The 224195-nt window shown below is 68.8% G+C and carries 214 protein-coding genes, 3 tRNA genes and 2 pseudogenes (2 of these 219 running past the window's edge); 107 read left to right on the forward strand and 112 right to left on the reverse strand.

All coding sequences use genetic code 11. The features are described from left to right. On the reverse strand, positions 1 to 1053 hold the beginning of the coding sequence (gene pcrA, locus ACFYTS_RS09100; protein ID WP_387302417.1) for a DNA helicase PcrA. It extends 1425 nt beyond the left edge of the window; 1053 of the gene's 2478 nt are visible here — the first part of the coding sequence; it begins with the start codon at positions 1051 to 1053; its stop codon lies beyond the left edge, outside the window. A 364-nt stretch (positions 1054 to 1417) separates the two neighbouring features. Here pcrA and ACFYTS_RS09105 point away from each other — a divergent pair, with 364 nt between their 5' ends. Next, complete coding sequence (locus tag ACFYTS_RS09105) at positions 1418 to 1726, forward strand: chorismate mutase (RefSeq protein WP_357091322.1); 309 nt, start codon at positions 1418 to 1420, stop codon at positions 1724 to 1726. Between the two features lie 210 nt (positions 1727 to 1936). Here ACFYTS_RS09105 and ACFYTS_RS09110 read toward each other — a convergent pair whose 3' ends face one another. Further along, entirely contained in the window at positions 1937 to 3388 is a 1452-nt protein-coding gene (locus ACFYTS_RS09110) for an NAD-dependent succinate-semialdehyde dehydrogenase (protein ID WP_357280717.1), read from the reverse strand. A 185-nt stretch (positions 3389 to 3573) separates the two neighbouring features. Here ACFYTS_RS09110 and pgi point away from each other — a divergent pair, with 185 nt between their 5' ends. After that, on the forward strand, positions 3574 to 5214 hold the full coding sequence (gene pgi, locus ACFYTS_RS09115; RefSeq protein WP_387302419.1) for a glucose-6-phosphate isomerase: 1641 nt from the start codon (positions 3574 to 3576) through the stop codon (positions 5212 to 5214). 81 nt (positions 5215 to 5295) lie between these two features. On the opposite strand, the gene ACFYTS_RS09120 is transcribed toward pgi, so the two are convergent. Next, on the reverse strand, positions 5296 to 6264 hold the full coding sequence (locus tag ACFYTS_RS09120; protein WP_387302867.1) for a M23 family metallopeptidase: 969 nt from the start codon (positions 6262 to 6264) through the stop codon (positions 5296 to 5298). 797 nt (positions 6265 to 7061) lie between these two features. Between ACFYTS_RS09120 and sucC the strand changes: the two genes are divergently transcribed. The 6 genes from sucC (at position 7062) to purH (ending at position 14605) form a co-directional block, all read left to right on the forward strand. Continuing rightward, a complete protein-coding gene (sucC, locus tag ACFYTS_RS09125; protein WP_357280711.1) occupies positions 7062 to 8228 on the forward strand; it encodes an ADP-forming succinate--CoA ligase subunit beta in 1167 nt (388 codons plus the stop codon). 14 nt (positions 8229 to 8242) lie between these two features. After that, the gene (gene sucD / locus ACFYTS_RS09130) at positions 8243 to 9157 is read left to right on the forward strand and encodes a succinate--CoA ligase subunit alpha (RefSeq protein ID WP_357280709.1); all 915 of its coding nucleotides are present in this window, start codon (positions 8243 to 8245) and stop codon (positions 9155 to 9157) included. Between the two features lie 429 nt (positions 9158 to 9586). Beyond that, positions 9587 to 10576 carry a DUF5336 domain-containing protein gene (locus tag ACFYTS_RS09135; RefSeq protein ID WP_357280706.1) on the forward strand — a complete coding sequence of 330 codons (990 nt, stop codon included), beginning with the start codon at positions 9587 to 9589 and terminating at the stop codon, positions 10574 to 10576. 120 nt (positions 10577 to 10696) lie between these two features. After that, entirely contained in the window at positions 10697 to 12295 is a 1599-nt protein-coding gene (locus tag ACFYTS_RS09140; protein WP_387302422.1) for a DUF6350 family protein, read from the forward strand. A 103-nt stretch (positions 12296 to 12398) separates the two neighbouring features. Continuing rightward, positions 12399 to 13034 (forward strand): phosphoribosylglycinamide formyltransferase, encoded by a 636-nt coding sequence (purN, locus tag ACFYTS_RS09145; protein WP_357280701.1) that lies wholly within the window; start codon positions 12399 to 12401, stop codon positions 13032 to 13034. Continuing rightward, positions 13031 to 14605 carry a bifunctional phosphoribosylaminoimidazolecarboxamide formyltransferase/IMP cyclohydrolase gene (gene purH, locus ACFYTS_RS09150; protein WP_357280698.1) on the forward strand — a complete coding sequence of 525 codons (1575 nt, stop codon included), beginning with the start codon at positions 13031 to 13033 and terminating at the stop codon, positions 14603 to 14605. The genes purN and purH overlap by 4 nt, the downstream gene beginning before the upstream one ends. A 92-nt stretch (positions 14606 to 14697) precedes the next feature. Here the strand turns inward: purH and ACFYTS_RS09155 are convergent, their stop codons facing one another. Beyond that, positions 14698 to 15159 (reverse strand): hypothetical protein, encoded by a 462-nt coding sequence (locus tag ACFYTS_RS09155; RefSeq protein WP_387302424.1) that lies wholly within the window; start codon positions 15157 to 15159, stop codon positions 14698 to 14700. Between the two features lie 217 nt (positions 15160 to 15376). Here ACFYTS_RS09155 and ACFYTS_RS09160 point away from each other — a divergent pair, with 217 nt between their 5' ends. After that, the gene (locus ACFYTS_RS09160) at positions 15377 to 15937 is read left to right on the forward strand and encodes a LysM peptidoglycan-binding domain-containing protein (RefSeq protein WP_387302426.1); all 561 of its coding nucleotides are present in this window, start codon (positions 15377 to 15379) and stop codon (positions 15935 to 15937) included. Between the two features lie 178 nt (positions 15938 to 16115). On the opposite strand, the gene rpsR is transcribed toward ACFYTS_RS09160, so the two are convergent. From rpsR to rpmB, 4 genes are read right to left on the reverse strand one after another with little or no spacing between them, the layout of a single operon-like run. Beyond that, complete coding sequence (rpsR, locus tag ACFYTS_RS09165) at positions 16116 to 16370, reverse strand: 30S ribosomal protein S18 (protein ID WP_357092315.1); 255 nt, start codon at positions 16368 to 16370, stop codon at positions 16116 to 16118. Between the two features lie 50 nt (positions 16371 to 16420). Continuing rightward, positions 16421 to 16726 (reverse strand): 30S ribosomal protein S14, encoded by a 306-nt coding sequence (rpsN, locus tag ACFYTS_RS09170; RefSeq protein WP_357280690.1) that lies wholly within the window; start codon positions 16724 to 16726, stop codon positions 16421 to 16423. A gap of 1 nt (position 16727) precedes the next feature. Continuing rightward, on the reverse strand, positions 16728 to 16898 hold the full coding sequence (gene rpmG / locus ACFYTS_RS09175; protein ID WP_326306153.1) for a 50S ribosomal protein L33: 171 nt from the start codon (positions 16896 to 16898) through the stop codon (positions 16728 to 16730). A 10-nt stretch (positions 16899 to 16908) separates the two neighbouring features. After that, positions 16909 to 17145 carry a 50S ribosomal protein L28 gene (gene rpmB / locus ACFYTS_RS09180; protein ID WP_357280687.1) on the reverse strand — a complete coding sequence of 79 codons (237 nt, stop codon included), beginning with the start codon at positions 17143 to 17145 and terminating at the stop codon, positions 16909 to 16911. Positions 17146 to 17254: 109 nt separating this feature from the next. On the opposite strand from rpmB, the gene mrf reads away from it, so the two are divergent. Genes mrf through rpmF form a run of 3 tightly spaced genes read left to right on the forward strand, consistent with a single transcriptional unit; the run spans position 17255 to position 19006 of the window. Then, a complete protein-coding gene (mrf, locus tag ACFYTS_RS09185; RefSeq protein ID WP_357280685.1) occupies positions 17255 to 18541 on the forward strand; it encodes a ribosome hibernation factor-recruiting GTPase MRF in 1287 nt (428 codons plus the stop codon). Between the two features lie 4 nt (positions 18542 to 18545). Beyond that, positions 18546 to 18833 (forward strand): type B 50S ribosomal protein L31, encoded by a 288-nt coding sequence (locus ACFYTS_RS09190; protein ID WP_357280682.1) that lies wholly within the window; start codon positions 18546 to 18548, stop codon positions 18831 to 18833. Next, complete coding sequence (gene rpmF / locus ACFYTS_RS09195; RefSeq protein ID WP_357092303.1) at positions 18833 to 19006, forward strand: 50S ribosomal protein L32; 174 nt, start codon at positions 18833 to 18835, stop codon at positions 19004 to 19006. Before ACFYTS_RS09190 ends, rpmF begins: the two co-directional genes overlap by 1 nt. A gap of 87 nt (positions 19007 to 19093) precedes the next feature. Here the strand turns inward: rpmF and ACFYTS_RS09200 are convergent, their stop codons facing one another. Together ACFYTS_RS09200 and ACFYTS_RS09205 are read right to left on the reverse strand one after the other, a co-directional pair. Beyond that, positions 19094 to 19318 (reverse strand): hypothetical protein, encoded by a 225-nt coding sequence (locus tag ACFYTS_RS09200; RefSeq protein ID WP_213559337.1) that lies wholly within the window; start codon positions 19316 to 19318, stop codon positions 19094 to 19096. A 292-nt stretch (positions 19319 to 19610) separates the two neighbouring features. Further along, a complete protein-coding gene (locus tag ACFYTS_RS09205; RefSeq protein WP_357280680.1) occupies positions 19611 to 20639 on the reverse strand; it encodes a DUF1906 domain-containing protein in 1029 nt (342 codons plus the stop codon). A 131-nt stretch (positions 20640 to 20770) separates the two neighbouring features. On the opposite strand from ACFYTS_RS09205, the gene ACFYTS_RS09210 reads away from it, so the two are divergent. Further along, the gene (locus ACFYTS_RS09210; RefSeq protein ID WP_387302430.1) at positions 20771 to 21556 is read left to right on the forward strand and encodes a VOC family protein; all 786 of its coding nucleotides are present in this window, start codon (positions 20771 to 20773) and stop codon (positions 21554 to 21556) included. A 6-nt stretch (positions 21557 to 21562) separates the two neighbouring features. On the opposite strand, the gene ACFYTS_RS09215 is transcribed toward ACFYTS_RS09210, so the two are convergent. From ACFYTS_RS09215 to ACFYTS_RS09235, 5 genes are read right to left on the reverse strand one after another with little or no spacing between them, the layout of a single operon-like run. Continuing rightward, on the reverse strand, positions 21563 to 22399 hold the full coding sequence (locus ACFYTS_RS09215) for a hypothetical protein (protein WP_357280675.1): 837 nt from the start codon (positions 22397 to 22399) through the stop codon (positions 21563 to 21565). Between the two features lie 46 nt (positions 22400 to 22445). Then, positions 22446 to 23141, reverse strand: coding sequence for an ATP/GTP-binding protein (locus tag ACFYTS_RS09220; RefSeq protein ID WP_357280672.1), 696 nt, complete (start codon positions 23139 to 23141; stop codon positions 22446 to 22448). Then, positions 23122 to 23499, reverse strand: coding sequence for a DUF742 domain-containing protein (locus tag ACFYTS_RS09225; RefSeq protein WP_357092287.1), 378 nt, complete (start codon positions 23497 to 23499; stop codon positions 23122 to 23124). The genes ACFYTS_RS09220 and ACFYTS_RS09225 overlap by 20 nt, the downstream gene beginning before the upstream one ends. A gap of 31 nt (positions 23500 to 23530) precedes the next feature. Next, positions 23531 to 23938: a roadblock/LC7 domain-containing protein gene (locus tag ACFYTS_RS09230; protein WP_213559341.1), complete on the reverse strand. Its 408-nt coding sequence runs from the start codon at positions 23936 to 23938 to the stop codon at positions 23531 to 23533. Next, positions 23935 to 27207, reverse strand: a complete 3273-nt coding sequence (locus ACFYTS_RS09235) for an ATP-binding protein (RefSeq protein ID WP_387302433.1) — start codon at positions 27205 to 27207, stop codon at positions 23935 to 23937. The genes ACFYTS_RS09230 and ACFYTS_RS09235 overlap by 4 nt, the downstream gene beginning before the upstream one ends. 331 nt (positions 27208 to 27538) lie before the next feature. On the opposite strand from ACFYTS_RS09235, the gene ACFYTS_RS09240 reads away from it, so the two are divergent. The 9 genes from ACFYTS_RS09240 (at position 27539) to ACFYTS_RS09280 (ending at position 36074) form a co-directional block, all read left to right on the forward strand. Then, positions 27539 to 28228: a response regulator transcription factor gene (locus ACFYTS_RS09240; RefSeq protein WP_357092281.1), complete on the forward strand. Its 690-nt coding sequence runs from the start codon at positions 27539 to 27541 to the stop codon at positions 28226 to 28228. Positions 28229 to 28317: 89 nt separating this feature from the next. Next, a complete protein-coding gene (locus ACFYTS_RS09245) occupies positions 28318 to 29703 on the forward strand; it encodes an ATP-binding protein (protein ID WP_387302869.1) in 1386 nt (461 codons plus the stop codon). A gap of 880 nt (positions 29704 to 30583) precedes the next feature. Beyond that, complete coding sequence (locus ACFYTS_RS09250; RefSeq protein ID WP_387302871.1) at positions 30584 to 31888, forward strand: S1C family serine protease; 1305 nt, start codon at positions 30584 to 30586, stop codon at positions 31886 to 31888. 98 nt (positions 31889 to 31986) lie between these two features. Next, a complete protein-coding gene (locus tag ACFYTS_RS09255; protein ID WP_357280873.1) occupies positions 31987 to 32481 on the forward strand; it encodes a MogA/MoaB family molybdenum cofactor biosynthesis protein in 495 nt (164 codons plus the stop codon). After that, complete coding sequence (locus ACFYTS_RS09260; RefSeq protein ID WP_357092278.1) at positions 32478 to 32696, forward strand: hypothetical protein; 219 nt, start codon at positions 32478 to 32480, stop codon at positions 32694 to 32696. Before ACFYTS_RS09255 ends, ACFYTS_RS09260 begins: the two co-directional genes overlap by 4 nt. Before the next feature lie 245 nt (positions 32697 to 32941). After that, positions 32942 to 33616, forward strand: a complete 675-nt coding sequence (locus ACFYTS_RS09265; RefSeq protein ID WP_387302435.1) for an MspA family porin — start codon at positions 32942 to 32944, stop codon at positions 33614 to 33616. A 63-nt stretch (positions 33617 to 33679) separates the two neighbouring features. Then, on the forward strand, positions 33680 to 34351 hold the full coding sequence (locus ACFYTS_RS09270; RefSeq protein WP_357280665.1) for an MspA family porin: 672 nt from the start codon (positions 33680 to 33682) through the stop codon (positions 34349 to 34351). A 299-nt stretch (positions 34352 to 34650) separates the two neighbouring features. After that, positions 34651 to 35331, forward strand: a complete 681-nt coding sequence (locus ACFYTS_RS09275) for an MspA family porin (protein WP_357280662.1) — start codon at positions 34651 to 34653, stop codon at positions 35329 to 35331. Positions 35332 to 35411: 80 nt separating this feature from the next. Next, entirely contained in the window at positions 35412 to 36074 is a 663-nt protein-coding gene (locus tag ACFYTS_RS09280) for an MspA family porin (RefSeq protein ID WP_387302873.1), read from the forward strand. An 88-nt stretch (positions 36075 to 36162) separates the two neighbouring features. Here ACFYTS_RS09280 and mscL read toward each other — a convergent pair whose 3' ends face one another. The 5 genes from mscL to ACFYTS_RS09305 form a co-directional block, all read right to left on the reverse strand. Continuing rightward, positions 36163 to 36564 carry a large conductance mechanosensitive channel protein MscL gene (gene mscL, locus ACFYTS_RS09285; RefSeq protein ID WP_357280657.1) on the reverse strand — a complete coding sequence of 134 codons (402 nt, stop codon included), beginning with the start codon at positions 36562 to 36564 and terminating at the stop codon, positions 36163 to 36165. Between the two features lie 79 nt (positions 36565 to 36643). Next, positions 36644 to 37291 (reverse strand): SAF domain-containing protein, encoded by a 648-nt coding sequence (locus ACFYTS_RS09290; RefSeq protein ID WP_357280654.1) that lies wholly within the window; start codon positions 37289 to 37291, stop codon positions 36644 to 36646. Between the two features lie 87 nt (positions 37292 to 37378). Continuing rightward, on the reverse strand, positions 37379 to 37693 hold the full coding sequence (locus ACFYTS_RS09295) for an FmdB family zinc ribbon protein (protein WP_357280651.1): 315 nt from the start codon (positions 37691 to 37693) through the stop codon (positions 37379 to 37381). A 70-nt stretch (positions 37694 to 37763) separates the two neighbouring features. Continuing rightward, the gene (locus ACFYTS_RS09300; RefSeq protein ID WP_387302439.1) at positions 37764 to 38348 is read right to left on the reverse strand and encodes a 5-formyltetrahydrofolate cyclo-ligase; all 585 of its coding nucleotides are present in this window, start codon (positions 38346 to 38348) and stop codon (positions 37764 to 37766) included. A gap of 47 nt (positions 38349 to 38395) precedes the next feature. Next, positions 38396 to 40051 (reverse strand): purple acid phosphatase family protein, encoded by a 1656-nt coding sequence (locus tag ACFYTS_RS09305; RefSeq protein WP_387302441.1) that lies wholly within the window; start codon positions 40049 to 40051, stop codon positions 38396 to 38398. Positions 40052 to 40251: 200 nt separating this feature from the next. On the opposite strand from ACFYTS_RS09305, the gene ACFYTS_RS09310 reads away from it, so the two are divergent. The 4 genes from ACFYTS_RS09310 (at position 40252) to glpR (ending at position 44537) form a co-directional block, all read left to right on the forward strand. Continuing rightward, a complete protein-coding gene (locus ACFYTS_RS09310) occupies positions 40252 to 41190 on the forward strand; it encodes a UTP--glucose-1-phosphate uridylyltransferase (RefSeq protein WP_357280643.1) in 939 nt (312 codons plus the stop codon). 33 nt (positions 41191 to 41223) lie between these two features. Next, positions 41224 to 42483: a gephyrin-like molybdotransferase Glp gene (gene glp / locus ACFYTS_RS09315; protein ID WP_357280640.1), complete on the forward strand. Its 1260-nt coding sequence runs from the start codon at positions 41224 to 41226 to the stop codon at positions 42481 to 42483. A gap of 64 nt (positions 42484 to 42547) precedes the next feature. Beyond that, entirely contained in the window at positions 42548 to 43216 is a 669-nt protein-coding gene (locus ACFYTS_RS09320; RefSeq protein ID WP_357280638.1) for a GNAT family protein, read from the forward strand. A gap of 184 nt (positions 43217 to 43400) precedes the next feature. After that, positions 43401 to 44537 (forward strand): gephyrin-like molybdotransferase receptor GlpR, encoded by a 1137-nt coding sequence (gene glpR, locus ACFYTS_RS09325; protein WP_387302443.1) that lies wholly within the window; start codon positions 43401 to 43403, stop codon positions 44535 to 44537. Between the two features lie 767 nt (positions 44538 to 45304). Here the strand turns inward: glpR and ACFYTS_RS09330 are convergent. Further along, positions 45305 to 46339, reverse strand: coding sequence for a hypothetical protein (locus ACFYTS_RS09330; protein WP_387302445.1), 1035 nt, complete (start codon positions 46337 to 46339; stop codon positions 45305 to 45307). Continuing rightward, complete coding sequence (locus ACFYTS_RS09335) at positions 46339 to 47073, reverse strand: ParA family protein (protein ID WP_357280630.1); 735 nt, start codon at positions 47071 to 47073, stop codon at positions 46339 to 46341. The genes ACFYTS_RS09330 and ACFYTS_RS09335 overlap by 1 nt, the downstream gene beginning before the upstream one ends. Positions 47074 to 47368: 295 nt before the next feature. Here ACFYTS_RS09335 and ACFYTS_RS09340 point away from each other — a divergent pair, with 295 nt between their 5' ends. Together ACFYTS_RS09340 and ACFYTS_RS09345 are read left to right on the forward strand one after the other, a co-directional pair. Next, positions 47369 to 48340, forward strand: a complete 972-nt coding sequence (locus ACFYTS_RS09340; RefSeq protein WP_387302447.1) for an NlpC/P60 family protein — start codon at positions 47369 to 47371, stop codon at positions 48338 to 48340. Positions 48341 to 48404: 64 nt separating this feature from the next. Continuing rightward, complete coding sequence (locus ACFYTS_RS09345) at positions 48405 to 48902, forward strand: hypothetical protein (RefSeq protein ID WP_387302449.1); 498 nt, start codon at positions 48405 to 48407, stop codon at positions 48900 to 48902. On the opposite strand, the gene ACFYTS_RS09350 is transcribed toward ACFYTS_RS09345, so the two are convergent. Next, complete coding sequence (locus tag ACFYTS_RS09350; RefSeq protein ID WP_357280624.1) at positions 48851 to 49513, reverse strand: TetR family transcriptional regulator; 663 nt, start codon at positions 49511 to 49513, stop codon at positions 48851 to 48853. The two genes, ACFYTS_RS09345 and ACFYTS_RS09350, sit on opposite strands and share 52 nt — an antisense overlap. An 89-nt stretch (positions 49514 to 49602) precedes the next feature. On the opposite strand from ACFYTS_RS09350, the gene ACFYTS_RS09355 reads away from it, so the two are divergent. Both ACFYTS_RS09355 and ACFYTS_RS09360 read left to right on the forward strand, forming a co-directional pair. After that, on the forward strand, positions 49603 to 50685 hold the full coding sequence (locus tag ACFYTS_RS09355) for a substrate-binding domain-containing protein (RefSeq protein WP_387302451.1): 1083 nt from the start codon (positions 49603 to 49605) through the stop codon (positions 50683 to 50685). Positions 50686 to 50891: 206 nt separating this feature from the next. Beyond that, positions 50892 to 51602, forward strand: coding sequence for a MarR family transcriptional regulator (locus tag ACFYTS_RS09360; RefSeq protein ID WP_387302453.1), 711 nt, complete (start codon positions 50892 to 50894; stop codon positions 51600 to 51602). Here the strand turns inward: ACFYTS_RS09360 and ACFYTS_RS09365 are convergent. Continuing rightward, complete coding sequence (locus tag ACFYTS_RS09365) at positions 51596 to 51937, reverse strand: hypothetical protein (protein WP_357280887.1); 342 nt, start codon at positions 51935 to 51937, stop codon at positions 51596 to 51598. The genes ACFYTS_RS09360 and ACFYTS_RS09365 overlap by 7 nt on opposite strands. A 12-nt stretch (positions 51938 to 51949) precedes the next feature. On the opposite strand from ACFYTS_RS09365, the gene ACFYTS_RS09370 reads away from it, so the two are divergent. Continuing rightward, positions 51950 to 52903 (forward strand): undecaprenyl-diphosphate phosphatase, encoded by a 954-nt coding sequence (locus tag ACFYTS_RS09370; protein WP_387302874.1) that lies wholly within the window; start codon positions 51950 to 51952, stop codon positions 52901 to 52903. Positions 52904 to 52975: 72 nt separating this feature from the next. On the opposite strand, the gene ACFYTS_RS09375 is transcribed toward ACFYTS_RS09370, so the two are convergent. Then, positions 52976 to 54607 carry a cutinase family protein gene (locus tag ACFYTS_RS09375; RefSeq protein ID WP_387302455.1) on the reverse strand — a complete coding sequence of 544 codons (1632 nt, stop codon included), beginning with the start codon at positions 54605 to 54607 and terminating at the stop codon, positions 52976 to 52978. Between the two features lie 145 nt (positions 54608 to 54752). Next, complete coding sequence (locus tag ACFYTS_RS09380) at positions 54753 to 56156, reverse strand: lipase family protein (RefSeq protein ID WP_387302457.1); 1404 nt, start codon at positions 56154 to 56156, stop codon at positions 54753 to 54755. Positions 56157 to 56396: 240 nt separating this feature from the next. Here ACFYTS_RS09380 and ACFYTS_RS09385 point away from each other — a divergent pair, with 240 nt between their 5' ends. The 5 genes from ACFYTS_RS09385 (at position 56397) to ACFYTS_RS09405 (ending at position 60376) form a co-directional block, all read left to right on the forward strand. Next, positions 56397 to 56945, forward strand: coding sequence for a DUF4822 domain-containing protein (locus ACFYTS_RS09385; protein WP_387302459.1), 549 nt, complete (start codon positions 56397 to 56399; stop codon positions 56943 to 56945). 150 nt (positions 56946 to 57095) lie between these two features. Then, the gene (locus tag ACFYTS_RS09390; RefSeq protein WP_387302461.1) at positions 57096 to 57584 is read left to right on the forward strand and encodes a carboxymuconolactone decarboxylase family protein; all 489 of its coding nucleotides are present in this window, start codon (positions 57096 to 57098) and stop codon (positions 57582 to 57584) included. Between the two features lie 84 nt (positions 57585 to 57668). Beyond that, complete coding sequence (locus tag ACFYTS_RS09395; RefSeq protein ID WP_387302463.1) at positions 57669 to 59240, forward strand: HD domain-containing phosphohydrolase; 1572 nt, start codon at positions 57669 to 57671, stop codon at positions 59238 to 59240. Positions 59241 to 59284: 44 nt separating this feature from the next. After that, positions 59285 to 59650 carry a DsrE family protein gene (locus ACFYTS_RS09400; protein WP_357280864.1) on the forward strand — a complete coding sequence of 122 codons (366 nt, stop codon included), beginning with the start codon at positions 59285 to 59287 and terminating at the stop codon, positions 59648 to 59650. Between the two features lie 21 nt (positions 59651 to 59671). Then, positions 59672 to 60376, forward strand: coding sequence for a hypothetical protein (locus ACFYTS_RS09405; RefSeq protein WP_387302465.1), 705 nt, complete (start codon positions 59672 to 59674; stop codon positions 60374 to 60376). Positions 60377 to 60380: 4 nt separating this feature from the next. Here ACFYTS_RS09405 and ACFYTS_RS09410 read toward each other — a convergent pair whose 3' ends face one another. From ACFYTS_RS09410 to ACFYTS_RS09420, 3 genes are read right to left on the reverse strand one after another with little or no spacing between them, the layout of a single operon-like run. Continuing rightward, a complete protein-coding gene (locus ACFYTS_RS09410; protein WP_357280603.1) occupies positions 60381 to 60812 on the reverse strand; it encodes a hypothetical protein in 432 nt (143 codons plus the stop codon). 57 nt (positions 60813 to 60869) lie between these two features. Then, positions 60870 to 61001 carry a hypothetical protein gene (locus ACFYTS_RS09415; RefSeq protein ID WP_357280600.1) on the reverse strand — a complete coding sequence of 44 codons (132 nt, stop codon included), beginning with the start codon at positions 60999 to 61001 and terminating at the stop codon, positions 60870 to 60872. Continuing rightward, positions 61001 to 61429 carry a hypothetical protein gene (locus ACFYTS_RS09420; RefSeq protein ID WP_387302467.1) on the reverse strand — a complete coding sequence of 143 codons (429 nt, stop codon included), beginning with the start codon at positions 61427 to 61429 and terminating at the stop codon, positions 61001 to 61003. Before ACFYTS_RS09420 ends, ACFYTS_RS09415 begins: the two co-directional genes overlap by 1 nt. Before the next feature lie 130 nt (positions 61430 to 61559). Between ACFYTS_RS09420 and ACFYTS_RS09425 the strand changes: the two genes are divergently transcribed. Then, the gene (locus ACFYTS_RS09425) at positions 61560 to 64274 is read left to right on the forward strand and encodes an ATP-binding protein (RefSeq protein ID WP_387302469.1); all 2715 of its coding nucleotides are present in this window, start codon (positions 61560 to 61562) and stop codon (positions 64272 to 64274) included. A gap of 87 nt (positions 64275 to 64361) precedes the next feature. Continuing rightward, on the forward strand, positions 64362 to 65399 hold the full coding sequence (locus ACFYTS_RS09430; protein WP_387302471.1) for an alpha/beta fold hydrolase: 1038 nt from the start codon (positions 64362 to 64364) through the stop codon (positions 65397 to 65399). A 63-nt stretch (positions 65400 to 65462) separates the two neighbouring features. Here the strand turns inward: ACFYTS_RS09430 and ACFYTS_RS09435 are convergent, their stop codons facing one another. The 10 genes from ACFYTS_RS09435 to ACFYTS_RS09480 all read right to left on the reverse strand — a co-directional run bounded on the left by ACFYTS_RS09435 (position 65463) and on the right by ACFYTS_RS09480 (position 74717). Next, positions 65463 to 67058 carry an ABC-F family ATP-binding cassette domain-containing protein gene (locus tag ACFYTS_RS09435; RefSeq protein ID WP_387302473.1) on the reverse strand — a complete coding sequence of 532 codons (1596 nt, stop codon included), beginning with the start codon at positions 67056 to 67058 and terminating at the stop codon, positions 65463 to 65465. A 192-nt stretch (positions 67059 to 67250) separates the two neighbouring features. Continuing rightward, positions 67251 to 68693 carry an aldehyde dehydrogenase gene (locus ACFYTS_RS09440; RefSeq protein ID WP_387302475.1) on the reverse strand — a complete coding sequence of 481 codons (1443 nt, stop codon included), beginning with the start codon at positions 68691 to 68693 and terminating at the stop codon, positions 67251 to 67253. 128 nt (positions 68694 to 68821) lie between these two features. Continuing rightward, positions 68822 to 70279 (reverse strand): dihydrolipoyl dehydrogenase family protein, encoded by a 1458-nt coding sequence (locus ACFYTS_RS09445; protein WP_387302477.1) that lies wholly within the window; start codon positions 70277 to 70279, stop codon positions 68822 to 68824. A gap of 19 nt (positions 70280 to 70298) precedes the next feature. After that, entirely contained in the window at positions 70299 to 70712 is a 414-nt protein-coding gene (locus tag ACFYTS_RS09450; RefSeq protein WP_387302479.1) for a VOC family protein, read from the reverse strand. Between the two features lie 68 nt (positions 70713 to 70780). Next, on the reverse strand, positions 70781 to 71632 hold the full coding sequence (locus ACFYTS_RS09455) for an alpha/beta fold hydrolase (RefSeq protein ID WP_387302481.1): 852 nt from the start codon (positions 71630 to 71632) through the stop codon (positions 70781 to 70783). A gap of 292 nt (positions 71633 to 71924) precedes the next feature. Beyond that, the gene (locus ACFYTS_RS09460) at positions 71925 to 72287 is read right to left on the reverse strand and encodes a hypothetical protein (RefSeq protein WP_387302483.1); all 363 of its coding nucleotides are present in this window, start codon (positions 72285 to 72287) and stop codon (positions 71925 to 71927) included. A 213-nt stretch (positions 72288 to 72500) separates the two neighbouring features. Beyond that, positions 72501 to 72573 (reverse strand) — tRNA-Ala (locus ACFYTS_RS09465). Positions 72574 to 72944: 371 nt separating this feature from the next. Continuing rightward, positions 72945 to 73229: a hypothetical protein gene (locus tag ACFYTS_RS09470; RefSeq protein ID WP_357280569.1), complete on the reverse strand. Its 285-nt coding sequence runs from the start codon at positions 73227 to 73229 to the stop codon at positions 72945 to 72947. 19 nt (positions 73230 to 73248) lie between these two features. Next, complete coding sequence (locus ACFYTS_RS09475) at positions 73249 to 73809, reverse strand: TetR/AcrR family transcriptional regulator (protein ID WP_357280861.1); 561 nt, start codon at positions 73807 to 73809, stop codon at positions 73249 to 73251. A gap of 197 nt (positions 73810 to 74006) precedes the next feature. After that, on the reverse strand, positions 74007 to 74717 hold the full coding sequence (locus ACFYTS_RS09480; RefSeq protein ID WP_357280567.1) for a uracil-DNA glycosylase: 711 nt from the start codon (positions 74715 to 74717) through the stop codon (positions 74007 to 74009). A gap of 119 nt (positions 74718 to 74836) precedes the next feature. Between ACFYTS_RS09480 and ACFYTS_RS09485 the strand changes: the two genes are divergently transcribed. From ACFYTS_RS09485 to ACFYTS_RS09515, 7 genes are all read left to right on the forward strand, one after another. Further along, positions 74837 to 75511 carry a trimeric intracellular cation channel family protein gene (locus ACFYTS_RS09485; RefSeq protein WP_357280564.1) on the forward strand — a complete coding sequence of 225 codons (675 nt, stop codon included), beginning with the start codon at positions 74837 to 74839 and terminating at the stop codon, positions 75509 to 75511. Positions 75512 to 75616: 105 nt separating this feature from the next. Continuing rightward, on the forward strand, positions 75617 to 76060 hold the full coding sequence (locus tag ACFYTS_RS09490) for a GyrI-like domain-containing protein (protein WP_387302486.1): 444 nt from the start codon (positions 75617 to 75619) through the stop codon (positions 76058 to 76060). Continuing rightward, positions 76057 to 76491: an effector binding domain-containing protein gene (locus ACFYTS_RS09495; RefSeq protein ID WP_357280559.1), complete on the forward strand. Its 435-nt coding sequence runs from the start codon at positions 76057 to 76059 to the stop codon at positions 76489 to 76491. The genes ACFYTS_RS09490 and ACFYTS_RS09495 overlap by 4 nt, the downstream gene beginning before the upstream one ends. Before the next feature lie 236 nt (positions 76492 to 76727). Continuing rightward, complete coding sequence (locus ACFYTS_RS09500) at positions 76728 to 77480, forward strand: hypothetical protein (RefSeq protein ID WP_357280556.1); 753 nt, start codon at positions 76728 to 76730, stop codon at positions 77478 to 77480. Between the two features lie 3 nt (positions 77481 to 77483). Next, positions 77484 to 79628, forward strand: a complete 2145-nt coding sequence (locus ACFYTS_RS09505) for an Rv1355c family protein (protein WP_387302488.1) — start codon at positions 77484 to 77486, stop codon at positions 79626 to 79628. Positions 79629 to 79645: 17 nt separating this feature from the next. Next, positions 79646 to 81520, forward strand: a complete 1875-nt coding sequence (locus ACFYTS_RS09510) for a putative bifunctional diguanylate cyclase/phosphodiesterase (protein ID WP_387302490.1) — start codon at positions 79646 to 79648, stop codon at positions 81518 to 81520. Between the two features lie 130 nt (positions 81521 to 81650). Further along, the gene (locus ACFYTS_RS09515) at positions 81651 to 82550 is read left to right on the forward strand and encodes an SDR family oxidoreductase (protein ID WP_357280548.1); all 900 of its coding nucleotides are present in this window, start codon (positions 81651 to 81653) and stop codon (positions 82548 to 82550) included. 64 nt (positions 82551 to 82614) lie between these two features. Here ACFYTS_RS09515 and soxR read toward each other — a convergent pair whose 3' ends face one another. Further along, a complete protein-coding gene (gene soxR / locus ACFYTS_RS09520) occupies positions 82615 to 83124 on the reverse strand; it encodes a redox-sensitive transcriptional activator SoxR (protein WP_357280545.1) in 510 nt (169 codons plus the stop codon). A gap of 126 nt (positions 83125 to 83250) precedes the next feature. Between soxR and arcA the strand changes: the two genes are divergently transcribed. Beyond that, a complete protein-coding gene (arcA, locus tag ACFYTS_RS09525) occupies positions 83251 to 84477 on the forward strand; it encodes an arginine deiminase (RefSeq protein WP_387302493.1) in 1227 nt (408 codons plus the stop codon). A 7-nt stretch (positions 84478 to 84484) separates the two neighbouring features. After that, a complete protein-coding gene (locus ACFYTS_RS09530; protein ID WP_357280540.1) occupies positions 84485 to 84859 on the forward strand; it encodes a GntR family transcriptional regulator in 375 nt (124 codons plus the stop codon). 21 nt (positions 84860 to 84880) lie between these two features. Here ACFYTS_RS09530 and ACFYTS_RS09535 read toward each other — a convergent pair whose 3' ends face one another. Continuing rightward, positions 84881 to 86488 carry a dolichyl-phosphate-mannose--protein mannosyltransferase gene (locus tag ACFYTS_RS09535; RefSeq protein WP_387302495.1) on the reverse strand — a complete coding sequence of 536 codons (1608 nt, stop codon included), beginning with the start codon at positions 86486 to 86488 and terminating at the stop codon, positions 84881 to 84883. A gap of 138 nt (positions 86489 to 86626) precedes the next feature. Here ACFYTS_RS09535 and rsmI point away from each other — a divergent pair, with 138 nt between their 5' ends. Beyond that, positions 86627 to 87481 (forward strand): 16S rRNA (cytidine(1402)-2'-O)-methyltransferase, encoded by an 855-nt coding sequence (gene rsmI, locus ACFYTS_RS09540; protein WP_357280536.1) that lies wholly within the window; start codon positions 86627 to 86629, stop codon positions 87479 to 87481. Between the two features lie 109 nt (positions 87482 to 87590). Then, entirely contained in the window at positions 87591 to 88823 is a 1233-nt protein-coding gene (locus tag ACFYTS_RS09545; RefSeq protein ID WP_387302497.1) for a cytochrome P450, read from the forward strand. Here the strand turns inward: ACFYTS_RS09545 and ACFYTS_RS09550 are convergent. The 8 genes from ACFYTS_RS09550 to ACFYTS_RS09585 form a co-directional block, all read right to left on the reverse strand. Then, positions 88724 to 90892, reverse strand: a complete 2169-nt coding sequence (locus ACFYTS_RS09550; protein WP_387302877.1) for an MMPL family transporter — start codon at positions 90890 to 90892, stop codon at positions 88724 to 88726. The genes ACFYTS_RS09545 and ACFYTS_RS09550 overlap by 100 nt on opposite strands. Before the next feature lie 293 nt (positions 90893 to 91185). Continuing rightward, complete coding sequence (locus ACFYTS_RS09555; protein WP_357280529.1) at positions 91186 to 92370, reverse strand: peptide synthetase; 1185 nt, start codon at positions 92368 to 92370, stop codon at positions 91186 to 91188. Positions 92371 to 92400: 30 nt separating this feature from the next. Continuing rightward, the gene (locus ACFYTS_RS09560; protein WP_357280526.1) at positions 92401 to 93441 is read right to left on the reverse strand and encodes an NAD-dependent epimerase/dehydratase family protein; all 1041 of its coding nucleotides are present in this window, start codon (positions 93439 to 93441) and stop codon (positions 92401 to 92403) included. A gap of 70 nt (positions 93442 to 93511) precedes the next feature. Continuing rightward, on the reverse strand, positions 93512 to 93781 hold the full coding sequence (locus ACFYTS_RS09565) for a hypothetical protein (protein ID WP_379092903.1): 270 nt from the start codon (positions 93779 to 93781) through the stop codon (positions 93512 to 93514). After that, positions 93778 to 95598 carry a fatty acid CoA ligase family protein gene (locus ACFYTS_RS09570; RefSeq protein ID WP_387302500.1) on the reverse strand — a complete coding sequence of 607 codons (1821 nt, stop codon included), beginning with the start codon at positions 95596 to 95598 and terminating at the stop codon, positions 93778 to 93780. The genes ACFYTS_RS09565 and ACFYTS_RS09570 overlap by 4 nt, the downstream gene beginning before the upstream one ends. Then, positions 95595 to 96506, reverse strand: coding sequence for a hypothetical protein (locus ACFYTS_RS09575; RefSeq protein ID WP_387302502.1), 912 nt, complete (start codon positions 96504 to 96506; stop codon positions 95595 to 95597). Before ACFYTS_RS09575 ends, ACFYTS_RS09570 begins: the two co-directional genes overlap by 4 nt. Positions 96507 to 96515: 9 nt before the next feature. Beyond that, positions 96516 to 97568 carry a 3-oxoacyl-[acyl-carrier-protein] synthase III C-terminal domain-containing protein gene (locus tag ACFYTS_RS09580; RefSeq protein ID WP_357280516.1) on the reverse strand — a complete coding sequence of 351 codons (1053 nt, stop codon included), beginning with the start codon at positions 97566 to 97568 and terminating at the stop codon, positions 96516 to 96518. A 338-nt stretch (positions 97569 to 97906) separates the two neighbouring features. After that, a complete protein-coding gene (locus ACFYTS_RS09585; RefSeq protein WP_357280514.1) occupies positions 97907 to 98578 on the reverse strand; it encodes a TetR/AcrR family transcriptional regulator in 672 nt (223 codons plus the stop codon). Between the two features lie 166 nt (positions 98579 to 98744). On the opposite strand from ACFYTS_RS09585, the gene ACFYTS_RS09590 reads away from it, so the two are divergent. Together ACFYTS_RS09590 and ACFYTS_RS09595 are read left to right on the forward strand one after the other, a co-directional pair. After that, entirely contained in the window at positions 98745 to 99566 is an 822-nt protein-coding gene (locus tag ACFYTS_RS09590; RefSeq protein ID WP_387302504.1) for a helix-turn-helix domain-containing protein, read from the forward strand. A 125-nt stretch (positions 99567 to 99691) separates the two neighbouring features. Then, on the forward strand, positions 99692 to 100474 hold the full coding sequence (locus ACFYTS_RS09595; RefSeq protein ID WP_387302506.1) for a helix-turn-helix domain-containing protein: 783 nt from the start codon (positions 99692 to 99694) through the stop codon (positions 100472 to 100474). 217 nt (positions 100475 to 100691) lie between these two features. Here ACFYTS_RS09595 and metG read toward each other — a convergent pair whose 3' ends face one another. Next, positions 100692 to 102248 (reverse strand): methionine--tRNA ligase, encoded by a 1557-nt coding sequence (gene metG / locus ACFYTS_RS09600; RefSeq protein ID WP_357280507.1) that lies wholly within the window; start codon positions 102246 to 102248, stop codon positions 100692 to 100694. A 54-nt stretch (positions 102249 to 102302) separates the two neighbouring features. On the opposite strand from metG, the gene ACFYTS_RS09605 reads away from it, so the two are divergent. After that, positions 102303 to 103130 carry a TatD family hydrolase gene (locus ACFYTS_RS09605; protein WP_357280505.1) on the forward strand — a complete coding sequence of 276 codons (828 nt, stop codon included), beginning with the start codon at positions 102303 to 102305 and terminating at the stop codon, positions 103128 to 103130. A gap of 275 nt (positions 103131 to 103405) precedes the next feature. Then, positions 103406 to 104533, forward strand: coding sequence for a transglycosylase family protein (locus ACFYTS_RS09610; RefSeq protein WP_357280503.1), 1128 nt, complete (start codon positions 103406 to 103408; stop codon positions 104531 to 104533). Positions 104534 to 104680: 147 nt separating this feature from the next. Here the strand turns inward: ACFYTS_RS09610 and ACFYTS_RS09615 are convergent, their stop codons facing one another. From ACFYTS_RS09615 to ACFYTS_RS09625, 3 genes are all read right to left on the reverse strand, one after another. Next, on the reverse strand, positions 104681 to 106285 hold the full coding sequence (locus tag ACFYTS_RS09615) for an FAD-dependent monooxygenase (RefSeq protein ID WP_387302509.1): 1605 nt from the start codon (positions 106283 to 106285) through the stop codon (positions 104681 to 104683). Continuing rightward, positions 106264 to 107604: a serine hydrolase domain-containing protein gene (locus ACFYTS_RS09620; protein ID WP_387302511.1), complete on the reverse strand. Its 1341-nt coding sequence runs from the start codon at positions 107602 to 107604 to the stop codon at positions 106264 to 106266. Before ACFYTS_RS09620 ends, ACFYTS_RS09615 begins: the two co-directional genes overlap by 22 nt. Positions 107605 to 107692: 88 nt before the next feature. Next, a complete protein-coding gene (locus ACFYTS_RS09625) occupies positions 107693 to 108460 on the reverse strand; it encodes an SDR family NAD(P)-dependent oxidoreductase (RefSeq protein ID WP_387302512.1) in 768 nt (255 codons plus the stop codon). Between the two features lie 162 nt (positions 108461 to 108622). On the opposite strand from ACFYTS_RS09625, the gene ACFYTS_RS09630 reads away from it, so the two are divergent. Next, on the forward strand, positions 108623 to 109780 hold the full coding sequence (locus ACFYTS_RS09630) for an alpha/beta fold hydrolase (RefSeq protein WP_357280492.1): 1158 nt from the start codon (positions 108623 to 108625) through the stop codon (positions 109778 to 109780). A 25-nt stretch (positions 109781 to 109805) separates the two neighbouring features. Here the strand turns inward: ACFYTS_RS09630 and ACFYTS_RS09635 are convergent, their stop codons facing one another. Then, positions 109806 to 111314, reverse strand: coding sequence for an alpha/beta fold hydrolase (locus ACFYTS_RS09635; RefSeq protein WP_387302514.1), 1509 nt, complete (start codon positions 111312 to 111314; stop codon positions 109806 to 109808). Between the two features lie 238 nt (positions 111315 to 111552). Between ACFYTS_RS09635 and rsmA the strand changes: the two genes are divergently transcribed. Then, positions 111553 to 112434: a 16S rRNA (adenine(1518)-N(6)/adenine(1519)-N(6))-dimethyltransferase RsmA gene (gene rsmA / locus ACFYTS_RS09640; protein WP_357280487.1), complete on the forward strand. Its 882-nt coding sequence runs from the start codon at positions 111553 to 111555 to the stop codon at positions 112432 to 112434. A 30-nt stretch (positions 112435 to 112464) separates the two neighbouring features. Here rsmA and ACFYTS_RS09645 read toward each other — a convergent pair whose 3' ends face one another. Beyond that, positions 112465 to 114057, reverse strand: a complete 1593-nt coding sequence (locus ACFYTS_RS09645) for an ArnT family glycosyltransferase (RefSeq protein WP_387302516.1) — start codon at positions 114055 to 114057, stop codon at positions 112465 to 112467. A gap of 444 nt (positions 114058 to 114501) precedes the next feature. After that, entirely contained in the window at positions 114502 to 115266 is a 765-nt protein-coding gene (locus tag ACFYTS_RS09650) for a TetR family transcriptional regulator (protein WP_387302518.1), read from the reverse strand. A 93-nt stretch (positions 115267 to 115359) separates the two neighbouring features. On the opposite strand from ACFYTS_RS09650, the gene ACFYTS_RS09655 reads away from it, so the two are divergent. Next, on the forward strand, positions 115360 to 116568 hold the full coding sequence (locus ACFYTS_RS09655; RefSeq protein WP_387302520.1) for an FAD-dependent monooxygenase: 1209 nt from the start codon (positions 115360 to 115362) through the stop codon (positions 116566 to 116568). Positions 116569 to 116578: 10 nt separating this feature from the next. On the opposite strand, the gene ACFYTS_RS09660 is transcribed toward ACFYTS_RS09655, so the two are convergent. Beyond that, entirely contained in the window at positions 116579 to 116974 is a 396-nt protein-coding gene (locus tag ACFYTS_RS09660) for a VOC family protein (protein ID WP_357280476.1), read from the reverse strand. Positions 116975 to 117198: 224 nt separating this feature from the next. On the opposite strand from ACFYTS_RS09660, the gene ACFYTS_RS09665 reads away from it, so the two are divergent. Further along, positions 117199 to 117777, forward strand: a complete 579-nt coding sequence (locus ACFYTS_RS09665) for a hypothetical protein (protein ID WP_387302522.1) — start codon at positions 117199 to 117201, stop codon at positions 117775 to 117777. Between the two features lie 174 nt (positions 117778 to 117951). Continuing rightward, positions 117952 to 118284, forward strand: a complete 333-nt coding sequence (locus tag ACFYTS_RS09670) for a chorismate mutase (RefSeq protein WP_387302524.1) — start codon at positions 117952 to 117954, stop codon at positions 118282 to 118284. On the opposite strand, the gene ACFYTS_RS09675 is transcribed toward ACFYTS_RS09670, so the two are convergent. Together ACFYTS_RS09675 and ACFYTS_RS09680 are read right to left on the reverse strand one after the other, a co-directional pair. Then, a complete protein-coding gene (locus ACFYTS_RS09675) occupies positions 118243 to 118638 on the reverse strand; it encodes a GerW family sporulation protein (protein WP_387302526.1) in 396 nt (131 codons plus the stop codon). The genes ACFYTS_RS09670 and ACFYTS_RS09675 overlap by 42 nt on opposite strands. Positions 118639 to 118803: 165 nt before the next feature. Continuing rightward, positions 118804 to 119028: a hypothetical protein gene (locus tag ACFYTS_RS09680; RefSeq protein WP_387302528.1), complete on the reverse strand. Its 225-nt coding sequence runs from the start codon at positions 119026 to 119028 to the stop codon at positions 118804 to 118806. A 460-nt stretch (positions 119029 to 119488) separates the two neighbouring features. Between ACFYTS_RS09680 and ACFYTS_RS09685 the strand changes: the two are divergent. The 3 genes and pseudogenes from ACFYTS_RS09685 to ACFYTS_RS09695 form a co-directional block, all read left to right on the forward strand. Continuing rightward, positions 119489 to 119674: pseudogene (locus ACFYTS_RS09685) on the forward strand (helix-turn-helix domain-containing protein); the annotation flags it as partial. Positions 119675 to 119689: 15 nt separating this feature from the next. Then, positions 119690 to 120352 (forward strand): DUF5753 domain-containing protein, encoded by a 663-nt coding sequence (locus ACFYTS_RS09690; protein ID WP_387302879.1) that lies wholly within the window; start codon positions 119690 to 119692, stop codon positions 120350 to 120352. Beyond that, complete coding sequence (locus ACFYTS_RS09695; protein ID WP_387302530.1) at positions 120342 to 120536, forward strand: DUF397 domain-containing protein; 195 nt, start codon at positions 120342 to 120344, stop codon at positions 120534 to 120536. Before ACFYTS_RS09690 ends, ACFYTS_RS09695 begins: the two co-directional genes overlap by 11 nt. Here ACFYTS_RS09695 and ACFYTS_RS09700 read toward each other — a convergent pair whose 3' ends face one another. The 5 genes from ACFYTS_RS09700 to ACFYTS_RS09720 all read right to left on the reverse strand — a co-directional run bounded on the left by ACFYTS_RS09700 (position 120537) and on the right by ACFYTS_RS09720 (position 125216). Next, positions 120537 to 121037 (reverse strand): LpqN/LpqT family lipoprotein, encoded by a 501-nt coding sequence (locus ACFYTS_RS09700; protein WP_357280459.1) that lies wholly within the window; start codon positions 121035 to 121037, stop codon positions 120537 to 120539. 146 nt (positions 121038 to 121183) lie between these two features. Next, positions 121184 to 123424: a heavy metal translocating P-type ATPase gene (locus ACFYTS_RS09705; protein ID WP_387302532.1), complete on the reverse strand. Its 2241-nt coding sequence runs from the start codon at positions 123422 to 123424 to the stop codon at positions 121184 to 121186. Further along, complete coding sequence (locus ACFYTS_RS09710) at positions 123421 to 124317, reverse strand: hypothetical protein (protein ID WP_357280453.1); 897 nt, start codon at positions 124315 to 124317, stop codon at positions 123421 to 123423. The genes ACFYTS_RS09705 and ACFYTS_RS09710 overlap by 4 nt, the downstream gene beginning before the upstream one ends. After that, positions 124314 to 124520 (reverse strand): heavy-metal-associated domain-containing protein, encoded by a 207-nt coding sequence (locus ACFYTS_RS09715; protein ID WP_357280451.1) that lies wholly within the window; start codon positions 124518 to 124520, stop codon positions 124314 to 124316. The genes ACFYTS_RS09710 and ACFYTS_RS09715 overlap by 4 nt, the downstream gene beginning before the upstream one ends. Positions 124521 to 124622: 102 nt before the next feature. Beyond that, positions 124623 to 125216 carry a TetR/AcrR family transcriptional regulator gene (locus ACFYTS_RS09720; protein ID WP_387302534.1) on the reverse strand — a complete coding sequence of 198 codons (594 nt, stop codon included), beginning with the start codon at positions 125214 to 125216 and terminating at the stop codon, positions 124623 to 124625. 93 nt (positions 125217 to 125309) lie between these two features. Here ACFYTS_RS09720 and ACFYTS_RS09725 point away from each other — a divergent pair, with 93 nt between their 5' ends. The 3 genes from ACFYTS_RS09725 to ACFYTS_RS09735 all read left to right on the forward strand — a co-directional run bounded on the left by ACFYTS_RS09725 (position 125310) and on the right by ACFYTS_RS09735 (position 128931). Further along, positions 125310 to 126062, forward strand: a complete 753-nt coding sequence (locus ACFYTS_RS09725; RefSeq protein WP_387302536.1) for an SDR family oxidoreductase — start codon at positions 125310 to 125312, stop codon at positions 126060 to 126062. Positions 126063 to 126081: 19 nt separating this feature from the next. Beyond that, on the forward strand, positions 126082 to 127005 hold the full coding sequence (locus tag ACFYTS_RS09730; RefSeq protein ID WP_387302538.1) for a 4-(cytidine 5'-diphospho)-2-C-methyl-D-erythritol kinase: 924 nt from the start codon (positions 126082 to 126084) through the stop codon (positions 127003 to 127005). Positions 127006 to 127122: 117 nt separating this feature from the next. Further along, the gene (locus ACFYTS_RS09735; RefSeq protein ID WP_357280440.1) at positions 127123 to 128931 is read left to right on the forward strand and encodes an ABC-F family ATP-binding cassette domain-containing protein; all 1809 of its coding nucleotides are present in this window, start codon (positions 127123 to 127125) and stop codon (positions 128929 to 128931) included. Positions 128932 to 129041: 110 nt separating this feature from the next. Here ACFYTS_RS09735 and ACFYTS_RS09740 read toward each other — a convergent pair whose 3' ends face one another. Then, a complete protein-coding gene (locus tag ACFYTS_RS09740) occupies positions 129042 to 129905 on the reverse strand; it encodes an Abi-alpha family protein (RefSeq protein ID WP_387302541.1) in 864 nt (287 codons plus the stop codon). Then, complete coding sequence (locus tag ACFYTS_RS09745; protein WP_387302543.1) at positions 129896 to 131218, reverse strand: hypothetical protein; 1323 nt, start codon at positions 131216 to 131218, stop codon at positions 129896 to 129898. Before ACFYTS_RS09745 ends, ACFYTS_RS09740 begins: the two co-directional genes overlap by 10 nt. Positions 131219 to 131568: 350 nt before the next feature. On the opposite strand from ACFYTS_RS09745, the gene ACFYTS_RS09750 reads away from it, so the two are divergent. Together ACFYTS_RS09750 and ACFYTS_RS09755 are read left to right on the forward strand one after the other, a co-directional pair. Continuing rightward, positions 131569 to 132456 (forward strand): Abi-alpha family protein, encoded by an 888-nt coding sequence (locus ACFYTS_RS09750; RefSeq protein ID WP_357280432.1) that lies wholly within the window; start codon positions 131569 to 131571, stop codon positions 132454 to 132456. A gap of 83 nt (positions 132457 to 132539) precedes the next feature. After that, positions 132540 to 133061, forward strand: a complete 522-nt coding sequence (locus ACFYTS_RS09755) for a nuclear transport factor 2 family protein (protein ID WP_357280429.1) — start codon at positions 132540 to 132542, stop codon at positions 133059 to 133061. Between the two features lie 30 nt (positions 133062 to 133091). On the opposite strand, the gene ACFYTS_RS09760 is transcribed toward ACFYTS_RS09755, so the two are convergent. Together ACFYTS_RS09760 and ACFYTS_RS09765 are read right to left on the reverse strand one after the other, a co-directional pair. Further along, entirely contained in the window at positions 133092 to 134717 is a 1626-nt protein-coding gene (locus tag ACFYTS_RS09760; RefSeq protein ID WP_387302546.1) for a peptide chain release factor 3, read from the reverse strand. Positions 134718 to 134820: 103 nt separating this feature from the next. Then, complete coding sequence (locus ACFYTS_RS09765) at positions 134821 to 135399, reverse strand: TetR/AcrR family transcriptional regulator (protein WP_357280424.1); 579 nt, start codon at positions 135397 to 135399, stop codon at positions 134821 to 134823. Between the two features lie 109 nt (positions 135400 to 135508). Here ACFYTS_RS09765 and ACFYTS_RS09770 point away from each other — a divergent pair, with 109 nt between their 5' ends. Beyond that, complete coding sequence (locus tag ACFYTS_RS09770) at positions 135509 to 136171, forward strand: lysophospholipid acyltransferase family protein (protein WP_387302548.1); 663 nt, start codon at positions 135509 to 135511, stop codon at positions 136169 to 136171. A gap of 66 nt (positions 136172 to 136237) precedes the next feature. Here the strand turns inward: ACFYTS_RS09770 and ACFYTS_RS09775 are convergent, their stop codons facing one another. Together ACFYTS_RS09775 and ACFYTS_RS09780 are read right to left on the reverse strand one after the other, a co-directional pair. Next, positions 136238 to 136708 carry a hypothetical protein gene (locus tag ACFYTS_RS09775; RefSeq protein WP_387302550.1) on the reverse strand — a complete coding sequence of 157 codons (471 nt, stop codon included), beginning with the start codon at positions 136706 to 136708 and terminating at the stop codon, positions 136238 to 136240. A 118-nt stretch (positions 136709 to 136826) separates the two neighbouring features. Beyond that, positions 136827 to 137084 (reverse strand): hypothetical protein, encoded by a 258-nt coding sequence (locus ACFYTS_RS09780; protein WP_357280416.1) that lies wholly within the window; start codon positions 137082 to 137084, stop codon positions 136827 to 136829. 372 nt (positions 137085 to 137456) lie between these two features. Between ACFYTS_RS09780 and ACFYTS_RS09785 the strand changes: the two genes are divergently transcribed. Both ACFYTS_RS09785 and pth read left to right on the forward strand, forming a co-directional pair. Next, the gene (locus ACFYTS_RS09785; RefSeq protein WP_357280414.1) at positions 137457 to 138056 is read left to right on the forward strand and encodes a 50S ribosomal protein L25/general stress protein Ctc; all 600 of its coding nucleotides are present in this window, start codon (positions 137457 to 137459) and stop codon (positions 138054 to 138056) included. Positions 138057 to 138081: 25 nt separating this feature from the next. Then, the gene (gene pth / locus ACFYTS_RS09790; RefSeq protein ID WP_357092023.1) at positions 138082 to 138663 is read left to right on the forward strand and encodes an aminoacyl-tRNA hydrolase; all 582 of its coding nucleotides are present in this window, start codon (positions 138082 to 138084) and stop codon (positions 138661 to 138663) included. Between the two features lie 72 nt (positions 138664 to 138735). Here pth and ACFYTS_RS09795 read toward each other — a convergent pair whose 3' ends face one another. Both ACFYTS_RS09795 and ACFYTS_RS09800 read right to left on the reverse strand, forming a co-directional pair. Beyond that, positions 138736 to 140382, reverse strand: coding sequence for a fatty acyl-AMP ligase (locus ACFYTS_RS09795; RefSeq protein WP_387302553.1), 1647 nt, complete (start codon positions 140380 to 140382; stop codon positions 138736 to 138738). A 107-nt stretch (positions 140383 to 140489) separates the two neighbouring features. Continuing rightward, positions 140490 to 141662, reverse strand: coding sequence for an aminotransferase class V-fold PLP-dependent enzyme (locus ACFYTS_RS09800; RefSeq protein WP_387302881.1), 1173 nt, complete (start codon positions 141660 to 141662; stop codon positions 140490 to 140492). Positions 141663 to 141786: 124 nt separating this feature from the next. Between ACFYTS_RS09800 and egtA the strand changes: the two genes are divergently transcribed. From egtA to egtD, 4 genes are all read left to right on the forward strand, one after another. Beyond that, on the forward strand, positions 141787 to 143193 hold the full coding sequence (gene egtA / locus ACFYTS_RS09805; protein ID WP_387302555.1) for an ergothioneine biosynthesis glutamate--cysteine ligase EgtA: 1407 nt from the start codon (positions 141787 to 141789) through the stop codon (positions 143191 to 143193). Between the two features lie 277 nt (positions 143194 to 143470). Then, entirely contained in the window at positions 143471 to 144814 is a 1344-nt protein-coding gene (egtB, locus tag ACFYTS_RS09810; RefSeq protein WP_387302557.1) for an ergothioneine biosynthesis protein EgtB, read from the forward strand. Further along, on the forward strand, positions 144814 to 145665 hold the full coding sequence (locus ACFYTS_RS09815; protein ID WP_357280404.1) for a class II glutamine amidotransferase: 852 nt from the start codon (positions 144814 to 144816) through the stop codon (positions 145663 to 145665). Before egtB ends, ACFYTS_RS09815 begins: the two co-directional genes overlap by 1 nt. After that, positions 145662 to 146633: an L-histidine N(alpha)-methyltransferase gene (gene egtD / locus ACFYTS_RS09820; RefSeq protein WP_387302560.1), complete on the forward strand. Its 972-nt coding sequence runs from the start codon at positions 145662 to 145664 to the stop codon at positions 146631 to 146633. Before ACFYTS_RS09815 ends, egtD begins: the two co-directional genes overlap by 4 nt. 6 nt (positions 146634 to 146639) lie before the next feature. Here egtD and ACFYTS_RS09825 read toward each other — a convergent pair whose 3' ends face one another. The 5 genes from ACFYTS_RS09825 to ACFYTS_RS09845 all read right to left on the reverse strand — a co-directional run bounded on the left by ACFYTS_RS09825 (position 146640) and on the right by ACFYTS_RS09845 (position 150459). Continuing rightward, complete coding sequence (locus tag ACFYTS_RS09825; RefSeq protein ID WP_379093047.1) at positions 146640 to 147278, reverse strand: DUF2461 domain-containing protein; 639 nt, start codon at positions 147276 to 147278, stop codon at positions 146640 to 146642. A 42-nt stretch (positions 147279 to 147320) separates the two neighbouring features. Then, the gene (locus tag ACFYTS_RS09830) at positions 147321 to 147653 is read right to left on the reverse strand and encodes a hypothetical protein (protein WP_357280395.1); all 333 of its coding nucleotides are present in this window, start codon (positions 147651 to 147653) and stop codon (positions 147321 to 147323) included. A 179-nt stretch (positions 147654 to 147832) separates the two neighbouring features. Continuing rightward, entirely contained in the window at positions 147833 to 148813 is a 981-nt protein-coding gene (locus ACFYTS_RS09835; RefSeq protein ID WP_379093053.1) for a ribose-phosphate diphosphokinase, read from the reverse strand. Further along, positions 148810 to 150312 carry a bifunctional UDP-N-acetylglucosamine diphosphorylase/glucosamine-1-phosphate N-acetyltransferase GlmU gene (gene glmU / locus ACFYTS_RS09840; protein ID WP_387302563.1) on the reverse strand — a complete coding sequence of 501 codons (1503 nt, stop codon included), beginning with the start codon at positions 150310 to 150312 and terminating at the stop codon, positions 148810 to 148812. Before glmU ends, ACFYTS_RS09835 begins: the two co-directional genes overlap by 4 nt. Positions 150313 to 150388: 76 nt before the next feature. Continuing rightward, positions 150389 to 150459, reverse strand: a tRNA-Gln gene (locus tag ACFYTS_RS09845). A gap of 207 nt (positions 150460 to 150666) precedes the next feature. Here ACFYTS_RS09845 and ACFYTS_RS09850 point away from each other — a divergent pair. From ACFYTS_RS09850 to ACFYTS_RS09870, 5 genes are all read left to right on the forward strand, one after another. Continuing rightward, entirely contained in the window at positions 150667 to 151281 is a 615-nt protein-coding gene (locus tag ACFYTS_RS09850; protein WP_357280857.1) for a TetR/AcrR family transcriptional regulator, read from the forward strand. Between the two features lie 229 nt (positions 151282 to 151510). Then, positions 151511 to 152158 (forward strand): TetR/AcrR family transcriptional regulator, encoded by a 648-nt coding sequence (locus ACFYTS_RS09855; RefSeq protein ID WP_357280388.1) that lies wholly within the window; start codon positions 151511 to 151513, stop codon positions 152156 to 152158. Between the two features lie 262 nt (positions 152159 to 152420). Further along, positions 152421 to 156038, forward strand: coding sequence for a transcription-repair coupling factor (gene mfd, locus ACFYTS_RS09860; RefSeq protein WP_357280385.1), 3618 nt, complete (start codon positions 152421 to 152423; stop codon positions 156036 to 156038). 47 nt (positions 156039 to 156085) lie between these two features. Beyond that, positions 156086 to 156763, forward strand: a complete 678-nt coding sequence (locus tag ACFYTS_RS09865) for a MazG family protein (protein ID WP_387302883.1) — start codon at positions 156086 to 156088, stop codon at positions 156761 to 156763. A 118-nt stretch (positions 156764 to 156881) separates the two neighbouring features. Next, positions 156882 to 157883: a hypothetical protein gene (locus ACFYTS_RS09870; protein WP_357280383.1), complete on the forward strand. Its 1002-nt coding sequence runs from the start codon at positions 156882 to 156884 to the stop codon at positions 157881 to 157883. Positions 157884 to 157887: 4 nt separating this feature from the next. Here the strand turns inward: ACFYTS_RS09870 and ACFYTS_RS09875 are convergent, their stop codons facing one another. From ACFYTS_RS09875 to ACFYTS_RS09895, 5 genes are all read right to left on the reverse strand, one after another. Then, entirely contained in the window at positions 157888 to 158193 is a 306-nt protein-coding gene (locus ACFYTS_RS09875; RefSeq protein ID WP_387302566.1) for an antibiotic biosynthesis monooxygenase family protein, read from the reverse strand. Between the two features lie 2 nt (positions 158194 to 158195). Further along, on the reverse strand, positions 158196 to 158786 hold the full coding sequence (locus tag ACFYTS_RS09880) for a TetR family transcriptional regulator (RefSeq protein ID WP_357280379.1): 591 nt from the start codon (positions 158784 to 158786) through the stop codon (positions 158196 to 158198). 73 nt (positions 158787 to 158859) lie between these two features. Further along, a complete protein-coding gene (locus ACFYTS_RS09885) occupies positions 158860 to 159156 on the reverse strand; it encodes an MTH1187 family thiamine-binding protein (RefSeq protein WP_357280376.1) in 297 nt (98 codons plus the stop codon). After that, positions 159153 to 159728, reverse strand: coding sequence for a TerD family protein (locus ACFYTS_RS09890; RefSeq protein ID WP_357280374.1), 576 nt, complete (start codon positions 159726 to 159728; stop codon positions 159153 to 159155). Before ACFYTS_RS09890 ends, ACFYTS_RS09885 begins: the two co-directional genes overlap by 4 nt. Before the next feature lie 16 nt (positions 159729 to 159744). Then, complete coding sequence (locus ACFYTS_RS09895; RefSeq protein WP_387302569.1) at positions 159745 to 160233, reverse strand: hypothetical protein; 489 nt, start codon at positions 160231 to 160233, stop codon at positions 159745 to 159747. 441 nt (positions 160234 to 160674) lie between these two features. On the opposite strand from ACFYTS_RS09895, the gene ACFYTS_RS09900 reads away from it, so the two are divergent. The 3 genes from ACFYTS_RS09900 (at position 160675) to ACFYTS_RS09910 (ending at position 163560) form a co-directional block, all read left to right on the forward strand. Continuing rightward, positions 160675 to 162129 (forward strand): stealth family protein, encoded by a 1455-nt coding sequence (locus tag ACFYTS_RS09900; protein ID WP_387302885.1) that lies wholly within the window; start codon positions 160675 to 160677, stop codon positions 162127 to 162129. Between the two features lie 80 nt (positions 162130 to 162209). Next, the gene (locus tag ACFYTS_RS09905) at positions 162210 to 162593 is read left to right on the forward strand and encodes a hypothetical protein (RefSeq protein ID WP_357280370.1); all 384 of its coding nucleotides are present in this window, start codon (positions 162210 to 162212) and stop codon (positions 162591 to 162593) included. 178 nt (positions 162594 to 162771) lie between these two features. Then, complete coding sequence (locus ACFYTS_RS09910; protein ID WP_387302572.1) at positions 162772 to 163560, forward strand: DUF4389 domain-containing protein; 789 nt, start codon at positions 162772 to 162774, stop codon at positions 163558 to 163560. Between the two features lie 17 nt (positions 163561 to 163577). Here the strand turns inward: ACFYTS_RS09910 and ACFYTS_RS09915 are convergent, their stop codons facing one another. The 8 genes and pseudogenes from ACFYTS_RS09915 to ACFYTS_RS09950 all read right to left on the reverse strand — a co-directional run bounded on the left by ACFYTS_RS09915 (position 163578) and on the right by ACFYTS_RS09950 (position 174316). Next, positions 163578 to 165662, reverse strand: coding sequence for a hypothetical protein (locus ACFYTS_RS09915; RefSeq protein ID WP_387302574.1), 2085 nt, complete (start codon positions 165660 to 165662; stop codon positions 163578 to 163580). Between the two features lie 180 nt (positions 165663 to 165842). Beyond that, complete coding sequence (locus ACFYTS_RS09920; RefSeq protein ID WP_387302577.1) at positions 165843 to 166430, reverse strand: lipase family alpha/beta hydrolase; 588 nt, start codon at positions 166428 to 166430, stop codon at positions 165843 to 165845. A 227-nt stretch (positions 166431 to 166657) separates the two neighbouring features. Beyond that, a complete protein-coding gene (locus tag ACFYTS_RS09925) occupies positions 166658 to 167611 on the reverse strand; it encodes a metallophosphoesterase (protein WP_387302580.1) in 954 nt (317 codons plus the stop codon). Positions 167612 to 167743: 132 nt separating this feature from the next. Beyond that, entirely contained in the window at positions 167744 to 169162 is a 1419-nt protein-coding gene (locus ACFYTS_RS09930; RefSeq protein WP_387302583.1) for an MATE family efflux transporter, read from the reverse strand. A gap of 446 nt (positions 169163 to 169608) precedes the next feature. Next, a pseudogene (locus ACFYTS_RS09935) lies at positions 169609 to 170640 on the reverse strand (PLP-dependent cysteine synthase family protein); the annotation flags it as partial. Positions 170641 to 170700: 60 nt separating this feature from the next. After that, positions 170701 to 172077: a Y4yA family PLP-dependent enzyme gene (locus tag ACFYTS_RS09940; protein ID WP_387302585.1), complete on the reverse strand. Its 1377-nt coding sequence runs from the start codon at positions 172075 to 172077 to the stop codon at positions 170701 to 170703. A 164-nt stretch (positions 172078 to 172241) separates the two neighbouring features. After that, entirely contained in the window at positions 172242 to 173204 is a 963-nt protein-coding gene (locus tag ACFYTS_RS09945; protein WP_357280850.1) for an ornithine cyclodeaminase family protein, read from the reverse strand. 23 nt (positions 173205 to 173227) lie between these two features. Continuing rightward, on the reverse strand, positions 173228 to 174316 hold the full coding sequence (locus ACFYTS_RS09950) for a TauD/TfdA family dioxygenase (protein WP_387302887.1): 1089 nt from the start codon (positions 174314 to 174316) through the stop codon (positions 173228 to 173230). Between the two features lie 214 nt (positions 174317 to 174530). On the opposite strand from ACFYTS_RS09950, the gene ACFYTS_RS09955 reads away from it, so the two are divergent. The 6 genes from ACFYTS_RS09955 (at position 174531) to ACFYTS_RS09980 (ending at position 180655) form a co-directional block, all read left to right on the forward strand. Next, on the forward strand, positions 174531 to 175283 hold the full coding sequence (locus tag ACFYTS_RS09955; protein ID WP_357280350.1) for a lytic murein transglycosylase: 753 nt from the start codon (positions 174531 to 174533) through the stop codon (positions 175281 to 175283). 142 nt (positions 175284 to 175425) lie between these two features. Next, on the forward strand, positions 175426 to 176712 hold the full coding sequence (gene eno / locus ACFYTS_RS09960; protein WP_357280347.1) for a phosphopyruvate hydratase: 1287 nt from the start codon (positions 175426 to 175428) through the stop codon (positions 176710 to 176712). A gap of 51 nt (positions 176713 to 176763) precedes the next feature. After that, positions 176764 to 177441 carry a septum formation initiator family protein gene (locus tag ACFYTS_RS09965; RefSeq protein ID WP_387302588.1) on the forward strand — a complete coding sequence of 226 codons (678 nt, stop codon included), beginning with the start codon at positions 176764 to 176766 and terminating at the stop codon, positions 177439 to 177441. Continuing rightward, positions 177438 to 177986, forward strand: coding sequence for a DUF501 domain-containing protein (locus ACFYTS_RS09970; protein WP_357280342.1), 549 nt, complete (start codon positions 177438 to 177440; stop codon positions 177984 to 177986). Before ACFYTS_RS09965 ends, ACFYTS_RS09970 begins: the two co-directional genes overlap by 4 nt. 52 nt (positions 177987 to 178038) lie before the next feature. Then, positions 178039 to 179055 (forward strand): Ppx/GppA phosphatase family protein, encoded by a 1017-nt coding sequence (locus ACFYTS_RS09975; protein ID WP_357280340.1) that lies wholly within the window; start codon positions 178039 to 178041, stop codon positions 179053 to 179055. A gap of 133 nt (positions 179056 to 179188) precedes the next feature. Continuing rightward, positions 179189 to 180655: a peptide MFS transporter gene (locus ACFYTS_RS09980; RefSeq protein WP_387302590.1), complete on the forward strand. Its 1467-nt coding sequence runs from the start codon at positions 179189 to 179191 to the stop codon at positions 180653 to 180655. Positions 180656 to 180659: 4 nt separating this feature from the next. On the opposite strand, the gene ACFYTS_RS09985 is transcribed toward ACFYTS_RS09980, so the two are convergent. Next, positions 180660 to 180971 carry a YciI family protein gene (locus tag ACFYTS_RS09985; RefSeq protein WP_357280334.1) on the reverse strand — a complete coding sequence of 104 codons (312 nt, stop codon included), beginning with the start codon at positions 180969 to 180971 and terminating at the stop codon, positions 180660 to 180662. 150 nt (positions 180972 to 181121) lie between these two features. Further along, on the reverse strand, positions 181122 to 182603 hold the full coding sequence (locus ACFYTS_RS09990; protein ID WP_357280331.1) for an MDR family MFS transporter: 1482 nt from the start codon (positions 182601 to 182603) through the stop codon (positions 181122 to 181124). 307 nt (positions 182604 to 182910) lie between these two features. On the opposite strand from ACFYTS_RS09990, the gene ACFYTS_RS09995 reads away from it, so the two are divergent. Next, on the forward strand, positions 182911 to 185733 hold the full coding sequence (locus ACFYTS_RS09995; protein ID WP_387302593.1) for a helix-turn-helix transcriptional regulator: 2823 nt from the start codon (positions 182911 to 182913) through the stop codon (positions 185731 to 185733). A gap of 11 nt (positions 185734 to 185744) precedes the next feature. Here the strand turns inward: ACFYTS_RS09995 and ACFYTS_RS10000 are convergent, their stop codons facing one another. The 7 genes from ACFYTS_RS10000 to ACFYTS_RS10030 all read right to left on the reverse strand — a co-directional run bounded on the left by ACFYTS_RS10000 (position 185745) and on the right by ACFYTS_RS10030 (position 190884). Continuing rightward, complete coding sequence (locus ACFYTS_RS10000) at positions 185745 to 186563, reverse strand: alpha/beta fold hydrolase (protein ID WP_387302595.1); 819 nt, start codon at positions 186561 to 186563, stop codon at positions 185745 to 185747. Positions 186564 to 186636: 73 nt separating this feature from the next. Further along, on the reverse strand, positions 186637 to 187005 hold the full coding sequence (locus ACFYTS_RS10005) for a nuclear transport factor 2 family protein (protein ID WP_357280324.1): 369 nt from the start codon (positions 187003 to 187005) through the stop codon (positions 186637 to 186639). 100 nt (positions 187006 to 187105) lie between these two features. Further along, on the reverse strand, positions 187106 to 187516 hold the full coding sequence (locus ACFYTS_RS10010) for a hypothetical protein (protein WP_357280321.1): 411 nt from the start codon (positions 187514 to 187516) through the stop codon (positions 187106 to 187108). A gap of 205 nt (positions 187517 to 187721) precedes the next feature. Beyond that, positions 187722 to 188567, reverse strand: coding sequence for a 3-hydroxybutyryl-CoA dehydrogenase (locus ACFYTS_RS10015; RefSeq protein ID WP_357091916.1), 846 nt, complete (start codon positions 188565 to 188567; stop codon positions 187722 to 187724). Between the two features lie 106 nt (positions 188568 to 188673). Then, positions 188674 to 189354: a hypothetical protein gene (locus ACFYTS_RS10020; protein WP_357280319.1), complete on the reverse strand. Its 681-nt coding sequence runs from the start codon at positions 189352 to 189354 to the stop codon at positions 188674 to 188676. Positions 189355 to 189363: 9 nt separating this feature from the next. Next, positions 189364 to 190185 carry an SGNH/GDSL hydrolase family protein gene (locus tag ACFYTS_RS10025; RefSeq protein ID WP_357280316.1) on the reverse strand — a complete coding sequence of 274 codons (822 nt, stop codon included), beginning with the start codon at positions 190183 to 190185 and terminating at the stop codon, positions 189364 to 189366. Positions 190186 to 190209: 24 nt separating this feature from the next. Continuing rightward, positions 190210 to 190884, reverse strand: a complete 675-nt coding sequence (locus tag ACFYTS_RS10030; RefSeq protein WP_387302598.1) for a hypothetical protein — start codon at positions 190882 to 190884, stop codon at positions 190210 to 190212. A 71-nt stretch (positions 190885 to 190955) separates the two neighbouring features. Here ACFYTS_RS10030 and ACFYTS_RS10035 point away from each other — a divergent pair, with 71 nt between their 5' ends. Both ACFYTS_RS10035 and ACFYTS_RS10040 read left to right on the forward strand, forming a co-directional pair. Next, the gene (locus tag ACFYTS_RS10035; RefSeq protein ID WP_357280311.1) at positions 190956 to 191471 is read left to right on the forward strand and encodes a MarR family winged helix-turn-helix transcriptional regulator; all 516 of its coding nucleotides are present in this window, start codon (positions 190956 to 190958) and stop codon (positions 191469 to 191471) included. Between the two features lie 179 nt (positions 191472 to 191650). Next, positions 191651 to 193795, forward strand: a complete 2145-nt coding sequence (locus tag ACFYTS_RS10040) for a LuxR C-terminal-related transcriptional regulator (protein ID WP_387302601.1) — start codon at positions 191651 to 191653, stop codon at positions 193793 to 193795. Between the two features lie 15 nt (positions 193796 to 193810). Here ACFYTS_RS10040 and ACFYTS_RS10045 read toward each other — a convergent pair whose 3' ends face one another. Both ACFYTS_RS10045 and ACFYTS_RS10050 read right to left on the reverse strand, forming a co-directional pair. Beyond that, positions 193811 to 194182 carry a hypothetical protein gene (locus ACFYTS_RS10045; protein ID WP_357280305.1) on the reverse strand — a complete coding sequence of 124 codons (372 nt, stop codon included), beginning with the start codon at positions 194180 to 194182 and terminating at the stop codon, positions 193811 to 193813. Between the two features lie 73 nt (positions 194183 to 194255). Continuing rightward, positions 194256 to 194606, reverse strand: coding sequence for a YbaB/EbfC family nucleoid-associated protein (locus tag ACFYTS_RS10050; RefSeq protein WP_387302603.1), 351 nt, complete (start codon positions 194604 to 194606; stop codon positions 194256 to 194258). A 178-nt stretch (positions 194607 to 194784) separates the two neighbouring features. On the opposite strand from ACFYTS_RS10050, the gene ACFYTS_RS10055 reads away from it, so the two are divergent. From ACFYTS_RS10055 to ACFYTS_RS10065, 3 genes are read left to right on the forward strand one after another with little or no spacing between them, the layout of a single operon-like run. Beyond that, the gene (locus ACFYTS_RS10055) at positions 194785 to 195078 is read left to right on the forward strand and encodes a hypothetical protein (protein WP_357280300.1); all 294 of its coding nucleotides are present in this window, start codon (positions 194785 to 194787) and stop codon (positions 195076 to 195078) included. Further along, entirely contained in the window at positions 195075 to 196301 is a 1227-nt protein-coding gene (locus tag ACFYTS_RS10060; RefSeq protein ID WP_387302605.1) for a DUF6973 domain-containing protein, read from the forward strand. Before ACFYTS_RS10055 ends, ACFYTS_RS10060 begins: the two co-directional genes overlap by 4 nt. Positions 196302 to 196312: 11 nt before the next feature. Then, the gene (locus ACFYTS_RS10065; RefSeq protein ID WP_387302607.1) at positions 196313 to 196819 is read left to right on the forward strand and encodes a hypothetical protein; all 507 of its coding nucleotides are present in this window, start codon (positions 196313 to 196315) and stop codon (positions 196817 to 196819) included. Here the strand turns inward: ACFYTS_RS10065 and ACFYTS_RS10070 are convergent, their stop codons facing one another. Next, complete coding sequence (locus ACFYTS_RS10070; protein ID WP_387302609.1) at positions 196820 to 196945, reverse strand: hypothetical protein; 126 nt, start codon at positions 196943 to 196945, stop codon at positions 196820 to 196822. A gap of 13 nt (positions 196946 to 196958) precedes the next feature. Between ACFYTS_RS10070 and ACFYTS_RS10075 the strand changes: the two genes are divergently transcribed. Together ACFYTS_RS10075 and ACFYTS_RS10080 are read left to right on the forward strand one after the other, a co-directional pair. Next, positions 196959 to 197468: a hypothetical protein gene (locus ACFYTS_RS10075; protein ID WP_387302611.1), complete on the forward strand. Its 510-nt coding sequence runs from the start codon at positions 196959 to 196961 to the stop codon at positions 197466 to 197468. Positions 197469 to 197776: 308 nt separating this feature from the next. Next, positions 197777 to 198451: a biosynthetic peptidoglycan transglycosylase gene (locus ACFYTS_RS10080; RefSeq protein WP_387302889.1), complete on the forward strand. Its 675-nt coding sequence runs from the start codon at positions 197777 to 197779 to the stop codon at positions 198449 to 198451. 163 nt (positions 198452 to 198614) lie between these two features. On the opposite strand, the gene ACFYTS_RS10085 is transcribed toward ACFYTS_RS10080, so the two are convergent. The 4 genes from ACFYTS_RS10085 to ACFYTS_RS10100 form a co-directional block, all read right to left on the reverse strand. Further along, positions 198615 to 199325 carry a histidine phosphatase family protein gene (locus ACFYTS_RS10085; RefSeq protein ID WP_357280289.1) on the reverse strand — a complete coding sequence of 237 codons (711 nt, stop codon included), beginning with the start codon at positions 199323 to 199325 and terminating at the stop codon, positions 198615 to 198617. Positions 199326 to 200137: 812 nt separating this feature from the next. After that, positions 200138 to 200211 (reverse strand) — tRNA-Leu (locus ACFYTS_RS10090). Positions 200212 to 200310: 99 nt separating this feature from the next. After that, a complete protein-coding gene (gene fmdA / locus ACFYTS_RS10095) occupies positions 200311 to 201564 on the reverse strand; it encodes a formamidase (protein WP_357280249.1) in 1254 nt (417 codons plus the stop codon). Between the two features lie 21 nt (positions 201565 to 201585). Continuing rightward, the gene (locus tag ACFYTS_RS10100; RefSeq protein WP_387302613.1) at positions 201586 to 201864 is read right to left on the reverse strand and encodes an FmdB family zinc ribbon protein; all 279 of its coding nucleotides are present in this window, start codon (positions 201862 to 201864) and stop codon (positions 201586 to 201588) included. Between the two features lie 255 nt (positions 201865 to 202119). Here ACFYTS_RS10100 and ACFYTS_RS10105 point away from each other — a divergent pair, with 255 nt between their 5' ends. Both ACFYTS_RS10105 and ACFYTS_RS10110 read left to right on the forward strand, forming a co-directional pair. Continuing rightward, the gene (locus tag ACFYTS_RS10105; RefSeq protein ID WP_387302615.1) at positions 202120 to 203802 is read left to right on the forward strand and encodes a purine-cytosine permease family protein; all 1683 of its coding nucleotides are present in this window, start codon (positions 202120 to 202122) and stop codon (positions 203800 to 203802) included. Positions 203803 to 203962: 160 nt separating this feature from the next. Next, the gene (locus ACFYTS_RS10110; protein ID WP_357280244.1) at positions 203963 to 204403 is read left to right on the forward strand and encodes a MarR family transcriptional regulator; all 441 of its coding nucleotides are present in this window, start codon (positions 203963 to 203965) and stop codon (positions 204401 to 204403) included. Between the two features lie 48 nt (positions 204404 to 204451). On the opposite strand, the gene ACFYTS_RS10115 is transcribed toward ACFYTS_RS10110, so the two are convergent. Continuing rightward, positions 204452 to 205297 (reverse strand): universal stress protein, encoded by an 846-nt coding sequence (locus ACFYTS_RS10115; RefSeq protein ID WP_357280242.1) that lies wholly within the window; start codon positions 205295 to 205297, stop codon positions 204452 to 204454. 110 nt (positions 205298 to 205407) lie between these two features. Beyond that, on the reverse strand, positions 205408 to 206013 hold the full coding sequence (locus tag ACFYTS_RS10120; protein WP_387302617.1) for a TetR/AcrR family transcriptional regulator C-terminal ligand-binding domain-containing protein: 606 nt from the start codon (positions 206011 to 206013) through the stop codon (positions 205408 to 205410). Positions 206014 to 206107: 94 nt separating this feature from the next. Here ACFYTS_RS10120 and ACFYTS_RS10125 point away from each other — a divergent pair, with 94 nt between their 5' ends. From ACFYTS_RS10125 to ACFYTS_RS10155, 7 genes are all read left to right on the forward strand, one after another. After that, complete coding sequence (locus ACFYTS_RS10125; RefSeq protein ID WP_387302619.1) at positions 206108 to 207160, forward strand: alpha/beta hydrolase family protein; 1053 nt, start codon at positions 206108 to 206110, stop codon at positions 207158 to 207160. Between the two features lie 138 nt (positions 207161 to 207298). Beyond that, complete coding sequence (locus ACFYTS_RS10130; protein WP_387302621.1) at positions 207299 to 208234, forward strand: hypothetical protein; 936 nt, start codon at positions 207299 to 207301, stop codon at positions 208232 to 208234. 229 nt (positions 208235 to 208463) lie between these two features. After that, positions 208464 to 210617, forward strand: coding sequence for an ArnT family glycosyltransferase (locus tag ACFYTS_RS10135; protein ID WP_387302623.1), 2154 nt, complete (start codon positions 208464 to 208466; stop codon positions 210615 to 210617). Between the two features lie 257 nt (positions 210618 to 210874). Further along, positions 210875 to 212011, forward strand: a complete 1137-nt coding sequence (locus tag ACFYTS_RS10140) for a BTAD domain-containing putative transcriptional regulator (RefSeq protein WP_387302625.1) — start codon at positions 210875 to 210877, stop codon at positions 212009 to 212011. A 101-nt stretch (positions 212012 to 212112) separates the two neighbouring features. Then, entirely contained in the window at positions 212113 to 214785 is a 2673-nt protein-coding gene (locus ACFYTS_RS10145; protein ID WP_387302628.1) for an alkaline phosphatase family protein, read from the forward strand. A gap of 82 nt (positions 214786 to 214867) precedes the next feature. Continuing rightward, complete coding sequence (locus ACFYTS_RS10150; RefSeq protein WP_357280227.1) at positions 214868 to 216103, forward strand: cytochrome P450; 1236 nt, start codon at positions 214868 to 214870, stop codon at positions 216101 to 216103. A 161-nt stretch (positions 216104 to 216264) separates the two neighbouring features. After that, positions 216265 to 216834, forward strand: coding sequence for a helix-turn-helix domain-containing protein (locus ACFYTS_RS10155; protein WP_357280225.1), 570 nt, complete (start codon positions 216265 to 216267; stop codon positions 216832 to 216834). An 18-nt stretch (positions 216835 to 216852) separates the two neighbouring features. Here the strand turns inward: ACFYTS_RS10155 and ACFYTS_RS10160 are convergent, their stop codons facing one another. Both ACFYTS_RS10160 and ACFYTS_RS10165 read right to left on the reverse strand, forming a co-directional pair. Next, positions 216853 to 217770, reverse strand: coding sequence for an alpha/beta hydrolase (locus ACFYTS_RS10160; RefSeq protein WP_387302633.1), 918 nt, complete (start codon positions 217768 to 217770; stop codon positions 216853 to 216855). Positions 217771 to 217775: 5 nt separating this feature from the next. Continuing rightward, positions 217776 to 219239: a flavin-containing monooxygenase gene (locus ACFYTS_RS10165; RefSeq protein ID WP_387302636.1), complete on the reverse strand. Its 1464-nt coding sequence runs from the start codon at positions 219237 to 219239 to the stop codon at positions 217776 to 217778. Positions 219240 to 219379: 140 nt separating this feature from the next. Here ACFYTS_RS10165 and ACFYTS_RS10170 point away from each other — a divergent pair, with 140 nt between their 5' ends. Further along, positions 219380 to 220420, forward strand: coding sequence for an NAD(P)-dependent alcohol dehydrogenase (locus tag ACFYTS_RS10170; protein WP_357280219.1), 1041 nt, complete (start codon positions 219380 to 219382; stop codon positions 220418 to 220420). 9 nt (positions 220421 to 220429) lie between these two features. Here ACFYTS_RS10170 and ACFYTS_RS10175 read toward each other — a convergent pair whose 3' ends face one another. Continuing rightward, positions 220430 to 221362, reverse strand: coding sequence for an alpha/beta fold hydrolase (locus ACFYTS_RS10175; protein ID WP_387302639.1), 933 nt, complete (start codon positions 221360 to 221362; stop codon positions 220430 to 220432). A gap of 24 nt (positions 221363 to 221386) precedes the next feature. Between ACFYTS_RS10175 and ACFYTS_RS10180 the strand changes: the two genes are divergently transcribed. Next, positions 221387 to 222139: a hypothetical protein gene (locus tag ACFYTS_RS10180; protein ID WP_387302641.1), complete on the forward strand. Its 753-nt coding sequence runs from the start codon at positions 221387 to 221389 to the stop codon at positions 222137 to 222139. 1 nt (position 222140) lies between these two features. On the opposite strand, the gene ACFYTS_RS10185 is transcribed toward ACFYTS_RS10180, so the two are convergent. Further along, on the reverse strand, positions 222141 to 223013 hold the full coding sequence (locus ACFYTS_RS10185; RefSeq protein ID WP_387302644.1) for a hypothetical protein: 873 nt from the start codon (positions 223011 to 223013) through the stop codon (positions 222141 to 222143). Positions 223014 to 223301: 288 nt separating this feature from the next. Between ACFYTS_RS10185 and ACFYTS_RS10190 the strand changes: the two genes are divergently transcribed. Then, positions 223302 to 224195, forward strand: the 5' portion of a protein-coding gene (locus ACFYTS_RS10190) for an APC family permease (protein ID WP_387302646.1). It continues 564 nt past the right edge of the window; the window shows 894 of its 1458 coding nt (coding positions 1-894); it begins with the start codon at positions 223302 to 223304; its stop codon lies off the right edge, out of view.

Raw genomic sequence — 224195 nt, forward strand, 5'->3', positions numbered from 1 at the left:
CTGATCGGTCCACAGCTTCTTGTCGCGGCGGCCCTCATTGCGGGCGATGACCGCGTTGGCGGCGGTCAGGATGTGCTGGGTGGAACGGTAGTTCTGTTCCAGCAGAATGGTTTCCGCGTCCGGGAAATCGCGCTCGAACTCCTCGATATTGCGGATGGTCGCGCCGCGGAAGGCGTAGATCGACTGGTCCGCGTCACCCACCACGCACAGTTCCGACGGCGGCACCCGATGCTCGGAGCCGGTGTCCGGGTCGTCGCCCCACACCCCGCCGCGGTGATGGCCGACCAGCTCGCGCACCAGCACGTACTGGGCGTGGTTGGTGTCCTGGTACTCGTCGACCAGCACGTGCCGGAAGCGGCGGCGGTAGTACTCGGCCACCTGCGGATGCCGCTGCAGCACCGACACCGTCTCGCCGATCAGATCGTCGAAGTCGAAGGCATTGGCCGCGCGCAACCGCCGCTGGTACTCGCCGTAGACCCGGGCCACGATGCGCGGTAGCTCGGCCTCCTCGGTCTCGGCGTCGGCCGCGGCCCGGGCGGCGTCGATGAGCTCGTTCTTGAGGTTCGAGATGGCGGTGGCCAGCAGGCGCGGCGTGTACTTCTTCGGGTCGATCTCGAAATCGCGGATGATCATGCCCAGCAGCCGCCGGGAGTCGTCGGCGTCGTAGATGGAGAAGTTGGAGTTCATCCCCGTCAGCAGCGACGCCTGGGTGCGCAGGATGCGCACGCAGGAGGAGTGGAACGTCGACACCCACATACCGGCCGCGCGCGGTCCGACCAGCCCGGCGACGCGTTCACGCATCTCGGCGGCGGCCTTGTTGGTGAAGGTGATGGCCAGGATCTCGCTCGGCCGCACCCCGCGGGCGTCGAGGAGATAGGCGATACGACGGGTCAGGACCGCGGTCTTTCCAGAACCGGCCCCGGCCACGATCAGCAGCGGGGTGCCGGTGTGCATCACCGCGGCGCGCTGTTGTGGATTCAACCCTTCGAGCAACGCTCCGCCACCCCGCGCGTGCTGGGGCTTCTGCTCGTCCTGTGCCACCGTCGTATTCATCGCCCATCCACGCTACCGGCGCGCACCGACAGGCGTCGGGCGGGATCGCACAGGTGTCCGATTAGTGCCGGTCCGGCGAACTTCTGGTGAACCGTGTGACAGGAGGAAACTCAGGAGATTCACAAACGTACCCGTTTTGCATGGGTACCTCTCCGTGGCAGACTCGTCCCATGACCGGCTCGACGGCGGTGCGACACGCCTGTGCACCCAATGTGTATCGCACCTGAGCCCGATCCCCGGGAGACAATGATTTTCCAGGGGGGACAATGTATGGCCGACAGGTCAGATTCTTGGTGAAGAACCGATCGGTAACAGGTTGGGTCCACCCGCCGATCCACGTTCTGGACCACGAGGAGTTGAAAGTATGAGCATCTCGACGACGGGACATTCCGAGTCTGCCACCGGCTCGGACTCCGCCCCGCTGCCCTCCGAAGCGGAGATCGAAAAGCTGCGTCTGGAGATCGACAAGCTGGACGCCGAGATCCTCGCGGCCATCAAGCGCCGCACCGAGGTCTCGCGCATTATCGGACGGACCAGAATGGCGAACGGCGGGCCCAAGCTCGTCCACTCCCGCGAGATGAAGGTACTCGAGCGATTCAGCGAGCTGGGCCAGGAGGGGCACACCCTCGCCATGCTCCTGCTGCGTCTGGGCCGCGGTCGGCTCGGGCATTGACAACTCTCGTAACTCTCAGGGGCTTCACCCCTGAAACCCCGGACCCTTCCGACTCGGGAAGGTCCGTTAACGCTGAGCGCCGCCCGACTCGATACAACAGGCGGTGCGTCGCGAATCGCGGGCACACAAGCCACGCTGCATGCGGAGCCGCGGATGCAGCACCCCCAGGCCGCCCCGGGTGTCTTTACCCCGGGGCGGTTCTTCGTCTTCCTAGGGCAGGGCGATGTACTTGATGTCGAGGTACTCCTCGATGCCCTCGTAGCCGCCCTCCCGGCCGAAGCCGGATTCCTTCACGCCGCCGAAGGGCGCGGCCGGGTCGGAGATGACACCGCGGTTGACGCCGACCATGCCGGTCTCCAGGCCCTCGGCGACCCGCAGCGCCCGGTCCAGGCTGCGCGTGTAAACGTATGCGACCAGGCCGAATTCGGTGTTGTTCGCAGCCGCCAGGCCCTCGGCCTCGGTGTCGAAACCGACGATCGGGGCGACCGGGCCGAACACCTCCTCCCGCAGGATGCGGGCCTGGGACGGAATGTCGGTGAGCACGGTGGCCGGGTAGAACCAGCCCGCCCCGCCCGGGGCCTTGCCCCCCAGCTTCACCTGCGCGCCCGCCGACACCGCGTCGTCCACCAGGTCGCTCACGGTGTCGAGCTGGTTCTCGTTGATCAGCGGGCCCAGGGTGGTATCCGGGTCAACGCCATTGCCCAGCCGGTATTCGGCCATGGCCGCCACCAGTTTGTCGGTGAATTCCTGGCGAACCGAATTCTGGACGTGGAAACGGTTGGCCGCGGTGCACGCCTCACCGCCGTTGCGCAGTTTGGCCAGCACCGCGCCCTGCACGGCCGCGTCCAGGTCGGCGTCGTCGAAGACCACGAAGGGGGCATTGCCGCCCAGCTCCATGGAGGTGCGCAACAGACCGTGCGCCGACTGCTCGACCAGCTTCTTGCCGACCGGGGTGGACCCGGTGAAGGTCAGCTTGCGCAGGCGCGGGTCGTTCAGCAGGGGAGCGGTGACCGCGCCCGACCGCGAGGTGGTGATCACCGACAGCACGCCGTCCGGCAGCCCGGCCTCACTGCACAGCTGAGCCAGCAGCAGCATGGTCAGCGGGGTCTCGCCCGCCGGTTTCACGATCATGGTGCAGCCCGCCGCCAGCGCCGGGCCGATCTTGCGAGTTCCCATGGCCAGCGGGAAGTTCCACGGCGTGATGGCCAGGCACGGCCCGACGGGCTGCTTGTGCACCAGGATTCGCCCGGTCCCGCCCGGGGCGGCCTGGTAGCGGCCGTGCACCCGGACCGCCTCCTCGGAGAACCAGCGGAAGAACTCGGCGCCGTAGCGGACCTCATTGCGGCTCTCCGGCAGGGCTTTACCCATTTCCAGGGTCATCAGCAGCGCGAACTCGTCGGCCCGTGCGGTGATCGCCTCGAAGACCTCGCGCAGGATCTCCCCGCGCTCGCGAGCCGGGGTCGCGGCCCACTCGGCCTGCACCGCGGCCGCCGCGTCGAGAGCGCGCACAGCGTCCTCGGGGGTCGCGTCGGCCACCTGGGCGATGATCTCGCCGGTGGCCGGATTGTGGACCGGGAAGGTCGCGCCGCCGGTGGCGTCCACCGGCCCCCCGATCCAGAGCTGTGTGGGAATGGAGGAAAGAAGCTCAGTCTCAGACACCATGTCCTCAGCGTAGGACCGTGTGGACAGCCTCGCCCGCAGGTTCGCGGCCGTCTCGATTCTGGACCGACGGAGCGGGGGAGCGAAGCGGAGGAGCGGAGGAGGGAAGAATCGAGACCTCGGGGCCGCGAACCCGCCCGTAGCGAAGCGGAGGGCAAATTCGGCACGGTGGTTGTAACCTGCCGAGAGTGAGCAGCGACATCACCGCGTCGGCGGTCTGGCGGAAACTGCACGATCACCACTCCTCCCTGGCCTCGCGGCACCTGCGCGAGTTCTTCGCCGAGGACCCCGAGCGCGGCCGGGAGCTGATCGTGCGGGTCGGTGACCTGCATATCGATTACTCCAAGCACCGAGTCACCCGCGAAACCTTGGATCTGCTGGTCGAATTGGCGGAGACGGCCGGGGTCGAGCGGCGCCGCGACGCCATGTTCGCGGGGGAACGGATCAATACCTCCGAGGACCGCGCGGTCGGTCATGTGGCGCTGCGGGTTCCCGCCGGGCAGCGCATCGACATGGACGGCGAGGACGTCGTCCCCGAGGTGCAGGACGTGCTCGAGCGGATGGGCGCGTTCACCGACGCCGTGCGATCGGGGGAGTGGCGCGGCGCGACCGGCGAACGCATCACCACGGTGGTGAACATCGGCATCGGCGGCTCCGATCTGGGCCCGGCCATGGTGTACCTGGCGCTGCGGCACTACGCCGACGCCGGCATCGCCGCCCGCTTCGTCTCGAATGTCGATCCGGCGGACCTGGTTTCGAAGCTCGACGGCCTGGACCCGGCCACCACGCTGTTCATCGTCGCCTCCAAGACCTTCTCCACCTTGGAGACGCTCACCAATGCCACCGCGGCCCGCCGCTGGCTGGTGGCGGCGCTCGGTGAGGACGCGGTCGCCAAGCACTTCGTGGCGGTGTCCACGCACGCGCGGCGGGTGTCGGACTTCGGCATCGACACCGCCAACATGTTCGGGTTCTGGGACTGGGTCGGCGGCCGCTACTCGGTGGACTCGGCCATCGGACTGTCGGTGATGGCGGTCGTCGGCAAGGAGCGCTTCGCCGAGTTCCTGGCCGGAATGCACACCGTGGACGAGCATTTCAGGAACGCGCCCCTGGCTGAGAACGCGCCGGTCCTGCTCGGTCTGCTCGGCGTCTGGTACTCGAACTTCTTCGGCGCCCAGTCCCGCGCGGTGCTGCCGTACTCCAACGACCTGGCCCGCTTCCCGGCCTACCTGCAGCAGCTGACCATGGAGTCCAACGGCAAATCGGTGCGCGCCGACGGCTCCCCGGTCACCACCTCCACCGGCGAGATCTTCTGGGGCGAGCCCGGCACCAACGGCCAGCACGCCTTCTACCAGCTGCTGCACCAGGGCACCCGGCTGGTGCCCGCCGACTTCATCGGATTCGCCCGTCCCACCGACGATCTGCCCACCATGGACGGCACGGGCAGCATGCACGACATCCTGATGAGCAACCTCTTCGCCCAGACCAAGGTGCTGGCCTTCGGCAAGACCGCCGAGGAGATCGCCGCCGAGGGCACCGCCCCGAACCTGGTGCCGCACAAGGTGATGCCCGGGAACCGGCCCTCCACGGCCATTCTCGCGCCCCAGCTGACCCCGTCGGTGCTCGGACAGCTCATCGCCCTGTACGAGCACCAGGTCTTCACCGAAGGCGCGATCTGGGGCATCGACAGCTTCGACCAGTGGGGTGTGGAGCTCGGCAAGCAGCAGGCGCTGGCGCTGGCGCCGTTGCTCACCGCCGCGGAAGATCCACAGCCGCAGGCGGACTCCTCCACGGACGCGCTGATCGGCTGGTACCGCGCGAACCGGCGCTGACCGGACCGAGGGCACCCGCCCGGCGAGATACGAGAAAAGGCGCGTCCCGCAGGACGCGCCTTTTCGCTGTTTCGGAGGCTGTCAGTCCCTTTCGGGGCCGAGGGAGATGCCGCGGGAGGCCAGCCAGGGCAGCGGGTCGATCTTGTCGACACCGTTGAGCCAGACCTCGAAGTGGCAGTGCGGGCCGGTGGAGAACCCGCGGTTGCCGACCGTGGCGATCTGATCGCCGGCCATCACGCGCTGGCCCTGCGAGACCGTCGCGGTGTCGATGTGGCCGTAGATGGTGACCGTGCCGTCGTCGTGCAGCAGGCGGACCCACATGCCGAAACCCGAAGCGGGCCCGGCCTCGAGCACGGTGCCGTCGGCGACCGCGTAGATCGGGGTGCCGATCGGGGCGGCGATGTCCACACCCTGGTGGGCGACGCCCCAGCGGATGCCGAAGCCGGAGGTGAAGGTGCCCGCGGCGGTGAACTTGGTCCACAGCGGCCGGTACTTCGAGGCTTCCTGGTTGGCCATGTCGGCGGCGAACTGCTTGCCCTTGGCCAGAATGTCGTTGAACTGGTCCAGGTTCGCGGGCGCGTTCGGGTTCAGCACCTGCGGGGAGCCCGCGGTGGTGTCGGAACCGCCGACCACGGAGGTCGCGGCGACCTCCTTGACCTGGTTGGCCGCCTGGTAGTCGACATTGCTGCTGTCGCTGGCCGAGGCTTCGATGGTGGCCTGACCGGCTGCCACGACCGCACCGGCCGCGACCGCGACCACGGCCGCCCGGCCCTTGAGGGCGTTCGGCGGGGCGGGTAGGCGGTGCGAGCCGCCGGCGCGGCGCTTGCCGCCGGTCCGGGCCGGACGCGGCTCGTCGGCCGAATAGTCGTCGAGCGCACCGTGATCGACGCGGGCGCCGTCACCGGAGAACTGGAGCTTCTCGCCGGACGCGGTCTTGAAGGTGTAGACCGGCCGGTAGTTGTCGGAGGGGGTCGGGTCCGCGGTCGGATCCCAGTTGGTCCGCGACTGCGGCGCCCAATCGGTGGGATTCGGTGCGGCCCAGCCGTTCACCGTGGTCTGGGCGTTGTAGTCCCAGTTCGGTTCGGCCTGCCAGTCATCGGATTCGGCCTGCTGCCACTGCGGGGCGTCGTCCCAGTGCTGCTGGGGCTCATCCCACTGCGCGCCGCCGTTCCAGTCGGCGTCGGACTGCCACTGCGCCTGCGGATCCCACTGGGCCTGCTGGTTCCACGGCTGGGCGGGCTGCTCCCACTGGGCGCCGCTGTTCCAGGCCTGGGTCGCGTCCCACTCGCCGTGGGCGACCGCGCTGTGGGTGCTGACGGGAGAATCGAATGTCGTTGCGCCGCCGGATTGATCCGCGTCCTCGCGATAGCGGTGGCCGCGGCGGGGCCGGTGCTGCGAAGGGAACGAGCTGTCGCTCAAAGCCTGCCGTCCTCCTGTCCGTGACCGGGTTGTGACATCGACCGCAACGACGGTAACGAAACGATTGCGGCTCAGCAAGCGATGGGACTGCTTCGACACACTGCTGTGACATTCATCACTCGTTTATCCGGAATGTGCTCACTGTGCCCTGGGTAACCGCGTGAGGTTTGTCAACTACGCCACGTAGTAGCCAGTGTCACTCTCCGGGATTCGCGGGCTCCACCTGGCACCGGGTCAACAAGCTACCCGTCAGTAGCATTGACGAGGGGTTTTCCACTCCCGGAGACAATCCCGTGACCTGCGCCACTTAGGCTGTATGCGGCTGATTTCCGCTCCATGTGACTGATTAGAGTCCGAGCCGACCCGCCTCCGACGACGGGCCGCCAACCAAGACGTTGTCACAACAACGCAGACGAGACGGTGAGTACATGGATCTCTTCGAATATCAGGCGAAGGAACTCTTCGTGAAGCACGGAGTGCCTTCGTCGGAGGGCCGCGTCACGGACTCGGCCGAGGACGCCCGTGCGATCGCGGAAGAAATCGGCAAGCCGGTGATGATCAAGTCGCAGGTCAAAGTCGGTGGCCGCGGCAAAGCCGGTGGCGTGAAGTACGCCGCCACCCCGGACGACGCCTTCACCCACGCGACCAACATCCTGGGCCTGGACATCAAGGGCCACATCACCAAGAAGGTCCTGGTCGCCGAGGCCAAGGACATCGCGGCGGAGTACTACATCTCCTTCCTGCTGGACCGCTCCAACCGCACCTACCTGGCCATGTGCTCGGTCGAGGGCGGCATGGAGATCGAAGAGGTCGCCGCCACCAAGCCGGATCGTCTGGCCAAGGTGCCGGTCGACGCGGTCAAGGGCGTGGACCTGGCCTTCGCGCGCAGCATTGCCGAGCAGGGCCACCTGCCGGCCGACATCCTGGATGCCGCGGCGGTCACCATCCAGAAGCTGTGGGAAGTCTTCATCAAGGAAGACGCCACCCTGGTCGAGGTCAACCCGCTGGTGCGCACCCCCAACGACGAGATCCTGGCCCTCGACGGCAAGGTCACCCTGGACGAGAACGCCGAGTTCCGCCACGCCGACCACGCCGAGTTCGCGGACATCGACGCCACCGATCCGCTGGAGCTCAAGGCCAAGGAGAACGACCTCAACTACGTCAAGCTCGACGGTGAGGTCGGCATCATCGGCAACGGCGCGGGTCTGGTCATGTCGACCCTCGACGTCGTCGCGTACGCCGGTGAGAACCACGGCGGCGTGAAGCCGGCCAACTTCCTCGACATCGGTGGCGGCGCCTCGGCGGCCGTCATGGCCGCCGGCCTCGACGTCATCCTGGGCGACGCCCAGGTCAAGTCCGTGTTCGTGAACGTCTTCGGTGGCATCACCGCCTGTGACGCGGTCGCGAACGGCATCGTCGGCGCCCTGAACACCCTGGGCGCCGAGGCCAACAAGCCGCTGGTCGTGCGCCTCGACGGCAACAAGGTCGAGGAGGGTCGCAAGATCCTCGCCGACTTCAACCACCCGCTGGTGACTCTCGCTCAGACCATGGACGAAGGCGCCGACAAGGCCGCCGAACTGGCCGCCGCCAAGTAAGGACACGAACCCACATGTCTATCTTCCTGAACAAGGACAACAAGGTCATCGTCCAGGGCATCACCGGCGGTGAGGGCACCAAGCACACCGCTCTGATGCTGAAGGCGGGCACCAACGTGGTCGGCGGTGTCAACGCCCGCAAGGCCGGCACCACCGTGTCGCACGTGGACAAGGACGGCAACACCGTCGAGCTCCCCGTGTTCGCTTCCGTGGCCGAGGCCATGGAGAAGACCGGCGCCGACACCTCCATCGCATTCGTTCCCCCGGCCTTCTCGAAGGACGCCATCATCGAGGCCATCGACGCGGAGATCCCGCTGCTCGTGGTCATCACCGAGGGCATCCCGGTGCAGGACACCGCGTACGCGTGGGCCTACAACGTGGAGAAGGGTCAGAAGACCCGCATCATCGGCCCGAACTGCCCCGGCATCATCACCCCGGGTGAGTCGCTGGTCGGCATCACCCCGGCCAACATCGCGGGCAAGGGCCCGATCGGCCTGGTCTCCAAGTCGGGCACCCTGACCTACCAGATGATGTACGAGCTGCGGGACTTCGGTTTCTCCACCGCCATCGGCATCGGCGGCGACCCGGTCATCGGCACCACCCACATCGACGCCATCGAGGCGTTCGAGAAGGACCCGGAGACCAAGCTCATCGTCATGATCGGCGAGATCGGCGGCGACGCCGAGGAGCGGGCTGCGGCCTACATCCAGGCCAACGTCACCAAGCCGGTCGTCGGCTACGTCGCGGGCTTCACCGCCCCGGAGGGCAAGACCATGGGCCACGCCGGCGCCATCGTCTCCGGCTCCGCCGGTACCGCCCAGGCCAAGAAGGACGCCCTCGAGGCCGCGGGCGTGAAGGTCGGCAAGACCCCGTCCGAGACCGCCGCCCTCGCGCGCGAGATCCTGGAGAAGGCTTCCATCAGCGCTTGATGGTTCTCGTGCCCCGCTGTCTGACGACAGCGGGGCACAAACCGAGAAGTGTCTGGTTGGTGTCCGCTGCCGGAGGTGGCGGCGCACAGCTGATGCGGGGCGCAAACCGAGAAGTGCGGGGTTGGTGTCCGCTGCTGGAGGTGGCGGTGCACAGCTGATGCCGATGCGGGTCGCAGGCCCACCTGCTCCACATGGCTGATACGAAGGCCGCCTGTCGAATTCGACAGGCGGCCTTCGTGATTCGCGGGAGTGTGAGCAACGCGTCGTGCGCTGGGCGTTTGGGGACGCGCGGGCGCGGGTACTGCCGTCGGGTACTGCGCCGAATCGGCTATTGCGGTAGAGGCACGGGTGGTGGTAGATGCTGCCACCGGCCGCTGCGTGCAGTAGCGTCGGTGGAAGTTCGTGAACGACTCGATAGGAGACGACGACATGGCTTACCCGACCGGGGGCTCGGGATACAACGCGCCCCAGCCGACGCCTTCCTCCGGTTCCGGATTCGGCGCGGGCGCTCCCGCGGCCGGTTCGGGAACCTCGCCTGTTGCGGGCAAGGGGCTGCCTTTCTTCCTGACCGTCGGCGTCGCCGCGCTCGGCGTGCTCAACTTCCTGCTGGGCTTCGCGCCCTACGTCGGCACCAAGGCCGTCGAGATCGGCAACACCCGGGTCGGCGGTGACACCACCTTCAGCCTGTTCGAGAGCGCGGGCTCCGCGGCGCTGGTAACGATCCTGCTGATCGCCGGGCTGGTGGCCGGGCTGTCCCTGCTGCCCAAGCAGAGCGGCAACACCGGTCTGGTGGCGGCGGCCTCGCTGGGCGCCTTCCTGGGAATCCTGTTCGGCTCCTTCAACCTCGGCGACAGCATGACGCTGAAGTGGGGCGGCTGGGTGATCCTGTTCCTGGCGTTCGTGCAGGCCGTGGTCGCGGTGCTGGCACTGCTGTTCGAGGCCGGCATCGTGAAGGCGCCGGAGCCGAAACCGGCCGCGCCGCAGGGTGGTTTCGGTCAGCAGCCGCAGCAGCCGTTCAGCCAGACCGGCCCGCAGTCCTACCAGCAGCCCTCGTTCGGCCAGCCGGGCGGTTTCGGCCAGCAGCCGCAGCAGTCCTTCGGCCAGCCCGCCCAGCCCGCCTACGGTCAGCAGCCGTCGTACGGCCAGCAGGCCGGGTACGGTCAGCAGCCCGCGGGCTACGGCACCGGTTCGCAGCCGACCTACGGTCAGCAGCAGCCCGGGTACGGTCAGCAGCCGCAGCAGTCCTTCGGTCAGCAGCCGTCCTACGGCGCGCAGCAGCAGCCCGCGGGCAGCGCGGACGCGACCCAGCACTTCGGCGGTCAGCAGCAGCGCCCGGCGCAGCCGTTCGGTGGTGAGCAGGCGGCCGATCCGGCAGCGGACGCCACCCGCGCCTTCCGTCCGGGCCAGGACGACAAGTAGTTTTCCGCGTCAAAGGTGCGGCCTCCGGTATCCGACCGGGGGCCGTTCTCTTTGCCCGCGCGCCGCTCGCCCGGCGCGCCTGACCCTACGGTTTCCGAGATGCTGCCACGCTGGTTGTCCATGAGTGCCCCGAGATCTGCCCTGGCTCGCCTGAGCGACCCCGACCTGCGGGCGCCGCGGCGGCCGCCGGTGCAGCGGGGTGGGGGCGACGGCGGGGGATTCGGTTCGCTCACCCCGGAATTCGCGCGGGTCCTGATGCTGGTGGCGGCGCGGGCGTCGGCCATCACGCTGCTGATCATCTTCATTCTGGTGTACGCCACGCTGTTCGCGGCTGGCGGCGGCATGGGCGGGTCGTCCGGGGCGATCGCCGCGAGCTGGCTTGCGGTGCACCAGGTTCCGCTGGTCATCGGCAAGACCGGGATCGGCCTGTGGCCGCTGCTGCCGACCTTCCTGATGCTGTGGCTGGTGGCCCGCGACAGCGCTCAGGCCGCCGACTCCGACTGCGAGATCCGCGATCTGGGTTGGGTGCTGGGGGCGGCCGTCGGCGGCCCGCTGCTGATCACCGCGGTCTGCCTGGCGGTGGCCGAGGACGCGGCGGCCCTGGTGCCGCTGCAACCGCCGGATACCCTGGCCGCATTCGCCTGGGTCGCCTGGCTGAATCTGCTGGCCGCCATGGCCGGTATCGGTTCGCGCCGGTGGCGCGAGTTCGCGGAGCTGCTGCCGATTCCGCTGCCGGACTGGGTGGTTCCCGGCGCCCGGGCGGGTGCGCTGGCCGCGGGCCGGCTGCTGGCCGCCGCGGCCGTGCTGACCGTGGTGTCGTTCCTGGCGCACTGGTCGCGGATCGGCGACACCTATCACGCGGCCGCCGGAAGCGTCTCCGGTGCACTGGGTTTGACGCTGTTGTCGCTGGCCTACCTGCCGAATATCGCGGTCGACGGGGTGAGCCTGCTGGTCGGCGGGCAGGTGCGGATCGGTCCGGGGTCGTTGAGCCTGTTCGCGATCGACGGTGCGCCGGTGCCCGCCGTGCCGGTGGCGGCCGCGGTGCCGTCGGGTCCGGTGGCGCTGTGGTGGCTGGCGCTCTTGCTGGCGCCCGCGGCGATCGGCGTGCTGTCGGGGCTGGAATGCGGTCGCACCTCCCGGGATCGGGCGACCGCGCCCTGGGCGACGCTGACCGCCGCCGGGGTCGCGGCCGTGGGCATGGCGCTGCTGGGCGCGCTGGCCGGCGGCGAGCTCGGCACCTTCGGCCGGATCGGCCCGACCGCGCTGAGCGCGGTGCTGGTGTTCGTGTGGTTCGCGGTCGCCGGATACGTGGGCCTGCTCGGCGCGCGCTGGTTCGGCGGCCCGGCCGCGGCGCCCGCCGTCGCCGGCGAGGAGTACACGGACGAGTACGACGACTACGCGGACGACGGCTACGAGTACGCGGACGACGAGTACGAGGGCGACTACGCCGACGACGACTACGCCGAAGGCGACTACGACGACGACTACGACGACTACGGCGACGAACCCGGCGAAAACGCCCCCGCCTCCGCCGCGGAGTCCGATACCGGCCACCACGCCGAGAGCGGCTGGTACGACGACGAGGACCTCGACGACGCCCTGGACGCCGAACTGGTTGACGACCAGGACGACGACGGGTCCGCCTCCGGTGTGAAATCCGCCGACAACCCCGACATCGTCGACGCGGAAGTGGTAGAGGGAGACCTGCCGGACAAGTAGCCGGTGCACGGTCGTTAGGCTGTTGGTCGGCGGATAGCTTCCCGCTGTCCCTTCCCCGCCCCGATCGACAGGGAGTAGTGCGCTGACGTCCACGCCCGCCCCGATGTTGCCGCCGACCGCACCCGCGTCCGTCGTGGTGCTCGCCTCCGGCACCGGGTCCCTGCTGCGTTCCCTGTTGGAAGCGACCCGGCAGCCGGGCTACCCGGCGCAGGTGGTCGCCGTGGGCGTGGATCGCGACTGCGCCGCCCTGGAGCACGCCGAGGCGTTCGACGTCTCCTCGTTCAAGGTTGCGCTGGGCGAGTTCGCCGACCGTGCCGAATGGGATCGGGCGCTGACCGAGATCGTGGCCGCCTTCGCACCGGATCTGGTGGTGTCGGCGGGCTTCATGAAGATCCTGGGCCCGGCTTTCATGGACCGTTTCGGCGGTCGCATCATCAATACCCATCCCGCGCTGCTGCCCGCCTTCCCGGGTGCGCACGGGGTGCGGGACGCGCTCGCCTACGGCGTGCGGGTGACCGGTTCGACCGTGCATCTGGTCGATTCGGGCATCGACACCGGGCCGATCCTGGCGCAGGAGGCGGTCGCCGTGCTGCCCGATGACGACGAGGCGACCCTGCACGAGCGCATCAAGGTCGTGGAGCGCCGGCTGCTGGCGGAGACCGTCGCCGCCGTCGCTACCCGAGGCATTGTCTCCGATGGACGAAAGGCAGTTATCCCAGATGAGCGAGTTCTCCGGTGAGTGAACGCAAGCCGATCAAGCGGGCCCTCGTAAGCGTCTACGACAAGACCGGGCTGATCGAACTGGCCAGCGGTCTGCACCAGGCGGGCGTGGAGCTGGTCTCCACCGGTTCGACCGCCGGCAAGATCGCCGACGCCGGCATTCCGGTCACCAAAGTCGAAGACCTGACCGGTTTCCCGGAGACCCTGGACGGCCGGGTCAAGACGCTGCACCCCCGCGTGCACGCCGGCATCCTGGCCGACACCCGCAAGGAAGAGCACGTCGACCAGCTGGTCGAGCTCGGCGTCGAGGCCTTCCAGCTCGTCGTGGTGAACCTGTACCCGTTCACCCAGACGGTGGCCTCGGGCGCGAGCGTCGACGAGTGCGTAGAGCAGATCGACATCGGCGGCCCGTCCATGGTGCGCGCCGCCGCCAAGAACCACCCGTCGGTCGCGGTGGTCGTCAATACCGGTGACTACGCCGAGGTGATCGCCGCCGTGGCGCAGGGTGGTTTCACTCTTGCCGAGCGGACCGCCCTGGCGGCCAAGGCTTTCCAGCACACCGCCACCTACGACGTGGCCGTCGCCAGCTGGATGACCAGTGTCGCGGTTCCGGCCGTGGCGCCGGAATCGGCTGCCGCGCAGCAGTTCCCGGAGTGGATCGGTGGCACCTGGCAGCGCGAGGACGTGCTGCGTTACGGCGAGAACCCGCATCAGGCGGCCGCGCTGTACACCAGCCAGGGCGGCCCGCGCGGGCTGGCGCAGGCGCAGCAGTTGCACGGCAAGGAGATGTCGTACAACAACTACACCGACGCGGACGCCGCCTGGCGCGCCGCCTACGACTTCGACGCCCCGGCCGTGGCGGTCATCAAGCACGCCAACCCGTGCGGCATCGCGGTCGGCGCCGATATCGCCGAGGCGCACCGCAAGGCGCACGCCACCGACCCGGTCTCCGCGTACGGCGGCGTGATCGCGGCCAACCGTGAGGTCTCGGTCGAGATGGCCGAGCAGGTCGCCGAGATCTTCACCGAGGTCGTGGTGGCCCCGTCCTATGCCGACGGCGCGGTGGAGGTGCTGGCGCGCAAGAAGAACGTGCGCGTGCTGGTGGCCGACCCGGCCCAGCGCAAGGGCGCGGAGCTGCGTCCGGTCAGCGGCGGCGTGCTGCTGCAGGACCGTGACATCCTCGACGCCGAGGGCGACAGCGCCGCCAACTGGACCCTCGCCGCGGGCGAGGCGGCCGACGAGGCCACCCTGCGTGACCTCGAATTCGCCTGGCGCGCTTGCCGTGCCGTGAAGTCCAACGCCATCCTGCTGGCCGACGACGGCGCGGCCGTGGGCGTCGGTATGGGTCAGGTCAACCGGGTCGACTCCTGCAAGCTGGCGGTGGAGCGGGCCGGGGAGCGGGCCAAGGGTTCGGTGGCCGCGTCCGACGCGTTCTTCCCGTTCTCGGACGGCCCGCAGATCCTGGTCGCGGCGGGCGTGCGCGCCATCGTGCACCCGGGCGGTTCCATCCGCGACAAGGACACCATCGACCTGTGCCGTGAGGCCGGAGTCACCTTGTACCTCACCGGATCTCGCCACTTCGCGCACTGAGCATGAGTCGGCGGTGACGCGGTAGCGGTACCACGAGATCGGGACAGGGCCCGGATCGCATATGCGGTCCGGGCCCTGTCGCGTATGCGGGATTACGTGGCGCTCAATACTTTCCGATCGCCGAGCGGGGACTTCAGCTGCACCTCGAGGCTGCCGAAGACGGCGATCATGGTGCACATCTTGCCGACCGCGTCGGCGCGGGTGCCCGAGCGCAGGTCCACGGTGACGGTGGACGAGGTCTCGGTGACGCTCGCGTCCACGCCGTAGCATTCGGGGGAGCCGGTCTGGAAGTTGACGGCGATCTTGTCGGGGGCGACGCGGGTCCAGCTGTCGAACGGAATGCCGTGCGGGCTCACGATAGTCGGGTCGGCGGTGAACTCGCGTCCGGTTTGTCCGTTCGTCGCTTCGGTGGGCGTGGCGGCGGTGGTGGTCGCGCCGGTGCTGCTGGAGGTGGTGCCGCCGCCGTCGCCGGAGTTCCCGCAGGCGGTGAGGCTGAGCCCGATCAGAGTGGCTGCGCCGGCAGCGATCAGGCGGCGCGCCCGTGTCCCGTACATGGCTGACACCCTAATGTCCCGCGACCGCCGGACCGGTCCAGAGCGCCGTGTAAGCCCAGCCGGCGAATTTCTGGCGAAGACACGCCGAAATCTTCGCAGAACCGGCGCGTAACGATGCGGTGACGGGGGCGGAGTCGGTACTGTCGTCCCCAGATGTGCGAATGCAGTTCCGCGACATCGTCTTATCTCATGTTCCCCCCTCCCGAAAGGACGCACCGTGGGCGACTCGTTGAAGGTTGGCGAAGAACTCGGTCGTGGTCAGTCGCTGCAAGGCGGCGCGTACACCCTGACCCTGCAAGATGATGGCAACCTGGTGCTGTCCGACCCGAGTGGCAAGGTCGAATGGGCTTCCGGCACCAACGGTCAGGGCGTCGTGAAGGCGACCCTGCAGGATGACGGCAACTTCGTCCTCTACAAGGAGGACGGCGCCGCCTGGTCCACCGAGACCAATGGCAAGAGCGCGGACCGCCTGGTCGTGCAGGCCGACCGCAATGTGGTGCTGTACGGCTCCGACGGCGGCTCGCTGTGGTCGTCGGGCACCAACACCGACAACCCGCTTCCCGCTCCGGAGCCGGTCCAGACCCAGGCCGCCGCGGTCGAGGATGTCCCCCCGCCGCCGCCCGCCGCCCAGACCTACACCGTCGAGCCGGGTGACACCCTGTGGGCCATCGCCGAGCGCTTCTACGGCGACGGCAACCGCTACCAGGAGATCGCCAACGCGTCGGGTGTCGACAACCCCGACCTGATTCAGCCCGGCCAGGTGCTGACCATCCCGTAACTCGCGGCTCCGCCACATAAACGAGAACGAGGCCCCCGAGTGCAAAAGCACTCGGGGGCCTCGGATTTGGGGGTGGACGGGCCGTGCCGTCGCTCCCGCTCACACCTCTGCCGGGGTTTCAGGGGTACCCCCTGAGCGTCCGAGAGTTGTTCCTATTCCTGGGCTTTCGCTCCGCGAGCTATCGGCTCGTGAAGGGCAGCAAGGCCATTTCGCGGGCGTTCTTCACGGCCACCGCCACCTGGCGCTGCTGCTGCGGGGTCAGTCCCGTCACGCGGCGGCTGCGGATCTTGCCGCGGTCGGAGATGAACGTGCGGAGCAGGTTCACGTCCTTGTAGTCGACGGTCTCGACGCCGGCCGCGATGAGGGGGTTCTTCTTCGGACGGCGGGCCTGCTCGGCCCGCATCTTCTTCGACGGTGCTCGCTTCACTGCCATGTCAGCGGTTCCTCACTCACGCGGTGTCGTTGTCAACGAATGGTGGATGCTTACCAGCTCGATTTGTGCACACCGGGCAGCTCTCCTCGATGGGCCATCGCGCGAACGCGCACGCGCGAGAGGCCGAACTTGCGGAGATGGCCGCGGGGGCGTCCGTCCGCGGCGTCCCGATTGCGCAATCGTACCGGACTGGCATCGCGCGGCATTCTCTGTAAGGCGGACTGCGCGGCCGTCCGCTCGGCGTCGCTGCTGGTCGGTTTGCGGATGATCTCCTTGAGTTCCGCGCGCCGCCCGGCCCAGCGTTCCACGATCAGTTTGCGCTCTTCGTTCTTGGCGATCTTGGACTTCTTCGCCATGTCACCGGTCCTCGCGGAAGTCGACGTGCTTGCGGACGACCGGGTCGTACTTCTCGAGCACCATCCGGTCGGGATCGTTGCGCCGGTTCTTGCGCGTGACGTAGGTGTAGCCGGTCCCGGCCGTCGACTTCAGCTTGATGACGGGCCGGATGTCGGTCGATTTCGATGCCATCGTCTTCCTTTCAGATCTTCTCGCCGGCGGCGCGCAGGCGAGCGACGACCGCTTCGATGCCGTCGCGGTCGATGACCTTGATGCCCTTGGCCGAGACCCGCAGCGTGATGCGGCGGTCCTCGCTGGGCAGGTAGTAGGTCTTGCGCTGGATGTTGGGGTCCCAGCGCCGGTTGGTCCGTGTGTGCGAGTGCGATACGGACTTGCCGAAGCCCGGCTTGCGACCGGTGACCTGGCAGATGGCCGACATGGGCACTCCCTTCGGGGTAGACGATACTGACAATCGTTTTCGACAACGAACTTATTCCACGGTACATTGACTCCCCGGTAATTGAAAATCATTGTCGAAAGGGGGACCGGTGGCGTCCCAACGTAAGCCTGTGCTCGTCCTCGCGGGACTCCCCGGACGCGCGGCCGACGGTGTCGAGCAGGCCGCGCGCCTGCTGGGCGCCGAGCCCGGCACCGTCGTGGTCCGGCACGATCTGAGCGAACTGCGCGAGGGCGTGGTGCGCCGGAGAGTCCGCCTCGACGGGCGCGAGACCCTCACCGTGCTGGAGCTCGCACACGGCTGCGTCTCCTGCACTCTGCGCGCGGACCTGTTGCCCTACCTGTGTCAGCTCGCCGAACGGGATTCGGTGCGGCGCATCGTGCTCGCGCTGGATCCGGCTTTCGAGGCGGAAGCCGTGTGCCAGGCCGTCAATGACGTGGTGGTGACCGGTGTGGTCGGTCGCGTCGATGGCCCGGCCGCCCGCAGCGTCCGCATCGATACCGTCCTCACCTGCGTCGACGCCCGCGACTGGCTGGCCGACGCCACCGGCGACGAGACCCTCGCCGAGCGCGGCCATGTCACCGCGGAGGACGAGCGCACCGTGGCGCAGCTGGCCGTCGGCCAGGCCGAGTTCGCCGATGCCCTGCTGGTTTTCGACTCCGGAGCCGACCTGCTCGACCGGGAGCGCACGACCGCCGTGCTGGCCCGGCTGGCCCCGCGCGCCCCGATCAGCTGGGTAGCCGACCCCGCCACCCTCGACGTCGACGATCTGACCTGGCTGCTGCGCCGGGTGCCCACCGACGCGCGCCGCGGCGCGGCCTTCGATCCGCACGCCCCGCTGCTGGCGGGCGCACCGCCGTTGGAGCCGGATTGCGGTGTGGCACTGCTGGAATTCGCCACCGACCGCCCCTTTCACCCCGATCGACTGCACTCGGCCATCGATGTGCTGCTGGAGGGCGTGGTGAGCGCGCGCGGCCGGGCCTGGCTGGCCACCCAGCCCGACGAGGTGGTGTGGCTGGAATCGGCGGGCGGCGGGCTGCGTGTCGGCGGCGCCGGAAAGTGGCTCGCGGCCATGACATCCCGCGAGCTGGACGAGGTCGACCCGGAACGCCGCGTGCTGGCCTCGCTGCGCTGGCACGAGCACTTCGGCGACCGCCACACCTCGCTGGTGATCCTGGTCGCCGACGCAGACGCCGACGAGATCCGGAACGCGCTGCATTGGGCGCTGGTGGACGAGGACGAACTGCGGCAGGTGCGCTTCGCCCCGGAACGGGTCGCGCTGTGGTTCGACCCGTTCGGCGATCAGCACGAGGAACCGTGCGACACCACACGCTCGACGCCCGCCGGCGACGGCAAGACCCGCAACAACGAAAGGTGAAGTGATGAAACAGGGAATTCACCCCGACTACCATCCGGTGGTCTTCCAGGATGTGGGCACCGGCAAGTGCTTCCTGACCCGTTCCACCGCGGTCTCCACCCGCACCATCGAGTGGGCGGACGGGAATACCTACCCGCTGCTCGTGGTGGACGTGACCGCCGATTCGCACCCGTTCTGGACCGGGAATCAGCGCGTCCTGGACACCGCGGGCCGCGTGGAGAAGTTCGAGCGCCGCTACGGCAAACGCGTTCGAGGAAACCGTGATTCGATCACCGGAGAGGAGAACGCCTGATGGCCGTTCCGAAGCGCAGGATGTCGCGCGCGAACACCCACAGCCGCCGTTCGCAGTGGAAGGCGAGCCCGCCGGATCTGGTGCCAGTCACGGTCGGGGGAGTGGTGCGTATGGTGCCGCGGCGGCTGCTGCGAGCCGTCGAACGCGGGCTGATCGATCCTGGGAAACTCTGAGTTCGAGAGAACCACGGGTCGTGGGGGTTCGGGGGCTTGGCCCCCCGACCCCCCCACTGCTGCGGGTCCGGGTTTCCCGGGGGCCCGTCAGCCCTCCTTCGCGGCCAGGTCCACCAGGGTGGCGGCGAGACGGAAGTACTTGTTCTTGCCGAGGTCGGCGATGGTCTTCACACCGAGCGCCTCGAGCAGCTGGGCGTCGTGCTTCTCGGTGAGTCCGGCGAGCGCCGACGGCGGCGCGGCCAGGATGTCGTCGAGAGACTTGGATTCGTAGGCCTTGTCGAGAGCTTTGTCGAGTACCACGTTGACGGCCACGAGAGCCTCCTTCGCCTGGAACTGGAGCAAAAGAACGGACGAGCCCGACGATAGCGTTGAAGTTGCTGTCCCGCCAGTGATCTGCTCGGGTGTTGCGGAGGCCCCGGTCGCGGGTGAACATTTCGCGCGGGTGCGAAAAAGTCTTCCTAAAGTTGTGAAGTCGTGGCCTGGTGACGGTATTCTCGTGCCTTGAGGGCGGGTTCTCCTGACTACAGGAGAACCCGCTCATCGCCACTTCAGAGGCTGTTTCGGGTTCTTCCCCCGACGGAGAGAATCCGACAATTCACCCAATCTAACTGTCGGATACGGCTTTCGGTGCGGCACTCGCCGAGGCTGATCCATTCGCGGCCTTATCGCCGGAATGTCCGTTCGGTCCGGTTCCCCAGCCCGGCAACGGCACATCCGGCAGCAACTGCTCGAGCTTTGCCAGCTGATCGGCGAACGCGGTGGCCGGACCCTCGACGAGCGAGAACGGGAAGGGCCAGTGCCCCTTGCCCGCCACCCGCGCCAGTTCCTCCTTCAACTCGGCGGTGGTGGCTTCGAGTTCGCTGATCTCGGTGCGCAGTTCGTCGATCCGCGTGAGCGCGGCCGCCAGCCCGTCCACCACGGTCCGGTTGCGGCCCTGGGCATCGGTGCCCAGCTGCGGCCAGCCGTTGAGGCCGGGTCCGCGCAGCTGGATCTGGATGTCGTGCAATGCCGCGTCCTGTTCGGGTGTCAAGTCGGGTTCCTCCGTTTCCGCATCCCACTGGCCGAAATCGATTCGGTCGGTTTGGTTCACATCGCATTCCACGCCGTCGACGATCACCTGCTCGCCGTTCTGGTAGATCGCGATCCGCGGATCCACCCGCCCGCCCGACCAGGCCACCGTCTGCCACGCCCAGGTCGCCGTCCCGGCGTCCAGCGCCCGGCTCACCGGCCAATACCCGCCGTAGATACCGACATTCGAGCGTCCGAGGACACTCGCCGCGCCGTCCAGGTAGGCGTCGATCGGCACCTGCTGCTGCGGGGTCGCGTCGAAATCCGCGGAGAAGTAGATCGGCCGATCCGCCCGGCCGCCGCAGCGCAGCATCTGCGCCAGCGCGGCGCGCGCGTCGGTGACGCCCGCGCCGTAGCCGTCCAGCATGCGGGCGGCGGTGGTCTCCCAGTTCGCGACGATGGAAATCCCGTGTGCGCGCAGGTCATCCGCTTCGGCGGGGGTGAGCAGCTTGCCCGGCAGCGAGGGGCCGCCCTCGGACAGGTAGCGAACCACGAAGTCGTAGCCGTTGGCCGTGATGGCACGCGGCGCGGGCCGACCTGCGGCGTAGTCCAGCCCGAAACGCATGACTCCCACTGTAATTCGACGGCGGCGCCGCAGGGAGCCGAATCCGAACCATCGCGGCGATCGATCGAGAGTGGTTGACTGGGAGCGCTTTGTGAGGTGCGTCACTGATCAGTGAGAACGGAGATTCGTAAATGCCTGTACGCGACGAGGCGTGGCCGCCCGGAACACCGTGCTGGGTCGACTGTCAGGTCGACGACCCGGCCAAGGCCGGCGAGTTCTACGCCGGACTGTTCGGCTGGGACATGCAAGGCGGCGAGGAGGAGTCGGGCGGTTACCTGATGGCGCTGCGGGACGGCCGCGCGGTGGCGGGCATCGGGCCCAAACCCGAGGCCGCGATGCCCTCGGTGTGGACCACCTACTTCGCGGTGGACGACGCCGACGCGTGCGCGCGGCAGGTGACCGCGGCGGGCGGCCGCCTGCTGGTGCCCGCCTTCGACGTGATGGAGTTCGGCCGCATGTTCGTGGCCGCCGACGCGTCCGGCGCGCCCTTCGCGGTGTGGGAGGCCCGCGCCCACGACGGCGCGGCCGTGTACAACGAGCACGGCGCCTACGTCTGGAACGACTTGCACACCGGCGATTTCGAGGCCGCGAAGTCCTTCTACGCGGCGGTCTTCGACTTCACCTTCGCCGAATTCGACGACGAGACAACGCGATACGCCACCTTCACCCCGCCCGGCGGGACCGGCTCGGTCGGCGGCATCAACGACGACAGGGTGAACGGCGTCGCCCCGGCCCAGCCCTACTGGCTGACCTGGTTCCAGTCCGAGGACATCGATTCCGGCCTCACCCGCGCCGTGGAACTGGGCGCGACCGTGCTCATGTCCGCCACCGACGGACCGTTCGGCCGGATGGCCATCATGGCCGCGCCCCAGGGCGAGCTGTTCGGTCTGCTCGATCCCCGGGACGTGCCGCGCTAGTGCGGGTCAGAGCATCGATTCCGGCCGGCGCGCACCCTGCTGCTGCGACGCGGCGTGCTGTGAGGCCGCCTGCAGCGACGTGCTGTGCGCGACCGCCGGATCGGGGGCCGCCATCGGGGCGCGGGCCTCACGCCGGTCCGGGGCGACCAGGATGGCGGTGATCGGAATCGCCAGCGACAGCGTGCCGATGATGAAGAACGGCACGAAGAAGGTGAACAGCACGTTCCCCTGCGGCGCGGGCGCGTTCGGGTCCACGTGCACCTGCAGCCCGGTCAGTCCGGCGTAGTGCATGCTGGTCACGAGGACCGCGTACACCACCGCGCCGGCCAGCACCATCGGCACCGAACCGACCCACAGGCTGAACCACAGGGTGAGCGCCGCGAGCACGAACGCGATCGCGTACACCGCGACGGTGGACACCAGGCCGGGGTCCGCGGTGCCCTGGATCCGGATGGCGCCCAGCAGCAGCTGGTGCACGTCGCCGATCCCGAAGGCCATCACGGCCGCCGCGACCAGCAGCCGCCACCACACCAGCGTCTTGCCGGTGATCAGCAGCGCCAGGAACACGGTGATCGCCGACAGCACCGAGAACAGCGTGATCGACAGGTTGTCGTAGCGCAGCTGGGTGCCGCGCACGTCGAAACCGAGCATGGAGACGAACACCGGCATGGCCACGCCGACGCCGCCGATCGACACCGCCGCCACGAAAAGCCATACGATCCGGAACTTCTGGGTCACCGACTTGGTGGACTGCCGAATGCACGCCAGCCCGCAGGCCGCCCCCGCGAACGACACGATCACCGCCAGCGCGAGCACCCAGTAGCCCATCGAGAAGTAGATCATCCAGACACCCTCGTCCTTCGTAAGCCCGAACCCGGATGGGCGAACGTCAGCCGCGCTGCGCGGTTTCGCGCTGCGCCGTCATCAGCCGTTCGATCGCGTATTCGGTGACCGCGGCCAGCGACCGCCGCACCTCGACCGGGTCGCGCGCGTCGATGTCCACGATCGGCACGCCCTCGCGGACGCTGAGCGCCTCGCGCAGTTCCGCGACCGGGAAGCGCGGCGCGTCCGGGAAGCGGTTGACCGCGATCAGGAACGGCAGCGACTTGGCCTCGAAGAAGTCCACGGCCGCGAAGCTGTCCTCGATGCGGCGGGTGTCGACCAGCACGACCGCGCCGATGGCGCCCTTGATCAGGTCGTCCCACATGAACCAGAACCGCCGCTGCCCGGGCGTGCCGAACAGGTACAGCACCAGGTTGCCGGGCAGGATGATGCGCCCGAAATCCATGGCCACGGTGGTGGTTTCCTTGCCGGGCGTGGCGGCGAGGTCGTCGACCCCGTCCGAATAGCCGGTCACCATGGCCTCGGTGCGCAGCGGCACGATCTCGGAGACCGCGCCGACGAAGGTGGTCTTGCCCGCGCCGAATCCGCCCGCCACGACGATCTTGGTCGACGCGGTGCGCGACTCCTCGCCCGGCCGCGGCGGGTACTGCAGCCCCGGGTTCGGGAACTGCCCGGTGGTGTACGCCGGCCCCCCGTGCGGGCCGGCGGGGTAGCCTCCGCCGTTATAGGGCGCGGAGTCCATGCAGGGTCCTCTCCATCAGGGAGCGGCGCTCGTCGAAGGTCGCCTGATCGCTCAAAGTCGAATGCACACGCAGGGTTCCGGCGACCACCAGATCGCCGATGACGACCCGGACCATGCCCAGCGGACGGCCCAGGTGGGCCGCGATCTCGGCGACCGAGAGCCGGGCCGTGCCCAGCCGCAGGATCTCGGTGCGCACGTCGCCGGCGGGCCAGTCGAAGTGGGCGGTGTAGGACAGGGTTTCGACGACCGCTTCCAGCGGTAGCTCGACCGCCGGCTCGGTACGGCCGGAGGTCAACGCGTAGGGGCGAACGCGGGTGGTCGGTGGCCGGTTACCGCCACCGCCATGAGGATTGGTCATTTGCGGCTCATCTAGGCAGTGTTCGACTCATCTAGGCAGTGCGGGCGGTGGCCGAGACGACGGAGCCGACCCGGTCGACCAGGAGGGCCATCTCGTAGCCGATGCGGCCGATGTCGTGCTGCTTGTTGGCCAGCACCGCCAGGTGCGAGCCATTGCCGACACTCATGACCAGCAGGTAGCCGCGCTGCATCTCCACGATGGACTGCATCACCTTGCCGCCCTCGAAAAGCTGTGCGGCGCCGGCGGACAGGCTGGCCAGACCGGCCGTCACCGCGGCCAGCTGCTCGCCGCGGTCGGACGGCAGGTGCGGGCTGGTGGCCTGCAGCAGACCGTCCGCGGAGACCAGCACGGCGTGCGAGACCCCGGGCACCTCCTTGGTGAAGCGGGTGACCAGCCAGTTCAGATTCTCATCCGTTGTGGTGCTCTGGGTGTCGGTCATGCATGCCCTCCGTCGTTGTACTGGGAGTCGGCCCGCCCGGAGTGGACGCCGCTGAGATGCCTGCTCAGGCTGTTGCGGATCTCTTCCGGGTCGCGGCCGGTACCGTCGTCCTCCTGGGCGACCGCGCCCGGCACCAGCTGGGCGCCGGGCCGCCGAATCGGCAGGCCGCCTTCGGTACGACTGGTGGTGGTCGGGTTGGCCGCGTCCTCGGCCGCGGCCCAGCCGACGTCCGAAGTCGACGACCAGGCGGCGCCGGTCTGCTGCCCGTCGGCCGGTTCCACCAGCCACTCGGAGACCATGCGCTGGTAGATCGGGGTCGGAGCGCCCTCGACCGGACGCAGGCCGGTCTGCGGCGCGACCGGACGCGACCCGGCGGGTGGGGCCTCGTTGCCGCGCGCGGCGTCATTGCCGCGAATAGCGTTGTCGGCGCCTCGAACAGCGGTTTCGCCGGTCGCGCTGCCGGGGACGGGGGTCGGCGGGAGCGTGGGGCGGTCGTTGTCGCCGAAGGCACTGAAACCGTTGCCGAAATAGCTGCCGGTGTCCGGGCCGTTGGGGTTCTCGACGTAGCCGCTGCCGCCGTTGCGGGCGTTGGTGATCGGCGCGGTCGGACCGGGCGCCGGTGCGAAGGACCCGGCCGCCGGTGTGAAGGGCTCCCGCGCCGGCGGCGTGAAGGGCTCGGGCGCCGGTGTGAAGGGCTCGGGCGCCTGCGCCACGGGCTCGGGCGCCGGAACGAGGCGCTCGGGCACCTGGGCGACCCGCTGCGGCATCGGCGTGATCTGCTGGGGCGCGACCCGCTGGGGAAGCGGGGCGACCGTGTCCGCGGTCGGGGCGATCGGCTCCGGCGCGTAACCGGCCGGTTCCTCCGTACCCGGCTCGGACCCGGCAGCCTGCTCGGAAATCGTGCTGTGCTCGGCCGATTCCGTGGACTCGGCGGCCTCGCCCCAGAAGCTCATGGGCGCGGGCCCCTGCGGCGCCGCGGGTTCGGGCCGGACGGCGCTCGCGCCGTAGGCCCGGGCGTCGTCGGCGGTGAAGGCGTCGGTGAATCCGTCGGAGAAGCGATCGGCCTGCTGCTGCGGCGGTTCCGGGAACGCGGAGACGATCGGGTGCTCACCGGTATCGGTGCCGGGCTTGCGCTGCGGCAGGCCGGAACTGGTGGTCGGGAAGCGGCCGGTGGGCGGTTCGGGCAGATTCGGGACCGGCGTCAGCCGCGGCGGGTTGACCACGGGGTTCGGTCCGGTGATCGGTCCGACGGGCGGCGGAATCTGTCCCGGCGCCGGCGGAATCGGCCCGGCGGCGGCCGGGATCGGGCCCGAGGCGAGGGCCGCGGCCGGGATCGGCCCGGAGGCCAGGGCGGACGGGGGCATGGGCAGCGCCGTGGCCACCGGGTACTGACCGGTCGGGTCGCCGAGGCGTTCCGGCGCCGGCGAGACCAGGCTGCCCGGCAGGTGCACGCTGGCGGTGATGCCCGGCTGCTGCACCATGGCGGAGGTGCGGCGCAGGCTCACCGTGATGTGGTGCCGCTTGGCCAGGCGGCCCACGACGAATAGACCCATGCGGCGCGCGGTCTCGACATTGACCTCGCCACCGGAGGCCAGGCGGTCATTGATGCCCTGCAGGTCGTCGGCGTTCATGCCGAGGCCGCGGTCGGTGATCTCGATCAGGTAGCCGCCGTCCACCGCGCGCGCCACCGACACCGCGACCGGGGTGGTGGGCGGGGAGTAGCGCAGCGCGTTGTCGATCAGCTCGGCCAGCAGGTGCTCGATGTCGACGGCGGGCTCACCGGCGACGATGCCGTCGGGCACGGTGCCGATCTCGACGCGCTGGTAGTCCTCCACCTGGGAGACCGAGGACCACAGCATGTCCGACAGCGGCACCGGCGCGAGATGGCCACGGCGCAGCGCGGTTCCGGCCAGCACCAGCAGGTTGTCGCCGTTGCGGCGCATGCGGGTGGCGAGGTGGTCGAGGCGGAACAGCGACTGCAGGCGCTCGGAGTCGTCCTCGTCGCGCTCGAGCTCCTCGATCAGCGACAGCTGCTGCTCCACGAGGGATTGGCTGCGGCGCGAGAGGGTTTCGAACATGTTGCCGATCTGCAGGCGCAATCGCGCCTGTTCGGCGGCCAGGTGGAGGGCCTGGGAGTGGATGTCGTCGACGGCTCGGGCCAGCTGCCCGATCTCCTCGGTGGTGTGCACGTCGACCGGCGAGATCTCCGGGGTCGCACCGCCGGCGCGCACCACCTCGAGCTCCTGCGGCAGATCGATGTGGGCCACCTGCAAGGCGTCTCGCCGCAGGCGGCGGACCGGCACGACCAGCGAGCGGGCCACCACCAGCGCCAGCGCGAGACCGGCCAGCAGCATGCCGATCACGACGGAGGTGTCACGCAGCACGTTGTTGCGCGCCTCGGTGGTGAGCTCGGACAGCTTGGTGCCCATGGTGCTCGCGACGGTGGCGACCTCGGCGGAGTAGGCGTCCGCGCTGCCGCGCAGCGAGTCCTGCATGGCCGGCAGGGTGCCCGGGTCGGGCACGTTCTGCATCAGGATGCCGACGCGGGCGCCGGCGTTGTCCTTCAGCGTGTTCGCGTTCTGCGCCGATTCCGGCGCCATGCCGCGGTACACCTCGATCATCGTGATCTCGGCGCCGATGGCGGTGAGCAGCTTGGTCCGCAGCGCGGGGTTGGCGCCGGCGCCCGGCACCGCGAGCATGACGCGTTCCTGGGTGAGCAGGCGGAAGGCGGTCAGCGCCGCGCCGAACTGCAGGAAGGACTGCTGCACCCGGAGGTCGCCGACGGTGGGCGCGCCCGCGAGCGAGTTCTGCGCCCGGGTCTGCACCTCGTCGGCCTGATCGCCGATGGTCTGGGGGGAGCTGGTGCGCAGGCTGTTGCGCATGGTCTTCGCGACCGCGATGGCGGTGCCGAGTTCCTTCACGACGCCGGGGTCGGCGTTGGAGGACTTGAGCGCGGTCTCCAGTTCGGCCTGGGCCTGGTCGAACTTGGCGGTGGCGGCGTCGAGGTCGGCGTCCACGTCCTGGTTGCCGCCGACGATGGCGGCGACCGCGAGTTCATTGGTGCTGGTGAGGAATTTGACCGTGGGGCGGAGCACGTCCATCTGCTCCGAGGCCGCGCTCAGTTTGGAGATGGTCTGCAATTCGCTGTTGATGCGCAGTACCGCGAAGGTCGCGGCGAGAAGCACCGGGAGCACCAGCACGATGCCGACCTTGCGGGTAACGGGCCAGTTGGACAGGCTGAATTGCCACGACCGGGGTGCTGCTTCCATCCCGCTTCCGTCGCCTCCGCTTTCACGATTGACCCCCGGGTATGTATGCGGTTGTACGGCTTTGGGGTCGAGCCCGCGCAGAACCAACTAAGGGTCTTCTTTTCCGGCCTGCAACATACCGCGTGAGCTGAGTAACGGCAATTCGGAGGACGTAGTGTATAAGCCTCCGAATGCGGGCTTGCCACAACGGCTTTCGCGTCGAATTGGGTGACACCGCAACCACTCGGCATTGGCCGTTCGTAAAACACGCAGGTCATCTGCCTCACCCACCCGGCGTGTCGGAGGGGCCCTTCTCAGTGGACTCTCAGTCGTTGTGGGCAGACTGGTTGCCATGCGCATTCTGGTAGTCGACGACGACCGCGCGGTTCGTGAATCGCTGCGTCGCTCGCTGACCTTCAACGGGTACACCGTCGACCTCGCCGTCGACGGTCTGGACGCCTTGGAGAAGACCGCCAGTCAGCGACCCGACGCCCTGGTCCTGGACGTCATGATGCCCCGTCTGGACGGGCTCGAGGTATGCCGCCGGCTGCGCAGCACCGGCGACGATCTGCCGATTCTGGTACTCACCGCACGGGATTCGGTGTCCGAGCGGGTCGCCGGGCTGGACGCCGGCGCCGACGACTACCTACCCAAGCCCTTCGCGCTGGAGGAACTGCTGGCCCGGCTGCGCGCCCTGCTGCGCCGCACCGCCGGCGACCCGGTCGACGCCTCCTCCGAGGCCATGTCCTTCGCCGACCTCTCGCTCGACCCCGTCACCCGCGAGGTCACCCGCGGCGAACGGCCGATCAGCCTCACCCGCACCGAGTTCTCCCTGCTGGAAATGCTGATGGCCAACCCGCGCCGGGTGCTCACCCGCAGCCGCATCCTGGAGGAGGTGTGGGGCTACGATTTCCCCACCTCCGGCAACGCGCTCGAGGTGTACATCGGCTACCTGCGCCGCAAGACCGAAGCCGACGGTGAGCCGCGGCTCATCCACACCGTGCGCGGCGTCGGCTACGTGCTGCGCGAGACTCCTCCGTAGGGCAGGCGCTCGTGGGTAGAACCGTTCCCCGGCGGACGGTGGTCGCCGGACTCGGATCGCGGACGGAGAACGACGGACTGCGGCCGCCGATGCCGCTGACCCGTTCGGTGTCACTGCGCTGGCGGGTGACACTGCTGGCCGCCTCGGTGGTCGCCGTGGCCGTCGCCTTCACCTCCATCGCCGCCTACGCCATGGTGGCCCGGTCGCTGTACGCCGATGTGGACTCGCAGCTGCGGGCCCGCGCCTCGGTGATGATCGACAACAACCTCGACAGCCTCGGCTTCCAGTCGCTGGTTTTCGCGGGGCTGTACTCCAGCGACGTCGGGGTGGCGCTGGTGTTCGCGGACCAGTCGCAGTACGTGCCTCCGCAGACCACGATTCCGCCGATCGGCAATCAGGAACGGCAGGTGGCCCGCGGCGAGATCGGCTTCTCGCTGCGCACCGTCGACGACCAGCGGGTGCTGGCCCGCCGCACCCATTCCGGATCCACGCTGGTGGTGTCGCAGCGGCTGCAACCCACCAAGGAGGTCCTCGACCGGCTGGCCTGGCTGTTGTTCGTGGTCGGCGGCTGCGGGGTCATCGTGGCCGCGGCGGCCGGAACCACCGTGGGCCGTACCGGGTTGCGGCCCATCGCCCGGCTCACCGCCGCCACCGAACGCATCGCCCGCACCGACGACCTGACCCCCATCCCGGTTACCGGCGACGACGAACTGGCCCGGCTCACCGAGAGTTTCAACACCATGCTGCGCGCCCTCGGCGAATCCCGGGAACGGCAGCGCCGCCTGGTGGCCGACGCCGGCCATGAGCTGAAGACGCCACTGACCTCTTTGCGCACCAATATGGAACTGCTCATCGCCTCCTCGCGGCCGGGCGCGCCCCGGATCCCCGACGAGGACATGGCCGAACTGCGCTCGGACGTGATGGCCCAGATCGAGGAATTGTCCACGCTGGTCGGCGATCTGGTCGATCTGGCCCGCGAGGACGCCCCGGAAACCGTGTACGAGCGCATCGACCTCGGCGAGATCGCCGAACGCGCGCTGGAGCGAGTCCGGCGGCGGCGCACCGGAATCGATTTCGAGGCCCAGCTGCGGCCCTGGTTCGTCTACGGCGACGAACCCGGCCTGGAACGCGCCCTGCTCAACGTCCTCGACAATGCCGCCAAGTGGAGTCCGGAGGGCGAGCAGGTGTTCGTCACCATGCGCGAGAACGGGCGCGGACTGCTCGAGTTCGCCGTCGACGACGCCGGGCCCGGCATCCCGCCCGCCGAACGCGAGCTGGTGTTCGAGCGCTTCTACCGCACCACGGCCTCGCGCTCCATGCCCGGCTCCGGGCTCGGCCTGGCCATCGTCAAGCAGGTGGTGACCAAACACGGTGGCACCATCAACATCGACACTTCCGACCGAGGGGGCGCGTTGATCCGTATCGTTCTGCCTGGAGAAAGCGCACCGCCCCTGCCCGCCGAGGCGGACAACTGAACCCGGAAAGCTCGGCGAAAAGCAAGCACGGTCTCAGTCCACTCTCAGTCGTTCCCGCCAGGCTTGGCGACGAGACTCGAGGAGAAAACGAGAAATGACCGAGGATTCGAACCAGCGGGGCACCGAGCCCGAAGGCCAGGCCGCCGACAACGCCGCCGCGGCCGGCGCACCCTCCGGGCCCGCCGGCGCGCAGCCCGCGTCCGGCAGCCAGGCCCCCGGTTCCGACCGCCCGACCTCCGGCTCCGGCACCACCGCGTCCGGCCTGCCGAAGCGGGATCCCGCGGGCGCTCCCGCCGCCGACTCCTTCAACGGCTTCGCGGCCGCCACCCCGGGTTCGGCTCCGGCTCCCGGCGGGTTCCCGCCCCCGGCGCAGCCCGGCCATCCCGGAGCGCCCGCGGCGGGTCCCGCGTCGAGCGCTCCCGGTACGCCCAGCGCGCCCGGTTTCGGTGCGGCGCAATCGTTCTCCGGCGGAGCGTTCCAGGCTCAGGGCAGCGATCCGCGGGCCGATCAGCCCGCTGCGGGCGCGCAGCCGCCCGCCGGCTCGGCGCCGGCCTTCGGCGGTCCGGGCGGGACGGCGTACGGCGTTGCGGGGCAACCGGGTTCGGGCGCGGTCGATCCGGCCACCCAGGCGCTGCCCGGTGCGGCGCAGGCGGGTTTCGGCGCGCCGCAGGGTGGTCCCGCCTATGGGGCGGCTTTCGGTGGCGCACAGCCTTATTCGCAGCAGTACGGCGGTGGGAATCCGCCGACCGGGGAGATTCCGGGCGGGGGTTACGGGCAGGCGTACGCGGCGTCGGGGGCCGGGTACGCGGCCGGGCAGCAACCCACGCCGGCGACGGGACAGCCGCCGACCGCCGGGGCGGGCCAGCAGCCTGCCGCCGGGATGGGGCAGTCGCCCTACGCCACGGGCCAGCAGCCCGCGTACGTGACGGGGCAGCAGTCGGCGTATTCGACGGGGCAGTTTCCGGCGTACGCGGCGGGTCCGCATCCGACGCAGGTGATTCCGGCCGTGCCCGGTGGTCCGGGTGGGCCCGGGGTGCCGGGTGAGCCGGGTCTGGCGTATGCCGCCGCGCCGGGGCCGAAGCGGTCCGGCCGCACCGGTCTGGTCGCCGGCGCGGTTGTGCTGGCGCTGCTCAGCGGTGGTATCGGTGGCGCGGTGGGCGCGCTGGCCACGCATGGCAGCGATCACGGCACGGTGAGCAATGCGCTGGATCAGCCCGCGGGCAATGGCAAGGCCGCGCCCGCGCCGGAGGGTTCGGTGCAGGCGGTGGCGCAGAAGGTGCTCGCGAGCGTTGTCATGATCCGGGTCGCGGGTGCGCGGGCCGAGGGCGAGGGCTCCGGGGTGGTCCTGTCCTCGGACGGGCTGATCCTCACCAACAATCACGTGGTCAGCGGCGCGGGCCAGAACGCCAAGATGGATGTGGCGTTCAATGACGGCTCGACCGCTCCAGCCACCGTGGTGGGCGCGGACCCGGTCTCCGACATCGCGGTCATCCGGGTGACCGGCAAGTCGGATCTGAAGCCGATCGAGCTGGGCCAGTCCGGCAATCTGCAGGTGGGGCAGGGCGTGGTGGCGATTGGTTCGCCGCTGGGCCTGGCGGGCACGGTGACCAGCGGTATCGTCTCCTCGCTGAACCGCCCGGTCTCCACCAGCGGCGAGCCGGGTTCGCAGGGCACGGTCATCGACGCCATCCAGACCGACGCGGCCATCAACCCGGGCAATTCCGGCGGCGCGCTGGTCGATATGAACGGCAAGCTGGTCGGCATCAACACCGCCATCGCCACCATGGGCACCGCCGAGTCGGCGGGCGCGCAGAGCGGCTCGATCGGCCTGGGCTTCGCGATTCCGGTGGACACCGCGCGCCGCGTCGCCGACGAGCTGATCAAGAACGGCAAGGCCACCTACGCCCAGATCGGTGTGACCGTGCGGGCGCAGGACGATGTGAACGGCGCGCGCGTGATGGACGTGTCGCCCGACGGCCCGGCCGCCAAGGCGGGCATCCCGAAGAACGCGATCATCACCAAGATCGACGACCAGATCGTGGACTCGGGCAATTCACTGATCGCCGGGGTGCGCTCGCACCGGCCCGGCGACAAGGTCAAGGTGACCTACACCGACGACCAGGGCAAGAACCCCAAGACCGTCGAGGTCACCCTCGGCGAAGCAGCCGCGGAGGGCGGACGATGAGCAACCGTGTCAATGGCAGGGAACCGGTACCGGCGATCCGTGTCACCTCCGACGGGGGATGGGAGCTGTTGTCGGACAAGGGCGCTACGGTGAGCACCATGGAAATCGATGCCGCTGTGGCGGGCCGTGCTCTTGTCGTGGTCGTCGACGATCGAACCGCCCATGGCGGAGTGGACTCGCTGGGTCCGCTGGTCACCGAGCTACTCACCGAGGCCGGGTTCCTGGTGGACGCCTCGGTGTCGGTGTCGGCCGATGAGGTGGAGATCCGCAATGCCCTCAATACCGCGGTGATCGGTGGTGTCGACCTGGTCATCTCGGTCGGCGGCACCGGTATGTCCCCGCGTGACGTGACGCCGGAGGCCACCGAAGAGGTGCTGGACCGGGTGCTGCCCGGGATCAGCGAGGCCCTGCGGGCGTCGGGTCTGGCCTCGGGGTCGCTGGACGCGGGCCTGTCACGCGGTCTGGCCGGGGTGTCGGGCAGCACGCTGGTGGTGAACCTGCCGGGTTCGCGCGCCGCGGTCCGGGACGGCATGGCCACCCTGGGCCCGCTGGCGAGCAAAGTCATCGATGAATTGTCCGGTCTGTCGGAATGACCGACGCCGACAAACCTGATTCACCCGAGTCGCCCCGTCCGGCCGAGCGCCGGGCGGGGTCTCGTCGTTTGACCCCCGCCGAACGCGCCCGGCTCGCGCGTGTCTTCGGCGACGAACTGCCGTCCACGACCAAGGACGAGCGCACTCCCGAGCCGGATTCCGTTCAGTCCTCCGATGATTGGCTGCGCGCGCAGAAGCCGCCCCATCACGGTTGAGATTCGCTCACATCACGGCTGCCGGGAATTAGCCATCTCCCGAAGGCTGTGATCTTGCGCGCCGTTATCTAATTGTTGCCAAACAGTAACTGTTGTGGCTAAAATCTCCCCTGGGTCAACAAAGCTACGGCTGTAAAGAAAATGAGCAGCGCGCTTGATAGTTGCTCTTGCCGAGTTCTGTGCCGTAGTGGCTCTCTTCAGCCCCGGTGGTCGGGGTTGTCCGCAAAAAAACTGATGAGGGAACAATGAGCGAGAACCGGACTGCCGGTTTGCGTCGGGTCGCGCGTGTCGCGGGTATCGGCGCAGCCGCCTCCGTGGCTTTCGGCCTGCTGTCGACCGGCGCCGCCAACGCCGACACCTTCGTACCGTTGCCGGACGGTCAGAAGGTCGGACCGGGCGTGACCATCGACCGTCTCGGCGAGCACGCCGTCATCTCGCCGTCGCTGTCGGCGAACGGCGCGGGCCGCACCGCCTGGCTCTCGGGCAAGGTCGTCGCCGACGTCACCGAGACCCCCGCGGGCACGGTCGGCCCGAACAACGGCCCCACCAACGGCCCGGGCACCAACAACTCCTCCACGCATGGCGCGTCGCAGGTCAACACCGGTTACATCATCGGCTGCCAGGTGAACATCGCCGACAACGCCATCTCCGCCGGTGTTTCCGGTGGCGTGAGCCTGACCGGTGCGAACGCGGGCGGTTCGATCGGCGTGAACCTCGGCCCCGGCCAGGTGACCTTCCTCCAGATCAACTCCAAGGACATCCTCGACGCGGGCCGCTACTCGATCGACTACAAGGATGTGCCGGTCGACGTGCAGGGCTGCGCGGGTTACGCCCAGGCGCGCGCCTACACCGTGGTCGAGATCATCGGTGACCACTACTCGAAGACCACCCTCTACGGGCAGCCGTTCAGCCTCGGCTGACGTGTGGTCAGACACCCGATTCATCTCTCGCGCAAGCGAATTCGACCCTAGAGGGAAACCATCATGAACGTTCGCAAGACCATGGCGCGGGCCGCCGGGATCGGCGCCGTCGCCACCGCCACCCTGGGCCTGTTCTCCACGGGTGCGGCCAACGCCGACACCTTCGTGCCGCTGCCGGGCGGCTCCATCACCGAGACCATGGACGACGGCACCATCGTCACCATCTCCATGACCGGCGAGTCGGCCAACATCAACCCGTCGCTGGGCTCGACCCCGCTGCACCGCAACGCCTGGGTCTCGGGCAGTGCGCGCGTCGAACTGTCGGGCACTCACGGCGATGCCGGCGGCAAGATCGTCCCCGGTTACGTGGTCGGCTGCCAGGTCAACATCGCCGGCGGCGGCGCCAACGGCGGCCCGAGCGCGGGCGCCAACTACGACGGCTCGAGCCCGTCGGCCGGCGCGAATGTCGGCGGCAACCTGACCCTGGGCCCCGGCCAGTCGCAGGCGTTCTACGTCCTGGATCAGGAAGCGCCCGACGATTTCGGCAGCGAGGCGCACTACAAGCGCAACAAGTTCTCGGGTAACTCCGGATCGGTGACGTGGTCGGACGAGACCATCAACCTGAACGGCTGCGGCGGCTACGCGCAGGCGCGCTCGTTCATCGCGGTTCAGGTCGAGACCGACCATGTGATCACCGCCTACACGCTGTGGGGTCAGCCCTTCAGTCTCGGCTGATCAGTTTCCGCTCAGCGGAATGCCAAGGGGCCCGGTGCGATTAGCACCGGGCCCCTTTTGCTATCCACGACTTTCTCTGTATACCTGCGGGTTTGTGTCGGCGAGTGGTCGATCCTGTTCGCTCACGTCTCAGAGGTCACAGCTGTGATGTAAAGTGCCCAGCGTCGCTACGAGAAAAGAATTTGTAACGAGTAACACAGTGGCAACAATGTGGCGACAAACTCAACCGGGGAATCCGCAAGGGTCCCTTTTCAACCTCGGTGGTCGAGGTTGATCGCAAGAACCTGATGAGGGGAAGTATGAGCGAGAACCGCACCCACGGTGTGCGTACCGCGGCCCGTTTTGCGGGCATCGGCGCGGCCGCGGCCGTGGCCATCGGCCTTTTTTCCACTGGTGCCGCTAACGCTGACACCTTCGTGCCGTTGCCGGACGGCCAGAAGGTGAACCCGGCGGGCACCGTCACCATTACCCGGACGGGTGAGCACGCCATCGTGTCGCCGTCGCTCGCTGCCAACGGTGCCGGCCGTGTGGTGTGGGTGAGCGGCGCCGCCTCCGCGGTGGTCACCGAAACCCCCGAGGGCACAGTCGGTCCGAACAACGGCCCGGTCGGTATCCCCGGCAGCAACAACTCGTCCACCCACGGCACCTCGCAGATCAACACCGGCTACATCGTCGGCTGCCAGATCTCCATCGGTGAGGACGCGATCTCTGCCGGTGTCTCCGGCAGCATCAACCTCGACAGCGCGAGCATCGGTGGTTCGATCGGCGTCAACCTCGGCCCCGGCCAGGTGGCGTTCGTCCAGATCGACTACAAGGACATCACCAAGGCGGGCACCTACTCGGTCGAGTACCGCGACGCCGAGATCCAGATCCAGGGCTGCGCGGGCTACGCCCAGGCGCGTGCGTACACGGTCGTCGAGGTCATCGGCGATCACTACTCCAAGACCACCCTCTACGGCCAGCCGTTCAGCATCGGCTAAGTGGTCTCCGCCCGCCAAATCCTTTCTCGCGCAAGCGAACAAAATCTGAGGGACAACCAGATATGAACATCCGTAAGACAATGGCGCGGGTGGCCGGTGTCGGTGCCGTCGCCACCGCGGCCCTTGGCCTGTTCTCCACCGGTGCGGCCAATGCCGACACCTTCGTGCCGCTGCCGGGCGGCGAGCTCACCCAGACCCTGTCCGACGGCACCGTGGTCACGGTGAAGCTGGTCGGCGAGTCCGCCAACATCAGCCCGTCGATGGGTGCCACCCCGGTGCACCGCAACGCCTGGGTCTCGGCGTCGGCGCAGGTCAACATCTCCGGCGACACCACCGCGACCGGCGGCAAGATCTACCCCGGCTATGTCGTGGGTTGCCAGGTCACCATTGACGGCGGCGGCGTCAGCGGTGGTGCCGAAGGCGGCGCGAGCTGGGACAGCAGTGGCAACGCCACTCCGACCGGCGGCGTGAACTCCGGCGCCAACCTGACCCTGGGTCCGGGTCAGGCCAAGTCGTTCTACATCCTCGATCTGGAGATGCCGGACGACTTCGGTCACGAAATCCACAAGAAGCGCAACGCTTTCAGCGGCACCAGCGGTTCGGTCACCTGGTCGGACGAGACCATCGGCCTGAACGGCTGTGGCGGTTACGCTCAGGCGCGCGCCTTCGTGAGCGTCGAGGTCGAGACCGACAACGTGATCAGCTGGGTCACCCTGTGGGGCCAGCCCTTCAGCCTCGGCTGATCCACACTCCGGTGTGATACGAACGGGCCCGGCGCTTTTCGCGCCGGGCCCGTTTTGCCTTGCCACGCTGGGGAGTTCGGGCCGCGGGTCAGAGTTCGTGCCGCCCGCCCGCGCTGCGTTCCGCGAGCAGGTCCCGGATCTCGCGCAGCAGTTCGTTGTCGGTGAGCGCGTCGTCCGCCTTGGCGCCCCACAGCTTCTTGGCCTTGGCGGCCGGGATGACCAGGATGAAGTAGAGCAGGGCCGCGATGATGACGAAATCGATAGCCGCGGTGATGATCGGCCCAATCGCGATGAAGGTGGCGGGCTTGTCGGCCACCAGCTGGAAGCCCAGCCCGAGCTGATTGGTGCCGCCGAAGACCGCGAGCAGCGGTGTCACGATGCCGTCGGTGAAGGCGGTGACGACCGCGACGAAGGCCGTACCCATGACGACGGCCACGGCCAGGTCGATGACATTGCCGCGCATCAGAAATTCTTTGAAACCCTTGAGCATTGCCGAAACTCCTCTACCTGAGGGATCGAACGCAGAGTTGTGGGGATCTGAGGCGATGCTAGTTCACCGATGCGCCGGTTCAGTGGAACACGACCGTGAGCGCCGTCCGCAGCGAGGCGGCGGCCACCGCGGTGGCGCGTCGGGAATCCAAGGCGACCAGCACCACCCGGTCCGTGCGCCCGCGGGTTCCGTCGGCCTGCGGCACCAGCACCACGGCGGCGTCGGCGGCCAATAGCCGTGCGGGACGGCCGGTCCCGCCGGTGTCCTCGCCCGCCACCACGTCCACCCGGTCGCCGGTGCGCAGGATCTCGGCAACGGCGTTGTCCGCCAGGCGAATCGGGACGATGCGCGCATCGGGGGAGCCCGCCGCCACGGCGGCCAGTCGCGGGCCCAGCACCCGCACGTCGGTGAGGATCTCCCCGGCCGTCAGCGCGGCGGCGAGGGTGGCCCCGCGCACCCGCGCGGCGTCGCGCACGGCTCCGGCGGGCAGGGTCGCGGTCTCCCGGTCGGCGGTGCGCAGATCGCCGTCGCCGAGCACCTGCCCGGGCGGCAGCTCCCGCGCGGCGACCAGGACGGATGTCCGATCCGCGGATGGATCCGGGCGTACGGCCAGGAAGGCCGCCGCCATGAGCAACGCGACCGCCCCGGCCCGCCGCAGTAACACCGAGTCCACCCAGGTCAGGCGGCTACGGAACTCGTGTGGGAAAGCTCGGTACGGTCGCGTCACGGGGGCAGCGTACGGTCGCCCCGACACCGGCACGCCCGGGCCGAACCCGGGCTGTGGATAACGAAGAGCCTGTGGAGAAAGCTGAGATCAGGCCGCGGAGGTGCTGGAACCGCTGGACGACGAGGTCGAGGTGCTCGACGTGGCCGCGCTCGACGCGGTGGAGCTCGAGCCGCCGTTGTCCGACGAAGAGGACGACGGCTTGGCCGGCTCGGAGGAGGTGGAGCCGTTACGGCTGTCGGTGCGGTAGAAGCCGCTGCCCTTGAAGACGATGCCGACCGAGTTGAACAGCTTGCGCAGCTTGCCGTTGCAACGGTCACACGTGGTCAGTGCGTCATCGGAGAAGGACTGCACGATGTCGAACTTGTTGTCGCACTCGGTGCATGCATACGAGTAAGTAGGCATCGGGAAACCTCCACGCTCTTCGTCGAATTAGCACTCTACAGCTGGCAGTGCCAACGCTGCCAATCGGGTGTCAATTCCCGGCTCGATCTCCGAGGCGGCGCAGCCCGCCGAACGGGGTCAGTGCCCACCCCATTCGATGGTCGTGTGACTCCTCCGGCAAACGGTCCACGAGTTCGTCGTCGCGCACCACGGCGATCAATCGCGCGTCGGCGCGCGCGGCGTTCAGACTTCGATCGTAATAACCGGCTCCGCGTCCCAATCGGACCCCGCGCCGATCCACCGCGAGCGCCGGAATCAGAATCGTCGAAGCCGTCGAGATTCCGTCCGTGACCGGGTCTCCGTCCGGTTCGCGCAGCCCGAACCGGCCGCGGCGCAGCCCGTCGGGCCCGGTGTATTCGGCCCAGGCGAGCGGCCCGGGTTCGCCGGTGACCGGCAGCAGCACCCGGGCGCCGGCGGCCCGCAGCGCGTCGAGCAGGGCCACCGAGCCGGGTTCGCCGCCCACCGGCACGTAGGCGCAGACCCAGCCGCCGTCCGCGAGCCGTCCGGCCGCGGCGGCCAGCGCCGCGGCCTCGCGCTCGCGGACCTCGGCGGGCAGGGCCTTGCGGCGCGCGAGGATCTCCGCGCGCCACGCCGTCTTGTCCCGCTCGTCCGTCACGCTTCCACCCTAGGGCGGCCGCCCTGGGCGATCCGCGCCCGCCGTGCTCAGCGATCCGCGCGCGGCCGGGTCAGGGTGAACGTGTCGACGGCCTTCAGCTCGCTGGTCGGCCCGGTGAGGGCGTAGTACGTGCCCTTGATGGTGGTGTTCCCGCCGGGCGTGCCGGGGTCGACGTCGAAAGCGCAGAAGCCGTAGGGATGTTCGGCGTCCTTGAACGCGGACCAGGGCGCGTCCTCGAGCACGTACGTCGGAACCTTCTTGCCGGTCGCCGGATCCGCGTTCCCGACGGCGGTGATGACCCGGCACCTGTCGCCCGGGAAGAACAGGTGGTTGGACGGCACCGAGGTGCCGCCCCCGCCGATCACCAGGTGCACGGTGCCCTTGCCGGTGTCGACGACGTCCTTGCGGGTGTCGGCGGGCTTGGGGGTGAGGGTCTCGGACCCGGTCGTCCCGCGCACGGGATGCGAACGCTCGTAATGGTGTTCGTGCCCGCACAACACCAGGTCGACCTGGTATCGGTCGAACAGCGGCAGCCATTCGGTGCGGATGCCCAGGTCCGCGCCGTTGGCCTTGTCGGCCGAGGAGATGGCGACCTGGTGCATGAACACCACCACCCAGTCGATGCCCTTGTCGGCGCGTGCGTTGGCCAGTTCGCTTTCCAGCCAGCGCTTCTGGGCTCCGCCGGAGTAGCCCTTGACGTAGCTGTTGCCGCCGTCCTGCAGGCAGACGTCGTCGTTGGCGACCGCGATCACCCGCATGCCGCCGACGGTGAACGAGTACCACAGGCCCTGCGCGTGTTCCTCGCTCCCGACGTCGGGGACGGTGAAGTAGGTCTGGAACGCCTGGTAGCCGATGGGCCCGTTGCCGAGTTCGTTCTCGTGGTTGCCGGGGGCGGGCATCCAGGGCCGGTAGCGCGCCGAGCGAGAGTTGTTGGCCCACCAGTCGTTCCAGGTGCGGATGCGGTCGGTGGACAGGTTGGCGTAGCAGAGGTCGCCGTTGACCAGGTTGAACAGCGGGGCCAGTGATTCCACCGCGGAGGTGATGTCGCCGGCGTACTGGGAGCCGAGATTGTCGTTGACGGCCTTGCCGTCGACGATCTTGCCGACGGTGGGGGTGCCCTGGTCGCCGAAGCTGGTGAACCGGAACTTGGCGCGCCCGGCGGGCGCGGTGCGGATGGTGCCCAGTTCCGGCGGTGCGCCGTCGTGCCCGGCGGCGTAGACGTAGTCGGTGTCGGGGGACAGGCCGGTGAGCCGGGCGTGGTGGGCCTGGATCTCGATGCCGGACTTGGCATCCCGGTAGGTGCGGGTCCGCGCGGAGACCGCCGTGCCGAATCCGGAGTCGGCGGTGCCGTAGCGCACGGTGGGCGCGGTGACCGATCCGAGGGTGTGCCAGGTGACCACGACCTCGCGGGCCGCGTCGGCCCCGAACTGGAGGTGCAGCCCGGAGACCCGGGGCGCGGCGGCGCGGTCGGGGGTGGTGACGAGTTCGGCGGAGCGGGGCCAGGCGGCGGCGTTGGATCCGGAGCTCTTCAGCGCGACCGCGCCGCCCGCGCCGACGGCCAGTCCGGCCAGGCCGGCGACGGCCGACGCGCCGAACAATTGGCGGCGGCTGACCGCGCGGGTGGTGTCAGGGGTGCTGACAGTAGGGGTGTCGGGGTTGTCCGGCGTGGAATCGGGGTTGTGGGAATCCTCACGATCGGTCATGGGTGTCAGTCAACAACCAGTGGGTACGAGGGAGGTCACAGTGCGACGAACGCCAAATGAAAAGAACGGGTCGGTCGGTGAGAATGCCCTCGGTCCGGCGTTCGGTGCGCTCCTGCCGTCCTCGCCCCTTAGGCTCTCGGGGATATCGAGGCGGCCACGAGCCGCTCTCGGGCATATGACGGATGGATAGGGTGAAATTCATGACAGCTACTGGCGGCGGAACCGAGTCGTGCTTCCGCACCGCGGTGGTCCCCGCGGCCGGGCTCGGCACCAGGTTCCTGCCCGCGACCAAGACGGTTCCCAAGGAGTTGCTGCCGGTGGTCGACACCCCGGGCATCGAATTGGTCGCCGCCGAGGCCGCGGAATCCGGCGCCAATCGGCTGGTGATCGTGACCTCGCCCGGAAAAGACGGTGTGGTCGCGCATTTCGTCGAGGACCTGGTGCTGGAGAGCACCCTCGCCGAGCGCGGCAAGTTCCATCTGCTGGAGAAGGTGCGCAAGGCCCCCGCCCTGCTCGACGTCACCTCGGTGGTGCAGGAGGAGCCGCTGGGCCTGGGTCACGCGGTGGCGCAGGCGGAATCGGTGCTCGACGCCGACGAGACCGCCATCGCGGTGCTGCTGCCCGACGACCTGGTGCTGCCCGGCGGCGTGCTGGAGCTGATGGCCAACGTGCGGAACACCTACGGCGGTTCGGTGCTGTGCGCCATCGACGTGCCCAAGGAAGAGGTCAGCGCCTACGGCGTCTTCGATGTCGAGGAACTGCCCGACGGCCCGTGCGACGTGCTCAAGGTCAACGGCATGGTGGAGAAGCCCGCCGTGCACGAGGCGCCCTCCACCTTCACCGCGGCCGGGCGATACCTGTTGGACCGCGCCATCTTCGACGCGCTGCGCCGCATCACCCCCGGTGCGGGCGGCGAACTGCAGCTGACCGACGCCATCGCGCTGCTGATCGCGGAAGGCCACCCGGTTCATGTCGTAGTGCATCGTGGGTCGCGGCACGATCTGGGCAACCCTGGCGGTTATCTTCGAGCTGCGGTCGATTTCGCTCTGGAACGCGAGGAATACGGTCCCGCCCTGCGCGAGTGGCTCGAGCAGCGGCTCGGTCCGGACTGGAATCCGCAGCTGACCACATGCGAATGAGGCGACGGACGGGAGAGACTACGGAAGGGCGGCATGCGCTCGGTTGAGGATCAGCAGATCAAGGTGACCGCCGCGGCCGTGGCCCCACGGCCGGTCCGGGTCGCGATCAGCGAGGCACAGGGTTTGCTGTGCGCCGAGGATGTGGTCACCGAGCGCCCGCTGCCGGGCTTCGACCAGGCCGCCATCGACGGGTACGCCGTGCGCAGTGTGGATGTGGCCGGCGCGGGCGCGAATATCCGCGACGAGGACGGCAATTCGGTGCTCCTGAGCCTGCCGGTGGTGGGGGAGGTGGCGGCCGGTTCCCGCCAGCCGATCCGCCTGCAGCCCCGCCAGACCGTGCGGGTGGACACCGGCGCGCCGCTGCCGACCCTCGCCGATGCCGTGCTGCCGCTGGAGAACACCGATGGCGGCCGCGCCCGGGTGAAGGTCTACGAGGCGGTCCGCTCCGGCGACTACGTGCGCCGCATCGGTGACGACGTGCAGCCCGGCGATCTGGCCGTGCGCGCCGGCACCATCATCGGCCCGGCCCAGGTGGGCCTGCTGGCCGCGGTCGGCAAGGACAAGGTGCTGGTGCATCCGCGGCCCCGGCTGTCGGTGCTGTCGGTGGGCGGCGAGCTGGTCGACATCGACCGCACGCCCGGACCCGGCCAGGTCTACGACGTGAACTCCTACGCCCTGGCCGCCGCCGCGCGCGACGCGGGCGCGGACGTGAACCGGGTCGGCATCGTGAGCGCCGATCCGAAGCGGCTGCGGGACGTGGTGGAGGGCCAGCTGGTCCGCTCCGAGGTGGTCGTGATCGCGGGTGCGGTCGGCGGCTGGGCGTCGGAGCAGGTGCGCGAGGCCCTCGAGGGGCTCGGCGAGCTGGAGATCACCCGGGTCGGCATGCATCCCGGGTCGGTGCAGGGTTTCGGCCTGCTCGGCCGCGACGAGGTGCCGACCTTCCTGCTGCCCGCGAATCCGGTTGGCGCGCTGGTGGTTTTCGAGGTCATGGTGCGGCCGTTGATCCGGATCGCGCTGGGCCGCCGGCACCCCATGCGGCGCATGGTGCGGGCGCGCACCATCCTGCCGATCGCCTCGATCCCGGGCCGCCGCGGCTATCTGCGCGCGCAGCTCATGCGCGACGAGCAGACCGGCGACTACCTGGTGCAGCCGCTGGGCGGCCCGAACGGGGCGTCCTCGCATCTGCTGGCCACCATGGCCGAGGCCAACAGCCTCATCGTGATCGACCCCGAGACCACCGAGGTGCGTACCGGTGACGAGGTCCAGGTCGCGTTCCTGGCTCAGCGTGGGTGAGGTCCGACATGATCGGTCAGGGCCCGAAGGCGGCAGCTCGCGTAACAACGCAGAGCACCCGAGCATGGCGAATGGATTCAGCGTGAACGTCTTCCGTTCGGCCCAGCATCCGGGCTGGCCGGCGCATCTGGGTCCGGTGCGGGTCGCGGCGGGCACGGTCACGCTGCGGCCGATCCGCCTGCGGGACGCGTCCGCGTGGGGCCGGATCCGGGTCCGGGACAAGGATTATCTGGAGAAGTGGGAGCCCACCGGCCGCGGTCCGTGGGAGGCGCGTAACCACTCCAGCAATTGGCCCGCGCTGTGGTCGGCGTTGAAGGCCGAGGCGCGGCGCGGCGCCATGATTCCGCTCGTCATCGAGGTGGACGGCCAGTTCAGCGGTCAGCTCACGGTGGGCAATATCGTGCGCGGCGCGCTGCGATCGGCGTGGATCGGTTACTGGGTGTCGAGCGAGCTGGCCGGGCAGGGCGTGGCCACCGCGGCGCTGGCCCTGGGCCTGGACCACTGCTTCGGCGAGGTGGGCCTGCACCGGGTGGAGGCCACGGTGCGGCCGGAAAACCTTGCCAGTCAGGCGGTTCTGCGCAATGTCGGTTTCCGCGAGGAGGGCATGCTGCAGCGCTACCTCGACGTGGACGGCGCGTGGCGGGATCATCTGCTGGTCGGCATGACGGTCGAGGAGGTTTCGGGGACCGTGGTGGACAGGTTGATTCGCGCGGGGCGCGCCAGCAAAGCCTGATAACTCGCTGAGCGCGGCGTGTGAGAGTTTTCTCGACCGAATTCGTGTGACTAGTGTTGCGTGTGTGGTCGGCGCGCCTGAGGGGAATACCCACGGCGTGGAATTAACCTACGCACGTCGGTGGTGCGTCTGTTTTCCGATCAGAAGGGACAGACAACAGGGCGGGACGGAGGTGTAAGGGCCAATGCCGAATTCGATCTTGTGGATCGGCTTGGTGGTGCTCTGGGTCTTCGTGCTTTTCCCGATGCTGGCCAATCGCCATCCCCGCATCCGGCAGCACACCGACGCCGCCCTCTCGACACGAGTGTTGCATCGCGGTGGTGCCAAGCGACGCACCAGGAAAGGTCCGGCGACCGGACATGACACCGACCCGGACTACGTGCCGGTTCGCAGAAAGCTTCACCCGAGCGAGGATCCGGAGGATCGGATGACCAGATCGGACGACAGCCCCGCCGAACCGGAAGCCCTCACCGCCGCCGCGGCCGACACGGCAGCCACCGTAGCCGAGAAGGACGAGGTCGTCGCCGCGGTGAGCGCCGAACTGCCGGAACCCGAGACGGATTCGACCGACCCGGAGGACGCCGACGACGCGGACGAGGGTGCCGCCGAATCCGAGCCCGCCGCAGCGGAATCCGAGACCGACCCCGAAACCGCCACGGATGAGACAGAATCCGAGACCGTGGATGCCGCGGCCGAGACCGACGACGCTGAGCCGGAAGCCGCCGTGTCCGACGAGCCGGCGGCCGAGCCCCGCAAGCGGGTCTCCCGCGCCCCCGCGCTGCGTGACCCCGAGCCGGAGCCGGAATCCGAATCCGACGACGAGGATTTCGTGCCGTCCCGGCGCGGACGCGGCGGATTCGACCCCGAGGCCGACGCCGCCGCCCGCGCGGCCCGCTACACCTTCCGTCAGCGCGCCGTCCTGGGCCTGGTGCTCGCCGTCCTGCTGTTCGCCGCCGCCGGCCTGGCCATCTCCTCGATCCTGTGGTGGCTCTCGGCGCTGTCCGGCATAGTGCTGGTCGCCTACCTCGCCTACCTACGCAAGCAGGTCCGCATCGAGGAGGACATCCGCCGCCGCCGCGCCGCCCGCGCGTCCCGCACACAGACCGACGCCGACGCCGACGCCGAGGAGGAGCGCCGCACCCGCGAACGCCCCCGCCCCGACCGCGACGAGACCCGCACCCAGCTGCGCCGTGCCGTTCTGGTCGAATCCGACGACGAGGACCCGTTCTTCGAGCACCTCGACCTCTTCGACGCCGCCGAGGCCCGCGCCACCCGCCAGCGCGCCGCCGGCGCCCGCGAACGCCGCGCGGTAGGCGAATAGCCCACAACGCACCGAGAAGGGCTCCCCGTTCAACGGGGAGCCCTTCTCGCATATCCGGGTCGTAATAGGCGGTACGGGGCGAGGATGTGCGCCACGGAGAGTGTGGGTGAGGCGTTGAGCCACGGCTGTGTGGGTGAGGCGCTGAGTCGCGGCTGTGTGGGTGAGGCGCCGAGCCACAGGTGTGTGGGTGAGGCGCTGAGTCGCGGCTGTGTGGGTGAGGCGCTGAGCCACGGCTGTGCGGGAGAGGCGCTGAGCCACGGCTGTGCGGGAGAGGCGCTTAGTCACGGTTATGCGGGTGAGGCGCTGGGTCAAGGGATATGCGGGTGAATGCGCTGAGCCGACGGCCGTCCTGAGTGAGGCCCGAGAGTTCGCAAGGGCCGGGGTGAGGCCAAGAGTTCTTCGGGGGTGGGGGTGGGTCGCGATTCATTGGGCGCGCGGCGGGCACGAGCCAGCCCATGACTGCCAGTTGATATGAATCGGGAGTAATCCAGTCGAATTCAGGGCGATCATCGGCGACCTCGTCCAGGTGCTGGAATCCACGGCGGACAACCCCACACTGCCGGTCGCGAGAGCGACCGACCGCGGCTGCTGTGAGCGACGCTCGGAGTTGTCTGGAGTTCGGGTGTGAGGCTGCGGGTTCAGCGGGTTCGGGGGCATAGCCGCTGAGAGGTTCGAGTGTTACCTCTCGTGAAGTTGAATAGGCTTTTGCTATTACAACGAAAGGGCCCGGCTTTCGGCCGGGCCCTTTCGGCGGGTGCTGTCGCGAGCTAATCGACGTCCGGCATTCGCCCGGTCGCCGGAATCTGCCGCTCGATGAGTTCGGCCAGCGTCCGGAGTTTGGCCGCGAATTCGCGCGCGGCCACCGGATGCTCCCCGGACCCCTTCACCACCTTCTGTGTCAGTGCGGTGAGCCGGGATTCGACCGCGCTGAACACGTCGGCGGTGGCGGGCTGCTCCTCGGAGAGGTCGCCGCGCAGCCAGGCACGCAGCCGCTGCACCACCGCGCCCTCCTCGTAGTCGTCGGGCAGTACGGCGACGGCCTCGCGGAGCTTGCCCGCGGTGACCTTCACGTCGGCGGCCAGCGTGGTGTACACGGTGACCGCCGCGTCCTCACCGTAGGCCGCGGCCACCGGCAGCAGCTCACGGATCTGGCCCTCGTTGAGGGCGGGCGCGACCGGGTGCAGGCGCGCGGCGAGCGGCCAGGCCCGGATCAGCTTGTGCGCGTAGGACCGCTGCATGTCCCAGCGCTTCTCCACGTACTCGTCGAAGGTGGCGTGGTCGGCGCGGTAGAGCCGGCCGTCGCGCACGATCTGCAGGGCGCGCCCGGCGGTCCAGAAGGCCACCCGCAGCGCGTCGATGGAGGACTCGCACACCTCGAGCTGATCGGACTCGCTGCGGCTGAGCGGTCCTTCGCCACCCGTGGTGGGCAGCGGCAGATCCAGCACGCTGGGCACGCTCTCGGCCGCCGCCGGGCTGGCCTCGCGCACCACCGGCTCCGGTGCCGGAGCCTTCGGTGCGGCCGGGATCTTCGGTGCGGGCGTGGCCGGTTGCGCGGCCACGGGTTCGGCCGCCACCGTCTCGGGCGTCAGGGTGGCGGTCGCGGTGGCGGCGGGCGCCGCCGCTTCCGCCGCGGGCGCGGCCGGGGCCATGAGGACGGTGGTGGCGGCCGGTGAGAGTTTCGGCGTGCGCGGCCATTTGGCGTCGCGCAGCGGGGACACCGGGGGAGTGTGCTCGGCCTCGTCGGAGAGCGGGTTTCGGCCCAGGCCGCCGCCGATGGAGGTCTTTCTGCGCTGGGGCGGCATCAGGCCGACACCTCCGCCGGGACACGGGACTCGATGTAGTCGCGCACCAGTTCGTCGCCGACGGCCCGGTATTCGCCGAGATCCTCGATCGGGTTCTCCGCGCCGTCGCCGACTTCGCCGTCGGCGGCCTCCCGATACCACTTCCAGGCGCTGATGTAGGAGTCGAAGACCTCGTAGCCCGCGTCCTCGAGATTGCCGCGCTGCGTGCGGTATTCGGTGGATACGTTGACGCCGTTCTTCATGGTGACCGGAACCTTGGTCATGAGCACACGCACGCGAATGGCCTTCTCGTGTTCGGCGGCCGCCTCCTCGGCGGCGCGGTAGGTACTGGGGACGCGTTTGACTTCCGAGGGGCTGACGCTGGTGACGAGGATGAGTTCGTCGCTGACGGGGACGGCGGCCTTGAAGATGTCGGCCGATTCGCCGCCGGCGTCGACGATGATCACGTCGTAGTTCGCGGAATTGTCGGTGATGCAGTCGTTCACGTGCCGCGAGGGGAAGGCGAGCAATTCGAAGGGAATGTCGATCTCGGCCTTCTGTAGTCGCCGATACCAGGAGTACCCGGTCTGGCTCAGCGGGTCGGCGTCGATCACCAGTACTCGAAGTTTGTGCGCGGTAGTGAAATACGAGGCGATGAAGAAGGCGGAGGTCGTCTTGCCTACGCCTCCTTTGAGATTCCCGAGCGTGATCACCAGCGGCTCGGGAAGGTTGCCTAGCGCAGGGGATTTGGTCATCGGTCAACCTCCTGTTGATGGGGAGGGCAGCTTCCTCGATCAGTCTCACACGCGCGCGGGGCGCGCCCGTGAAGGCTCGCTCGGGGGTGTCGAATTGGTTGAAAAACGGCTGTGTCCAATTGGACACAGCCGTCAATGGTTACCGTTTCGTAATGAATAATACGCATGTCATTCGTTGCCACCTCTGACCTTCCGGCGAAATATGCATTCTCGGATCTGCTGGCAGTACCGAAAAATTTCGCGTGATGGACGGAAACCGGATAGCTCTCACGGCTTGATCGGAGGACGACCGCTCATGGAAACCAACGGTGATAGACAGAAGGTTCGATTACTTCCGCGGCTGAGCCTGTGGACCCTGGTGACAGGAGTCCTCGGAGCTGCAGCCATTGGAGCCGCCCTGTTCTTCGCGGCGGGCCAGGCGCAGGCGGCGCCGGTGACGATCCCCGGTATCGGGGCGATCGACATCCCGGACGAGATCGCCGCCCCGCTCGGCCGGGTGACCCCCGCGATCGGCATTCTGCCCCCCGCGGCCGGAACCATGTCTCCCACGCCGGAATCGGCGATCGGCGAGCCGGAGGCCCCCCGGATGACGGTGGCGCCGCAGCACATCGTCATCGCCCCGGCCGACGCGATGCCCGACCCGGCGCCGGTGCGGTCGCTGCTCCCGGAGTCGCTGCGCCAGGCCATCGTGATTCCGGCGATCGGCACCCCTGCCGTCGCCGCCCCGACTCCGGCGATCGGCACCCTTGCCCTCGCCGACCCGACCGCCGTGATCCAGGCCCCCGCGCCGGAATCGCGCACGGTATCGGTCGCCGGTCTCGGCACCTTCGTGGTGCCCGCCGCCCTGCCCCCGCTGACCGGAATCCCCGGCGTGACCGATTCCGCGGTCACCCGCACCACGGTGCCCGCGGTGATGCCGAAAACGGCGGGCGAGCGTGCGGTGGAGGCGGCCCGCACCAAACTCGGCGCGAACTACAGCACGGGCGGGAACGGCCCGGACTCCTTCGACTGCTCCGGTTTGGTGCAGTGGTCGTATCGAGAGGCGGGCGTGGAACTGCCGCGCACGAGTTATTCACAGCTCGCCGCGGGAACCCCGGTCGGGATCGACGAATTGGAGCCGGGTGATCTGGTCTCCTACTACGGTGGTGGCCATTCGGCGATGTACCTCGGCGACGGAAAGATCATTCACGCCAGTGACTACGGTTCCGGGGTGAAGGTCTCGCCGCTGTCGAATATGCCGGTGACCGGAGCGCGTCGCTTCCAGTGAACCGATCGCCGGATGTGATTCCCCCGAATTCTTGATCAATTGACCGATAGTGCGAGGTAGGGCAATGGGTGCGAGGAAAACGGCGGCACTGGCTCTCGCCACGCTCGCGGCCGCGGCCTGGTCCACGGTCGCCGCGACTCCCGCGAATGCCGCACCGGTGTGCGCGAGCGCGGGCGGGCCGACAGTCACCGTGGCGAATCTGACGGGGACCGCGCTGGAAGGGATCACCGTAGACCCGGCCGGGCGCGGGTGCGTCACCGATCTGGTGAGCGGGCGGATCTTCCGGATCGATGCCCCTGGCGCACCGGCGGTGCCGATCGCGCGGGTGGCCTCCCGCGGGGCGGGTGCGTCGGCCTGGATCCCGGATGGCCGGCTACTGATCGGCTACGGCGCGGATCCCCGTGTCGTCGTGGGTGATTCGCTGCGGCAGGCGGGCATCGTGACCGTCGACCCGGACACCGGGGCGGTGGCTCCGTTCGCGGCCGGCTGGTCGGCGGGCGACGGCGTGGTCTACGAGGTGCCGGGCGGCTTCGATCCGGACGCCCGGACGGTGGCCCCCTGACCGGGGTGGTTCACCGGTTCACTGAGTAGTCCGACGATCATGGCGATGATGCTGTCGCGCACGTCCTCGCGTTCGATCTCGGTGGGCAGCACGTACCGCTCGTAGTCGGCGAGCAGGGCGAACATGACCGTGGTCATGGCCTGCAGCCGGTACCGGCGTTGCGCCGGAGTCAGTTCCGCCAGTGCGTGATACAGCCTCGCGACGAGCACTCGTGTTGTCTGCCAACGCTTTTCGTTGAGATTGGGTCCGGTGACCGCCGGATGGGCGCGGGCCTGCTCCAGGAACCGCGCGTAGTGCGTCGAGCCCTCGGAGTAGGGCACGTCGAACATGGGCCGCACCAGAATGGCGACCAGCGCTGCGACGCTGTCCGGGGCGCCCGAGGACTCGTGCTCGGCGAGCAGTTCGGTCCGGCGGGATTCCAATGCGGGCTGATGGCGTTCGATAATGGCGGCGATGAGTCCGTCCCGGGAACCGAAGTGATAGTGGACCGCCGAGTTGTTGCGTTGTCCCGCCGCCACCGCGATATCGCGCAGGGCCACGTGCGGCCCGCGTTCGGCGATGGTGCGCTCACCGGCGAGCAACATGAGCTCGCGCGCGTCAGGACTGTTCACGGTGCTATCGTGCCCCTTCGTCTCGCACCGCGTGGTCCCGGGTGGGCGCGCGGGCGGGTCCGTGGGTATTCGGACGGCGGTGATGATCGATGACGCCACGTGCGGCCCGGTCGCGCCGGGCGACGGTGGACCTGGCCCTGGTCGTCCCGATGAGCGGTTCGGCCGGCATCTTCGGGCCTTCCTGCGAGGCGTGTGCCGCGCTGGCCGTCGAGGACATCAATGCGATGGGCGGGATCCTGGGCCGCCGGGTTCGGCTGCATCCGGTGGACGCGGGCGCGCCGCTGCCGGTGCTGGCCGCGCAGATCGACCGGATGGTGAGCCGCGGCATGATCGACGGCGTGGTCGGCTGGCATCTGTCGAACGCGCGCAAGGCCATCACCCCGTACACCGCGGGCCGGGTGCCCTACATCTACACCACCTTCTACGAGGGTGGCGAGGACTCCGACGGCGTCTACATGGTGGGGGAGACCCCGGATCAGCAGTTGTTCCCCGCGCTGCGCTGGTTCCGCGCCGAGCTGGGGGTACGCCGCTGGTGCATCGTCGGTAACGACTATGTCTGGCCGCGTGAAACGGCAAGGGTCACTTGGGAATTCGCTGACGCGAGCGATATCGACGTGGTCGGTGAGGTTTTCGTGCCGTTGGGCAGCCGGGATTTCACCGCGGCGCTGGATCTCATCCGCAGTTCGCCCGCGGAGGGCGTGCTGCTCTTCATGGTCGGCGCGGATTGCGCGGCCTTCAATCAGGCTTTCGCGGCGGCCGGGCTGGACGAGAGCCGCCTGCGGCTGAGCATGATGATCGGCGAGGACGTGCTCTACGCGGGCGGTCCGGACAGCGCGCGCGGATTGTTCACCGCCGGCGGCTATTTCGAGAGCCTGGTGTCGCGGGAGGCGATGGCCTTCGGCAGCCGCTACACCTCCCGCTTCGGCCAGCTGGCGCCGGCGCTGAACAATATCGGCGAATCCTGTTACGAGGGCCTGCTGTTGTTCGCCTCGCTGGCGGAGGCGGCGCACAGCCTGGACGTGCGGCTCATCGAGCGTGGCGCGGCGCGGGTGAGCTACGGTGGCCCGCGCGGTGAGGTGCGGGTGCGCGGGGCGCACACCACCCAGCCGGTGTTCCTGGCGGGCGCGGACATCATGGATTTCACGGTGCTCGCCGACCTGACCGGATTGTGAAGCGCGGGCTGTTCGACTGATGGCGAACGCTACGTTGCGTTCCCAACCGGGGTGAAGACCGAATGCCGTCACGAATCGAATAATGCAAGTGTGCCAAGGGTTTTCGATTGTCACGATGATCATTTGCGGCGCCCGCCGGGCGGTTTTCGTGTTGCAATAGGGTGGTGCCGCGCCGCCTCGGCGGCATCTGATGAAGGAGCCGCTCCGTGCCCGGAGGAAGACTCAGCCCCGATGATCGCCGCCTCATCGCCGCCGGTCTGGCCCGGGGCCTCGGCTACGCCGAGATCGCCCGTCGCCTGTCCCGGCCGACCTCCACCGTGAGCCGCGAGGTGACCCGCAACGGCGGTCCGGGCCGCTACCGCGCGGAGCTGGCGCAGGCCGCCACCGCGGTGCGTTCGCGCCGCCGCACGCCGCGGCCCAAACCCGTCGAGAAGCCTTCCGGCGTCGATGAATACGGCCGCGATCCGGTGCTGCTGACCGAGGTCAGCGACCGCTTCGCGCTGCTGTTCGCGCAGTTCGGGATGCCGCGCACGGCCGCCGCGGTGCTGGCCCGGCTGTACGCCGCGGACTCGGGCAGTCTTACCGCGGCCGAGCTGGCGGCCCAGTTGCGGGTGAGCCCGGCGACGGTGTCCGCGGCGGTGGGGCGGCTCGAGGAGCGGGCGCTGATCCGCCGCGACCGGGACCCGGGCACCCGCCGCGACCGCTACGTGATCGACGAGTCCGCTTGGTACCGAACCATTCTCGCCGGGGCGCGGGTCAACGAGCGGCTGGCGGCCCAGGCCCGGCACGGCGCGGACGCGCTCGGTGTGGCCACGCCCGCCGGGCTGCGGCTGCTGGGCATGGGGGACTATCTCGAGCGGGTGGGCCTGGACATGGTCCGTTCCGCCGAACGCTGGCGGCCGCGGCTCGATCAATGAGCGACGGCGATGCCGGGAAATCTGCGGTGAATGCGATCGACATACTTGCGCACCGTGGAAAGTTCGGCCGAGATCGTTTGCCGGGCTTCCGTGGTGGGCGCGGTTTGTAATCGCCGCGTCAGTTTGACTACATGCCTTTCCAATTCGTCCAGGAAGATGCGGGCTTGAGCTAACTCGGGATCCTCGCCGACATCGGGATTACCGAATCCCCTGTACTGCATATCGCCGAAGTATTCCACGCTGCCGGACGCCGCGCCGCGCAATTGGATTGCTTCCGGTAGCCTCGCCAGGCGAGCTGCCCCGGCGCCATCGGGGTGTTCGGGTCCCCGCACCACCGCCCGACAGGAATTCGTATGGCCATCAGTTACCTGGAGTCGATCGTCGTCGGCGCGCTGCAAGGGGTGAGCGAGCTGTTCCCGGTCTCCAGCCTGGGCCATAGCATCCTGCTGCCGGCCTGGGTGGGCGGGCAGTGGGCCGACGATCTGAGCATGTCCGCCAAGGATTCCCCGTACCTGGCGTTGCTGGTGGCCATGCACGTCGCCACCGCGCTGGCCCTGGTGATCTTCTTCCGGCGGGAGTGGGTGCGCATCCTGCGCGGCCTGTGGGAGGTGGCGCTGACCCGCGAGATCCGCACGCCCGAAGCACGATTGGGCGTGCTGCTGGTGGTGGCGACGATTCCGGTCGGCCTCGCCGGACTGCTGTTGGAGAAGATCGTCCGCAACTACCTCGGCACTCCCGTACCCACCTCGATCTTCCTGGCGATCAACGGTTTCGTACTGCTGTCCGCGGAGATCATGCGCAAGCGTGAGCCCGAGGCCGATTTCGTGTTCGCCGGCCCGACCGGCCGCCGGGACGTGTCCATGGAGGACACCATCGTGCTGCCGATGACCGACCCGGACCGGGCCTCGGACGTACGCCTGTCCCGCCTGACCATGCGCGACGCCACCCTGATCGGATCGGCCCAGATCGCCGCGCTCTTCCCGGGCATCAGCCGTTCCGGCAGCACCATCGTGGCGGGCCTGTTCAAGGGCATGCGCCACGAGGACGCCGCCCGCTTCGCGTTCCTGCTGGCCACCCCGGTCATCCTGGCGGCCGGTGTGCTGAAGACGCCGGAGCTGTTCAAGCCCGAGAATCACGCCATCCTCGGTCCCGCTGTCGCGGGCAGCGTGGTCGCGGGCGTGCTGTCCTATATCTCGGTCAAGTTCCTGACCGCGTACTTCGAGACCAAGACCCTGACCCCCTTCGCCGTCTACTGCCTGATCGCGGGGCTGGGCAGCTTGGTCTGGTTCACCATTCGCTGACCCGTCTCCCCGGGTGACGAAACCAGAACGCGCCCCGGCATCCGAGGGATGCCGGGGCGCGTTGCTGCGCTGTCAGTTCTTGGGCGTGGTGGTGGGCGCCGCGGTGGTGGTGGTGACGACGGGTGTCGTCGTCGGGACGGTGGTGGTCACCGGGGGAGTGGTGGTGACCGGTGCGGTGGTGGTGTCCGGCGCGACCGTCGTGGTGGCTGGCGGCGTCGTGGTGGTGACGGCCGGGGCCGGGGTGGTGGTGGTCGTCGTGGTTCCGGTCGCCGGAGTGGTGGTGGCGGCCTCGCCGGACTTCGGGGCGGCGGCCAGCACAGCCGGTGCCTTCGACGTGGTGGTCGGGGTCGGCGTGGTGGTCAGCGTCTTCGGGTCGAGCTGGTGGGCCTGGGCCTGCTTCGCCAGTTCGGTGAGCCAGGCGGCGGCGTACTCGGCGGAGCTGACGGGCTTGCCGTTGTCCGGGTTGGAGTCGTGCCAGTAGTCGAAGTGGTGGCCGGTGCCGTTCGGGCCCAGGGTCAGGTTGTACGGGTCGTTCATGATCACCGGGATGGTGTTCTGGTTGGTGGTGATCAGCCCGATGACCTCGTTGAACACCTTCTGCGGCAGGTACGCCAGCGGCGACATGTTCTCGGCGGCGATATTGTCCGCGGCGACCGGGGTCGCGTTCTGCTGGTTCGCCTGGTAGCCGGGCTGCGACACCTTGAGCAGCACGTCGAGGAAGGTCTCCTTGCTGGTCCACCAGCCCGGGTTGTGCGCGATGTCGGCGAAGGCGTCGCCGGCGATCTTGCCCAGCACGACGGCGACGTCGATGCCGGTGGTCGGGTTGAGGCCCTCGTTCTGCATCTGGTCGGCATTGATCTGGCGGCCGACATTGATGGCGAGTTGCAGCAGCGAGATGTTCTTCGGCGCCGCGCAGGTGAGGTCGCCGTCGGAGCAGAAGGACGCGATGCGGCCGTTCAGCGCGCCGAAGTCACCGGCCTGGTCGGGCAGCGCGCCCTGCCCGCCCGCGACCTGCTTGCCGGTCTGGTAGCTCTGGTTGAAGTTGTCCGGACGGCTCGGGTCCTTCGCGCCCGGGAACGGACCTTCCCCGGCGGTGCGGCCCGCGTCGGCGAGGATCACCACGCCCGCGACATTGCCGGGATCCACGATCCCGTACTTGCCGTCCGCGCCCGCGCTCTGGTGGCCGATCTGCATGGCCACCCGCCGCACCACGTCCGCGCCCTCGGAATAGCCGACGATCGCGTACTTGGTGTTCGGGCAGGCCGCGGAGATATCCCGCATGACCTGCTCGGTATTGGCGACACCGGTATTGACGGCGTCCTCGTAGCTGTTCAGGTTCGCGGGGTAGGAGATGTAGACGGCCGAATACGAATTGGAGTCGACCGAGCCGCCGGGGGCGTTGACCACCGGGTCCACCCAGTGGCTCTGGTAATCGTCGGACAGGGCGGCGGGCAGTTCGTTGCCGTTCGCGTCGACCAGCATCTTGGTGGTCCCGGACTGCGGCGAGTCGTTGCGCCCGGCCACCGAGATGGTCACCATGTCATGGCATTCGGTGACCGACGAAGTCAGCGCCGGATCGGCCTGCTTCGAATCCGGCCCCGTCAGCGCGTAGGTGGCCGCTATCGCGGCCGCCACACCCAGCACCGCGGGAGCGGCGACCGCCGACGCGATCTTATGTCGTTTCGCGAACCCGCGAATATCCATGCCCGAATCCCCATTTCACCCCGACAAGTGAACTGCCAGGCCCAGCGATTGAGCGGGCCGTCTACAAACGGAGACGTCGTAACCGGAGATCCGAGTGTTACTTATGCGAAGGAGTCGTTACCGCACCATGACCCGAACCCGCTGATCAGGTGCCGATCGGCTTGCCGAAGAATGAGGCGAAGGTCTCACCCAGCGTCTCGCCCAGGGACTGCAGCTCACCGGGGGTGCCGAGCATGGACGGCATGTCGGTGGTGGAGCAGCCCGGTTGCGCGCCAATGCCGTTCAAGCGATCGAACAGCCACAGCAGCGCGGCCGGTCCGCCGGAGACCTCGCCGATGACATGCTCGCTGGCCCAGTCCCGGGTGTAGGTGACCTGCGCTCCGGGCTGCGCGCAGTAGGTGTCGACCAGCTTGTCGGCCGCGGGTAACGGCAGGATCTCGTCCCAGCGCGAGTGCCACACGAACAGCGGCATGTCCGGCAGGCTCTTGCCCAGGCGGGTGTCCTCGAGCATGGCCTGAACAGCGGGTTCGCCGAGCGGGTCGGGGGAGTTGATCATGCCGGTGATATTGAGGAACGGCAGCAGCGCGGTCTGGTACTGCACGCAGAACGGTGCTTTCACCGTGCGCAGCAGCTGGCCGAGCGGGTTGAGCTTCTGGTCCAGCAGCGCGCTGAAGTCCGGGTACTCCCGCGAGAGCCCGAGGACCGCGCCCAGCACCAGGCCCGCGGTGGCCTGATTGTTGGCCATGAGCAGTGCCGCGCCCAGGTCCGCGCCGGTGCCGCCGGAGGCCGCGCCCACGATATTCAGTTCCGGCGCATAGGTTTTGCGCATCTCGGCGGCGTGCATGGTGGGCATCGACCCGCCCGAGTAGCCGTACAGCGCGGTCGGCGCGCCGGCGCCGACGCCGAGCGGCGCGAACGAGGTGGCGGCGCGAATGCCGTCGAGGGTGATGCGTCCGGCCAGCGGTCCGGCGGCGTACGCCGAATTCGGGCCCTCGTGATCGGGGATCACCACCGCGAACCCCTTCTGCAGCGCGGCCTGCGCGAAGAGGAATTCGGCGGGCGCGACGATCTGCCCGAGGAACGGCGCGGCCGAAAGGTGTTGCAGCGCATAGGAGGGACTGCAATATCCCTGCGTGGAGTCCTCGGCGATCTGCACCGAGAGCAGCTTGCGCGGCGCGGGCGCGGTGCCGCGCGGCTTGATCAGGGTGGCGACCGCTCCGATGGCCTCATCGCGACTGTTGTTGGAGCGGTAGGAGACCTGCCAGGCGTCCACGTTCAGCGGGATCAGCCCGAAGTTGCCGAGATTGACCTGCCGGGCCGCGATGATCTCGCCGGGCGCGGCGGCGGCGATCACGTCGGCGGGCGGGTTGTAGAAGCCGGGATCGAGTTCCGGCGGCAGTGGCAGCACCTGTGCCGGCGCGATCGGGGGCAGCGTCGGCGCGGCCGGATCGGCGTGCGCCGGTCCCACCGTGAATGCCGCCGCCACCAGCGTCGTGATGGACACCGTCCCGAAGCGTACGAGCCGCCCGGTCAGTCGCCTGGTCTTCATCGACCCACTTCCTAACCCTGAATCCCCAAGTTGTGAGACTGCCTAGTCTCAATATTGCGGGGATCACTTTGCCACAGCTGTGACCGGGCTCGCAATATGCGCGAGCGGCGGAATCGGGGATCGGGCGGATTCGGCCTATCGGCCCCGATGGCGTGACTCAACGGACCCGCCGCCATCCGTTCCGACCAGCGATTCCTCGAGCGGGGCTTGCCGGTGGGTAACTAGAGGACAGGTAAAGAGATGACGAGGAATATCGCGACTCTTGCCGTGGCCCTCGCGGCGGTCGGTGCGCTCGGAGCGTGCAGCAGCAACGACAATTCCAGCTCCGACACCACCTCCGCCCAGCCGACCACCTCCGCCCAGCCGACCACCTCCGCGGCCGCCTCCGCCACCGTGGCCGTACCGCCCGGTTCCCCGGCCGCCGTACTGGCCGCGACCGCCTGGGAGACCACCTCCGCGACCGACGCCCACGGCAACCAGGTGCCGCTGACCGACGACAATGTCAAGAACTACGTCGGCTTCGCCTACTTCAAGCCCGACGGCACCTTCACCATGTACAACCTGGACGACACCCCGAAGATGCACGGCGACTGGTCCGTCCCCGCCGACGGCAAGACCCGCACCATCGTCGCGAAAGACGATGCGGGACAGGAGAAGTTCCGCCGCGTCACCGACATCATCACCTTGAACGACAAGGAATTCACCTACCGCGTGTACCCGGACGCCAACGACAAGACGGTGTACTTCGACATCATCCACACCCCCACCACCCACCCGGAACCGAAGTAGCCGCGCGTCCCACCGCCCGCGTCATCCCCGGATGGCGCGGGCGCTTCTGTTTCGGCCGTGGCCCGCCTCACAGGCTCGACGCTGTCACGCGGACGCGTTCCCCGGCGTCTTGTGGTCGTCCAATTCATCACCGCACGTGAGGATCACATGATGGAACCCCGAATCGACCTGAACACCAACGCGGTCGGCGCCAAGCTCGGCAAGCGGTTCGCCGGTGTCGGCTTGGCGATCACCCAGTCGGGCCTGCCGAAATCGTTGATGGAGCTGGTGGAGTTGCGGGCCAGCCAGATCAACGGCTGCGGCTTCTGCGTCGACGGCCACACCAAGGAGCTGGCCGCCGCGGGCGAATCCGCGACCCGCATCAACCTGGTCGCCGTCTGGCGCGAATCGACCGTCTTCACCGAGCCCGAGCAGGCCGCCCTGGCCCTCACCGAGGAGGGCACCCGCCTCGCCGACACCGGCCACGGCGTCTCCGACGAGACGTGGGCGCTGGTCCGCAAACACTACGACGAGGATCAGGCCGCGGCGCTCGTCTACGTCATCGCCCTGATCAACGCGGCCAACCGGCTGGCGGTCATCACGAAGACCAAGGGCGGCTCCTACCAGGCGGGCACCTTCGAGGCGATCGCCGCCGACTGACGGGCACACCCCGATCCGGACCGTCGGTCCAGGTCGCGGGCCGATCCGAGATCGAACGGCTCGGCGCGCGCCTATGCTCGCAGCATGGCGCGTGACGCTCGGGACACGGGTGTTTCGCTGGCGGCACTGCTGGCAGCGTTCTCGTTCGCGATGGACCTCGGCCTGGGCCAGCCGATGGCGCACGTCCTACGGTCCTGGCGGCTCGCCACGCGACTGGGGGAGCGGGTCGGGCTGAGCGAGGGGGAGCGGTCCGACCTGTACTACACCGCGGTCCTGGCCTGGGCCGGATGTGTGGCCGACGCGCCCGAGGTTTCGGCGTGGTTCGGGGACGATATCGCGTTCCGGGCCGACAGCTACGGGACCGACCTGCGGGGGATGGGCGGGGCGCGGTTCTTCCTCTCGCACGCGGGGGCTTCGGGGCCGTTCGCGCAGCGGGTGCGGAAGACGGTGGCGATCGCGGCGAAGGGCGGGCGCGATATCGAGCGTGGGCTCATGTCGCACTGCCTCACCACATCGACCATGGCCGACCGGCTCGGGCTGGCCCCCGCGGTCGGGGATTCGCTGCGGCAGTTCTTCGCGCGGTGGGACGGCAAGGGGGTGCCGGTCGGGGTCGGCGGGGATCGAATCGGGTTGGGGATGCGGCTGTTCCATCTCGCCGACGTCGCCGAGGTGCTGCATCGGACCGCCGGAATCGAGGCCGCCGTCGAGGTCGCCCGGGCCAGGCGGGGCACCCAGTTCGATCCGGCCGTGGTGGACGAATTCTGCACCTCGGCGCGGGACCTGCTGGCCGACAACGACTCCGAGCCGGATTACGGGGAGCTCATCGCCGCCGATCCCGCGTTGCGGCGCAATCTCACCGGCGCCGAACTGGATACGGCCCTCGAGGTGATCGCCGACTTCACCGATCTGCGCTCGCCCTATCGGGCGGGCCACTCGCGTGGCGTGGCCGATCTCGCGGCCCGGGCCGGGGCCGCCGCCGGGCTTGCCGAACCCGACGTCACGGTGCTGCGCCGCGCGGCCCTGCTCCACGACATCGGGTTGCACGGTGTTCCCGCAACGATTCTCGACAAGCCCGGGCCCTTGAGCGTCACCGAGTTGGAGCGGCTGCGCATGAACTCGTACTACACCGAACGGGTCCTCGCCCGCCCCGCCGGACTGGCCCGTATCGGCGCCATCGCCGCCATGGCCTATGAGCGCCTCGACGGCTCTGGCGCGCATCGCGGCCTGACCGGTCCCTCGATTCCGGTCTCGGCGCGGCTGCTGGCCGCCGCCGACACCTATCGCGCGATGAGCGAACCGCGCGCGTACCGGGAGGCCTTGCCGCCCAAGCGGATTCTCGCCGAACTCCGCTCCGAGGTGCGCCGCGGGCGGCTCGACGCGGGCGCGGTCAACGCCGTCCTCGAGGCGGCGGGACAGCCCCGTCAGCGCCGCCGCACCGGTCCGGACGGCCTCACCCCGCGGGAACTCGAGGTCCTGGCCCTGATCGCCCGCGGCGCGTCCACCCGCCAGGTCGCCCGCACCCTGGGCATCGCCCCGAAAACGGCGGGCACCCACATCGAACGCATCTACACCAAGACCGGTTCGTCGACCCGCTCGACCGTCACCCTCTACGCCGTCCAGCACGGTCTGCTCGACACACTGACCACCGATTCGTAGGGAGAACGCCCGACGACACCCGGATTCGCCGCGCCTACCGTCGAATCATGTCGAAAGCCGTGATCAGCCTGACCACCGGGCTCGAAGACCCCGAGAAGGTCACCGTCGCGTTCCTGGTAGCCGTGGGCGCCGCCGAGACCGGGCGCGAGACCCTGATGTTCCTCACCAAGGAGGCGGTCCGGCTCGCGCTGGCCGACACCGCGATCGGCGTCGCGTGCGACGGCTGCCCGCCCCTCCAGGAGCTGTGCAAACGCTACGAGGCGGCCGGCGGCCGCTACTTCGTGTGCCCGATCTGCTTCAACGCGAAGCAACTCGAGGCCGACAACCTGGTCGGCAACGCCGAGCTGCAGGGCACCATTCCGATGTGGCAGTGGATCGGCGACGACCCGGCCACCACCTTCAGCTACTGACCCCCCACCGGAGGTGACCCCATGCTCGATCTGGCCTCCCGGCTCACCGGCCTCCCCGAACACCGCGGCCATGCGCCCTGGCCGGGCCACGAATACGTCAAGGGCTGGGGCGTTTTCGGCCTCCCCTTCGACAGCGGCCATGTGCTGGCGCTCCGCGTCTTCCCCGAAAACGATTTCGGCCCTTACAAAACCGTCTGGCATCGGGACCCCGAAGGCCGCTGGTCGATCTTCGTGGACGGCGAACGCCTGGATCACGCGTGCCCGCGCTACTACGGCCCCGCCTGCGACCACACCGGTCTCGCGTCGGTCAGCGCCGAATGGACGGGCCCGACGTCCCTGTACGTCACCGTCGACAACCCGGCCCTCGATTGGACGCTGACCGTGACGGAAACCCCGGCCCTGCGCGCCCTCAACGCCGTCGGCGGCCACCTGCCACTCGCCACCTGGCGCTCCCGCACCCTCATCCGCTCACGCGAAATGATGGCGACGGCACTGGGTCTGGGGCGTCTGGAGATGGCGGGAACCATGCCCAGCGGACACACCGGCCTCCTCATGCCCGAACGCATGTACCTGGTCACCGACTCGACCGCGGTCCTCGACGGTCACGACCTCGGTCGCCCCGCCCACCTGGACGCCAACCCCCGGATCGGCGACGTCACCCTGCCCGCCCGCGGTGTGGTGGCGATCGGCCAGGCGATGTGGCAGATCCGGGACGACGCGGACTGACGGGTCAGCGCGCGCTGGGCTTCACCCAGCGGCGCAGCGCGTCGATGGTGGTCTCCGGTGAAGTGTTGAAGCAGAACCGAATTCCGGGCACCTCATCGGTCAGCGTGTTGACCAGCCGCTCGAACAGCAGCGTGTGCTCGCCCGCCATCCGGACGCCGGCGCCGATCATGGCCGCCCGGAACGTCTGCCCCGCAATGCGTTCGCGCAGTGCCGCTTCCGCCGCATCGGGGTCGGCGGGCAGCTGACACGACACCAGATCGAACCCGGCCTCGCGCAAGGCGGCCTCGCCGGCCGCGATGCGCGCGGTCAGAATCTCCTCGGTCAACTGGGGGTAGTTGCTGTAATCCACTGCGCTGGGATGCAATCCGACCGACAGCACGGTCGAGCCGTTCGGGTTCTGCTGGTTCACGAGGTCCTCCGAGCCGGTTGTCGTCATGGACGGTACAAGCGCGCGATGCCGCCCGATCTTCCCGAACCGGCAACCGGATCCGGACTAGCCGAGGAGATCTCGCACCGACGGCCCGCGACCGTGCAGCACGGCGGTCTCGGACCAGAGCAGCATCGCGACCGGTCCGCAGACGAAAAGATCGGCGATCACGTGCTGGTGGGGCTGTGATGCGGACATCACACGGCCCGCAGCGGTGTCGCGAAGGACTTGCGGAGCGAGGACGGACCGATCAGGGGCAGCAGTGCGGCGAGGATCTTGCCCTTGAACGCCTGCGGGGTGCGGGTCAGCTCGACGTCCACCCGGCTGCCGGGCAGGTCGGGGGTGATGCGGAAGACCCAGCCGCCACCCGCGCCGAAGAGTTTGGAATCGAGGGTGGTGATGGTGACGGTGTCGCCGGACGGGTCCCAGTCGTAGCGGGCGCGCTCCCAGGCGGCGGCGGTGCCCTCGGTGACCTCGGCCCAATTGTCGCCGCGAGCGTGGACGACGAAGTGTTCGGCGTCGATGCTGGGCCAGGCGTCGGGGCGGGTCGGGCCGAAGTCGGTCAGCACGTGCATGACCTCGGCGGGGGACAGGGTGGACATCAGGTGGAATCGAACGGTAGCCATGGAAATACCTTCGCCGTCACGGCTGGGTCGCCGAATCTGTCAGATGACGCTGTCTTGACGTAATCGGCGGTGGGTAGGGTCGCGGCGGGACCCACATCGTCCGTGCGGGCCCGGAGGAGGATTCCGCACCATGCCGTTGTTCGGCCGCGACACCGAACTGAAAGACCTGTCCGCCCTGGTGGACGGACCCGGCGAGCGCAGCGGCATCCTGATCGAGGGCGAGCCCGGCATCGGGAAGTCGGCGCTGGTCGAGCAGACCGTCGCCGCCGCCTCCGCCGCCGGTCATCGCGTGCTGCGAACCGCGGGCGTGGAAGCCGAACGCAATCTCGTCTACGCCGGGCTGCAACGGCTCCTGTACCCGCTGCGCCGTGAGTTCGGCACCCTGCCCGCCCGGCAATTCGAGGCGCTGACAACCGCTCTGGGTATGTCGGAGAGCACCGACGAGCCGAGCATCCACCTGGTCGGGCTCGCCGCCCTGACCCTGCTCGCCGATTCGGCGGCCGAGCGCGCGGTGCTGGTCGTCGCCGAGGACGTGCACTGGCTCGACCTGGCCAGCGCCGAGGTGCTGGCCTTCGTCGCGCGCCGCATCGACTCCGAACCCGTTGCGCTGCTGGCGACCCGGCGCGACGGCGCGGTCTCGCCGTTGAGCGCCGCAGGGTTGACCGTCATGCGGCTCGGACCGCTTCCCGGCGATGACGCGAACGCGCTGCTCGACGCCGTCGCACCGGATCTGCCCGCGCAGGTCCGGCGTCGCGTGCTGGCCGAATCGCACGGCAACCCGCTCGCCCTGACCGAGCTACCCATGACCGCGATGGATCTCACCGAGAGCGCTTCGGCGCTGCCGTTGACCGAGCGTCTGGAACAGGCCTTCTCGGCCCGGGGCGCCGCCCTGCCCGGCCCGACCCGCTCGGTCCTGCTGGTCGCCGCCCTGAACGACGGCGACTCGGTCGCCGAAACCCTGACCGCCGCCGGGATTCTCCTGGATTCCGCCGCCACCGCCGAGGATCTCGCCCCGGCGGTCGCGGCCCGGCTGGTCGAGATCGGTTCCGGCACGGTCACTTTCCGTCATCCCCTGGTGCGGTCGGCCCTGGTGGCCGCGGCGACCGGCGCGGAACGCCGCCGCACCCACCTGGCGCTCGCCGACGTGCTCGCCGAGTCGCCGGAACGTCAGGTGTGGCATCGGGCGGCGGGCACGGCCGGCGCCGACGAGGACGTCGCCGCCGCGCTCGAAGCCGCCGCCGAACGGTCCCGGCACCGCGGTGGCGCGGTCGCCGCCATGGAACACGCCGCGGCCCTCACCGTCACCCCCGGCCGCCGCGCGGACCGCCTGCTGCGCGCCGCCGAACTGGCCGTCGACGCCGGCCGCCGCGACACCGTCGAACGGCTGGTGGACGCCGCGCGCCTGCTGCCCCTCACGGCCGGACAGCAGGCCACCGCGGCCTGGCTGCTCAGCGGTTTCGAGGACGGCATGCGCGAAAGCCACACGCGCATCGGCGAACTGGCCGTGCTGGCGGCCGACGTCGCCGCCGACGGCTACCCGGATCCCGCGCTGCGGATCCTGTGGGCGGCGGCGGCCCGCTGCTTCTGGTCCGAACCCGGGCCCGACACCCGGCGCGCGGTGCTCGCGGTCGCCGACACCTTCGCCATTCCCGACGGCGATCCGGCCAAGCTGGCGATCGACTCGATCGTGGCCCCGTTCGAGCGGGGCGACGAGGTCCTCGGCCACCTGCGCACCCTGGCGGCGACCTCCGGCCGCGACACCGAGGTCGACCACTATCTCAGCAGCGCCGCCTACCAGGTCGGCGCGTTCGATCTGGCGGCCCAGTTCGCGGCGGCGTCCGCACCCGGATTCCGTTCCGCCGGTCGGCTGGGGTTGCTGACCCGGGCGCTCGCGATCCAGGCGTGGAGCCTGGCCCGGCTCGGCGATATCGCCACCGCCGCGCCCATCGCGGCCGAGGCGGCGGCGTTCGCGCTGGAGACCGAGCAGCCGTTCATGCATGCGGTGATCGTGTCGGTACAGGCCGAAATCGCCGCGCTGCGGGGCGATTACGCGCAGGCCACCACCCTGGCGGCGGACGCCGAACGCACCGGACTGGCCGCGGGAGCCCGGCCTGTGCTCGCCACCGTGCAGCTCACCCGGGGGCTCACCGCGCTCGGGGAAGGCCGATTCGACGACGCCTTCACCGACCTGGCCCGCGTCCACGATCCGCGCGATCCCTCGCATTCACCGGCGCTGGCCGCGTACTTCCTCACCGAACTCGCCGAGGCCGCCGTCCGTGCCGGTCGAGCCGACGCCTTGACGGACCTGCTGCGTGGTCTCGAAGCGGCCGCCGCGTCCACGCCGTCACCGGCCCTGCACATCGGCCTGCGCTATGCCCGAGCGGTTCTCGCCGGCGACAAGGCGGCCGAGGCGTTCGCCGCCGCCCTGGCCGCGGATCTGACCGGCTGGCCGGCCGAACGCGGCCGCCTGCACCTGGCCTACGGCGAATGGCTGCGGCGGCAGCGCCGCGTGGTCGAGTCCCGCACCCACTTGCGCACGGCCCGTGAGATCTTCGATGCGCTCGGCTTCACCGCGTGGAGCGAACGGGCCCGCCTGGAACTGCGCAGCGCCGGTGAATCGAGCCCGAACCGCGACCCCGATGCCCGCGAGCGGCTCACCCCGCACGAGCTGAGCATCGCGCAACTCGCGGCACAGGGCCTGACCAACCGGGAGATCGGGCAGCGGCTCTACCTGTCGCACCGGACCGTCAGCACCCACCTGCACCGGATCTTCCCGAAGCTGGGGATCAGTTCGCGCGGGGATCTCGCGGCCCTGCTGCCCACCCTGGACGAAACGGCCGGATGATCGGCCGGTCGCCGACGCGACCGATCGACACCGATTACGTCATCCGACGCACGCGGCGGCCCGGGTCCGCTCCCTAGCGTCGAAGGCATGAACTTCGACCGACGACGCCTCCTCGGCGTCACGCTGGCGGCGGGCCTGGCCGCGGCCACCCTCACCGCCTGCGCCACCGACTCCACCGCCCCCGCGCCGGCTCCCGCGGCCGTGAACCTGCGGGCCGGATCGGGCGCGCACACCAGCCTGGGCCCGATCAAGAAGATCGACGCGGGCGTGCTGAACGTCGCCTACGCCGAATTCGGTCCCGCCACCGGGCAGCCCGTGATCCTGCTGCACGGCTGGCCCTACGACGCCTACAGCTTCGCCGATGTCGGCCCGCTGCTGGCCGACGCCGGGTACCGGGTCCTGGTGCCCTTCCTGCGCGGCTACGGCGAAACCACCTTCCGGTCCGCCCAGACCGTGCGCACCGGGCAGCAGTCGGCCATCGCGCGCGACATCGTCGACTTCATGGACGCCCTGCACATCGACAAGGCCGTGCTCGGCGGATTCGACTGGGGCGCACGCACGGTCGACGTCATCGCCGCGCTGTGGCCGCAACGCGTCAAGGCCATGGTCGCGGTGAGCGGCTACCTCATCACCCAGCAGGCCGCCCAGCAGCAGCCTTTGCCGCCCGAAGCGGAGCTCGGCTGGTGGTACCAGTACTACTTCGCCACCGAACGCGGCCGCCTCGGCTACGACCGCAATCGTCACGACTTCGACAAGCTCATCTGGCAACGCGCCTCTCCCGCCTGGACTTTCGACGACGCCACCTACGACCGCACCGCCACCGCCTTCGACAATCCCGATCACGTCGACATCGTCATCTCCAACTACCGGTGGCGGCTGAGCCTGGCCCCCCGCGAACCGCAGTACGACGGCTACGAACAGCAGCTCGCCGCCGGGCCGGTCATCTCGGTGCCCGCGATCACCGTCAGCAGCGATTTCGACGGTGCGGCCAAGGACGGCAAGGGGTATCGCGGCAAGTTCACCGGCAAGTACGAGCACCGCGTCCTCGACGGGATCGGCCACAACGTCCCGCAGGAAGCGCCCCAGCCGTTCGCGCGGGCGATCATCGACGCCGACCATCTCTGACGGTGGCGGAAGGTTGTGTGGATCCGGCTCCGAGCACCCGAAGGTGCCCGGAGCCGGAGGCATTCACAGAGAGCCGCGTTGCTGGATACGGCCGCCCGGTTCGAGTTCCACCACGGTGTCGACCCCGATCCCGCGCAGGAACGGATAGTCGTGGCTGACCACCAGGATCGCGCCGCGATAGTCGGCCAGCGCTTCGGTCAACTGCTCGACGCTGGTGATATCGAGATTGTTGGTCGGCTCATCCAGAATCAGCAGCTGCGCCGGCGGATCGGCGAACAACAGGCGGGCCAGCGACACCCGGAAGCGTTCACCGCCCGACAGCGTCGAGACGGGACGTTCGACACTGCCGCCACGTAACAGCAAGCGGGCCAGATGATTACGGATCACGGCCGGGGTTGCCGCAGGTGCCGCGGCGTTCACGTTGTCGAGCGCGCTGGCGTCCTCGTCGAGGTTGTCCAGACGCTGCGGCAGATACCCCACCCGATCGGTGAGCAGACCGCCCCGGTCCGGATCGCGGCCCGTGAGCAGGTTCTCGATCAACGTCGATTTACCGGAGCCATTGGGGCCGACCAGCGCTACGCGTTCCGGGCCCTGAATGATGACCCGCCGATCACCGTCACTCAGTTCCGCGATCCGGCGGCTGCGCGGCACATCCGGATCCGGCAGATCGAGGTGGATGTGCTCCTCGCGGCGGACCCGGGACGACGCGTCGTCCAGCAGCTGTTGCGCGGCTTGGAGTTTCGCGTCCAGCGTGGTGCGCAGGGCTCCCGCCGAGCTCTGGGCCCGGCTGGCCCGGTTGCCCGCGAGAATCCGTGGAATCCCTCCGTCCCGCTGTGTCGCGCGGGCGGTGCGCTCGCGGCGGGCGAGCTTGGTCTCGGCCTCGATCCGCTGCCGCTTCTCGACCTTCACGGCCTGTTCGGCGGTGCGGGCGGCCTGGACGGCCGCGGCCTGCTCCTGTTCGACGGACGCCTTCCAGGCGCTGTAGGGCCCGCCGAAGACCGCCAGTTCCGCGCCGCGCAGCTCCGCGGTGGCGTCCATCCGCTCCAGCAGTTCGAGATCGTGACTCACCACGATCAGGGTTCCGGGCCAGGAATCCACGAATCCGGCCAGCTTGGCCCGGGTTTCGCGATCGAGGTTGTTGGTCGGCTCGTCGAGCAGGGTGATGGGGGTGCGCTGGACCCGCAGGCCGGTGATCGCGACCAGGACGGCCTCGCCGCCCGAGATCTCGCCGACCCGTCTGTTCAGATCGGCTGCGCTGAAGCCGATGTCGTGGAGGGCCTCGTCGGCGCGGGCTTCGATGTCCCAGTCGTCGCCGATCGTGTCGAAATGCTCGTCGCTCGTCTCGCCGGACTCGATCGCGCGCAGAGCCGCGAGCTTGCCCGCGATACCGAGCAATTGGGCGATCGTCGCCTCACGGCCGAGGGTGAGGCCCTGGGGGAGATACCCGACCGCGCCGGTGGTTTCGACCCGCCCCGCCGTCGGGGTCAGGATTCCGGCGATCAGCCGCAACAGCGTTGATTTCCCCGCGCCGTTGCGGCCGACCACACCGGTGCGCCCGGTGCCGAGGGTGCCGCTGAGCCCGGACAGCGCGACGCTGCCGTCGGGCCATTCGAAGGACAGATTCCGCAGGGTGACGGCGGAAGGCATGGATGTGGACATGGGTTGTCGACTCTTTCCTGCTCGCGAACGAGCGGCCGGACGTGATTCGGGAACGTCTCGGAGCCGGGCGAAGGCCAGGGGCGCTCGGCCGATGGGGCCGAGCGACAGGTGTGTGAGAAAGCGCCGCCTTCGACCGGGCGGCTAGATTCTGTCGACTTCCTCGATGAGCACGGGACCACCCTAGCAGCGACGTCAGACGGTGATCGTCTGGAATTCGGTGTACTGGCCCAGGCCGACCGCGCCGTATTCGCGGCCGATCCCGCTGGCCTTGAAGCCGCCGAACGGGCCGTCGAAGCCGACCGGCGCGCCATTGACGGTGACGGTCCCGGTCCGGATTCTCCGCGCCACGGACAGCGCCGCGTCGACGTCCGCCGACCACACGCCTCCGGAGAGCCCGTAGTCGGAGTCATTGGCGATGCGGACGGCGTCGTCGAGGTCGTCGTAGGCGAGGACGACCAGCACCGGGCCGAAGATCTCCTCCCGGGCGATCCGCATGGACGGGGTCACATCGGCGAAAACCGTTGGCGTGACATAGAAGCCGTCGCACAGTCCCGGCGGCAGCTGCGGGCCGCCGCAGACCAGGCGCGCGCCCTCGGCGATGCCGATCTCGATGTAGTCGCGGACCCGCTGTTGCTGATCGCCGCGAACCATCGGGCCGATGAAGGTCTCCGGATCGCGTGGGTCACCGACCGGCAGGGATTCCACCAGCTCCGCCAGCGCCCCGACCACCTCCTCGTAGCGGGAGCGCGGCGCGATGATGCGGGTCTGGGCGATACAGGATTCGCCATTGTTCAGCAGCGAACCGAACTTCAAGCCGTTCACGACCGCGGTCAGATCGGCATCGGGCAGGATCACCGCCGCCGACTTGCCGCCCAGTTCCAGGCTGACCCGTTTGAGCTGCTCGCCCGCGATGGCCGCGATCCGGCGACCGGCCCCGGTCGAGCCGGTGAACGCGATCTTGTCCACCCCGGGATGGGAGATCAGGTACTCGCTCGTTTCCCGTTCCGCGGGCAGCACACTGATCACGCCGCCGGGCAGGCCGATGCGATCGACCAGCTCGGCCAGCAGGCCCATGCTGAGCGAGTTCTCCGGAGAAACCTTGAGCACCACGGAGTTTCCGGTCAGCAGGGCGGGCAGGATCTTCGACGTGGCGGACGAGAAGGGGGAGTTCCACGAGATCACCGCCGCCACCACCCCGACCGGCTCGCGCCGAACCACGCTGCGCACCGGGGAATCCGGGTCCGACGGGGTGAGGGTGCGCTCCCAGTCGAAACGCTCGGCGGCGGTCAGATAGGCATTGGCCTGCCGGGTCAGCGCGGCTTGACCCGCCCGGGTGAACCACGCCGCGGAGCCGTTCTCGGCGGTGATGAGCTCGGCGATCCGGTCGGCCTGCTCCTCGCGCAGTTCGTTGAACTTGCGCAGCACCGTGATTCGTTCGCCCGGCGGGGTGCCGCGCCATTCCCCGCTGTCGAAGGCGGTGCGCGCCGCCGCGACCGCGCGGTCCACGTCCGCGGGCTGCGCCTGTGCCGCCGCGCCGATGAGTGATCCGTCGTGCGGGGACAGGATCTCCAGCAGCGCCGGTTCGCCGGGTTCGGTCCAGGCGCCGCCGACATAGAGCCGGTCATAGGTGATCATCCGTGTGCTCCTGCGTCGAGGGCGGGGCGAAAGATGCTGGTCATGGTGGTGACGCTAGGAGCCGTCGGGTGCGGGCCGCGAGCGTCGGATGACGTACTCGCTGACGGTCACCCGACGGCGCTCCGCCGTCAGGGCTTCGCGCGCTGATCGCGGTAGGTCTCCAGCAGCCGCAGCCACACCTCGCTGATGGTGGGGAACGACGGCACCGCATGCCAGAGGCGGTCCACGGTGATCTCACCGGTGATGGCGATGGTCGCCGAATGCAGCAGCTCCGCCACGCCCGGCCCGGCGAAGGTGGCCCCGACGATCACCCGGCGCTCCGGGTCGATGAGGATGCGCGCCCGGCCGCGATACTCCGGATCGTGCTGGATCGCGCCCGCGACCCGGCCGATCTCGTAGTCGACGACATCCACCGTGCGGTCCAGCCGCGCCGCCTCCTCGGTGGTGAGGCCGACCGCGGCGATCTCCGGATCGGTGAACACCACCTGCGGTACCGCGACCAGGTCGGCGGTCCCGGCGTGCGCGCCCCACGGCGAACGGTCCAGCTCCCGTCCGGCCGCCCGATCGGCGATGACCTGCCCGGCGATCCGCGCCTGATACTTGCCCTGATGGGTGAGCAGCGCCCGGTGATTGACATCGCCTACGGCGTACAGCCATTCGCCGTCGACCGCGGTCACGGTGAACGCGTCATCGGTGGCGAGCCAGTCGCCGGGGACCGAACCGACTGTCTCCAAGCCGATATCGTCGGTGCGCGGCGCCCGGCCCGTCGCGAACAGCAGCTCGTCGACGACGATCCGCTCACCGCCGGACAGGCCGAGGTGGATGCCGTCGTCGGGTCCACCCGCCCGTTCCGCGGTCACGATGCCCGAACCGAACCGCAGGTCGACACCGGCCGCCCGCAGCCGGCCGGCGACCAGGTCCGCGGCGAACTCCTCGACGCGGGCGAGCAGCCGCGGTTCCCGCGCGATGAGCACGACCTCGGCCCCCAGAGCCCGCCACGCCGTGGCCATTTCGACGGCGACCACTCCCGCGCCCACGATGCCGAGCCGGCGCGGCACCTCGCGGGCACTGGTGGCCTCACGACTGGTCCACGGCCGCAACGCATCCAGACCCGGCAGCGGCGGCAGCGCCGCCCGGGTACCCGTGCACACCGCGACCGCGTGCCGGGCCCGCAATCGCACGGTCCCGCCGCCGGGAGTCGCGACCGTCACCTCCCGCACCCCGTCGAGCCGCCCGTGACCGCGAATCAAGGCGATACCCGCTGATTCGAGCCATTCGACCTGACCCCGATCGTCCCAATCGGCCGCCATCCGGTCGCGATGCTTCAGGACCGCGTCGGCATCGAGGGGGCCGGTGACCGCGTTCGCGACGCCCGGGAACCGCGCGGCCTCGCCGTACAGCAACGCGGGCCGCAGCAGCGCCTTGCTGGGTTCGCAAGCCCAGTACGAACATTCGCCGCCGACCAGCTCGGATTCGACGATGACGGTGCGGAGTCCCGCGGCGGCGGTGCGGTCGGCGACATTCTCGCCGACCGGCCCCGCCCCGAGGACGATGACGTCGTACATCTGGATGTTCTCGTCGGACATGATCTGCTTTCGGTCCGGGTCAGCGGCCGGGCGCGCGCTGAGTGATTTCCTGCAGGAACCAGCTGTTGCCGTCGGGGTCGTCGAACGCCGCGAAGGAACCGTAGCTGCGGCGCTCCGGGTGCGCGCCGGCGACGCGATCGGTGGTTCCGGCGTGATGGAAGACGCCGGTCGCGTCCTGGAACGGGCCGTCGACGGCGACCCCGCGCTCGGCCAACTCCGTGACCGCCTTCTCGATATCGGTGACCACCAGGTGCAGGCCGCGCAGTGTTCCCGGCGCGGATTCGCTGACACCCGCCCCGAAGATGATGGAGCATTCGGACCCCGGCGGCGTCACCTGTATCACGCGGTATCCGTCGTTCACCGCGAAATCCGCGTCCAGTCGGAAGCCGAGCCGATCCACATAGAACGCCTTGGCGCGGTCGACATCCGACACGGGCAGCCGACGACTTCGAGTTTCATATCCATGATTGTGTTCTCCTGTGGTGTAAGGATTTTCGAGATTCAGTGCGCCGCCGCGGCGGCCTGCTCGATCACGTCCGCGACCACATCCGGATGCGACACGGCAACCGAATGCGACGCCTTCACCTCGGTGACCGTCGCGTGCGCCCGCTCGGCCATGAACCGCTGCGCCTGCACCGGGATATTCAGATCCTCGGTGGTGACGATGTCCCAGCTGGGCTTCTCCTGCCACCCCGCGACGGTGGCCCGCTCCTCCAACGCCGCCTGCGCGATCGGCCGCTGCGCCGCCGCCGCGAGAGCCGCCTCGCCCTCGGGGACATCGGCCGCGAACTGGGCCCGGAACTTGTCCTGCTGAATGTAGAGATCGGTCCCCGCGACCCCGTCGACGCCGGTGTACGCCACCGGATTCAGCGTGCCCGGCAGCGTCGACCCCGGGAACTTGTTGGTCAGTTCGAGCGCGTTCTCACCGACCGCGGGCAGAAACGCGGCCACATAGACCAGACCCTTCACCTTGTCGTTCCCCGCGGCCGCCGCACTGATGACGGACCCGCCGTAGGAATGCCCGACCAGAACGACGGGCCCATCGATCTTGCTGATCAACCCCCGCAGCGAGGCGGCATCGCTCGCCGGACCCCGCAGCGGATTGGCCGCCGCCACCACGGGATACCGATCCTTCCGCAGCTTCTCGATCACCGCGTTCCAACTCGACCCGTCGGCGAACGCCCCGTGCTCCAGCACGATGGTCGGCCGCGGCGCGTCATCCACGGGCCCGGCCTTGGTGACGGCCTCCGCGCTGCACGCAACAACCAGACCACCCCCGGCCACCCCCGCCACGACCGCCGTGGCAACCCGCGCCGCCCGCCGCCGCAGCCATCCATATCCATTGCCGACCATGAGTTCTCATCCTCCGAAGCAGTGAGATCCAACAACGTGATCCCACTGTCGCCGTCCGGCCCCCACCGCCACATCCGTCAGCTGACGCTGCCGGCGACGTACACCCTCGGTACGCCGTCAGTCGAGGTCGGCGATCTCGACGCTGCCGAGGAACCCACCGCCGGTAGGGCGAGATACCAAAACTACTGGCACGGTGGGTTTTAGAGCGACTCATCTCGCTCCGGCCGATGCATGACCCTCGAAACGACAACCGCCCGTGACCTCTGTCGAGGTCACGGGCGGTGACTGTGGACTAAGGGTTGTAGACCTCGACGTAGGCATTTGTCGCCACGGCGAAGACGCCGGGACCCATTCCGGTGCACCCTGCCGAGATGGTTTGACCAGACGGTGTGAAGGGATAGCTGAGCACCTTGTAGGACCCGATGGCGTACAGCGGGAACGGCCCGCTGGAGTAGAGGCCGACACAGTCGAGATGGAGCACATAGTTGGTGCCGCCGTCCGCCCCGCAGACCGCGGACGCGTCGAACACCCCTCTTGTCACGGCGCAGTCCTGTGGCGCGGCCTGCGCGCTACCCGACCCGGCAACCGCCGCCAAGCCCAATCCCGAAACACTCATGGCCGCAACCGTCGCGGCGATACCCAATGACTTGCCCATGAATCCCCTCGGTTCGTATCGCATGAAGAGCCAGGAGCCGACTCCCGATCGGACTACCCAACTCGAGGAACCAAACACCCGACACCATCTGCCGGACGTTCCAAGGCGTATCGGGCAGATGCCCAGTTTCGTTTCGGAAGGCACCTTCCGAATCCGCGCCTCACCGAACATGCAACAGAGCCGCAGGTCATTGACCTGCGGCTCTGTGTTCTGTGGAGCTAAGGGGAATCGAACCCCTGACCTTCTCGATGCGAACGAGACGCGCTACCAACTGCGCTATAGCCCCGCGCCGGATCTTCCGATCCGCGCTCGGAGAACATTAGCAGGTGGGGTGGGGAGTCGGCGAATCGGCTGGTTAGGAGGGGTTTCTTGGGGTGGTGATGTGGATGTGGGCGGGCGTTCCGGGCTGGGGGAGGGGGCTGCGCGGGGATGGTGGGCGGCCCGGGTGGGCGCCGTTCGGGGCGGGAGGTGTTGGACACGGGGGCTCTGGGCGGGCGGAGACGGATCGGGTGGTGGCGGAGAGCTTGGGGGGTGTGCGGGTTTTCGGTGGCGGGCCGGCGGACTGGGGGTGATGGAGTGGGGTACGCGGTGGAATTCGGGGCGGGGGCGGAGGTGGTTCGGGTGCGGGTGATTCCGTTGCTGTCGGGGGTGGGCGGGCTACGGTTGCTGGATTTGTGGGGTGAATTCCTGTCCGGCGAACGGAATTTCGAATACGAGCCGGTGTCGATTCATGTTGATATGAGCATTGATCATGTGCTCGGGGCGGGCGCCGGGGCGGAATTCGTTCGACGCGTACGGGAATGCGGCGGGCAGGCGTTCGGCGAGCGGCTCATCGTCGAACTTCGCTTCGGGGAGAACTCCGATCGGGCGTTCGACATAGTGCACGCCATCGCTCACGATCGGCCCGAATTCCGGGACTCGAGCGCGCGCGTCGCGGGCCACACCGGTCCGGTCCGAACGGTCAGGCCGGTTCGCTGTAGGAGTCGAGGACTCGCAGGAACAGGTCGATCCGGTATTCGCGGACCGCGGGGTTGTCCGGCTCCAACAGGCATTGGGCCAGGGTGCCGTCGTGTACCGCCACCAGCGCCCGTCCCAACGCGGCCGGATCGGGCACGCGCCGGGCATTGCGTCCCATGAGCGCCACCACCACCGGGGTGAGCGCCGCCGCGATCGCCTCCTCACGCGCCACCATCACCTGCCGCAGAGTGGGATTGCGGAGGGCGTGCGCGGTGAACTCCGAGGTGATCCGAAACCACTTGTCGTCCACCGGAACCGCGGTGAGGACCTGTTCCACCGCTCGCCGGGGATCGTTCGCCACCGAGCCGGGCGCGTCCAGCACCGCCGCCGCCTCGGCCAGCATCAGTGCCGACCGCTGCTCCCACATGGCGAGGAACAGCTCCTCCAGCGAGGTGAAGTTCGAGTAGAACGCGCCCCGCGTGAACCCGGCCCGCTCACACACCTGCTCGACCGAGCACCGGCCGAAACCCTCCTCGGCGAACGCCTCGAACGCCGCGTCCAGCAACCGCTGCCGGGTCTCGGCCCGCCGCGGCCGGACGCCGTTACCGCCACCCCGGACGGTCGCGCCGCCCTGCCCGGATTCGTCATCGGCCCTGCTCACGACCGTATCCTAGCCGGTCCGCCCACCCCGCCCGGTTCGCCGACCGGCACACCCTGGAGGGGGCTTCGGGCAAAACCCCGCCAACATGTGCCACTCGGCGGTCAGGGGAGGCCGGCGGCGCGGGCGGCGTCGCGCAGCACCTGCTCCAGCATCGCGGGGGTGAGGCGGCCGGTGAAGGTGTTCTGCTGGGAGGGGTGATAGGTGCCGAACAGGTGGATCGGGGACCGGCCGGGGGCGGCGCCGTCCAGTTCGATATGCGCGCCGTGCCCGAACCGCGGTTTGGGTTTGGGCACCGCCCAGCCGGATTCGGACAGTGCGGGCAGCAGCGCCTGCCAACCCCAGCCGCCGAGCACCACGATCGCCCGCAATGTCGGCGCCAGCAGCGTCAATTCGGTGGTGAGCCAGCGGCGGCAGGTGTCGCGTTCCAGCGGCGTCGGCTTGTTGTCGGGCGGTGCGCAGTGCACCGGCGCGGTCACGCGAGTTCCCAGCAAACGCAGACCGTCGTCCGCGGAAACACTGGTCGGCTGATTGGTCAGGCCGACCGCGTGCATGGCCGCGATGAGCACGTCGCCGCTGCGGTCACCGGTGAACATGCGACCGGTGCGATTGCCGCCGTGCGCCGCGGGCGCCAGCCCCACCACCAGCAGCCGGGCATCGGCCGGACCGAGCCCGGGAACCGGCTTGCCCCAGTAATTCTCGTCACTGAACGCGGCCCGTTTCTCGTGGGCGACCTGTTCGCGCCACGCCACCAGTCGCGGGCAGGCGCGACAGGCGGTCAGTTCCGCATCGAGCTGGGCAATTGTGCGGCACACCAGGCGACTCAATCACATTTCGGCCCGTACCGTGCGGCTGGGCGTCGGCACGGCGGACCGGGCATACTGAGCGCCGTTAGCCGAGAGTTAGCGACCCCAGGAAGGGAACCGGGCGTGCAATGAGTGATCTCGTCGAACTCGGCACCGCCGCCGACGCGGCGCAGAGCGCGGGAAACCTGATGGGAGTGTTCGCATTCGGAGTGTCGGGCGCGCTGCTCGCGGTGCGCCGCCGCTTCGACGTGGTCGGCATCGCGGCCCTGTCGGTGGCGACCGCGACCGGTGGCGGTGTGATCCGCGATCTGGTGATCGGCCGCACCCCGCCACGCGCCTTCGTCGACCTCTCCTACGCGGCGACGGCACTGCTGGCCGCGGTGCTCATCTTCTTCTGGCACCCGCCGGTCCGCCTGACTCGCACCCCGCTCAATGTCGCGGACGCGATCGGTCTCGGCATCTTCTGTGTGACCGGCACGGTCACCGCGTTCCAGCACGGCATGTCGGCGACCTCGGCCGCCGCGCTCGGTTTGGTGACCGCGGTCGGCGGCGGTGTGATCCGCGACGTACTGGCCGGTGTCACACCGAGCGTCCTGAGTGACGGAGAGCTCTACGCGGTCCCCGCGCTGCTCGGATCCGCGGTGACCGCGACCCTGCTGCACTACGGCCAATACACCTACTGGACAGGCGCTTTGGCCGGTGCGGGTGCGGTCGCCCTGCGCCTGCTCGCGCTGTATCGGCACTGGCACGCACCCATGGCCCGCCCGCACCGCCGCCGCGAGGACGACCCCACCGCCCGGTGAGACGAGCGCCTCTGCCGTGTCGCCCGGCACGCTCCCCGGCGATTGATAGCATGGCGAAGGCTTGGCCGACCGGCTGTGAATCACACCTCGAGAGAGTTTCTTCCCATGCAGTTCGAGATCGTCGAGCGGGACGAGATCTGGGTTGCCGGTTTACCGGTGCGCAGTCCCAAACGCGCCCTCGGTGAACTGCGCGATCACGACCTCGAGGTGGCCTGGGCCGCGGTCCTGCACCAGGACCTGGGTGGCCCCCTCGCCTCCGCCTACACCGACTACGCGGCCGAGCTGGGCACCTACAACACCCAGATCGTCGGCTACCAGTGCTCCTCCCTCGACGAGGTGACCCGCGGCCATCTGGTGGCCCGCCTCCCGCGCGGCACCTACGCCCGCTTCTCCTCGATCGGCAATTTCCCGCAGGTGATGACCGACCTGTGGACGCAGATCGCCTACGCCGAGGAGCACAACCAGATCAAGCGCATTCACACCGGTGATTTCGAGACCTACCCGCACGCCTACAAGATCGATCTGTACCTGGCGGTCGAGCCGTCATGACCTACTCGATCGTGGTCCGCCCCGGCGGCGTCTACGGCGGCCTGGTGGTTCCCCGGGTGCGCCCCAGCTTCAAGGTCTCCAACAGTGAGCTCATCGAGTTCCTGCGCGACCGCCTCCGCGACCGCGGCGCCACCCAGCGCCCCCTGGCCACGGTCTACGTCCCCGACCCCGCCGGCAACTACAACGTCCTGGTCTCCTACGAATACCCCGGCCCCGACGAAGCCCCCACCGGCGACATCCTCATCCGGGTCCCCAAGGGCGTCTACGCCCGCTTCAGCCCCAACGGCGACTACCACGACCCTGTCGAGGACGTCTGGGCCCAGGTCGACGACGCCACCGCCTCCGCCGAGATCACCCGCGCCTACCGCGAGGAGATCGAGATCTGGCACGGCCCGTCCGAACTGGAGCTGTTCATCTCCATCCTGGTCTGATAGCTAATTATTAACCGATTGAGAACCGACCGGTCTTGTCGCCGGTTTTCATGGCCGATAGCAATGGTTTGACCTGGCGGGATTTCTATACAACCATTCGGGTTTCGGAAGATTTGCCGGACGCCTGGACAATTTCTGCGGCCTAGCGGATACTCCCCTAGGTGCCAGCGCCGAGTGCGGTGGAAAGACAGCCGTGTCCGGTGGCACTCGGGAGTAAGCAACGGAGTAGGAACAGTATGGCTGTCGAAGCACTCGCGGCCGTCCCGGCGGAAGGCTCCGATGCGGGCCAGATGCGCTTTCGGGACTCGCGGTCCGGCCACGTCTTCGTCGTGGGCACCCCTCAGACTCACGGTGCTCTGTGGCAGGGATTCATGGACGGCGCACTGGCGGCCTACCGCCGTTACGACGTGGAAATGGCACTCGAGTACGACCGGGCGATCAATGGCAGATCGACCCCGATGTTCATCGCCGCAGTCGACGAGGGCGGGCGCGTGGTCGGAGGCCTGCGGGTCCAGGGTCCGTACTCCCATGCCGACGAGTCCCACGCTGTGGCTACCGAATGGCGAGGTCATCGCGGTGAACATGCGCTCCGGCGGATGATCGCCGATCGGTCCAGGGGCGGGGTGGTGGAGCTGAAGGCCGGCTGGGTGGCCCATGATGCCGAGCATCGGAGAGCGGTGCGCGAAGCCGTCGCCCGCTGCATCGTGCATGCCACGAACCTGATGGGCGTGCGCTACGGATTCCTGACCGCCGACCGCGATGTGGCACCGCAGTGGGCGGTCAGCGGTGGTAAACCGGCCTGGTGGATACCCTCGGCGCCGTACCCCGACGAGCGGTACCGGACGGTGTCGCTCTGGTGGGACATGAAGGGATACCGCTCTATCGCCGACGTGAATCAGCGTGAGCTGATGGACGCCGAGCATGAGGAGTTGGCCCGGTTCCCACCGATTTTCCCGGCCCAACAGGGCTCGGTCGAGGGGTCGGCCTGACAAATGCGTATCGAGGAATCCGCGACCGGGGCGTACCGGCCGCTACTGTTGGATGAATCCGATCCGGCTGATGCCGTGCGGATTTCGGAACTCCGAGCCGATGGTCGCATTGAATTCACAGATTTGCGCGACTTGCTGCGTGGCGAATTCGCCGATTTGCCTTCCCCGCCGGAATTGTCGGAAGGCCCGGAAGCTGATCGCTGGGTCTATTATCCGTGGCGTAGCGCTGTGATTGCGCTGCCGGGCGCGGAAATCATGCGCGCGGTTCGATTGGATCGCAATCGAAACAAGATCACTCGCGCCGAACAGGAAATTCTGGCGCGGCAGACGATTGGAATTGTCGGACAGAGCGTCGGGCACACCATCGCCTACACCTTGGCCATGGAGGGCATCTGTGGGCGGCTGCGGCTGGCCGACTTCGACACCGTCGAGCTCACCAATCTGAATCGCCTGCCGGGCGGCCTGTTCGATCTCGGCGTCAACAAGGCGGTGGTCGCGGCCCGGCGTATCGCGGAGCTCGACCCCTACCTCCCGGTCGAGGTGTTCGCGGACGGTGTTCACGACGACAATATGGATGCCTTCCTCGACGGTCTCTCGATCGTCGTCGAGGAGTGCGATTCCCTGGACGTCAAACTCGCCGTCCGCGAGGCCGCGCGGCGGCACCGGCTGCCGTTGCTGATGGAGACCAGCGACCGCGGTCTGCTGGACGTGGAGCGCTTCGATCTGGAACCGGACCGCCGCCCCTTCCACGGAGTGCTCGGCGACTTCGGTGCGGCGCAACTCCGCGGTCTGTCGCCGAAGGAGAAGGCGCCGTTCGTCATTCGCATCCTCGACGCCGCGCGGCTGTCCGACCGTACCGCCGCCAGCATGGTGGAGATCGGCGAGACTCTGGCCAGCTGGCCGCAATTGGCGGGTGACGTGCAGCTGGGCGGCGCCACGGTCGCGGCGGCCGTCCGGCGTATCGGACTCGGTGTGAAGCTGCCATCGGGCCGCACCCGGGTCGATGTGGACCGGCAGCTGGACGAGATCGCCGAGCCTGTTCCGGCCGGAGACCCGGTGTGGCCGCCGGATCCGGTGGCCGAGCCCGCTCCGGCCGACGCGGCCGCGGCGGTGCTCCAGTACGCCCAGCTCGCGCCTTCGGGCGGCAACGCCCAGCCCTGGACGCTCGGCGCCGATGCCGGGACTGTGACGATCGCCCTGGATCCGAGCCGGAGTTCGGCCATCGACATCGGATTCCGCGGCAGCGCGCTGGCCGTCGGCGCGGCGTTGTACAACGCGCGTGTGGCCGCGGCACACCATGGTGTGCTCGGTGATAGCGAACTCCGCGCGGACGGGCCCGGCGTCCTGACCGCGACGTTGCGGCTGGGTGATTCGACCGATTCGGTCCTGGCCCGCGACTACACCGCCCTGGCCACCCGGCACACCAATAGGAAGCTCGGGGCGGTGGGGTCCGCCGATCCCGCGATCCTGGCCGCGCTGGCCGAGGTGGCAGCCGCCGCCGGTGGCGGGCTGCGTCACGTCGCGACCCGGGCAGGTATCGAGTCCGCCGCTGACCTCCTCGGGAGTTCGGACCGGGCGCGATTCCTGACCCCGCGGATCCACGAGGAGATGCTGGCCGAGTTGCGCGGACCGGCGGACGACCTGCGTACCGGTCTGGACGTGCGGAGCATGGAGCTGGGACCCGACGAGAACATCGCGTTCGAGGTCGGCGGGCGGCCGGATGTGGTCGGGCTGCTGCGCGATTGGTCGGCGGGGGCCGGGCTCGGGGCGTACACCTCGGACCGCGTGCTCGCGAGCGCGGCGATCGCGGCGGTGACCTTCCCGACTCCAGCCGCCGGCACCTCCGACCTGATCGCCTACGCCCGGGCCGGTGAGGTGCTGCAACGCGTGTGGATCGAGGCGGAACGGCGAGGGCTGGCGGTGCAGCCGGTGTCTCCGGTGTTCCTGTTCGCCCGACAGTCCGCAGAACTGTACGCGGTTTCCCCGGGGTTCGCCGATACACTGACCTCACTCCAGGGCAGCTTCCTGGACCTGTTGGGAGTGCCTGAACAAGAAACGGTGGCATTGGTGCTTCGCTTGAGTCACGCGCCGAAAGCTTCGGTTCGTAGCAGGCGGCTGCCGATACCGGGCGCGCGCGCCCACAGCTGAACGCGATCGGAGACAAGGTGCCTCGGCGGACACTCGACTCACTGGTGACCCAGGTCGCCTCGGAGTTGATGGGGGTCGATGCCACCACCATGGTGGCGGCCAGCGAGCGCGTGCTGTCCTGGCTGATCGAGCATTTCGATGTCGATACCAGCTTCCTGCGGCATACCGACCCGGAGCGGCGGGCCTCGGTCCTGATCGCGGAATGGCCGCCGCGCCCCGTGGTGCCGAACCCCGACCCGCTCCAGGTCACCTACTTCGACGGCTCCGATTCGGTCTTCTCGGCTCTGGAGCACGCCATCGAGCCGATGGTGGTGCGGCCGGGCCCCCAGCACAACGATTATCAGCAGACGATTCGCGATTCGACCGGGGTGGCGGCCGTATCGGTCGCCGCGGTGCCGTTGGTGTCGCGTGGCGAGCCGACCGGTGTGCTGGGGTTCGTGAAAGAGGGCGACCGCGAATGGAGCACTCGCGAGCTCAATGTGCTCAAGGCGATCGCCGCCCTGTTCGCTCAGTTGCAGGCGCGCGTGGTGGCCGAGGAACGGCTCAGATACATCGCCATGCACGACGATCTGACCGGGCTGGTGAACCGGCGCGCGCTGCTGGAGCACATGGAGGACCGGCTGCGGCCCGGTAATGCCGGGCCGGTGGCGACCTTCTTCCTCGATCTGGATCGGCTCAAGGCACTCAACGACTTCCTGGGGCACACCGCGGGCGACAATTTCATCCGCTCGCTCTCGACCCGGTTACGCGAGAACCTCGACCCCGCGGACATGATCGCCCGCCTGGGTGGCGACGAGTTCGTGATCGTGCCCGCGAAGCCGATGGACGCGGAGTCGGCCGGGGCGGAGGCGACGCGGATTCAGCAGTTGATCGGGCGGCGGGTGACGGTGGGGGAGGAAACCGTCAGTCGCGGGGCGAGTGTGGGTGTGGCGCTGGGGATTCCGGGGGAGACCACGGTCGCGGATGTGCTGCGGCGGGCCGATCATGCCCTGTTGTCGGCGAAGTCCAGTGGCGGCAATGGGGTGGCTGTTTTCACCGATGCCATGCGGGCGCAGTTCGAGTTGCAGGACGACGTCGAACTGAATTTGCGGAGTGCGGTGTCGGACGGGTCGCTGGTGTTGCACTATCAGCCCGAGGTGGATTTGCGGACGGGGCGGGTCGTCGCGCTGGAGGCGTTGGTGCGGTGGCAGCATCCGACGCGGGGGTTGTTGCCGCCGGGGGCGTTCGTGGGGGTGGCGGAAGCCACGAATCTGGCGGGGGAGCTGGGCCGGTGGGTGATCCGCACGGCCAGCGAGCAGTTCGCGTTGTGGCGGCGGCGGGGGCTGGCGTCGAATGTGGTGATCCGGATCAATGTGTCTCCGGTGCAGCTGGTTTCGCTGGACTTCGTGGAGACCATGGAGGGGATTCTGCGGCGGTACGGGATCGACGGGTCGTCGGTGTGTCTGGAGATCACCGAACATGTTGTGGTGCAGGATCTCGCGCGCACGCAGGTGACGTTGCGCGGGCTCAAGCGGATGGGCGTGCAGATCGCGATCGACGACTTCGGGACGGGGTATTCGTCGCTGTCGCATCTGAAGGCGCTGCCGGTGGACGCGGTGAAGATCGACCGCGGGTTCGTGCAGCGGCTGGGCGCCAGCGCGGATGATCTGGCGATCGTGAAATCGATTGTGGGGCTGGCTGGTTCGTTCGGTCTGGGCGTGGTCGGCGAGGGGGTGGAGACCACGGTGGCGGCGCGCACGCTGGTGGCGCTGGGCTGTTATCGGGCGCAGGGCTTCCTGATCGCGCGGCCGATGCCGGCCGAGGAGGTCGAGGAGCATCTGGCGGCGGGCCGGATCGCGCTGGATCTGGATCTGCCCGGTACCAGCCGGTCGGTCCTGCCAGGACCGTCCTGACCTGCCCGGAGATGACCCGAACCCCCAGGGAAATCGGGGCGAAACCGGTACTCGTCCGACTCGCGAACACTATTGTTCGTGATGTAGCGTGCGGTTCTGACAGGGCTGTCGAAGTAAGGGATGGATCGGCGTGCGTGATCGTGGCCTGAGCGGCAAGAAGACTTTGATTACCGGCGCGGCGAGCGGCATCGGCCGGGCCACGGCACTGGCGGCGGCCCGCAAGGGCGCCCGGCTGGTGCTCACCGACGTGAACGTCGAGGGGCTGGACGCCACCGTCGAATCCATCCGTTCCGGCGGCGGCACCGTGGAGGTGGCCACCGCCCTCGACATCAGCGACTACGAGGCCGTCACCGCGTTCGCGGAGCAGGTGCACGAGCAGCTCGGCTCGCTCGACGTGGTGATGAACATCGCGGGCGTCTCCACCTGGGGCACCGTCGAGAACCTCGAGCACAAGCACTGGAAGCGCATGGTGGATGTGAACCTCATGGGTCCCATCCACGTGATCGAGAACTTCGTGCCGCCCATGGTCCAGGCCGGGCGGGGCGGGGCGCTGGTCAATGTGTCCTCCGCGGCCGGTCTGCTCGCGCTGCCCTGGCACGCCGCGTACAGCGCCAGCAAGTTCGGTCTGCGCGGCGTCTCGGAGGTGCTGCGCTTCGATCTGGCCCGCCACGACATCGATGTCCACCTGGTGGTGCCGGGCGCGGTCGACACCCCGCTGGTGCAGACCGTGGACATCGTCGGCGTCGACCGTGACGACCCGCGAATCCAGGCCTGGATCAGGCGCTTCCGCCGCCACGCCAAGTCCCCGGACGAGGTGGCCCAGACGATTCTGCGCGGCGTGGAGAAGGGCACCTACCTGATCCACACCCAGTTCGACATCCGCTTCGGCTACTGGTGGGCCCGCAAGTTCGCCTGGCCGTACGAGTTCGCCATGCGTCGCGCCAACGACCTGTTCACCACCTTCCTGCCCAGGTCGGAGCCGAAGTCCGAGCGGCAGGCCGAAGTGACGGGTGCGAGCACGGCGGATTGACCGTCGGCGTCGGGCCGGGCGGTAGGCCGCACGGTGGCCGGACCTGGTGCGACGGATCGGCCGGTCAGATCTGATCGGCGGTCGGTTCGCAGACGCCGGGCTTGGTGCAGTTCTCGGCCGCGTGCGTGTCGAGCACCCGCGCGCCCGGTCCCTCGTCGCCCAGATGGTCGTGGGCGTTGAAGATCTTGCACACGCCCAGCGACAGGCACCCGCAGCCGATGCAGCCGGTGAGGTTGTCGCGCAGCCGCACCAGCTGTTCGATGCGGTCGTCGAGATCGGCGCGCCAGGCGGTGGACAGGGTCTCCCAGTCGCGGCGGCTGGGGTTGCGCCCGTCGGGCAGATTGTCGAGGGCGTGGCGGATCTCGGCGAGCGGTATGCCGACCCGCTGGGAGATGCGGATGAAGGCGACCCGGCGCAGGGTCTCGCGGGAGTAGCGGCGCTGGTTGCCGCTGGTCCGGCGGGCGCTGATCAGCCCTTCTCGTTCGTAGAAGTGCAAGGCGGACACCGATACTCCGGCTCGCTGGGCGAGCTGACCGGGGGTCAGCTCCTTCGCCTGCCACGACGCGGTCTGCATTCCTGAACATTACTCCAGGTTTCTTGTCACGGCGACCCGGCGACCGGAGGATTCACCGGGACGACTCGAGCTTTTCCCGGGTGCGAATTGCATGCCATCCGTGCCGCGGGCAACTACCGTCGTGTCATGGGAACAAAGGCCGCACCCACGGCGCGACCGTTTTCCGTGACCTCGGAGGTCGGCGCACTGCGCACGGTGCTGTTGCACCGCCCGGGCGACGAGCTGCGCAGGCTCACCCCGCGCAACAACGATCAGCTGCTGTTCGACGCCATTCCGTGGGTGGAGCGCGCCCAGCAGGAGCACGATATCTTCGCCGAAGTGCTGCGCGGCCGCGGGGTCGAGGTGCTGCTGCTGGCCGATGTGCTCACCGAGACCATCCAGGGCAGCGGCGCCGCCCGGATCCAGGGTATTTCCGGGGCGGTGGACGCCCGCCGGCTCGGTCACGTGCTGGCCGACGAGCTGGCCGCCCACCTGCGCCGGGTGCCCGCCCCGGAGCTGGCGCAGATCCTGATGTCCGGCATGACATTCGACGAGCTGCCGTTCGTTCAGGACGCCACCTCGCTGGTGCGCCGCATGCATCACGGCCACGATTTCGTCATCGATCCGCTGCCGAACCTGCTGTTCACCCGGGACTCGTCGTTCTGGGTCGGCCCGCGCGTGGCGATCACCTCGCTGGCGCTGCCCGCCCGGGCCCGCGAAACCTCGCTCACCGACCTGATTTACGCCTTTCACCCCCGTTTCCTGGGTGTGCGCCGGGCCTACGAATCGCACACCGCGCCCATCGAGGGCGGCGACGTGCTGCTGCTGTCCCCGGGCGTGGTGGCGGTCGGGGTGGGTGAGCGCACCACCGCCGCGGGGGCGGAAGCATTGGCGCGCAGTCTCTTCGAGGATGATCTGGCCCACACCGTACTCGTCGTGCCGATCGCCCAGACCCGTGCGACCATGCATCTCGACACGGTCTGCACCATGGTCGACGTCGACGCCGTGGTCATGTATCCGGCGATCCAGGATGAGTTGTGCGCCTTCACCATTCGTAAGGAGGAGGGTGGCGTGAGCATCTCCGGCCCCGACCCCTTCCTGCGGGTGGCCGCCGAGGCCATGGGCATCGGCAAGCTGCGGGTGGTCGACACCGGCCTGGACGGCGTCACCGCCGAACGGGAGCAGTGGGACGACGGCAACAACACCCTCGCCCTGGCCCCCGGCGTGGTGGTGGCCTACGAACGCAACGAGAACACCAATGCGCGGCTCGAAGACGCCGGAATCGAGGTGCTGCGCATCCCCGGCTCCGAGCTGGGTTCCGGCCGCGGCGGTCCGCGCTGCCTGTCCTGCCCGTTGTCGCGTGACGAGGTGTGATGAAGCCATGCTGGACATCCCGGTCGACCACCACTCGACGGTCCCGCCGTATGAGCAGCTGCGCCAGGGCATCATCGCCCGGGTGCGCTCCGGTGAGCTCGCCGCCGGCACCAAGATCCCCACGGTCCGGGCGCTGGCGGCGACGCTGAAGCTGGCCCCCAATACGGTGGCGCGCGCCTACCGCGAGCTGGAGCAGGACGGCATGCTCGAAACCCGCGGGCGGCTGGGCTCTTTCATCGCGTCCTCGGGCGACCCGACCCGCGACCTGGCGGGCCGCGCCGCCACCGAGTACGTCGCCGTGATCAGGCGACTAGGCCTGGACGACGACGCCGCGGAGCGCTATCTGCACGCCGCGCTCGGCGAGAACGACACGGCGCCATAGTTTCCGGCCCCGCCGTCGGTCCTACCTCCAGCTGGGCAGCCACAGGTGGTCGTGCCAGTTGCCGGGTGTGATCGGCATACCGGTCAGGATCGGCCACAGCCAGATGAAATTGGCGATGACCAGCGCCAGGTACAGGCACACCAGCAGCAGCCCCAGCCCCTGTCGTTCGCTGGGCGGGGTGAACATCTGCCAGCCCGGCGCGCCCGAGAGCCGCCGTCCGCTGGGCGGCGCGTGCCCGAGGATGTCGCCGAGCGCCAGCGCCACGCCCATGGCCAGGAACGGGGCCAGCGGCACCGCGTAGAAGAAGTACATCTGCCGGTCCAGATCCAGGAACCAGGGCAGGATTCCCGCCCCGTACCCGACCAGGACGGCGGCGTAGCGCCAGTCGCGCCGCACGATGCTGCGCCACAGCGCCCACCCGAGCATGGGGAAGACCACCCACCACAGCGCGGGCGTGCCGATCGCCATGACCGCCTTGACGCAGGCGGCCTGCCCGCAACCGCTGACATTGGTGTCGGCGTAGTAGTAGAGCATCGGCCGCAGTCCCATGGGCCAGGTCCACGGCTTGGATTCCCACGGATGGTGATTGCCCGCGGAGTTGGTGAGCTCCTTGTGGAAGTTGAGGACCTCGCCGCCGTAGTACCAGAGTCCGCGCAACGCGCCGGGCACCCACGAGAAGTCCCCGCCGCGACCGACCTTCGACCCGACCGCGTACCGGTCGTAGCTGGTCTCGCTGGCGAACCAGCCCCAGAAGGACAGGAGGTAGACGAACACCGGCACGACCATCAGCGCGTAGACGGTGGGCCCGAGGTCGCGCCGGGCGACGCCCTCCCACGGCTTCTTCACCCGATACCCACGTCGCGCGGCCAGGTCGAACGCCAGTGACAGCGCCGCGAACCCGACGATCCAGTACGCGCCGGACCATTTGGTGCCGCAGGCCAGTCCGAGCATGAGGCCCGCGCCGAACCGCCACCAGCGCACGCCGAACCGCGGCCCGTATTCGGTGTCGTCGATGCGTCCCTCGGCGGCGACCCGCGCGATGCGGGTGCGGATGTCGTCGCGGTCCACGACCAGGCAGCCGAAGGCCGCGGTGACGAACAGCGTCTGGAAGATGTCGAGCATGCCGATGCGGGAGGACACGAAGGTGAGTCCGTCGCAGATCAGCAGGATGCCCGCGAACGCGCCGATCAGGGTGGATCGCGTCATTCGCCGCACGATGCGGATCACGAGCAGCACCAGCAGCGTTCCGGAGACGGCGGCTGTGAACCGCCAGCCCCACGGCCCGTATCCGAAGATGGCCTCGCCGAGCGCGATCATCTGCTTGCCGACCGGCGGGTGCACCACCAGCCCGTAGCCCGGGTTGTCCTCGACGCCGCCGTTGGTGAGCACCTGCCATCCCTGCGGCGCGTAGTGCTTCTCGTCGAAGACCGGCGTGTGCAGGTCGGTCGGATAGTTCAGCAGCAGGAACCGGGTGATGCCCGCGATCGCGGTGAGGAACAGCGTGACCACCCAGCCCCGCGCCCAGTCCGTGGGCCCGAAATCGGGTGAGGGCACCAGCGGAGCGGGACTCGACAGCGCCGCCGTCTCCGCCTGAACCGCTGACGGTCGCACGTCGGTTACCTGGGTCACGCCGTCGATCGTAAGCGGTCGCGCCCCTCGAGTCGCCTTCCGGTGAGCCGCCGCCACTCCGGTGGCGGCCCCCGGCCGGGGTTCGCGCGCCCGCGCCGGTAGGTTCGGCGGGTGTCTCGGAGTGGAACAGCGGAACAGATGAGCGCCGGGTCCGGTGCGCCGGGCCGGCTGGTCCTGGCGGCGACGCCGATGGGCGATATCGGTGACGCCTCGCAGCGATTGCGGGACGCGCTCGCCACCGCCGACATCGTGGCGGCCGAGGACACGCGGCGGACGCGGTCGCTGGCGAAGGCGCTAGAGCTGGAGATCTCCGGCCGGGTGGTGAGCTTCTACGACCACGTGGAGACCGCGCGCATCCCGATGCTGCTCGAGGAGATCGAGTCCGGGAAGACGGTGCTGCTGGTCACCGACGCGGGCATGCCGTCGGTGAGCGATCCCGGTTATCGGATGGTGGCGGCGTGCGTGGAGCACGGCCTGCCGATCACCTGCCTGCCCGGCCCGTCTGCGGTGACCACCGCGCTGGCCCTGTCCGGCCTGCCCGTCGAACGCTTCTGTTTCGACGGGTTCCCGCCCCGCAAGTCCGGGCAGCGCAAGGAGTGGCTGCGCACGCTGACCTCGGAAGCCCGTGCGGTGGTGTTCTTCGAGGCCCCGCACCGGCTCGCCGACTGCCTGGCCGACGCGGTCGAGGTGCTCGGCCCGACCCGGCGCGCCGCGGTCTGCCGGGAGCTCACCAAGACCTACGAGGAGGTCGTGCGCGGCACGCTGGCGGAGCTGGCCGCCTGGGCCGTCGAGGGGGCGCGCGGTGAGATCACCGTGGTTCTCGAAGGCGCGCAGCCCGTTTCGGCCGAGCCCGCCGATCTGGTCGGCCAGGTCGAAGCCCTGATCGAGTCGGGGCTGCGGTTGAAGGACGCGTGCGCGGAGGTGTCCGCCGCCACCGGAGCGTCGCGTCGCGAGCTGTACGACGCGGTGCTGGCGGCCCGTTCCGCCGAATAGCGCTCCCCGGGTCGGTGATCGGCCCGCGGTTGTCTGGCCAGTGTGCCCACTGGAAGGGGTGCGCCGATGCCGAGCCCGGCCCCGCGGGCCGCTGTTACAGTCCCCGATCATGGTGCATGAGACGGCCGCTCCGGCAAGTGAATTGGTGCTGGAACCGTTCGAGTTGAGCGACGATTTCTATCAGCGGCCGCACGACGCGTACGACGTGTTGCGGGCGCGCGGCGCTGCGCATTTCGTGCGCTTCCCGGACGGCGGGACCGGTTGGCTGGTCACCGATTACGAGGCGGCGAAGGCCGTCTTCCTGGATCCCGCCGTCAGCAAGGCCCTCAAATCGCCGGGCGCGCAGGCCGCGCTCGGTGGTGATGCCGGGGGCGCGGCCATGTTCGGCGACATGATGCTGTTCTACGACCCGCCGGAGCACACCCGGCTGCGGGCGCTGGTGAATCGCGCGTTCAGTGGCCGCGCGGTGCGCGAATTGGCCCCGCGCATCACCGAATTGGCCGACGGTCTGCTGGCCGGGCTGGCCGAGGACGCCGCGACCGAGCAGGATCTGCTGGACCGCTACGCGTTCCCGCTGCCCATGCTGGTGATCTGCGAGCTGCTGGGCGTGCCCAACGAGGACCGCGACAGCTTCCGCGCCTGGTCCACGACCCTGGTCTCCAATGACGAGACCCCCGAGGCCCGTGGCGCCGCCGTCGGCCAGTTCCTCGGCTATATCGACGGATTGATCCGCGCCAAGCAGGAAGCGCCGGCCGATGACCTGCTGTCCGAACTGATCTCGGCCAGTGAGGACGGCGACCGGCTCTCCCACCGCGAGCTGATCAGCATGGTGTTCCTGCTGTTGATCGCGGGTTTCGAGACCACCGTGAACCTGATCTCCAACGCTGTCGCGATCCTGTTGACCGACAACGGAGTCCGGGCCGCTCTCGCCGCGGACCCGGGCCGGATGGCGGATTTCGTCGAGGAAGTCCTGCGCTTCGAGTCCCCGGCCGGCGAGGGCACCTTCCGTTACACGACCGCCCCGGTCACCGTCGGCGGCATCGACATCCCCGCGGGTCAGCGGGTTCTGGTGTCGATGGCCGCCGCCGACCGCGACCCGTCGCGCTTCGACGACCCGCACCGGGTGGACCTGGACCGCGCCGACAAGAACCATCTCGCCTTCGGCTACGGCATCCACCGGTGCGTCGGCGCTCCGCTGGCGCGCATGGAGGGCGGGGTCGCGCTGACCCGCCTGCTCGCGGCCTACCCGGACCTGGTGCTCGCCACCGACGCCGAATTGTCCTGGCGCAAATCGCTGATCGTGCGGGGACTCACCGCGCTGCCGGTCCGCCTCCGCCCCTGACCCGGGGTCCACCAGTTGGCGGGCCCCATCAGTTTCACCAGCGCCGGGACCAGCAGCATGCGGACCAGGGTGGCGTCGATGATCAGCGCGATCACCATGCCGAGGCCGAGGAACCGCATGGGCGTGAGCGGCGACAACGTGAACGCGCCGGTAATGAGCACGAGCAGCGTCGCGGCGGCGGTGATCACGCGCGCGGTCTGCACGGTTCCGACGCGCACCGAGGTCTCGGTGTCCGCGCCCGCGTCGTGCGCTTCCACCATGCGCGACAGCAGGAACACCTCGTAGTCGGTGGAGAGCCCGAACACGACCGCGATGATGAGGACCATCATTCCCGCGGACAGCGGGCCGACACTGATGTGCAGCGCACCCGCCAGATGCCCCTGATCGAAGATCCAGGTGAGCACGCCGAAGGTGGCGGCCAGGCTGAGGAAGGCCATGAGGACGGCCTTGAGCGGCAGGACGATCGAGCGGAACGCCAGCGCCAGCATGAGCAGTGTGACGGCCACCATGACCGCGATCATGAGCGGGAGCCGATCGAGCACGGCCGCGATGCTGTCGACCGTGGTGGCGCTCTCGCCGCCGACCCGCAGTTCGAGTCCGTCCGGATGCAGGTCCCGCAGGTCGCGCACGATGTCCTGGGCGCGCGGTGAGCGGTCCGGGGCGGCGAGCGCGGCGTGCACGATGACGGTGTCGTCGCGGGTATCGAGGGCCAGCGCCTGCCGGACTCCGGGCACGCCGCCGATCTCCCGCAGCGCCCGGCTGACCCCGGCCTGAGTCGGTGTGCCGCCGCCGGTTTCGCGGACCAGGATGGTGGCCCCGCTGTTGGCGGCGGGGAAGTGCGCCGTCAGTTCCTCGACGGCGACCCGGGTTTCATTGCCCGCGGGCAGGGCGGTGTGGTCGATGTCGCCGAGCCGGACACCGGTCAGCGGCGCGGCCAGCACGAGCAGTATCGCGCCGACGGCGAGGGCGATCACGCCCGGCCGCTTCATGACCGCGGTGACAACGCCACCCCAGAACCGTTGCGCCCGAGCCTCGGAACGATCGAAGGCGTCCGCGCGCCAGCTCCACTTGCCGATCCGCGGACCGAGCAGCGCCAGCATGGCGGGCAGCGCGGTCACCGACAGCGCGGCGGCCAGCCCCACCGCGGCGATGGCCCCGATCCCGAGCGAGCGCAGCACCGCCAGCGGGAAGACGAACGTCCCCGCGAACGCGCACATGAGCAGCAGCGCCGAGAACAGCACCGTGCGGCCGGCCGTGCCCAGCGTGCGGGTCACCGCCGCCTCCACGCCGGCTCCGCGCGCGAGTTCCTCCCGGAACCGTCCGACGATGAAAAGCCCGTAGTCGATGGCCAATCCGAGCCCCAGCAGCGACACCACGTTCATGGCGAACACGCTGACCTCGGTGAGCCGCGCGATCAGCCCGACCGCGCCCAGCGCCCCGATCACCGCCAGGGTGCCGATCGCCACCGGCAGCGCGGCGGCCACCACACCGCCGAACACCAGAACCAGCACCAAAGCCGTCAAGGGGATCGAAACGGATTCGGCCAGTACCAGATCGTGCCGTGATTGCGTGCTGATCGTGTCGGCGAGCGCGCTGTACCCGGTCAGCTTCGTGTCGAGCCCGTCGACCCGCAGCGCGGCAGCGATTCTCGGATACTCGGCCACCCGCTGGTTGTCGTCGCCCGCCGAGAACACCACGGCGACCGCCTGCCGCCCGTCCGCCGACCGCAGATACTGTGATCGCGCACTGCTCCAATAGCTTTCGACGGGCCGCCGCAACAGGGCCGGGTCGATGGACGCGATGGCCGCCGTCACCCGCGGCCCGATATCCGCCAGCGACTGCCCTTCGGGCGCGGTGTACACGGCGATGACATCCGGATTCTGTGGCCCCAGCCGCTCGGTCACCCAGGCGTCCACCGCCGTGGATTCACTGCGCGGCACCACGAATCCCGCCGAACTCACCCGCTGCTGCAGTCCGGTCGCGAACACCCCGCAGGCCAGTGCGAACAACACCGCCGCCACCAGCACGGTCTTCGGCCGGGCGACGACCACGCGCGCCCACGCGGCCACGAGACCGCCGACCGCCGCGTGATCACCGGATGCCGCGCCACCGTGCGATCGTCCGCTGACACCCCGGGATTCGGCTGCGGCCGAGTGGTCGGTGGTCTCGGCGGGATCGCCGGTGGTGGCGGGCGAGTCGCCCTCGACCCCGGCTCCGGCGGCCTCGGTGGAATTGCCGACGGTGGTCATGGGCACTCCGATCCTGTTGTGCGCGAGCGGGTCAGCGCGTCGGGCCGGGCACCGTGGCCAGGCCGGACGCGCTCGGCGGCGGCACCGCCGCTACACCCCGGTGGGCTCGGTCCCTAGTTGTGAGCGGTCGAAGGTTGCTGGGCGAGTTCGCTTTCCAGCGTCCGGACGATGCGGTCCAGCAGCGCGTCCAGGCGTTCGGGCACGCCGCGGCCGCTGCGCGCGGAGACGGTGAGCTCGGTGCGCCCGCCGCATTCGGTCATGCCGATGAGCAGCGGCATGGCGACGCTGTGCTGTGGCATCACCTTGATGGCGGTGGGCGCGAAACCGGGGACGGCGAGGGCGTCGAGATCGTAGCGGCCCATGTGGGAGACGGTGGCGGAGGCCAGGTTCAGGCCCGTGCGCGAGCCCAGGGCGTTGAGGACACGCAGCAGTCCGCGTCCGGCGGCCTGCGGCAGGTACTTCAGCCCGCCGTTGTCCATCTGGTTCAGTTCGCGGTTCTCCGCGAGCCCCGCGCGCTTGATCTCGTTGAGCTGCCGCCAGTCCATGCCCGGCCGCACGTCCAGGAACAGCGGCAGCGCGAGATTCGCGGTCGACCGCAGCTCCGGGTCGTGGCGTCGGATGTCGACGGGGATCATGATGCGCGAGACGGGCCCGCCCTCGTCGGCCAGCATGGCCGCCACCCGCATCAGCGTGCCCGGCCCGGTCGCGTGAATGGTCCTGGTGCGCAACAGATGCCGGTGCTCGCCACGCTCCTGGCGGCCGTGCCCGGTCGCCGACCGGAAGCGCGGCAGCATGAGGGTGGGCCGCCCGGGCGCGCCGATCCGCTTCACCAGTTCGGCGTCGGCGATCGGGTCGGCCGCGCCCACCGGCTCCTCGCCGCGCAGCGCCCGCAGCACGTCGGTGGTCCACATGACCATGCCCATGCCGTCCATGACGCCGTGGAACACCCGGAAGACCAGCGCGGTGGTCGTGCCGGTGAGCAGCAGCACCTCCACCGTGGCGTCGGGGGTCGGCCCGATCGGGCTGGTCAGCACCGGATCCGCTTCCAGCGCGGGGTAGCGCAGCGTGTGCTCGACCACGCGCACGCCGGGTGCGCGTCCGCTGTCCACCCAGTGGCGGCCCTCGCGCACCAGGCGCGCGCCCGGGTTCGCGGCGGCGGCGGTGGCGACCGCGCGCCGCAGCGCCTCCGGATCGATGCTGCCCGTGCCCTCCACGACCAGCTGCATCAGGAACGGCGGAGCCAGATCCCGCATCGGGAAGTAGATGAGTTCGGTGGGGGAGATGGGACGGCGGAACATGGGCCTACCTGCCTGGATCGTCTCGATGCGTTAGATCTGCGCGTTCAATGCCACCGCGCCGCCCTGGCTTTCGAGCCAGGTCAGGAAACCGGCCAGGCCGGTCTCACGGTCGACGATCGGCCGGTAGCCGAGATCGCGGGCGGCGGCGGAGGTGTCGTAGGTCGCGGTGCGGGTCATCAGCGCGACCACGTACCGGGACAGCGGCGGCGACCACCGGGTGGCGACGAAGGGTATACGCCAGACGGTTTCGATGGTGGCCACGATCGCGGCGAGTACCTTCGGATTCGGCTGCCGGGTCGGCTTCGGGTAGCCGAGACCGGTCGCCACCTCGCCGAGGAAGCCCCATACGTCGGTGCGTTCGGCGTCGGCGATGAAATACGCCTTGCCGCCGGCGTTCTCGCTGCGCGCGGCCAGTACGCAGGCCTCGGCGATATTGTCCACATGGCACAGCGAGGCGTACACCTGCCTGCCGTAGGACAGGTCCGGCAAGGACCCTTCGCCCGCCCGGCCCAGCAGCCGCACGATCGGCCCGGACCGGTCGCCCGCGCCCCAGATGGCGCGCGGCCGCAGCGCACACGTGGTGAACCCGTCCGTATTCGAGGCCAGGACCAGGCGTTCGGCCGCGGCCTTGGTCTCGGAGTAGTGGTTCAGGTAGCGGCTCGGGTATGGCACCGATTCGTCGATGTCGACCTGATCGCCGCCGCCGCGGTCCATGAGCGCGCTCGGGCTGGACACGAACACGAACCGCGAAGCGCCATTGCGTCTCGCCGCCCGCAGCAGATTCTCGGTGGCCGTGACGTTCTCGGCGACGAACTGGTCGCGCGTGCCGCGATCGTCCACCCGCGCGGCGCTGTGGAAGACCACGTCCACGCCCTTGGTGGCGCGATCCAGGGACCCCGGATCGGTGAGGTCGCCGGTGACGACCTCCACCCGATCCAGCACCTCCGACAGATCGCGCAGGTTGCTGGTCGGCCGGGCCAGAATGGCCACCTCGTAGTCGCCGTCGCGGACCAGGCGGCGCACCAGCGCCCCGCCCAGGAATCCGGAAGCGCCCGTCACCAGTGCCTTCACGCCCTGTCCTTTCCGTATGCCCGGGAGCGCCGCGTGGTTGTGCGAGCTGCCTCCTCCGCGCCTGACCCGGTCATGCGGCCTCCTGCGTCTTCCACCAGGTGATCCCGAAGATCTGGGTCATGGCCGCCGTCTTGACCGGCGAGTGCCCGCTGTCCGCGGTGGCGCGCAGGGCGGCCGGGATCTGGGCCGCGTGCACCACGACGCTCAGGAACGCGTCGATCCAGAACACCGCGCGCAGCAGCCGGTTCTCCGGGGCGCGATCCCCCGCCGCGAGCAGCACGCCCACGGCGAGATACAGCCAGCCGAGCACCGGAATCGCCCGTAGTACCAGCACCTTCATCGTCGTTCGTCCTTTCCGAGCCGCTCCGCCGCCCAGACCGCGAGCTGCTCGCGGCCGATCTTGGCATTGTGTCGGATATCGACCGGGAACTTCGGGTGGAACAGGAACGTGGAAACCGCTGCGGTGACCGTGAATTCGGCCGCCCGCGCGCGCAGCCCCGCCGTCACGGCCGCGGGATCCGCGCCCGGTTCGGTCTCGACACACAGCACCGGCCGCTGCGCGCCCCGCTCGCCGACGCCGACCAGCGCGGTCCGGGCCACGCCGGGCACGGCGTTGAACACCTGCTCCACCTGCACCGAGAACATGGGTCCGGCGGCGGTCTGCAGTCGCTGACTCTTGCGTCCGCAGAACCAGATCCGGCCCTCGCCGTCGATGCGGGCCAGGTCGCCGGTGCGATGCCACACCGTCTCGCCGTCCTGGATCTTGCCCGCCGCGTTCGCCGACTCCGGCCAGTAGTAGCGGGTGCTCACGTTCGGCCCGGACACCACCAGTTCGCCGATGCCGCGGGTGGCGGCCAGCTCGGTCTCGCGGGCCTGCGCGTGCGCCCAGGTCGGGATCGGGTCGTCGGTGATGGCGACCAGCCGCGCGCGCACCCCTTCGGCGGGACGGCCCACACAGGTGCCCTCGCCGAGGCGGGCGCGATCGGCCGGACCGGCCAGCAGCTCACGAGATTCGATGGTGGACATGGGCAGCGCCTCGGTGGAGCCGTACCCGGCGTACACCTCCGCGTCCGCGGCCAGCACCCGGCGCAGCCCGGCGATGCAGGTGTCCGGGACGGGCGCGCCGCCGGAGAAGATGCTGTGCAGCGTCGGCACCGGCGTGCGGTGCGTCTCCAGGTGCCGCAGCAGCGGGATCAGCACGGCGGGGGAGGCGAACATGGTCTTCACCCCGAACCGGTTGATCGCGTCCACCACGTGCGCGGGATCGGTGGAACCGACCTTGCTGGGCACCAATGGCGGCAGGACACACCGGGATCCGAGGAGCATGTCGAGAATGCCGACCAGCGGCAGCGTGATCAGCGAGGTGCCCGGCTCCACCCGGCCGCGGGCGGCGTGCACCTGCTCGACCATGGCGCTGAGATTGCCGTGCGTCATCTCCACGGCCTTGGCGGGACCGGTCGAGCCGGTCGTGTAGGCGATGAGCAGCACCTCGTCGGCGGGCGCGGGCACCCGCTCGCGCAGGGTGAAGGCGTCGAACGGGGCGCGGTGCTCACCGGACGGCCGCCGTGACTCGGCGACGGAGGCGAGCAGTTCCTCCAGTCGCGCCGCCACTTTCGCGCCGACCGGACCGGCGGCGTCGGTGCGGAAACGGATGCCGAACCGGCTTGCCGTCACCGGGGCGTCCCAGCTGCGCAGGGTCGGCCCGCCCCAGAACCAGCGCGGGCCCACGGTCAGCGTCACCCGCACATCGCGGAAATGCTTGGCGAACAGCACCCGCGCCGCGTGCGCCTGCGGGATGCCGATGAACGCCTCCGCGTTCGCCGCGCGCAGGCAGTTGAGCATCTTGCGCACACCCATGCCCGGATCGATCACGACCGGGATGGCGCCGATCTTCAACAGCCCCAGCATGATCGCGTACAGCTCCGGGCTGGGCAGCACCAGCACGATGGTGCGGGTGCCACGGCCCACCCCGGCGGCGGCCAGGTGCAGGCCGATGGTGTCGGACCACTCGTCGAGCTCACGGTAGGTGAGATGGCGGTAGTCCGGCAGGCCGGAGGCGGTCTTCCCCGCGGGGTAGATCACCGCCTCACGGTCCGGATCGGCGGCCACCACCGCACGGAAGCGGTCGATGGCCTGCCAATAGGTCGCGGTGGTCACGCCGCGGCCCCGACCACGGCGGGCAGACGGTAGACGACGGCGGCCGCCGACGGGCCCGCGCCCGCCGCCACGAACAGCACATCGCGGTACCCGGTCAGCGATTCCGCTTGGGCGGCAGCGTGATACGCCAGCGACAGCGACGCGGTGTGCGGGTCGCCCTGGGACAGGTCCGGGAGGAACACCGCGTCCGGGGCGATGCCCAGCTCCTCGGCCAGGCGGGCCGGGAAGTCGTCGCTCGGGGTGGCGGCGATCAGGGCGGTGGTGGTCTCCTCCGCGGCACTGCCGGAGAGGGCGGCGCGGGCGGCGTCGGCGGCGACCGCCAGCAGCCGGTCCAGGTAGTCCGGCTCACGGTCCACCGTCATCAGGCCGCGGCCGCGGTCGCCCATGGTCTCGGTGTCCACGTACGACTCCAGGCCGGGGGTGCCCGCGGCGGCCCGGGTGTGCACCTGGCCGAAGCCCTCGGGCTCGCCGGTCTGCTCCAGCAGGAGCGCGGCGCCGCCGGTGGCGTAGGGGAATTCGTCGTCGGCGGCCGCGCGGGTCATCGACGGGTGGGTGTCGCCGGAGACGATCAGCACGTGCTCGGCGCTGCCGGTCGCCAGCACCGCCTGGGCCACCTGCACGGCATTGAGCACGCTGGTGCCGGCGTTCATCAGGTCGAAGGAGAAGGACCGCGGGTCCTCCTTCACGTAGTCGAGGCCGATGCCCGCGGCCTTCTGGATCAACGCCGAGACGGCGGGCTCGACGGTATTGCTGTCGCGGAAGATGCCCGCGTTGATCATGACCCCGACCTGTCCGGGCTCCACCCCGGCGCTCTCCATCGCCCGGCGCGCGGCCCGGCCGCTGAGCTCCACGATGCTGAAAGTGTCGGTGTCCCGGGCGATTCCGGTGGATTTGATGCGCACACCCATGGCGGTACCTCAGACCTTCAGCGACGAGATGGTGGTGGACAGGAATCCGCCGACGACCCCCGACGCCGCGGGAATCATCAGGATCTTCGATCCGGCGGCCAGGTTCTGCTGGCTCAGCTGATCGTGCAGCACGATGAAATGGGAAGTGCTGGAAGTGTTTCCGTACTTCTCGATGACATTCAGGTCCGGCGGCATCGGGTGGCCGAATTCGCGTTCGGCGATGGCGTTCATGAACGGGATGGCCGCCGCGCCGAACTGGTGGTGGATGATGTAGTCGAAACCCTCGTCGGCGAAGGTGAAGCCCTGCGCCTCCATGAAATTGCGCTGGGTGTCGGTCCACAGCAGGAACCGGGCCTCGTTGTGCATCTTCCGGTTGTCGGTGTACAGCGCGACGCCGTTGGACTTGTCGCTCGGCATTCCCAGACAGAGGTGGGAGAACTCCGACGCGGTGGTGAGTTCGATGTAGTGGATCACGTCGTTGTCGTCGACGGCTTCGTCCAGCGCCACGCACGCGCCGGAATCGCCGACGGTGAGCGAGGCGAATTGCAGATCGTATTTGCTGGAGATTTCGTCGACCGCGGTTTCCGCGATCGGCGTGATGGCCTCACCGCTGACCACGATGCCGCGTTTCACGGCGCCGCTGCGAATCATGCGGTCGAGAATGTAGACGCCACTCATCATGCCGGCGCACGCATTCGAGAGATCGAATGCGATGACATCCTCGCGGGCGCCGATGGCGCGGGCGATCGTGCCGGCGAAGGACGGCTCCATGTACATCTTGGTGCCGTGCTTGCTGCGGGTGATGGACGTGGAGATGATGATGTCGAGATCGCCCGCGGCGTACGACGACCTGGACAGGCAGTCCTCGACCGCCTTCATGGCGAGCGCGAAGGAATCCTCGCGGCTCTCTGGGCGGGTGTCGCGGAAGCGGCGTTCCTTGACTCCCGTAATTCGTTCGAGATCGAATTCGGGAGCCTCCTTCAATCGCGCGACGAGTTCTGCTGTGGTGACCCGGTTCTCGGGCAGATAGGCGCCGATCGATTCGAATCGAGATTGCGGCACAGGGGACTCCTGAAACTGGGGAGGCTGAAAAGCATTGGGGGGAAAGGTGATCGACTGTGATCGTCAAGCTCGGATGCGCTGAGGCTACCCGAGGGTAATCAGCTTGGGGAACTGTCGCGTTCCGTGTAACCGTCTGAGACGAAAGGTGAACAGTCGCTTACTGTTACCGGCAGTGACAGAAAAAGCCTTCGTGCAGCCAGCCTCGCCGAGGTCGCGCTGAAATGGGGGTTTGGCCTTCTCCGGCAATGCAAGTGAACACCCGGCTATCCTCGGTCATGTGCCTTGGGCATGGTCCGGATATGGCGGGACGAAGCACCCGTTGTGAGTGAGTTCACGCGTCAGGCGCGTGCGGGCAGCCCCAGTACCGCGTTCACGAATTCCACGAACAGCGGCGCCAATTCGGGCACCCGATGCGCCCCCTCGGCGACGATGACCCGCCGCGTGCGCTCCCCGATCGCGTCCGGGATCAGCGCGAACAGTTCGTCCGCGATCACCGGCAGGCTCGGATCGGTCACCCGCGCCTCGGCATAGAACGCGCGATACAGGTCCGCGAACCGATCCACCGACAGATCCCGCAGCGCCACCGACTGCTGATCCACCTTGAACGCCTCGACCAGCATCAGCCGCGCGAAATCCGGTTCGGAGGCCACGGTTTCGCAGAATGTCACCACGATGGACTCGATCCGCTCGTGCGCCCCCGCGGTGGTCGGCAACTGCCCCAGCTCGTCCACGATCCGGGTGGCCATGATGTCCGAAGCCGACCGCACCGCCTCGATGAAGCACTGCTCCTTATTGGAGAAGTGCTCGTAGAACGTACTCCGCGAAACCCGGGCCCGCCCCACGATATCGGTCAGCGTAACCGCGTTATACCCCTTGGTCTCAACGCATTCCACCATCGCCTCCAGCAGCCGCCCCCGCTGCGAGGTCAACACCGCATCTCGCGCCGCCCGATGCCGCTCCTCGAAATGGGTGCGCTGCAACCCCCCGGCCGGCCCAGCCCACTCCCGCATCCATACCCCTCTTACTGAACTGCATCCACTTCAGATCCCCATTATCGACTGGTGGCCGTCCACCCCCCGCCCCGGCATTGACGTCGCATGCCATCAGTAGCTACCCCTTTGTCTCACAAAAGGGACCGGAGTCGCTGTGACCTGCACCGGACCGTAGGCTGTCGGCGTGCTCGAAGGCCTCAACCCGACCCCCGAACAGCCCGTACTCGGGATGTACATGCGGTACCGCCGGGAGATCCTGGGAATCACCCAGGAGGAGGCCGCACGCCGGATGTACGTCAGTGTCTCGCTCTACCGCAAGCTCGAGAACGGGGAGCGCGCGCTGACGGGCGATCGGCTCGAGGACTGGTGCAAGGCCATCGACGCTCCGGTGTGGATGCTCGAGAAGATGGTCTCCCTCGCGATGCCGAAGATCTCGACACTGGCCCGCGGCGCCTGGCCGCCCCAGCTGCGCCAGGAGGACATCGACCACCTCAACGCCCTGCCCTGCCCCGCCTTCTTCCACCGCTTCCCCGAGTACGAAGTGCTCGCGGCCAACCCGGCTGCCCTCGGAGCGCTGCCTTGGCTGGCCCCGGCGCCCCCGGGCGCGGATCGCCCGGTGAACGTCATCGAGCAGATGATGATCGTCCCCGTGGCACCCGAAGTCCTGGTCAACTGGGACACCATCGTTCACCGTCTGCTCTTCAGCCTGCGCATCCTGGGCACCGGCGTCGTCGCCCCCGAACGCATGGCCCAGATCATCGAAACCTGCAGTGTGAACCCCGCGTTCGAGCGCATGTGGAGCACCCCGGTCGCCGAGGACCTGTACAACGACTCCGCGATCCTGGTTCGCAACCCCGAAACCGGCGAACTCATCTCCCTCACCATGCGCGTCTACAACGCCTACCACCCCCAGGGCTGCTCCTATCAGCTCTTCATGCTCACCCCCCGCCTCCCCGGCACCCCCACGGTCGACCCGTTCGTCCTGAACGCCATGAGCCAGTCGTGATCGGCCACATCGACGGTGCGTCCGAGCCGGCACCTTGACCATCGATCCGTTCGCGAAAGACTGATCCGTCCCGAGGAGGTGGACCGATGATGTTCGGCGGGAGCTCGGCCGCGCCGGAGCAGCCCATGCTCGGCATGTTCATGCGCTACCGGCGCGAGCACTTGGGATTGACCCAGCACGACGTGGCGCGACGCATGTTCGTGAGCCTGTCCCTGTATCGCAAGCTCGAGAACGGTGAACGCCCCATGTCGCCGGAGCGGCTGGCGGACTGGTCCCGGGCCATGGACGCGCCCGCGTGGTTGTTGCGCAAGATGGCTTCGCTGGCACTGCCGATGGCGTCCGCGGTGGAGGCGGGGGTGTGGCCGCCGGCGTTGCGGGCCGAGGATATCGAGCATTTGGAGGCTTTGCCGTTTCCGGCGTTCTATCACCGGACGCCCGAGTACGAGATCTTGGCGGCGAATCAGGCCGCGCGGGAGGCGTTTCCGTGGCTGCTTCCCACGCGTGTGGATGCCGAGCGGCCCGCGAATGTCATCGAGCAGATGATGACCGAGCCGATCGCGCGGGAGGTGCTGATCAACTGGGAGCTGATCGTGCATCGGCTGCTGTTCATCCTGCGGGTGAACGCGCCGGGGACTGTCGCTCCGGAGCGGCTCGCGCAGATTCTGGAAACCTGCCGGGTGAATCCGGAGTTCGAGCGATTCTGGACCACCGACCTCAGTGAAGAGCAGTTCAACGATTCACTGGTTCTGGTGCGGGACCCGGAGACCGGCGGGCGGATGGCGCTGACCATGCGCTCCTACAATGCCTGGCATCCCGACAACTGCCCGTACCAGTTGTTCGTGCTCACGCCCCGGGCCGACCCGACGCCGAGCGTGAGTGCCCCAATTCGTGCGACCTCTGCGGGTTGACCCTGCCACAGCGGGGCCGGATGCTTGTTCGGCGAGATCAAAACTGCTGCTGCCCGGTCCGAGCCCGTGCTTCGGATCGGGCAGTTTCGCGTTTTCGCGCGGCATTCCCGTTCCGGTGCTGGTGGAGTTCGGAGGGGAATCTCCACCCGTGGTGGATACGGGTGTGACGACTCGGTGACCGCCCGCCGAAGGGGGGCGGGCGGCACCGGATCTCGTATTACTTGGGGGTCACGTACTTCGGGAAGACGACTTCGGGCTCGGGGAGAGCCGTGCCCGGGACCAGCGGGGTGGAGACGTCGGCGAAGGTGCGGTCGGGGGCGGCCAGCAGGTCGAGGATCTTGCCCGCTGACGCGGGGATCACCGGCTGGACCAGGATCGAGACGATGCGCAGGACTTCCATGGTCACGTAGAGGATGGTGCCTTCGCGGGCGGTGTCCTCGGGGGTGCCGGCCTTGGCCAGGGTCCAAGGGGCCTGGGCGGAGAAGTAGCGGTTGGTCTCCCCGAGGGTGAGCCACAGCTGTTCCAGGCCGAGATGGATCTGCTGCTGGTCGAATTCGGCGCGGACCTTCTCGAGCAGGCCGTTGGCGCGGTCCAGCAGGGCCTTGTCGTCTGCGGTGAAGTCACCGGGGGTGGGGACCACACCGGCGAAGTCGCGGCCGACCATCTTCAGGCAGCGCTGGGCCAGGTTGCCGTACTCGTTGGCCAGGTCGGAGTTGATCCGGCCGATGATCGCCTCTTCGCTGTAGGAGCCGTCCTGGCCGTAGGAGATCTCCCGCAGCAGGAAGAAGCGGACGGCGTCCAGGCCGAAGGTGTCGACCAGCTCCATCGGGTCGACCACATTGCCGACCGACTTGGACATCTTCTCGCCCTTGTAGTTGACGAAGCCGTGCACGAAAACCCGCTTCGGCAGCGCGATTCCGGCGCTCATCAGGAACGCGGGCCAGTACACGGTGTGGAATCGCGAGATGTCCTTGCCGATGATGTGCAGATCCGCGGGCCAGTACTTCTGGAACGAACTCGAGGAGGTGTCGGGGTAGCCCGCGCCGGTGAGGTAGTTGGTGAGCGCGTCCACCCACACGTACATGACGTGATCGGGATGCCCGGGCACCGGAACGCCCCAGTCGAAGGTGGTGCGCGAGATCGACAGATCCTTCAGGCCGGCCTTCACGTACGAGACGATCTCGTTTCGCCGCGTCGCGGGTGCGATGAACTCCGGCTGCGTCTCGTACAGTTCGAGCAGCTTGTCCTGGTACTTGGACAGGCGGAAGAAGTAGTTCGACTCCTCGGTCCACTCCACCGGGGTCTTGGTGTCGGTGGAGATGCGGGTGCCGTCCTCGAGGACGGTGGTCTCCTCCTCGGTGTAGAACGCCTCGTCGCGCACCGAGTACCAGCCGGCGTAGGTGTCGAGGTAGATATCGCCCGCGGCGACCATCTGCTCCCAGATCGCGACCGACGCGGCGAGGTGGTCCTCGTCGGTGGTGCGGATGAAGCGGTCGAAGGAGATGTCGAGCGCCTTGTCCATGTTCTCGAAGACGTCGGAGTTGCGCGAGGCGTACTCCTGCTCCGAGAGACCGGCGGCCTTGGCGGCCTGCTGCACCTTCTGGCCGTGCTCGTCGGTGCCGGTCATGTAGAACACATCGAAGCCGTCCAGCCGTTTGAAGCGGGCCAGGGCATCGGAGGAGATGTACTCGTAGGCGTGCCCGATGTGGGGTGCGCCGTTCGGGTACGCGATGGCCGTGGTGACGTAAAAGGCGGGGCGATCGGATGCGCTCATGGTGTGTCTACTCTATCTGCGTGTCCTACGTCGCTCGCGTGAATATCCCCGTCCATGAGTAGCCGCCGACCTGCGCCCGAGCCGCCGGAGCCGCTGTCGCCGCTGATCGACGCGCACACCCACATCGACGCCTGCGGGGCCACCGATCCGGAATCGGTTGCGGCGCTGGTGGACCGGGCCCGTGCGGTGGGCGTCCGGGAACTGGTGACGGTCGCCGACGACCTGGAGGCCGCCCGCTTCGCGGTGCGCGCCGCCAACTGGGACGACCGCGTGTACGCCGCGGTCGCGCTGCACCCGACCCGCGCCAACCATCTCGACGACGCCGCCAAGGCCGAGCTGGAGCAGCTGGCCGCCGATCCGCGCGTGGTCGCGGTCGGCGAGACCGGCCTGGACTACTACTGGCCGGGCAAGCTGGAGGGCTGCGCCGATATCGAGGAGCAGGTCGAGGGCTTCCGCTGGCACATCGACCTGGCCAAACGGCTGGGCAAGCCGCTCATGATCCACAACCGCGAGGCCGATCACGACCTGCTGGCCGTGCTGATCGACGAGGGTGCGCCGGACGAGGTGATCTTCCACTGCTTCTCCTCGGACACGAACATGGCGATGGCGTGCGTGGAAGAGGGCTTCGTGCTGAGTTTCTCGGGCACGGTCAGTTTCAAGAATGCGCACGAATTGCGGGAGGCCGCGAAACTGGTTCCGGACGAACTGATTCTGGTGGAGACCGATGCGCCGTTCTTGACGCCGCATCCGTTCCGGGGCGCGCCGAACGAGTCCTACATGCTGCCGTACACGCTGCGCGCGCTGGCGGAACTGCGGGAGCAGGATCCGGTGCAGCTGGCCAAGATCACCACGGCGAACGCGCGCCGCGTCTACGGGATCTGACGCGCCGCGTCCACGCGATCTGACGCGCCGCGCCCACGGGATTCGAGGGGGCCGCGGAAACGCGGCCGCCGCACCTTTTTTCGTTTTCGCGCCAGTCCCGCGTTGCCCTCGGTACGAGTTGAACCGGTGTGGCTTGGCTCACTAAGATCTGCCGCGATCGTGATTCACCTGCGGTTCGATATCGGGTCGTGACCGTCGTTCTCGCAGTACCACCGCGAGTGGTTGTGATTCACCGACCCCCTCGTTATCGTATTGTGACCATGCCGGGATTTCCGATGCACGCTTTGGCGAAGATCAACTCGTCGCGTTCCCCGATGTTGTACGGGGCGATCGCGGCGATGCTCGTCACGCTCATCGTCGGCGCGGGCGTCGCCATCATGAGCAAGAAACAGGTGACCTTCGTCGTCGACGGCAAGAATTTCGTCGTGTCCACCATGCGCGGCGATGTGCGCGGCGCGCTGGCGGATGCCGGCTACGGCATCTCCGGCCGCGACGACGTGTCCCCGTCGGCGGGTGCGCGCATCAGCGACGGTTCCACCATCACGCTGAACCGCGCCCGCGAGGTCTCGCTGATCGTGGACGGCACCCCGTCCAAGGCGTGGACCACCGCGCTCACCGTGGCCGAGGCCGTGGTGAAGCTGAATCTGCCCGGCGACGTCTACACCTCGCCCGCGCGCCCGACGCCGCTGCCGCTGGTGGGCGCGCAGCTGCTGATCACCAACCCGCGCACGGTCGAGCTGAGCGACAACGGTTTCGCCCCCGCCCTGGTCCGGCTGGCCGCGCCGACCGTCGGGGAACTGCTCCAGGTGCAGGGCCGCCCGCTGGTGAATCAGGATTTCGTGGTCCCGGCCGCGAACACTCCGCTCACCGAGGGCATGAAGATCACCGTCACCCGCAAGATCGTGCAGAACCGCACCGAGCGGGTGCCGCTGGATCCGCCGGAGAACACCATCGAGGATCAGTCGCTCAATATGAGCCGCACGATCGTCGAGAATGCGGGCGTACCGGGTACGCAGGACGTGACTTTCGCGGTCTCCATCGTGAACGGCCAAGAGGCGGGCAAGGATCCGATCAATTCCACCGTGATCGTCCCCGCGCAGCCCAAGACCGTGCGCCGCGGCGCCAAGCCCGGCACCGAGGTCCCGGAGGTCAAGGACGGCCGTACCTGGGACGCCCTGGCCAGCTGTGAATCCGGCGGCAACTGGGCGATCAATACGGGCAACGGCTATTTCGGCGGCATCCAGTTCGACCAGAGCACCTGGGAACGGCAGGGTGGCACCCGTTACGCGCCTCGCGCCGATATGGCCACCCGCGAGGAACAGATCGCCATCGCCGAGGTGACCCGCGCCCGCCAGGGCTGGGGTGCGTGGCCCGCGTGTACGTCGCGGCTGGGAATCAGCTAGTCCAGACCCCTCATCGGCCCGGACAGCCACATCGGGTCGAACGGCTGTCCCGCGAGTGCGGACAGTGGACTCTCGCCGGGAATGTCGGTTCCACGAATCGGGCTGTTACCGAAGATCTTCCCCGCGGGGCGTCGGCCTCGGGCCCGGTCAGCGGAAAGTCGATGCGAGGTAGGTCACCAGGTCCGCGGTGTCGGCCGCGCGCCGGGCGTAGCCGAGGTAGCCGTCGGGGCGGATGACGAAGGCCGAGCGCCGCGCCGCCCGGTAGGCGTGCGCGAATTCGCCTGCGGTGTCGCGGATCAGCGGCAGGATGGTCGCGTCCGCCGCGGCCTCGGGGGTGGCGATCAGGTAGACGTTCAGGTGGCAGTACGCGGTGGTGGCCACCTCTTCCAGCGCGCGCAGGTCGGATTCGGTGGTGGTGTCGTCCGTGTACAGCAGCAGGGTGTGGCGGATCCCGTCCAGCAGCGGGAGCAGCCGGAGGTCGAAGGCGACGGCGGCGCGGGTGAGGCCGCGGGCGTCGGGAGCGCGGGCCCCGGCGCGCGGGGCGGGTTCGTCGGCGGGTGAGGCCGCCACGATCGGGCTGCCGGCGTAGTCGATGAGCAGCTGGGCCTCCCGGCGCAGCACGTATTCCGGGTCGGTGGAGTCCGCGCCGATGCCTTCGCGGGCGCTGCGGACCGTGCGGCCGACCACCTCCTCACCGACCGGTCGGCGTTCGGCGTCGTAGGAGCCGAGCAGGGCGGGGGAGGCGTCGCCGCGGACCGCCAGCGCCAGTTTCCATGCCAGGTTGTGGGCGTCCTGGATGCCGGTATTCATCCCCTGCGCCCCGGTGGGCGGGTGGATGTGGGCGGCGTCGCCCGCCACGAAAACCCTGCCGTGACCGTAGGAGTCGACGATCCGGTGGCTGATCCGGAAGACCGAGGACCAGCGCAGATGCGAGACCCGCGCCGGTTCGGGGGCGAGCCGGTCGATGACCGCTTGCAGGTCTGATATCTCGGGCGTCCATCCGGTGGCGAAGCCGTGTTCGATGCCGTCGCCGGTCTGCTCGCCCGGGTGGCCGTCGGGCAGCAGCATCGAGATGCGGTACCGGTGCAGTCCGGGCAGCGGGATGCAGACCAGCACGTCGTCGACGACGCCGTCGGTCCGGTGGCGGGCGCGAATGTTATAGCCGCGCGGCATGTTCCAGCCGAGTTCCACATCGCCGAGCATGTACTGCTCGGCGAACGCGCCCCCTTCGAACGACAATCCCAGCGCCTTGCGGACCGTGCTGTGCGCGCCGTCGCAGCCGACGAGATACTCCGCGCGCGTGGTCGTGGCGCCGCTCCCGTTCTCCGACGTGACCGTGACCCCGTCGGCGTCCTGCTCGAAAGCCGTTACCCGCGTGCCGCGTTCGATGACGCCGCCGAGTCCGGTCAGCCGGTCCCGCAGGATTCGCTCGGTCTCGTACTGCGGCAGCCCGACGAATCCGTACGGCACGTCCGGCGGCAGCGTCAGCTCCATCCGCCCGTCCGGTTCGCCGTTGACGTAGGCGAGTTGCCCGCGCAACGGTATTGCGGCGTCGAGGATTTCCCGCACCACGCCCATCTGCTCGAACACCTCCAGCGCGCGCGGCTGGATGCCGACGGCCTTCGCGTACTGCGGTGGTTCGAGCAGCGGGTCGAGGATCCGGCACGGTACGCCCCGGCGGCGCAGTTCGATGGCCGCGGTCAGGCCGACGGGTCCGGCTCCGGCGATGATTACCGCGGTGTCGTCGTCCACGGCGTCGACTCGGTCGGCGAGGCGGGTGCGGTGGTGCTCGTAGCGCTATCACGTTGTGCCGGATCGGGTCCGGACAGGACGTTGGCGCCGTAGAAGGTCGGCAGCATGGCCTTCACCAGCACCAGGGCCGATCCATCGCCGGAGGGCACCGCCGCCAGGTTGGTGGCGACCACGATGGTGAGCCCGGAATCCGGGTCCGACGCCATGTAACTCATGAAGCCCGGGAGCTGGCCGTCGTGCCCGAACTGGTGTTCACCGAATCGCACCAGGCCCAGGCCGTATCCCGCCAATGCCGGAAGGTCCGGGTTGATCGGCTGGATGCTGTCCATCCGCATCTTCTGGAACTTGGCGTCGAGCAGCTTGCCCTCGACGAGCGCCTTGGTGAAGGTGGTCATGTCCTCCACCGTCGAGATCGCGGCCCCCGCGGCCCAGGCCCAGGAGGGGCTCGAGGTGGTCGAGTTGTTCGGTTGCAGGGTGCCCGCCAGCGCCGCCGCCCGCTGGTCCGGGGGCAGGGCGTAGGTGTCGATGGTGGAGACCATGGTGCCGAAGGTGTAGCCCTGCGGGTGCGGATCCGGGATCGAGGAGTCGGTCACCGCCGGGAACGAGGTGTTCTTCAGCCCGAGCGGCTCGAAGATGCGCTGGCGCAAGGCATCCGCCAGGGGCATCTTCGCGACCTTCTCGATGACCAGACCGAGCAGGATGGTGTTGGTGTTGCTGTATTCGAACTTCTCGCCCGGCGGGAATCGGACCGGGTGCGCGAAGGCGATGGCCAGCAGCTCCTCGGGGGTCCACACCTTCTGCGGGTCCTTGTCGAGCTCGATGCTCAGGTCGCGGTCGAAGGTGTAGTTGTAGAGGCCGCTGCGCATTTCGGCGAGCTGAGCGAGGGTGATCTTGTCGCCGTTGGGCACCCCCGGCCAATGCTTGTCGATCGGATCGTCGAGGGAGAGCTTGCCCTCCTGGGCGAGCTGCATGACGACCGTGACGGTCATGGTCTTGGTATTGCTGCCGATCCGGAAATGGTCGTCCACCCGGATCGGGTCGTCCTCGCCGACGGTCCCGGTCCCGAAGGCGGCCTTCCAGTTCCCTTCCTTGGGCGAGGTGATCATGACGACCGCGCCCGGAATGACATTGTCCTTCATCAATTTCGTGATGATCGGGCGCAGCTTCGCGGCGTACGCCGGTTCCTTGGATCCATTCGAGTCCGGGGAACCGCTGGTGGATTCCTTCGATCCACCCGAGTCCTTCGAGGACTCGCATCCCACCGCCACCGACATGCCCACGGTGGCGACAAGCACTCCGAAACTCCGCCGGTTTCCCATGACTCTCCGTCCGGGTCCGATGTTCGTGGCTAGGAAGTGCTTGCCAGCCTAACTCCGTACCGATTGGTCCTGATTGAAATCGGGTCCGCTACATCAGCGCGCCGCCGTCGACCCGCAGCTCGGTGCCGGTCATGTAGCGGCCGTCGTCGGAGGCGGCCATGGCGACCACGCCCGCGATGTCCTCCGGCTTGCCCAGCGCGCCGCCCTCGATCCAGCCGGGCAGCCGCGCCATGAGCGACCAGTCCGCGTCGGCGGGCAGCGCCAGCCCGGAGGTGATGCCGGAGCTGATGCCACCGGGCACGATATTGACCGCGCGCAGGCCCTTCTTCACGTATTCGAGCGCGATGGAGTGGGTCAGCGCGTTCACGCCCGCCTTGGACGCGGAGTACGCCGCCATGTACGGGTTGGACCCGAACGCCGAGGTGGAGGAGAAGTTCACGATCACGCCGCGGCCGGATTCGATGAGCGCGGGCAGGGCGGACCGGATCATCAGGAAGGTGCCGGTCAGATTGACCGAGATGACCTTGTTCCAGTCCTCGAGCGGCATCTCGTGGGTGTGCGCGGCGCGCAGGATGCCCGCGGCATTGACCAGAACGTCCAGGCCGCCGAGGAATTCGAGGGCCTCGGCGGTGACCGCGCGGACCGACTCCTGGTCCGCGATGTCGATGGTGAGGGTGCGCAGGCGTTCGCGCTGCGGCGCGGGGGCGGCCTCGACGGTGGCGGCCAGTCCGGCCTCGTTCACATCCGCGGCGACCAGCCGGGCCCCCTCGGCGAGCAGGCGCAGGGCCACGCCCTGACCGATGCCCGATCCCGCTCCGGTGACAATGACTCGACGACCTTCGTATCTGCTCGACATGGCGAGAAATTAGAACAAGTTTCAAAGCGCGTCAATGGGGTGTGCACCGGATACTCTCCGGCTATTTGCCAGAGTGTTCACATATTTGAACGACAGTCCAGTCGATAAACTCCTTCGCCGTATGTGTTTGGGCAATTGGGGTCGGGACCTGATGGAGGATTCATGCGTTCGGTTGGTTGGCGTACTCGTGCGTGCACGGCGGCTCTCGCGGCGGCCGGCGCCCTGCTGGTGATCCCGGGCGCTCCGGCACAGGCCGATCCCGGCACCGCCTTCGCCACCACGCCCGCACGGGACGGCTTCCGTGGCCTGTCCGGCGGCACCTTCATCGACTACTGGACCACCCGCTCCAACGGCGAACCGGTGAAAGCCAGTGGCACGCTGTTCGTTCCGCCCGGCCCCGCGCCCGAGGGCGGCTGGCCGATCATGGCCTACGACCACGGCACCTCCGGCATGGGACCGGGCTGCGGCGGTCAGACCGACACCACCCACATCACCCGGGTCGCCGAGGACAAGTTCCTGCAGTACCTGGTGAACAAGGGCTTCGCCGTGGTCGCCCCCGACTACCTCGGCCTGGGCCGCTTCGACACCGGCCCGCACCCGTACCTCGAGATCGGCACCGAGGCCGGCTCGACCATCGACCTGCTGAAAGCCGCTCGCGCACTGAACCCCTCGCTGTCGCGCAGCTGGGCGGTCGCCGGCTTCTCACAGGGCGGCCAGGCGGCGCTGGGCACCGCGCACCTGCAGGCCGCCACCGCACCGGATCTGGACTTCCGCGGCACCATCACCGTCGACCCGGAATCGGATCTGGAGAAGATCACCCCGTTGGTCGGCCCGTGGGTGCCGGAGATCCCGGGCCAGGCCGGAACCGCGGTCAACGGTTTCGTGGTCAGCATGCTGGCCGGCCTGCGCGCCACCCACCCGGAGGCGAACGTCGACAGCTTCCTCACCGAGCGCGGCCGCCAGGCGCTCGACGAGTCGCAGAGCCTGTGCCTCCCCGACATCATGAAGAAGGTCGAGGGCATGGGCATCGGCGACATGCTGTCGCGGCCGCTCAACGATCCCGCGTTCCAGACCGCCATGAACCAGTACATGACCGTGCCGGTCAACGGCTACGACGCGCCGATCCTGTTGCTGGTCAACGCGACCGACACCACCGTGCCCTCCCCGCTGCACGCCGCGCTGGCCGCGCAGTTCGCCGCCAACGGGGTCGACTTCTCCACCGTGGTCGGCACCGGCAGCCACACCCAGCTGAACCCGGCCATGTGGGATGCGATCGGCGCCTTCACCGATCGCATCCTGTCCACCCCCACCCTGCCCTGAGCCGAGGCCGTCGGGCCCGGACCGGCTACTTCGGGAACCAGTTGTAGTCGGGCGCGCAGGTGATGTCCGCGTCCGGGCGGACGCCGGTGGCCAGGTAGGTGTTCACGGCATCGTTCACGCACGGGCTCAGATCGTCGCGGAACGACGCGTGAATTCTGGTGTCCGCCAGGGTGATCAGTCGTGACTTCGGGAGCTTCGCGTGCAGCGCCAGGCCCTCGGAGTAGGCGGTGCGGGTGTCGTGGACATTGGCCAGCATCAGCACCGGGGTGTCGTTGCCGATCTCGGTGGGCTGCTCCACCGGGTCCGGCCAGAAGGCGCAGGCGGTGATGTTGTTGGCGAACGCGCCGAACACCGGCTGCGACGCCCGGGTGGCCTCGACGTTCTTGTAGTACCAGGCGGGATCGCGCGGCGCGGCCTTGTCGCCGCACATGATGGCGGCCATGGCGGCGGCGTCCAGCGGCACCACCGAGAAGATCTTGGCCTGCAGGGCGTCCATGTCGATCGGGCCGCCCGCGACGCCGCTGGCCACCATGGTGAGGATCTCGGCGAGGTTCGGGTTGAACTGTGGATTGGGCAGCAGCGCAACCAGAATCATCGGGATGGTGTGCTCGTCGACGAGGAAGCCGCTGCCGTAGATCTCGTGGCCCGCGGACCGGCGGATCAGATCCTCGACCCAGCCGCGCACCGCCTCGGGGGTGGTGCCGAAGTGGTAGAGGTCGTCGTGGCGGGCCGCCCAGGCCGCCCAGTCGTCGAGCGCCCACTCGTTGATCGCGCCCATGTCCTGGTAGAGGCCGATGTAGTAGCGGTCCGGGTCGATGGGGGAGTCGAGGACCATGCGGTCGACGCGGTCGCCGAACAGCTGGGTGTAGACCGCGCCCAGGTAGGTGCCGTAGGAGGCGCCGAAGAAGTTGATCTTCTGCTCGCCCAGCACGCTCCGGATGACATCCATGTCGCGGGCGGTGTTGCGGGTGGTGATGTGGCGGATCTTGCCGGGGTCGGTGGCCACGCAGGCGCTCGCCATGGCCGCGGCCACCGTGGCGTCGCGGGCGAAGCCGAGGACGTCGAAGCCCGCCGAGAACAGAATGGTGGGAATCGGGATCGTGCAGTTGACCTTGTCGGAACGGCCGATGCCGCGCGGGTCCATGCCGATGATGTCGTACTGGGCGCGCACGTCATCGGACAGGTTCGTCAGGTAGTTGGCGGGCATGCGCAGGCCCTGGCCGCCCGGACCACCCGGATTGGTCAGCAGGATGCCGCGACGGCGCTCCGGATCGGTGGCCTGGACCCGGGAGATGCCCAAGGTCAGCGTGCGGCCGCCGGGATCGGCGTAGTCGAGCGGGACGACCACGCCCGCGCACTGCGCGCCCGCCTTGTCCAGGATCTTGTCATTGCAGGCCTGCCAGTTCAGCGTCTGATGCGTGAAGCGATCCGGCGCGACGGGCGCTTCCGCGTGCACCGGGCCCGCCGGCAGGGTGGCGGCCGCGGTCACCAGCGTCGCGCCCAGAACGAACCGTCGAATCCGCCGAGCGGGCATGCACTGTCCTCCAAGGTCGTGGTTGCCGGGTGGCGACGCTACCCGGGCGTGGGGCGAAAAGCCCTGAGTGATGGGGTTTTTGGTCCGACGCGCGCGTCCGCCACGCCGTAGCGGTGCTGAGGCGGATGACCGCGGCGCCGGCCTCGGCGGGCTCACCGACCGCATCTTCGCCGCGCCGACCGTGTCCTGACCGGGGTGTCGGCGCGAGTGATCCGCCCAGCTTGATAGGTTTTCCAGAATGTCCGAACCCGAAGTCGCCGGTCGTGGAAAAGCCGCCCTGCTGGGCCCCGCCGAAGTGCGTGAGCTCGCCGAGCGATTCGGGGTCCGCCCGACCAAGCAGTTGGGGCAGAATTTCGTCCACGATGCCAATACGATGCGCCGCATCGTCGCCACCGCCGGCGTGACACGCGGAGACACCGTGCTCGAAGTCGGGCCCGGGCTCGGATCGCTGACCCTCGCCCTGCTCGACGTGGTGGATCGCGTCATCGCCGTCGAGATCGATCCGACGCTGGCCACGCATCTGCCGCAGACCGTCGGGGCGCGCGCTCCCGAACTCGCGGACCGGCTCACCGTCGTGCCCATGGACGCCATGAAGGTCACCCACGCCGACCTGCCCGCCGAGCCGACCGCGCTGGTCGCCAACCTGCCCTACAACGTCGCGGTGCCGGTGCTGCTGCACCTGCTGGCCGAATTCCCGAGCATCCGGACCACGCTGGTCATGGTGCAGCTCGAGGTCGCGGATCGGCTGGCGGCCACGCCGGGCGGGCGCATCTACGGCGTGCCCAGCGTGAAGGCGGGCTTCTACGGCACCGTGCGGCGCGCCGGAACCGTTGGCCGCCAGATCTTCTGGCCGGTGCCGCAGGTGGAATCCGGGCTGGTCCGCATCGACCGGTTCGACGACGCGCCCTGGCCGCAGGACGACGCCTTCCGGCAGCGGGTGTTCGCGGTGGTCGACGCGGCCTTCGCGCAGCGCCGCAAGACCCTGCGCGCGGCCCTCGCGGGCTGGGCGGGCACGGCCGCGGAGGCCGAGAACCGTCTCACCGCGGCCGGTATCGCGCCCACCGCGCGCGGTGAGACGCTCGATACCGCCGCTTTCGTTCGTCTGGCTCAACAAGGCTGACTCCCCGCAGCCGGCCGAGTCCGTGGACTCTCAGATTCCGCTGGGGAAGGTGAGGGTCTGCAGGCCCGGCCACACGTCGGCCCACGGGTGCTTGGGTTCGCGGCACACGTAGACGGTCATCAGGCGCTCCAGGCCGGGCAGGCCGTTCGGGTCGTTGATCTTGGTGACCTCGGTGGTGGAGTTGAACTGGGCCAGGAAGTCCTTGTCACCCACGCCGTCCACGGACAGGTAGACGATGGTGCGGTAGGAGTCCGACGGCGGGCCGAAGTAGCCGAAGCCGCGGTTCGGGCTGAACACCGGCGGCAGGTTGTAGTCGCGGCCGAATTCCTCCAGCGCACTGGCCTGCACGTAGGCGGCGGCGACCACGGCGGTGTTGTCGCGCTCGGCCTCCGGCAGTCCGGCCACCGCGTCGGCGACCGCCTTGGTGAAGGTCTCGTAGCCCGCCGGGCCGGTGAGCGATTCACGCTGCCAGTACTGGGCCTGGTCGGTGATCGGCTTGTCGATGCCGGTGAAGTCGCGCGCCCACTCCCAGCTGTAGGGGACCGGGATCGATGCCATCCACGCCGTGAACATGACCGCCGACAGCACCGCCACGGCATTGACCCACTTGCTGATCTGCTTTCGCGCCTCGACCGTGCTCAACGCGAACGCACCCGCGCCGACCAGGGCGGGCCAGAAGCCCGCCACGTAGTAGGAGCGGCCGTTCTCCACCAGGACGATGATCAGCAGGCCCAGGCCCGCGATCAGCGCGAAACGGTAGGGGCGCAACGCCTCCAGCCGAGTGAGGCCCCACAGGCCGAAGATGCTGAGCAGGCCGCCGAGCAGGCCGCACTGGACGGCGATCTCGATCGCGCAGATCAGTGGACCGGTATTGGCGGCGTACTGCTCCTGGGCGATGATCTCGGTCATCTGCGATTCCACCCAGCCGTGCTGCACCTGCCACACGATGCCGGGGACCATCGACAGCGTCAGGATCGCGGTCCCGACGTACAGCGCCGGGCGGCGCAGCAATTCGCGCGGGCCCGCGATCAGCACGCCCAGGCCGAGCAGCGCCCACACGCCGGGCATCATCCACTTCGCCTGGAACGCCAGCGCGGCGGCCACGCCCGCGACGATCAGCAGGTAGTCCTGCCGTGTGCGCACCCAGCGGATGAGCAGCCAGATGATGGCCGCCTGCAGGGGAATGTCGAAGGTCAGCGTGATCAGCTGCATCTGGTTGAACGCCAGCGGCGACACCGCGTACGCCGTCGCGGCCAGCACCTGATAGCGCGCGCTCGCGCCCAGCTCCCGCGCGGTGGCGGCCGCGACGACCGCCGCGGCGGCCATCAGCAGCAGGGCCGGAATGCGCAGCGCCAGCACCGAACCCGGCGCGATCAGATCCATCACGTGCGCCACGAACGGCGCCAGCGGACCCTGATCCGGGTAGGCCCACGCGAGCCGGCGCCCGGCCGCCAAGAAGTACAGCTCGTCGCCGAAGTAATTGATCCGAGCCGCGGGGAGGCCGAGCACGGCGGCGAACCCCAGCGAGACCGCCAGGACGCCCTTCCACGCGAACGGATGCACCCGCCGTTCGGCGGCCGGTTCGACGGCGACCGGCTCCGGCGCCACTTCGGTGGTTGACACTATGCCCTCCCAGGGAACACAAAAACGCCCGGCGAAACCGAAAGTCGGCAAGGCCGGGCGTCGATCACGCAGCAGAATATCCGCAAACCCCCCTTGCAGTCGCCCCGAACTTTCAGGGGCTTGCCGCCCCCTCCGCAGCAACCCGCCTCCCGGCACCCGGGTTCGCCCCCTCCTGGCGGCGTCTCGACAGGCCCTGTCGAACAGTTCTCAGCACCCCTCCAGCTACCCCTGTGAACGGCCGCTGAACACCGTAAACGCCGCTGCCGAACCGGTGCTCTCGCGGGTTCCCGCCACCGGTACGCGCCCGCTGATCGCGCGAAAGTGACCGCGCTCATCCCGGTCGGATTTGTCTCAAATGGGACATGTCACAGTTACGCCATTCGGGTCCGCCTGTGGGCGGCGCGATCTCGCCGCCCGGAATCGCGAGTGTGTCTCAAAAATGTCTCACGTTGCCGTCTCGGAGCCGTCGCTGGTGGGTGTGGCGAGATACCGATAGACGGTCGCGCGGGACACGCCCAGCTCGGCGGCGATCTCGTCGACGGTGTGGTCGCCCGAATCCCGCATGCGCTGGGCGGAGGCCACCATCGCCGAGGTCATCGCGCCCGGACGGCCCCGGGCCGGACGGCGGCGCGGCGTCTCGGGCGCTCGGGTGGAGGTGGCGGTGCGCCGGGGTGGCGGCGTGTTCAGGAGTTGTTGCGCGCCCGCGAGAATCGCGGCGCGCAGCTCCGGCTCGGGATGGTCGGCGAAGATGACCACCGGGTCGCTGAGCGCGGCGTACACCTGCGTGGCCCGCACCCGATCGGCGAAGTCGGCCTCGGGTCCGGCGATCACGTCCTGGGCGGCCAGCGCGATGTCGCGCAGCCGGGCGTAGGTCGCGTTGTCGGCGGACAGCGCCTCGTCGTGCAGCTGTATCCGCAGCACCCGCGCGTGCCGCAGCCAGGTGTCGATGAGTCCCTCCATCACGGCCCACCGCCGCTCGGTCGAATCCGGGAGGCTCCGGACCGATTCGAGCAGGGCCTCGGTCTCGGCCAGCAAGGGCTCGACCAGGGCGGCGACGATGTCGCTCTTGCTCGGGAAGTGGTAGAGCACGGCGGTTTTCGTCAGGCCGACCTGCTCGGCGATCTCCCGCACCGACACCGCGTGATACCCGCGCTCGACGAACAGTGCGAGCGCGGTGCGCAGGATGCGGGCCCGTGAGTCGTCGGTCATGCCCCAGCACCCTACCCGTTGACTGACCAACGGTCAGTGACCTACAGTCGAGACTGACCGTTGGTCAGTATTTTTGAGATAGGGGTGGTCATCATGTCGAACAAGCGAATTCTGATTTCCGGCGCCGGGATCGCGGGGCAGGCCCTGGCGTATTGGCTCGCCCGCCACGGGTTCCGGCCGACCGTGGTCGAGCGGGCGCCGCGGCTGCGGACCGGCGGCCAGGGCGTGGACATTCGCGACCAGGCGATCGAGGTCGTCGAGAAGATGGGCATCATGCCGCGGGTGCGCGCGGCGGCGGCCGATGTCGTCGGCATGCGGTTCGTCCGAGCCGACGGCCGCGAGATCTCCCGCATCGACATCGAGGGCATCAAGAACGAGAACGGCAGCGCCGAGGTGGAGATCATGCGCGGCGACCTGGTGCGGATTCTGCACGACATCACCACCGGCACAGTCGAATACCTCTTCGACGACGCCATCACGGCGCTGGATCAGGACGACAACGGCGTGACCGTCACCTTCGCGCACGGACCCGCCCGCCGCTTCGACCTGGTGGTCGGCGCGGACGGCCTGCACTCCACGGTCCGCAAACTGGCCTTCGGGCCGGAGTCGGACTACGTGCGTTTCATGGATCACTACTTCGCCTTCGGCAATGCCGACGCGGAGCTGGGTCCCGATCGGTGGGTCACCATGTTCAACACCCCCGGCCGGATGACCGGCGTCTACCGATCGGGCAACCACCCGCAGGCCAAGGCCTACTTCATGGTCCGCAGCCCCCGACGCGACATCGATCTGCGCGACCAGCAAGCGGCCCGCGCCCTGCTCTCGGCCGAGTTCGGCGACGAGAACGACTGGCACGTACCGGAATTGCTGGCGGGCGTCCTCGCCGACCCGGACGCCTACATCGACGCGCTCGGTCAGGTCCGCATGGACTCGTGGTCCAGCGGGCGGGTCGTCCTCGTCGGCGACGCGGCCCACTGTGCCTCACCGGTCTCGGGGGCGGGCGCGGAGATCGCCCTGATCGGGGCCTACCGGCTCGCCGGGGAGCTGGCGGCCGCCGCCGGTGACCACCGCATCGCCTTCGACCGGTACGAGCGGTCGCACCGTCCGCTGATCACGCGCAAACAACAGGTCGGACCCAACCTTCGGCTGATGGTGCCGAAGACCCGGCTGGGAATGGCCGTGCGCAACACCGTCACCCGCCTGCCGTTGCTCGAGTCGATGTCCGGCATGGAGCGCATCATGTCCCCGCAGGCCACCGACCGGCTCCCCGATTACGAGTCCGTAGCCGATCCGGCCCGGTGAAAAGCCCGGCTCACCGGTCCTTGTGGCACACCGCTTCCAGCATGACGCCGTCGTACCCGCGCCAGAACGTGGCGTAGTACGGCGGCGGATACTGCGGGAAGGACTGTGGCGCGTGAATGATCTCGTCGCCACGACCCGAGGCCCAGTCGTGGACCCGGTCGACGTCCGCGCGGGTGGGGACCATGAACGCGAGATGCTGAAGTCCGGCGCGCCCGGGGGAGTAGCCCGGCTCCGGGGCCGGGTAGAAGAACAGATAGGTGCCGACCTTGCCGTCCGCGGGCCAGTAGGCGAACTGCGTATCGTCGGCCAGCAGTGCGTCGTAGCCGATCAGCGGCATCAGCTGGTCGTAATACTGGCGTGCCGCAGCGAGATCGGTGACATTGACGCCGAGGTGTCCCAGGGGCATGGTCGGAATCTACGCGATGTTCTCCACCGATCGCCGCAATCGGCCCGGGACATCCAGATCGGGCCGAATTGCCATCGGAGGGACAGCCGGCGGAGGGGAGCGAGGGCGTCGGCGTCGATGGCCGGATGGGCGGCGTCGCCATCCGGTGCCTGCCCGTCGGCCAATTCCCTTGCGGTAGTGGGCGATATCGCGTTCTGTCGGTGAGCCCTGCCATGCTGACGGACATGACTTCGAGATTGTCGGTCGATGTGTCGAGCGAGCGCGTGTTCACCGCGGTCACCGGTTCGGGGATGCTCGCGCTGTGGGATCCGGCCGCGTTCACCCACGTCGTCGATTACGACAGCTGGGAAGTGGAGCTGCTGGATGACGAACCGATCATCGAGCGCATCCGCGCCGGTCGGCTGGTGCCGCTGAACATCCTGTCCGACGGGAGATTCGGAGTGCTGGTGCGGCGGGACGCGGCGGGCGAGCTCACCGAGCGCGAGCGGCAGTACGCGCAGAACTCCTCCGAGCCGTATCTGTTCGTGTCCACGGGCGTCGCCAAGATCAGCGGCATCGAGGAGGTCGGCTCGTTCGATGAGGAAGAGTCGACGGTGGCCGATATGAAGCCGACCGAAATCGACCTTCCGGCAGGCTCGTATGCCGTAACCGTCCACCTCCTGGACTGGGAGGCGGAACCCGGCGCGACGGACGACAAGGGCGACGCCACCGCCACCGCCCTCCCCGACTTCGTCGTCCTGATCGCGCCCGCCGACGGGGGATCGTTCCGCACCGACATCGAAACCTTCGACGACCTCGACTGATCGGCGACCGGCGCGGCCCTGTGGTTTGATGGCCGGGTGATGGTGATGACGCAGTCGTGGCGGCCGAGGTTTCGGCGGCTCTGACGTGCGTTCGTGTCGGCTGCCGGTGCGGTGGTCGACGCGTCTCGCGTCGCTCGGACGCGTCGGTGGCCTCGAATCGAGAGGTCCGAATTCATGTCTCTGGAAGAAGTACGCGGCGAGATCGATGCGATCGATGCGCGGATCATCGAATTGCTCGGCACCCGGCAGCAATTGGTGATGCGCGCCGCCACGTTCAAACGCAACGAACACGAGGTCCGCGCACCAGACCGCCGCGCGCGGATGATGGTCCGCCTGCGTGAGCTGGCGGTGCGCCACGGCGTCGAGCCGATGTTGGTCGAGCGGGTCTACAACACCCTGATCGACGGATTCATCGAACTCGAGCAGCAGCGCCACCGCGCACTCACCGCCGGTGAGGTGGCCGGTTCAGCCGCGCCGCGCCCGGTAGAGGCGGCGTCCGGCGCGTAATGCGTACGGTGCGAGGAGGCCGGCGGCGATCCCTGCCAGCGGCAGGACAACGCCGGTCCACCCGGCCGGGAGCGGGCGGTAATGTGCTGAGCCGTCCCGGATTTCGATGAATCCCAACGGCCGCATCTCCATCCCGCCGCCCGAACCCCCGCCGTCGATGACCTCGTCGGCGGTGGAACCGCGACCGGGCACGACACCGAACGTGAACCCGGCCCGGGCCACCGGCACGATCGTGACCCCGTCACTGGTGATCGGATCCCCGAAAACCACTGACGCGCGCGCTTTCTCCCCGAGCCGATCGACCAGCTCCTCCATCAGCCGCGTGGTAGACCCGCCCGCATCCTCGAAATCCATACCGCCATTGTTCCGCCAACCGGACACGACCGCCGAGTCCGCAACCCCGGCTGGCTTCTTCCTCCACAACCCGCCGCGAATCATCGAATCATCGCCAATTGAGCAGCAGTAGTGGTGGTTCAGGCCAGTTCAGCACTGACACACCCGCTGTCGGACGCGACCGGATCAACGAAACCTACTCGCTTTCGAGGTGAGCGCCGCGCGGCCGCGCGGGGTGATCCGCCAGCGACCGCGCGGATGACTGGGAACGATCAGGCCACGGGATTCGAGATGGGCCAAGGCGTTGCGCGTACGCCACGCAGTGAGCGTTGCGGCGAGCTGGACTTGGGCGGCGGTGAGAGTGCGGTCGGGGCTGAGTGCGGTGAGGACGGCCACCTCGGCGGGGGTCATGGGTGAGTCTCGTGTGTGGATGGCTGGGGATGGTTTGAGCGCGAGCGTGATCGGCTTCGCGTCCGGCGGTGGCGACCGGTTGGTAGGCCGGGCGGCTGGGGGACTTCGAGGAAGCCACCGGTAATGATCGAGAGGCGGAGGTGGTCGGCGGCCGCGCTGCGGTTCTCGAGGTGGAACCCCCACCACGACCACACGATCACGCCGCCGCAGAGAGCAGCGATCGTCATCAGGGCCCATGCATCCCAGGGCATTACGGTCCCTCCTTGTCATCGGTGATGCGCTGAGCGTCACCGGGCACGGCGGGTCGTACGGCACACCCCGGGGAACCCGTGGAAATTCTGCGAACTCGCAGTTCCCAGCCCGGGAGGGTCTTACCCTGGTTCCCGGAATGGGAAGACCTCGAGGCCGTAGCGGACCAAGGGGGTAGCCGTTGTCCGAAGATCACAGCGCCGGTTCGACATTGCCGCGCCGCCAACTCGGCCGCGCGCTTCGTGAGGCCCGGGAGGGATTGGGCCTCACCCTCGAGCAGGCCGCGAAACACATGGAGTGGGGCAAATCCACGCTCGGGCGGGTCGAAAAGGGACAGGCCGAACGGGTCCGTACCCGCGAGGTGGCTGATCTGTGCCAGCTCTACGGACTGTCCGACGAGCGCACCGAAGTCATGAAGAACCTGGCGGCCCAGGCCAGTACACGATCGTGGTGGTATCCGTTCACCGATCTGATCGCGGCCGGGTTCAACGTCTATCTCGGGTTGGAAGCCGGGGCGGCCGGGTTGTCCTTCTACCAGCCACTGGTGGTGCCCGGGTTACTTCAGACCGCCGAGTACGCCCGCGCGATGGACCGTGCCTATTTCCCGCAGGACAGTCCCGCGGAAATCGACCGCCGGATCGAACTCCGTACCCGTCGGCAGGCCATTCTCCAGCGGAAGCGCAACCCGGCCAAAGCCGATATCGTGCTTCACGAAGCCGTGCTCCGCACTGTGGTGGGTTCCCCACAGACCATGACCACCCAATTGCGGCACCTCGCCGATCTGGGGACGGCCGAGAACATTTCGATCCGGGTGCTGCCGTTCCACACCGGACTTCCCCTCGGAGTGGGGATGGCTCCGTTCGTGATCCTCGATTTCGCGATGGATTCGCGTGGCGGCGTGGAGCCTACTGTCGTCTTCGCCGAGAATTACACCGGCGGAATGTATTTCGAAGAGCGCGGCGACGTAGACCGGTACCGTGCGGCACACCGGACGTTGACGGGTGCCGCGCTCGAGGCGGATATCAGCCGGTCGCTGCTCCGGGAAATAGCGAGGAGATTCGAAAGTGAACGATGAACTGTCCCAGGCGGAATGGTTCAAGTCCAGTCGATCCGGCGGCGGTCAGGAATGCGTCGAGGTCGCATTCCTGGGCCGGGGTGGGGTCGGGGTCCGTGATTCCAAGGACCCCGGTGGGCCCGCATTGGTGTTCACCGGCGAGCAGTGGGATCGCTTTCTCGCCGGTGGGGTGTGGGAGCGGTAGCTACGCCGAGATGGACAGGCCCTCGAGGATGGCGGTGGGGGCGCTGCCGTCACTGTCGTTGCGGGTGGTGATGGTGAGCTGGACCAGGTACTGGCCCTTGTCGGAGTCGACGATGATGTAGCGGTTGTAGGCCCACAGGGTGAGGTTCTGGACCTCGTAGGTGCCGGTGATGGCGGCCGAGGGGAGGCCGTCGTAGTCCGCGGTGTCGGTGTCGATGTCCTTCCACGCGGGCAGCTGGCGGGCATCGTCGAAGGCGTGGGTGAGGAGTTCGGCGGGGTCGACGGCGGGGGTGAAGGTCGCCACCAGCAGGACCGCGTTGTCGGCCCAGCCGTCGACGGGCGGCTGGGTCCAGACGCCGAACGAGCCGGGGAACATCTGCGGCGGGACCTGCTGCCAGCCTTCGGGAACGCCGACGGTGACCTTCGGCGCGCCGGGGGCCGCGGGGTCGACCGGGGCGGCCTGGATCTGGGCGGAGGCCAGGTATTCGGCGATGGTGGTCAACGAAGCTCCTCGAGAGGGGGCGGCGGTGGACACCCGACATTCAACACGATGACAGCGAAGCGCAGGGCGACGACCGCGACGGGCCGCCCGGATCGTGCGATCCGAGCGGCCCGTCGCCGTGACTCACCTGCCGACGCGGTGCCGGGTCACCCGCGGAAGCGGCGCAGCCGCAGGCTGTTGCTGACCACGAACACGCTGGACAGCGCCATGGCGGCGCCGGCGAGCATCGGGTTCAGCAGGCCGGCGGCGGCCAGCGGGATGGCCGCCACGTTGTAGCCGAACGCCCAGAACAGGTTGCCCTTGATGGTGCGCAATGTGGCGCGGGACAACTTGATCGAGGTGGGTACCGCCCGCAGGTCGTCGCGGACCAGGGTGAGGTCGGCGGCCTGGATGGCGACATCGGTGCCGGTGCCCATGGCCAGGCCCAGATCGGCCTGGGCCAGGGCGGCCGCGTCATTGACGCCGTCGCCGACCATGGCGACCACCTTGCCCTCGTCCTGTAGCTTCTTCACCACGTCCAGCTTGTCGCTGGGCAGCACCTCGGCGATGACCTCCGCGATGCCGACCTGATCCGCCACGGTGCGGGCGGCCGCGGCATTGTCGCCGGTCAGCAGCACGGGGGTGAGCCCGAGCGCCTTCATCTCCGAGATCGCCTGCGCACTGGTCGGTTTCACCGCGTCGGCGATGACCAGCACGCCGCGCGCCTGCCCGTCCCAGGCCACCACGATGGCGGTCTGACCGGCCTGCTCGGCGCGAGTCTTGGCGTCCGCCAGGACGTCCGGCACCGTGATCGACCAGTCCGCCATCAGCTCGGTGCGCCCGATGACCACGGCCCGCTCGCCGACCAGACCCTGCACGCCCTTACCGCCGTGGCTGACGAACTGCTCCACCCGCTCGGTGTCGAGTCCGCGCTCGGCGGCACCGGCGACCACGGCCTTGGCGACCGGGTGCTCGGAGCCGTGCTCGACGGCCGCGGCCACCGACAGCAGCTCGTCGGCATCGACGCCGGACCCCGGAATCGCTTCCGCCAGCGCCATCTTGCCGGTGGTGACGGTGCCGGTCTTGTCCAGCACCACGGTGTCGATCCGCCGGGTCGACTCCAGCACCTGCGGGCCCTTGATCAGGATGCCCAGCTGCGCGCCGCGCCCGGTGCCGACCAGCAGCGCGGTGGGTGTGGCCAAGCCGAGGGCGCACGGGCAGGCGATGATCAGCACCGCGACGGCCGCGCCGAACGCGGTCGCCACCGCCGCGCCGGTGCCGAGCCAGAAGCCCAGCGCCGCCACCGCGATCGCGATGACGATCGGCACGAACACACCCGCCACCCGGTCGGCCAGCCGCTGCACCGGCGCCTTGCCGTTCTGCGCGTCCTCGACCAGCGAAGCCATCTGCGCCAGTTGGGTATCCGCGCCGACCCGGGTGGCGCGGACGGTCAGCAGACCGCCGGCGTTCACGGTCGCGCCCACCACCTGATCGCCGGGGCCCGCCTCGACCGGCACCGATTCACCGGTCAGCATGCTCATGTCGAGCGCCGAATTGCCGCTCACCACAACACCGTCGGTGGCGACCTTCTCGCCGGGACGGACCAGGAACTCCTCGCCGACCCGCAGGTCGCCGATGGGAATCCGGGTCTCGACGCCGCCGCGCAGCACCGACACGTCCTTCGCGCCCAGCTCCAGCAGCGCCCGCAGCGCGGACCCGGCCTTCTCCTTGGACCGCACCTCGAAATAGCGGCCCGCCAGAATGGCGGTGACCAGGGTGGCCGCCACCTCGAAGTACAGCGCCGAGGACGAATCACCGCGCTCGATGACGAAACTGAACGGGTGCTTCATGCCGGGCATTCCGGCATTGCCCCAGAACAGGGCGTACACCGACCAGCTGAACGCCGCCAGCGTGCCCAGCGAGATCAGCGTGTCCATGGTGGCCGCGCCGTGCTTGGCGTTCACCCACGCGGCCCGGTGGAACTGGGACGCGCTCCACACCACGATGGGCGCGGTCAGGGTGAGCGAGAGCCATTGCCAGTTGGTGAACTGGAAGACCGGGAACATGCCCATGGCGACCACGGGGACCGCCAACGCGAGCGTCACCAGCAGCTTGTGCCGCAACAGATCCGCCGCCGACGGGGCCGAATCGGTCTCGGCCGCCTCGGTTTTCACCGGTTCGGTGTGGTGCACGGCCGCGGTGTAGCCGGTGTCGACGACCTTGGCGATCAGGTCATCGGCGGTCACCGAGTCGGGGAAGCTGACCTTCGCCTTCTCGGTCGCGTAATTGACCGACGCCGTGACACCGTCCATCCGGTTGAGCTTCTTCTCGATCCGGGAAGCACAGGAGGCGCAGGTCATTCCACCGATATCGAGTTCGATCGAACGCTCGGGAGCCGGGGCGCTCATGAGTGACCTCCTCCGTGTGATGCGGGCGCGCCCGTAGCGGGTGCGGCGGTGGATGCGGTGCCGGTGAATTCCGCGGTATGGACCGCGCCGCCGTGCTGGAAGTCCAGGTACAGGCGGTACTCGCCGCCGCTGGGCGCTTGCGCGTGGAAGGCGACGTCGGGGCCGGGGGCGGTCGTGCCGACCTCGCCCTCGGGGTGGACGTGCAGGTAGGCCAGGTCCGTGGCCCGCAGGGCTACCAGGTGCGCGTAGGCGCCGAGGTAGGGCTGCAGGTCGGTCACCGGCTTGCCGTCCCGGGTGACGCTGAAGGTCAGTTCGCTGCCCGCGGTGGTCAGATCACCGGTGAGGGTGACCCGGTACCCGTCCACGTCGGCGGTCGTGGAGACCGGCGGCAGCGGCTTGTCGGTCACATTGCCCGCGACCGCGACCGTGCGGCTCAGGACCAGTTCGCCGGGCCCGCCGGCGGGGGAGAAGTCGGCGAACACCCGGTAGCTGCCAGGCGCGGCCCACTTCCAGTCCAGCGACCAGGTGCCGTCGGCGGCCCGGGTGGGATGCACGTGCCGGAACTGGCTCGCGTCCGAGCGGACCACGATCAGGTGCAGGTCCTTGTCGTGGAGGTTGTCGTACCGGGTGACGGTGCCCTGCGGTCCGGTGATCCGGAAGCGCAGCGCGCCTTGCTGATCGGGGGTGGCCGGGGCGCTGATCTCACCGAGGGTGTAGCCGGAGAGGCTGTCCTGCAGGCCGGTCGGCGCGGCGGTCTCGTGCTGAGAGTGGTCGGCGGCCTCGGCCGGGGCCGCGCCGGACCGGTCGCCCACCAGGGCGCCGATGCCGAGCGCGGCTCCGAACAAGACGACCAGTCCGCCACCGAAGGCGGCGAACTTCAGTCGATCGTTCACCTGGCCACCTCGTAACCCGCTTCGTCGACGGCGGCGATCACATCGGCGTCGCCGAGGTCGGCGGCCGACTCGATCGTGACCAGACCGCTGGCGAGATCCACGTCCACGCTGGTGACACCGTCGATCTTGCCGATCTCCTTCTGCACCGAACCGACGCAGTGGCCGCAGGTCATCCCGGTGACGGTGTAGGTGCTGGTGGCCATGGTGGTCTCCTTCGCTCGCTTCTCATACGGTGAGGGGGTATCCCCAACATCGAGAAACATACCCCCCATGGGTACCTGGCGCAAGCGGTTGATCCGAGAAATTCACTCGGGCCAGGCCAGCATGGCCAACGCGGCCACTCGGCGCAGCTCACCCTCGTTCGCGCCGTCCCGCGCGGCCTGGGACATGCCCTGCATGACAGCCCCGGTGTAGCGGGCCAGGGCCCGGGCATCGGTGCCGGCGGGCAGGCGTCCGGCGGCCACGTCCTCGCGGATCCGCCGCTCGAAGGCGTCGATATTGTCATTGCGCAGCTTCTGAAGCAGTTGCAGCACTTCATCATTGGTGGTGTTGGTACCCGCGTGGATGACCAGGCAGCCGGGTGGCTGTCCGGGTCGGGCGTATTCGGCCGCGGCCTCCCGCAGGGTGCGCTCCGCGGCGGTGCGGGCGGTCGGCTCCTCGGCGAACGCGCGCGCCGCGAAGCCGCCGTAACTCATGCCGTAGGCGGTGAGGACCTCGTCGAACAGTCTCCGCTTGTCGCCGAACGCCGCGTACAGGCTGGGTGCTCCGATGCCGAGCGCCTTGGTCAGGTCGCTCACCGAGGTGGCCTCGTAGCCGCGTTGCCAGAACAGCCGCAGCGCCTGGTCGAGGGCGGCGTCGCGGTCGAACGAGCGGGGGCGACCCCGGGTGGTTGTGGCCATGCCAGCAATTTTATAACGACCGCTACACATGTGTTATCGTCGCTTTCTGTAACGGTCACTAAAGAATGTGGCCGTCGAACGAAGGACAAGGTCATGGGCGCACTTTCCGGCAAGACGGCACTGGTCACCGGCAGCGGACGGGGAATCGGGCGCGCCATCGCGCAGCGCCTCGGCCGCGACGGTGCGCGGGTCGGCGTCCACTACAACGGCAACGCGGCCGCCGCCAAGGAGACCGTCGCGAGCATCGAGGCCGCGGGCGGCCAGGCCTTCGCGTTCGCCGCCACCCTCGGCGTGCCCGGCGACGCCGAAGCACTGTGGACCGCCTTCGACGCCCACGCCGACGGCCTCGACATCCTGGTCAACAACGCCGGCACCGACGGCGTCCGGGAACCCATCGGGGGTACCTCGGAGGAGGCCTTCGACCGGGTCTTCGCCGTCAATACGAAATCCCCGTTCTTCGTCACCAAGCTGGGCCTGGACCGGCTGCGCGACGGCGGGCGCATCGTCAACGTCTCCACCGGGCTCACCCGCGGCGCCGGCATGCCGGAACTGCTCGCCTACACCATGACCAAGGGCGCGATCGACGCCTTCACCTCGGTGCTGGCCAAGGAGGTCGGTGCGCGCGGCATCACCGTCAACGCGGTGGCGCCGGGCGTGGTGGACACCGACATGAACGCCGACTGGCTGCGCAACGACGCGGCCATGGCGGCGGTGTCGGCGAAGTCACCACTGAATCGCGTGGCCGAGCCCGCCGAGATCGCGGATATCGTCGCGTTCCTGGCCTCGGACGACAGCCGCTGGGTCACCGGCCAATGGATCGACGCCACGGGCGGTGCGCTGCTCTGAGCACCATTAGGCTTGGCCCGTGCTGTCAGTTGTGCCGAGCCCTGTGATCGTGCGTGCCCCTTCGAAGGTGAATCTGCACCTCGGGGTGGGTGACCTGCGTGAAGACGGGTACCACGACCTCACCACCGTCTTCCAAGCCCTTTCGCTCAGTGATGATCTGAAGATCGCGCCGGCCGCCGCCATGCGGGTCAAGGTGACCGGCGAGGGCGCCGACGAGGTCCCCACCGACCGCACCAACCTGGTCTGGCAGGCGGCGGTCCGGCTCGCCGATCAGGCGGGCCGGGCGCCGCTGGTGGAAGTCGGGATCACCAAGGGGATTCCGGTGGCCGGTGGGATGGCAGGCGGCAGCGCGGACTGCGCCGCGGCCCTGGTCGGGTTGAACGACCTGTGGGAACTCGGCCTCAGCCGGGCCGAATTGTCTGATATCGCAGCCGAACTCGGCAGCGATGTCCCGTTCTCCCTGCACGGCGGCACCGCGCTCGGGCGGGGCCGCGGCGAGAAACTGCTCCCGGTGCTGTCCCGCAACACCTTTCACTGGGTGCTGGCCCTGGCCAAGGACGGCCTGTCCACCCCGGCCGTCTTCAAGGAACTCGACCGCCTCCGCGAGGCCGGTGACCCGCCGCGCCTCGGCAGCCCCGAGGACCTGCTCCAGGCCCTGGCCTCCGGCGACGCGACCCAGCTCGCCCCGCTGCTCGGCAATGACCTCCAGGCCGCCGCGCTCTCGCTGAAGCCCGACCTGCGCCGCACCCTGCGGGCCGGCGTCACCTCGGGAGCCCTGGCGGGCATCGTCTCGGGTTCCGGCCCGACCTGCGCCTTCCTGTGCGAGAGCGAGGAGGCCGCGGTCGCCGTCGCCGCCGAGCTCGCGGGCGCGGGCGTCGCCCGCAGTGTCCGCACCGCCCACGGCCCGGTCCCGGGCGCGCGCCGCATCATGGGCGACAACTGATTTCGTGAGCTTCGGGGCAACTGGGCCGAGTCTCCGCGAACGCGACCGCCGGCCCGCCACGGCGGGTGAGTAGGCTCTTACGGTTCGTCAAAAGACCCGGAGAGGCGGGACAGTTCCGTGGCCAACCTGATCAACCTGGAAACCGTCAGTAAGAGCTTCGGCGTCAAGCCGCTGCTCGACAAGGTGTCCCTCGGGGTTCAGGAAGGGGAGCGGATCGGTGTCGTCGGTCTGAACGGCGGCGGCAAGACCACGCTGCTCGAGGTGCTGACGGGTCTCGAAGAGCCGGATTCGGGCCGGGTGAGCCGGGCCGGATTCCTGCGCATGGCGGTCGTCACCCAGCGCGGCGTCCTCCCCGAGGACGCGACGGTCGGCGATGTCGTGCTCGCGGGCCTGGCCGAGGATCAGCGCACCGACGGCGTCGCCGAGCACGAATGGGCGGCCAACCCCCGGATCCGTTCCGTGGTCGAGGGCATCGGCATCGCCGATCTCGGCATGGACACCCCGGTCGCCAACCTCTCCGGCGGTGAGCGCCGCCGCACCGCGCTGGCCGCCGCCCTGGTCCGTGAGCTGGACCTGCTGGTGCTCGACGAGCCCACCAACCACCTCGACGTCGAGGGCGTGCAGTGGCTGGCCGAGCATCTGCTCGCCCGCCGCAGCGCCCTGGTGGTCGTCACCCACGACCGCTGGTTCCTCGACACCGTCGCCACCCGTACCTGGGAGGTGCAGGGCGGCAAGGTGGAGACCTACGACGGCGGCTACAACGACTGGATCTTCGCCCGCGCCGAACGCGTTCGCCAGGCCGACGCCAGCGAGGCTCGCCGCCAGAACCTGGCCCGCAAGGAACTGGCCTGGCTGCGCCGTGGTGCGCCCGCTCGCACCTCCAAGCCGCGCTACCGGATCGAGGCCGCCGAGGCCCTGATCGCCAACGTCCCCGCCCCGCGCGACACCGTCGAACTGGCCTCCTTCGCGCGAAAGCGCCTGGGCCGCGTGGTGATCGAGCTCGAGGACGCCACTCTCGCCCTCCCGGACGGCCGGGAACTGGTGAAGGACCTGACCTGGCGGCTCGCGCCCGGCGAACGTGTCGGCCTGGTCGGCGTGAACGGCTCCGGCAAGACCAGCCTGCTGCGCGCGCTCGCGGGGGAGCGGGACCTGCAGTCCGGCAAGCGGATCCAGGGCCAGACCGTCAAGATCGGCTGGCTGCGCCAGGAACTCGACGACCTGCCGCTGGACATGCGTGTCCTGGAGGCGGTGCAGGACGTGGCGCAGCGAATGATGCTGGGCGACAAGGAGATCAGCGCCGGTCAGCTGGCCGAGCGACTCGGCTTCACCCCGGCCAAACAGCGCACCCCGGTGCGCGACCTGTCCGGTGGCGAGCGCCGCCGCCTGCAGCTCACCCGCATCCTGATGGCCGAGCCGAACGTGCTGTTGCTCGACGAGCCCACCAACGACCTCGACATCGACACCCTGCAGCAGCTCGAGGACATGCTCGACGGCTGGGCCGGAACCATGGTGGTCATCTCCCACGACCGCTACCTGATCGAGCGCATCTGCGACACCACCTGGGCGCTGTTCGGCGACGGCAAACTCACCAACCTGCCCGGCGGCATCGAGGAATACCTGCGCAAACGCGCCGCGCTGAGCGGCGGCCCGGCTACCCCGGCCCGCTCCGCCGCCCCGGCCGCCGCCGCGAATTCCACGGCCCCGGCCACGGATTCGGCCGCCTACCGCGCCGCCCGCAAGGAACTGGCCAAGCTGGAACGCGCGCTGGAGAAGCTCACCGACCGCGAGGAGAAGCTGCACGCGGCACTCGCCGAAGCGGCCACCGAGCCGGACAAGCTGGTGAAGCTGGGAGCCGAACTGAAGCAGGTGCAGGCCGAGAAGGAGACCACCGAGGAGCGCTGGCTGGAACTGGCCGAAGACGCCTGAGCTCCAACGGCAACGCCTGAGCTCCAACGACAATCGCCGTTCACCCTGGTGGTGGACGGCGATTGATTGTTTGCGAACGCGGTGGACATCCATCCGCGCTGTTCGAGAATCTATCCGTGCTGTTCGAGCACCTGCGGGTCGAGTGAGGGAACCGGCAGGCAGGTGCGGACGAAACCCGCGCCGAACGAGGTCAATTCGACGGTGCGGTAGAGCACCTTGGTGCCGAAGCTCGCCCGCTTGAGCAGCCGCCGCACCTCCGGCATGGCCTCGAGCAGCTGGTACCGGTTGGGGTTGCCCAGCGCTTCGCGGGTCACGTCGAGCAGTCCGAGCCGGTCCAGATTGGCCAGGTACTCGTCGATCCGGTTCGGGTAGCGCAGGGCCGCGTCCTCGCCCAGCAGGTTGAAGACGCCCCGGTAGGAGCTGCGTCCGGTCTTCACCTCGACCGCGGGCTGCGGCCCGTCCAGGTACAGGTGCCGCACGATGCGCGCCTCGTCGGGCGCGAGTTCGCCCAGGATGCGCGAGTAGGCGGTGTGGTGGTGGGTGTCGTCATCGGCGTGGAAGTCCGCGGACCGGCGCAGCAGTTCCGCGCCGCGGGCGCGCAGCAGCGCCGTGTGCCCGGAATCGGTTGCGGCGTCGAGGTCCTCGGGCACGGGCACGCCCAGCGCCTGCCGGACCGATTGCCGCACCTGCGCGCCGGCGTCGGAGAGGATCTCGCGCGGCGGCTGCCCGGCCATGCTGCCGCGCAGCACCACCGAGGTCACCCCGAGCGCGGTGTGCAGACTCCAGAAACTGGCCTCGACCGCCGCCGACATGGCCACCCGAACCACTCCCGTGGCGGCCCGCACCGGTCCGGCCGAACCCCGCCGCTCGCCCGAATCCACCGGCACCGGCAGCTGCGCCGGCTCGCGAACAGCGATGACGGTGGAAGGATCGGCGGGATCGTCCTCGCCAGAGGAGGATTCGGTCATATCCATGTGGTGGCGACTCCTGTTCCGAAGATCAGGAGGTGAGCGTAACCGGCGAAGAGCCCCAGCGCGCCACCATGGACGAACAAAAGCCATTCGTCCTGTTTGATGGCCGAACGCAGCATGTCCACGAACTCCGGCGGGGGCAGCGCCGACATTTGTTTGGCGATGTACTCCTGCACCTGCACGCCCTGTCGCACGTTGAACGCGGGGTCGGCGAAGGCGATCGGCGCGATGGTCATCGCCTCGGTGGTGAGGGTGTCCTGCAGGGTGTCGTACTCCCGGCTGCCCAGGGCGAACTTGACCACCGAGCGGGCCGGGCCGAGCGCGCGGTCGGCGGCCGGGCGCAGGGTGTCGGTGAGCATCTGCATGGTGCGGTCGGCGCGCGGGCCGTTGAGCAGCTCGTCGCCGATATTGGCGACGGTCATGATCTCGCTGGCCACCAGCGCCGCGTAGCCTTCGGTGATCTCGTCCTGCCGTTTGATCAGCAGGCCCTGCCGCCACGGGCACCACCACTTGGGATAGGCGGGCTCGAAGATCAGGTTGATGCCGATCCAGTTGACCACCCAGCCGATGATCACCCCGCCGACCGGCAGCACGACCAGCGACGACCAGTGCGACCAGTGCAGGATGCCGACCAGCACCAGACCCATGGGCGCGCCGAAGTAGAAGCCGAAGTTCTGCATGAATCGGAGTTCCTTGGCGCCGAGCACCTGGAACACGGAATTCAGCATCTGCGGCCGCGCCTGGAAGTAGCGGATGGTCATGGACTTGACGTCCAGCAGCTGATCGATGTTCTTGCCGAGTTCATCGGTGAGTTCTCGGAGAATATCCGGCAACTGTTCCCGCACGCGGTTGTGGACCATCTCCCGCACACCTGTCGGCAGGTTGTACCAGAGCTGTGGATGTTCGCGTTTGAGGATGTCCTCGACAATGCCGCGAATCTGAAGATCGGCAATTTCAACAAAATGTTCAGCGAGCTTGTCCGGTTCCAGTTCGCGATAGAAATCCGCGACACTCCCGAGTTTCGCCAGTCCTTTGTCGACGGCGATGCTGGCCATCTTGTCGGCGCGCGACGGAACGATCCCCTGCCAGCCGATCCGCCCGTCGTACTGCAGCAGCGGCAGCACCTGAATCCGCTTGGGCAGCAAAGGAAACACCGCGGCCAAACCGGGCAGCCGGAATCCGTGGAACCGGATCGGCTTGAACAGCATGAGCACGCCGGTCCAGTTGGTGATATAGCCGATCACGCCCGTGAACAGCGGAATCGTGATCAATTCCAATAGGAGGGTCGGACGCACCCCGAAGACACTCTCTAGCACGCGACACCCTCCTGCCGACCCGCAACGCACCGCCTTAGGCGTTGACTACCCCATCGGCGGTTCGGACCTTACTGGCTATTCAGGAAGCGAGTCCAGCGGCGGAGTGTCTGGGTCGGAGATCTCGGTCACACTGCCCGGGCTCGATGTTCCTCTCTCTCGATGGGACCACGAGAATGGCGGAGACCACAGCCATATCGTCCTTTGATCGTTCGTGTTGGGGGTCATGTGCGTCGTTACTCGGCGGACGTGGACTGGGGTAACCTTCGTCTGGCTCATGGGTTCAACGTGCCCGCAGGTCCGTCGGGGGCAATAATCTGTGGACGATTGTGTTCACCTGGTGATATTCGGAGATGGACGTGGCGGAAGACAGGATCCCGGGGCAGGACGTGACCCGTCCGGGACCTCGTGCCGTGGAACGCAGTTCCGATGTGGAGCAACGGCAGATCAGCAATGAGGCCCGCCTGATCCGCGGGGTCTTCCGGGCCGCCGGGCTCGCGGCCGGCACCGCGGTGCGGGGGACCGAGTGGGCCGTCGGCACCAGCTTCGAGATCACCAAGCAGCTGACGCAGGCCGCGCTGGACGGCGAGTCCTCGGCCGACATCGCCGAGCGCACGGGGGCGGCGCTGCGGTCGATCGCGCGCAGCGCGCTCGGTGTCACCGAGGGCTCGGTGCGCGAGATCGTCAGCTACGTACCGACTCCCATGGGCGCGCCGCAGCAGGCCATCGCCAACGGCGGCGGTCTGGTCCGCTCGGGCACCACCGAGGATCTGCGCCGCCGCGGCGACGCGCTGCTGGCCCGCTCGGCCGACGTCTACTTCACCGAGGACGTGCACCCGGCCTACGACCGCATCCTTGATCAACTCGCCCCCGACGAGGCCCGGATCCTGCGCTTCATGGCGTTGCAGGGCCCGCAGCCGTCGGTCGACGTGCGCACCAATCGGCCGCTGGGCATCGGGTCGGAGCTGGTCGCGGGGGATCTCACCTCGGTTCCCGAGCAGTCCGGCGTCCGCTACCCGGACCGGGCGCGGCACTACCTGATCAATCTGAGCCGCCTCGGTCTCACCATGACCTCGGACGATCCGGTCGTTTTGTCGCGATACATGGTGCTGGAAGTGCAGCCCGTGGTCGAGCAGGCGCTGAAAAAGGCCGGGCGAGTCCCCAAGATCGTCCGAAAGAGCCTGCGCCTGACCGAATTCGGCGAGGACTTCTGCAACACCTGCTTCACCATCAACAACTGACTCGGTATCCGGCTGATAGCGATCCGGTACAAATCCGTGCCGATTTCCTCAGGTTTCCCGCACCTGATGGGATTGTGGAAGGTATGGATTCCGATGCCGTCGCGGCGATCAGCCGGCTGAAGTTCCGTTACCTGCGCGCGCTCGACACGAAGGCGTGGGAGGAGTTCGCCGACACCATGATTCCGGAGGCCACCGCTACCTACAGCGAGTACCTCCAGTTCGAGTCGCGCGACGCCTTCCTCGCCTTCATGCGCAATACGCTGGGACCGCACGTCATCACCGAACACCGCTGCGACCACCCGGAAATCGACGTCGACGGCGACGAGGCGACCGGCACCTGGTACCTGGCCGACACCGTGCTCATCCCCGGCCACAACATGCTCCTCCGCGGCGCGGCGTTCTACACCGACAAATACGTGCGCTGCGAGGACGGGCAGTGGCGTATCGCGCACACCGGCTACGAACGCACCTACGAGGTCGTGCTCTCGCTCTCGGACCTGCCGAGTCTGCGCCTGACCTCCAGCCGTTGGGGCCTGATCGCCCGCGATCCCGCGGACACGCCCCGCGTCGAGCCCAGCTCGGACGGCTCCGGCACGCTGGGCTGAGCGCCCGCTCCGCCGACGCCGACCGGAGTCCTATTCCGTTCCGGCGACCAGCAGTTCGAGGGTCAGCTTCGGCATCTCCTTGGCGATGTACTGCAACCGCCACTTGTCGCTGAAGAGGGCCAGGATCGCGCCGTCGGTCCGCGTGAAGACCTCGACGCCGCGCTGCCGGCTGAGCTCCTCGGCCGATTCGGCATCGGTGCGCCGCGCCAGCTGGAACGGCAGATGGTCGAGCTGGGTCTCGACATTGAACTCGGATTGCATTCGCGCCGTGACGACTTCGAACTGCATGGGACCGACCGCGGCCAGCACCGGCGACTGCTCACCGCGGGCGTCGTTGCGCAGCACCTGCACCACGCCCTCGGAGTCGAGCTGATCCATGGCCTTGCGGAACTGCTTGTACTTGTCCGCGGTCTTGGCGCGCAGCGAGGCGAAATGCTCGGGCGCGAAGGACGGGATCGGCGGGAACTCGACCTTCTTGTCCATGAAGAGCGTGTGCCCCGGGGCCAGCGCGGTCGCGTTGACCAATCCGACCACGTCGCCCGGGTAGGCGGTGTCGACGGTGGTGCGTTCGCGGCCGAAGACGGTCAGCGCGTACTTGGTGGCGAAGGGCCGTCCGGTCTGGGCGTGGGTCACCACCATGCCGCGCTCGAACTCGCCGGAGACGATGCGCATGAACGCCAGCCGGTCGCGGTGCGCGGTGTCCATGCCCGCCTGCACCTTGAAGATGACGGCGCTGAACGGCGCGGTGGTATCACGCGGCTCGCCCTTGACGTCGGTGCGCCCGCGCGGCGGCGGCGCGAGCTCGACCAGGGTCTCGAGCAGTTGGCGCACACCGAAATTCAGCATGGCGGAGGCGTAGATGACCGGCGAGGTGTGCCCGGCCAGGAACAGTTCCTGATCGTGGTCCTGCCCGGCCGCCGAGAGCAGTTCGCTCTCCTCGGCGGCCGTGGTCCAGGCATCGCCCTCACGCTCGGCGGCCTGCTCGGGGGTGTAGCTCTCCTCCGGGGCGATGGTCGCGCCACCGGCGGTGCGGGTGAAGTGGATGTACTCGGTGGCCGCGCCCTCCTCGCCGCGGCGCAGCAGGCCGCGGAAGTCGCCGGCGATGCCGACCGGGAGGAACAACGGGGTGGGGGTCAGGCCGATGCGGTCGACGATCTCGTCGAGCAGCTCCAGCGGCGCCTGGCCCGGGCGGTCCCACTTGTTGATGACGGTGATGACCGGGATGCCACGGTCGCGCGCCACCTGGAAGAGCTTGAGCGTCTGCGGTTCCAGGCCCTTGGCGGCGTCGATCAGCATGACCGCGGCGTCGACCGCGGTGAGCACGCGGTAGGTGTCCTCCGAGAAGTCGGAGTGGCCGGGGGTGTCCACCAGGTTGATGACGCACTCGCCGTACTCGAACTGCAGGGCCGTGGAGCTGACGGAGATACCGCGCGCCTTCTCCATCTCCATCCAGTCGGAGACGGTGGACTTGCGGCCCGCCTTGCCGTGGATGGCGCCCGCCTCGGAGATCACCTTGGCGTGCAGGGCCAGCGCCTCGGTCAGCGTGGACTTACCCGCGTCCGGGTGGGAGATCACCGCGAAGGTGCGCCGCCGCGCCGCCTCACCGGCCAGCCGACCGGCGGTAGCTGAGGTCGCGCTGGCAGTCGGGGAACTCACGGGGGGACTCCTTATGTGCGGACGAGGCAACCGAACCAGGGTACGCGACCGGCCCCCCGCCCCGACCGGCCGGTCCGGCCCGATGTGGCCCTCGAACCGGAGGTCAGTCCGGGTCCGGGGCGAGATGCCGGGCCACGGCCCGTCCGACCAGCGCCTCGATATCGATGCCCGGCGCGATCGCCTCGATACTGCGGTTGGCGACCACCACCGCGATGCCGTGCAGCTGGGTCCACAGGCCGAGGGCCTGTTCGCCGGCCCGCTCGTCCGCGCCGGGGTCCGCGCAGTCGGCGACCAGCTGCCGCCAGCGGGCGAACAGGGGCAATGACCAGGTAACCCGCAGGTTCCCGCCCGCGCCCTCGAGCAGGTCGTGGCGGAACATCAGGGTGAACATCTCCGGCCGCGCGGTGGCGAAGCGGATATAGGCCAGGCAGCTCCGGCGTACGCGTTCCTCGGGCGTATCCCCGCCCACCGCATCGATTTCCGCCCGCAGGTCCGCGTAGCCGCGGGCGGCGACGGCCGCCAGCAGCGCGTTGTGGGTGGGGAAGTGCCGCCGGGGCGCGCCGTGTGACACCCCCGCCTCGCGGGCGATCGCCCGCAGCCCGAGTTCGGCCGCGCCGACCTCCTCGAGCATGGCGACTCCGGCGGTGACGAGTCGTTCGCGCAGGGGCTCGGCGGTGGTCATATGTCACATTCTCCAGCATTCGTAGACAGTGTCTACTCGTATCCGGTAGAAAAGTATGAGTAGACAATGTCTACGAATTGGTCGAAACGGCGAGAGTTGGGTGGACTCCATGTGGTACTGGCTCCTCAAACACATCCTGGTGGGGCCGGTGCTGCGGCTGCTCGGGCGCCCGAAGATCGAAGGGCTGCACCATGTTCCGAAGTCCGGGCCGCTGATCATCGCCGCCAACCATCTGGCCGTGGTGGATTCGCTCTACCTGTGCCTGGTGCTGCGCCGCCGGGTCACCTTCATCGCCAAGCAGGAGTACTTCACCGAGGGCGGGTTCCGCGGTCGCCTCAATCGCTTCGTCATGAACGCCACCGGTCAGGTTCCGGTGGACCGCACCGGCGGCAGCGCGGGCTCGGATTCGCTCGCCGCTGCGGTGCGGGTGCTGGAGTCGGGCGGTATCTGGGGCATTCACCCGGAGGGCACGCGTTCGCCCGACGGCCGCGTCTACCGGGGCCGCACCGGCGTGATCCGGGTGGCCATGCAGACCGGCGCCCCGGTGATCCCGGTGGTGCTGTCGGGCACCGATCGGGTGAATCCGCGCGAGGGCCGCTTCCTGCGCCCGGCCAAGGTCGGTATCTCCTTCGGCCACCCGCGCTATTTCCTGCCCGCCGACCAGCGGGCCGTGCGCCGCGCCACCGACGAGCTCATGGCCGACATCGTCAGCCGCTCGGGCCGCCCGTATGTCGATTGCTACGCAACCACTTTCAAGCGGCAGGCCGCCTGAGACGACGACGGCCGGTTATCCGGGATCCGATCGGGACCCGAATAACCGGCCGTTGTGCTGGTCGTCTCAGCTCACGCGCGCGTTCGCGCTGGAGCCGGTGATGCCGAGGGACTGGAGCAGGCCGGCGGCGCTGCCCGTGTCGAGGCCGGAGTTCTCGGCCGCGGCGGAGACGGTGATGTCGACCGGGCCGACGGCGGTGGACTGACCGGCGCCGTTGAAGGTGACCGTGATGTGGTGCGTGCCCGCCGACGCCGGGGTCCAGTTGATGGCGGCCGTGGTGGCGGTGCCGGTCGCCGGGGTCGCGGTGCCGACGGAGACCGTGTTCGACCCGGTGGTGTCGAAGACGTTCGCGCTGACGCTGGGCGAGCCGGTGACGATGGTGATGGTGTACGTCTTGCCCACCGTGTAGCCGCTACCCGACACGGTCAGACCGTTGACGGTGGTGTCCGCGGCGGCGAACGGAGCGGCGACGGCGACGGTTGCGGAGATGGCAGCGAGGCCCGCGACGCTGAGGCCGGCCTTGCGGATGTTCTTCATAGATCTCTGTTCCTCACTCGGGAGGCACGCTGATCAGCGTGCCGATCAAACTGCCTAGCATTGGAAAGGAATCCCCGTCCCCGAAACCGGGATAATCGCCTGCTGACGGTGCGGACCGTCAGCTGACCGAAGCGCCGATGCCGTTGGAGTTGGCGGCGGAGCCGGTGCCCAGCGACTTGATGATCGAATCGAAGCCGCCGCCGCCCGTCGAGGGAGTGGTCGTCTTCGGCGGGGTGGTGGTGGTCGGCGGCGGGGTGGGGGTGCCCGGGCCGCAGTCGTTGTTGGTGGCCGAGGCGATCGGCGCGGTGAGCGCGATGGCGGCGGAGACTGCGGCGATGCCCGCGGCGCTGAAGCCGACCCGGCGGATGTTCTTCATCAAGCGTTTTCCTAACTTGGCAGACAAGCTCCTCGGCGTGCCCTCGAATGACCCGGGACCGGGTAGGAATGGGTTCGAGGGGTGGGCCGAGTGATGCGAAATACTAGTGTGTCAAATTGCCGGATACAAGGGTGGGAATCGCTGCCGCCGAGGGGGTGCGGCAAGGGCCTTCCGGCAGCGTGTTAGAGTCTTCAGGTTGTCTCGGCGAGGGTGTGGCACCTAGCTGCCCACCGTGATCGACGCGGCTCGGCCTATTCGGCCGTCCACGTTGGTCTTCGCCGACGAGCAGACCAACCACTTTGCCAGGGCGGCCCACGTCGCCTGGCGACACGCTGACATTACAGCCGGACGAGCCGTAGGGAGTAGACAGTCATGTCCGACGCCAACCTTCTCGAAGCCACCGTACGCACCGAGTTCGGCAAGGGTGCTGCCCGCCGTACCCGCCGCGACGGCAATGTCCCCGCCGTCCTGTACGGCCACAACGAGGAGCCGCAGCACCTGGCCGTGAGCGCCCGGGCGTTCGCCGCCATCCTGCGTGAGCACGGCACCAACGCCGTCCTGAACCTGGACATCAACGGCAAGAAGCAGCTGGCGCTGACCAAGTCGGTCGTCGTCCACCCGATCCGTCGCTACATCGAGCACGCCGACCTGCTGATCGTGCGTCGTGGCGAGAAGGTCACCGCCGACGTGAACGTCGCCCTGGTCGGCGACGCCGCCTCCGGCACCCTGGTCACCCAGGACGCCACCACCCTCTCCATCGAGGCCGAGGCCCTGCACATCCCCGAGTCCATCGAGGTCTCGATCGAGGGCGCCGAGGCCGGCACCCAGATCCTGGCCGGCGGCATCGAGTTGCCGAAGGGCGTCACCCTCGCCGGTGACCCGGAGGCCCTGATCGTCAACATCATCGCCGCCCCGGCCGCCGCCGTGGAAGAGACCGAAGAAGCCGCCACCGAAGAGGCCGCCGCGGAGTAACTCCCTACTCCCGCAACGGTTCTCGATGACCGAGGCAACAGCCGGGCCCGCGCTCGTGGTCGGTCTGGGTAATCCCGGATCCGAGTACGAGCGCACCCGGCACAATGTCGGTTTCATGGTCGCCGATCTGCTCGCGGAGCGGGTCGGCGGTCGTTTCACCGTGCACAAGAAGTCCGGCGCGGATCTGCTCGAGGCCCGCCTGGACGGGCGGAAGGTGCTGCTGGCCAAGCCGCGCACCTACATGAACCTGTCCGGGCGGCCCGTCGCGGCGCTGGCCAAATTCTTCTCCGTACCCGCCACCGAGGTGATCGTCGTCCACGACGAACTCGACCTCCCCTTCGGACAGATCCGCCTCAAGCGCGGCGGCGGTGAGGGCGGGCACAACGGGCTGCGATCGATCTCGCAGGCCCTCACCACCAAGGACTATCTGCGCGTCCGCTTCGGCATCGGCCGTCCGCCGGGCCGGCAGGATCCCGCGGATTACGTGCTGAAGCCGTTCTCCGCGCCGGAGCGCAAAGAGGTTCCGGTGATCGTCGAGCAGACCGCGGACGCGGTCGAGCTGCTGCTGCGCGTGGGTCTGGAGACCGCGCAGAACCAGCTGCACTGAGCGGTCGCTGCTGTACCGAGCATCAACTACGTTGTGCCCCGGGGTAATTCGAGCCCCGGGGCGCTTCGCGTCTCAGGACACGCTGGTGGCCGTCGCCGAGCGGCGCAGCTTGCCGGAGGAGGTCTTGGGCAGCGCGCCGGGGCCCAGCACGGTCACGCTGCGGGGGCGCACCCCCACCTCCGTGAACACCGCGTGCACGATGTCGTGCTCGATGCGGTGCACCTCCGCCGGATCCTGGTGATCGTTGGATTCCACCACCACCGCGAAACTCTCGCGCTTCTGGCCCGCGTCGAGCCGCACCGCCACCGCGTTGCCGGGCCGAACTCCCTTGACGCGCAAGGCCGCTCGCTCGATATCGGTGGGATAGATATTGCGGCCGGCCATGATGATGACGTCCTTGATCCGGCCGCAGACGACGATGTAGCCCTCCTCGGTGAAGTAGCCGACATCGCCGGTGTCGAGCCAGCCCTCGGCGTCCTGTGCGGGGCGGAAGCCTTCGACGGTGACATAGCCGGAAGTCACCGCGGGCCCGCGCAATTCGATGACGCCGACACTGCGGGCGGGCAGCGGCTGACGCTCGGCGTCGACCACCCGGCCCTCGAGATTGTCGACCAGGTAGCCCAGGGTGGGCAGGCGGCGCACGCCCCCGTGATGATGTTCCGAATCGCGGACCGGCACCGCCTTGCCGAGCGCCTCGAGCAGATCGGCGTCGACGACATCGAGGATCTGGCCGAGCCCCGGATCCGGGATCGAGACGGCCAGGGTGGTCTCGGCCATGCCGTAGACCGGGGTGAGGGCCGCGGGGTTGAGGCCGAAGCGCTGTCCGGCCGCGGCGAGCGCCTCCATGGTGTCGGCGTCGACGGGTTCCGCGCCGTTCCACATGTAGCGCACGCTGCTCAGGTCCAGCGAGCCCTCGTCGGCGTTGCGTAATCGCCGGGCCAGCAGTGAGTACGCGAAATTCGGTGCGGCGGTGACTGTTCCGCGATATTTGGAGATCAGCTCGGCCCACAGGATGGGCCGGGCCAGGAAGTCCAGCGGGGTCACACACACCACTTCGGCGCCGAACTGCATGGGCACGCTGAGGAATCCGACCATCCCCATGTCGTGGAACAACGGCAGCCAGCTGATCATCACGTCGTCGTCGAGCTGGAACTTCACCCGATCGAACATGGCGTAGGCGTTGACGAAGAAATTGCCGTGCGTGATCCGCACGGCCTTCGGCGAGCCGGTCGACCCGGAGGTCAACTGCTGCAGCGCGATATCGTCCTCGCCGGTGGGCATCGGGTCGATGGGGTCGCCCGTGCGCATGGAGTCCAGGGTCACCACGGTGATACCGCGTTCGCGCAGTAGCGGTTCCGCGATCTCGAAGGGTGCGCCCAGGATGACCGCCCGCGCCTCGATCATGCCCAGCACCGTCTCGGTGTCGTGGGCCCACACCTCCAGATCGGTGCGCGGCGTGGGCTGATGGAGCATGGTGAGCGAGGCGCCACGCATCCACGCCGCCTGGCAGGCGGGCGCGATGTCGACCGGCATCCCGGCCAGCACGCCCACGGCGTCGCCGGGGCCGATGCCGGCGGCCGCCAGCCCGCCCGCCATACGACGGGCGATGTCATGGATCTCGGCCCATGTCTGACGCAGCGGTGCGTCGGGCTCTCCGGTCACCAGTCCGCGCTGGGAAACGCGGGCGGTGGCATACATTTCGTCGGTGAAGCGGCTCACGCAGAACACTCCTCGAATGCCGGACCAGCATTCAAATATCCCGCGTTCGAGGCGCGCTGTTAACCGTTTTCGGGTGATCCGGTCTGGTATGTGAGGGTTCTGAGGATCTACCCGAGAGCCCGTACGGCTCCGGCGAAGCGGTCCAGATCCTCGAAGCTCACGAAGCAGTGCGGGGAGGCCCGAACCACCGAGTTCAGTTCTCGCGCCGACATATCCAGCAAGGTGGAGCTGCGGTGGCTGACCGTGACGGTGATCGACTCCGCGGCCAGCCGGTCGCGCACCCGGACCGGTTCCAGTCCGTCCAGGGTGAATGACACGATGCCCGCGTGCTGGATGCCCCGGTCGCGCACCTCCACGCCGGGAATCTCGGCCAGCGCCTTGCGCAGGTACTCGGCGCGCTCGGCGATGGCGGCGTAGACGGCGGCCGGGCCGAGGTCGAGCAGGTACCGCACGGCCGCGCCCAGGCCCAGCCGGGCGGCGACGGAATGCTCCCAGAACTCGAAGCGCCCGGCGTCGGGGGAGAGCACGTAGTCGTCCGGGGCGGTCCATTCGGCGCTGTGCAGGTCGAGGCGGCCGGGTTCCAAGCTCCGCGCCAGTTCTGGACGCACGTACAGGAACCCGGTGCCACGCGGGCCGCGCAGCCATTTGCGGCCGGTGGCGGACAGTGCGTCCACATCCAGGGCCGCGACGTCGAGGGGCAGCTGACCGGCCGACTGGCAGGCGTCCAGCAGCACCAGCGCGCCGGACCGGTGCGCGATGCGGGTGGCCTCGGCGACCGGGTTCACCAGGCCGCCGTTGGTCGGAACGTGAACCAGCGACACCAGTTTCACGCGTTCGTCCATCATGGCGGTGAGCGCGTCCAGGTCGAGCTGGCCGCTGCTGTCGCTGGGGATGGCCTCGACGACCGCGCCGGTCTGCCGGGAGCGCTGCAGGGCGGCGATGGCATTGCTGCCGTAGTCCACGCCGGAGATCAGGATGCGGTCGCCGGGGGCCAGCGGGACCGAATAGAAGAAGTCGCTCCAGGAGCGGCTGGCGCTGTCGCTGAGGGCCAGGGCGGCGGGGTCGGCGTTGATCAGTTCGCCGATCGCTGTTTTGACGGCGTACAGGTCATCGATGCGCTCGTTGGCCGCGCGGTAGCCACCGATCTCCGCTTCGCGGCGCAGGTGGGCGATGGTGGCGTCGACGACGGCCCGCGGGGGCAGCGAGGAGCCCGCACTGTCGAGAAATACCTGATTTTCACATCCGGGCGTATCGGCCCGCAATCCAGCCATATCCAGCATGGAATCGACCATATAGCTTGCCGCGTTCTTCATTTCGTCAGATTTCTTGTCACAGTCGCTCGCTACTCTGGTTTGGGTCGTCGTTCCGATCCCCAGCGGCGACCGCATCAGACGGAGGTTGGCAATGGCTGTCACAGCGTCACCCGCCGATGTGCTGCGCAGTGGCCTGGATGTCTCGGAACCCGGCGGCGAATTCACCTCACGCGCCGCCGCTGAGGCGTATGTCGGAAAAGTCTGTTTCAAACAGGGCCCACCGCTGCTCATCGGCGCCGAACTGGAGTGGCTCACCGCGCAAGGTGAACTTTCGGCGACGAACTCGCGTCCGGACCTCACGGTCCTCGCGGACGCCCTCGGGCCGTATGCGCCGCGGTCCATTTCTCCCGATTCCCCGGCCGATCCGCTGCCGGGCGGCAGCCGGGTCACCCTCGAACCCGGCGGTCAGATCGAACTGTCCAGCGCCCCGTTCGGCACCGCCGCCGAACTGTGCGAGCGCTTGCGGGCAGACACGACCAGCTTGCGGGAGCTGCTCGAATCCCGCGGTATCCGAACCATTTCCGGCGCCGCCGACGCGGTCCGGCTGCCCCTGCGCGTCCTGCGGCTGCCGCGCTACCGGGCCATGGAGGAGTCCTTCGCCGGTCTGGGCCCGTTCGGGGCGCTCATGATGTGCAATACCGCCGCCACCCAGGTCAGCGTGGACGCGGGCGCGGACCCCGCCGAGATCGCCGCCCGCTGGCGGGCGCTGTACGCCGTGGGCCCGGCCCTGCTGGCGGCCTTCGCCTGCTCACCGGGCCTGCACACCGCCCCGCCGGGGGCGTGGGCCTCGCAGCGCATGCGGGCCTGGCAGCGGCTCGATCAGCTCCGTACACGGCCGCCCGTGCACGACTGGGCCGATCCCATCACCGGCTACGCGCGCTGGGCGCTGGACGTGCCCCTGCTGTGCGTGCGCCCCGGCTCTGCCGCCGGCACCTCCCGCGCTGCCAACAGCACCCCCGGTTCCACCAACAGCACCTCTGGTTCTGCCAACGGCACTTCTGGCCCCGCCGACGACACCTCTGGTTCCGCCGGAACAGAGGCCGACTGGTGCGCGCCGCCGGGGGCCACTTTCGCGGACTGGTTGTGCGGAGCGCTCGACGACGAGATCGGCCGCCGCCCGGACCGGTCGGATCTGGACTATCACCTCACCACCCTGTTCCCGCCGGTCCGCGCGGCCGGTCACCTCGAGGTCCGCTATATCGACGCGCAGCCCGGGGACGGCTGGACGGTTCCGGTCCACGCCATCGGCGCGCTGCTCTCCTCGGCCGAGACCGTCAAGGAGGCAACGGCTCTGGCGGACCCCACGGCGAGCGCCTGGTCGGAGTCCGCGCGCCGCGGTCTGGCCGATCCCGAGTTGCGTGCCACCGCCGTCGCGCTGCTGGAGATGGCAACCGCGCACGCCGAGACCCCCGAAGCCGCCGGGGAATTGGCCGCGGCGGCGATTCGATGTCGCCGCGGTGACATTCCCACCGCGGCCGAGTTCGGAGCCGGGGCATGACATCCGAACCCGGCGGTTTCGTACCGGGCCCGCGAACCGATCTCCGCAGACGGCCATCGACCCGGAGGCGCCGTCGCCCGGTGCGGCGGCACTCGCTGTCCCACCTGGGTCGGGCGGGAAGTGCGTCGTGCGAGGCGGCCGGTGCTGGTTGCCACGCGGGCCATTCGGGGTCGGTCCGCACCCTCGAGCGTCCGGCCGTCACCCGCCGGGCGCACTCTGCCCGGCTCGCGGCGAAGGCCCGCCCGGCGCGCCGCAATCTCGAATCGGGAGTTCTCTCATGACTGTTCAGCATCTGCCCGGGTCGGACCGCGCCGAGACCGAGGCCCTGCGCGGGCGGATCGCCGAGTCGCTCGAACGGGCCCGGCGGCGGACCATCGGGTTGACCGAGTGCCTCGACGAGGCCGAGCTGGTGGCGCAGCATTCGCGGTTGATGAGCCCGCTGGTGTGGGATCTCGCGCATATCGGCAACCAGGAAGAGCTGTGGCTGGTGCGCGATGTGGGCGGGCGCGAACCGGTGCGGCAGGACATCGACCACCTCTACGACGCGTTCAAACACGCCCGCGTGGATCGGCCCGCCTTGCCGTTGCTGGATCCGGCACAGGCCCGCGACTATGTCGGCACCGTGCGCGACAAGGTGTGGGATGTGCTGGACCGCAGCCCATTACGAGGCCCGGATCTGGTGCGGGACGGGTTCGCCTTCGGCATGATCGCCCAGCACGAGCAGCAGCACGACGAGACCATGCTGGCCACCCACCAGCTGCGGACCGGTGAGGCGGTGCTGTCCGCGCCGCCGACCCCCGCCGCACGGGTGGCGGTCACCGGTGAAGTCGTGGTTCCCGCAGGCGAATTCACCATGGGCACCGACACCGACCCCTGGGCGCTGGACAACGAACGGCCCGCGCACCCGGTCCACGTCGACGGCTTCGCCATCGACGCCGCGCCGATCACCAATGAGCAGTACCTCGCCTTCGTCGACGACGGCGGATATGAGCGGCCGGAACTGTGGTCCGAGCGCGGCTGGGCGCATCGGGTGGAGGCCGGGCTGACCGCGCCGCAGTTCTGGGAGCAGGACGGCGGCGGGCGCTGGTGGCGGCGGGTTTTCGGCGTCATGCAGCCGCTGCGCGCGCATCAGCCGGTGGTGCACGTGTGCTGGTTCGAGGCCGAGGCGTACGCCCGCTGGGCCGGTAAACGCCTGCCCACCGAGGCGGAATGGGAGAAGGCCGCGCGCTTCGACGCGAGCACCGGGCGTTCCCGCCGATTCCCCTGGGGCGATGGCGATCCCACCGAGGCGCTCGCGAATCTCGGTCAGCACCACCTGGAACCGGCCGATATCGGGGCCTACCCGGACGGCGCGTCGCCGGCCGGGGTCCATCAGCTGATCGGCGACGTATGGGAGTGGACGTCCTCGGGTTTCGAGGCGTACCCGGGCTTCCGGGCGTTCCCGTACCGCGAATACTCCGAGGTCTTCTTCGGCGGCGACTACAAAGTGTTGCGCGGCGGCTCCTTCGGCGCGGACCAGGTCGCCTGCCGCGGCACCTTCCGCAACTGGGACTACCCCATCCGCCGTCAGATCTTCTCCGGTTTCCGGCTGGCCCGAGACCTGGGATCGGACGCGCGCTGATGTGCCGTCACCTGGCGTATCTGGGCCCGCCGACCCCGGTCGGCGCGCTGCTCACCCAGGGCCCGCACTCGCTGCGCACCCAGTCCTGGGCGCCGCGTGAGATGCGCGGTGGCGGGATCATCAATGCCGACGGTTTCGGCGTCGCCTGGTGGCACCACCCCGACGCGGCGGCGCTCGACCACGGCCCCGGCGTCGTCTGGCACGGTGGCGCGACCGGCGATCCGGCGGAGAACCCGCCGCCGATCGATCCGGTGGTCAGCCGCTACCGCAATCCCGTACCGATGTGGACCGATCCGGCCGTGGACGAGGTGCTGCCGCAGATCCGCTCGACGGCGGTGCTGGCCGCGATCCGTTCCGCGACCGTGGGCATGCCCGTGGAGCGGGCGGCCTGCGCGCCGTTCGTCCACGGTCGCTGGGCCTTCAGCCACAACGGGGCGATTCCCGACTGGCGTGCCGTGCTGACCGCCGTAGCCGCCGAATTCGGTTCGGGGTCACTGCTCGACGCCGAGGCGCTGACGGATTCCGGTGTGCTCTGGGTGATCCTGCGCCACCTGCTCGAGGACGGCGCGGAACCGGGTGCGGTGTTGCGGCGGGTGATGGCCGCGGTGCTGAAGCGATCGCCGCGGGCGCGTTTGAACCTGCTGCTGGCGAACGGGTCCGGAGTGTGGGCGACGACGTGGCATCACTCGTTGTCGCTGCTGCCGGGCGATGGGTTCGTGGTGGTGTCGTCGGAACCGTTCGACGACGATCCACGCTGGCGGGCGATCGAGGATCGGCGGCTGGTGCGGGCACGGGTCGGCGAAATGGCGGTGGAACCACTGGAAATCGAGATCGGAAGGGCTGGTTCATGACTGCGGCTACGGTGGAAATCCATCTGACGGACGAGGATTTGACGACCGCGTTGCGCGAGGACGTGCGGCGCGGCCTGACGGCGGCGCCGAAGTGGCTGCCGCCCAAGTGGTTCTACGACGCGCGTGGCAGCGAGCTGTTCGAGAAGATCACCGAACTGCCGGAGTACTACCCGACCCGCACCGAGCGGGCGCTGCTGGAACGGGTGGTCGGGGAGATCGCGCGGATCGCCGGGGCCGAGGTGCTGGTCGAGCTCGGTGCGGGTTCGGCGGCCAAGACCCGGCTGCTGCTGAACGCGCTCTCCGCGGCGGGGCCATTGAAGAGCTATGTGCCCCAGGATGTCTCGGTCACGGCGCTGCGTATGGCCGCGGACGAGGTGGCGGCGGAGTTCCCGGGCCTGGCCGTGCACGGCGTGGTCAGCGACTTCACCAACACCCTGGACAATCTGCCCGGCGGCGGTCGGCGCATGGTCGCCTTCCTGGGCGGCACCATCGGCAATCTGGTTCCCGCCGAGCGCGCCGAATTCCTGGCGGCCATCCGGGATGTGCTCGAACCCGGCGAGCAGCTGCTGCTCGGGGCGGGCCTGGTCATCGATCCGGCGGTGCTGGTCCCCGCCTACGACGATGCCGCCGGTGTCACCGCGGAATTCAATCGCAATGTGCTGCACGTCCTCAACGCCCGCCTGGGTGCGGACTTCGTGCCGGACAAGTTCGCGCACATCGCCCGCTGGGACGCCGAGAACGAGTGGATCGAGATGCGGCTCGAGGCCACCGAGGCCATGACCGTCCGCATTCCCGAACTCGACCTCACCGTCGATTTCGCGGCGGGAGAGCAGCTGCGCACCGAGATCTCCGCGAAGTTCCGCCGCGAGGTGCTCGAAAGCGAGCTGGACACCGCCGGTTTCAGCGCCGAGCACCTCTGGACCGACCCGGACCAGCGGTTCGCCCTGGTGCTCGCCGAACGCCGGTAGACGCGGCTACTTCTGCGCCGTCACGGCCGCCAGCCATTCGATGAGCGGCCGCAACTGCTCCCACGCCGCCCGGACCTCCCGGGCGGCGCGCGGGGTGGTCAGCCACTTCGGGGCGCCGAAATCCCTTCCGGCGGTGAGGGATTTGTGCCGCAGCAACTCGATGCGCGGATGGTCGATGTCGTAGCCCTTGGGCTTGGTGGCCAGCTTGTCCCCGCCGATGGCGTAGCCGTCCGCGATCAGCCGGGCGATCAGCGCCTCCAGTTCCGCGCCGCGCACCTCGTCGTCGATGGCGGCGCGCAGCGCGGTGAGCTGGGCGGCCTCGGCGGCGTACATGCCGCCGGCCACCCGCAGCCCGCCCGCGCCGATCTGCACGTACCAGCCGGAGTACTGCGCGCTGTAGACGACCGCGCCCTGATGGTTCTTGTACGGCGACTTGTCCTTGGCGAAGCGCACGTCGCGGTAGGGACGGAAGATCTTGGCGGTGCCGAAGTCGGGTTCCAGCTCGGCGACCAGGGCCTTCATCGGATCCCGGACCGACTCTTCCCACACGGTCTTGTGGGCGGTCCAGAAGGCCTTGGAATTATCGGCTTCCAAGTCCTCGTAGAAGTCGAGTCCGGCGAGCGGGAATCCCGTGAACGCGGTCATGGATCGAGTGTCCGTGATGCGCCGCAGCCGCGTGCGACCGCCCTAGTCCTCGAGCTCCTCGACGATGTCCATGGCGGCGACCTCCGCGGGCCGGTTGTCCTCGATTCCGAATTCCTCGCGCTGACGGCGGCGGGTCCACTCCTGGTCGAGTTCGTCGCTGATGCCGAGGCGGCCGTCGTCGTCGTTCTCGCGATTGCGGATGACCAGGTCGGAGGGCGGGTCGGCGATGTAGCGCTGGTACTCGCGGATCTCGTCTTCCTGGTCGTCGTCGCCGAGGTCGTAGTCGAGGTTGTCGACATCGCTGTCGTAGACCTGATCGGTGTCGAAGACCTCGTCCATCAGCCGGGCGTCGTCCTCGTCGGGCCGGTCGGCCATGCGGCACCACCTCTCCGCGCTGTCAGCGCACCAGTAGCAAACCGTACGTCCGACCCAACGCTACCGCCTGCCAGACGAAACGAACACGCTTGTCGACCCCATTTCACACAGAAGCGCCCCTCCCGCGAACAGGAGGGGCGCTCGGTTGGTGCTGGTCGGGGATGTGGCCCCGTCGTCTGTCAGGCGTTCCCGTTGAAAAGGCCGGTGACCGAGCCGTTCTCGAAGACCTCGCGGATCGTCTGCGCCAGCAGCGGCGCGATCGACAGCACGGTCAGGGTCGGGAACTTCTTGGCCTCGTCGATCGGCAGCGTATTGGTGACCACGACCTCCTTGGCCCCGCAGTTGGCGAGACGCTCGGCGGCCGGGTCGGACAGGATGCCGTGGGTGGCGGCGATGACCACGTCGCCCGCGCCGGCGGCCTTGAGCACCTTGACCGCGCCGGCGATGGTGCCGCCGGTGTCGATCATGTCGTCGATCAGGATGCAGGTGCGGCCCTCGACCTCACCGACCACGCGGTTGGAGACGGTCTGGTTGGGGACCAGCGGGTCGCGGGTCTTGTGGATGAACGCCATCGGCGCGTCCGCCAGCGAGTTGGCCCACTTCTCGGCGACCTTCACCCGGCCGGCGTCGGGGGAGACGACCGTGATGTTGGACAGGTCATAGTTGTTGCGGATGTGCTCGGCCAGCTGCACCTGCGCGTGCATGTGATCGACCGGGCCGTCGAAGAAGCCCTGGATCTGATCGGTGTGCAGGTCGATGGTGATGATCCGGTCCGCGCCCGCGGTCTTGAGCAGGTCGGCGACCAGGCGGGCCGAGATGGGCTCGCGGCCACGGTGCTTCTTGTCCTGGCGGGCGTAGGGGTAGAACGGCAGCACCGAGGTGATGCGCTTGGCCGAACCGCGCTTGAGCGCGTCGATCATGATCAGGTGCTCCATGACCCACTGGTTCAGCGGTGCGGGGAAGCTCTGCAGCACGAAGGCGTCGGAGCCGCGGACCGATTCCTCGAACCGGACGAAGGTCTCGCCGTTCGCGAAATCACGAGCGGTCTGGGGGGTGACATGGACGTTGAGTTCCTTCGCCACCGCCTCGGCGAGCTCGGGATGAGCGCGTCCCGAGAACAGCATCAGATTCTTCTGGTTATCGGTAGAGAACGCGGTCACTGACGTTCGCCATCCTTTTGCTCGTTGGTTTTCTCGGTGGTTCCCGCATCCTCCGGGTTCGAAGCGAGAGCCGCTTCGGCCGCGCGGGCGGCATCGGTACCGGGGCGATTGCGCTGCACCCAACCCTCGAGATTGCGCTGTGCTCCACCCGATACCGCGAGCGCCCCCGGAGGAACGTTTCTGCGCAGTACAGTACCCGCCGCCGAGTAGGCGCCGTCACCCACGGTGACCGGGGCGACGAACATGGTGTCGCTACCGGTCCGCACATGCGAGCCGACCGTGGTGTGGTGCTTCTTGACGCCGTCGTAGTTCACGAACACGCTGGATGCGCCGATATTGCTGTACTCGCCGATGGTGGCGTCGCCCACATAGGTCAGATGCGGGACCTTGGAGTGCGCGCCGATGGTGGCGTTCTTGGTCTCGACGAAGCCGCCGATCTTGCCCTCCTCGCCGAGCGAGGTGCCGGGCCGCAGATAGGCGAACGGGCCGACGTTGGCGCCCGCGCCGATGCTGGACTTCTCGCCGTGGGTGCGGACCACCTTGGCGCGGTCGCCGACGGTGACATCGGTGAGCGTGCAGTCGGGGCCGATCTCGGCGTCCTCGCCGATCACGGTGTCGCCCAACAGCTGAACGCCCGGCCGGATGACGGTGTCGCGGCCGATCGCCACATTGCCGTCGATCCAGGTGGTGCCCGGATCGATGATGGTGACCCCGGCGCGCATGTGCCGCTCCAGGATGTAGCGGTTCAGGGTCCTGGCCGCACCGGCCAGCTGCACCCGGTCGTTCACACCGGTGACCTTGGCGGAATCGACCAGCCGCGCGCCGTGCACCGGGTGTCCGGCCTCGCGGGCCAGTTTCAGTACGTCGGTCAGGTACAGCTCGTGGCGGGCGTTGGCGGTGTCGATGCGCGAGATCATGATTCGCAGCACGGCCGCGTCGAAGACGTAGACGCCGGAGTTGACCTCGGTGATCGCGGCCTGCTCCGGGGTGGCGTCGGCGTGCTCGACGATCTCCATGACGCGGCCCTCGTCATCGCGCACGATGCGGCCGTAGCCGTTCGGGTCCTCGGGCACGAAAGTCAGTACGGTGGCGGCGGATCCGTCGGAGTAGCTGCGGTGCTCGTCGAGCAGCGCGTGCAGGGTGTGGCCGTCCAGCAGCGGTACGTCGGCGTAGGTGACGAGGACATCGCCCGCGAAATCCTCGGGCAGCGAGGTGAGCGCGCACTGCACGGCGTGGCCGGTGCCGCGCTGCTCGTTCTGTACCGCGAGGGTGATCGGGCGGCCGAGTTCCGCTCCCACCTTGCCGACCGCGTCGCCGACCTGTTCGCGATCGTGGCCGATCACGGTGATGAGCGACGTCGGGTCGATCTCGTGCGCGGCATGCAGCGCGTGCGCGAGCATGCTCCGGCCGGCCAGCGGGTGCAACACCTTGGGTGTTTTGGACCGCATTCGGGTTCCGGCTCCGGCGGCGAGAACGACGACGGCGGTCTCCTGTGGCATGGATCTCCCTCGGCTGCCAGTCATCGTGTGCTGAGTCAGGTTGTGCGGGGCCAACCATAGCGACCCTGCGCGCGAGCTCCGCCGCCAGGACTCGAACCTGGACAAACTGAACCAAAATCAGTTGTGCTGCCATTACACCACGGCGGATTGCAGCGTCATGCGGGTCTGATCCTCGCATGAAGTACGCCTCCACGTCGAACCGCTTACACAGTGTCGATCGTGTCTGTCGATAGGCTACCTACCGAACCGCGGTGGGCGCGGGGCGCGCGACCCCGCAAAGGTGCTCGCGGCGAGGGCGAAAGGGGCAGGTGGGCGATGACGGCTGGCGAAGGCCAACGGCCGGCGCGGGCGCGCATGACCGGCACCCAGCGCCGTCAGCAGCTCATCGAGATCGGGCGGGCGCTGTTCGCCGAGCGTGGCTACGACGCCACCTCGATCGAGGAGATCGCGGCGCGGGCGCAGGTCTCGAAACCGGTGGTGTACGAGCACTTCGGCGGCAAGGAGGGGCTCTACGCCGTCGTGGTCGATCGGGAGATGTCGACGCTGCTCGAGATGATCACGTCCTCGCTCACCCAGAACCGTTCGCGGGTGCGGCTCGAGCAGGTGGCGCTGGCGTTGCTCACTTATATGGAGGAGCGCACCGACGGCTTCCGGATCCTGATGCGGGATCAGCCGGTGTCGGCGGCCGAGGGCACGTATTCGAGTCTGCTCAACGAGGCCGTGAATCAGGTGGCCCATATTCTCGCCGGGGATTTCGAACGGCGCGGTCTGGATCCGACTCTGGCGACGCTGTACGGGCAGGCGCTGGTGGGAATGGTTGCGACGGCGGCGACCTGGTGGCTGGACGAGCGCCAGCCGTCGAAGGAAGTGGTGGCCGCGCACCTGGTGAATCTGTGCTGGAACGGACTCACGCATTTGGAGGCGGAACCGAAGCTGGCGTCGGAATGGCCGAGCGGCAAGGGGTTATAGAACCCTGCGGTCTGAATTTTGGTCTGATATGTCTGTCATAGCGGGGCAGAACTGGACAGTTAACCAGCGAATTGCGAAGGAGGACGGGTCGAATGCTCGAATCGGCTGGCAGCACGCAGCCGGGTGGTACGGTTCACCCATCCTTCGAGTGCTGTTCGAACTGTGATGTCGGTCAACTTCGGGATGGCGGTCTACTTCAGGATGGCTGGTTTGATGACGGGCGGATCTGATGGCTAGGCAAGCGCGTGCGGAGATCACTCGCGATTCCGTGCTCGCGGGCGCTGCCGATGTCTTTCTCCGGCTGGGCTACGCGAACGCGTCCCTGTCCGAGATCATCGCGCAGTCGAATGTGACCAAGGGCGCCTTGTACTTTCACTTCGGCTCCAAGGAAGAACTGGCGCGCGCGGTCGTCGATCAGGGCAATGAGCGACTGATCAGCGCATGCCAGGGTTTCTTCGATCCGCGGGTGCCCGCGCTGGAGGCGTGCATCGGGATCACCTACGTGGTCGCCGATCTCACCATGAACGACCCCATGGTCGGCGCGATGCTCAAACTCACCCATCAGATCGGCGATTACCGCGGCGCGACGGGCGACAACATCGCCAAGACCTGGGGCGAGACGCACCGTTTGCTCGCCGAACGCGCCATCACCCAGGGCGACCTCGAGCCCGACCTCGACCCCGACACCATCGGCATGCTCCTACAGGAGATGACCACCGGCGTCCACATCGTCGCGGTCAGCACCGAGTCCATCGACCAGATGGCGACCCGCATGGAACGCGCCTGGTACTTCCTCCTGCCCTCGATCGTCCCTCAGGAGAAGGTCGCTTACTTCCGCGAGTTCGCCGCCCGCCGCCTACGCCGCTACGTGCAGTAACTATTGGCCCTCCGCTTCGCTTCGGGCGGGTTCGCGGCCCCTGGTCCCGATTCTTCCCTCCTCCGCTCCTCCGCTTCGCTCCCCGCTCCAAGCGCGGGGAGGCGGAGCGCAGTCCAGAATCGGGACGGCCGCGAACTGCGAGGTATCGTTCCGGGGGTTCGGAGTGAGGGGTCGTGGCATGGGGCTGATGCGGGCTGTCGTCGGGCATCACTAGACTCGGTTGGTCGTTCTGAAACGCTGATCCGCGCCGAGGAGTCTCCGCATGACCACCGATCGTCCGCCTCTGTCGGGACTTGCTGCGGTGGCGGGTGCCGACGCCGCGTTGACGCAGGTCGCGAGCCTGATCGGGCGCGCGGAGGCCAGGTTGGTCGCGCCGTCGGCGGTGCGGCCGTTCGTGGCCTCGACCATCGCCGGGAAGCGGCCGCTGCTGGTGGTGACGGCCACCGGGCGCGAGGCCGATGATCTGACCGCCGAGCTGACCGAGATCCTGGGCGATACGGTCGCGCTGTTCCCGTCGTGGGAGACGCTGCCGCACGAGCGGCTCTCGCCGGGGGCGGACACGGTGGGCCGGCGGATGCAGGTATTGCGGCGGCTGGCGCATCCCGAGGATCCGGGGGTGACCGGGCCGCTGCGGGTGGTGGTGACCACGGTGCGCTCGCTCATGCAGCCGATGGCGGCGGGGCTGGGGGAGGTCGAGCCGATCGTGCTGCGACCCGGCGCCGAGTTCGACTTCGACGAATTGCTTACGCGGCTGGTGGAATTCGCCTATGAGCGGGTCGACATGGTCGGCAAACGCGGCGAATTCGCGGTCCGCGGCGGAATTCTGGACCTTTTCCCGCCCACCGCGGATCATCCTGTGCGCGTGGAGTTCTGGGGTGACGAGGTCTCCGAACTGCGCGCCTTCTCGGTGCAGGACCAGCGTTCCATCCATGAGGTGCCGATCGATCTGGTGGTCGCGCCGCCCTGCCGCGAACTGCTGCTGACCGACGCCCTGCGCGAGCGGGCCGCCCAGGTGGCCGCCGACAATCCGGCCGACGCCGCGCTGGTGGAGATGCTGGAGAAGATCGCCGAGGGCATCCCGGTGGAGGGTATGGAGGCGCTGCTGCCGGTGCTGCAGCCCGGCGAACTCCAGCTGCTCGTGGACGCGCTGCCCGCGGAAACCCATGTGCTGCTGTGCGATCCGGAGAAGGTTCGCACCCGCGCCGCCGACCTGGTGCGCACCGGGCAGGAATTCCTGGAGGCGTCGTGGACGGCGGCTTCCTTCGGCGGGGCCGCGCCGCTGGGCGCGCACGGCCTGGACCTGGCCGCCTCCGGCTATCGCGGCCTGGACGTGGTGCGCGCCGACGCCGACCGCCGCGGCCTGCCGTGGTGGACGCTGAGCCCGCTGGCCGCCGACGCCCCGGACGAGATCGTGCTGCCGGTGCTGGCGGCCGCTTCCGCGCGCGGTTCGGAGGAACTGGTCGCCACCATCTTCGCCTCGCTGCGCGCGCACGTCGCCACCGGCGGCCGCGCGGTCATCGTGGTGGCGGGACACGGTACGGCGCAACGCATTCTGGAACGCCTCGCCGACGCCGAGGTGCCCGCCGCGGCGCTGGACGCCGGCGCCGAGCCGGTCCGCGGACTGGTCGGCGTGCTGTGCGGTTCGCTGCACGACGGCATGGTGTTCGACGACGCCAAACTGGTGGTGATCGCCGAATCCGACCTCACCGGCAACCGGGTCACCGCACCCGGCGAAGGCAAGAAGCTGCCCGCCCGCCGCCGCAACCAGGTCGATCCGCTGGCCCTGACCGCGGGCGACATGGTGGTGCACGATCAGCACGGCATCGGCCGCTTCGTGGAGATGATCGAGCGCACCATCGGCGGCGCGCGCCGCGAGTACCTGGTCATCGAATACGCGCCCGGCAAGCGCGGCCAGCCCGGCGACCGGCTGTTCGTGCCGATGGACTCCCTCGACCAGCTGTCCCGCTATGTCGGCGGCGAGATGCCGTCGCTGTCCAAGCTGGGCGGTTCGGACTGGGCCAATACCAAACGCAAGGCGCGCAAGGCGGTTCGCGAGATCGCCACCGAGCTGGTGCAGCTCTACGCCGCCCGCCAGGCCGCGCCCGGTCACGCCTTCGCCCCGGATACCCCGTGGCAGCAGGAGATGGAGGACGCGTTCGCGTTCACCGAGACCGTCGACCAGCTCTCGGCCATCGCCGAGGTGAAGTCCGATATGGAGAAGGCGGTCCCGATGGACCGCGTCATCTGTGGTGATGTCGGCTACGGCAAGACCGAGATCGCGGTGCGCGCGGCCTTCAAGGCGGTGCAGGACGGCAAGCAGGTGGCGGTGCTGGTGCCGACCACGCTGCTGGCGCAGCAGCATCTGCAGACCTTCACCGAGCGGATGGCCGGATTCCCGGTGGTGGTGAAGGGCCTGTCCCGGTTCACCGACGCCGCCGAATCGCGAGAGATCCTGGAGGGCATGACCACCAAGGATGTCGACATCGTGGTGGGCACACATCGGCTGTTGCAGACGGGCGTGCGCTGGAAGGATCTCGGTCTGGTCATCGTCGACGAGGAGCAGCGTTTCGGTGTCGAGCACAAGGAGCACATCAAGGCGCTGCGTACGCATGTGGATGTGCTGACCATGTCCGCGACGCCGATTCCGCGCACCCTGGAAATGTCGCTGGCGGGCATCCGCGAGATGTCGACCATCCTCACCCCGCCCGAGGAACGGCATCCCGTCCTCACCTATGTCGGCGCCTACAACGACAAGCAGGTGGCCGCGGCCATCCGCCGTGAGCTGCTGCGCGACGGCCAGGTGTTCTACGTGCACAACCGGGTGTCGTCGATCGACAAGGCGGCCAAGAAGATTCGCGATCTGGTGCCGGAGGCCCGGGTGGTGGTCGCGCACGGGCAGATGAACGAGGACATGCTCGAGAAGACCGTGCAGGGCTTCTGGGAGCGGGAATTCGATGTGCTGGTGTGCACCACCATCATCGAGACCGGTCTGGACATCTCCAACGCCAACACCTTGCTGGTGGAACGCGCCGACGCCCTGGGCCTTTCGCAGCTGCACCAGTTGCGCGGCCGCGTCGGCCGGTCGCGGGAACGCGGGTACGCCTACTTCCTGTACCCGCCGGAGAAGCCGCTCACCGAGACCGCCTACGACCGGCTCGCCACCATCTCGCAGAACTCGGATCTGGGCGCGGGCATGGCGGTGGCCATGAAGGACCTGGAGATTCGCGGCGCGGGCAACGTGCTGGGCGCCGAACAGTCCGGCCATGTCGCGGGCGTCGGCTTCGACCTCTACGTGCGCCTGGTCGGGGAAGCGGTGGAGGCGTATCGCGCCGCCGCCGACGGCCGCCCGATCTCGGTGGACGAGGAGGTCAAGGAGGTGCGCATCGACCTGCCCGTGGACGCGCACATTCCGCCGGACTACATCACCTCCGACCGCCTGCGGCTGGAGGCGTACCGCAAACTCGCCGCCGCCCAGGACGATTCGGGGCTGTCGGCCGTGGTCGAGGAGCTGGTGGACCGGTACGGGCCGCTGCCGGTGGAGGTGGGCCGCCTGGTGTCCGTGGCCAAGCTGCGGTTGCTGGCCCGCGCCTACTCGATCGCCGAGATCGGAGTCACCGGGACCACGGTGAAGGTGTCGCCGCTGCAACTGCCGGACTCCAAGCAGCTGCGGCTCAAGCGGCTCTACCCGAACGCCACCTACCGCGCGGCCACCGGCATCGTCCAGCTGCCGCTGCCGCGGGTGGAGGACAGCGTCGGCGCGGCCCGCGTCCGCGACGTCCAGGTGCTGCAGTTCGTGGCCGATCTGCTGCTCGCCCTGGACGGAAAGGCGCCCGGCGCCGTGGATGTCCGGGTTCCGGCCGAGGTGATGGCCGACCGATGACATCGGGGGAGGGGGTCGCCGCCGAGACCGCGGCCGATACCGCGCGCATGACCGAGGCGCTGGGCGAGGCCGTCGAGGTGATGGATCGGCTGTGGAACTTCGGCGGCTGGGAGGTGACGCAGACCCATGATTCACTGCGCCCTTACCTGCTGGAGGAGACCTACGAGCTGCTCGACGCCATTCAGGACGAGGACGCCGAGACCATCAAGGAGGAGCTCGGTGATCTGCTGCTGCAGGTGCTGTTCCACTCCCGGATCGCCGAGGCCGCAGGCGAATTCACGGTCGCGGAGGTGGCGGCGGCGCTGGTCGCCAAGCTGGTGCACCGCAGCCCGCACCTGAGCGACGCGCTCGACGCCTTCACCGCTCCCGGCGCGTCGGTGGCGGAGAAGATCGCTGCGCAGGAAAAGGCTTGGGAGGAGCGGAAATCCGCCGAGAAGGCGCGGCGCTCCTGCCTCGACGGGATCGCCATGGCGCAGCCCGCGCTGGCGCTGGCGGAGAAGGTGCGCTCGCGCGGCATCAAGGCGGGTCTACCGGAGGAGCTGATTCCCGCTGCCCTGCGGGTGGTGGAGCTCGGCGGGCCGGACAGCGCCGAAGAACGCCTGCGGAAGGCAACTCTCGATTTCGCCGCCACGGTGCGCGCCGCCGAGGACGCCGCGGAAATCGATCGAGGCACGCGCGACGCGCTGACCGCCGAGGATTGGCATCGGTACTGGCCGCACGGCTGACCCGCCGAGCGGACGGACCCGGAATCATGGTGATTCCTGGCAAATTCGGCATAGCGGTGGCGATGCCGGGCGATAACGGCGGTGTTGCGCGAGGCCGGTTTCGGCTAGCGTCACAGGGGTGCATGCTTCGGGGCGCGAATCGATCACCGAGTACTACCCGCGGAGAGCGGGTGCGATCGTCGCGCTGGTCTTCTTCCTGGTGATGACCGTGCTACCGGGTTTCGTGGTGTTCAACGACGCGGAACATCCGGTCATGCGGGTGGTGGCCGGGGTGCTCATGGCGGTGTTCGGTTTCGGCGTCTACACCATGGCCGACGATCTGTTCCGCCCGCAGCCGACGCTGCTGCTCAATGAGCACGGCTTCACGTATCGCGGTTTCCCGCACGTGGCGTGGAGCGAGGTGGAGCGGATCCGGCTGGGCGTCGGCCGATTACGCAAGGGCGGGCGCACGGAACTCTTCGCCGAAGTGGTGCTGCGTGATCCGGAGGAGTTCCGGCACCGGGTCCGGGCGCTCGGCGATGTGATCGCCCGCCGCCAGGTCGACCGCCCGCTGTACATCGTCGCCGAACGACTACCCGTGCCGGTGCCCACGGTCGTGGAGGTCATGCGCGATCACTGTCCCGGCCTGGTGGTCAGGACCGTCGAGGACACCCCCGGCGCCGCTCCCGAACCGCCCGCCGCGCCCCGCTCGGCCGATCGCGACATGGTGGAGAGCGCCCTGGTCAGCGCCCTCACCGACGAGCTGCCCACCGGCTGGACCCTCGCGGTGCTGTGGTTCTCCCTGGTCGGCGACGACGGCCACGCGGGACTCCAGCTGGAGCTGTCCGGCGCCCCCGTCCCCGAGTCCGGCGTCCCCTCCGAGGAGCAACCACCCTCCGAGGAAGTCCTCATGCTGCTCAACCGTCTCAAGGAAGTCTGCTACGACCAGATGACCGGCACCTGGCTCAGCGGCCAGGTCCTGCTCCGCGCCGACTCCACCAAGGCCCAATTCACCTTGTCCTTCAAGGAAATCCCCGACTGGCTCCCCATTCCCGAGCCCGACGAATGCCGCCGCGAACTCGCCACCTACCCGCGAGCCGGCGACGAGATCCCCGCCTGGCTCCGCCAGCGCATCTCCTGACCTATCATTTCCCGCCGACCTCGGTCACCGTCGTATAGGTGGTCAGCCGGCTACTCCGGATCGGCGCGTGGCCGGGCCATCGATGGGCGGCGGCAAAGGCGTCCGAGGTCAGGAATCGCGCATACGCGTCCTCGTCGGCGAATTCGAGTATGGACAGGTAAGCCCGGTCGTCGTCGCGAGGACCGAGCAGCCGCGCGCGGAGCAGCCCCGGCACCCCGGCGAGCGTGCCGTGCATGCTTGCCCCGAAATTCCGCTCGAACACCGGTGTATCGGCATCGGCCACGAACAGTTCGTTGATGACGACGAACATTGCTAGTCCTCGAGATTCGCGATATCCAAAGCGCGACCGATGAATCGCGCGGTGCCGTCGAGAACCCGGTCGAAGCCGTCCCCGGCGTCGATCCGGTCGATGGCGCGCCCGAGCGCGCCGTCCACGAGTTCGGCCATCAGCTCCGGCTCGGCGTCCCCCCGTGCGGCCAGCGCCTGCCGCAACGGCTCCGACAGTTCCCGGTGTGCCCGCGAAATCTGTTCCCGCGCCGCGTTATCGGTGAGTCCGTTGCCCCCGAGCACGGCGATGCGATGGGTCCCCGCGCGCGCCGCCTCCAGACTGGCCCGCACATAGGTCGCGATCCGCGCGTCGGCTCCGTCCACCCGATCCATCGCGGCGCGAACGGCTTCCGCCCACTCGTCGAAGGAATCGGCGACGATGCGCGCGAGGATTTCCTCACCGGACCGGAAGTACTTGTACACACTGCTGCGCGCCAGCCCTGCCGCCGCGCCTACCGCTGCCGGGGTGACCGCTCCGACGCCCTTGTCCAGCAGCAGTTCCCGTGCGGCTCGGAGCAGCACCTGCTCCTGATTGGCGCGATGCTCGGCCACGGTCGGTGCGTCGATTCTGGGCACCGTGAACTCCTATCTTGGCGACGGCGTGTCTCCAAGATAGCACTCTTGGCGACATCCTGTCGCCAAGTTTGGATCAGTTGTCGGCGAGATAGCGCTCGACGGTGTCGACCTTGGCTGTCATCGCGTCGGTGACGCCCGGGCGGATGTCGGCCTTGAGGACCAGGCTGCAGCGCGGGGCGACCGCGGTGATGGCGTCGGTGGCCTGTTTGACCACGGCCATGACCTCGTCCCAGTCACCCTCGAGGGTGGTGAACATGGAGTTGGTCTCGTTGGGGAGGCCGCTGGCGCGCACGATGCGGACGGCCTCGGCGACGGCGCGGCCCACGTCCGCGCCGACGCCCAGGGGTGTCACCGAGAAGGCGACGATCATACGTTCACGCCGTAGTCGCGGGCGATGCCGGCCAGGCCGGAGGCGTAGCCCTGGCCGATGGCGCGGAACTTCCACTCGGGGCCGTGGCGGTAGAGCTCACCGAAGACCATGGCGGTTTCGGTGGAGGCGTCCTCGCTGAGGTCGAAGCGGGCCAGTTCGGAGTTGGTGACCGCGTCGATGACGCGGATGTAGGCATTGCGGACCTGGCCGAAGGACTGGCGGCGGACGTCGGCCTCGTGGATGGAGACGGGGAAGAAGATATTGGTGATGGTCGGCGGCATGGCGGCCAGGTCGACATTGATCACCTCGTCGTCGCCGTCGCCCGCGCCGGTGAGGTTGTCGCCGGTGTGCTCGATGGTGCCTTCGGGGGAGCGCAGGTTGTTGTAGAAGATGAAGTGCGCGTCCGACAGCACGCGCTGGTTGGATCCGCAGGCCAGAGCGCTGGCGTCGAGGTCATAGTCGGCGCCGGTGGTGGTGCGCACATCCCAGCCCAGTGCCACCGCGACCTTGGTCAGATTCGGGGCCTGTTTGGACAGCGAGACATTTCCGCCCTTGGCCAAGCTGACAGACACACGATCTCCTTCGATCTCAGTTGCGGTCGGCCGCCATTGCTTCGAGGGTGGCGACCCGATTCTCCAGATAGCGTAGTTCGGTGTCGTCGATGACGGTGCGCTGAATTCCCGAGACGACCGCGAAGGCCGACTGACGGTGGTCGTCGATCACGTCGACGGTCAATTCCACCGCCACGTAATCGTCCGCGCCAGGCAGCGGATCCGCGATCACCTTGCCGGTGCCGCGGGCGCACAACGCCACATTGCCGCCGCCCAGGATGAGCAGCGCCAGCTCCGGCCGCTCCCGCAGCCGGGCCAGCGAGCCGCGATCGGACTTGAGGCTGAGCAGGATTCGGCGGTCGCCGGCGCGTACCGGCCAGGAGACGGGAATGGCGTGCGGGGCGGGATCGGTGGTCACCAGCACCGCGATGGTGTCCTGCGGCCACTCGGGTAGAACGTCCAGTTCGGGGTGGTCGGGTTGCGTGTCCGTCGAGGGCTCCTGACGTTCCCGGGCGTCGGCTACCATCTGTGTCCCCTCACCATCCGGGTCCGCACAGCGGGCTGGACTGTGCTGTCCGCAAGTGTATGCCGTTGCCGCAGTGGCCCGCTGGTCTCCGCGGCGGCCTCCGGGGCTTGCCGGATATGGGTGTTTCATCCGTTACGACTGTGAAAACACCTCTGGACCTGCGGGGAAACGGATTGACGAGAAGCGATAACGGTTGCATCATTCGTTACAGTCCCTCGACCCAGCGAGGTCACGCGAGTAACCGGCCGATGACCGCCCGGTGAAGATCGCCCGTGGAAACACACCCGAAGCACCGTCCGCTCCGTTCTTCTGACTGCACAACAGATTTCACGGCGTGTACCGGCTCGGGCGTATCCCGGGCCGGTAGGCGGCCGTGCCGGCGTGACGCCGCGAAGACGTGAGGTGAACAGCACGAAGAGAGCGGAGACGGCGATGGCGGATATGGGTGCGGGGCAGCAGCCGGAGATGGTGGAGATGGTGGGCAGCGCGACGGTCGCGAATCTGGTGGTATCCCAACCGGTGATCGACGACCTGCGTTACCTGCGCGCCGAACTGGCCGCCGCGGACGTCCCCTACCTGCTGGTTCGCGATGCCGACCATCGGCTGGTGCTGGCCGTGGACAGCGGCCACCGAGCCGCGCTCAGACGGGTGCTGGGGGCGGCCATGGTCGCCGGCTTCTCGTGCAATGAGAAGCCGCACAATGTCTTCCGGCTCGGCCGTGACCTGGATCCGGCGCATCACGTGGAACTGGAACTGTGGGAGTATCACGGCGACACCGTGGAATGCCCGCGGCCGAACGCGCTGACCCGCATGGTCTTCGACGTCGCCGACGTGGCGCCCTCGACCGTGCTCCTCTATGACGCCAGCTGGCCCACCCTGGCCGGCATGTTCACCCCCAACACCGCCGACGTCGGCTTCGACATCGACATCGTGTTCTCCTGGGTGGACGGTTCCGACCCCGAATTCCGGGCCCGCCGTGCGGGAATGCTGGCGCAGGTGGTGGTCGGCGAGGGTGACGAGGCCGACGCCCGCATCCGCCAGATCGACGAACTGCGCTACGCCCTGCGCTCGGTGCACAAGAACGTTCCGTGGATCCGCCGCATCTTCATCGCCACCGATTCCCGTGTCCCCGACTGGCTCGGCGACGACCCGAAGGTCACCATCGTCCGTGCCGTGGATCATTTCTCGGATATCAGCGGTCTGCCGATCTTCAATTCCCATGCGGTGGAATGCCAATTGCAGCACATCGAGGGTTTGTCGGAGCATTTCCTCTACTCCAACGACGACATGTTCTTCGCGCGCCCGGTGCGCCCCTCCATGTTCTTCACGCCCGCGGGCATCAGCCGCTACATCGAGGCGGGCACCCGGATCGGCCCGGGCGCGAACAATGAGCGGCGCAGCGGTTTCGAGAACGCGGCCCGCGTCAACCGAGACCTGCTGTCCCAGCGCTTCGGTCACGTGATCACCCGTCACCTCGAGCACACCCCGGTTCCCTTGCGCCGCAGCGTCCTGCTGGAAATGGAGCAGGCCTTCGCCGAGGACTTCGCCCGCACCCGGGCCAGCCGCTTCCGCGCCGCCACCGACATCTCGGTCACCAATTCCCTCTACCACTACTACGCCCTGCTCACCGGCCGCGCCGTCCCCCAGGAAGCCGCGAAGATGCGCTACGTCGACACCACCAGCTACACCGGCCTGGCCCTCCTCGACGGCCTCGCCAAACGCCGCAACGTCGACTTCTTCTGCCTCAACGACGGCAGCTTCCCGGAGGTCCCGGAAGCCGAACGCGTCCGCGCCGTCTCGCAATTCCTGGAAACCTACTTCCCTGAACCTGCCCCCTGGGAAAAGCCCGACACCATCGCGGGGACCATGACGGCCTTCGAATCCGGCGCGGCCTGACCCGCCGCGCGCTCCGCCCGGATTCCGGCCGATAGTGTTTGGTTGGAATCCGATTGGTGGCGGCTCCGACCATCGATGGCATGAACAAGAAATTCCTCGCCGCCGCTGTTCTCGCCGCCGCCACGACCACCGCCACCGTTCTCGGCACGGGTCCGGCCGCCGCGGACAGCGCGCGTCAGATCCATTTCGCCAAGGGCACCGACAATGCCTTCGTCAGCGGCCACCTGCAGGGGTGGAGCAATGACACCTATCGGCTCGATGCCCGGGGTGGGCAGACGATGATCATCAGTGCCGCGCCGTACTGGTCGGACACCGTGGTCACCATCAAGGGCCCGACCGGGACGCTGGCCAACCAGCAGCAGTGGGCCAAGGTCACCTTGCCGGTGAACGGTTCCTACGAGCTGGTGGTGACCTCGGTCGGTCACAACACCCTCGACTACGGCCTGGGTGTCAAGATCGACTGAATGCCACCCGATTCCAACCCATAGTCCTGAATTCGTGGAGCGCGCCCTCGGCGCGCTCCTTAATTCTTGTGGGACGCTGACCAGGAAACGTCATTTCCCGCCGTAGCGGACCAGGAAGCGAGTGTGCGCCATGGTCGAATATCCGCCGATGCCGCCGGCTTCGATGCCGGTGCAGCCGATGCCGGAACCCAGTGTCGATCTCGATATCTTCCCGCCCGCGCAACAGCGCCGCTGGACCGTGCTGCTCCGCCTGATCCTGGCCATCCCGCACCTGTTCGTGCTGTTCATCCTGACGCTGGGCCAGATCGTGGTGGCGATCTGCGGCTGGTTCGGCGCCTTGTTCACCGGCGCTCTGCCGCAGTGGTGCGGCGACTACCTGCGCTGGACGCTCGCCTACACGGCCCGGGTCGAGGGCTACCTGTACCTGCTGGTCGACGAGTATCCGCCGTTCACCGTCGACACCGATGTGAATTACCCGGTGCGCGTGTTGTTCCCGGCCCCCACCCGCCTGAACCGCTGGGCCGTATTGTTCCGCTTCATCCTGGGCTTCCCCATCCAGCTGCTGGCCACCTGGCTGTCCACCGGCTGGATGGTCATCTCCCCGATCGTCTGGCTGATCGTGCTGATCACCGGGCGCATGCCCGCCGCCCTCTTCCAAGCCACCGCGGCCGTCCTGCGCGTCCAGATCCGCACCGAGGCCTACTGGCTCATGCTCACCCCCACCTACCTCAAGCAGGTCTTCGGTGACGGCCCCCTCCCCGAACCGGAGGCGGCCCTCCCGCCCGGCTTCACCCCCGCCTCCCCGACCCGCCCCCTCCTGGTCTCGCAGGCCGGCAAGGTCCTGCTCTGGATCATCCTGGTCCTCGGCATCATCTGGAGCTTCTTCAACCCCAGCCCCGACTTCTCCACCGAAGACAACGGCCCGACCCACCCCACCCAGATCGAATGGCCGCGTCCGACTCCCTGATCGGCTTCGGGGTTCGGCTACCGGACGCTGAGCAGCTCGCCGAAATCCGAACCCGCCTCACCGTATCGAGTGTTCGACCCGTCGACGACGGCCGCCTTCAGCACGTGCATGTCGACGTCTTCCACCCTGCGAGGCGATGGGTTTCCCGGCGAATTCTCGTAGTTGAAGACGATCACATCCAGGAACACCGGGCGTCGAAGTCGATTGCCATCCAACAGCTTCAGCAGCGCCTCGGCCATCGCCGGGTACGGCGTGAATTCGGGGTCGTCGAGCCAATCGGTCAGCTCGGCTTCCGGCACGCTGAAATCGATGCCGTCCGCCCCGAGTCGATCCAGCAGCGTGGGGACCGGTTGAACCTGTGACGACGTGATCTGTAGAAGTGCGCTGCGGCCCTCGGCCTCCAGGCCCGGCAGCTCGTCGAGCAGTCGCACCGCCTTGTCGAACCATCGCACGTCGGCCAGGCGCCGGAGCACCGGCGGCGTCCAGGGCGGGTCGGGACTGGGTTTGCGGAACGGGGGCGGCGCGACACGGTAGCGGTCGGCGATCCGCCGCAGGCAGTTGCCCAGAGCCTCGACGTCATCGGGGTGGATGCCGTCGAACCAGCCCAGGGCGCTGAATGTGGCGCTCGCCGTGGCGGTGGCGCCGTCGCCGGTGACGGTGACCGCGACCGGTGTTTCGTAGCGTTCCCCGCCCCGCGAGGTGAGTTGCAACTCGAACACCACGGGGTCGATGGTGTAGTCGATCGGGAAGGTCACGTCGCCGACGGGTACGTCGACCTTCCCGCTGGGGCCTGGCGCCGGCACACCGCCCACCGTCCAGGAGACCGTGGCCGCCGGCGCGACGGGCTCTCCGACCCCACCGAAACCTGTTGTGCGCAGGCCGAACTGGTCGGTCGTCGCCGTCGCGAACGAGCCCTTCCGGATCGGATCGCCGCAGGGGCTGTTCGACTGCTGGACTTCTCCGATGACACCGACCATGTCGTCGGAGTGGTTTCCCCGCGCGATGTCGACCCGGCGTTCGGTGCCGACGGTTACGGCCACGTCGACCCAGTGGTCGTCGACGTGGTCGGTGCGGACGACCAGCGGGGTCATGGCGACGGTGACATCGCGGTCCATCGACACCGTGGGGATGCTGCCGCGATACCACGCGCGTAGGCCGACATTCGGCTGATCGACGAGCGAGTGCACGACCACGCCGGAGCGAGACAGGCTGGGGCCGACCGGATCCAATCCCGCGTCCCAGCCTTCCGGGATGCGGTACTCCACGTACACCCGGCCCGCGCCGCTGGGCGGCTCACCCGGCGGATGCAGGATGAGCAGGCACGTACCGGTGGAGGCCGAGGCGGGCACCAGTCGGGCGGTGACAGTCGCGCCGGCTTGCGGAAAGGCCTGCTCGACGACCCGGCCGGCCAGCGCATCGGGCAGGTGCAGGTGCAGGTTCGCCCGCGACAGATGCGGTCCCATGGAGAAGGCGCCGGCATTGGGCCAGCCGGCGATGGCCGGTCCGGCGAAGGTCGGCGAGGCCGAGTAGGTCGGCCCCGCGCCCAGCCAGCGGCTGCCGAACGACGCCGAGGACATCAGGTCGTAGGGGGAGCCGTATTCGGGGCCGACGATGATCGTGGCGTCGTTGGGGTCCCAGTCCGTGCCGTTGTTGTCCAGCCCGAAGGTGTGCTGGAAGCCGAGCACGTGACCGGTCTCGTGGCACATGAACGTGTGATTGCTGAATCCGGCCGAGAGGACCGCGGTGGGTAAACCGGCAACGCCGGTGGCGCCGGCGCCGAAACCGGCGGCTCCGGGATGGATCAGCACGATCAGGCCGTCCAGCCCGGCCAGCGGGTTGGGATCGGGGAACTTGGCGAGCAGCGCGTCCACGGCGGCCTTGGCCTGTGCCGCCCGGCTGGTGTCGGCGCCCAGCGTCACGTCCACCCACGGAAACATCGGCGAGTCGATGAAATCCAGATGTCCACGGGTGGTGTTGATCCAGTACTTCAGGACCGCGTGCTCACCGGTCATGAGCATGGCGATGCATGCGGCATCGGGGATGACCGGGACGGCGGAGTTGTGCCGAGCCCGGATGATGCCGAGGCGCACGTTCTTGGTCATGGCTGATCCTCGATCCTCACTCGGTGGTCGTGCACGAGGGAAGCTCTGATCATCGTCGTCGGGCAGCGAGGCAGCGCGAGTACTCGACTACTCGAATCGTGCCGGCAGTCGGTCGGACTCCGTCGGCGGTGGAGGCCCGTATCCGACGCTTACCTTGTGCCTCGGATACGGGCTCGGGGCTCAGAGGGCGTAAGGGTTGAAGGCGCAGACCAGGTTCGGGTGGCCGGACGGGTCGAGGGCGCGCAGCGCGATGGAGACCGCGCGCTGGGAGTACATCATCGACAGGTGGTCGGAGAGGTCTATGCCGCAGCCGTCCTGGAGCGTCACGTTGTTCACGGTCGCGCCGGGGCCCGCGGTCAGGAAGGTGGCGGCGTACGGGGTGGAGATCTCGTCGTGGTTGGTGGCGACGCTGGTGTAGTGGACGCCCGCGACGGTGTCGCCGGAGGCGTTGAGGGTCGCGTAGAACGTGGATCCGGCGACCTGTTCGATCAGGCCCTCACCGACCAGGAGCCGGCTGAATCCCAGTGCGTTGAAACCCATGTCGGTGAGACGCCGGCCCAGGGTGGCGATGCCGTCGAGGCTGGTGCCGTGGTGCGTCGCGCCGAAGGTGATGAGCTGGTCGACCTTGCTCGCACCGCCGCCGAACTTCAGATACTGGTCGGCGACCGGGCCGCCCTGCGAGTGGCCGATGATGTCGACCTTGTGCGCGCCGGTCGACGCGAGCACCTTGTCGACGAAGGTCGCGACCTGCTTCGCCGAATCCTCCATGGGGGCAATGCCGTTGACGCCCGGCACCAGCGCGCTCAGGCCGCCCTGCTGGAGCAGGCCCTCCTGGCCGCGCAGGTGCCGGGCTTCGCTGCCCGAACCTGGATGCCGAAGGTATTGCGATGACCGTGGATGTTCGCCCTGGTTGCAGCTGGATTCGCGGTTCCTACAATCGCACCGGACGAACGGTGTGAAAAGCGCCAACAGCGCTCGGGTTCAGACCGGCGCCGTCAGAGAACCGTTTCGCCGTCGGACTCGGAGGCCTCGGTCCGGCGGCGCAGGACGTGGGGGATGCGGGCCGCGGGCGGGATGACGATGCCGGCGTCGGCGAGACGGGCGGCCGCCTGCTCCGGATCGGCGGGCTTGCCGACGGTGGGGCCGTGGCCGATCGGGACCACCGAGTGGACGATGGTGTCGGGGTAGATGTGCACGTAGTTGAAGGCCTGCGCGCCGTCGCGGCCGCGCTGGCCGCCCTCGGCGGCCGCCATGTCCTGGCTGTAGCAGGTGGCCGACGCCACCGAGACGGGGATGCTCGCGAAGGTGGCGTGGCTCGAAAGGTGCAGGTGGCCGGCCAGAATGGCGCGCACGTCGGTGCCGTCGAGGACGTCGGCGAGGCGGCGCTGGTCGCGTAGCTCCACCAGGACGGCCAGGTCCTGGACGCAGGGGATCGGCGGGTGGTGCATGGCGAGGATGGTGCCGAAGGGGGCGGGTTCGGCGAGAACGTCTCGCAACCAGGTCAATTGGGCGTCGCTGATCTCACCCCAGTGGTGGCCCGGGACCGTGGTGTCGAGGGCGATGATGCGCAGGCCGTCGAACATGTGGACGACGTCGAACGGTGCGGCGGACGGGGTTTCGTCGAGCAGGTGCTCGCGCAGGGTGCCGCGCTCGTCGTGATTGCCCGCGACCCACACGACAGGCGCGCCGATGCGCTCGGCCCAGGGCTCGACCAGGTCCCGCAGCTTGCGGTAGGCGCCGGGCTCGCCCTGGTCGGTGAGGTCGCCGGTGAAGACGATGGCGGTCGGTGCGATGCCGCTGGCCTCGGCCTGGCCGAGCAGGGTGGACAGCCGCGCTTCGGCGTCGACCGCACCGTAGAGCTCGGTGTCGGCGGCGATCAGATGGGTGTCACTGAAGTGGAACAGGACATGATCGGCCCTGGCGTGTTCGGCGACTCGCGAGATGTGCACGGACATCCTCCCCGGCATTGGTGGTTTGCGCCCCTGACCGAATTCGTCGCCAGAATAGCGAAAGCCGTTTCTTTCAGGTTGCCCGTGCCCAGTGACGACATGCTTGCGGGAAGGTGAGATTTGGATGTCGGGCTAATGCCGGAGGCTACCGGCCAGCACTCGTGGATGTTCCTGCTCACGTGCATGCAGCAAGGTGAAGTAGCGCCGCAGCATCAAGGCAGCGGTGGTGGCCAGCCCGGCCGTGAGCCCCCACCACACACCCGCCGCCTCCAGCCCGGCCGGGAAGGCAAGTAGCAGCGCAGTGGGCAATCCCACACCCCAGTACCCCACCAGCGAGAGCCGGAACCCGGCCTTGGTGTCCTTGAGCCCGCGCAGCAATCCCACCCCGATGTTCTGGGCGGCGTCGAAGAACTGCAGCACGATCGCGATCAGCAGCAGGGTGTGCGCCAACCGCACGGTGGCGGAATCACTGTCGGCCAAGAACGGTCTCAACACCCAGTCCGGCGCGAGCACGTACGCCGGCCCGGTGAGCGCCGCGACCAGTCCCGCGTACCGCAGCGCCAGCCACGCCACCGAGCGCGCGTGCGCGTACTCGTCGCGCGCCACCGCCCGGCTCACCAGGATCGACGCCCCGTGCGAGAGTCCGATCGCCACCTGGAACACGATGTACACGATCTGGTAGACGACATTGTGCGCCGCCAGCGCCGCCGCCCCGAGACTCCCCATCACCAGCGCCAGCACCGAGAACATGCCCGCCTCGGACCCGTAGGTGAGCGCGATCGGCGTCCCCAGCCGCAGTTCCTCCCGCACCGTCGCCGAATGCACCGGCCACATCCGAACCGGCAGCGTCGCACGCAGTTTCGGATCCCGCCGCACCATCGCCCAGAACACCCCGAAGGTGATGAGGAAGACCAGCGAGGTCGCCACGCCGACCCCGGTCAACCCGAGCGCGGGCAGCCCGGCCCACCCGTGCATGAACGCCAGCGCCAGCACCAGATTCAGCGCCACCGACCCGAGCGTCACCAGCAGCAGCGCCTGCGGCCGCTGCATCCCGACCGTGTACTGCCGCAACACCTGGAACCACAGGCACGGCACCAGTCCCGGCGCGAGCGCCACCATCATCGGCCGGGCCTGTGCCAGCACGTCGGCGTCCTGCCCCAGCCATCGCAACACCCACCCCAGCCCGATCAGCAGTGCGCCGCCGAGCAATCCGGCCACGGTGGCGATCAGGAAACTCGACCGCACCACCTCCCGGACCAGGGCCTCGGCCCGCCGCCCCTGCTTCTCGGCGCGACTCACCACGGTGGCCACCTGATTCCCGGTCCCGGTGATCAGCCCGACGCACATGGTCCGAATCTGGTTGAACAGCACCAGCGCCAGCCCGCCCGCGGCCACCTCGCGCACTCCGAGCGTTCCCATCAGCGCGATATTGGTGGTGGACACCGCGACTTGGGCGAGCTGGGTCAAGGCGATGGGGGTGGCCAGCGAAGCCAGTTGCCGCCCATCGGATTGCCGGTGTCGTCGATCGGAATATCCGAGCGCCCCGGTCATTTCGTGGCAGCCCCGTCCGTGGGTACGGGCGCAGTCGCGGTGGTGGGAACTGCCGTCGAACCGGCGGCCGGCGCGGGACCGGTGGCGGACCCGGATTCCGAATCGGCGGTGGGTGCGGTGTCCGGCATCAGGATGGTGTGGGTGCCCGGCGGTTCGGGCGCGGTGCCACGGAGTTTCGCGAGCAGTTGCGCGACCAGGGCGGCCTGATCCTCGAGCCGCTGCCGGTACTTGTCGAGGGCCAGGCAGATCAGTCCGGAGTCGCCGGTGGCGAGCAGCTCGCCGATCTCGTGCGCGGGCATGTCGGCCAGTTCGAGCTGGTGGATCAGGGTGGCCTCGGGCACCTTCTGGTCGGCGTAGTCGCGCAGCGGACGTCCGGTGAGGCCGTGTTCGACGGCGTAGTCGTCGGGCAACGCGTAGTGCAGGTGCCGCAGCGCCGCGCGCTCGCGCGGGTCGGGGCGGGCCGCGGGCCGATGGGTGTCGAGCCGGGCGGTGACCGCGGCCTCACGTTCGGTGTCGAGCAGGTCGCGGTCGGCCATCCACTCGTCGTCGAACACCGTGTCCAGATACTTCTCGCCGTCGTCGTTGATGATCACGACAACGGTGGAGTGGCAGGGGAATTCGTCGATCCGGGTGAGCGCCGCGTACACCGAGCTGCCCGAGGACCCGCCGATCAGCAGCCCCAGGTGGGACGCCAGCGCGCGGGTGGTGGCGAAGGCGTTCACGTCGGACACCTTCACGCGGTCCCGCTCGTCGATCAGGTGCAGGTCCTGGTCCACGTGCACCCCGGGTTCGGCGCCGATCGGCGTCCCCGTGCCGGACTGCCAGTAGTCGTGCCCAGGCCCGCCGAAGGCGATGGACCCTTCCGGCTCGACGCCGATCAGCCGCGGATCGCAGCCCTTCTCCCGCAGTCCCCGCGCCGTCCCGAACAGGGATCCGCCGGTCCCGACCGCCGCCACCAGCACGTCGACGTGCCCGAGGTCGGCCACCAATTCCCCGGCGAGCGCGACATATCCGACGCCATTGGCCGGATTGGCGTGCTGCGCCGGGAAGTACGCACCGGTCTGTTCGGCCAGCTCCGCCGCCCGCTCCTCCCGCGCGGAGGTGGACAGTCCGTCGTCACCGTCGTCGGAGACGAATTCGAGCGTCGCGCCCATGGCCCGCATGGCGTTCAGCTTGGCCTTGCACGCGTGATTGTCGACCACCGCGGTGAAGCGATATCCACGTTCGCGCGAGACCACCGCCAGACCCAAACCCGTATTGCCGGAGGTCGATTCGATGATGTGCCCGCCCGGCCCCAAACGCCCGCGCCGCTCCGCGTCCAGCACCATGGCCCGGGCCATCCGGATCTTGGCGGTCCCGGTCGGGTTCATGGTCTCGAGCTTCAGGAACAGCCGTGTCCCGGTAGCCGGGCTGACGGCCAGCTCGAACAGCGGGGTCCGGCCGATCAGCTCGGACACTCGCCTGGCGATAACCGGCATCGAGTGTTTCTCCTCGGGAAGGTCGCTGGAGCGGGGCGCGGGGCGGTGACTGAAAACGGTTCAGAACGCGTCGAGAGCGGTATCGAGGCGCCAATTGAATTGTCGTCGATCCGGCGAGCTTCGCAAGACTACCTTCGGCGGAATGGGGAGCCCGTGAAATGAGGACTCGTTGCTGTCCATCTGATAACCGGCGGTATTCGGGTAAATAAGGAGATCATCGGTGGTGGCGGGCCGGGGGAGCGGGATCCGGCGCCAGCTCAGCATGTCATCTTCGAGGCAGGACGACCCGCCGACGCAGGTCGGGGTGAGATTTCCCGGGCGTTGCGGCCACAACACCGGGTCGGGCAGGTATTCACTGTTGAACCATTGTTCGGAAAGGCTGAGGCTGGTCCCGTTGGCGGTGAGAATGTCGTACGGGACGCCGTGCGCGTACCGCGTTTTCACGCCCTGGATCCCGAATACCGTGCTGCCCGCGCGGTCCAGCAGCGCCCGCCCGGGTTCGATCGCCAGCCGAATGCCGGTTTCGCGCAGCGTGTCCGCGAGGTCGTCGGATCCGAGGATGGCGGCGAGCATGGCGGGCCCGGGAACGGGGCAGTGATACGGGTAGTAGGAACCCGCGCCGGGGGCCCGGTCACCGTGGAACCAGCGCGGATTGACGCCCTTGCGGAAGGTCTCCCAGTCGTCCCCGCAGACATAGTCCACACCGAAGCCGCCGCCGATCGAGATGGTGCTGATGGGATGGTCGAGGACGCGGGCCTTGCGGCAGCGTTCGATCAGCGCGTGGGCGAGCGCCGCGCGCGGGGCCGCCTCGTAGCCGGAGAGGTGAAAACTGAAGCCGTGCAGGTGAACAATGTTCCGATCGATCTCGGTGAGGGCGAGATCCAGTTCCTGCTCGGTCAGCCCGAACCGGCTGGTGGAGCCCGGCGGCAGCACGCGCAGCAGGACCCGGCTCGGTTCCGGGAACTTGCTCAGCCGGGTGAGCTCGTCCAGATCGTCGACCGCGATCAGCGCCCGCGCCCGGGTCGCGAGTTCGAGCAGCCGATCCGACTTCGCCGGTCCGGTGACCATCAGGTCGGTCCCGGGGATACCGCCGCGGGTGGCGTCGTTCAGTTCGTCGACGCTGGCGACATCGACACCACATCCGGCCTCGGCGCAGGCGCGGACGACACAGTCGGCCTTGTTCGCCTTCTTCCCGTAGTAGACGGAGCCCTGCACCCCGGCCCGGGTGAATACCCGCTGGAATCCTCGAATGTTCTCCACGACCTGGTCGGGATACATGACGTGGAACGGTCCGTCGATCTGCCCGGCGATTTGCCGCAGCACCTCCGGGTGGTCGAGTAGCCCCTGTTCCCAGGCGTGTCGGTGCGCGGGCATCGGGCTGGCGGTAATGGTGGAGATACCGGGAGGGGCGACCACGGTCTCGGTGGAGGCGGACATTTTTCCTTTCGGGCGCGCGGGGCTGCCCCTCGGGCGCGGCGATAGCCAACATGCATGAGTATCGTTCGAAACGTTAGACCCGAGCGGTTATCGATTGGACCAATGTCGCGAATAACCGTTTCGGGTGAATTTCTGAGGCGAATCCAGCCGGTCAATTCCGGCGATCAGTCCCAGAGCGAAACCTCGGTGCCCCGTCCCTCGGCAATGGCGCGATTGGCCAGCGCGTGGGCGACGGCGATATCGGTGAGCACCAGCCCGCTGTTGTACACGAAGATTCGTTCGTCATCGGAGATCCGGCCGACGGCGCGATGTCCCAGGATCTGGGGTAGCTCGGCGTCGACCCGGCGTAGTCGGCCGTCCGGGCCCGCCATATCGGTTCCGGTGAGCGCCATCTGCTCGGCGCTGGTGGCGATCACGCGGTCGGCGTGCACCAGCGTGGAGGGGGCCAGGCCGTAGCCGACCAGCACCACGGTCGAGCCGGGCGCGAGATCCTCGGAGTCGATGGCGACCTGGGTGCCCGGACCCGCGGTGGCGAGGACGACGTCCGCCTCCCGCGCCGCCGCGTTGGGGTCGTCGACGGTCTCCAGTTCCGCGTGCGGATGGTGGTGCAGCAGTTGCTGATGCACGGCTTCCAGGCCTTCGGAGTGGGTGCCATAGAGCATGAGCCGGTTCAGTTGCGGGTTCGCCGCCAGCAGGTGGGGCAGCGCGTTGCGCCCCTGGGTGCCGGTGCCGATCAGCAGCGCGCTGCGCGCACCCGGCCGGACGCATTCGCGCACCAGCAGGGCCGAGACCGCGGGTGTGCGGAGCGCGCCGACGCGGGCGCAATCCATCAGCGCGATGGGCGTTCCCGTGGAGTCGTCGTAGAGCGAGATGGTGGTGAAATACCGCTTGTTGGAGCGGTCGTGGTGTGGGTCGAACTTGTAGCTGGTTTTCATCGCCACCACCCGGCGGCGGCCGTCGCGGCCCAGCATGGCGTACGCGACCGACCAGCCGTCCGGGTGCGCCACGCTCAGCTTCCGCGGGTTGTCCGAATCGCCGCCCGCCAGTGCGAGATACGCGTCCTCGACCGCGCGTACCACCTCGGCGGGGCTGATCGGGACGTCCGCGAGGTCGCTGCGGCTGAGCACCCGGAGCGGGGTGGGGCGGTAGTTCACGGGTGCTGTCCTCTGGTCGTGCTGAAGGGGGCGACCACGCGCTGACCGTAGCCGTTCTCCTCGGCTTCGGCGGCGGCGCGGCGGCGTTGGGGCAGACGGATATTCACCCGCTTGAGCCAGCGGTCGGTGCCGTCGTAACGCGGCGCGAAAGGCACCCTGCCGTGGACCACGGAATCATTGTCCACCAGCAATAGCTCGCCGGGAGCCAAAGCGACCGCGCGACTTACCCGGTGCAATTCGCTGGTCAAATGCTGGTAGGCGCAACGAAATTCGTCGTCGGCCCGGGCGAGCGGGGTGTACGCGGGGTCGAAACGCAGTGTCGGCCCGTCGGCGTCGGCCCCGACGGTGGGGATCGGCGGCGCGGTCTCATCGCCGAAGTCGTCGCCGTAGGAGACGTCGGGCAGGATCGGCAGCCGGGCGGCGCGCAGGATGTCCCATTGCGCCGCATCGAGTTCCACCTGCCGGATCGAGGACACGGTGGTGGCGACCCGGTCGGGGTTGCGCAGGCAGCTCAGCATCAGCAGGTTGGCGCGCTGCGGGTGGAAGGCGTCCTCGGTGTGCGGGCTGAGCAGCGCCGTGCTGCTGGCCCCGGACTGCTCGTGCTCGTGCCCGGGAGTGGGCAGGATGTTGTTGACCAGCCGCCCGGCCTGTTGCCCCTGCCAGCCGAACGGCTCACCGGCGCACCGGGCCAGCAGCAGCAGGGCGATGTCGAGTTCGAACGAGGTGGACCGCCGCGACCGGTCCCCGGCCCAGGCCGCGGCCTCCTCCCAATTGAACGGGGTCGGCCCGAGCGCGTCCTCGTCGATCGGTAGCCGGACGATGACCGCGACGCCCGCGGACGTGGCGGGCGGGCGCATGGCCTCGTGCACAACCTCGGGCAACCTGCCGTATTTGGCGTCGATGTGGCGCAACAGGACCGGATGCGAGAGGGTGGCCGCGATCGCGGGCGTGGCACTAACTGTGACGGCGATCTCAGCGGCGAGGTAGCGGATCGCGCGGGTCGCGGATTCCGGCAGGTCGCGCCGTTCGAGCGGTTCGAGCTTTTCGGGGTGGAGCGGTTGACGTTCGGAGAGAACGCTTTTCACCAACGGAAGGGCCTTCCTGGCGTGGGCGGGGGATGGTGATCTTGGCTCGACCGAAGACGGTATTGCCCCCGCAGAATTTTGGCAAGGCTTACCTAACGGCGTGTCGTAGAAATAGCGAATAGGTATAGGATGCCCGCGCGGAGGGTAATCGAATCGGCCTCGTTCGGGCGAACCGCGTTGACGTTTCTCGCCCGCACGCCGATCCATCTGGATGATGAACGGTGTGCGTATCCGTATGGCCGGCCTCCGAGCCCCGCTGACCCGCGCCGGCCTGGTGGGCGCGGCCGCCGCTCTCCTCGTGCTGACCGGTTGCGGGACAACCCATCTCACCCCGGTGCCCGACGACATGCCGCCGCGAGCGGGCGCGCCGGTGCCCGCGATCGATCTGGATGCGCCGGGCCGCACCGCGATTCAGCTCCGCGACTGGGCGAAGGAACAGCGCGAATCGACCGGCATCCCGGTGCTCGCGCTCGAGGCGTACGGGTACGCGGCCGCGGTGCTGGCCCGCTCCAAGCCCGAGTGCGGGATCGGCTGGACCACCCTGGCGGGCATCGCCAGCGTCGAGAGTCAGCACGGCACGCACGCCGGTTCCCGCATCGCCGACGACGGCACGGTGTCGCCCCCGATCCGCGGCCTGGCCCTGGACGGTTCGCCGGGTCGCGCCCGCATCCTCGATGTCGGCGCCACCGACGCGAACCCGGTCTACGCCCGCGCCATGGGCCCGTTCCAATTCATCCCCGAGACCTGGAAGCGCTGGGGCGTGGACGCCAACGGCGACGGCAAGATCGATCCCGACAACATCGACGACGCCGCGCTCACCGCCGCCCGCTATCTCTGCGCCATGGGCGGCGACCTGACCGCCGCTCCCGGCTGGCAGCAGGCCCTGCTCACCTACAACCAATCCACCAGCTACATGAATACCGTCCGCTATCGAGCCGCGGCTTACAGTGTGGGCCGTACCGTCTGACCAGCACCCGAAGTTCTGGACCAGGGGCCGCGAACCGGCCCCGGAGCGTAGCGGAGCGGCGAATTCAACACTGCTAGGCTTTTCCGCAGCACGGCGACAGCCGTGCGACCTGCCGAGTCAGCAGCCGAAGGAGTGTCGTTTCGTGGCCATCATCGAACAGGTCGGAGCTCGCGAGATCCTGGATTCTCGTGGCAACCCCACTGTCGAGGTCGAGATCGCTCTCGACGACGGCACCCTCACCCGCGCGGCCGTGCCCTCCGGCGCGTCCACCGGTGAGCACGAGGCTGTCGAGCTGCGTGACGGTGGCGACCGCTACCAGGGCAAGGGTGTGCAGAAGGCCGTCGAGGGCGTTCTCGACGAGATCGCCCCGGCCGTGATCGGTCTCGACGCCGTCGAGCAGCGCACCGTCGACCAGACCCTGCTGGATCTGGATGGCACCCCGGACAAGTCCCGCCTGGGTGCGAACGCCCTGCTGGGCGTGTCGCTGGCCGTGGCCCGCGCCGCCGCCGAGTCCTCGGGCCTGGAGCTGTTCCGCTACGTCGGCGGCCCGAACGCCCACGTGCTGCCCGTCCCGATGATGAACATCCTCAACGGTGGCGCGCACGCCGACTCCGGCGTCGACGTCCAGGAATTCATGATCGCCCCCATCGGCGCGGCCACCTTCAAGGAGTCGCTGCGCTGGGGCGCGGAGGTCTACCACACGCTGAAGTCGGTGCTGAAGGCTCAGGGTCTGTCCACCGGCCTGGGCGACGAGGGCGGTTTCGCGCCGTCGGTCGCCAACACCCGCGCCGCCCTGGACCTGATCGCCTCCGCGATCGAGAAGGCCGGTTTCAAGCTGGGCAGCGAGATCGCGCTGGCGCTCGACGTGGCCGCCACCGAGTTCTACACCACCGGTGAGGGTTACAAGTTCGAGGGCAAGCTGCACACCGCGGCCGAGATGTCGGACTTCTACGCAGGCCTGCTCGGCGCGTACCCGATCGTGTCGATCGAGGACCCGCTGTCCGAGGACGACTGGGACGGCTGGGTCGCGCTGACCGACCAGATCGGCGACAAGGTGCAGCTGGTCGGCGACGACCTGTTCGTCACCAACCCGGACCGCCTGGAAGAGGGCATCGCCAAGGGCGCCGCCAACGCGCTGCTGGTGAAGGTCAACCAGATCGGCACCCTGACCGAGACCCTGGACGCGGTCGAGCTGGCCCACCGCAACGGCTACAAGTCGATGATGAGCCACCGGTCCGGCGAGACCGAGGACACCACCATCGCCGACCTGGCCGTGGCCGTCGGTTCCGGCCAGATCAAGACCGGCGCCCCGGCTCGCTCCGAGCGGGTCGCCAAGTACAACCAGCTGCTGCGTATCGAGGACGCCCTGGGCGACTCGGCGCGCTACGCCGGTGACGCGGCCTTCCCGCGTTTCGCGTTCGAAGGCTGACATAGTCGAAGGCTGAGAAGGCAATCGATCAGCTGACTTTCGAGGTGTGAGATGACGGAGCGACGGGCGCGCGGTACCAGTCCTGCGGGACGAAGTGACCGGCGCCCGTCGCGCTCCACCCGGTCCAAGACCGCCTCGGGCGGGAAGCGGACCGAAACCGCCACCGCGGCGTCCAAGTCGGGCGCGGTCCCCAAGGCCGCGAGCAAGACCCGGGCGGCGGCGAAGGCCACGGCCAAGCGCCGCACCGCGCCCGCCGCGAGTTCCGAACGGCACGAACGCAAGATCCTTGGCCTGTCCACGGGTCGCGCGGTCCTGCTGGCCGCGGTGCTGGCGGGCCTGGCGCTCACCCTGGCGGTCCCGCTGCGCACCTATTTCACCCAGCGCACCGATGCCGCCGAACTGGCCACCCAGCACAATCAGCTGGAAGAGGAAGTCTCGGTGCTGCGCGATCGTCGTGCGCAGCAACAGGATCCGAACTACATCAAGGCCGAGGCCCGGGACCGCCTGCGCCTGGTGATGCCGGGGGACACCCCCTACATCGTGCAGATCCCCGAGATCGAGCAGCCGGCCATCCCGACCCAGCCCGCCAAACCGCGGGAGCCCGACCCCTGGTACACGCAGGTGTGGCGCAGCATCTCGTCGCCGCAACCGGTCGCCGCCCCCGCACCCACCACCACTCCGGCGCCGCCCCCGCCGCCCATACCCTCCGAGGAAGGACAACCCAGGTGACCGCAGCCGAGAACGAACCCAGCGAGCGCGATCTCGCGATCGTCGCCGAGCAACTGGGCCGGGCTCCGCGCGGCGTGCTCGCCATCGCGTACCACACCCCGGACGGTCTGCCCGCGGTCGTGAAGACCGCGCCCAAGCTGCCCGACGGCACGCCCTTCCCGACCCTCTACTACCTGACCGACCCGCGCCTGACCGCGGAAGCGAGCCGGCTCGAGACCACGGGCTTGATGCGCGACATGTCCGAACGTCTCACCCGCGATCCGGAACTGGCCGCCGCCTATCGCGCCGCGTACGACAGCTACCTGGCCGAACGCAATGCCATCGAGGACCTGGGCACCGACTTCGCCGGGGGCGGCATGCCCGACCGGGTGAAGTGCCTGCACGTCCTGATCGCGCACTCCTTGGCCAAGGGGCCGGGGCTCAATACGCTCGGTGACGAGGCCGTCGCCCTGGCGGCCGAACACGGCTTGCGCGGCACCGCCATCCCCGCCGACTGGCCGAAATACGACCAGTACCGCACCGATTCGGCCACCGGCGACGCCTGACCCGGCGCGTCCGCCGGAGTCGTTCGGCACCATTCGAATTCAGAGGTCACTGATGAGCAATGCGGAATTCGCCCAGAGCTCGGCGGCTGCCGGAGACACGGCGGCCGAAGGACACGAGCGGATCGCGGCGATCGACTGCGGCACCAATTCGATTCGTCTGCTGATCGCCGACGCCACCCGGGACGAGGCGGGCGCGCCGCACCTCACCGACGTGCACCGCGAGATGCGGATCGTGCGCTTGGGGCAGGGCGTCGACGCGACCGGCGCGCTGAATCCCGAAGCGATCGAACGGACCCGGGTCGCGCTGCGCGACTACGTGGACCTGATGCTGAAGCACGGGGTGACCCGGGTGCGGATGGTCGCCACCTCCGCCACCCGCGACGCCTCCAACCGCGAGGACTTCTTCGGCATGACCGGCGAGGAGCTGGGCCGGGTGGTGACCGGAGCGCAGGCCGAGGTCATCACCGGTGACGAGGAGGCGCGGCTGTCGTTCGCGGGCGCGGTCGGGGAACTGTCCAGCGCCGCCGGGCCTTTCGTGGTGGTCGACCTCGGCGGCGGGTCCACCGAGGTGGTGCTCGGCGACGCCGCCGGTGTGCGGTCGGCGTATTCGGCCGACATCGGTTGCGTGCGGATCACCGAGCGCTGCCTGCACGGCAATCCGCCCACCCGCGAGGAGGTCGCGTCCGCGCGGTTCTTCGCCTCCGAGCGGCTGGCGCAGGCCTTCGGCGTGGTGCCGGTGGAACGCGCGCGCACCTGGGTGGGCGTGGCCGGGACCATGACCACGATCGCGGCGGTCGCGCTCGATCTGCCCGAATACGATTCGGAGCGAGTGCATCTCACCCGGATGCCGCTGTCGGAGCTGCGCCAGGTGTGCGATCGGCTGATCGGCATGAACCACGACGAGCGGGCCGCGCTCGGGCCCATGCACCCGGGCCGGGTGGATGTGATCGGCGGTGGCGCGGTGGTTGCTGAGGTGCTGGCCGATGAGCTGGCACGGCGGGCCGGGATTTCCGAACTGATTGTCAGCGAACACGACATCCTGGACGGCATCGCGCTTTCGATTGCCTGATAAGGCCATTCTTCGAGCGCATTCGAGGGCATTTGCCCGATGCCGAGGTCGGGCCGACTTTCCCCTGGGAAAATGTGACGTAAGTGAACTCACGAGGTTGCTGTCAGATTGCCCCATATGGGAGGGTCTCGGTATGTCAGGAGTAGCACACGACGCGAAACCGGCCACTGAACGGACCCTGTTCGGCCATCCCATCGGTATCGCGAATTTGTTCGGCGTCGAGTTGTGGGAACGGTTCTCGTTCTACGGGATGCTGACCATTCTCGGCTACTACCTGTACTACTCGGCCACCGACGGCGGCCTGGGCATGGCCGAGTCGACCGGGCTCGGCATCGTCGGCGCGTACGGCGGTCTGGTCTACCTGTCGACGGTGCTCGGCGCATGGGTGGCCGACCGGCTGCTCGGTTCCGAGCGGACCGTCTTCTACGGCGGCGTCGTCGTCATGGCCGGTCACATCGCACTGGCGATCCTGCCCGGACTGGCCGGTGTCGGCGTCGGTCTGGTGCTGGTCGCGCTGGGTTCGGGTGGTCTGAAGGCGAATGCCTCCTCGCTGCTGGGCACCCTCTACGACAAGGACGACCCGCGCGCGGACGGCGGCTTCACCCTCTTCTATCTGGGCATCAACCTGGGCGCCTTCGCCGGCCCGCTGATCACCGGCCTGCTGCAGGACCACATCGGCTTCCACTACGGCTTCGGTGCGGCGGCGATCGGCATGGCGATCGGCCTCACCCAGTACGTCGTCTTCCGCAAGAACCTCGGCGAGCACGGCCGCGACGTCCCGAACCCGTTGCCGCGCACCGAGATTCCGAAGGTCGTCGCGGCTCTCGCGGCCTTCGCCGTGGTGGTCGCGATCGCCGCGGCGACCAAGCTGATCACGCTGTCGAACCTGCCCAATGTCACCACCGGCGTGATCACCGTGGCCTCGATCGTCTACTTCGCCATCATGCTGACCAGCGACAAGGTCGACGCGGTCGAACGCACCCGGGTGCGGGCGTACATGCCGCTGTTCGTCGCCAACGCGGTGTTCTGGTCGCTGTTCCAGCAGATCTTCACCGTGCTGTCGGCCTACTCCGACAAGCGCATGACCTGGTCCATCTTCGGCTGGACGGCGCCCTCGAACTGGATCGGCTCGATGGAGCCGGTGTGGATCATCGCCCTGTCCCCGCTGTTCGCGATCATGTGGACCCGCCTGGGCAACCGCGCCCCCAGCACCCCGCGCAAGTTCGCCCTCGGCGTCATCGGTATGGGCGCGGCCTTCCTGCTCTTCACCCTCTTCTCCGGCACCCACGGCAAGTCGGTGTCGTTCGTGATCGTCTTCTTCATCCTGGGCGCGTTCGCGATCTCGGAGCTCATGCTCTCCCCGATCGGCCTCTCGGTCACAACCAAGCTGGCCCCCAACGCTTTCCGCGCCCAGATGATGGCCCTCTACTTCTTCTCGGTCGGCATCGGAACCTCCATGTCCGGCGTCCTCGCCAAGTACTACGACCCCTCCCACGAACTCGCCTACTTCGGCATCACCGGCCTGATCGCCATCGCCGTCGGCATCGTCGTGTGGACCCTCTCCCCGTGGATCAGCCGTCACATGGAGGGCGTGCACTGACCGGTCACATGCCGGGCATCGCCAGGAATTCGTAAACCTCGATGGTGCCGCCGGATTCGGTGTGCGGGTGGTCCTTCAAGACCGCCTGGACGGCTTCGCCGGATTCCGCCTGGAGGATGGAGAAGCCGCCGATACCGCCGTCGGCGTTCACCGAACCCGGTCCCAGGGGGGAACCGAGGTCGACGAGTGCGTCCCCGGCGCGGGCGGCCCAGTCCATCCACGCCTGCATTCCGGCCGCCATGTCCTCGGGGGTGCCCTGTGCCATCTGCTCCCGGGCGGACTGGTCCGACTTGTAGAGCACGAGGAATTTGGTCATCGGTGGCTCCTGAGTGTCGCCCGGCCGACTCCGGTTGACCGGGTCAATTCCCGATTATTTGCTCATCGTATGCCGACCCTCCGATGGGTGGGCGGGAACGCGAAAGCGCCCGCGGCGGTCGGCCGCGGGCGCTTTCGGTTGCCGGGAGGGTCAGTCCTTGACCAGCTGCGGGGCGTCGTCGAGCTCGTCCAGGGTGTCCGGGATCTGCTCGCCGTGCGCCGGGGCGTCGGAGCGGTTGGGGAGCAGGACCGCCATGACGATCACGATCAGTGCCAGGCCCGCCGAGACCAGGAAGGCCAGGCGCATGCCGTCGAGGTGGGCGTTGAGCGGGTTCTCGCCGCCGTCGACCAGGTGGGTGGCGCGGGAGGTCATGACAGTGATGACCAGGGCGGTGCCGAAGGCGGCGGCCACCTGCTGGAGGGTGCCGAGCATCGAGCTGCCGTGGGAGTACAGGTGCATGGGAAGAGCGCCCAGGCCCAGGGTGAAAACCGGGGTGAAGGCGGCGGCCAGGGACACCATCAGCAGGATGTGCAGCGCGACCAGGGCGGCGTAGGGGGTGGTGAGCGAGATCTGGGTGAAGCCGACCAGGGCGGCGGTGATGCCGATCGAGCCGGGGATCACCAGGACCCGTCCGCCGAAGCGGTCGAAGATCTTGCCCACGGTGGGACCGAGCAGACCCATGGCCAGGCCGCCGGGCATGACCAGCAGACCGGTCTGCAGCGGGGTGAGCTCCCGCAGGGTCTGCAGGTACAGCGGCAGCAGGATCATCGAGCCCATCATGGCCAGGAAGGCCACGGCCATCAGGACCAGCGCCTTGGCGTAGGTGCCCGACAGCAGGACACGCAGGTCCAGCAGCGGGGTGCCGTTGCGCTGCAGCGAGATCTGACGGACCACGAAGATGGCGACCAGGGCCAGACCACCGGCCACGAACAGGGCGGGGGTGGCGATGCTGCCGGAACCGAACTTGCTCAGGCCGTACACCAGACCGCCGAAACCGAAGCCCGCGAACACCACACTGAACCAGTCGATCGAACCGGCCTGCGGCTCACCGACATTCTCCAGGTTGCGCAGACCGAACACGGTCACCGCACCGGCGATCGGCAGCACCAGCACGAACAGCCAGCGCCAGGAACCGTAGTTGAGCACCGCGCCGGAGATGACGGGTCCCATGGCGGGGGCCACCGAGATGGCGAGGGTGACATTGCCCATCACGCGGCCGCGATCCTGCTCGGGAACCACGGTCATCAGCGTGGTCATCAGCAGCGGCATCATGACGGCGGTGCCGCCGGCCTGGATGACGCGCGCGATCAGCAGCACGGCGAACGACGGCGCGACCGCGGCGAGCGCGGTGCCGACCAGGAAGACGCCCATGGCGATGGCGTACGCGCGGCGGGTGGAGACCCGCTGCAGGAACCAGCCGGTCACCGGAATGACGGCGGCCATGGTGAGCATGAAGACGGTGGACACCCACTGCGCGGACCGCTCGGTCACGTGGAGATCGTTCATGAGCCGCGGAATCGCGTTGATCATGATGGTCTCGTTGAGGATCACCGTGAAGGTCGCGAGCACCAGCAACCGGATGACCGTTGGTGTCCGCTGCTTGGTCGAGCTCGCGGATAGGTCGGCGGGCATCGGTAAACCTCCGGGGGTGTTCGGGTTCGAGGGGTGGGTGGTCCGCGGAATCGGTGATCGCCGTCCGGGTGCCACATCGATGCAGACGGGTACTGATCGCTCAACTCATCGGTCGGCGACAAGTATTCCGGCGGGGTCCGACAGAATTCATCCGGTTATTGGGTGTCTCGCCACTGAGCGGGATGCTGAATATGTGCTCTCACCAGCACTTATGACTGCTGAAAAGATCGAAAAGTGAGGCAGGTCACGATTTTCCGCATCCACCGGCCCGGCGGCGCGTGTTCTGTTACCCGCCATGATGGACGGTGTGAGAACGACCGTGGCCGAACAACTTCCGCCGCTGCGTGGACGCGAGCACGAGCAGCAGGCGCTCGGCGCGCTGATCGACGGCGCGCGCGAGGGCCGCAGCGCGGTCCTGGTGGTGCGCGGCGAGGCCGGGATCGGCAAGACCGCGCTGCTGGAGGATGCCGCCGCGCGTGCCCAGGGATTGCGGGTGCTGCGCGGCACCGGCCTGGAGGCGGAGGCGGAACTGCCGTTCGCCGGTCTGCAATTACTCCTCACCCCCGCCCTGGACCGGCTACCCGCTCTCCCCGAACCCCAGCGCGACGCACTGTCCGCCGCCCTCGGACTCGGTCCCGGCGGCCGTGAGCCCATGCTCACGGGCCTGGCCGTACTGTCCCTGCTCACCGAGTACGCGGACGGCTCCGCGGTGCTGGTCGTCGTCGACGACGCCCAATGGCTCGACCGCGCCTCGCGGGACGCGCTGTTGTTCGCGGCGCGGCGGCTCCGAGCCGAGGGCGTGGTCCTGCTGTTCGGCGTCCGTGACGGCGAGGGTTCCTTCGAGGCGGCCGGTCTGCCCGAGCTGCGACTGACCGGTCTGTCACCCGAGGCCGCGGCCACCCTCCTCGACGAGCGCGCGTTCCGCGCCGCCGAGAATTCCTCCGGTGCCGACGGGCGTTCGTCCGGCGTGGACGGGCGTTCCCTCGGCGCGGATGGGCTACGGCTCAGTCCGGCAGTGCGGTACCGGCTGCTCGCGGAAGCGCGCGGCAATCCGCTGGCCCTGCGCGAACTGCCGTTGGCCATGGCCGACGAAGCCGCCTCCGATCTCGCCGCGGGCGCACTGCCGCTGACCGATCGCCTGCGCGTGGCCTTCCACGGCCGGATCAGCTGGCTGCCGGAAGCCACCCGGACGCTGCTCACGGTGCTCGCCACCGACGAATCCGGGGAACCTGGGATCGTCCTGCGCGCGGCGGCGAGTCTGGGCGCGGGTGTCGACGATCTCGCGCCCGCCGAGGCCGCGGATCTGCTGCGGCGCCACACCGGTGTCTCGATCACGTTCCGTCATCCCTTGATTCGCGCGGCCGTCTACCAACGTGCGCCGCTGGGGCAGCGTTTGGCCGCGCACCGGGCTCTCGCCGATGCCCTGGACGCGACCGAGCAGTCGGATCGGCGCGCCTGGCATCTGGCGGCAGCCGCCCTCGGTCCCGACGCCGAGGTGGCGGATGCTCTGGAGCGCACCGCCATTCGAGCCCGTGAGCGCGGCGGTCATACGGCCGCGGCCGCCGCCTACGATCGGGCGGCCCGGCTCAGCGATCGGCCGGAGGATCGCACTCGCCGGCAGACGCTGGCCGCTCAGGCGGCGCTGGAATCCGGCGATCTGGTGCGGGCCGGAGACCTGGCCCGGCGCACGGCCCGCGAGGTGAGTTCGGAGTCGTTGCGCGCCAGCCTCTCCCAGGTGCAGGCGCTCGCCCAGTTCTGGCAGGGCGCGTTCCCCGACGCGCATCGCCTGTTGATCGACGCGGCCGCGAGCATCGCCGCCGCCGATCCGGAGCAGGCCGCGGGAATGCTGGTGCAGGCCATCCACACCGGCTGGTACCTGGGTGAACCGGAACTGGCGGAGGTGCTGAAGCGCCTGGGCGACCTACGCCTGGCGGACGAACCCGCCGTGACACCGGTCGTGCGATTCCTCGGCAGACTGTTCGATATCGGCCCTGGCAAGCCGTTGTCCCTTACCGACACGCTTGTCGAAATCCGTTCCCGTGGTGCCGTTTCCGACCAGGTTCTGCTGATTCTGTGTGGCGTGGCCCTGGCTCGTGGGCAGGACGGCCCCGCCTTCGACCTGGCCGTCTCGCTGGCCGTCCGGCATCGTGCCGCAGGTGCGGCGGGCCGCCTGCCGACCGTGCTGTTCTTCGCCGCCGAGGCTGATATCTTCACCGGACGACTGACCGACGCGCGCACCGCCACCGTCGAAGCCCGCGACCTCGCGCGCGATACCGGTCAGCAGCAGTGGGTGCGCCAACTCAGCAGTGTGCTGGCACATCTGGACGCGCTACGGGGCGATGAAGCCGAGTGCCGCGCGCATGCCGAACTGGGCCTGGAAGGGGACACCCCCGGGTCGATCGCCCCCGGCGCCCCGTGGGCGCACTGGTCGTTAGGCTTGCTCGACCTAGGTGCCGGCCGCGCGGAGTCCGCCCTTTCCCGTCTCGAGCGTTTGACGAAAGTCCCTTTCAGCCACCACATCTGCGCCACCCGTTCGATTCCCGACCTGGTCGAGGCCGCTGTCCGGCTCGGCGCCCCGGAGCGCGCCGCCGCGCCCTTCACGAAGCTGGCGGGCTGGGCGGAATCGGTGGGCCAACCCTGGGCCGAAGCCTTGGTACTGCGCTGCCGCGCCTTGCTCGACGACGACCACGCCGAGGACCTCTACACCCAGGCCCTGGCGATCCACGATCGCGAGGCCCGTCCCATCGAATTCGCCCGCACCGCACTGCTGTACGGCGAATGGCTGCGCCGAGCCCGCCGCAAGTCCGAGGCCCGCACCCCCCTGACCGAGGCCCTCGAGGTCTTCGACCGCCTGGACCTGCGCCCGTGGGCCGAGCGAGCCCGCCACGAGCTGTCGGCGGCGGGAGCTCCCGCCGCCGATGCGGCCGGGGCGGGGTCGACCGCCACCGGCCTGACCCCGCAGGAGTTGCAGATCGTCCGCCTGGCCGCCGAGGGCCTGTCCAATCGCGATATCGCCGCCCAGCTGTTCCTGAGCCACCGCACCGTCGGCTACCACCTGTACAAGGCGTACCCGAAGCTCGGGGTGACGTCGCGCGGCGAATTGAAAGGAATTGCCGCGCAGCTGTATTGATCGCGGTGGCGTCACGCCTTGACGAACTCGAGCAGGTCGGCGTTCACCTGGTCGGCATGGCTGCGGTACAGCCCGTGCCCGGCGGTCGGGTACTCCTTCAACACCGCCTCTGGGTAGAGCCGCACGGCCTGGTGGCTGCTGACCTCGATCGGAATGGACTGGTCGTGCAGGCCGTGCAGCAGCAGGGTGGGCACCGCCAGCGCGGCGACATCGGCGCGGTGGTCGGTGCGGGCCACCGCCTTCTGGACCTCGAGCGCCGCGATCGGGGAGCAGCTCATGCTGCGCTGCACCTCGGCCTCGATCGCCGCCGCGGACACCCGGGTGCCCAGGTGGGTGGCGAAGTAGCCCTGCGCCCGGTCGGCCAGCCATTGGGCGCGGTCGGCGCGCAGGTCAGCCGTGGAGGCGTCGATCATCGCGGCGGGGACGCCGACCGGGTTGTCCTCGGTCTGGAGCAGGTACGGAATCGCTGGTCCCAGCAACGCGATTCGCGCTACCCGGTCCGCGCCGTGGCGGGCGAGGTAGCGGACGGCTTCCGCGGCGCCGGTGGAGTGCGCGATCAGGATCGCGTCCCGCAGGTCCAGGTGCTCGAGCAGCGCGGCGAGATCGTCGGCGCGGGTGTCGGTGTCGTAGCCGGACGACGGGCGGTCGGAACGCCCGTGGCCGCGGCGGTCGAGCAGGACACAGCGGTAGCCCTGCTCGAGGAAGAACGGCACCTGGCACTCCCACATGTCGGTGGGCAGGGCCCAGCCGGAGATGAAGACCAGCGGCGCGCCGGTGCCGTAGTCCTCGTAGGCGAGAGTGGTGCCGTCGGTGGGAGTGGTGAAGAACATGGGAATCCCCTTGTCGTACCGAAGTTTCGGTGGCGGGCCGGGCGGGGTCGCGCGCCGCCCGGCCGGTCGTGGGTCAGAGTCCGGCCGGGACCTGGTCGAGGAAGCCGTAGACGCGCTCGATGCGCCCGTCGGCGGCGAGGGCGGCCACGTCGAAGCCGATCACCAGCGGTTCCGCGCCGGGAGCGCCCAGGTGCCAGGTGAATCGGGCGATGTGGTGGTTGGCGTCGACGGCCCCGCCGAGGGTGAACTCGAGCCCGGCGAACTGCGCCTGCACGGCGGCGATGGTGGCGTCGAGTCCGGCGTGCCCGCGCACCGACACCAGCGGGTCGGTGTATTCGGCGTCCTCGGTGAACAGTTCGGCGACCGACGCCGCCCGCCGGCCGGCGTCGGTGGTGTTCCAGGTGGCCAGGTAGCGCTGCACGAGTTCGGTGATGTCACTCATTGTCGTTCTCCTCGGTTCGTGTGAACTTGATGAGGACAACGTTATGAAGATCGCGGCGACCGGGAATCTGTCGTCATTAAGTACTGACGACCGGTCTCGCTCAGCCGAGGTGTTCGATCCGCTTCTTGGTGGTGTTGACCGGCGAATTCAGCGTCAGGTCCAGCACGGTGACCGTCACGTCGGTGAGTGCCCCGGACTGGAATTTGGCCGATTCCCCGAACAGCTGCACCGGATTGACCGTGACGGTGGCCTGCTGCGGCTGCCCGGCGCACACGACCGGTGCGAGCGTGCTGCCATTGACCCCAGACCCCAGATAGGGCGTCGCCCGCACGGTCACCGACAGCGCGGCGGCCGGTCCGGTGCACAAGTACGAAATCGTGATCACGGCATTGCCATTGGTCTCTCGCGCGCTGTCGACGGCCAGCGCGGGAATGGCCTGCGCGTTACCGGCGGCCAGGGTGACGGCGGCGGCGAAGGCGCCGAGGGCGGTGACGAGGCTGCGTGCGTGCACGGTTGTGTCCTTGCTGTTCCGGAACCGATTCACTGTTTCCTGCACCAGATTTCAGGAGGTCAGCGGCGCATCGCGGGTCAGGGTAGTGCATAACAAACCAACCATGCTGGACAATTGACAAGTTCGTGACCGTAAATCGTTCGCCCGCAGCCGGACACGAATCGGCCGCCCGCACTTCGGGTACGGGCGGCCGAATTCGGGCGAATCAGTAGGTGTAGAAACCGCGACCGGTCTTGCGGCCCAGGTAGCCCGCGTCGACCATGCGGCGCAGCAGCACCGGCGGCGCGTACTGCGGCTCACCGAACTCGGCGAACAGCGACTCGGCGACCGCGAGAGTGACGTCCAAGCCGACGGTGTCGCACAGGCGCAGCGGGCCCATCGGGTGGGCGCAGCCGCTGACCATGCCCTCGTCGATGTCCTCGGCGCTGGCGAAGCCGGTCTCGAACATGCGGATAGCGCTGCACAGGTACGGGATCAGCAGGGCGTTGACGATGAAGCCCGCCTGGTCCTTGGACTCGATGGTGCGCTTGCCCAGGACGTCGCGGGCGTAGCCGGTGACCTTGTCGACCACGGCGCGGTCGGTCTTGAGGGTGACCACGATCTCGACCAGCGGCAGCACCGGCACCGGGTTGAAGAAGTGGACGCCGACCACGCGCTCCGGGTGGGCGGTGGCGTTGGCCAGCCGGATCACCGGGATGGAGGAGGTGTTGGTGGCCAGGATGGTCTCGGGGGAGACGATGCCGTCGAGCTTGGTGAAGAAGTCGGCCTTGAGCGACTCGATCTCCGGCGCGGCCTCGATCACCAGCTCCCGATCGGCGAAATCGTCGATCGAGGTGGTCAGGGCGATGCGGGCGCGGGCCTCGTCGGCCGCGGCCTGCTCGAGCCGCCCGGACTTCACCGCGCGCGCCAGCGACTTCTCGATCCGCTCCACCGCGGCGTCCGCCGCCTGGGTGTCGCGCTCCAGGATCAGGACCGACCCGCCCGCGCGGGCCGCCACCTCGGCGATACCGGCACCCATGGTGCCGCCACCGATCACGCCAATGCGTTCCACGAAATCTCCTTGTACTCGAGTTACTCGGGCACCATCTTCCTGGACCGCCCGCACCCACTCTCAGCTGGGCGGACATTGTGAGGTACACCGCACACCCCGCCCGTCGTCAGAGCGGAGCGGTGATGGTGGTGAAGTACTGGACCGCCGCCAGGACCGCCACGGGCGCGGTCACCAGCAATTGGCCGGCGATGGTGCCCAGCGTCCCGATCGCGACCACACCGCCCAAACACCCGACCACCGCGCCGGGCAGGAACGGGCCGAAGAGTCCGACGATGGTGGCCGCGGCGACCGTGGCCCCGACCGCCGCGCCCAGCACGCAACCGACCGCCGCCCCGCCCACACCGCCGACCAGGGTGCCCAGGACCGCGCCCATGCCGATGGTGCTGTTCATGCGATTCCAGGCGGCCTGCTCGCGTTGATAGGGCGTCTGGAATCCGGCGGAGTCCTCGAACGGCAGCGCGACCGGAGCGTAGACGGCGTGGGCGGGATCGAGGTCGGGGACCAGCGTCGCGGTCCGGTCGGTGACGGAGGCCGCGATCGGAAAGACGAAATCGTCCACCCGGAAGGACATTTCGGCTCCGGCGAGCACGGTGCCGCCGGGCGCCGCGATGGTGAGCACCCCGTCCCGCAGGGCGAGGACGCCGTCGGCCACAGTGATGACCGCGGCATCGCCGACCTGGGCGGCGGTGACCGCCACGGCGTCATCGGATGCGGCGGAAGCGGTCGGCTGGGTTGCGCACACGCCCGCGGCCAGCAGGGGAGCGAGGGCGATCATGGTCATTCGCATGGGATGCCCTCACGCCATCGCCGCGAGCGCCGACACCACGGCCCGGGCGACGGCGACCTGACCCCCGGGGGTGAGATGCACGCCGTCCGGCTCGTAGAGCCGATGACCCGAGTCGGGGCGGGTGACGGTGAGCGTGTCGATCACCGGTTCCGGCCGCTCGCGCAGCGAACGCGCGGTGTCCTCGTGATCGGCCGCGCGCCAGCTGATTCCGGCCTGCTGGAACGGCGGGAAGGTCGCGATCAGCGACTCGTCGGCGTCGGTCGGGGTGAGCCAGACCCAGCGTGCGCCGCTGAGCCGTACCCCTTCGTCGTGCAGGACGCCCAGATTGCGCGCGGTCTCCTCGGCGCTGACCACGCGTGGCCCGTCGGCGCCGAGGCGCTGTGCGTCGTTCGCGCCGAGCTGGCACAGGACCCAGTCGGGGCGTTGGAACCCGAGCGCCGCAATGCTTTTCAGGGTGTTCGTGGTGGTGGCCCCGGTGACCGCCAGATTGAGCAGGGTGATCGCGTCTCCCGGCCGTCGTAGTTCGAGCAGGTGGCGCAGGATCTCGAACCAGGACAGTCGATCGGCGGTGCTGCTCTCACCGAGCGCGACCACACGCGCGCCCGGTGCGAACGGGAGCCGGTCGACCTGGTCGGCGACCGCGTCCTCGGTCAGCAGATCCGCCGCCGCGGCTCGCGCTTGCGTCGTGAATTCCTCGCGCAGCGACCGATATTCGTCGGAATCGAGGCCGAACAGCGCGGCGACGTGGGTGTCGTCGATGCCGTTCAGATAGGGGAGCGACAGTTCGGGCCGCTGGAACCGCACCAGTTTGGTGATCATCGGGGTGGTCATTCGGGTTTCTCCTGAAGGTGTGAATTACGAACGGGGAAGCAGGAATCCGGCGGCGATCAACCAGGCCATGCCGGTGAAGCGCGCGATCGGCAGCAGGAAGGCCGCCGCGGTGACGGCGAGCGCGGCGGTGGTGCACAGGGCGATCACCGCGATCACCAGGCCCGCGCTGATCAGCCAGGGGGTGAGCAGCTGTCGCGGCAGGGCGCTCAGCGCGATTCCCGCGATGAGCAGGCCGGTGGCCATCACATTGGCCGGGCCGCCGCACAGGAACGCGAGCGTGTGCAACCCCCGGACCAGGGCCGGATCGCTCACCACCTCGGGCACGGTGAGCGCCCAGCTGACGAGTCCGGAGCAGATCAGGAAGACGACCGCGAGGGCGCCGCCGATCGCGGCGAGCGCGGGCCCGAAACCGTTGGCGACCCGCCGCAGCCGAGCCGCGGCCGCCGCCGTGTAGAGGGTCAGCGGGATGGCGCTCGCGTACTGCAGTACCGCGCCGGTGCGTACGGCAGAGGGGCGGTCGCGAAAGTAGGCGAGCGCGTCCCCGGCATCCCCGAAGGGTGATGGGAATGGGCTTCCACCTGCGCGGATGGTGCTGATGGCGAGTCCGGCGACGAACAGTCCGGCGACGGCGACGCCGAGGCCGCCCAGAGGCGGTTCGAGTGCCGCGGGCTTGTGGAGTGCGTGGGATTCGGCAGACATGACGGAGATTCCGTTCTCTTGCATGAATCATTCTCTGCTGTGAACGATTGCCTGCCGTGTACGATAACGCCATGGCCGAAGCGAAGCAAGAGGAAACCGGGCGAGCGCAGCCGACCCGCCCCATGCGCGCGGTCGCCTTCCAGCTCGCTCAACTGGGCGCCCAGGCCACGCAACGGTTCTCGGAGCGCATCGCCGAAATCGGGCTCACCCCACCGGAAGTCGGCATCCTGCGCATGATCGCCGCGGAGCCGGGCCGCAGTCAGCGTTCACTCGCCGCCGAACTCGGCGTGGTCCCCAGCCGGGTGGTCGCCCTCATCGACCCCCTCGACACCAAGGGCCTGATCGAACGCCGCCGCAGCCCCGCCGACCGCCGCAACCACGAACTGCACCTCACGCCGGCGGCGGGAGAACTCCTCGCCCAGCTCGGCGCGATCGCCTTCGCGCACGAACGCGAACAGACCGCAGCACTGTCGGACGACGAATACCGGCAGCTCGCCGATCTGCTGAATCGTCTGGTCGCCGCCCGCGGCCTGACGCCGGGCGTGCACCCCGGCTACGCGTCCCCGGAATCGGCGCCCGGGAACTGATCCGGCGCCGAACCGGACAACCTATCCCACCCGCGGTGCACGGGGACACCGGCAAGTTTCTGCCAGGTCCGTGCCGGTGAAATCAGGGGCACTGTCGAGGCGCGGGCCTCGGGAACCGGTCCTAGACTGCGGCTTCGGGGGACGACTGCCGGATTTCGATCGGATGGGATGCCTTCGCGATGCCTGACAGCTACAGAATCCCCGCGCTACTCGAGCGGAAAGGCCAGGTCGACGAGGTTCGGCGGCTCATCGCGGACCCTCGGGTCCGGGTACTGACGGTGACCGGGATCGCGGGGGTGGGTAAGAGCCGACTGGCCGCCGAAGCCGTGCAGGATGGAACATCGCGGATGGTCGCGGTGGATCTGGGCGAGTCGGCGGATACGCGCGGGGTGTGGTCCGCGATCGAGGCCGAATCCGAAGCCGTGCCTTCGATTCTGTTCCTGGACAACTGTGATCGCCTCGTTCGCGCGCTCGCGGACGAGCTTCCGGCGCTGTTGCACCGCTGCCCCGGCCTGACCGTCGTCACCACCAGCCGCCGGGCCTTCGGGCTCTACCAGGAATGCCTGTTCCAGGTGCATCCGCTGCCCACGACGACCACCCCGGACATCGAGACGCCGAGCCCGGCAGCGCGGTTGCTGCTCGACAGCATCGAAACCCGTTTCCGGGGAGCCACATCCGCGGACCTCGCGATCGTGGAGGAGATCGCGGCGGCGCTCGGCGGCGTGCCGCTCGCCCTGGAACTGGCCGCGGCCGCCATCGCGCGGTTCGGGGCCGAGCGGACGCTGCGGCGCATCGAATCCGGCCAGCCGCTGCCGCCGTCGCCGTTCGTCGACACGCCTGCCCGGCATCGCACCATCCGCGATTGCCTGGAGTGGGGGACAAGCGATCTCGACCCGCTGTCCACCGACCTGCTGCTGCAGATCGCCACCTCCGACGTGCTCACCGATCTGGAGGAAGTGCTGTTGCTGCTGTGCGGTCAGCAGCGTGACGCCATCGTGGATCGGCTCGCGGACCTGGTCAACCGCAGCCTGCTCGACCACGCGGTCGCCGACAACGGGCACTACACCTACGCCATGTCCGGGTTCACGCGCACCTGTCTGCGGCAGTTGCTCTTCGCGGACCCCGAACGCGCACTGCGGATTCGAGCCATGCGCGCGGCGGGTATGAGTCAGCTCGCCGCCCGTATCGCGCGCATGCTCGACGACCCGGCCCGTCGCCCCGCCGCGGTCCAGCTCGCCGAACGCTGGCACGACGATCTGGTCGCGACCATCGACTACTTCACGATCCGGGGCGAGGCGGCCCGCGCGGTGCGCATGCTGCGCGAACTCGAGGACGTCTGGATCGAGCGGCGCGCGTTCACCTGGGCGGAGGCGACGCTCATCCGGCTGTCGAGGACCGCGGATCCGACCGCGGCCGCGCTGGGCCGGGAACTACTGGGCCACTGGGCTTTACGATCCGGCCGCTTCGCGGACGCCGTCGGTCTGCTGACCTCGGCCGTGGAGCCGACCGGTTCGGCAGTCTGGCGACTAGCCGTGGCCTGCTACGAAATGGGGGATACGCGGCGGGCCCGAACCTTGATCGACAGCGCCCCACCGGCCTCCGCCCGTACACCCCGCGAACGCGAGGTCGGCGCACTGGTCGAAGCGCTGGTCCATTTCGATCCTTCCCACGATGGCGAAGGCGACTGGCAGACCCTGCGCGACCGTATCGCCGCCCTGCCTCACCGCCGCGACCGCCTCGGCCTCCTCGCCATCCTCGGCCGCACCCTCCTGCGCGCCGGCGCCCCTCATCACGCCCACGAGGTCTTCCGCCTCGCCCTGCGCACCCCCGACCCGGCCCGCAACGCCGTCGAGATGGTCGTCGCCCTCGAGGGCTGTGCTCGCGCCTATCACGCAGCGGGCGAACACTATTCCGACCACGTACCCCGGCTGTCCGCCGCGGCCCGCTGGATCCGCGACGCCTACGCCCTACCGCAACTGACCGACCACGTGGACATCCCCGATTCCACCCTCGACAGCCATGACCCCGCGATCTCCACCGTCGGCTCCGTCCTCGACATCGACGAGGCCGTCGCCTACGCCCTCTCCACCCCGCCCCTCCCCGCCGAACTCCCCGATTCCCCCGTCTCCCGCCTGACGAAACGCCAACTGGAAATCGCCCGCCTGGTCACCGAGGGCATGACCAACCGCATGATCGCCAGCCGCCTCGGCATCGCCGAATGGACAGTGGTCAACCACCTCCGCCAGGTCATGACCAAACTCGACTGCCCGTCCCGCCTGCATGTCGCCCTCGTGATCAAACAACAGGCCCAGCAAACCGCCTGAGGCCGGGCTGTCGGATCAGCTGGGGTGTGGCGCACCACCGAAGTCGAACGCGATGAACAGCAGGGCCAGGGGAAGGGTGACGATCGCGAACGCCATGGTCGCGGGAACGGCGGCAGCCCGCGTGTGCCGATACCGTGACCCCATCACCCCGATCGCGATGATCGCGGCGAACGTCGCGATCCAACTGGCCCAATAGCCGACCGAACCCACCCCATACTCGACCGGCCCGTCCTGCGTGACGGTAGCGGGCCGGTGGGGGTCGGTGATCCCCACACTGCGCTGAAACACGATGATCGCGCACGGGTACAGGAAACCCATTACCGCCCCGACGATTCCACCCGCAACGCCCCCGGCCGCTTCCAGCGCGGCCCCACGCTTCCTATCCATGCGAGGAACTCTCGCCGCCCCGGCTTGCCGAATCCTTAACACCCACAAGGGTTCTACGGAGCGCCGTTATTCATCAGCGCGTGTTGCTCCAGAGCCTGACCGGCTGCACATCGTCCGGATCGGCCCACTCGGGTTGCGGCGGCGCGGCCGGAGCAGCGTTCTTCTTCTCGTTTCGAAGGAACTGTTCGTACACCTTGTGTGCCTGCGTTTCCGCATCGGCGCGCGCCGCCCGGTACTGCTCGATGATGGTCCGCTCGAGCTGCTGGGTCCCCTCGGCGGCGGCGTGCGGCGCCAGCCTGATCTGGGTGATCTGCCCGTAGGCATCCACCTCGATCGCCATGCTTCGGTCCGCGGCGCGAGCCTGGGCTCGGACCACCCCGATGGCCTCATCGATCTTCTCGGCCCGCGCGCGACGCTGGTCCACGTGCTCCGCACCCCTTCATCCGGATCGTCCATGCCGGGATGCCTCCCCCCGACTGGTCGACACTGTACCGACACCGCGCGCCCAATTGTTCGCAGTACATACCGACCGCTACTGTTAGCGATGCTATTGCCAGTGCTGGGGGATTCATGAAGCGAAAGCTGTTGGTGGGACGGTAGACATGGTTGCCTTCGATCCCGAAAAGTTGCGCGCGCTCGCCACCGATACCCGCACCCATGCCGGTGCGATCGGCAAGCTGAGCCCGATCGGCGAGCACAACCGTGACGCCGCTCCCGGCGCGATGCCGTTCTCCGCCTTCGCGAACAACGTCGGGTTGGTACTCGAGGCGATGGATCGAGTGGTGGCGCTCCATCAAGGCAGGCTTGACCAGTTCGCGAATCTGACCGATAACGCGGCCGGCACAGTCGATGGGATGGAAGAGGCGAATGTGGCCGGCTTCAAGGGGATCAAGTGAGCGGTGACAAGATCACCATCTCCACCGTGCTCGGGTGGAAGCTCGATTCGGCACGCTTCGCCGGCGCGGACGCGATGAACGCCGGTATCACCGTCGAGGCCGAATCCCTCAATGCCGACAAGGCGATTCAGGGTTCCGACTCCTACTTCGGCGAGGCCGCCGGTAGCGCCGCCCGCACCATGTCGACCAAGTTGAAGAACGAGGCGGTCACCACCGGTGACGTGCTCGATGCCATCCATAAGCAGATCGACACCACGACTGCCGCACTGCAATCGGATATCAAGAGTTTGCAGTCGGCTGTCGATGACGTCGAAGACTCGGAGTACAACCTCTTCTACGACGACGAGACCGGCGACGTGAAGTCATACGACTCGAACTGGGAGACCATCAAGAAGCACTGGGGCAACCCGGCTTCCGTCGCCTGGAAGACCGCCGAATGCCTCAGCTTGGGTGCGAGTCTCAAGCAGGCGTTCTGGGATGTGCAGGCAACCGACAAGATCGGCGCGCGCGACCTGGCCACGCAACTCGAGCACGTGTCCGATGATGTCAAGCTGGTGCTGGCCGGTATTCCGGGGGATGCCACGCTCAGCGATATTCTCCAGAAATACCAGGTGGACGCGACGAAGTCCGAGATCGTTGTGTGGCCCGACTCGACCCTGCTGAACCTGATCAGGATGTCCAAGCCCGACATGCAGCCGGTAGAGATGACGGTCGAGGAAAAAGCGGCGCTGGATGAGCTCTGCAACCCGCTCTACGGCGGCGATCCGCGGAAATACCTGAAGTTCAACGACATCAAGGACGAGGCGGAAGAGTTCGGGAAGAACAACAAGTACACCGCGGCATATGACGGCTCGAAGGACGACGGTCATGGGGACGCGGCCCGGCACGCCTACTGGAATGCACGGATGACACAGGAGTTCGGTTCTGACTGGGCGCAGAAGTACGCCAGCGCCCATGAAGGCGTCGGCGGAAACGGTCCACAACGAGAGGCGATGGACCTCAAGAACAATGAACTCGGCCGTCAGATCGGTCTCGCGAATATGGGCGCATCGAAGGACGATCTGAAAACAGCGGTCATCGCCGCGGTCGACCACGGCGACGCCATCGTCATCCACAGCCCCAACGGGGACAATGCTCCCGCCCAGATCGCCTGGAGTAATACGGTTCCCTGGAACGAGATATCAAGTCCTCCGGCCATCGATATCCCACTTCCCGGAAAGTGAGTGCGAGGTAATTGAGACCAGCCCTGATCGTTGCCGGACTGCTCGCGGTTCCACTGCTGGCCAGTTGTGCCGCCAAGCACCAGTCCTACGCGGAGAGGTGTCCATCCGAAATCCGCCTCAGCCAGGAGCCACAGCCGCTCGGCTCGAGCAAGGCACTGACAGAGGCGATCAGAACGGCCGGGGGCGGGCAGCAAGCCGTCAGCCTCGGTGAGGTCACGCGCTCGGCCGGCTGGTCCGATGACTGGGACGCGGTGATCGATGCTTCTGCGGCTCATGACGATGACCTGATGAACAAGTGGGCAGAGACCCCACCAGGTACTTGCTGGGCGGGTCTACCACCCAGGATCGGTGCTTCCGATCCGGTGCCTTCCGGGTACTACGTCTTCCTCAAAGACCGGCACGTGGTGCAGTCCGTGGTGTGGGATACCGGGCACAAACCCGTGGAATTCGGTTCCGTTCGGCGACTGACTCACGAATCCATGTTGAACCCCAAAGGCGGACAACTCAGAACGTACTGATCAGGTACGCAGCAGGGTGGCGAGGCGTCGGATCGCACCGTAGACACCGAGGCTGCCGAGTGCGAGCAGGTAGAAGAGGTTGATCGGCATGGTGGGCGCGAGGACGCCGGTGGCGAGGCCGCGCATGAGTGCGAGGCAAGTGAAACCAGCCACCGTAGTTGTCGGCATCCTGATGGTTCCGCTGCTGGCTGGATGTGCTGCCAAACCAACAAAGCCCGCTGCGAAAACCTGTCAATCCGAAATCCGCCTCGACCGGGAGCCGCAGCCGCTCGGCTCGAGCAAGGCGCTGACGGCGGAACTCGAAACCGCCGGGCGAGGGCATCAAGCCATCAGCCTCGGCGAGGTCACTCACGCGGCAGGTTGGTCCGATGACTGGGACACGATGATCGAGGCCGCCGAAGCCTACAACGATGACTGGATGAACAAGACCGCGCAAACCCCGGCGGGCACCTGCTGGAAGGGGCTACCGCCCCGTATCAATTCCGATAATCCGGCGCCTTCCGGGTATTACGTCTTCCTCAAAGACCGGCAGGTGGTGCAGTCCGTGGTGTGGCACACCGGCGACATGCCCCTGCTGCTCCGTCCCAGCGAGCGGCTGACTCACGAAACCATGCTGAACGCCAAGGGCGGAGGACTCGCAACCTACTGAGGCCCTCACCGACGCCACGCTTCATCGAAAACTGTTGCGCCCGAGAGGGCGTCGGCGGAAGCGGTCCGCAGCGAGAGGCAGTGGACCTCGGGGACAATGCTCCCGCCCAGATCACGAATCCATGCTGAACCCCAAAGGCGGACAACTCAGAACCTACTGAGCGGCCAGGAGGCTGATGCCATCCGCGCAGAATCTTCACATTCGGCGCAAAGCAACTCCACCCGCGATGCTTAGGGTCACTGGTTATGGAATCCAGTAAGCCTCGGCGCCGTCACCGGCTGCGTCGGCTGGGGAAAGTGCTCTTGGTCGTGTTGTTGGTGCTCGGGGTTGTGGTGGCTGCCGGGTGGGCGCTCACCCCGTCGGTTGCCGACGCCGATCAGCGGGTCCGGGATCTGGCAGCGGATCGGGATTCGGCGCTGCTGTCCGATTCGGTGCCGGCGCGGTTCACGACAGCGCTGCTGGCCACCGAGGACAGTCGTTTCCATCGGCATCACGGCATCGACATCCTCGGTATGGTGCGCGGCGGCCTCGGTCTACTCGGTTCCCGGGAAAGCGGCGGGTCGACGCTGGACAAGCAGCTGATCAAGATGCTGTATTTCCACGGTGACCATCCCCTGGTGGGCGCCCCCGAACAGCTGCTGCTCGGCGTCAAGCTCGACACCACCTACTCCAAGTCCCAGATCCTCCGGATGTATGCCGACGTCACCTATTTCGGCCACGGCTTCTACGGCCTGCAGGACGCTTCCTGCGGCTACTTCGGGGTGCCGCCGGACCGATTGAGCTGGTCCCAGGCAACACTGCTGGCCGGGCTGCCGCAGGCTCCCAGCAACTACGACCCGCTGACCCGCCCGGACTTGGCGGCGAGCCGCCAGCAACACGTCGTCGACCGCCTGGTCGCGACCGGCGCCCTGACTCACGAGCTCGCAGCCGAAATCTCCCCGGCCGCATGGCATCTCACGACCACGCCGGGTTGCCACGACTGACCACCGGGCCTTCCGGCCGGGCGGCTGACGAGCTCATCATTCCGACTGCTGGGTGAAGCGGGCTTCGAAGGTGAGCAGGTCCGGGGGACCCTGGACCGAGATACAACTGCGCCCCGGTGCCATCGATTCGGGTCGGTGACATCCGGGGCGCGGAAGGGGTGAATCAGCCGAGGTCCGGGTGGCCGACCCACTCGACGATCGTCCAGCCCTTCTGCGGGTTGCCCTTGAGGACGACGCGGCCGCCGTTGCGCATCGGATCGGTGCCGAGTTTGCTCTTGTCGGCGTTGCTCGCGTTCATCATGGCCCAGAACATGATGGTGCCGCCGTGCGAGAAGATCACCGGGTTGGCGCAGTTGCGGCGCTGCACCTCGACCAGTGCCTGATCGACGCGGCCGTCGAACTCGTTGCCGTCGATGGAGCCTGGAATCCGTGCGTTCAGGTCGCCGGAGAGCCACTTGATCGGAGCCTGCAGGTACCCGGACATCGCCTGGGCCTCCGGGGTGCCCTCGTAGTCGCCTGCCTCGATCTCCCGGAAGCCGGGCTGAATGTTGAGGTTCAGGTTGCGCTTGGCGACGGTCGGCGCCGCAGTCTGCTCGGTACGCACCATGTTGGACGCGAAGGCGCAGTCGTAATTCTTGTCGGCCAGCTGGGTGGCCAGATTGTCTGCCTGCGTCCGGCCGCGCGCGGTCAGGTCGGGTCCGGGCACCTTGGTGTCGATCAGGCCGGAGGTGTTACCGAGGGACTCGGCATGGCGCACCAGGGTGACGACCATGTCACCGGCGCTGCTGCCGGCGCTGCTGCCGGAGCTTCCGAGGTCGAGACCGGCGGACGCGACGCCGGTGGTAGCGGTTGTGGCCGCGACCGCGGTCGCCATCACCGCAATGGACCATCGAAGAGAACGGATTCGCATGGGTGGGAATGCCTTTCATCGTGGCGAACGCCACTTCAGGTATGCCGAAGAACCGGCATTTGGAGTGTCGCGTCTCACAGAAGCAGCTATCTGCCCGAATCAAATACGGGGTATCCCATTCATCGGGATCTTTCGTGCACCGGACCGCGGCAGGCGAAACCACCTTGCGAACGGCATGTCGACTCACGCGACCGGCCCACCCGGCCGTTCTCGATGCCGCCGATCCGTCAGGGACCTGGGAAGATCACTCCGTCCCGCTCAGGCGGATCATGGCTGAACCGGCTGCAGAATCCTGACCACCGCGAGCGCTGCCCCCGGGGTCTGCCGGTAGTGGAAGGCGTGTTCCTGCTCCGCCAGCTCGGGCTCATGATGGGTGCGGGCTGCGCGCTGCGGCGCGGGCGCGAGGAGCGGGTGGCGAAAAGGAGCGGGTTTCATCGTGGGCTGCGCCGAGGTGAAGTAGGCGAAGTGGTGTGTCCCGAGTCGGATAGAAGGGTTGATCACCTATGAGCAACTCGAATAGCAAGCAGCCGAGGGGGTAGATGCCGAAGGCCGCCGTAACTGCTTGTCCCAGAGACTGTTCCGGGGACATAGGGCGGAGTATCAACTGTCCGGTCGATTTGGGGTGAGCCGAGGTGCAGTGCGTGTCAGCGATCGCTGGTTATGCCCCAGCGCAAATTGTCGAACCGACACCATCCGGCCTCGGAGTTTGCCATCAGTCTCGACGGTGTTGACGCGGCAGAAGACTCGCGAACTTCGCAAACCTTGTTGTCGGTTTGTGCCCCCGGTCGGGTTCGAACCGACACTGTGCGGATTTTAAGTCCGCTGCCTCTGCCAATTGGGCTACGGGGGCGTCTGGGTCAGACTACCGAGCCGTACGTTCGTACGGGTAGCGCGGAGGGGGGTGATTCTCCCTGGGGCGCCCGGCACGAGGGCGTGCCGGGCGGGGGGGTCAACGGGTCGATCGGGGCGCTCCGATGCCGGGGTCGATCTTGGTGGGGCCGGAGGCGGTGGGGGTGATGGGGAAGTCGAAGATGGCGGTGGGGAGGTAGACGGTGGCACAGGAATTGGGGATGTCGACCACGCCCGAGAAACGGCCCTCGATGGGGGCGGCGCCCAGCAGGAGGTAGGCCTGTTCCCGGGAGTAGCCGAAGTTGGTGAGGTAGTCGATGGCGTGCAGGCAGGCTCGTTCGAACGCCAGCTGGGAATCCAGATAGCGCTGTTCGCCGTCGAGGGTGACCGAGGTGCCGGAGAAAGCCAGGTACTCGGAGTAGACGGGGCCTTCGTTGCCGGGGAGGAAGACGGCGTTCTCGGTGACGCCGTAGAGCTGCATACCGTTCTTGATGAGGTCCACGCGCAGGTCGATGAATCCGCCCATTTCGATTGCGCCGCAGAAGGTTATCTCGCCGTCACCCTGAGAGAAGTGCAGATCGCCCACGGAGAGGTTGGCGCCGGGCACGAAGACGGGATAGAAGACACGGCTGCCGCGGGTCAGGTTCTTGATGTCCTGGTTGCCGCCGTTCTCGCGGGGCGGGGCGGTGCGCGCGGCTTCGGCGGCGACCCGATCGAATTCGGTTCCGGCCAGCGCGCCGAGGATGGCGTCGCGGGGCTCGGGTGGCAGGGCGAGCGGGGGGACGCGCTCGGGATCGGTGGCGATCAGCGCGGCTTCGCGGGTGTTCCAGGCGCCCAGCAGGCCGGCTGAGGGCGCGGTGCCCATCAGGCCGGGATGCATGATGCCGGTGAACTTCACGCCGGGGATGTGGCGGGACGTGGTGGTGTGGCCGCTGAAATCCCAGATGGCCTTGTAGGCGTCGGGGAAATGCTCGGTGAGGAAGCCGCCGCCGTTGTCGGTGGGGAAGATGCCGGTGTAGCCCCAGCCTTGACCGGCCAGCGGGCCCGAATCCTCCTGCGGGATCGGGCCGATATCGAGAATGTCGACGATGAGCAGATCGCCGGGTTCCGCGCCGGTGACGGCGAACGGGCCGGACAGGCAGTGCACGGTGGTCAGCGGAGCGTCACGGACGTCGTCGGCGGAGTCGTCGTTGCGGATCGCGCCATCGAACCATTCCCGGACGTGCACACGGAATTCCGTGCCGGGTGTGACGGTGACGGCGGCCGGGATGTCGGGATGCCAGCGATTGTGGCCGACGAACTTCTGGTCGGTGAACTTCTTGCCGGAATCGAGCGGGAACAACAGTTCGGGCATGGATGGATTCCTCCTCGGGATTCAGGGACGGGGTAGCTTGCGGTGCAACGGGTTTCGGGTCACCCGGGGTCGGCTGCCGGCGGGCGGGGCGGTCACCACCGGCGGTTCGGCCGCGGTGCGGGCGGTAGCGTCGAGCAGCCGCATCGCGGGTGAGTCGCCGTGCAGCAGCGACCCGCCGCCGACCCGTCGCCGGGCCGGTTGCCCGCAGGTCGGGCACGCCGATTTCGCGGGCACTTCGGCCATGGGGTGGATGCGTTCGAAGCCGCCGCACTCGCGGCAGATGAACTCGTAAAAGGGCACGCGGCCGCTCCGTCCTCCCCGGCGCCGAGGCCGGGAATTATTTTCATTTGTATCTATTTCAGTTGAACACGATACGAAGCGGTGTGTGTCACTGCGGCGAAACCAGTGGGTTAACTGCCAGTTTCAGGATCCCTGCCCGGTATCCGGCTCGTTAATTTTCATATGGATTATATTCATCTGAAAATATCGCATCTATGGTCTGTTCTCGTTGCGGATCTGAGGCCCAACGGCCTCGACAATGAGGAGAACGACACCATGAGCACCACCCGGTGGCAGCGGTTCCAGGCGTGGGCCGCGCGCGACAATATCGAGGACTACTCGCTGCGCTACGCGCCCAAGTCTTTCCGCCGCTGGAGTCCGATGGCCTGTTCGGTCGCGGCCCTCGGCGGCATCGCCTACCTCGCGGACTACTCGATCGGGGCGTCCATCGCCGTCACGCACGGCGCGGCGAGCGCCGTCATCGCCATCCTGGTCGCGGCGGTGACCATCTTCCTGACCGGCATCCCGATCGCCTATTACGCCGCGAAGTACAACCTGGACATGGATCTGCTCACGCGCGGAGCGGGTTTCGGCTACTTCGGCTCCACGCTGACCAGCCTCATCTACGCGAGCTTCTGCTTCATCTTCTTCGCGCTGGAGGGTTCGATCATGGCGCAAGCCATGAAGCTGGCCTTTCACATCCCTTTGCCGCTCGGCTACGTGATCGGCTCACTGGTGATCATTCCCCTTGTGCTGTACGGCATGTCGGCGCTGGCGAAATTCCAGGTATGGACCCAGCCGCTGTGGCTGATCCTGTTCGCGGCGCCGCTGGTCACCATTGCCGTCGGCGATCCGTCCGGCTTCGACGGCTTCCTGTCCTGGGCCGGTGACGGCGGCACCGCACGGGTCACCGCCATCGGCGTGGGAGCCGGTGCGGGCGTAGCGCTTTCGTTGATCGCCCAGATCGGCGAACAGGTCGACTACCTGCGTTTCATGCCCGAGAAGTCGGAGACCCCCGCCTGGCGCTGGTGGTCGGCGGTACTGGCGGCGGGGCCCGGCTGGGTGGTGCTCGGCGCGGCCAAGCAGCTGTGCGGCGCGTTCCTGGCCTTCTACGTCGCCGGCCAGGTGGGCTTCGCCCGGGCCACCGAACCGATCGAGGAGTTCCTCGGTGGCTACGGCGCGCTCATTCACAACCACGCGGTCGCGCTGACCATAGCCACGATCATGGTGCTGCTGTCGCAGATCAAAATCAATGTCACCAACGCCTATTCGGGCTCGCTCTCGTGGTCGAACTTCTTCAGCCGAGTGCTGCACGTGCATCCGGGGCGGGTGGTGTGGCTGGCGCTGCACATCGCCATCGCACTGGCGCTCATGCTGGGCAATATGTTCACGGTCCTGAACACGATTCTGGGGTTCTACTCGAACGTGGCCATCGCCTGGATCGGGGCGATCGTCGCGGATCTGGTGATCAACAAGGGCATTCTGAAGATCAGCCCGCCCTTCATCGAGTTCAAGCGGGCCTACCTGTACCCGGTCAACCCGGTCGGATTCGTGTCCATGCTCGCCGGGTCGGGACTGTCGATCGTGGCCTACTTCGGTGTCTTCGGCTCGTTGCTGCAGGCCTGGTCGCCGTATCTCGCGCTCGCGGTGGCGGTGGTGCTGACGCCGCTCATCGCCCTGGCCACCGGTGGGAAATACTATCTGGCCCGGCCGAATCCGCTGCGGGAGGAGATCGAGAAGGAGCCGCTGTGGGCCGGTCAGACGCTACTGGACGTGGTGGACGGGAAGCGATACGAACTGCCGGATATGGTGCACGACTGCCCATTCCACGGCGGCCCGGTGTCTTCGCTGTCGTGCACCCTCACCAAGGGGTGTGCCGAGCAATGCCAGTCGCCGTCCTACGCGGACGCGGTGAAAACCACGGATCTCGACCTGACTCCGGCGCGGGTCTCGAGCTGACCGGCGCGGGAGTGGCGGGCGTATCGACGGTGCTTCGCCCGCCGCGCTTTCCGCGTATCGACCCGGCGCGAATCCGCGCTGCGGGCTCGTCGCGGCACGGGGAATCACCCCGTGGTACTTGCAGGTGAAAATAAATCGAATGGCGCTGTACAGTGCTGTGGTGGACGATAGCACCGCCCCGGCCGCCCTGGACGATCTCGCCCGGCTCGTGCGGCGGGCGTCACAGGAACTGGACCGGGCGATCGCGACCTGTCTGGGCGAATCGTCGGTCGGCCGTTGGCATGTGCTCGAGGCGGTGGCCGGCGGTACCGGACTGTCCATGTCACAGCTGGCCGACGCCACCCTGCTCAACGCCGCCACGCTGACCCGCCTGATCGACGCCATGATCGCCGACAACCTGGTGCTGCGGAAGGTGGACGACACCGATCGCCGCCGGGTGCTCGTCTTCCCGACCCGGCGCGGTCAACTGACCCGCAAGGTGATGGAACAGACCCTGGCCGCCAGCGGCCTCACCGAGATCGCCGCCACCGCCGCGTCCGCGACGAAAGCGCTGACGGCGCTGATCGATCGGGTCGCGGCGACCGAGCCGGCGCCGCTGTGACCTCCGTCCCGCGGGTGACCGATGCCCACGGCCGCGGGACGGTGCGGCTCACGGCGTGGGAGCGATCATGATCGGCGTTTGCACCGAGAGGAGCAGGGACTGGCTGGTGGAGCCGAAGACCTTGCTGGTGAAGCCACCTCGGCCGCGGGTGCCGACGACGAGGAGCTGGGTGCCCGAGGAGAGGGCCAGCAGGGAGCGCTCGGGGGTGTCGTGGGTGGTTTCGCGGTCGATGCGGACCGAGGGGTAGCGCTCCTGCCAACCGGCCAGGGATTCGGCGAGGACGTAGTCGTCGAGGGCGTCCATCTCGGGGTCGTCGGAGGCGCCTTCCGCGTGCAAGGCGATCACCGCGACACCGCGCGCGGCGGCCTCTTCCAGGGCGGCGTGGATGGCGGGCTCGCTGATCTTGGTGCCGTCCACGCCGACCAGAATCGGGCGGGTCGGCAGATCCACCGGTAGCGGGACGCCGTCGCGGACAACCACGAACGGGCAGTGGGCGCGGCGGGCCAGGACCGAGCTGACCGAGCCGAGCAAGGCGCGGCGCAGGGTGCCGCCGCCGCGGGCGCCGCCGACCAGCATGCGGGCCGTGTGCGTGCGCTCCAGCAGCGTCGGAACGACCGCGCCGGTGGTCAGTTCGGTGGTGACGGTGAGGCCGGGGGAGGCTTCGGAGGCCGCCTGGGCCGCGGTCTGCAGCAGCCAGGTGCCGTGCTCCTCCAGCTGGTCGTAGTCCTGGGTGGTGATCGTGGTGCCCAGGCCCAGACCCTGATCGGGGGTGATCTCCAGGACCCGCAGCAGGTGCAGCGGCGCGTGGTGCAGGGCGGCGGTGTGCGCGGCCCAGGCCACGGCGGAGCCGGCCGATTCGTCCACGGCGACGATCACGGTATCCCCGGTCGACATTGCTACGTCCTCTCCCACCGGCGAATCACACGGTGCGGCTACGGGATAGCTGAACGCTCGCTACCGACCCTACGCCGCGCCCGGACCGGAACCGGCCAGCGGCACCGCGGTCATTCCGGCGACGACGGGCCCGGCGTCGCCGACAGCCCGTTCAACACCAGGTCGACGATGCGCTCGGCGTAATCGTCGTCGAACGGTTCGCGCGTGAGCAGCTTGCGGAAATGCACTGGCGCGGTGAGGGTTTCGAGCACCAGCCAGGCGTCGGGGGCGGCCGCCAGCTCGCCGCGGTCGACGGCGCGGTCGAACATCACCCGGCCCGCCTCCAGCCGGGTGCGCCAGAACTCGGCCCGGGCCCGCGCGAACTCCGGATCGTCCTCCCCGCCGGCCATCACCCGTCCGAGCGCGGTGCCCAGCGGCGAATCCACGATCGCCATCAGCGACCGGTTGAACTCGATCAGATCCGCGCGCAGCGATCCGGTGTCGGGGACCGGCAGATTCTGCTCGCTGTGTTCGAGCAGCGCGTCGAAGACCAAGCGGTCGCGGGTCTTCCAGCGCCGATAGATCGAGGTCTCGTGCACGCCCGCGCGGGCCGCGACCGCACCGATGCTCAGTTGGTCGAAGCCGTCGGCGGCCAGCGTGTCCAGGGCGGCCGCCAGGACGGCCTCCCGCACGCGCGCGGAGCGGCCGCCGGTGCGGCGGCGAATCGGGTCGGTCACCGAATCAGATTAACGCAAGAGCTCTTGCGTTAGACCGAAGGTGGGTCTACCGTCTCAAACGCAAGTTGAATTGCGTTAACGGTAGGAGGATCGAATGGCGTTCCACTGGCAGGTCGACCCGCAGGACCTTTTCGTCGAGCGATACCCGCAGATGGTGGGCACCGGGCTGCCCGCCGCGGACGTCGACGCCACCCGCGCCGCCATCACCGCCATGTGGGCCGACGCACCCGGCGGCTGGGTCCGTGAATGGTCGGAGCTCGCTGAGCGATACGGGCGCGAGGGTGAGCACCGGCGCGCCGCGCTCGCCTACGGCTGGGCGAAATTCCCAACCCTTGCCGACCCGCTCAAGCGCACCGCGCTGACCCGGCAGGTTGATCAATACCTCCTCGCCGCAACGGATTTCGGTATCGACTTCGAGCGCATCACGATCGAGTCCCCGCATCGCGGCGACCGCGTCGAGGTCCCGGCGCACGTACTGACCCCGCCCGGCTGGTCGTCCACCGACCCGGTCCTGATCGCCTCCGGTGGCGTCGACTCCTGGAAAATGGACCTGCATGACCTGTTCGCCGACCTGGCGCTGCGCACCGGGCTGCGGGTGCTCGCCTTCGACATCCCGGGCACCGGCGAAACGACCGTGCCCCTCTCGCACGACGCCGGCTATGGCATCGTCCGCACGCTCGTCGACCGGGCGCGCGGTCTCGGCGGCGGCCGGGTCGCGCATCTGGGCATCTCCATGGGCGGCTACTACTCCGCCCGCGCCGGACTGGCCGCCGAGGTGGACGCCGCCATCGTGCTGGGCGGCCCGGTCGAGCGCTCCTTCGACGCGGACCGCACCTGGGCCTACGGTATGCGCGGAATCGTTGGCAATGCCATGGGTTTCGACGCCGAGCCCACCGATGCCGAGCTCGCGCAACGCATGTCGGCGTTCAGCCTCCGGAAGTGGATGGACCGGGACTGGAACGCGCCCATGCTGGTGCTGAACGGCGCGGACGACGTGCACATCCCGCAAGCGGACACGCTGGTCTTCGAGGGCCGGCGCGACACCGAGGTGCATCTGCTCCCCGACACCGGACATTGCGCGATCACCAAACTGCCTGAGGCGACCCGACTCATGGTCGACTGGCTGACGGGCACCGCGCACTGGTGACGGCCGCACCGCGCGGCCCTGGGTGTGGGGGCCGCCATCGCGGTGATCCGGTTCACATCGACACCTCTTGCAGATACCCCCTAGGGGTATTAACTTGATCTTCCGTAAGGCAGTGAAAGAAGTTGAGAGGACGAGGAAATGACCACCCAGGCCCACACCGGACACCACGACCACGCGGCCCACGCCGAGCACGCCGGACACACCGAGCACGCGGCTCACGCCGACCACAACGCGCATGCCGCGCATGCCGGGCACGAAGGTCACGCCGCCCATGCCGATCACGCGGCGCACACCGGGCACGCCGATCACAACGCCCACGCGGGGCACGGCGACCATGCCGCGCACGGCGGTCGCGACGCCGGAGTGCCGGGCGGCCTCCAGGTCACCCAGGACGGCTACACTCTCGATCTCGCCGAAAAGGTCTTCGTCGCAGGCGAAACCGAGTTCCGCTTCCGCATCCTCGGCCCGGACGGCGCACCCGTCACCGAGTTCGACGCCATCCACGACCAGGAACTGCACCTGATCGTCGTGCAGCGCGAGCTCACCGGCTTCTGGCACGTACACCCCGAACGGCAGGCCGACGGCACCTGGACGGTCCGCCTGAACCTTCCCGAGGCGGGCGCCTACCGCGCCTTCACCGATATCGCGCCGCGCGCCCTGGGCCGGACCATCACGCTCGGAGCGGATTTCGCCATCGCTGGCGACTACCGGCCGGGCACCGCGCCGCAGCCCGACCGCACCTTCGCCGTCGACGGCTACGAGGTCACCCTGGACGGCGATCTGGTCGCTGGGGAGGGCCGCCTGCTCACCCTCACCGTGCGCAAGGACGGCGAACCGGTCACCGACCTGCAGCCCTACCTGGCCGCCTACGGCCACCTGGTGATCCTGCGCGCCGGGGACCTGGCCTACGTCCACGTGCACCCGAACGGCGAGCCCGGCGACGGCGTCACCGCGCCCGGCCCGGACGTCACCTTCCACACCGCCGTCCCCGGCCGCGGCGCCTACCGCCTGTTCCTGGACTTCAAGCACGGCGACAAGGTCCGTACGGCCGCCTTCACCCTCCCGACGGTCTGATCCTCGAGTCCCCCAGCATGCTCGAGCCACTCCGTCACTGACAAGCACGACCGGATACCTGGAAAGGGCACCCGCCACAGCGGGTGCCCTTCCGGCTTTTCTGCCCTCCTGTCGCAGCTCAGGCCCTCACAGGGAACTCCCAGCCGTCTCGAAGCTGTGGTCAAATCCCGCGGCCTAGGCTCCGCGACGACAGAGAAATCGGGTTGGAACAGCACAGAAAGCGGGTGGCATGTCGACCATCACCGGTGTTGCGGACGATGCGGCCGTACCCAAGGACGGTGACGTGTCCCCGGCCAGTGGGCGGCCGCGCTGGGAACTAGCGGCCGCCGCCGCGCTGCTCATCGCCACGGCCGCCGTCTACCTGTGGGGACTCGGCGGAGCGGGCTGGGGCAACGGGTATTACGCCGCGGCCGTGCAGTCGGGCACCCAGAGCTGGAAGGCGCTGCTGTTCGCCTCGCTGGACCCGCAGAACTCCATCACCGTCGACAAGCCGCCCGCCGCACTGTGGGTGATGGCCTTGTCCGGCAGGATCTTCGGCTTCAACGCCTGGTCCATGTTCGTGCCGCAGGCGCTGATGGGTGTCGCGTCGGTCGCGTTGCTCATCGCCGCCGTACGGCGCTGGGCCGGACCCGCGGCCGGGCTCATCGCGGGCGCGGCGCTGGCGGTCACGCCGGTGGCGGCCATGATGTTCCGCTTCAACAACCCCGACGCCCTCATGGTGCTGCTGCTGGTGGCCGCCGCGTACTGCACGGTGCGGTCCATCGACGCACCGGGACAACGGTTCTGGTCCAGCGGCACCGGCTGGCTGGTCGGCGCGGGCGTGCTCATGGGGTTCGGCTTCCTCGCCAAGATGATGCAGGCGTTCCTGGTCCTGCCCGGCCTGGCGCTGGTGGTGCTGGTGGCCGGTGCGGGCGGATGGCTCACGCGCGTCACGCGATTGGCGTCCGCGGGCGTGGCGCTGGTGCTGTCCGCGGGCTGGTACGTGGCTCTGGTCGAACTGTGGCCCGCGAGCTCGCGGCCCTTCATCGGCGGATCCACCAGCAACAGCCTGTGGGAGCTGGCCGTCGACTACAACGGTCTCGGCCGGATCCTGGGCAACCACAACGGGGGTGGCGGCGGACCGCGCACCATGCCGTCGACTCTGCCCACGCCGTCCGCCGCGCCCACGCCGTCGGCGGCGCCGAATCCCTCCGCCCTGCCCACCCCGGGCGGCTACCCCGATCCGTCCCAGATGCGCGGCGGATTCGGGTCCCAGCCCGGCATCACCCGGCTGTTCTCCGGTGAACTGGCCACCGAGTTCTCCTGGCTGCTGCCCGCCGCGCTCATCGCCTTGATCGCCGGGTTGTGGCTGACCCGCAGGCAGCCGCGCACCGACCGTGTCCGGGCGGGCCTGCTGCTGTGGGGCGGCTGGCTGCTGGTCACCGGCATCGTGCTCAGCTACATGAGCCGCAGCTTCCACTCCTATTACTCGATGGAACTGGTCCCCGCGCTGGCCGCCGTCCTCGGCATCGGCGCGACCCAATTGTGGCAGCGCCGAACCCATCTCGCGGCGCGGGTCACCCTCGCGGTCCTGGCTCTCGCCACGGGCATCTGGTCGTTCGTGCTCCTGCACCGCACGCCCGAATGGCTGCCGTGGCTGCGCTGGACGCTCATGGCCTTGGCGGTGGTCACCGCGGCCACGCTGCTGATCGCCCCGAAACTGCCGCGGTACACCCTCGCCATCGGTGTGTTCGCGCTGCTGGCCGGGCTGCTCGGCCCCACCGCCTACACCCTCGAGACGGTGGCCGGTGTGCACCAGGGCGGCAGCCCGATCGCGGGCCCGGCCCGGAGCCAGCGCGGTGGTCTCGGCCAGAATGCCGGTGGCCCAAGCCAATACGGTGGTGGGCAGCGCGGCGGGGTCGCCGATCCGCAGATCGTCTCGCTCGTCGACGGCAGCGATGCCCGCTGGGCGGCCGCCGCGATCGGCGCGCAGGACGTCGCCACCCTCGAATTGACCACCGGCAAGGCGCTGCTCGCGATCGGCGGCTTCAGCGGCCGCGACCCGTCCCCGACGCTGGCCCAGTTCCAGCAGTACGTCGCCGACCACCAGATCGGTTACCTGCTGATCCGCCCGCGTCAGGGCAACGAGCCCGGCGGCGCCTCGAACCAGGGGCAGCCGAACAACTCCCAGCCCGGCGGCAACGCCCATGCCGGTGGTGGACACCAGCCCCGCCAGGATCAGAACGGCCAGCAGCCGGGCGGTCAGCAGTCGGGCGGTCAGCAACCCAGCGGGCAGGGCTCCGAATCCAACGGATCCACCGGCGCGGAGATCACCGCCTGGGTGAAGGCCAACTATCCGGTGACGATGGTCGGCTCGGTGGAGGTCTACAACCTCAACCCCTGACCCCCGAAACCACTGACCCCCGAAAACCACTGACCCCCGAACGCCCTCCACCTCCATACCGTTCGCATGCGCTGGTGCAGGCATCCTCCCGAAAGCCGCCCGCACCGGTGCATGCTTCTCAGTACCCGGTCGATGGAACGAAATCGCGAGCGGGACCGACCAGTTCGGTGAGACGTATTCGGTGGATGCGAAGGGCGGGGGCGACCGTGCAAAGTTACAGTGACGGGCCAGAAATGGGGCCCGGCGGGAGGTCGGCGATGGATGGAGTGCGGGCGGGGGTGGGCGTGCTCGGTCCGGTGCAGCTGACCATCGACGGAGTGGCGCAGCAGCTGGGCGGGCCCAAGCAGCGGGCGGTGCTGGCCTACCTGGCCATCAACGCCAACCGGCCGGTCTCGGTGGACGCGCTGGCCAGTGCCGTCTGGGAGGACAATCCGCCGCCCGACGTGCGGGTCAGCCTGCACGCCATCGTCTCCAACCTGCGCAAGCCGCTGCGCGACGGCGGCATCGACGCCCGGACCATGCTCCAGCACATGGGCACCGGCTACCGCATCGTGGTCGAGGACAGCGCCTGCGACGTCTTCCGCTTCCGCACCCGCCGCGAGAACGGCATGCGCGCGCTGGCCGCGGGACGCTTCGTCGCCGCCACCGAGGCCCTCTCCGACGCCCTCGCGCAGTGGCGCGGCCCGGTGCTGTCGGATCTGCGCGGGCTCGGCTTCGCCGACGCCTACGCCGTCGCCCTCGACGACGAGCGGATCGGCGTCATCGAGGCCCGCGCCGAGGCCGATATCGCGCAGGGCCGCGCCGAGGGCGTGGTCGCCGAACTGAACTTACTGGTCCGTGACCATCCGCTGCGGGAATCGCTGTGGGAGCAGCTGATCACCGCGCTCTACATGACCGGCCGCCAATCCGACGCGCTGGAGGCGGCCCGCCGCCTGCGCGGCATCCTCGCCGAGGAGCTCGGCATCGATCCCGGCCACCGCATCCGGGACCTGGAATCGCGCATCCTGCGCCAGGACCCGCTCAGCGTGCGCCAGGTCGCCGCCGCCTCGGCCACCCGCGCCACCACCATCGTGGACCGCAGCTGGCACGAACCGCAGGCGCTGCTGCGCGACCGGTCCGGGCACGTCCACCCGGTGGTCGGTTCCACCACCCGGATCGGTCGCCTGTCCGATAACGACATCGCGCTCGCCGACGGCCGGGTCAGCCGCCACCACGCCCTGCTCATCGACAACGGTCACACCTGGGTGATCAAGGACCTGCACTCCTCCAACGGCGTGTATGTCAATGGTGCGCGCATCGTGGACAGCGGGTTATTGTCCGACGGAGCGGTGTTGCGCATCGGCGACACGGAACTGGTGTTCGTGCTGGTCCGCACCGATGACAGCACCGGTTGAATTAACTGACCCTTCACCGGTGAGCCCCCTCACCGCCACGAATCCCCAAGGTCGGTCGGCGATCCTCGAGATAGCCGTTCCGATGCTCATTAGGGGATGCCATGGATCGGAGGCGTTTTCTGAAGCACGCCGCGCACGCCGGTGGCGCGGCCGGAGCCATGTCGATGCTCCCGCCGAGCCTGGCCCAGGCCTGGGCCGAACCCGCCCCGCCCGGCGGCTGGGACCGCATCGAGCACGTGGTGATCCTGATGCAGGAGAACCGCTCCTTCGACCACTACTTCGGGTCCATGCCCGGCGTCCGCGGGTACGCCGACCTGAACGCGCTGCAACTGTCCACCGGCCGCTCGGTCTTCCACCAGCCCGACGGCGGCCGCGTCGTCCTGCCGTACACCACCACGCTGCAGAACATCGACGGCACCGACCACGGAACCCGCACCGGCCACGACGCTTTCGCCGCCGGCCGCAACGACGGCTGGATCAGGGCAAAGGGCGAGGGCAGCATGGTCGGCTACGACCGCGACAGCCTGGGCTTCTACTACCAGCTCGCCGAGGCGTTCACCCTCTGCGACGGCTACCACTGCTCGGTGAACGGGCCCACCGACCCCAACCGCATGTACCTGTTCACCGGCACCGTGGAAAACCCGCTCGCCCTGGACAATTACGCGGAGAACCTGCAGGTCTCGCTGTTCTCCGACGACCTGAAACTGCGCTGGATGCGCAGCCTGCCGGTCACCGGCATCGTGGACGGGGTCCTGGGCCTGGTGCACGGCCTGACCGGCGCGCTCCCGCCGCCGGTGGCCGCCGCGCTGGCCGGACTGGTCGGGCCGCGCACCGGCAACCTGTTCCTCTACGATGCCCTGCTCAGCCCCGACGCCGGGCGCTACGTCAACGACATCATCTTCGGCCTGCCCTGGACCACCTACGCCGAACGACTCCAGGACCGCGGCATCGGCTGGCGCGTCTATCAGGAGTGGGACAACTACACCGACAACGCGCTCGACTTCTTCCTGCCGTTCCGCGAGGCCGCGCGCACCGCGCTGAAGTACACCAACGGCGGCCGCGCCGTCGCCTTCGAGAACTTCTTCCGCTACTACTCGGACCTGGAACGGGATCCGAGCCTGGAACCCGCCTACGCCGCCGCCCTGAAACGGGGCATGGACGAACTGTCGGCCGGGCAGCGAGCGCTGGTGGAGCGCGGGCTGTTGCGTTCGCGCACAGGAACTCTGGTGGAATCGTTCCGCACCGACGTGGCCACCGGGCGACTGCCCACGGTGTCCTGGATCGTCGCCCCCTACGTCGACTGCGAACATCCGGTGATGGGCCCGCGCAATGGCCAGGCCCTGGTTCGCGGGGTGCTGGAGGCGCTCGCCGAACACCCGGACGTGTGGAACAAGACAGTCTTCATCCTCAACTACGACGAGAACGACGGGTACTTCGACCACATCCCGGCCCCGACCCCGCCGCCGGGCTCCCCGGGGGAGTATTTCGGCAGTCACCCTGTCGGCCTCGGCGCGCGGACCCCCGCGATCGTCGTGTCGCCGTGGAGCAAGCAGGCGGTCTCCTCCGAATTGTTCGACCACACCTCGGTTCTGAAGTTCCTGGAACGCGTCACCGGCGTGGCCGAGCCGAATATCAGTCCATGGCGGCGGCAGATGTGTGGCGACCTGTCCGCACTGTTCGACTTCGGCTCCCGGCGCACCCTCATCCTGCCGAACGCCTCACCCCGCACCGAGCAGTCGATGTCCGGTGCAGCGCAACCGCTTCCGTTCGTACAGCGGATGCCCAAGCAACAGAGCGGCAGCCGGCCGCGGGTGCCGCTGCCGTATCGGTTGCAGGTGCGCTGTGCTCCCGGGGCCGACGGCGGGATCACGCTGACCATCGACAATGGCGGGACCGCGGCGGCGCACTGCCTGGTGTACCCGAACGCTTTCGCCACGGATTTCACGCCGACCCGCTTCGACCTCACCGGCGGCGGCTCGGTCACCCACGACCTACCGGCGGTGAACGGCCACTACGACTACACCCTCTACGGCCCGGACGGGTTCCAGCGCCGATTCGGCGGAGATCTCGGCGGACCGTGCGGCGGGCTGCGGGTCACCGCCACCGCCGCGGGCTCCGGTCGGCGCAAACTGGCGTGGACATTCGAAAACCCTGGTGAAAAGCCTGTTTCGGTGCGGGTGGTCTCGAACGCCTACCGCGGCGACGGGCCCTGGACCATCGACATCGCCGCCGGGGCGACGGAGCGCCGGGACATGCTCTGCGAGAGCGAGGCCGAAGGCGCGGGCTGGTACGACCTATCGGTGTCCGCCGCTGCCGACGCCGGATTCCTGTGCCGCGTACGCGGATTCGTGGAGACCGGCGCTGTGGGGAAGACCGCCGACGACGCCGCGCCCTTCACCCGGCTGCTGCTGGACCGGTCCCTGTACGAGCCCGGCCGAGATCTCGTCGTGAGTTACGGCCTCGCCGAGGCGGTGGCCGGGCACCGGCTCGCCGTCTACGCCGATCCCGGCGGATTCACCACCGCCGTCCCCGCGACGCCGGTGCTTCGCGGCCTCGCCCTGGGGAACGGGGTGACCCGGGACCAGGTGGTCCTCGGCGTCACCGAGCAGGCGTCCCCGGATGCCGCGAGCACCCCCGTGGCGGGCGTGCGGCAGGTGGCCGTGATCGACCCCGGCCCGCGGCTGGGACCGCTGCCCACCGGCTCCTACCTGCTGCATCACCTCGATGAGGCGAGTCGTCCGCTCGCGCATCCGGTGCGTTTCCGGGTGCTCTAGTACCGACCCGACCGCCTGGTACATCGGGATAACTTTGCAACAGGTTCTAGACATCTTGTGTGTTTTGTCTTACCGTCGGTTCATGAGTTCAACGGCGTCTCATGCGGTGCGATTCGAATTGCGGTCCGGGGAGACCTGGCGCGATCCGTATCCCATGTATTCCCAACTGCGCGACCATGATCCGGTCCACCGGGTCGTCCCCGAAGGTCGTGAATCCGACGACTTCTACGTCCTGACCCGGCACGCGGACGTGTACGCGGCCGCCCGCGAACCCGAGAACTACTCCTCGGCCTCCGGACTGACGGTCGACTACGTGGACCTGGTGGCCGCTGGCTTCGGTGCCGCCAAGCCGTTCGTGTTCATGGACCCGCCCGACCACACCGACTTCCGCCGCCGCGTCTCACCGGGATTCACTCCCCGCCAGGTGAATTCGGTGGAGCCCGCGGTGCGCGCCTTCGTCGTCGAACGCATCGAACGGCTGCGCGCGGCCGGTGGCGGCGACATCGTCAAGGAACTGTTCAAGCCGCTGCCCACCATGGTGGTGGCGCACTACCTCGGTGTGCCGGAACAGGATCGGGGCCGCTTCGACGACTGGACCGAGAATATCGTCGGCGGCGCGGTCGCCGGGGCCGGACTGGCCGCGGGTGACCAGAACGCCTTCACCGCGGTCGGGGAGATGGTCGGCTATTTCAGCGAGCTCATCGACCGCCGCCGCAAGGAACCCGGCGACGACACCATCTCGCACCTGCTGGCCTCCGGGCTGGGTGAGGACGGCGACAACGAGGGCCTGCTGGCCATGCTCGGTTTCGCCTTCACGATGATCACCGGCGGCAACGACACCACCACCGGAAACCTCGGCGGCGCGGTGCAACTGCTCACCGCCTTCCCCGACCAGCGTCGCCTGCTGGTCGAGAACCCGGCGCTGATCACCGACGCGGTCGAGGAATTCCTGCGCATGACCTCACCGGTGCAGGGCCTGGCCCGCACCGCCACCCACGACATCGAACTGCACGGCGTCACCATCCCCGAGGGCCGGCGGGTGCTGCTGTGCTACGGGTCGGCCAACCGCGACGAACGCGAATTCGGCCCCACCGCGGCCGAACTCGACGTGCGCCGCAACCCCAAGCGGATCATGACCTTCAGTCACGGCCACCACCACTGCCTGGGCGCGGCCGCCGCGCGCATGGTCGCCCGGGTGGCACTGGAGGAACTGCTGTCGCGCTGCCCCGACTTCACCGTCGACCTCGACGCGGTGCAGTGGGCGCACGGCAACTACGTGCGCTGGCCGATCTCGGTGCCGTTCCGCGCACAGGCCTGAGACTCCGGGCCGTCCGCAGCCTCGGACGGCCCGGTTGCACCGCCCGCGTATCGCGCGGGCAGAGTGTGAGGGAACGGGTCCGGCGTCAATGTCGCCACCGGACCCGTGACCGGAACACGGGACGCGCGAACGGGTCCGGATCGGATGGGAAGGGACACCGCATGAGCCGAGACTGGCTGGCCGACGGACGGGCCGACCTGGCCGCCGAACGCATTCTCGACGCGGCCGCGCGCCTGTTCGCCGAGCGGGGCGTCGCCGCGGTCGGCATGGGCGATATCGCCAAGGCGGCCGGATGCTCCCGCGCGACCCTCTACCGCTACTTCGAGAACCGCCAGGCCGTGCGTCTGGCCTTCGTGCACCGCGCCACCCGCCGCATCGCCGCGGGGGTGTTCGAGCAGGTCGCCGCCGTCGAGGATCCGGGCGAACGGGTGGTGGCCGCCATGCTCGGCTCGATTCGCGCGGTCCGCGCCGACCCCATGCTCATCGCCTGGTTCCGGCCTGGCGAATCCGGCGCGGCCGGGCGGATCAGCCAGGACTCCGACGTCATCGAATCCATCGCCGCGGGCCTGTTCGCGCCCACCCCGCTCACCGATCCGGAACGCAGCCGCCTGGCTCGCTGGCTGACCCGGATCATCGTGTCCTTCCTCGCCGCACCCGGCCGCGACGACGCCGAGGAACGCGCCATGCTCGAGGAATTCGTGGCGCCGGTGGTCAGCCGCGCTTTCGTCTGAGCCCGCGTTCGGCTCTGGTCAGCGGCCGGTCCGGTGGCCGAGGTGATGACCGAAGAGACGGTCCGACAGCATGGTCGCGAGATCGTCCACCGCCTCGCGCGCTACCCGCATCGGCAGCACATGGAAGACGTGCCAGAGATGCGGAAACTCGCGATGCCGTAGGGGCGCGGCGACTTTCGCGGCGAGCGCGGCGAACTCCCGCGCGTCTCCGGCGAGCAGATCGTCACCCGCCGAGTGCATCACGATCGGCGCGAGACCGGTGATGTCCCGATACAGCGGGGAACGAGCGTGCCGCTCCTGCTCCGGAACACCGGGCAGGTACGCGTCCATGAACTGCGCCATCAGCGGCGGATTCAGCAGCGGCTCCCGGCTCGGATCACAGTGGAACGCCGAAGAACTCGCGGACAGATCCAGCACCGGGCAGATCAGTCCCAGGATCGCGGGCTGCGGCTGATCCTCGTCGCGCAACCGCATCGCCAGATCCAGCGCCAGCCCGCCACCGGCCGAATCGCCCACCACGGCAATGCGTTCAGCCGGAATGCCCTGCGCCAGCAGCGCTCGATAGGCCGCCACCGTGTCCTCGATGGGTGCGGGGTACGGGTGCTCGGGAGCCAAGCGGTAGTCGAGGGAGTGGACCGTCGTGCCCATGGCCGCCGCCAGCGCGCCGGTCAGGGGTCGGACCATGCTCGAGTTGCCGATCACATAGCCGCTGCCGTGCAGATACAGCACCGCCGCGTTGGCGGGAGCCGCACGCGGGGTGAGGGTTTCGACCGGTACGCCGCCGAGTCGACCGGCCGTGACGGCGACACCGCGCGGCGCGCGGGCGAAGGCGGTGCTCGCACCGACCCGTGCGCGTACCCGGTTCCAATCCGGGGCCGGGCCGAACATCCAGTGGCCGATCAGGCGGGAAACGAAGCGCCACAAGGCTTTCTGCACGATCATCACTTCCCGCTCGGAATACTGTGCTTCAGATGGTAGTCCACCGGATCGGGCGTGCCGCGGATCAGCTTCTCGTAACGGCCCGGCGTCCACGGCCACAGCTCCGGCAGCCCGTCCTTGCCCAGGTACCAGCTGGTGCAGCCGGTGGTCCACACCGTGCTCGGCGCGGCGGCGCGCATGCGCGCGTTGTAGCGGTCGGTGGCGGCGTGGGTCGGCTCGATCGTCGTGAATTCACCTGCGCGCCAGCGTCGCAGCCAGCTCACGATGCGCGCGGACTGCGCCTCGGCGACCGCGGTCAGCGGGTGGTTGGCGAAGGGGCTGTGCGGGCCCACCAGCATGAACAGGTTGGGGAAGTCCGGCATCATGACGCCCTCGAAGGCGCGCGGCCCGTCTGCCCACGCCTGGTCCAGGGTGCGACCGTGGGCGCCCGTGATCGCCATCGGGCGCATGAACGCGTGCGAGTCGAATCCCGTTGCCAATACCAGGATGTCGAGCTCGTGCAGGCGTCCGTCCGCGGTGGCCACACCACGCCCTTCGACGCTGTCGATGTGCTCCGTCACCAGCGTGACATCGGGACGCTGCACTGCCTTGTAGAAGCGGTCGGAGACCACCAGCCGCTTGCACATGGCCTGGTAGTCGGGCGTCAGCTTGCGGCGCAGTTCGGGATCCTCGACCGAGCGCAGATGGCGTTCCACCACCCACTGGATCAGCTTGCGCACCCACCCGGGATGCGCCAGGCCCTGCGAGAACACCGCGAACGCCCCGCGATTGAACCAGTAGGGGACCACGCCCAGGGCGGGCGCCAGCTGGTACAGCCGCTTGGCCGCCTTCGTGTACGGACGGTTCACGGTCGGCAGGATCCACTGCGGAGTGCGCTGGAAGAGCCGGACCTCCGAGGCCACACCCGCGAGCGCGCCCACCAGCTGGGTGCCGGTGGACCCGGTGCCGATGACGCCCACCCGTTTCCCGCGCGGCTCGACCTCGTGCCGCCAGCGCGACGAATGCATGACCGGGCCGTCGAACTCGTTCAGCCCGGGGATGTCAGGCCGGGTCGGGTGGTGCAGGAAACCCGTTGCGCACAGCACGAAGTCGAAGCGTTCCGTCGTGCCCTCGGACGTGGTGACCTGCCAGCCGTCGTCGTCGAACACCGCGCCGGTCACCTCCGCGCCGAAGCGGGTATTGCGGTCCAGACCGTGCTCGCGCGCCACCCCGACCAAGTAGTCCTTGATCTCCGGTCCGGCCGAATACAGCTGCGTCCATTCGGGATTCATAGCGAACCGGAACTGGTAGTACCGCGACGGCACATCGCACACCAGGCCCGGATAGCTGTTGTCGCGCCAGGTCCCGCCGTAGTCGTGGGCCTTCTCGAAGATGGTGAATTCGGGGAATCCGGCGCGCTGCAGGGCCACGGCCATGCAGATGCCGGAGATTCCGGCACCCACGATGGCGATCCGCGGTGAGTTCATGGGACGGGAGCCTAGACATGTGTCTTTCGGGCCGGGATGGGTTTGACGGATATCGGTAGACATTCCGTCATTCGCTAGACACTGTGTAAAGCGACTGCTACTGTGTGCGCCAGGTCACAACATCTAGGCAAGGAAGCACGATGCGCGCACTCCAGTGGACCGGCCCGGAAAAGGTGCAGATCAACGACATCCCGGTACCGGACATCGGACCCACCGACCTGCTGATCAAGGTCGGTGCCGCGGGCGTGTGCCATTCGGACCTGACGCTGGTCAACTTCCCCATCCAGTTGCGCGAGGACCCGCTCACCCTCGGCCACGAGGTCGCGGGCACCATCGAGGCCATCGGCTCCGACGTGAACGGCCGCGAGATCGGCGAACGCGGCCTGGTCTACCTGTTCTGGACCTGCGGCGTCTGCCGGGAATGCGTGAGCGGCAACGAGAACGTCTGCCTCGCCGCCGGCCGCGTCGCCATGCCGCCCACCCCGGGCCTGGTCCTCGACGGCGGCATGGCCGAATACATGCGGATCCCGGCCAGCGCCTTCGTGCCCATCGGCGACCTCGATTTCGTCCAGGCCGCTCCCGTCGCCGACGCCGCCCTCACCGCGTACCACGCGATTCGCGGCGCCCGGGAAGCCCTGCGGCCCGGCGGCACCGTCGTCGCCATCGGCATCGGCGGGCTCGGCCACGTGGGTGTGCAGATCCTGCAGGCCATCTCAGGCGTCCGGGTGATCGCGGTCGACCAGGCCCAGGAGAAGCTGGACCTGGCCCGCGACTGCGGCGCCGACATCGGCTTCCTCTCCGGCGCAGACACCGCCAAGCAGATCCTCGACCTCACCGACGGGCGCGGCGCGGACGCCGTGTTCGACTTCGTCGGCGTCGACGCCACCGCCAAACTGGCCTGCGAGACCGTCGCCCCCAACGGCGCCTACCGCATGGTCGGAATCGGCGGCGGCGCACCGGAGATCACCGCCGGACCCGCCGGCGGCCCGGGCTGGCCCTGGGGCGCCACCGTGCGCAAGTCGCTCGGCGGTACCCGCGGCGACCTGCACGCCTGCGTGGCGCTCGCGCAGGCGGGCAAGATCCACATGGAGGTCGAGCGCTTCGACCTCAACGACGGCCCGGAAGCCCTGCGCCGCCTGGACGCCGGGCACATCCGGGGACGCGCCGTCCTGGTGCCGTAGACGACGACATCAATCCTCAGCGGACCCGATCTCGCCGAGGAACTTCGCGACCCGCGCCGCGATCTCGTCGGGATACTCGCCGTTGATGGCGTGCGACGCGTCCGGCCACACCTCGAACTGGCCGCCGGGCACCAGCTTTCGCGCCCGGTCCGCCAGCTTGCGGGAATTGTGCACGATGCTGCGGCCGGCGAAGATGCCCAGATACGGCTGGGCGAGTGCCGAAAGCTGTTCCCGGGAAATCCGATTCGTCATCGGCAGGTACGCGGCGAAGTCCTTCATGCCCGACGCGATCAACCGCCCCTCCGGCATGTCCTGCGGCGCGGACACGCCACCGGAGATCCAGCTCAGCAACGAATTGCGCCACTTCTCCGGCATGCCGGGCAGCACCGAGCCCAACGAGATGACGATCATCTTCCAGGTCATCGCGCCGAACACGAACGGCGCGTCCAAGGTGATCAGCGACGCGACCCGCTCCGGGTGGCGCACCGCCAGATTCACCGCCGACCACCCGCCGATCGACACCCCCAGCACGTGCACGGGCCGAGACTCCAGCTCGGCCAGCGCTTCCGAGAGCCAGGTCGCCTGATCCGCGTCATCGGTCAACCGCTTGGACTGCACGCTCAGGCCCGGCTCACCCAGCAGGTCCAGCGTGATCACCGGCCGCACCGCCATCAATCCGGGCAGATTCGCGGCCCACAGGGGAGTCGAGGCCTGGCGGCCCGGCAACAACACCAGTGGCGTCGTGTCCCCGTCGCCGAAACGATAGGCCCGCACGACGCCGAAACTCGTCGGCACGTCGATCGTCTCGCGCACCGGCGGCAACTGCTCGAACCCGTCCTGGTACGCCTGCGCGTACCGCCGATACCCGGCCGTCTCGCGGAAGTACCCGACCCGCTTGCCCTTGAACTTCGGACCCACGTTGCTCTCGGGAAACTCGACCATGGAATCCAGGTTAATCTCCACAGTATGGGGAGGCTCTGGCCGATGCTGGCCATCACGACATGCACGCTGCTCACCGCCTGCGGGTCCGGCGACACCATCGCGGATCCGCAGGCTCCGGCCAAAACGCCTCCGGCGACGACGGTGGATGCCGCGGCCCTGCCGATGTGCGGTGACATCCCCGGCGCGGGTGCGGGCGCACACGAAGTGCTGCCGGATTGTCGATTGACCTCTCGCGACAGCGCAGGGCTCTCGTTCATCGTGCGGCACAAGGCGAGTGCCGAAGGCTACGACCGGACGAACGTCGATGTCCTGGGGAGCGACGGAAAATCCCTGCAGAATCTGTACGTCCGGGACACCGAGGTGCCCGCCGAGCCCTACCTGGCCGACCTGGACGTCGACGGTCGCGACGAGCTGATCGTGCCCATCTCCACCGCGATCGTGGGGAACTCGAACTACGTCGTCTTCCGGCCCAAGGCCGGCAAGTCCGAATTCGTCGAGGCCGGACGCGTTTTCGGCATCGGAGTCGATCGCACGGCGAGCGGCTACATCGCGGGCATGGCCAAGAACGGTCCCGCGGACAAGTACATCGAATTCCAGAAGTTCGTCGGATCGAAGCTGGTGTTCGTCGCGGAGATCATCCGGACCTACGACAAGGACGGTCACAGCACCTGCCGCGTCGACGACGAAAAGGGCGTTCCCGAGTCCGAATTCAGCGATGAGGAAGTGGTCCGGCGCTTCTGCGGTGAGCAGCTGCTGCGCCCGGCCCCGGTCGGCTGATCTACTGCAATCCCGCGATGCGGCGGTGTAGCCAGCGGCGGGCTTCCGCGTCCCGGGCGTGCGCCAGAATCTTGCGGCGGGCGCCCGGGGAGAGCGCGGACAGCAGGTGGGCCAAGCGCTTCCGGGTATCCCAGCTGAGCAGGTAGCGGACCGCGCCCGCGGTGGCGCGGTCGTCGGCCAGCTCCACCGCTCGCGCGAAATCGGCCTGGTCCTCCAAGAGGAGGAACCGCGCCGGAATGCGTTCGTGCGCAGGGTATCCCGAGTACCTCCCGGTGCCTCCGGCGAACCAGGCGCACAGTCGCAGGATTCGATCGACGGGATCCGGGTATGCCATGAGGAGCAGGGCGCGGGTCTCCTCCACCTGGGGTCCGGTCAGACCGCCGCCGGTGGTGGACGTATCCAGGAAGAGTCCGGCGAAGGGTATGAGCGGTTCGGGAATCTCGGCCACCCAGCCGTATGCGATGCGGTCGCTCTCGGCCTGGCGCTGCTCGGCCGCGCGGAACTCCTGCAGCGGCACCGGGACGCCGCGCACCGCCAGCCATTCGAGTGAGCGCATCCCGTCCGCGAGCCGCGCGTCCTGCGGCCAGCCGGGCCAGCGGACCGAGTAGCCGTGATGCAGGGTCACGGAGGTGAGGGGGCGTTCGTCGGCGTCGAAGAAGTCGAGCGCCACATCGCCCCAGCACATGCACACGAAGCCGGGCAGGTCGGCGACCCGCAACGCCTCCCGCAGCGCTCGCACCGCAACCGGGTCGCGCTCCTCGATCAGGGTCGGCGCGTCGCCCGGCATCTCGCGGACCCGGACTCCCCGGGCGCCGGCCAGCACCCGGTCCAGCGCTTCAGGATCACCGCCCGTGGCCTGGCCCCCGTCACCCATACCGAAACAGTAATCCGACCCGACGGTCCTCGGCGTGGCGCGGTGACGGCACGCAGGGACCTTATCGTTGTCCAGCCAGTTGCTGAACTGGTACGTACCAGCCGATGCTACGGTTTCGTGTGATGCCGATAACTCCGGCCACCAGCGACGGCACACCGGCCGGGAGCCTGCCGGTGACCGATCGGTGAGAACTACTTTGTTGCCGAGAAGCCAGATTTAGGAGAGATAGTGGCGCTATCGGACTCCCCGCGAGACACTGCAGGTCCCGCTGCCCCGCGCGGAAGCGGATTGTTCCGGACCAAGTCGGTCGAACAGTCGATCCGCGACACCGACGATCCGGACGCCAAGCTCCGCAAGGATCTGACCTCGTGGGACCTCACGGTCTTCGGCGTCGCGGTCGTGGTCGGCGCGGGCATCTTCACCCTGACCGCGCGTACCGCGGGCAACATGGCCGGGCCCGCCGTCTCGCTGGCCTTCGTGTTCGCCGCCGTGGCCTGTGGCCTGGCCGCCCTCTGCTACGCGGAATTCGCCTCGACCGTGCCGGTCGCGGGCAGCGCGTACACCTTCTCCTACGCCACCTTCGGTGAGCTCATCGCCTGGATCATCGGCTGGGACCTGATCCTGGAATTCGCGCTCGGCACCTCGGTCGTGGCCAAGGGCTGGTCGCAGTACCTCGGCACGGTCCTGAACACCCAGCCCATCTGGCACATCGGATCGGTCAAGTTCGACTGGGGCGCGGTGCTGCTCATCGCCATCCTCGGCGTGCTGCTGGCCATGGGCACCAAGCTGTCCTCGCGCGTGTCCGCGGTCGCGGTCGCCATCAAGCTGGCCGTCATCGCCCTGGTGGTCGTGGTCGGCGCGACCTACTTCAAGGCCTCCAACCTGAAGCCGTTCATCCCCGAATCGGTCCCCAATGCCGACAGCGGCGCGAGCGCGGTGCACCAGACCCTGTTCCAGCTGGTCACCGGCGGCGGCAACAGCCACTTCGGCTGGTACGGCCTGCTCGCCGCGGCCTCCATCGTGTTCTTCGCCTTCATCGGCTTCGACGTGGTCGCCACCGCGGCCGAGGAGACCAAGGATCCCGCCCGCAATGTGCCGCGCGGCATCCTGGGCTCGCTGGCCATCGTGACCGTGTTGTACGTGGCCGTGTCGCTGGTGCTCACCGGAATGGTGTCCTACAAG

The organism is Nocardia sp. NPDC004151 (assembly GCF_042874235.1).
GTDB lineage: Bacteria > Actinomycetota > Actinomycetes > Mycobacteriales > Mycobacteriaceae > Nocardia.

What these genes read in the sequence shown, in the direction of transcription:
- ACFYTS_RS09105 (WP_357091322.1), top strand. Translation starts at nt 1,418, where the DNA reads ATGAGCATCTCGACGACGGGACATTCCGAGTCTGCCACCGGCTCGGAC.
- ACFYTS_RS09110 (WP_357280717.1), bottom strand. Translation starts at nt 3,388, where the DNA reads ATGGTGTCTGAGACTGAGCTTCTTTCCTCCATTCCCACACAGCTCTGG.
- sucC (WP_357280711.1), top strand. Translation starts at nt 7,062, where the DNA reads ATGGATCTCTTCGAATATCAGGCGAAGGAACTCTTCGTGAAGCACGGA.
- sucD (WP_357280709.1), top strand. Translation starts at nt 8,243, where the DNA reads ATGTCTATCTTCCTGAACAAGGACAACAAGGTCATCGTCCAGGGCATC.
- ACFYTS_RS09135 (WP_357280706.1), top strand. Translation starts at nt 9,587, where the DNA reads ATGGCTTACCCGACCGGGGGCTCGGGATACAACGCGCCCCAGCCGACG.
- ACFYTS_RS09140 (WP_387302422.1), top strand. Translation starts at nt 10,697, where the DNA reads ATGAGTGCCCCGAGATCTGCCCTGGCTCGCCTGAGCGACCCCGACCTG.
- purN (WP_357280701.1), top strand. Translation starts at nt 12,399, where the DNA reads ATGTTGCCGCCGACCGCACCCGCGTCCGTCGTGGTGCTCGCCTCCGGC.
- ACFYTS_RS09155 (WP_387302424.1), bottom strand. Translation starts at nt 15,159, where the DNA reads ATGTACGGGACACGGGCGCGCCGCCTGATCGCTGCCGGCGCAGCCACT.
- rpsR (WP_357092315.1), bottom strand. Translation starts at nt 16,370, where the DNA reads ATGGCAGTGAAGCGAGCACCGTCGAAGAAGATGCGGGCCGAGCAGGCC.
- rpsN (WP_357280690.1), bottom strand. Translation starts at nt 16,726, where the DNA reads ATGGCGAAGAAGTCCAAGATCGCCAAGAACGAAGAGCGCAAACTGATC.
- rpmG (WP_326306153.1), bottom strand. Translation starts at nt 16,898, where the DNA reads ATGGCATCGAAATCGACCGACATCCGGCCCGTCATCAAGCTGAAGTCG.
- rpmB (WP_357280687.1), bottom strand. Translation starts at nt 17,145, where the DNA reads ATGTCGGCCATCTGCCAGGTCACCGGTCGCAAGCCGGGCTTCGGCAAG.
- ACFYTS_RS09190 (WP_357280682.1), top strand. Translation starts at nt 18,546, where the DNA reads ATGAAACAGGGAATTCACCCCGACTACCATCCGGTGGTCTTCCAGGAT.
- rpmF (WP_357092303.1), top strand. Translation starts at nt 18,833, where the DNA reads ATGGCCGTTCCGAAGCGCAGGATGTCGCGCGCGAACACCCACAGCCGC.
- ACFYTS_RS09205 (WP_357280680.1), bottom strand. Translation starts at nt 20,639, where the DNA reads ATGCGTTTCGGGCTGGACTACGCCGCAGGTCGGCCCGCGCCGCGTGCC.
- ACFYTS_RS09210 (WP_387302430.1), top strand. Translation starts at nt 20,771, where the DNA reads ATGCCTGTACGCGACGAGGCGTGGCCGCCCGGAACACCGTGCTGGGTC.
- ACFYTS_RS09215 (WP_357280675.1), bottom strand. Translation starts at nt 22,399, where the DNA reads ATGATCTACTTCTCGATGGGCTACTGGGTGCTCGCGCTGGCGGTGATC.
- ACFYTS_RS09220 (WP_357280672.1), bottom strand. Translation starts at nt 23,141, where the DNA reads ATGGACTCCGCGCCCTATAACGGCGGAGGCTACCCCGCCGGCCCGCAC.
- ACFYTS_RS09225 (WP_357092287.1), bottom strand. Translation starts at nt 23,499, where the DNA reads ATGACCAATCCTCATGGCGGTGGCGGTAACCGGCCACCGACCACCCGC.
- ACFYTS_RS09230 (WP_213559341.1), bottom strand. Translation starts at nt 23,938, where the DNA reads ATGACCGACACCCAGAGCACCACAACGGATGAGAATCTGAACTGGCTG.
- ACFYTS_RS09235 (WP_387302433.1), bottom strand. Translation starts at nt 27,207, where the DNA reads ATGGAAGCAGCACCCCGGTCGTGGCAATTCAGCCTGTCCAACTGGCCC.
- ACFYTS_RS09240 (WP_357092281.1), top strand. Translation starts at nt 27,539, where the DNA reads ATGCGCATTCTGGTAGTCGACGACGACCGCGCGGTTCGTGAATCGCTG.
- ACFYTS_RS09245 (WP_387302869.1), top strand. Translation starts at nt 28,318, where the DNA reads ATGCCGCTGACCCGTTCGGTGTCACTGCGCTGGCGGGTGACACTGCTG.
- ACFYTS_RS09250 (WP_387302871.1), top strand. Translation starts at nt 30,584, where the DNA reads ATGGGGCAGTCGCCCTACGCCACGGGCCAGCAGCCCGCGTACGTGACG.
- ACFYTS_RS09255 (WP_357280873.1), top strand. Translation starts at nt 31,987, where the DNA reads ATGGAAATCGATGCCGCTGTGGCGGGCCGTGCTCTTGTCGTGGTCGTC.
- ACFYTS_RS09260 (WP_357092278.1), top strand. Translation starts at nt 32,478, where the DNA reads ATGACCGACGCCGACAAACCTGATTCACCCGAGTCGCCCCGTCCGGCC.
- ACFYTS_RS09265 (WP_387302435.1), top strand. Translation starts at nt 32,942, where the DNA reads ATGAGCGAGAACCGGACTGCCGGTTTGCGTCGGGTCGCGCGTGTCGCG.
- ACFYTS_RS09270 (WP_357280665.1), top strand. Translation starts at nt 33,680, where the DNA reads ATGAACGTTCGCAAGACCATGGCGCGGGCCGCCGGGATCGGCGCCGTC.
- ACFYTS_RS09275 (WP_357280662.1), top strand. Translation starts at nt 34,651, where the DNA reads ATGAGCGAGAACCGCACCCACGGTGTGCGTACCGCGGCCCGTTTTGCG.
- ACFYTS_RS09280 (WP_387302873.1), top strand. Translation starts at nt 35,412, where the DNA reads ATGGCGCGGGTGGCCGGTGTCGGTGCCGTCGCCACCGCGGCCCTTGGC.
- mscL (WP_357280657.1), bottom strand. Translation starts at nt 36,564, where the DNA reads ATGCTCAAGGGTTTCAAAGAATTTCTGATGCGCGGCAATGTCATCGAC.
- ACFYTS_RS09295 (WP_357280651.1), bottom strand. Translation starts at nt 37,693, where the DNA reads ATGCCTACTTACTCGTATGCATGCACCGAGTGCGACAACAAGTTCGAC.
- ACFYTS_RS09305 (WP_387302441.1), bottom strand. Translation starts at nt 40,051, where the DNA reads ATGACCGATCGTGAGGATTCCCACAACCCCGATTCCACGCCGGACAAC.
- ACFYTS_RS09310 (WP_357280643.1), top strand. Translation starts at nt 40,252, where the DNA reads ATGACAGCTACTGGCGGCGGAACCGAGTCGTGCTTCCGCACCGCGGTG.
- glp (WP_357280640.1), top strand. Translation starts at nt 41,224, where the DNA reads ATGCGCTCGGTTGAGGATCAGCAGATCAAGGTGACCGCCGCGGCCGTG.
- ACFYTS_RS09320 (WP_357280638.1), top strand. Translation starts at nt 42,548, where the DNA reads ATGGCGAATGGATTCAGCGTGAACGTCTTCCGTTCGGCCCAGCATCCG.
- glpR (WP_387302443.1), top strand. Translation starts at nt 43,401, where the DNA reads ATGCCGAATTCGATCTTGTGGATCGGCTTGGTGGTGCTCTGGGTCTTC.
- ACFYTS_RS09330 (WP_387302445.1), bottom strand. Translation starts at nt 46,339, where the DNA reads ATGCCGCCCCAGCGCAGAAAGACCTCCATCGGCGGCGGCCTGGGCCGA.
- ACFYTS_RS09335 (WP_357280630.1), bottom strand. Translation starts at nt 47,073, where the DNA reads ATGACCAAATCCCCTGCGCTAGGCAACCTTCCCGAGCCGCTGGTGATC.
- ACFYTS_RS09340 (WP_387302447.1), top strand. Translation starts at nt 47,369, where the DNA reads ATGGAAACCAACGGTGATAGACAGAAGGTTCGATTACTTCCGCGGCTG.
- ACFYTS_RS09345 (WP_387302449.1), top strand. Translation starts at nt 48,405, where the DNA reads ATGGGTGCGAGGAAAACGGCGGCACTGGCTCTCGCCACGCTCGCGGCC.
- ACFYTS_RS09355 (WP_387302451.1), top strand. Translation starts at nt 49,603, where the DNA reads ATGACGCCACGTGCGGCCCGGTCGCGCCGGGCGACGGTGGACCTGGCC.
- ACFYTS_RS09375 (WP_387302455.1), bottom strand. Translation starts at nt 54,607, where the DNA reads ATGGATATTCGCGGGTTCGCGAAACGACATAAGATCGCGTCGGCGGTC.
- ACFYTS_RS09380 (WP_387302457.1), bottom strand. Translation starts at nt 56,156, where the DNA reads ATGAAGACCAGGCGACTGACCGGGCGGCTCGTACGCTTCGGGACGGTG.
- ACFYTS_RS09385 (WP_387302459.1), top strand. Translation starts at nt 56,397, where the DNA reads ATGACGAGGAATATCGCGACTCTTGCCGTGGCCCTCGCGGCGGTCGGT.
- ACFYTS_RS09390 (WP_387302461.1), top strand. Translation starts at nt 57,096, where the DNA reads ATGGAACCCCGAATCGACCTGAACACCAACGCGGTCGGCGCCAAGCTC.
- ACFYTS_RS09395 (WP_387302463.1), top strand. Translation starts at nt 57,669, where the DNA reads ATGGCGCGTGACGCTCGGGACACGGGTGTTTCGCTGGCGGCACTGCTG.
- ACFYTS_RS09405 (WP_387302465.1), top strand. Translation starts at nt 59,672, where the DNA reads ATGCTCGATCTGGCCTCCCGGCTCACCGGCCTCCCCGAACACCGCGGC.
- ACFYTS_RS09410 (WP_357280603.1), bottom strand. Translation starts at nt 60,812, where the DNA reads ATGACGACAACCGGCTCGGAGGACCTCGTGAACCAGCAGAACCCGAAC.
- ACFYTS_RS09415 (WP_357280600.1), bottom strand. Translation starts at nt 61,001, where the DNA reads ATGTCCGCATCACAGCCCCACCAGCACGTGATCGCCGATCTTTTCGTC.
- ACFYTS_RS09420 (WP_387302467.1), bottom strand. Translation starts at nt 61,429, where the DNA reads ATGGCTACCGTTCGATTCCACCTGATGTCCACCCTGTCCCCCGCCGAG.
- ACFYTS_RS09425 (WP_387302469.1), top strand. Translation starts at nt 61,560, where the DNA reads ATGCCGTTGTTCGGCCGCGACACCGAACTGAAAGACCTGTCCGCCCTG.
- ACFYTS_RS09430 (WP_387302471.1), top strand. Translation starts at nt 64,362, where the DNA reads ATGAACTTCGACCGACGACGCCTCCTCGGCGTCACGCTGGCGGCGGGC.
- ACFYTS_RS09435 (WP_387302473.1), bottom strand. Translation starts at nt 67,058, where the DNA reads ATGTCCACATCCATGCCTTCCGCCGTCACCCTGCGGAATCTGTCCTTC.
- ACFYTS_RS09440 (WP_387302475.1), bottom strand. Translation starts at nt 68,693, where the DNA reads ATGATCACCTATGACCGGCTCTATGTCGGCGGCGCCTGGACCGAACCC.
- ACFYTS_RS09445 (WP_387302477.1), bottom strand. Translation starts at nt 70,279, where the DNA reads ATGTCCGACGAGAACATCCAGATGTACGACGTCATCGTCCTCGGGGCG.
- ACFYTS_RS09455 (WP_387302481.1), bottom strand. Translation starts at nt 71,632, where the DNA reads ATGGTCGGCAATGGATATGGATGGCTGCGGCGGCGGGCGGCGCGGGTT.
- ACFYTS_RS09460 (WP_387302483.1), bottom strand. Translation starts at nt 72,287, where the DNA reads ATGGGCAAGTCATTGGGTATCGCCGCGACGGTTGCGGCCATGAGTGTT.
- ACFYTS_RS09485 (WP_357280564.1), top strand. Translation starts at nt 74,837, where the DNA reads ATGAGTGATCTCGTCGAACTCGGCACCGCCGCCGACGCGGCGCAGAGC.
- ACFYTS_RS09490 (WP_387302486.1), top strand. Translation starts at nt 75,617, where the DNA reads ATGCAGTTCGAGATCGTCGAGCGGGACGAGATCTGGGTTGCCGGTTTA.
- ACFYTS_RS09495 (WP_357280559.1), top strand. Translation starts at nt 76,057, where the DNA reads ATGACCTACTCGATCGTGGTCCGCCCCGGCGGCGTCTACGGCGGCCTG.
- ACFYTS_RS09500 (WP_357280556.1), top strand. Translation starts at nt 76,728, where the DNA reads ATGGCTGTCGAAGCACTCGCGGCCGTCCCGGCGGAAGGCTCCGATGCG.
- ACFYTS_RS09505 (WP_387302488.1), top strand. Translation starts at nt 77,484, where the DNA reads ATGCGTATCGAGGAATCCGCGACCGGGGCGTACCGGCCGCTACTGTTG.
- soxR (WP_357280545.1), bottom strand. Translation starts at nt 83,124, where the DNA reads ATGCAGACCGCGTCGTGGCAGGCGAAGGAGCTGACCCCCGGTCAGCTC.
- arcA (WP_387302493.1), top strand. Translation starts at nt 83,251, where the DNA reads ATGGGAACAAAGGCCGCACCCACGGCGCGACCGTTTTCCGTGACCTCG.
- ACFYTS_RS09530 (WP_357280540.1), top strand. Translation starts at nt 84,485, where the DNA reads ATGCTGGACATCCCGGTCGACCACCACTCGACGGTCCCGCCGTATGAG.
- rsmI (WP_357280536.1), top strand. Translation starts at nt 86,627, where the DNA reads ATGAGCGCCGGGTCCGGTGCGCCGGGCCGGCTGGTCCTGGCGGCGACG.
- ACFYTS_RS09545 (WP_387302497.1), top strand. Translation starts at nt 87,591, where the DNA reads ATGGTGCATGAGACGGCCGCTCCGGCAAGTGAATTGGTGCTGGAACCG.
- ACFYTS_RS09555 (WP_357280529.1), bottom strand. Translation starts at nt 92,370, where the DNA reads ATGTTCCGCCGTCCCATCTCCCCCACCGAACTCATCTACTTCCCGATG.
- ACFYTS_RS09565 (WP_379092903.1), bottom strand. Translation starts at nt 93,781, where the DNA reads ATGAAGGTGCTGGTACTACGGGCGATTCCGGTGCTCGGCTGGCTGTAT.
- ACFYTS_RS09575 (WP_387302502.1), bottom strand. Translation starts at nt 96,506, where the DNA reads ATGGGTGTGCGCATCAAATCCACCGGAATCGCCCGGGACACCGACACT.
- ACFYTS_RS09585 (WP_357280514.1), bottom strand. Translation starts at nt 98,578, where the DNA reads ATGCGGGAGTGGGCTGGGCCGGCCGGGGGGTTGCAGCGCACCCATTTC.
- ACFYTS_RS09595 (WP_387302506.1), top strand. Translation starts at nt 99,692, where the DNA reads ATGCTCGGCATGTTCATGCGCTACCGGCGCGAGCACTTGGGATTGACC.
- metG (WP_357280507.1), bottom strand. Translation starts at nt 102,248, where the DNA reads ATGAGCGCATCCGATCGCCCCGCCTTTTACGTCACCACGGCCATCGCG.
- ACFYTS_RS09605 (WP_357280505.1), top strand. Translation starts at nt 102,303, where the DNA reads ATGAGTAGCCGCCGACCTGCGCCCGAGCCGCCGGAGCCGCTGTCGCCG.
- ACFYTS_RS09610 (WP_357280503.1), top strand. Translation starts at nt 103,406, where the DNA reads ATGCACGCTTTGGCGAAGATCAACTCGTCGCGTTCCCCGATGTTGTAC.
- ACFYTS_RS09620 (WP_387302511.1), bottom strand. Translation starts at nt 107,604, where the DNA reads ATGGGAAACCGGCGGAGTTTCGGAGTGCTTGTCGCCACCGTGGGCATG.
- ACFYTS_RS09625 (WP_387302512.1), bottom strand. Translation starts at nt 108,460, where the DNA reads ATGTCGAGCAGATACGAAGGTCGTCGAGTCATTGTCACCGGAGCGGGA.
- ACFYTS_RS09630 (WP_357280492.1), top strand. Translation starts at nt 108,623, where the DNA reads ATGCGTTCGGTTGGTTGGCGTACTCGTGCGTGCACGGCGGCTCTCGCG.
- ACFYTS_RS09635 (WP_387302514.1), bottom strand. Translation starts at nt 111,314, where the DNA reads ATGCCCGCTCGGCGGATTCGACGGTTCGTTCTGGGCGCGACGCTGGTG.
- rsmA (WP_357280487.1), top strand. Translation starts at nt 111,553, where the DNA reads ATGTCCGAACCCGAAGTCGCCGGTCGTGGAAAAGCCGCCCTGCTGGGC.
- ACFYTS_RS09650 (WP_387302518.1), bottom strand. Translation starts at nt 115,266, where the DNA reads ATGACCGACGACTCACGGGCCCGCATCCTGCGCACCGCGCTCGCACTG.
- ACFYTS_RS09655 (WP_387302520.1), top strand. Translation starts at nt 115,360, where the DNA reads ATGTCGAACAAGCGAATTCTGATTTCCGGCGCCGGGATCGCGGGGCAG.
- ACFYTS_RS09660 (WP_357280476.1), bottom strand. Translation starts at nt 116,974, where the DNA reads ATGCCCCTGGGACACCTCGGCGTCAATGTCACCGATCTCGCTGCGGCA.
- ACFYTS_RS09665 (WP_387302522.1), top strand. Translation starts at nt 117,199, where the DNA reads ATGACTTCGAGATTGTCGGTCGATGTGTCGAGCGAGCGCGTGTTCACC.
- ACFYTS_RS09670 (WP_387302524.1), top strand. Translation starts at nt 117,952, where the DNA reads ATGTCTCTGGAAGAAGTACGCGGCGAGATCGATGCGATCGATGCGCGG.
- ACFYTS_RS09675 (WP_387302526.1), bottom strand. Translation starts at nt 118,638, where the DNA reads ATGGATTTCGAGGATGCGGGCGGGTCTACCACGCGGCTGATGGAGGAG.
- ACFYTS_RS09680 (WP_387302528.1), bottom strand. Translation starts at nt 119,028, where the DNA reads ATGACCCCCGCCGAGGTGGCCGTCCTCACCGCACTCAGCCCCGACCGC.
- ACFYTS_RS09690 (WP_387302879.1), top strand. Translation starts at nt 119,690, where the DNA reads ATGAAGAACCTGGCGGCCCAGGCCAGTACACGATCGTGGTGGTATCCG.
- ACFYTS_RS09705 (WP_387302532.1), bottom strand. Translation starts at nt 123,424, where the DNA reads ATGAGCGCCCCGGCTCCCGAGCGTTCGATCGAACTCGATATCGGTGGA.
- ACFYTS_RS09715 (WP_357280451.1), bottom strand. Translation starts at nt 124,520, where the DNA reads ATGGCCACCAGCACCTACACCGTCACCGGGATGACCTGCGGCCACTGC.
- ACFYTS_RS09720 (WP_387302534.1), bottom strand. Translation starts at nt 125,216, where the DNA reads ATGGCCACAACCACCCGGGGTCGCCCCCGCTCGTTCGACCGCGACGCC.
- ACFYTS_RS09725 (WP_387302536.1), top strand. Translation starts at nt 125,310, where the DNA reads ATGGGCGCACTTTCCGGCAAGACGGCACTGGTCACCGGCAGCGGACGG.
- ACFYTS_RS09740 (WP_387302541.1), bottom strand. Translation starts at nt 129,905, where the DNA reads ATGGATATGACCGAATCCTCCTCTGGCGAGGACGATCCCGCCGATCCT.
- ACFYTS_RS09750 (WP_357280432.1), top strand. Translation starts at nt 131,569, where the DNA reads ATGGACGTGGCGGAAGACAGGATCCCGGGGCAGGACGTGACCCGTCCG.
- ACFYTS_RS09755 (WP_357280429.1), top strand. Translation starts at nt 132,540, where the DNA reads ATGGATTCCGATGCCGTCGCGGCGATCAGCCGGCTGAAGTTCCGTTAC.
- ACFYTS_RS09765 (WP_357280424.1), bottom strand. Translation starts at nt 135,399, where the DNA reads ATGACCACCGCCGAGCCCCTGCGCGAACGACTCGTCACCGCCGGAGTC.
- ACFYTS_RS09770 (WP_387302548.1), top strand. Translation starts at nt 135,509, where the DNA reads ATGTGGTACTGGCTCCTCAAACACATCCTGGTGGGGCCGGTGCTGCGG.
- ACFYTS_RS09775 (WP_387302550.1), bottom strand. Translation starts at nt 136,708, where the DNA reads ATGAAGAACATCCGCAAGGCCGGCCTCAGCGTCGCGGGCCTCGCTGCC.
- ACFYTS_RS09780 (WP_357280416.1), bottom strand. Translation starts at nt 137,084, where the DNA reads ATGAAGAACATCCGCCGGGTCGGCTTCAGCGCCGCGGGCATCGCCGCA.
- ACFYTS_RS09785 (WP_357280414.1), top strand. Translation starts at nt 137,457, where the DNA reads ATGTCCGACGCCAACCTTCTCGAAGCCACCGTACGCACCGAGTTCGGC.
- pth (WP_357092023.1), top strand. Translation starts at nt 138,082, where the DNA reads ATGACCGAGGCAACAGCCGGGCCCGCGCTCGTGGTCGGTCTGGGTAAT.
- ACFYTS_RS09800 (WP_387302881.1), bottom strand. Translation starts at nt 141,662, where the DNA reads ATGCTGGATATGGCTGGATTGCGGGCCGATACGCCCGGATGTGAAAAT.
- egtA (WP_387302555.1), top strand. Translation starts at nt 141,787, where the DNA reads ATGGCTGTCACAGCGTCACCCGCCGATGTGCTGCGCAGTGGCCTGGAT.
- egtB (WP_387302557.1), top strand. Translation starts at nt 143,471, where the DNA reads ATGACTGTTCAGCATCTGCCCGGGTCGGACCGCGCCGAGACCGAGGCC.
- ACFYTS_RS09815 (WP_357280404.1), top strand. Translation starts at nt 144,814, where the DNA reads ATGTGCCGTCACCTGGCGTATCTGGGCCCGCCGACCCCGGTCGGCGCG.
- egtD (WP_387302560.1), top strand. Translation starts at nt 145,662, where the DNA reads ATGACTGCGGCTACGGTGGAAATCCATCTGACGGACGAGGATTTGACG.
- ACFYTS_RS09825 (WP_379093047.1), bottom strand. Translation starts at nt 147,278, where the DNA reads ATGACCGCGTTCACGGGATTCCCGCTCGCCGGACTCGACTTCTACGAG.
- ACFYTS_RS09830 (WP_357280395.1), bottom strand. Translation starts at nt 147,653, where the DNA reads ATGGCCGACCGGCCCGACGAGGACGACGCCCGGCTGATGGACGAGGTC.
- glmU (WP_387302563.1), bottom strand. Translation starts at nt 150,312, where the DNA reads ATGCCACAGGAGACCGCCGTCGTCGTTCTCGCCGCCGGAGCCGGAACC.
- ACFYTS_RS09850 (WP_357280857.1), top strand. Translation starts at nt 150,667, where the DNA reads ATGACCGGCACCCAGCGCCGTCAGCAGCTCATCGAGATCGGGCGGGCG.
- ACFYTS_RS09855 (WP_357280388.1), top strand. Translation starts at nt 151,511, where the DNA reads ATGGCTAGGCAAGCGCGTGCGGAGATCACTCGCGATTCCGTGCTCGCG.
- mfd (WP_357280385.1), top strand. Translation starts at nt 152,421, where the DNA reads ATGACCACCGATCGTCCGCCTCTGTCGGGACTTGCTGCGGTGGCGGGT.
- ACFYTS_RS09865 (WP_387302883.1), top strand. Translation starts at nt 156,086, where the DNA reads ATGACCGAGGCGCTGGGCGAGGCCGTCGAGGTGATGGATCGGCTGTGG.
- ACFYTS_RS09875 (WP_387302566.1), bottom strand. Translation starts at nt 158,193, where the DNA reads ATGTTCGTCGTCATCAACGAACTGTTCGTGGCCGATGCCGATACACCG.
- ACFYTS_RS09885 (WP_357280376.1), bottom strand. Translation starts at nt 159,156, where the DNA reads ATGATCGTCGCCTTCTCGGTGACACCCCTGGGCGTCGGCGCGGACGTG.
- ACFYTS_RS09895 (WP_387302569.1), bottom strand. Translation starts at nt 160,233, where the DNA reads ATGGTAGCCGACGCCCGGGAACGTCAGGAGCCCTCGACGGACACGCAA.
- ACFYTS_RS09900 (WP_387302885.1), top strand. Translation starts at nt 160,675, where the DNA reads ATGGGTGCGGGGCAGCAGCCGGAGATGGTGGAGATGGTGGGCAGCGCG.
- ACFYTS_RS09905 (WP_357280370.1), top strand. Translation starts at nt 162,210, where the DNA reads ATGAACAAGAAATTCCTCGCCGCCGCTGTTCTCGCCGCCGCCACGACC.
- ACFYTS_RS09910 (WP_387302572.1), top strand. Translation starts at nt 162,772, where the DNA reads ATGCCGGAACCCAGTGTCGATCTCGATATCTTCCCGCCCGCGCAACAG.
- ACFYTS_RS09915 (WP_387302574.1), bottom strand. Translation starts at nt 165,662, where the DNA reads ATGACCAAGAACGTGCGCCTCGGCATCATCCGGGCTCGGCACAACTCC.
- ACFYTS_RS09920 (WP_387302577.1), bottom strand. Translation starts at nt 166,430, where the DNA reads ATGGAGGATTCGGCGAAGCAGGTCGCGACCTTCGTCGACAAGGTGCTC.
- ACFYTS_RS09930 (WP_387302583.1), bottom strand. Translation starts at nt 169,162, where the DNA reads ATGACCGGGGCGCTCGGATATTCCGATCGACGACACCGGCAATCCGAT.
- ACFYTS_RS09940 (WP_387302585.1), bottom strand. Translation starts at nt 172,077, where the DNA reads ATGTCCGCCTCCACCGAGACCGTGGTCGCCCCTCCCGGTATCTCCACC.
- ACFYTS_RS09955 (WP_357280350.1), top strand. Translation starts at nt 174,531, where the DNA reads ATGAACGGTGTGCGTATCCGTATGGCCGGCCTCCGAGCCCCGCTGACC.
- ACFYTS_RS09965 (WP_387302588.1), top strand. Translation starts at nt 176,764, where the DNA reads ATGACGGAGCGACGGGCGCGCGGTACCAGTCCTGCGGGACGAAGTGAC.
- ACFYTS_RS09975 (WP_357280340.1), top strand. Translation starts at nt 178,039, where the DNA reads ATGAGCAATGCGGAATTCGCCCAGAGCTCGGCGGCTGCCGGAGACACG.
- ACFYTS_RS09980 (WP_387302590.1), top strand. Translation starts at nt 179,189, where the DNA reads ATGTCAGGAGTAGCACACGACGCGAAACCGGCCACTGAACGGACCCTG.
- ACFYTS_RS09985 (WP_357280334.1), bottom strand. Translation starts at nt 180,971, where the DNA reads ATGACCAAATTCCTCGTGCTCTACAAGTCGGACCAGTCCGCCCGGGAG.
- ACFYTS_RS09990 (WP_357280331.1), bottom strand. Translation starts at nt 182,603, where the DNA reads ATGCCCGCCGACCTATCCGCGAGCTCGACCAAGCAGCGGACACCAACG.
- ACFYTS_RS10000 (WP_387302595.1), bottom strand. Translation starts at nt 186,563, where the DNA reads ATGTTCTTCACCACTCCCACCGACGGCACCACTCTCGCCTACGAGGAC.
- ACFYTS_RS10005 (WP_357280324.1), bottom strand. Translation starts at nt 187,005, where the DNA reads ATGAGTGACATCACCGAACTCGTGCAGCGCTACCTGGCCACCTGGAAC.
- ACFYTS_RS10020 (WP_357280319.1), bottom strand. Translation starts at nt 189,354, where the DNA reads ATGCGAATGACCATGATCGCCCTCGCTCCCCTGCTGGCCGCGGGCGTG.
- ACFYTS_RS10025 (WP_357280316.1), bottom strand. Translation starts at nt 190,185, where the DNA reads ATGACCACCCCGATGATCACCAAACTGGTGCGGTTCCAGCGGCCCGAA.
- ACFYTS_RS10030 (WP_387302598.1), bottom strand. Translation starts at nt 190,884, where the DNA reads ATGTCTGCCGAATCCCACGCACTCCACAAGCCCGCGGCACTCGAACCG.
- ACFYTS_RS10035 (WP_357280311.1), top strand. Translation starts at nt 190,956, where the DNA reads ATGGCCGAAGCGAAGCAAGAGGAAACCGGGCGAGCGCAGCCGACCCGC.
- ACFYTS_RS10040 (WP_387302601.1), top strand. Translation starts at nt 191,651, where the DNA reads ATGCCTGACAGCTACAGAATCCCCGCGCTACTCGAGCGGAAAGGCCAG.
- ACFYTS_RS10045 (WP_357280305.1), bottom strand. Translation starts at nt 194,182, where the DNA reads ATGGATAGGAAGCGTGGGGCCGCGCTGGAAGCGGCCGGGGGCGTTGCG.
- ACFYTS_RS10055 (WP_357280300.1), top strand. Translation starts at nt 194,785, where the DNA reads ATGGTTGCCTTCGATCCCGAAAAGTTGCGCGCGCTCGCCACCGATACC.
- ACFYTS_RS10070 (WP_387302609.1), bottom strand. Translation starts at nt 196,945, where the DNA reads ATGCGCGGCCTCGCCACCGGCGTCCTCGCGCCCACCATGCCGATCAAC.
- ACFYTS_RS10085 (WP_357280289.1), bottom strand. Translation starts at nt 199,325, where the DNA reads ATGGCGACCGCGGTCGCGGCCACAACCGCTACCACCGGCGTCGCGTCC.
- fmdA (WP_357280249.1), bottom strand. Translation starts at nt 201,564, where the DNA reads ATGCCCGAACTGTTGTTCCCGCTCGATTCCGGCAAGAAGTTCACCGAC.
- ACFYTS_RS10105 (WP_387302615.1), top strand. Translation starts at nt 202,120, where the DNA reads ATGAGCACCACCCGGTGGCAGCGGTTCCAGGCGTGGGCCGCGCGCGAC.
- ACFYTS_RS10115 (WP_357280242.1), bottom strand. Translation starts at nt 205,297, where the DNA reads ATGTCGACCGGGGATACCGTGATCGTCGCCGTGGACGAATCGGCCGGC.
- ACFYTS_RS10125 (WP_387302619.1), top strand. Translation starts at nt 206,108, where the DNA reads ATGGCGTTCCACTGGCAGGTCGACCCGCAGGACCTTTTCGTCGAGCGA.
- ACFYTS_RS10130 (WP_387302621.1), top strand. Translation starts at nt 207,299, where the DNA reads ATGACCACCCAGGCCCACACCGGACACCACGACCACGCGGCCCACGCC.
- ACFYTS_RS10135 (WP_387302623.1), top strand. Translation starts at nt 208,464, where the DNA reads ATGTCGACCATCACCGGTGTTGCGGACGATGCGGCCGTACCCAAGGAC.
- ACFYTS_RS10140 (WP_387302625.1), top strand. Translation starts at nt 210,875, where the DNA reads ATGGATGGAGTGCGGGCGGGGGTGGGCGTGCTCGGTCCGGTGCAGCTG.
- ACFYTS_RS10145 (WP_387302628.1), top strand. Translation starts at nt 212,113, where the DNA reads ATGGATCGGAGGCGTTTTCTGAAGCACGCCGCGCACGCCGGTGGCGCG.
- ACFYTS_RS10150 (WP_357280227.1), top strand. Translation starts at nt 214,868, where the DNA reads ATGAGTTCAACGGCGTCTCATGCGGTGCGATTCGAATTGCGGTCCGGG.
- ACFYTS_RS10155 (WP_357280225.1), top strand. Translation starts at nt 216,265, where the DNA reads ATGAGCCGAGACTGGCTGGCCGACGGACGGGCCGACCTGGCCGCCGAA.
- ACFYTS_RS10165 (WP_387302636.1), bottom strand. Translation starts at nt 219,239, where the DNA reads ATGAACTCACCGCGGATCGCCATCGTGGGTGCCGGAATCTCCGGCATC.
- ACFYTS_RS10170 (WP_357280219.1), top strand. Translation starts at nt 219,380, where the DNA reads ATGCGCGCACTCCAGTGGACCGGCCCGGAAAAGGTGCAGATCAACGAC.
- ACFYTS_RS10175 (WP_387302639.1), bottom strand. Translation starts at nt 221,362, where the DNA reads ATGGTCGAGTTTCCCGAGAGCAACGTGGGTCCGAAGTTCAAGGGCAAG.
- ACFYTS_RS10180 (WP_387302641.1), top strand. Translation starts at nt 221,387, where the DNA reads ATGGGGAGGCTCTGGCCGATGCTGGCCATCACGACATGCACGCTGCTC.
- ACFYTS_RS10185 (WP_387302644.1), bottom strand. Translation starts at nt 223,013, where the DNA reads ATGGGTGACGGGGGCCAGGCCACGGGCGGTGATCCTGAAGCGCTGGAC.